Below are 220,344 nucleotides of genomic sequence, written 5' to 3'. Positions count from 1 at the left end.
AAAGCAATTGCGAAGCTGCGTGTTATTGAGCTGACCAAAAAAGCGATGTAACGTGCGCATTCAGTCAAAAAGGCCGATCTAGCGATCGGCCTTTTTTAACGCCTAGGAATTTCAAACTTTTTGGGGCCCCTGATTTCGGGGGCTGGCAACGATGAAAACCGGCTTTTTTATCGTGAATGCCTCTGCGTTTGGGTGATTTTTGAACACATTGCGCGTTTTTTGATTACATCGCCGAATTCCAGGCAGAGTTTCCCCGCATTATCCAACGTAACGCATTCGCGCTATCTCCCCGGCGTTCGCGATTAGCTTCTCCAGGGCCGTTGCCGGCAGCGCCCGGCTGAACGCCATTTTTGCCCCGCACAGCAGGCAGGCAAACGGGTCTGTATTCAGTAATCCCTGACTCAGCGTTGTGTATGCCACTGGCGCTGCTTTTTTCACATTATCCTGCCCCAGGGCTTTTCTCACCAGAGGCAACAGTTTTCCCACTACGCGGTTAGCCAGAAAACCAAAGTAACGCACCATCCGGAAATGCTTCTCCGGTATAGCCAACCGACTTAAAAATGATTACATCCTATGCCCTGATATGCGGCAAAGAAGCATAGCTGGCTGTTATCAAAATAATGTCGCTTGGCTATATATAGCCAAGCGACTTAATTTTGATTACACCATATGGACTGAGAACAAACTCTCTGTATCGCAACCCATCTCTCTTTTTTTGCTTTTTGCTTGTGCCCATTTATGCTCAATTGGGTTAATATCTGGCGAATATGTAGGCAAATACTCCACCATATACCCTGCATCGATGATGACTTGTTGAATATTATGTTTTTTGTGAAAAGTGGCATTGTCCATCATGATTACACTGTTTTTAGGGAGTACTGGGATAAGGACTTGTGTGACCCAGGCATAGAAAACATCGCTGTTAATATTGATATCAAATAATCCGATAGCAAACAGCGTTGTGCCTAATAAAGCGCCGATAACATTTGTTCTTCCCCTAGCTCCCCAGTTCTTCAGGCCAAAACACCGTTGACCTTTTGGGGAATAGCCGTGAGTCCGTGGGGCATCGTGTGAAAAACCACTTTCATCAATAAAAACAATAGGTTTACCTTCTTTTTCATACTGTTGTTTTTTTTGTTGAAATCCCTGCCGGGCGTTTTCGTCGGCTTTCGGATGACGTAGAGTTTTTTTTATAGGTCAATCCCAGCTTTTTAAGCGCTTGCCAAATGGCCTTCTGACAAACGCCAAAACGCTCTGCACGTTCTTTTTGGTAAGCATCTGGATATTGTTCAACATCTTTTATCAACTCGGATTTATCGATCTTTCGCTGACGCGTGGTCGATGCTTTTGACTCTATTTGATTAATCCAACGCGATACAGAGGCAGGGCCAATCCGAAATTGCTTCGCTGTTTCTCGGATACTCAACCCTTCGTTTTTCCGTGTAGATATAGCCAACCGACTTAAAAATGATTACATCCTATGCCCTGATATGCGGCAAAGAAGCATAGCTGGCTGTTATCAAAATAATGTCGCTTGGCTATATCACTTTACGTCTAAAATCAATTGAATAGCTCATTTAAATAATGTAATCAAAATTAAGTCGTTTAGCTATATGTGCACTGGTCAAGTAAATCAGGACACTTTTTTCTCAGCCATTTGTTCATAACGCACCGGAGACAGATCCCCGTTAGCGGCATGATGCCTGTGTAGGTTGTAGTAGCGGATATACGTCGCCACATCCTGCTCCATGTAAGCCCGTGTTGGCTGTGGTACCAGCAGCAACCATTCATGTTTCAGACTGCCCCAGAAGCGCTCCATCACCGCATTATCCCAGCAGGCACCCACGTCTCCCATACTGCTCCTCAGCCTGTAGCTGCTCAGCAGCGCCTGAAAGCGTTGTCCCGTGTACTGCGCCCCCCTGTCCGTATGCACCACCAGGCCCGACGGGGGAGTTCACGCCTAGGAATTTCAAACTTTTTTGGGCCCCTGATTTCGGGGGCTGGCAACGATGAAAACCGGCTTTTTTATCGTGAACCCCCCATGTCAGGGTAGTTGTCGCCTCTGAGTGAAAAAAATCTAGGGGGCTGGAGAAGCTGTTCATGTGAAGCTATTCGCCAGAACGTAAAGCGGCTGTGATCGCCAGAATGTTGCCGCCGCATAGTCAGTCTATTTACCAGATATCCCGCCTGGAAGGCATTCCCGCCAATACGCTTTATGGCTGGCGGTCTCAGGCTGGAATTCCGACTCAGTCGGCAGCCAGTGAGAGTAAACTCCACCTGGAGTGGTCTCAGGATGCGCGCTTCGCCGTTATCGTTGAAACCGCGCCGCTTTCTGCTCATGCTGTGGCTGAATACTGTCGCCGTAAAGGCCTCTATCCTGAACAGATTCAGCAGTGGAAGGACGAGTTTATGCAGCCAGGTCAGCGTGCAGAAAGAGCCTTAATAAAGAAACAACAAAAAGAAATTCAGCAGCTTAATCGTGAAATAGCCCGCAAGGACAAAGCCCTCGCCGAAGCGGCGGCACTGCTCATCCTGGAAAAAAAGCTCAAGGCGTTCTTCGACGAAGAACGCGAGGTCGAATGACGCGCACAGCCGACAGGTTACGGCTGATGAAGATGCTGGAGGAGGCTGCCACTGCCGGCGTCCGGCAAAGCGATGCCTGCAGGTCTGTAGGTATTAGCGAGCGGACGTTCCAGCGCTGGCGGCTAAGTCCTGACGACCGGCGACCGACGGCATCACGGCCGATGCCGAAAAACAGGCTCAGTGCTGAAGAGGAACAGCAGGTGCTGGCCATCTGCCATGAGCCACGATTCGCCAGTCTGTCGCCGGCGCAAATCGTACCGGCACTAGCCGATGAGGGGCGTTACGTTGCCAGTGAATCGACGTTTTACCGGGTGTTGCGCCGTGCCGGAGAGGTCAGTCATCGCGGGCGTCAGCAGGCCCCGCAAAGTAAGCCGCTGTCGACATGGAAGGCGATCGCGCCGAACCAGGTGTGGTCGTGGGACATCACCTGGCTGAAGTCGCTGACGGCGGGTCACTGGTTCTACCTGTATCTCATAGAAGATGTGTTCAGTCGCAAAATAGTGGGTTATGAGGTGTACCCGGTCGAAAGCGGCGAGTATGCAGCAGAACTGCTGAAGCGAACGGTGCTGAGCGAGCGCTGCTGGCAGGAGCCGCTGGTACTGCATGCGGATAACGGTGCACCGATGAAGTCACAGGTGCTGCAGGTGAAGCTTGCGGAGCTGAAGATATAGCCAAGCGACATTATTTTGATAACAGCCAGCTATGCTTCTTTGCCGCATATCAGGGCATAGGATGTAATCATTTTTAAGTCGGTTGGCTATATCATCGCTCCCGATAGCAGCTCCCCATGGCAAAGCACAAGTTTAAAATCACCAACTGGCCCACCTACAACAAAGCACTCAGACAACGCGGCTCCCTGACGGTCTGGCTTGATGAGTCCGCCATCGCTGCATGGACTGACAGTGCTTCGCCTGAAGGTCGTGGTCGGCCGCTTTACTACACCGATATGGCTGTTACCACGGTTTTGATGATAAAGCGCGTGTTTAACCTGTCGCTCCGGGCATTACAGGGCTTTGTCGACTCGGTTTTTACACTGATGAGCCTGCCACTGCGCTGCCCGGACTACTCTCTGGTCAGTCGGCGGGCAAAAACCGTCAGTATCAGCATAAAAACGCCAACGCGTGGTGAAATCTCGCATCTGGTCATCGACAGTACCGGTCTGAAGGTCTTTAGCGAAGGTGAATGGAAAGTCAGGCAGCATGGGGCTGACAGACGAAGAGTGTGGCGCAAGCTTCATCTGGCAGCAGACAGTGCGACGCATGAGATTATCTGTGCCGACTTATCGCTCAGCGGAACGACAGATGCGCAGGCACTGCCGGGCCTGATTAACCAAACCCACCGAAAAATCAGGGAAGTGTCAGCAGACGGTGCTTATGACGCCCGTTATAGCCAACCGACTTAAAAATGATTACAGCCGATGCCCTGATATGTGGCAAAGAAGCATAGCTGGCTGTTATCAAAATAATGTCGCTTAGCTATAAAGCGAAAATCGGTGTATGAGGCAGCAAAAATGCAGAACCCGCATCGTTGGTCAGTGCCAACAAGAAACTGGGAGCTGCAGGACGAAGTGTGGCTAAATCCGGAACGGGAAAAACAGGCCGTATGAATCAACTGGGGCGACAACTACCTTGACACGCACCGGCTTCCCCCGTCGTAGTGTGCCAGTCGCGCACCCGACACAGGCAGTTTTTTCAGGTACCGGCCCAGGTACTTTGCTGTCTGCCGGGGATGTTTCGTCGGCTTCGCAAAATACACGTGCCAGTAAATCTCTCCCTGCTCATTTTTTCCCTGGCTGAGGATAAAGCGTGCACTGGTCAAGTAAATCAGGACACTTTTTTCTCAGCCATTTGTTCATAACGCACCGGAGACAGATCCCCGTTAGCGGCATGATGCCTGTGTAGGTTGTAGTAGCGGATATACGTCGCCACATCCTGCTCCATGTAAGCCCGTGTTGGCTGTGGTACCAGCAGCAACCATTCATGTTTCAGACTGCCCCAGAAGCGCTCCATCACCGCATTATCCCAGCAGGCACCCACGTCTCCCATACTGCTCCTCAGCCTGTAGCTGCTCAGCAGCGCCTGAAAGCGTTGTCCCGTGTACTGCGCCCCCCTGTCCGTATGCACCACCAGGCCCGGCGGGGGAGTTCGCAGGTTATATGCCTTCATCAGGGCCCCGCAGACCAGCGATGAGGTCATCCGTCTGTCCACCTGCCAGCCCACTATCTGCCGGGAGTACAAATCCATAATAGCCGCCAGATACAGCCAGCCTTCACCGGTCTTCAGATACGTGATGTCACTCGCCCACACCTGATTTGGCCCCGGCGGGTTAAAATTCTGGTTCAGCAGGTTTGGGGCCACCTCTGCACCCGGGCGGGGTTTTGTCGTGACCTTATAAGTCCGGCGCTGTCGGCAGACCAGCCCCTCTTCCTGCATGAGTTTCCTCACCCGCCAGCGGCTGATTATGATGCCTTCTCCACGAAGCCTTTTGACCAGCGTCCGGCTTCCTGCTCCCTGCCTGCTGGCGGCGAACAGCGCCTTTAACCTGACCCGGACCTCCACGTCTTTTTGCAGCGGTTCGGCGGGCTTTTTTCGCCATGCATACCAGGCAGAGGCCGTCACACGCATGACCCGACAGAGTGTACGAACGCTGAAGTCAGTGGCATTGTCGAGAATGAACCGGTATCTCACGACATATGTTTCGCGAAGAAGGCACTCGCCTTTTTTAGTATCTCCTTCTCTGTACGTAACTCTTTGTTTTCCTTTTGTAACCGTTTTAACTCTGCACGTTCATCATCGCTGAGTACGCCGTTGCTCTGCTCGCGTGCCAGCGAGACCCATGTATGCAGGGTTTTGTTGCTTATGCCCAGCGATGCTGCTGCCCTGGCTATCGTATAGCCCTGCTCTGTTACCAGGGCAACGGCTTCCTTTTTAAACTCAGGGGTAAATTGTCGTTTATGGTTCACTAAACACCTCCGTTTTGGATGTAAGTTTAGTGTCCTGATTATTCAACCACTACATGTATCGGTGCTGAAATCCTGCGCCCGTCACCTGAGTGCATCGTCATCAAGGGTTCGGTTTCGGACACAGAAATACCGCAGCTACGTCGTTTAGGCAACACCCAAAGGCGTTTTGGTTAAAAGTAGTCTTAGCATGGTTTATTTTCCGTTTTCCAAGCGGCCCCCAATAACGGAGCTGGTGAAAAGTGTTCACAGAATTTGACCTGGATCGACTTTTCACCTATCTTTGCTGATGCAAAGGGGAGTAACTTTTCCGCCGATTAATCGTCATTACGAAGCCATGTGTCAAGCTTGCTATAAAGTAAGTGGAGATATGCTTCCGGTTATCGGGCAATACCAATGAGCATTCCGCATTGGCGTTGTAAGTGAGACCTTGCCTGAAGGCGAGGTACATTTGCAACGCGAGTGACCAAACGACCTGTGTCTTCCGATACATGTCGTTTTTTTTTACCTGGCTCGCCATCGCGCCAGATAAAAATGAGGCCTGACGGTGTTAATTTTTGTTGCAAGGAACCTGTTATGAACTCCATCGGTACGCCGTGGTTGTGGGGCAGCTTCGCTGTCATCGTTATCGCCATGCTGGCGGTAGATCTGCTCTATCAAGGGCGTAAGGTTGCCACCACAATGACCTTTCGCCAGGCTGCCGCCTGGTCATTGATTTGGGTTACACTGTCGCTCGCCTTCAATGCCGGATTCTGGTGTTATCTGAAAGGCACGCTAGGCGTAGAAGTCGCCAACACGCAAGCACTCGCCTTCCTCACCGGTTATCTGATTGAAAAAGCGCTCGCTGTCGATAACGTCTTCGTCTGGCTAATGCTGTTCAGCTATTTCGGCGTGCCTGCCCACTATCAGCGACGCGTACTGGTGTATGGCGTGCTGGGAGCCATCATCCTGCGAACGCTGATGGTGTTTGGTGGTAGTTGGCTGGTGACGCAGTTCCAGTGGTTACTCTACGTATTTGGCGCGTTCTTGCTGTTTACGGGCCTGAAAATGGCGTTCTCCAAATACGATGGTGGCGATCTTGGTGACAAGCCGCTAGTGCGTTGGCTACGTGGGCACCTGCGGATGACGGATACCATCGAAAACGAACGCTTCTTCTTGCGGCGCAACGGTATTCTGTATGCCACCCCGCTGTTTTTAGTCTTGATTCTGGTTGAGATAAGCGATGTTATCTTTGCCATTGACAGTATCCCGGCTATTTTTGCGGTTACCACCGACCCGTTTATTGTGCTGACCTCCAACCTGTTCGCCATTCTGGGCCTGCGCACCATGTATTTCCTGCTGGCTGGCGTGGCGGAGAAGTTCTCGCTGCTCAAGTATGGTCTGGCCGTCATTCTGGTGTTTATCGGCACCAAGATGATGCTGATCGACCTGTTCCATATTCCTATCGCTATCTCTCTGGGCGTTGTAGCCAGCATTCTGGCCATCACGTTGCTGATTAACCTGTGGGTGAATCAGCGCGCCGCTCGCTAAACCGCTTATCGCCTCCGTAAAAGGAGGCGATTTGTGAATGACCCGCCGCACAAATTCGTGTGCCATTGCTTTTTTTAATGCCTCTTTTCCCTATACTGCTCTGCGCAAACACTTTGTTACAGGTTATGAAAAAAAACCATTGCATTCTCCAGAGGTTTTCATACTGCAACGTGCTACCACACAACCCTTGTTAAGTTACGGAAACACCGTCTATTTTATGAAAAATACATACTCTGCGATTCTCCGCTATACAGTGCGAGGCAGTCTGGTGCAGCAAATCGTTGTCGGGTTAGCGTTAGGTATTCTCCTCGCGCTGCTCCCCTTCGGCGGCCTTGGCCGTCGGCCTGCTCGGTACGCTGTTTGTCGGAGGCTTGAAAGCCGTTGCGCCTGTTTTAGTACTGGTTCTGGTGATGGCGTCCATCACCAATCATCAGCAAGGACAGAAAACCAATATCCGCCCCATTCTGGTCCTGTACGGCATCTGCACCTTTTCGGCCGCGCTGGTCGCGGCCCATTCCCAGTCGAAACGCAACAAAACGGTAGGGCATTATGCCGCCTGTAAGTGCGTTAAAAATACCTCATTTGGAGAACGATAACCCAGCGATTTTCTGCCTCGCGTATTGAGCAGGTGTTCGAGTGCTGCAACCTTGCGATGGGTGACATAATTGAAGTCCGTTCCCTTCGGGTAAAAACGCCGTATCAGCCCGTTGGTATGCTCATTCAACCCGCGTTCCCAGGAATGATATGGCCGGGCAAAGTAGACCGGTGCCCCCGTGACTTTTGTAATTTCCCCGTGCTGGGAAAATTCAGAACCGTTGTCAGCAGTCAGGGTTTTAAACTCGCAGAAGGTATTGGCAACGATGTCCCTGAAGGCCGCTACCACTGTCTCTGCTCGCTTGTTGGGCAGTTTGCGAATGATGACCAGCTTGACGGCTTTATCGACCACCGTCAGCAGGAATGATTTCTGATCTTTGCCAAAGATGGTGTCAATCTCGAAATGCCCGGGTTCCTGCTTGAGGTCAGCAACGGCCGGCCGCTGCTCAATGCCAACACGGTTGGGAATAGGACCGCGTTTGTTCTCATCGGTCTGATAGTTATACCGTTTACCCCGATGAGGGAGCTGCTGATACAGCTCACCGCCGGCCCGGCGCTCCTGCTGGATATAGCGATAGAGCGAGTTCTTGCTGACGGACAGGCCAAATTCCAGGACCAGGCGCCCACTGATGACCTCAGGTGAGGTGTGGGTAGACAGCGCCGTTCTGATAAAGTCCTGAATGTGCGGTTCAAGCTGGTTAATCACGCTGTCCGGCCGTGTTTTCTGCCGCCGCCCTCTGGCCAACGTTTCGGCCCTTCTGCAGGAATAGACCCCGTTGAAAGCGGCATCGGTATTGCGTCTGAGTTCCCTGCTGATGGTAGAACGAGGAAGCTCCAGTTCCCGGGCGATGTTGGCCTGGTTAACCCCATCACCACGCCGCTTTTCGATGTAGAACCGTTCTTTGTGAGTCAGATGTTTTCCCTGCATGCAACGGGATCTCCAGTAGGGCCAGAACGGTGATTTTATCCGACTCTGGCCAGTGGGTCACTTTGTTGCATTTCGACTGGGAATGGGGCGCAGAGCGTTTTGGCGTTTGTCAGAAGGCCATTTGGCAAGCGCTTAAAAAGCTGGGATTGACCTATAAAAAAAACTCTACGTCATCCGAAAGCCGACGAAAACGCCCGGCAGGGATTTCAACAAAAAAAACAACAGTATGAAAAAGAAGGTAAACCTATTGTTTTTATTGATGAAAGTGGTTTTTCACACGATGCCCCACGGACTCACGGCTATTCCCCAAAAGGTCAACGGTGTTTTGGCCTGAAGAACTGGGGAGCTAGGGGAAGAACAAATGTTATCGGCGCTTTATTAGGCACAACGCTGTTTGCTATCGGATTATTTGATATCAATATTAACAGCGATGTTTTCTATGCCTGGGTCACACAAGTCCTTATCCCAGTACTCCCTAAAAACAGTGTAATCATGATGGACAATGCCACTTTTCACAAAAAACATAATATTCAACAAGTCATCATCGATGCAGGGTATATGGTGGAGTATTTGCCTACATATTCGCCAGATCTTAACCCAATTGAGCATAAATGGGCACAAGCAAAAAGCAAAAAAAGAGAGATGGGTTGCGATACAGAGAGTTTGTTCTCAGTCCATATGGTGTAATCAAAATTAAGTCGCTTGGCTATACCATCAGCAGGGAGCTCAGACGCAATACCGACGCCGCTTTCAACGGGGTCTATTCCTGCAGAAGGGCCGAAACGTTGGCCAGAGGGCGGCGGCAGAAAACTCGGCCGGACAGCGTGATTAACCAGCTTGAACCGCACATTCAGGACTTTATCAGAACGGCGCTGTCTACCCACACCTCACCTGAGGTCATCAGTGGGCGCCTGGTCCTGGAATTTGGCCTGTCCGTCAGCAAGAACTCGCTCTATCGCTATATCCAGCAGGAGCGCCGGGCCGGCGGTGAGCTGTATCAGCAGCTCCCTCATCGGGGTAAACGGTATAACTATCAGACCGATGAGAACAAACGCGGTCCTATTCCCAACCGTGTTGGCATTGAGCAGCGGCCGGCCGTTGCTGACCTCAAGCAGGAACCCGGGCATTTCGAGATTGACACCATCTTTGGCAAAGATCAGAAATCATTCCTGCTGACGGTGGTCGATAAAGCCGTCAAGCTGGTCATCATTCGCAAACTGCCCAACAAGCGAGCAGAGACAGTGGTAGCGGCCTTCAGGGACATCGTTGCCAATACCTTCTGCGAGTTTAAAACCCTGACTGCTGACAACGGTTCTGAATTTTCCCAGCACGGGGAAATTACAAAAGTCACGGGGGCACCGGTCTACTTTGCCCGGCCATATCATTCCTGGGAACGCGGGTTGAATGAGCATACCAACGGGCTGATACGGCGTTTTTACCCGAAGGGAACGGACTTCAATTATGTCACCCATCGCAAGGTTGCAGCACTCGAACACCTGCTCAATACGCGAGGCAGAAAATCGCTGGGTTATCGTTCTCCAAATGAGGTATTTTTAACGCACTTACAGGCGGCATAATGCCCTACCGTTTTGTTGCGTTTCGACTGGGAATGGGGCCGCCTGCTATAATACCGTTATGCAACCCATCGCCGGTTACTTACTGGACCTGTTGGGCACCAAAGTGGGCTACGCCATGTTCGCTATCCTGTGGGCCATTTTCTGTGCCAGCAAAGCGATGGCAAACAGCTGGCAAGGTCTGGCCATTTCACGTGGTCTGGTCGGCATGGCCGAAGCCGCCATGATCCCCGCGGGCCTGAAAGCGAGCAGTGAATGGTTCCCGGCTAAAGAGCGTTCCGTAGCCGTAGGTTACTTCAACGTCGGTTCCTCGATCGGTGCCATGATCGCGCCGCCATTAAGCGTGTTGCTTAATAGTGAAATAAGGGTGTTTCGGTGATTGAAGTAAATTTTATGCTGTTCTGAGATGGAAATTCCAAAGACCGGCGCTAAGGAGTAAGAAGGTATCATCAATAAAGGGTCTACGATTCCGTAAAATTTGGGTCATGCAACCGAGGCGCTTGATACCCGCGATGGCGTGTTCAACTGTAATACGGATGCCCGAGATTATTTTATTTTCTTGTTTTTGTTCAGGCGATAAAGGTCTTTTTCGAGTTCCTTTTTTTGGGATTTGTGTATTAGGATGCTGTTTATCTATACCTTGAAAACCGGTATCTGCCCAGATGGTTACCTCAGGAGGAATATGGCGAATTATATCGACTTTATCGAGTAAGCGTTTATCGTGACGGCGCCCATTTTTGCTCATGGGGATAAATCCAATTTGCCTTGTTTCGTCAGTCATAATAAGCCCTTTTCGAGTGGTCTGTCTTTTCTTTCCCGAATACATTTATTTTCGCCGACGCAGATTCTTAGGCTTTTGGACAGGTCGCTCTGTCCCATCAATAAAGACGTCTTTAACTCCAGGAAAGGCGCGAAAAAATTCCTCAGCAGAGCGAATTTGACGAGCGGGCAAAACACATTCTCGCCCCAAGGTCATCTCTAAAACCGGCAATAATATTTTTACCCAGCGACATACCCGTGTTCTATCTAAACCAAAAAGAAGTCCTTGCAAATCATAGGTCGGATAACATTTTAAATACAATAAAATAAAAAGCAGTTTATCTAATGGGGTTGGGATAAATCCTTTCTGCCCTGCACCCATCTGCCGCTCGTGATCTTTTCGATTCTTTTTCCGATAAATCAAATAACAAGCTGAAAATTCAGCGGCTAAATTTTTCAATTCTTCGACTGATAATCCAATGATTGCTTTACATAAACGATTATCTCGTAACAACCGCTCTTTGTTGATCATTTCAAACCTTTATTCTCTAAGTTAAACCTCTTTTTATTCTCAATAGCCTGACAAAAAATGCAAGTCTCTATTCAGCAACTAGTTTATTGGTGGTTTGGGCCATCGTGATGCACAGTTGGGAAATGGCCTTTATCATCACCGGTGCCTTGAGCATGATTTGGGCACAGTGCTGGCTGGCGTTTTATAAACACCCGAAAGACCAGAAAAAGTTGACCGATGAAGAACGCGATTACATTCTGAGCGGTCAAGAGTCTCAGCATCAGGCTGATAACGGTAAGAAAATGTCTGCCTGGCAGATCGTGTGTAACCGCCAGTTTTGGGGCATCGCGTTACCGCGTTTTCTGGCTGAACCGGCATGGGGCACCATCAACGCCTGGATCCCGCTGTTCATGTTCAAAGTCTACGGCTTTAACCTGAAAGAAATCGCCATGTTCGCCTGGCTGCCGATGCTGTTTGCTGACCTGGGCTGCGTACTGGGTGGTTACATGCCGATGCTGTTCCAGAAATATTTCAAAGTGAACCTGATCGTTTCGCGCAAAATGGTGGTGACGCTGGGTGCGTTGTTGATGATTGGCACAGGGATTATCGGCCTGTTCACCAGTCCTTATATCGCCATCGCGCTGCTGTGCGTAGGTGGATTTGCGCACCAGTCGCTGTCCGGTGCCCTGATCACGCTCTCTTCTGATGTGTTCGGTCGTAACGAAGTGGCTACCGCCAACGGGTTGACCGGCGGCGCAGGTTGGCTGGCGAGCACCCTGTTCGCTCTGGTGGTTGGCGCATTGGCAGACACCATCGGCTTTGGCCCGCTGTTCGCGGTGCTGGCAGCCTTTGACGTACTGGGTGCCATTCTGATTTGGGTCATTCTGCAAGACCGTCCAGCGGTGCAAGCAGAACAACCGACAACGCTCGAGACGGCACAGCAGCATTAATCATTGCCTGTCTCGCGGCTAGACCTGCCTTGACGCCCGATAACCCCGGTTATCGGGCATTTTTATTGCAGGCTGATAATGCATAACTGTGACCTTGATGTTGGTCGGCTTCACGAATAAGTGGTATAACAAATCTTGACGCGATGGTTTTCTCAGCCTTTTTTCGCCCCTGTGGTGAGGTTGCGGCGCAGGAAAGTCGCAGGGAAAGGTTCCCCATTTACGGACCGTCATCTATAAAAGAGCAAAGATATGGCACTCACTGAGCCCCGTCGACTATACCAACAGTTAGCCGCAGAACTTAAGCAGCGCATCGAAAGTGGCGTTTACCTTGTTGGTGAGAAGTTACCCGCCGAACGCTACATTTCTGAAGAGATGAACGTCAACCGTACAGTAGTACGCGAGGCGATCATCATGCTGGAAGTCGAAGGCTACGTCGAGGTGCGTAAAGGCTCAGGCATTCATGTCATTTCCAATCAGCAAAGCCATCGCGTGCCCAGTGGTGGTGATATCGAGTTTATCACCGCCGGACCGTTTGAACTGCTGCAAGCTCGCCAGTTAATCGAAAGTAATATTGCCGAATTTGCGGCGACTCAGGTGACGCGCCAAGACATCGTCCAACTGATGGAGATTCAGGAATATGCGCGTCAGGAGGACCGTTTCCGTGATTCCGAGTGGGATCTGAAGTTTCATATTCAGGTGGCGCTGGCGACACAGAACTCGGCCATGGCCACTATCGTGGAAAAAATGTGGAGTCAGCGTATCCACAACCCCTATTGGCTCAAACTGCATGAAAACATTGACGATCGCTCAATCGAAAGCTGGTGCGAAGAGCACGATCAAATCCTTAAAGCGCTGATTCGTAAAGATCCCTACGCCGCCAAACTGGCGATGTGGCAGCACCTGGAAAACACCAAGCAAATGCTGTTCCTCGCCACCACCGATGACTTCGAATTCAACGTTGATCGCTATATGTTTGCCGAAAATCCCGTCGTGCATCTTGAGCCGATCACCGTGCACAAATCCTGACCACCCGAACAAAAAACCCTATCGCCTCTGTCACTTAACAGAGGCCAAAACGTCTGAAAACGCCCGTTTGTGTCAAAAAATGTAAAATCAGGCGCAAAAAAACCTTTTCGCTCAAATAGCAGCGATAAATCTCACATTTTCCTGCGATAATTCCCTATCTCAATCCTTAGGCTTTTGTTACAGTTAGAAGCTCTTTTTAACGCTTAATCTGGTATTTCCCGCGTTACTGCCGCCAAACCGCAACAATGCAGGCTCGTCGGGAAAAATGGATTAAGTGGAGATATGTGAACATCGGTATGTTCTACTCTAACAGCGCTCACCATGGCGAGCCGGTGTACATAATGACCCTTGTAGTCGGTGTCTTTCATCGCCGATGGGCCACGTAGCATGCTGTTGTGTTAGGAATACCGAATGGAATTAATTAAAGAACTTGTTAATGCGCTTTGGCACCAAAATTTCGATATTCTCGCTGACCCTAAACTGGTTTGGACGCTCTATTTTATTCTGTTCATGATCCTGTTTTTGGAAAATGGTCTGTTACCCGCCGCCTTTCTGCCCGGTGACAGTCTGCTGGTATTGGTTGGCGTGCTGGTTGCCAAAGGCACGATGAATTATGCATTCACTATCGCATTGCTGACTACCGCTGCCAGCCTGGGTTGCTGGGTGAGCTATATTCAAGGGAAGTGGCTGGGGAATACCCGGGTAGTACAAGGTTGGCTCTCTCATCTCCCCGCACACTATCACCAGCGTGCGCACCTGTTGTTCCACCGTCATGGATTGTCCGCGTTGCTGATTGGCCGCTTTCTCGCCTTTGTTCGCACGCTGCTGCCTACCATTGCCGGGCTCTCGGGGCTGGACAATACCCGCTTTCAGTTTTTCAACTGGATGAGCGGACTGCTGTGGGTGCTAATTCTGGTTTCGCTCGGGTTCGCGATTGGCAAAACGCCGGTTTTCATGAAGTATGAAGATCAGGTGATGTTTTGCCTGATTATGTTACCGCTGGTGTTGTTGTTAGTCGGCCTGTTCTGTTCACTGTTAGTTTTGTGGCGTAAGAAAAGCGCAGATAATGCAGCAAAAGGGAACTAACGTGTTATTCGGTTGGCGTTATCTGAAAGCCATCTGGCGTATGATGATTCTGGTGATGCTGCCGATTATTCTGCTGACCCAGTCACCGAGTTATCAACAGGATGAAACGCTGCTGCACATTTTTCCTCACCATCAGGGTGCGCCGCTCCCTGATGGTTTTTACGTTTACCAGCGTCTTAATGAACGTGGTATCGCTATCAAAAGCATTACCCCTGCGCCGGACAGTCTGATTGTCAGACTGGCTTCATCGGAGCAGACCTTTGCCGCGCGTGAAGCACTCCGTTCCTCGTTTCCGCAGGCAAAAATCATCACTCAGCAACCGCCGAAGCCCGTTCCGTTCTGGCGGCCAAAGCTGACGCAAAATGTAGTGGTTGAATAATCAGGACACTAAACTTACATCCAAAACGGAGGTGTTTAGTGAACCATAAACGACAATTTACCCCTGAGTTTAAAAAGGAAGCCGTTGCCCTGGTAACAGAGCAGGGCTATACGATAGCCAGGGCAGCAGCATCGCTGGGCATAAGCAACAAAACCCTGCATACATGGGTCTCGCTGGCACGCGAGCAGAGCAACGGCGTACTCAGCGAGGATGAACGTGCAGAGTTAAAACGGTTACAAAAAGAAAACAAAGAGTTACGTACAGAGAAGGAGATACTAAAAAAGGCGAGTGCCTTCTTCGCGAAACATATGTGGTGAGATACCGGTTCATTCTCGACAATGCCACTGACTTCAGCGTTCGTACACTCTGTCGGGTCATGCGTGTGACGGCCTCTGCCTGGTATGCATGGCGAAAAAAGCCCGCCGAACCGCTGCAAAAAGACGTGGAGGTCCGGGTCAGGTTAAAGGCGCTGTTCGCCGCCAGCAGGCAGGGAGCAGGAAGCCGGACGCTGGTCAAAAGGCTTCGTGGAGAAGGCATCATAATCAGCCGCTGGCGGGTGAGGAAACTCATGCAGGAAGAGGGGCTGGTCTGCCGACAGCGCCGGACTTATAAGGTCACGACAAAACCCCGCCCGGGTGCAGAGGTGGCCCCAAACCTGCTGAACCAGAATTTTAACCCGCCGGGGCCAAATCAGGTGTGGGCGAGTGACATCACGTATCTGAAGACCGGTGAAGGCTGGCTGTATCTGGCGGCTATTATGGATTTGTACTCCCGGCAGATATAGCCAAGCGACTTAATTTTGATTACACCATATGGACTGAGAACAAACTCTCTGTATCGCAACCCATCTCTCTTTTTTTGCTTTTTGCTTGTGCCCATTTATGCTCAATTGGGTTAAGATCTGGCGAATATGTAGGCAAATACTCCACCATATACCCTGCATCGATGATGACTTGTTGAATATTATGTTTTTTGTGAAAAGTGGCATTGTCCATCATGATTACACTGTTTTTAGGGAGTACTGGGATAAGGACTTGTGTGACCCAGGCATAGAAAACATAGCTGTTAATATTGATATCAAATAATCCGATAGCAAACAGCGTTGTGCCTAATAAAGCGCCGATAACATTTGTTCTTCCCCTAGCTCCCCAGTTCTTCAGGCCAAAACACCGTTGACCTTTTGGGGAATAGCCGTGAGTCCGTGGGGCATCGTGTGAAAAACCACTTTCATCAATAAAAACAATAGGTTTACCTTCTTTTTCATACTGTTGTTTTTTTTGTTGAAATCCCTGCCGGGCGTTTTCGTCGGCTTTCGGATGACGTAGAGTTTTTTTTATAGGTCAATCCCAGCTTTTTAAGCGCTTGCCAAATGGCCTTCTGACAAACGCCAAAACGCTCTGCACGTTCTTTTTGGTAAGCATCTGGATATTGTTCAACATCTTTTATCAACTCGGATTTATCGATCTTTCGCTGACGCGTGGTCGATGCTTTTGACTCTATTTGATTAATCCAACGCGATACAGAGGCAGGGCCAATCCGAAATTGCTTCGCTGTTTCTCGGATACTCAACCCTTCGTTTTTCCGTGTAGATATCACTTTACGTCTAAAATCAATTGAATAGCTCATTTAAATAATGTAATCAAAATTAAGTCGTTTAGCTATAGTGGGCTGGCAGGTGGACAGACGGATGACCTCATCGCTGGTCTGCGGGGCCCTGATGAAGGCATATAACCTGCGAACTCCCCCGCCGGGCCTGGTGGTGCATACGGACAGGGGGGCGCAGTACACGGGACAACGCTTTCAGGCGCTGCTGAGCAGCTACAGGCTGAGGAGCAGTATGGGAGACGTGGGTGCCTGCTGGGATAATGCGGTGATGGAGCGCTTCTGGGGCAGTCTGAAACATGAATGGTTGCTGCTGGTACCCCAGCCAACACGGGCTTACATGGAGCAGGATGTGGCGACGTATATCCGCTACTACAACCTAGACAGGCATAATGCCGCTAACGGGGATCTGTCTCCGGTGCGTTATGAACAAATGGCTGAGAAAAAAGTGTCCTGATTTAACGCCTAGGAATTTCAAACTTTTTGGGGCCCCTGATTTGAGTCTGTAAAGAATTTTGTGTAAATGGCTCCATTGCTTAACCGGAGATTCGTTCTCCATACATCAACATGAATTGGCTCATAGCAGGTTTCCAGTCTCTGATTGGCAAGGTCCATTTAGCAGAGATATTATGCAAGGCTAGATAGAGTAATTTTATCACCGAGTCATCCGTTGGAAATATTCGTCGCGTTTTCGTTATCTTGCGCAATGAAGCATTTAACGACTCTATCGCGTTGGTGGTGTAGATAACCTTGCGGATCTCCGGCGGAAAGTCAAAAATGACGATGAGACGTTCCCAATTATTTCTCCACGACGGGCTGATCGTCGGGAACTGCTCATCCCATTTGGCCGCGAAGGCATCCAGGGCCTCTTCAGCGCCCTCTAGCGTTGCGGAACTATAGATGGTGCGCAGGTCAGCAGCAACGGCCTTACGCTCTTTCCAGCCGACGTAGCGCAGCGAGTTCCGCACCTGATGCACAATGCAGAGCTGTACCCGCGTATGCGGGTAAACAGCATCAATGGCATCAGGAAAGCCTTTCAGGCCATCGCAGCAGGCGACGAAGATGTCCTTTAGCCCACGATTTTTCAGTTCTGTCATCACAGATAACCAGAACTTGGCCCCCTCAGTTTTGGCTATCCATAGCCCCAGCAGCTCTTTTTCGCCCTGGCCGTTGACGCCGAGGGCCAGATAAACAGACTTGTTGGCCACGGCTCCGCCGTCCTGGCTTTTGACAACAATACAGTCAAGGTAAACAATGGGATAAAGCGCATCCAGCGGCCGTTGCTGCCAGCGCTTAACGGCTTTGTTGAATAATTTAAGATACTGATTTATATAAGCATTATAAAATTTCAACGACTAATTTTTCCTCTCGGAATGCTTTTTATTGTGCTAACTATTTGATTTGTCGTTCTAACAAAATACATTCTCTGTAAATGCATTCTAACTAAAGAAGATGTAAATCAAACGGTTAAATTATTCAACAAAGCCGCGCTTAACTTCATCCATCACAGCATTGGTCACTTGAGAAATGAAGCCAGCGGAAACATCGACCCCGTAGACTTCTTTAAAGTGTGCCTGAATATCACGGGTTGATAACCCTCTGGAATAGAGAGAAATAATGCGGTCATCGAAGCCGTTAAGCTGTTTTTCGTTCTTACCGATCAGTGTCGGCTCGAAGGTATAGCCAAGCGACATTATTTTGATAACAGCCAGCTATGCTTCTTTGCCGCATATAGCTAAACGACTTAATTTTGATTACATTATTTAAATGAGCTATTCGGCTTTGTTGAATAATTTAACCGTTTGATTTACATCTTCTTTAGTTAGAATGAATTTACAGAGAATGTATTTTGTTAGAACGACAAATCAAATAGTTAGCACAATAAAAAGCATTCCGAGAGGAAAAATTAGTCGTTGAAATTTTATAATGCTTATATAAATCAGTATATTAAATTATTCAACAAAGCCGAGCTATTCAATTGATTTTAGACGTAAAGTGATATCTACACGGAAAAACGAAGGGTTGAGTATCCGAGAAACAGCGAAGCAATTTCGGATTGGCCCTGCCTCTGTATCGCGTTGGATTAATCAAATAGAGTCAAAAGCATCGACCACGCGTCAGCGAAAGATCGATAAATCCGAGTTGATAAAAGATGTTGAACAATATCCAGATGCTTACCAAAAAGAACGTGCAGAGCGTTTTGGCGTTTGTCAGAAGGCCATTTGGCAAGCGCTTAAAAAGCTGGGATTGACCTATAAAAAAAACTCTACGTCATCCGAAAGCCGACGAAAACGCCCGGCAGGGATTTCAACAAAAAAAACAACAGTATGAAAAAGAAGGTAAACCTATTGTTTTTATTGATGAAAGTGGTTTTTCACACGATGCCCCACGGACTCACGGCTATTCCCCAAAAGGTCAACGGTGTTTTGGCCTGAAGAACTGGGGAGCTAGGGGAAGAACAAATGTTATCGGCGCTTTATTAGGCACAACGCTGTTTGCTATCGGATTATTTGATATCAATATTAACAGCGATGTTTTCTATGCCTGGGTCACACAAGTCCTTATCCCAGTACTCCCTAAAAACAGTGTAATCATGATGGACAATGCCACTTTTCACAAAAAACATAATATTCAACAAGTCATCATCGATGCAGGGTATATGGTGGAGTATTTGCCTACATATTCGCCAGATCTTAACCCAATTGAGCATAAATGGGCACAAGCAAAAAGCAAAAAAAGAGAGATGGGTTGCGATACAGAGAGTTTGTTCTCAGTCCATATGGTGTAATCAAAATTAAGTCGCTTGGCTATATCAGGGCATAGGATGTAATCATTTTTAAGTCGGTTGGCTATACTGTTGCGGTCGCGCGGAATATCGAGCTCGATCTCCCCATTTTGGCTACGTACGCTCTTGGATGTCTTGCCATTGCGGGAGTTGCCTGAATGATTACCTGCCGGGTCATGCTTAGCATACCCAAGGTGCATCTCCATCTCAGCTTGAAGAACCCGTTCCGCCAGTCTTTTAGTCAGCACCTTGAGTAGGCCTGATTCACCCAGCAGATCCTGAGGGGAGTGACAATCTTGAAGCAGTTGGTCAATAAGTTCGTTGCTGATAGGCATTTTGTTATCCTTTGAAGGTTTTCCTCAAAATGCCATTTACACAGATTATTTTACAGTCTCCAGAAAGGATTTATCCCAACCCCATTAGATAAACTGCTTTTTATTTTATTGTATTTAAAATGTTATCCGACCTATGATTTGCAAGGACTTCTTTTTGGTTTAGATAGAACACGGGTATGTCGCTGGGTAAAAATATTATTGCCGGTTTTAGAGATGACTTTGGGGCGAGAATGTGTTTTGCCCGGCTTTGTTGAATAATTTAAGATACTGATTTATATAAGCATTATAAAATTTCAACGACTAATTTTTCCTCTCGGAATGCTTTTTATTGTGCTAACTATTTGATTTGTCGTTCTAACAAAATACATTCTCTGTAAATGCATTCTAACTAAAGAAGATGTAAATCAAACGGTTAAATTATTCAACAAAGCCGTTTTGCCCGCTCGTCAAATTCGCTCTGCTGAGGAATTTTTTCGCGCCTTTCCTGGAGTTAAAGACGTCTTTATTGATGGGACAGAGCGACCTGTCCAAAAGCCTAAGAATCTGCGTCGGCGAAAAAAAATGTATTCGGGAAAGAAAAGACAGACCACTCGAAAAGGGCTTATTATGACTGACGAAACAAGGCAAATTGGATTTATCCCCATGAGCAAAAATGGGCGCCGTCACGATAAACGCTTACTCGATAAAGTCGATATAATTCGCCATATTCCTCCTGAGGTAACCATCTGGGCAGATACCGGTTTTCAAGGTATAGATAAACAGCATCCTAATACACAAATCCCAAAAAAAGGAACTCGAAAAAGACCTTTATCGCCTGAACAAAAACAAGAAAATAAAATAATCTCGGGCATCCGTATTACAGTTGAACACGCCATCGCGGGTATCAAGCGCCTCGGTTGCATGACCCAAATTTTACGGAATCGTAGACCCTTTATTGATGATACCTTCTTACTCCTTAGCGCCGGTCTTTGGAATTTCCATCTCAGAACAGCGTAAAATTTACTTCAATCACCGAAACACCCTTATTTCACTATTAAGCAACACGCTTATTGGGATAAAGTTGCAACCACTCACATAATCAACGTTTTTTGTGTGATAACCGTCACAGGTGGCTCGACGGGAAGTGTGACAGCGGTCGTTTGTTGACCAGCATGTGGTAACGAAAAAAAGCAAACAAAAAAGGGTACCCGAAGGTACCCTTTTGCAAAGGAATGCAACCAGCAGCGCGTTATTTGCTGCTCTTGTCCTGCAACTGCTCAAGACCTTCCATCTGCGGTAAGCCCATTGTCGCCGAGGAGGACAGCAACCCGGTTTCAACATAGTTGAACAGTTTTTCACGCGTATCAATGATATCCAGATTACGCATCGTCAACTGACCAATACGGTCATCCGGTGAGAACACGGAATCGCCTTTTTCCATCGTCAGACGTTCCGGCTTGTAGGTCAGGTTATCCGACACCGTATTCAGGATGGAGTAGTCATTGCCGCGACGCAGTTCCAGCGTCACTTCACCAGTGACGGCACTGGCCACCCAGCGTTGCAGCCCATCACGCAGCATCAAGGCTTGCGGATCGAACCAGCGACCCTGATACAGCAGACGGCCCAACTGACGACCGTGTGCATGGTATTGCTCAATGGTATCTTCGTTATGAATACCGGTAACCAAACGTTCGTAGGCAATGTGCAGCAGCGCCATGCCGGGGGCTTCATAGATGCCACGGCTCTTCGCTTCGATAATACGGTTTTCAATCTGATCGCTCATGCCTAAACCGTGACGACCGCCAATGCGGTTGGCTTCCAGCATCAGTTCAACATCATCGGCATAGGTTTTGCCGTTCAGCGCCACCGGATAGCCGCGCTCAAAACGTACCGTGATCTCTTCTGCCGCAATCTTGACGTTCTCATCCCAGAACTTGACGCCCATGATCGGGTTAACGATCTTCACGCTGGAGTTCAGGAACTCCAAATCTTTCGCTTCGTGCGTTGCGCCCAGCATGTTGGAGTCAGTCGAGTAGGCTTTTTCTGCGGACATCTTATAGTTAAAGCCGGACTGCACCATAAATTCGGACATCTCCTGACGGCCGCCCAGTTCATCGATAAAATCCGTATCCAGCCACGGCTTATAGATTTTCAGTTCAGCATTGGTCAGCAGACCATAACGATAGAAACGCTCAATATCGTTACCTTTATAAGTACTACCGTCACCCCAGATATTCACGCCATCTTCTTTCATGGCTGCGACCAGCATGGTGCCCGTTACCGCACGGCCCAGCGGAGTGGTGTTAAAGTAGGTCAGGCCACCCGTGGTGTTATGGAAAGCACCACACTGAATAGCGGCAATACCTTCCGCAACCATCTGCTTGCGGCAGTCAATAAGACGGGCATTTTCTGCGCCGTACTCCATTGCACGACGAGGGATCTCTTCATAGTCATCCTCATCCGGTTGTCCCAGGTTTGCGGTGTAAGCATAAGGAACCGCCCCTTTTTTACGCATCCACAGCAATGCTGCACTGGTATCCAGGCCTCCGGAGAACGCAATACCAATACGTTGACCTGCCGGAAGGTGCTTGAGAATCGTCGTCATAAAATAAATCCCTGCTCGATAGACTTATGGAGAGAAGCTTAACAGCCACACCACGATATGTTACGCCATGCATTGATGAGAAAAAATCAGATCGTTATGCGCGTGGCGGCACGCTCATGTACCGATACTGTTTGCTATCCAATAAATGCATATTTATGCAAAATAAATGAGTTATAATTTAAACATCTTTTTGCCGCGACGGGAAGAGCCGAGTGATGATTTCTGCAAAAAACCGTCGATGTCGCTAAGCCGCCTTTGAATGTAACGGTAACTCTGGATTTCTACCACAAAGAATAGGCAATGAAGAACAGCTCGGAGAGAAAACAAACGCAGCAGGCAATTATACCGCCATTGCCCCATTCCCAGTCGAAACGCAACAAAACGGTAGGGCATTATGCCGCCTGTAAGTGCGTTAAAAATACCTCATTTGGAGAACGATATAGCCAACCGACTTAAAAATGATTACATCCTATGCCCTGATATGCGGCAAAGAAGCATAGCTGGCTGTTATCAAAATAATGTCGCTTGGCTATATCCTTTGAAGGTTTTCCTCAAAATGCCATTTACACAGATTATTTTACAGTCTCTGCAGCATTGCTTCATAATTTTCTACCTTCTTTTCCCAGCGCGTCAGGACCCGGCGGTAGCGATTCATCCAGCTATGCGTTCTCTCTACAACCCAGCGGTGAGCCTTAAAATCCGTATTTTTGATGGCTTCTGACTCATCCTTCCGTGACTGTTCCATCGCCAGTAATATAGCCAACCGACTTAAAAATGATTACATCCTATGCCCTGATATGCGGCAAAGAAGCATAGCTGGCTGTTATCAAAATAATGTCGCTTGGCTATAACCCAGCGATTTTCGGCCTCGCGTATTGAGCAGGTGTTCGAGTGCTGCAACCTTGCGATGGGTGACATAATTGAAGTCCGTTCCCTTCGGGTAAAAACGCCGTATCAGCCCGTTGGTATGCTCATTCAACCCGCGTTCCCAGGAATGATATGGCCGGGCAAAGTAGACCGGTGCCCCCGTGACTTTTGTAATTTCCCCGTGCTGGGAAAATTCAGAACCGTTGTCAGCAGTCAGGGTTTTAAACTCGCAGAAGGTATTGGCAACGATGTCCCTGAAGGCCGCTACCACTGTCTCTGCTCGCTTGTTGGGCAGTTTGCGAATGATGACCAGCTTGACGGCTTTATCGACCACCGTCAGCAGGAATGATTTCTGATCTTTGCCAAAGATGGTGTCAATCTCGAAATGCCCGGGTTCCTGCTTGAGGTCAGCAACGGCCGGCCGCTGCTCAATGCCAACACGGTTGGGAATAGGACCGCGTTTGTTCTCATCGGTCTGATAGTTATACCGTTTACCCCGATGAGGGAGCTGCTGATACAGCTCACCGCCGGCCCGGCGCTCCTGCTGGATATAGCGATAGAGCGAGTTCTTGCTGACGGACAGGCCAAATTCCAGGACCAGGCGCCCACTGATGACCTCAGGTGAGGTGTGGGTAGACAGCGCCGTTCTGATAAAGTCCTGAATGTGCGGTTCAAGCTGGTTAATCACGCTGTCCGGCCGAGTTTTCTGCCGCCGCCCTCTGGCCAACGTTTCGGCCCTTCTGCAGGAATAGACCCCGTTGAAAGCGGCGTCGGTATTGCGTCTGAGTTCCCTGCTGATGGTAGAACGAGGAAGCTCCAGTTCCCGGGCGATGGTGGCCTGGTTAACCCCATCACCACGCCGCTTTTCGATGTAGAACCGTTCTTTGTGAGTCAGATGTTTTCCCTGCATGCAACGGGATCTCCAGTAGGGCCAGAACGGTGATTTTATCCGACTCTGGCCAGTGGGTCACTTTGTTGCGTTTCGAGTGGGAATGGGGCATTTCACTGCCAATCCAGCGGCTAAAATCGATTTACGCGACGGAAAACCAAATAATAAAACAATGTTTTATTTAAAGGATGAATCTTTGTTATTCTCGGCGAACTATGGTTTCCCTTGCCTATTTGCTGGAGATGTTATAGCCAAGCGACTTAATTTTGATTACACCATATGGACTGAGAACAAACTCTCTGTATCGCAACCCATCTCTCTTTTTTTGCTTTTTGCTTGTGCCCATTTATGCTCAATTGGGTTAAGATCTGGCGAATATGTAGGCAAATACTCCACCATATACCCTGCATCGATGATGACTTGTTGAATATTATGTTTTTTGTGAAAAGTGGCATTGTCCATCATGATTACACTGTTTTTAGGGAGTACTGAGATAAGGACTTGTGTGACCCAGGCATAGAAAACATCGCTGTTAATATTGATATCAAATAATCCGATAGCAAACAGCGTTGTGCCTAATAAAGCGCCGATAACATTTGTTCTTCCCCTAGCTCCCCAGTTCTTCAGGCCAAAACACCGTTGACCTTTTGGGGAATAGCCGTGAGTCCGTGGGGTATCGTGTGAAAAACCACTTTCATCAATAAAAACAATAGGTTTACCTTCTTTTTCATACTGTTGTTTTTTTTGTTGAAATCCCTGCCGGGCGTTTTCGTCGGCTTTCGGATGACGTAGAGTTTTTTTTATAGGTCAATCCCAGCTTTTTAAGCGCTTGCCAAATGGCCTTCTGACAAACGCCAAAACGCTCTGCACGTTCTTTTTGGTAAGCATCTGGATATTGTTCAACATCTTTTATCAACTCGGATTTATCGATCTTTCGCTGACGCGTGGTCGATGCTTTTGACTCTATTTGATTAATCCAACGCGATACAGAGGCAGGGCCAATCCGAAATTGCTTCGCTGTTTCTCGGATACTCAACCCTTCGTTTTTCCGTGTAGATATCACTTTACGTCTAAAATCAATTGAATAGCTCATTTAAATAATGTAATCAAAATTAAGTCGTTTAGCTATACAGCAGTAGACACCATTGAAAGTAGGGTCGGTATTGCGTCTGAGTTCCCTGCTGATGGTCGAGCGAGGCAGAGCAAGCTCTCTGGCGATGGTAGCTTGGTTGACACCTTCACCACGCCGCTTTTCGATGTAGAACCGTTCTTTCTGAGTCAGATGTTTTCCCTGCATGCAACAGGCTCTCCAGTAGGGCCAGAACGGTGATTTTATCCGACTCTGGCAAGTGGGTCACTTTGTTGCGTTTCGAGTGGGAATGGGGCGGGCTGCTGGTCTGTTTTGCGCCGCCCAGGCCGGACAACGCGGATTGCGCGTTCTGCTGGTGGATAACGGTAAAAAAACCGGGTCGCAAAATATTTATGTCAGGCGGTGGCCGCTGCAATTTCACCAACATGTACGCCGAACCAGCGGCTTACCTGTCTGGAAATCCGCATTTTTGCAAATCTGCACTGGCACGTTACACCCAGTGGGATTTTATCGATCTGGTCAATCGTTACGGTATTGCCTATCACGAGAAAACCCTTGGGCAGTTGTTCTGTGATGACAGCGCGCAGCAGATTGTGGACATGCTGATGCGCGAATGCGAAATCGGCAACGTGCAGTTTCGTCTACGCAGTGAACTCCTGAGTATTGAACGGGCAGACTCAGCATTCACCCTCACCTTTGCCAATAAACTAGTTGCTGAATAGAGACTTGCATTTTTTGTCAGGCTATTGAGAATAAAAAGAGGTTTAACTTAGAGAATAAAGGTTTGAAATGATCAACAAAGAGCGGTTGTTACGAGATAATCGTTTATGTAAAGCAATCATTGGATTATCAGTCGAAGAATTGAAAAATTTAGCCGCTGAATTTTCAGCTTGTTATTTGATTTATCGGAAAAAGAATCGAAAAGATCACGAGCGGCAGATGGGTGCAGGGCAGAAAGGATTTATCCCGAGAGTGTAAAAAGATCTGTGTAAATGGCATTTTGAGGAAAACCTTCAGAGGACAAAAAATGCCTATCAGCAACGAACTTATTGACCAACTGCTTCAGGATTGCCACTCCCCTCAGGAGCTTCTGGGTGAATCAGGCCTACTCAAGGTGCTGACTAAAAGACTGGCGGAACGGGTTCTTCAAGCTGAGATGGAGATACACCTTGGGTATGCTAAGCATGACCCGGCTGGTAATAATTCAGGCAACTCCCGCAATGGCAAGACATCCAAGAGCGTACGTAGCCAAAATGGGGCGCTCGAGCTCGATATTCCGCGCGACCGCAACAGTACCTTCGAGCCGACACTGATCGGTAAGCACGAAAAGCAGCTTAACGGCTTCGATGACCGCATTATTTCTCTCTATTCCAGAGGGCTATCAACCCGTGATATTCAGGCTCACTTTAAAGAAGTCTACGGGGTCGATGTTTCCGCTGGCTTCATTTCTCAAGTGACCAATGCCGTGATGGATGACGTTAAGCGCTGGCAGCAACGGCCGCTGGATGCGTTTTATCCCATTGTTTACCTTGACTGTATTGTGGTCAAAAGCCAGGACGGCGGAGCCGTGGCCAACAAGTCTGTTTACTTGGCTCTAGGCATCAACGGCCAGGGCGAAAAAGAGCTGCTGGGGCTATGGATAGCCAAAGCCGAGGGGGCCAAGTTCTGGTTATCTGTAATGACAGAACTGAAAAATCGTGGGCTACAGGACATCTTCATCGCCTGCTGCGATGGCCTGAAGGGCTTTCCTGATGCCATTGAAGCTGTTTACCCGCATACGCGGGTACAGCTCGGCTTTGTTGAATAATTTAACCGTTTGATTTACATCTTCTTTAGTTAGAATGCATTTACAGAGAATGTATTTTGTTAGAACGACAAATCAAATAGTTAGCACAATAAAAAGCATTCCGAGAGGAAAAATTAGTCGTTGAAATTTTATAATGCTTATATAAATCAGTATCTTAAATTATTCAACAAAGCCGTACAGCTCTGCATCGTGCATCAGGTGCGGAACTCGCTGCGCTACGTCGGCTGGAAAGAACGTAAAGCCGTTGCTGCTGACCTCCGCACTATCTATAGTTCCGCAACGCTAGAGGGCGCTGAAGAGGTCCTGGATGCCTTCGCGGCCAAATGGGATGAACAGTTCCCGACGATCAGCCCATCGTGGAGAAATAATTGGGAACGTCTCATCGTCATTTTTGATTTTCCGCCGGAGATTCGCAAGGTTATCTACACCACCAACGCGATAGAGTCGTTAAATGCTTCATTGCGCAAGATAACGAAAACGCGACGAATATTTCCAACGGATGACTCGGTGCTAAAATTATTCTATCTAGCCTTGCATAATATCTCGGCTAAATGGACCCTACCAATCAGAGACTGGAAACCGGCTATGAGCCAATTCATGTTGATGTATGGAGATCGGATTTCCGGTTAAGCGATGGAGCCATTTACACGAAATTCTTTACAGACTCTTTATCCCAACCCCATTAGATAAACTGCTTTTTATTTTATTGTATTTAAAATGTTATCCGACCTATGATTTGCAAGGACTTCTTTTTGGTTTAGATAGAACACGGGTATGTCGCTGGGTAAAAATATTATTGCCGGTTTTAGAGATGACCTTGGGGCGAGAATGTGTTTTGCCCGCTCGTCAAATTCGCTCTGCTGAGGAATTTTTTCGCGCCTTTCCTGGAGTTAAAGACGTCTTTATTGATGGGACAGAGCGACCTGTCCAAAAGCCTAAGAATCTGCGTCGGCGAAAAAAAATGTATAGCTAAACGACTTAATTTTGATTACATTATTTAAATGAGCTATTCAATTGATTTTAGACGTAAAGTGATATCTACACGGAAAAACGAAGGGTTGAGTATCCGAGAAACAGCGAAGCAATTTCGGATTGGCCCTGCCTCTGTATCGCGTTGGATTAATCAAATAGAGTCAAAAGCATCGACCACGCGTCAGCGAAAGATCGATAAATCCGAGTTGATAAAAGATGTTGAACAATATCCAGATGCTTACCAAAAAGAACGTGCAGAGCGTTTTGGCGTTTGTCAGAAGGCCATTTGGCAAGCGCTTAAAAAGCTGGGATTGACCTATAAAAAAAACTCTACGTCATCCGAAAGCCGACGAAAACGCCCGGCAGGGATTTCAACAAAAAAAACAACAGTATGAAAAAGAAGGTAAACCTATTGTTTTTATTGATGAAAGTGGTTTTTCACACGATGCCCCACGGACTCACGGCTATTCCCCAAAAGGTCAACGGTGTTTTGGCCTGAAGAACTGGGGAGCTAGGGGAAGAACAAATGTTATCGGCGCTTTATTAGGCACAACGCTGTTTGCTATCGGATTATTTGATATCAATATTAACAGCGATGTTTTCTATGCCTGGGTCACACAAGTCCTTATCCCAGTACTCCCTAAAAACAGTGTAATCATGATGGACAATGCCACTTTTCACAAAAAACATAATATTCAACAAGTCATCATCGATGCAGGGTATATGGTGGAGTATTTGCCTACATATTCGCCAGATCTTAACCCAATTGAGCATAAATGGGCACAAGCAAAAAGCAAAAAAAGAGAGATGGGTTGCGATACAGAGAGTTTGTTCTCAGTCCATATGGTGTAATCAAAATTAAGTCGCTTGGCTATATTCGGGAAAGAAAAGACAGACCACTCGAAAAGGGCTTATTATGACTGACGAAACAAGGCAAATTGGATTTATCCCCATGAGCAAAAATGGGCGCCGTCACGATAAACGCTTACTCGATAAAGTCGATATAATTCGCCATATTCCTCCTGAGGTAACCATCTGGGCAGATACCGGTTTTCAAGGTATAGATAAACAGCATCCTAATACACAAATCCCAAAAAAAGGAACTCGAAAAAGACCTTTATCGCCTGAACAAAAACAAGAAAATAAAATAATCTCGGGCATCCGTATTACAGTTGAACACGCCATCGCGGGTATCAAGCGCCTCGGTTGCATGACCCAAATTTTACGGAATCGTAGACCCTTTATTGATGATACCTTCTTACTCCTTAGCGCCGGTCTTTGGAATTTCCATCTCAGAACAGCGTAAAATTTACTTCAATCACCGAAACACCCTTATTTCACTATTAAGCAACACGCTTAATAAGTTCGTTGCTGATAGGCATTTTGTTATCCTTTGAAGGTTTTCCTCAAAATGCCATTTACACAGATTATTTTACAGTCTCTGATAACGTGGTTGACTGGTTTTCTCCTGAGGAAAACGGGTTGTCATTGCGAACCACGGCGCTTCGTTTACACAGCCGCACGCGCTTAAACGCCTGGCAAACATGGAGTGCGGTCACACAACACCCGTTTCATGACAATAGTGGGCAAACGTTCGAGCATTTTTATTTTAGCTTACAGGCTGCCGTTGCCGGATTAGGGGTTGCGATTGGGCCGTGGCAACTGGTCAGAGATGATATTGCCAGTGGCGTTCTGGCTGCGCCGTTAGGGTTCATTGAGGAGAGCTCCTGTTACTGTCTGCTATCGCCCTCCCCATTATTTCCTGATACTTTTCAGGCAGATTTATTGGCCTGGTTGCGCGCTATGGCCTGAATCAACGCCGCGCGCGTTCAGGTAAAATGCCGCGTTTAATGCAATTGATCGTGAACAAATTTTGTGTGTCATAAAACTGTCACATTCAATACATTTTACTGTCATGTAATTGTCCTATTTTTCCTCCTGCGAACTACACTCTGATCAATAAAGAATCTGGGTCGACACCTTTAAAAAATCCCACAGGAGGGATTATGAAACTGATGCGTACCACGATTGCCGGTCTCGTTATGGCAACCTTCTCCCTGACGGTGGTCAACGCCTCAGCTGCCGTTAACCTTACCGGTGCAGGTGCTACGTTCCCAGCGCCGGTCTACGCCAAGTGGGCAGACTCTTACCAGAAAGAAACGGGCAATAAAGTTAACTATCAAGGTATTGGTTCTTCTGGCGGCGTTAAGCAGATTCAAGCAAAAACCGTTGATTTCGGTGCATCTGATGCACCACTGGCTGATGAGAAGCTGGCTGAAGATGGCCTGTTCCAGTTCCCTACCGTAATCGGTGGTGTGGTATTGGCGGTAAACGTCCCGGGCATTAAATCTGGCGAATTGACGTTGGATGGTAAAACGCTGGGTGATATCTACCTGGGTAAAATCAAAAAATGGAATGATGCGGCCATCACTAAACTGAACCCGAGCGTCAAACTGCCGGATCAGGATATCGCCGTCGTTCGTCGCGCTGACGGTTCCGGTACCTCTTTCGTGTTCACCAGCTATCTGGCGAAAGTGAACGCTGAATGGAAAGAGAAAATTGGTGCTGGTTCTACGGTTAACTGGCCGACCGGTCTGGGCGGTAAAGGTAACGACGGTATTGCCGCATTCGTTCAGCGTCTGCCAGGCTCAATCGGTTATGTTGAATACGCTTATGCCAAGCAGAATAACCTGGCTTACACCAAGCTGATTTCTGCCGACGGTAAAGCCGTTCAACCGACCGGCCAATCATTCAGCAACGCGGCCAAGGGCATCGACTGGAGCAAATCTTTCGCTCAGGACCTGACCAACCAGCACGGTGCTGACGCATGGCCAATCACCTCTACCACCTTCATTCTGGTTCACCAGAAACAAGACAAACCAGAGCAGGGCGCTGAAGTGCTGAAGTTCTTTGACTGGGCGTTCAAGAAAGGCGGTGATCAAGCGGTAGCGCTGGATTACTCTACGCTGCCAACCGAAGTGGTTGAGCAGATTCGTGCCGCATGGAAAACCAGTGTAAAAGACAGCAGCGGTAACGCGCTGTTTAAATAAGCATTGAAACGCTATGCAAGCCCTTGTGCGGTTAACAAGGCACTGACATAAGTTATGGCGGATGGGCGGGAAGCCCGTCCGCCTTTGCCTGTCAAATGATTAACACTGAAGAAGAGAGCCCTATGGCTGAGTATAAGCCAACCATGAAAGCCCCCGGAAAGCTGGGCGACGTCATCTTTAGCGCACTTGTGAGATTCTCCGCGCTGCTGACGCTGCTGCTGCTGGGCGGCATCATCGTATCGCTGATCGTGGCATCCTGGCCGAGCATTGAGAAGTTTGGCTTTGCGTTTCTGTGGACTAAAGAGTGGGACGCGCCTGCCGGGCAGTTTGGTGCGCTGGTGCCGATTTACGGTACCGTCGTGACCTCGCTGATTGCCCTGATCATCGCTATTCCTATCAGCTTCGGTATCGCCTTGTTCCTGACCGAGCTGGCACCGGACTGGTTAAAACGTCCGCTGGGCGTTGCCATCGAATTATTGGCCGCCATTCCGAGTATCGTTTACGGGATGTGGGGTCTGTTTATCTTCGCACCGTTGTTTGCCAAATACTTCCAGCAACCGGTCGGGAGTATCCTGTCCGGCATTCCTATTTTGGGCACGCTGTTTTCTGGCCCGGCGTTTGGTATCGGCATTCTGGCCGCCGGTGTGATTCTGGCTATCATGATCATTCCTTATATCGCTGCCGTAATGCGCGACGTGTTTGAGCAAACACCGGTAATGATGAAAGAGTCAGCCTACGGCATTGGTTGTACTACCTGGGAAGTGATTTGGCGCATTGTATTGCCTTACACCAAAAACGGGGTGATTGGCGGCGTCATGCTGGGATTGGGGCGCGCACTGGGTGAAACCATGGCAGTAACCTTTATTATCGGTAACACCTACCAGTTGGACAGCCTGTCGCTGTTTATGCCCGGCAACAGTATCACTTCCGCTCTGGCGAACGAATTTGCTGAAGCAGAATCTGGCCTGCACACGGCGGCATTGATGCAGCTTGGTCTTATCCTGTTTGTGATTACCTTTATCGTGCTGGCGCTGTCTAAGTTGACGATTATGCGTTTGGCAAAAAATGAGGGGGCACGCTAATGGCAGCGTTAGGAATGGAACAAGAAGCCACGCTGGCACGTACCCGGCAGAAAATGCAGGCCTGGCGTCGCCAGAAGAACCGCATTACGCTGTGCCTCTCCATGACCACCATGGCGTTTGGCCTGTTCTGGCTGGTGTGGATCCTGTTCTCCACCGTGGTGAGAGGGATCGATGGCATGTCGATGGCGCTGTTTACCGAAATGACGCCACCGCCCAATACCGCAGGCGGTGGGCTTGCCAACGCCATTGTCGGCAGCGGATTGCTGATTTTCTGGGCCACCGTATTGGGTACACCGCTCGGCATTATGGCGGGTATCTACCTGGCGGAATATGGTCGTAAATCCATTATTTCCGAAGTAATTCGCTTTATTAACGATATCTTGTTGTCGGCACCTTCCATTGTGGTTGGCCTGTTTGTCTACTCGATTGTCGTGACCAAGATGCAGCACTTCTCGGGGTGGGCGGGGGTGATTGCGCTGGCGCTGCTGCAGGTGCCTATCGTGATTCGTACCACGGAGAACATGCTGAAACTGGTCCCCGATAGCCTGCGTGAAGCGGCCTATGCGCTGGGAACGCCGAAGTGGAAAATGATTTCGGCCATCACATTAAAAGCCTCTGTTTCCGGCATTATCACTGGCGTGCTGCTGGCAATCGCCCGCATCGCCGGGGAAACCGCACCGTTGCTGTTTACGTCGCTGTCCAACCAGTTCTGGAACACCGACATGATGCACCCGATCGCCAACCTGCCAGTGACTATCTTCAAATTTGCCATGAGCCCGTTTGTCGAGTGGCAACAGTTGGCGTGGGCGGGAGTGCTGCTGATTACGCTGTGCGTGCTGTTGTTGAACATTGTGGCGCGCATTCTGTTTGCGAACAAAAAATATTAATGGATTCAACGGTGTGTCGGACGACGCGCCAGTTAAAAGAGAGAAATCTTAATGAGTATTGCTACCGAGACATCCAACCACAAAATCCAGGTGCGCAATCTGAATTTCTATTACGGAAAATTCCATGCGCTGAAAGATATTACGCTGGATATTGCCACCAATCAGGTGACCGCGTTTATCGGCCCGTCTGGCTGCGGCAAATCCACGCTGTTGCGTACGCTGAATAAAATGTATCAACTGTATCCGGAGCAGCGTGCGGAAGGGGATATTTTGCTAGATGGCAACAATATTCTTACCGACAAGCAGGATGTGGCGCTGCTACGCGCCAAGGTGGGCATGGTGTTCCAGAAGCCAACCCCCTTCCCGATGTCGATTTATGACAATATTGCCTTTGGTGTGCGCTTGTTCGAAAAACTTTCCCGCGCTGATATGGATGAGCGTGTGCAGTGGGCTTTGACCAAAGCCGCATTGTGGCAGGAAACCAAAGATAAGCTGCACGAGAGCGGATACAGCCTCTCGGGTGGTCAGCAGCAGCGTTTGTGCATTGCGCGCGGTATCGCTATCCGTCCCGATGTTTTGCTGCTTGATGAACCTTGTTCGGCGCTGGACCCTATTTCTACGGGACGCATCGAAGAGCTGATTTCCGAATTGAAAAAAGATTATACCGTGGTGATCGTCACCCATAACATGCAACAGGCAGCACGCTGTTCGGATCATACGGCATTTATGTACCTGGGCGAACTGATCGAATTTAGCGATACAGATACCCTGTTTACCGCGCCCAAACAGAAACAGACCGAAGACTACATTACCGGTCGCTATGGTTGATTACAGGAAGCATCATGGACAATCTGAATCTGAACAAACACATTTCCGGGCAGTTCAACGCTGAGCTTGAGCACATTCGCACCCAGGTGATGACCATGGGCGGCTTGGTCGAGCAGCAACTGACGGATGCCATTACGGCAATGCACAACCGTGACGCGGAATTGGCCCAGCGCGTGATTGAAGGTGATGCCAAGGTGAACTTGATGGAGGTGACCATCGATGAAACCTGCGTGCGTATCATCGCCAAGCGCCAGCCAACGGCGAGTGATTTGCGTCTGGTGATGGCAATCATCAAGACCATTTCTGAACTGGAGCGTATTGGTGACGTTGCGGATAAAATCTGTCGCACTGCGTTGGAGAAATATTCGCATCAGCATCAGCCGTTGCTGGTTAGCCTTGAGTCGTTGGGTCGCCATACGGTAGAAATGCTGCATGACGTACTGGACGCCTTTGCGCGCATGGATCTGGATGAAGCTATCCGTATTTATCGCGAAGACAAAAAGGTGGATAAAGAGTATGAAGGCATTGTGCGCCAACTGATGACGCACATGATGGAAGACTCACGCACCATTCCGAGCGTATTGACTGCGCTGTTTTGCGCCCGTTCAATCGAACGCATTGGTGACCGTTGCCAGAACATCTGCGAGTTTATTTTCTACTTCGTTAAAGGGCAGGATTTCCGCCATATAGGCGGTGATGCGTTGGAAAAACTGCTGGAAAAAGAGAAAAACGGACCTGCAGAGTCTGTAAAGAATTTTGTGTAAATGGCTCCATTGCTTAACCGGAAATTCGATCTCCATACATCAACATGAATTGGCTCATAGCCGGTTTCCAGTCTCTGATTGGTAGGGTCCATTTAGCCGAGATATTATGCAAGGCTAGATAGAATAATTTTAGCACCGAGTCATCCGTTGGAAATATTCGTCGCGTTTTCGTTATCTTGCGCAATGAAGCATTTAACGACTCTATCGCGTTGGTGGTGTAGATAACCTTGCGGATCTCCGGCGGAAAGTCAAAAATGACGATGAGACGTTCCCAATTATTTCTCCACGACGGGCTGATCGTCGGGAACTGCTCATCCCATTTGGCCGCGAAGGCATCCAGGGCCTCTTCAGCGCCCTCTAGCGTTGCGGAACTATAGATGGTGCGCAGGTCAGCAGCAACGGCCTTACGCTCTTTCCAGCCGACGTAGCGCAGCGAGTTCCGCACCTGATGCACAATGCAGAGCTGTACCCGGGTATGCGGGTAAACAGCTTCAATGGCATCAGGAAAGCCTTTCAGGCCATCGCAGCAGGCGACGAAGATGTCCTTTAGCCCACGATTTTTCAGTTCTGTCATCACAGATAACCAGAACTTGGCCCCCTCAGTTTTGGCTATCCATAGCCCCAGCAGCTCTTTTTCGCCCTGGCCGTTGACGCCGAGGGCCAGATAAACAGACTTGTTGGCCACGGCTCCGCCGTCCTGGCTTTTGACAACAATACAGTCAAGGTAAACAATGGGATAAAGCGCATCCAGCGGCCGTTGCTGCCAGCGCTTAACGTCATCCATCACAGCATTGGTCACTTGAGAAATGAAGCCAGCGGAAACATCGACCCCGTAGACTTCTTTAAAGTGTGCCTGAATATCACGGGTTGATAACCCTCTGGAAATAGAGAGAAATAATGCGGTCATCGAAGCCGTTAAGCTGTTTTTCGTGCTTACCGATCAGTGTCGGCTCGAAGGTACTGTTGCGGTCGCGCGGAATATCGAGCTCGATCTCCCCATTTTGGCTACGTACGCTCTTGGATGTCTTGCCATTGCGTGAGTTGCCTGAATGATTACCAGCCGGGTCATGCTTAGCATACCCAAGGTGCATCTCCATCTCAGCTTCAAGAACCCGTTCCGCCAGTCTTTTAGTCAGCACCTTGAGTAGGCCTGATTCACCCAGCAGATCCTGAGGGGAGTGACAATCTTGAAGCAGTTGGTCAATAAGTTCGTTGCTGATAGGCATTTTGTTATCCTTTGAAGGTTTTCCTCAAAATGCCATTTACACAGATTATTTTACAGTCTCTGGCCTGGGAACTGCGTTGGCATCCCAAACAAGTCATGTTTCATAGTGACCAAGGAAGCCATTACACCAGTCGTCAGTATAGGCAGGCATTGTGGCGTTATCAGATGACCCAAAGTATGAGTCGCAGAGGAAATTGTTGGGATAATAGTCCGATGGAGCGATTCTTCCGTAGTCTGAAGACTGAATGGGTGCCAACGACTGGCTACCAAAGCTTTAGTACTGCTCAATCATCCATTATTCGCTACATAACCCATTATTATAGCGATGTCAGACCTCACTGGTATAACGGTGGGTTAACACCAAATGAATCAGAACGGCTGTTCCATCAACAGTCAGGTAGGGTGGCCAAATTTAGTTGACCACTACAAACAGGCCGAATAGCACATTCATCAGTCGATAACTTTTCACGGATGTAAACCACGGTATTTTCAGACCGCTGCTGTATAGCTAAACGACTTAATTTTGATTACATTATTTAAATGAGCTATTCAATTGATTTTAGACGTAAAGTGATATCTACACGGAAAAACGAAGGGTTGAGTATCCGAGAAACAGCGAAGCAATTTCGGATTGGCCCTGCCTCTGTATCGCGTTGGATTAATCAAATAGAGTCAAAAGCATCGACCACGCGTCAGCGAAAGATCGATAAATCCGAGTTGATAAAAGATGTTGAACAATATCCAGATGCTTACCAAAAAGAACGTGCAGACCGTTTTGGCGTTTGTCAGAAGGCCATTTGGCAAGCGCTTAAAAAGCTGGGATTGACCTATAAAAAAAACTCTACGTCATCCGAAAGCCGACGAAAACGCCCGGCAGGGATTTCAACAAAAAAAACAACAGTATGAAAAAGAAGGTAAACCTATTGTTTTTATTGATGAAAGTGGTTTTTCACACGATGCCCCACGGACTCACGGCTATTCCCCAAAAGGTCAACGGTGTTTTGGCCTGAAGAACTGGGGAGCTAGGGGAAGAACAAATGTTATCGGCGCTTTATTAGGCACAACGCTGTTTGCTATCGGATTATTTGATATCAATATTAACAGCGATGTTTTCTATGCCTGGGTCACACAAGTCCTTATCCCAGTACTCCCTAAAAACAGTGTAATCATGATGGACAATGCCACTTTTCACAAAAAACATAATATTCAACAAGTCATCATCGATGCAGGGTATATGGTGGAGTATTTGCCTACATATTCGCCAGATCTTAACCCAATTGAGCATAAATGGGCACAAGCAAAAAGCAAAAAAAGAGAGATGGGTTGCGATACAGAGAGTTTGTTCTCAGTCCATATGGTGTAATCAAAATTAAGTCGCTTGGCTATATTTGTAAGTCACCCAAAGTGATTCGCAAATTTACCAACTCGTGCCCTACAACTTTGTAATAGTGCTTTCCAACGATGAAACGTTCAACATTATTGCGATGGTTTTTAGTAATTGAGTGTGCAGTTGTCCCATACAGCTTCGCCAATAATTCTGTGGTAATTACGGGGATCCGATTATGGGTAATCAGAGAAAGGGTTTTAGCAGAAATTTGAGTGGTCATAATGACTCTCTCCAGTGATGTCAATGTATCGCCACCACCAGAAACGCCAATTTCAGGGTGGTGACCCAGGTAAGGTTGGCGTACCGGGACATCACCGGCGAGCCTTACGGCTCCCCCACCTGAGCCACCATAATTTAGATGTGCTCATGTGTGCGACATAAAAAAACACGCTCGCGGCGTGCCTGTGTCGCGATGTCTGTCCGGGACGCCAATCCCGGCACCTGGATTTACAGGTGCGAGTGGCTTTGTTGAATAATTTAAGATACTGATTTATATAAGCATTATAAAATTTCAACGACTAATTTTTCCTCTCGGAATGCTTTTTATTGTGCTAACTATTTGATTTGTCGTTCTAACAAAATACATTCTCTGTAAATGCATTCTAACTAAAGAAGATGTAAATCAAACGGTTAAATTATTCAACAAAGCCGGTGCGAGTTGACTGTAGCGCATGGGTTGTTCTTCCGTCAACGGGATTACTGGGTTACACTTGGCCTAAACAGGAGGATTTCTCATGGGCCAAGTTGCATTTGATACTCAAGAGTTCGTAGAAACGCTGGAAAAATCGGGCTTGAAGAAAGAGCAAGCCAAGGCGATTTCTATTGCCGTCCGTAAGTCGCACGAGGTCGCGGATGTAGCTACCAAGCGTGACCTTGAAGATGTGCGCAAAGATATGGCAGCTCGTTTTGAGAAAGTCGACACCAAAATAGATTCTCAAATAGCTCTGGTTCGAAAGGACTTACAGCTTGAAATGGCAGGTATCCGCTCCGAGCAAAAACTCATACGCTGGATGCTTAGCGCACTTATTGCTGGTATGATTTCGCTAATCATCAAGGCGTTTTTTGTAGTATCCGTGTAACATCAAGCCGCCTCCAAAATTTCAGCCACGCGACCGGCAATGTAGGCTTCAGCCCTTTCGAGCACCTTGCTCACAACGGAATGGTGACGATGTGGCTCCATGCCCTCACCTATCGCTCTACACGACACCTTGCCCTTGTAATACGCCACCACGATATCGTAGCCCAGAGGGTCGAAGTACTTGAGCCTCCCTACCGCACGGTCGACGGTCTCCCCGTCCTCATCCGACAGCATGGGCCGGATATCGCTACTGGCCGTAACGAGGGGCCATGCTGCCTTGTACTCGGTGCCAATACGTGAGCCACTCCAGTTTCCCCATGCCGTCAACAGGTATCGAATATCTCTCATTTCACCGCCCCCCAGTTTTTGCCGTTCCTGATGCTGTAGATATGCTGCTTGCTGGTCTCGAATTTCCTCGCAACCTCAGCCACCGCCATACCGGAGGCCAGCAGTGCCCGGATAAGCGGAATATCTTCCGCCGTCAGTCGCACACGCTGTCTCATGCCGCCTCCAATTCGGTGATGACGATATCCAGACTCCCGCCTTTCTCCTGCTGCCCGCGCCTTACCCTGAAATCGTCTATCTGTTCGTCGTCCAGCATGAAGCCTGCATGCGTGAGCGCATCGAAAACCGCCTTTTGCAGTTTGTCAAGGCCACGGCGTCGTTTGTCTGGAGAATTAGCGATGATGGCGATTTTCAGTCTTGCGGGAGTGTTGATATCGAGGCTTTGATGCTGGATTATCTGGATGATGCTTTGTCGGTATTCTGTGCCTTTCTTGCTGATCTAGTGCCTACCCCTTGCGTGTCGCCAATATGTGTTATAGCCAACCGACTTAAAAATGATTACATCCTATGCCCTGATATGCGGCAAAGAAGCATAGCTGGCTGTTATCAAAATAATGTCGCTTGGCTATAACTCTGGGCGGCCACGGCAATTTGAGGTGATATTCAGTCATCGCCGTATCTTCCCCTCTGCCAGTAAAACAGCCTGCGTCCTGATTACGCCCTCAAGGTGAGCAAGGTGTGCGCTATCGGCGCCGGTAAGGCGCGTGCGTCGGTCTATCTCGTCATGACATGATGAACATGTCCAAGCCCCGAACAGGTCGTCAGGCTTCATTCCGGTGCCACAAATGCCTGACATCCGATAATGCGCCAGCACTACAGTTTCAGCGTTGCCGTTACAGATGCCCGGTAAGCGCACCTGACACTCGCGCCCTCTGGCCTCTTTTCTAAGATTCGCCATCGTTTTCGCTCCTCACTCTCTCAGTTGCTTCATCCTCAAGCAGCCGATCCGCGCATTCTGCATGTGCGTATACCTCACCGTTAACCATTGGCGCGTTGCAGGCACAACAAAGCGGGTAGCCCTCGTAGCTAACGCCCCATGAGCGATGCAGGCAGCCTTTTTGATAGTCGGTTATGTCATCGGGAGTCAGCATTCAATTCCTCCTGGATCATCAGGAAAAAAATCGCAATCGCCCTTAGTGGATTTTGATGAGTGGCTCCAATGCCCCCCATGTCAGGGTAGTTGTCGCCTCTGAGTGAAAAAAATCTAGGGGGCTGGAGAAGCTGTTCATGGGAAGCTATTCGCCAGAACGTAAAGCGGCTGTGATCGCCAGAATGTTGCCGCCGCATAGTCAGTCTATTTACCAGATATCCCGCCTGGAAGGCATTCCCGCCAATACGCTTTATGGCTGGCGGTCTCAGGCTGGAATTCCGACTCAGTCGGCAGCCAGTGAGAGTAAACTCCACCTGGAGTGGTCTCAGGATGCGCGCTTCGCCGTTATCGTTGAAACCGCGCCGCTTTCTGCTCATGCTGTGGCTGAATACTGTCGCCGTAAAGGCCTCTATCCTGAACAGATTCAGCAGTGGAAGGACGAGTTTATGCAGCCAGGTCAGCGTGCAGAAAGAGCCTTAATAAAGAAACAGCAAAAAGAAATTCAGCAGCTTAATCGTGAAATAGCCCGCAAGGACAAAGCCCTCGCCGAAGCGGCGGCACTGCTCATCCTGGAAAAAAAGCTCAAGGCGTTCTTCGACGAAGAACGCGAGGTCGAATGACGCGCACAGCCGACAGGTTACGGCTGATGAAGATGCTGGAGGAGGCTGCCACTGCCGGCGTCCGGCAAAGCGATGCCTGCAGGTCTGTAGGTATTAGCGAGCGGACGTTCCAGCGCTGGCGGCTAAGTCCTGACGACCGGCGACCGACGGCATCACGGCCGATGCCGAAAAACAGGCTCAGTGCTGAAGAGGAACAGCAGGTGCTGGCCATCTGCCATGAGCCACGATTCGCCAGTCTGTCGCCGGCGCAAATCGTACCGGCACTAGCCGATGAGGGGCGTTACGTTGCCAGTGAATCGACGTTTTACCGGGTGTTGCGCCGTGCCGGAGAGGTCAGTCATCGCGGGCGTCAGCAGGCCCCGCAAAGTAAGCCGCTGTCGACATGGAAGGCGATCGCGCCGAACCAGGTGTGGTCGTGGGACATCACCTGGCTGAAGTCGCTGACGGCGGGTCACTGGTTCTACCTGTATCTCATAGAAGATGTGTTCAGTCGCAAAATAGTGGGTTATGAGGTGTACCCGGTCGAAAGCGGCGAGTATGCAGCAGAACTGCTGAAGCGAACGGTGCTGAGCGAGCGCTGCTGGCAGGAGCCGCTGGTACTGCATGCGGATAACGGTGCACCGATGAAGTCACAGGTGCTGCAGGTGAAGCTTGCGGAGCTGAAGATAACCCCGTCACACAGTCGGCCGCGGGTAAGCAACGACAACGCCCACGTGGAATCGCTGTTCAGGATGCTGAAATACGTGCCTGCATGGTCTGAAAAAGGCTTTGCAACGCTGGAAGATGCGCGAGCCTGGGTGGAAACCTTCGTCGGCTGGTACAACGAGTAACATCGCCATAGCGGTATCCGGTATGTCACGCCGGGCCAGCGGCACAGAGGCGAAGACAGCCAGTTGCTGGTAAAGCGAAAATCGGTGTATGAGGCAGCAAAAATGCAGAACCCGCATCGTTGGTCAGGGCCAACAAGAAACTGGGAGCGGCAGGACGAAGTGTGGCTAAATCCGGAACGGGAAAAACAGGCCGTATGAATCAACTGGGGCGACAACTATAGCCAAGCGACTTAATTTTGATTACACCATATGGACTGAGAACAAACTCTCTGTATCGCAACCCATCTCTCTTTTTTTGCTTTTTGCTTGTGCCCATTTATGCTCAATTGGGTTAAGATCTGGCGAATATGTAGGCAAATACTCCACCATATACCCTGCATCGATGATGACTTGTTGAATATTATGTTTTTTGTGAAAAGTGGCATTGTCCATCATGATTACACTGTTTTTAGGGAGTACTGGGATAAGGACTTGTGTGACCCAGGCATAGAAAACATCGCTGTTAATATTGATATCAAATAATCCGATAGCAAACAGCGTTGTGCCTAATAAAGCGCCGATAACATTTGTTCTTCCCCTAGCTCCCCAGTTCTTCAGGCCAAAACACCGTTGACCTTTTGGGGAATAGCCGTGAGTCCGTGGGGCATCGTGTGAAAAACCACTTTCATCAATAAAAACAATAGGTTTACCTTCTTTTTCATACTGTTGTTTTTTTTGTTGAAATCCCTGCCGGGCGTTTTCGTCGGCTTTCGGATGACGTAGAGTTTTTTTTATAGGTCAATCCCAGCTTTTTAAGCGCTTGCCAAATGGCCTTCTGACAAACGCCAAAACGCTCTGCACGTTCTTTTTGGTAAGCATCTGGATATTGTTCAACATCTTTTATCAACTCGGATTTATCGATCTTTCGCTGACGCGTGGTCGATGCTTTTGACTCTATTTGATTAATCCAACGCGATACAGAGGCAGGGCCAATCCGAAATTGCTTCGCTGTTTCTCGGATACTCAACCCTTCGTTTTTCCGTGTAGATATCACTTTACGTCTAAAATCAATTGAATAGCTCATTTAAATAATGTAATCAAAATTAAGTCGTTTAGCTATATCAGCAATTGATGGCGGCCTCAGAAAAAGAGCATCACATCGGGCGCGTTATGCCGGATTGGTTCAGTACACATCCCGACATGCAACAGGGTCTTGATGCCATCAAGGCACAAGAAAAGTAGTTCATTTCATAAAAAAAGCCCGGACTTAGCGGTCCGGGCTTTTTATTCGCACGCAATAACTATGGATTACAGCGCGGCAATGGTGGCCTGCTGTTCCAACAGTTTGGCTTTCGCTACCGCATAGCCGTCACGTTTTTCACGCTCTTTGGCAATAACCGCCTCCGGTGCGCGCGCAACAAAGCCTTCATTGGAGAGCTTGCTGTCGATGCGGTTAATTTCCGCTTCAACCTTGGCAACTTCCTTGGCCAAACGCTCCAGCTCTGCGTCTTTGTCGACCAGATCCAGCATCGGGATCAGCAGCTCCGCGCCGTCCAGCAGGGAAGTGACCGCCACCGGGCCTTTTTCGCCAGCCGGCAGCAGTTGAACTCTTGCCAGACGCGCCAGGGTTTGGATAAAGCTGCGGTTCGCTTCCACGCGACGTTGCGTTTCCGGCGTTGCATCACGCAACAGCACATCGAGCGGTTTGCCCGGCGCTATGTTCATCTCAGCGCGAATATTACGTACGGCGGTGATCGCCTGCTTGATCCATTCCAGATCGGCCAGCGCCTGCGCATCTTCTGCGGCGGCATCGTAGGTCGGGAACGGTTGCAGCATGATGGTATCGCCAGTAACGCCCTTCAACACTTTGACCTTCTGCCAGATGGTTTCGGTAATGAACGGAATGATCGGGTGTGCCAGACGCAGCAGCGCTTCCAACACCGTGACCAGCGTGTGACGCGTACCGCGCAGTTCCGCCGCGCTACCGCCGTTCATTACCGGTTTAGCCAGCTCCAGATACCAGTCGCAGAACTGGTTCCAGGTGAACTCATACAGGATACCGGCGGCAATATCGAAGCGGTAACCGTCCAGCGCGTCGCGGAAGGCTTTCACCGTGCGGTTGAATTCGGCCAGAATCCAACGATCGGCCAGTGACAGCACTTTCTCGCCGCCATTAAAGCCACAATCTTGCCCTTCGGTGTTCATCAACACAAAACGGCTGGCGTTCCACAGCTTGTTACAGAAGTTGCGGTAACCTTCCAGACGCTTCATGTCCCAGTTGATATCACGACCGGTCGACGCCAGTGCCGCCAGCGTGAAGCGCAGAGCATCCGTACCGTGCGGTTCAATACCGTTAGGGAATTGCTTCTCGGTGCGTTTACGGATTTTCTCCGCCAACTGCGGTTGCATCATGTTGCCGGTGCGTTTCTCCAGCAGCTCAGGCAACGAGATACCGTCCACCATGTCCAGCGGGTCGATCACGTTCCCTTTGGACTTGGACATCTTCTGTCCTTCATCATCGCGGATAAGCCCGGTCATGTAGACCGTGTGGAACGGCACCTGCGGTTTGCCTTCGTCATCTTTCACGAAGTGCATGGTCAGCATGATCATGCGCGCAATCCAGAAGAAGATGATATCGAAGCCGCTCACCATCACGCTGCTCGGATGGAATGCTTTCAGCTCCGGCGTCTGTTCCGGCCAGCCGAGGGTGGAGAAGGTCCATAGCCCGGAGGAGAACCAGGTGTCCAGTACGTCTTCGTCCTGGCGCAGTTCAACCGTGTCGGCGAGCTGATAGTCGCGGCGCACTTCCGCTTCATCACGGCCTACGTAAACCTTGCCGCTGTTGTCGTACCATGCAGGAATACGGTGGCCCCACCATAATTGGCGCGAGATACACCAGTCCTGAATGTCACGCATCCAGCTAAAATACATGTTCTCGTACTGCTTCGGCACAAACTGGATACGGCCATCTTCCACCGCTTCCACCGCCGGTTTCGCCAGTACGACAGCGCGCACGTACCACTGGTCGGTCAGCATCGGTTCGATGACCACACCACCGCGATCGCCGTAGGGCACGGTCAGATCGTGCGGTTTGATCTCATCGAGCAAGCCCAGCTCATCGAGCTTGGCAACTACCGCTTTACGAGCGGTAAAACGCTCGACGCCGCGCAGGAAATCAGGAATGTCATTGCTGTATACCGTGCTGGCTTCGCCATTGGTATCAAACACTTCTGTTTCCTGACGAATGTCGCCATCGAACGTCAGGATATTGATCATTGGCAACTGGTGACGTTTACCGACTTCGTAGTCGTTAAAATCGTGTGCCGGGGTGATCTTCACGCAGCCCGTGCCCTTTTCCATGTCGGCGTGTTCATCGGCGACGATCGGAATACGACGATCCATCAGCGGCAGGATCAGGAACTTGCCGATCAGATCTTTGTAGCGCGGATCTTCCGGGTTGACCGCAACACCGGTATCCCCCAACACGGTTTCCGGACGCGTGGTGGCGACCACCAGGTAGTCTTTGCCATCAGCGGTTTTTGCGCCATCGGCCAGCGGATAGCGCAGGTGCCACATCGAGCCTTTGCTCTCGCGGTTTTCCACTTCCAGATCGGAGATGGCGGTGCGCAGTTTCGGGTCCCAGTTCACCAGGCGCTTGCCACGGTAGATCAGGTCTTCTTTATACAGGCGCACGAACACCTCTTTCACCGCGTTGGACAGGCCTTCATCCATGGTGAAGCGCTCGCGCTCCCAGTCTACCGAGTTGCCCAGACGGCGCATTTGGCGGGTAATGGTGCCGCCAGATTCAGCTTTCCACTGCCAGATTTTTTCGATAAAGGCGTCGCGGCCATAATCGTGGCGCGTTTTGCCCTCTTCGGCGGCGATTTTACGCTCAACCACCATCTGCGTGGCGATGCCCGCGTGGTCAGTACCCGCCTGCCACAGCGTGTTTTTCCCTTGCATACGCTGATAGCGAATCAGGGTATCCATAATGGTTTGCTGGAACGCATGGCCCATATGCAAGCTGCCGGTGACGTTCGGCGGCGGGATCATGATGCTGAAGCTTTCCTGGCTCGTGTCACCGTTTGGCTTAAAGTAGCCTTGCTGTTCCCAGCGCTCATAGAGCGGCTGTTCGATATCTTTCGGGTTATATTTGGTATCCATTATGTCTACTATTCAGTGCGTTGGCTGCGTCGCCGTAGTCAATTCAAAGCCGACGCTGCGATACGCTTTGTAGCGATCTCGCGCCAACGGTTTCAGGGATTCTTCATGAGGGACAAAGTCTATCACTTCATGGAAAGCGGTGGCAAAATCTGCGAACTGCGGCAGGAGGCTGATCAGCACATCGCGTGAGGTGCTGCCCCGGCGTTGAGGCCAGGCCAGCTCGACGGGCGCACCTTGTCGTGGGCCTTCGCCAGCGAGGTTATGTGGCACAAAGGCGCTGGCGTCGCGCTGCCACAGCGCATCGTCCAGCCGCAACGCTTGCTGCTCGTCTTCACAGGCAATAAGCACACGCTGCCCGTTGCGCCAACGTTCCGCCGCCAGCTCGCAGGCCAGCGCCTCACAGGCGCTAAGCCCATCGACATCGTCACTGTGTTCGAGAAGGTAGAACGTTGCGTTTTTCATTGTTTACACTATTGATCAGGGCCGAAAAGCCTGACGATAAGGGCCGGGATAACCCCGGCCCACGGTGATGACTATCAATGCTCACGGCCATGGGCGCGTTAGCAGGCATAGTTTATTCTACGTCATTTAACCCGGCGCGATTAAGCAGGAACTGCGACAGCATGGCCACCGGACGGCCCGTTGCCCCTTTGGCCTTACCGGAACGCCAGGCCGTGCCCGCGATATCCAGGTGCGCCCAGTTATATTTGCGGGTAAAGCGCGACAGGAAGCAGGCGGCAGTAATGGCACCGCCCGGACGACCGCCGATGTTCGCCATATCAGCGAAGTTCGACTCCAACTGCTCCTGAAACTCATCGGCCAACGGCAAGCGCCAGGCGCGGTCGCCCGCTTGCTCTGATGCCCCGAGCAACTCGTGCGCCAGCGGGTTATGGTTTGACATCAACCCGGTGAGGTGATGTCCGAGCGCAATCACACAGGCACCGGTCAGGGTCGCGATATCAATTACCAGCTCCGGCTCGTAGCGTTCCACATAGGTCAGCGCATCGCACAGCACCAAACGGCCTTCGGCATCGGTATTCAGCACTTCAACCGTTTGACCCGACATGGTGGTTAACACATCACCTGGACGATAGGCACGGCCATCAACCATGTTTTCACAGCCGGCCAACACCCCGACAATATTCAGCGCCAGCGCCAGCTCGGCGGCCATGCGCATTACGCCGTATACCGTTGCGGCACCGCACATGTCGTATTTCATTTCATCCATGCTGTCAGCAGGCTTGATCGAGATACCGCCGGAGTCAAAGGTGAGGCCTTTGCCAACCAGCACAATAGGACGATTTTCCGGATTGGGGTCGCCTTTGTACTCAATCACCGACATCAGTGATTCATTTTGCGAGCCTTGCCCAACGGCCAGATAGGCGTTCATGCCCAGCTCTTTCATCTGCTGTTCGCCAATCACGCGCGTCACGATGTTCGGGCTGTAGGTATCCGCCAGTTGACGTGCCTGCGAGGCCAGATAGCCCGCATTGCAGATATTCGGCGGCATGTTGCCGAGATCTTTCGCGGCTTTGATGCCTGCGGCAATGGCAAGTCCGTGCTGGATGGCGCGCTCGCCGCTGGTGAGTTCACGGCGCGTGGGGACATTGAACACCAGTTTGCGCAGCGGACGGCGCAGTTCGACCTTATTGCTTTTCAGCTGATCGAAGGTATAGAGCGTCTCTTTTGCTGTCTCTACCGCCTGACGCACTTTCCAGTAGGTGTTGCGTCCTTTGACATGCAGCTCGGTGAGGAAGCAAACGGCTTCCATTGAACCGGTATCATTCAATGCATTGATGGTTTTCTGGATGATTTGCTTATATTGACGCTCATCCAGTTCACGCTCTTTCCCGCAGCCAATCAGCAGAATACGTTCTGACAGAATATTCGGCACGTAGTGCAACAGCAGGAATTGCCCCACTTTGCCTTCCAACTCGCCGCGGCGCAGGAGTGCGCTGATATAACCGTCGCTGATTTTGTCCAATTGTTCGGCAATAGGGGACAGGCGGCGAGGCTCAAACACGCCGACGACAATGCAGGCACTGCGTTGTTTTTCCGGGCTACCGCTTTTTACACTGAACTCCATGTACTCTCCTGAATCTTAAAGACAAAGACGGGGCCAACGGCTAGAATGTGACACTCCGTAATACTTTCCCGCCGTTACACTTATCTAACCTGTGTTAATCTTAACGGCGCGGCGAATCTGTTTTGGTGATGATAAGCAGGTTCTGATACAACGCCGGGTGCGCAGTATGCTGTAATGCATCATAGCGACAAAGGTTGCCACAAATGCATATAAATGGCGAGTTAGCGATGAAATTATCGACTTTCCTGCAAAAAGACAAGTTTTCACAGGTTTAATTAAGCGTGATCGTCATTCGATATCTGGTACGGGAAACCTTTAAGAGCCAACTGGCCATCCTGTTTATTCTGTTACTGATCTTCTTTTGTCAGAAGCTGGTGCGAATACTGGGTGCGGCGGTTGATGGGGAAATTCCGACAAACTTAGTGCTCTCCCTGCTGGGGCTGGGCGTGCCTGAAATGGCGCAGCTCATTCTGCCCTTGAGCCTGTTTTTAGGGCTGCTGATGACGTTCAGCCGCATGTATACCGAGAGCGAAATCACCGTGATGTATGCCTGTGGATTGGGCAAAACGGTGCTGCTCAAGGCTGCCCTTACTCTGGCGGTGATAACCGGTGTGATGGCGATGATCAATGAGCTGTGGGTCAGCCCGTGGTCTTCTCGTCATCAGGACATCGTGATGGCAGAAGCCAAAGCCAACCCAAGCGTCGCGGCGCTGGTGGAAGGGCAGTTTCAATCGGCGCAGGGCGGCAATGCCGTGCTGTTTGTCGGCGATGTCAAAGGGCAGGAGTTTGAGCATGTGTTTCTGGCCCAACTGCGCCCGAGCGGCAACGCGCGTCCTTCGGTGGTCATTGCCGATCGTGGGCGTGTGGATGTTGACCAAAATGGCACACAGGTGGTGACGCTCAATAAAGGCTCTCGCTACGAAGGTACGGCGATGTTGAGGGATTTCCGCATCACGGACTTCACCAACTATCAGGCAATTATCGGGCATCAGAACGTGTCGATCCAGAATACTGGCGTAGAACAGATGACGATGCACCAACTGTGGCAGTCGGATGATAATGCCGCGCGAGCCGAGTTTCATTGGCGCATTACGCTGGTGCTTTCGGTGCTGATCATGGCAATTATCGTGGTGCCGCTCAGTGCGGTAAACCCACGCCAAGGGCGCGTACTGAGCATGCTGCCCGCCATGTTGCTTTATCTGATTTTCTTCCTGTTGCAAAGTTCGCTGCGTTCCAATGGCAGTAAGGGAAGAACCGATCCTGTGGTGTGGATCTGGCTGACCAATCTGGCCTATATCGGGATTGCGCTGCTGCTCAATGTCTGGGACAGCGTGCCTCTGCGCCGATTGCGCGCGCGGATGAAAGTACAAGGAGCAGCCTGATGTTTGGCGTACTGGATCGCTATATCGGCAAAACTATCTTTAACACCATCATGATGACGCTATTCATGCTGGTTTCTCTCTCTGGCATCATCAAGTTTGTCGACCAGTTGCGCAGAGTTGGGCGCGGCGACTATACCGCGCTGGGAGCGGGTCTCTATACCTTGCTGAGCGTGCCAAAGGATATTGAAATCTTTTTCCCAATGGCGGCGTTGCTCGGTGCGCTGCTGGGGTTGGGGACGCTGGCGACACGCAGTGAACTGGTGGTGATGCAGGCCTCTGGCTTTACCCGCTTACAGATTGCTGGCGCAGTGATGAAAACCGCCATTCCTTTGGTGCTGCTTACCATGGCGATTGGCGAATGGATTTCACCTGCCGGTGAACAGATGGCGCGCAACTACCGTTCGCAGATGATGTACGGCGGCTCGATGCTCTCGACCCAGAACGGGCTGTGGGCGAAAGATGGCAACGACTTTATTTATATTGAACGCGTGGTGGGGGATAAAGAGCTGGCGGGGGTGAATATCTACCAGTTCGACCCGGAACAGAAATTGCTCTCCGTACGCTACGCGGCATCCGCGGAATTTGATGATGACGCCAAGCTGTGGCGGCTGTCTCAAGTTGATGAATCAGACCTGCGCGATGGCAAACAGATTTCGGGCAGCCAGACCATCAGCGGAGAGTGGAAAACCACATTGACGCCGGACAAACTCAGCGTAGTGGCGCTGGATCCGGATGCGCTCTCGATCCGCGGTCTGTACGACTACGTCAACTACCTGAAACAAAGCGGGCAGGAGGCGGGCCGCTATAAGTTGAATATGTGGAACAAGACGTTCGCCCCACTTTCGGTAGCGGTAATGATGCTGATGGCGCTCTCCTTTATCTTTGGGCCACTGCGCAATGTGCCTGCGGGCGTGCGTATCGTCACCGGTATCAGCTTTGGCTTCCTGTTTTACGTGCTGGACAAGGTATTTGGTCAACTCAGCCTGGTGTATGGCTTGCCGCCGGTGCTGGGGGCATTGGTGCCGAGCCTGCTGTTTATGGTTATCAGTCTGCTGCTGCTGTTAAAACGGCGCTGAGTGCATCCGGCACGCCACTGTGTGCCGGGAAAATGCGCAAAAAAGTTTGCTGGCGCTTTTTTTTCAGCATTCAACGCGCCAGAGTGCGGAATAGTGTTGTGTCATCAATCTCAAACGGTATAATGCACCTCGTTTTCCGCATACTACTTCAGTGCCGAAGTGGCGAAATCGGTAGACGCAGTTGATTCAAAATCAACCGTTGAAAGACGTGCCGGTTCGAGTCCGGCCTTCGGCACCATTAGTATGTAAAAAGACGTCCACGGACGTCTTTTTTTATGCCTGAAATCCAGTGGTGTCGCGGTATCACGGTTTTTTGAGGTCTTTTTAGGTTTCTTGTAGTCTACCCCCTTTAGGGGGCATAATCGGGGCACTTCACTTCGATTAGGATTTGTGCCCCCAAAATGAAACTCAATGCCCGCCAGATAGAGACCGCAAAGCCAAAGGATAAAGTCTACAAAATGGCTGATGGCGGTGGTTTGTATCTTGAGGTATCCCCCAAAGGTTCCAAATACTGGCGCATGAAGTACCGCCGCCCATCGGATAAAAAAGAGGATAGGCTTGCTTTTGGTGTCTACCCTACAATTACGCTCGCAGAGGCACGAGTAAAGCGTGATGCTGCGAAAAAACTACTGTCACAGGGAATCGATCCAAAAGTTGAACAGAAGGGGACACAAGCTGAAATTGAGGGGGCATATTTATTTGAAACCATCGCTAGACAATGGCATGCATGTAATCTCACATGGAGTGAAGACCACCGCCGCCGTGTACTGCTGACACTCGAGCAGTATGTTTTCCCTTCGATTGGTCAGCTTGATGCCCGAACGTTGAGAACCAGCCAGCTCCTTATGCCGGTTAAAGCTGTCGATGCCGCTGGTAAGCATGACGTTGCGCAGCGACTTCAACAGCGTGTGACGGCAATTATGCGTTTTGGTGTGATATGGCTGGAGCGCTTTTAAGCGTTAAATCAACCCATCATCCAGCACTACCCGGCTTTGTTGAATAATTTAAGATACTGATTTATATAAGCATTATAAAATTTCAACGACTAATTTTTCCTCTCGGAATGCTTTTTATTGTGCTAACTATTTGATTTGTCGTTCTAACAAAATACATTCTCTGTAAATGCATTCTAACTAAAGAAGATGTAAATCAAACGGTTAAATTATTCAACAAAGCCGCACTACCCCCAAAAAGAATACCTGAACTTCTAGAACGACTATCGAACTACAGAGGGCGATTAATCACGCGGCTTGCAGTTGAATTAACATTGCTAACTTTTATTCGTTCAAGTGAGATGCGGTTTGCTCGGTGGAATGAAATTGATTTTGATCGCAGTGAATGGACTATACCCGGTATCCGTAAACCCATACCCGGCGTAAAGCATTCTGAACGTGGAATGAAAATGAAAACTGAATATATCGTTCCTCTCAGTAAGCAGGCTTTAAATGTATTTAAACAGCTATATACATTGAGTGGCAATGGTGAGGTTATATTTCCAAGTGACCATGACCCAAAAAAAGTAATGAGCGAGAATACTATAAATAGTGCTTTACGTGTTATGGGATATGAAACCAAAACTGAAGTTTGCGGACATGGATTTAGAACGATGGCGCGAGGTGTTTTAAGTGAATCAAAGCTGTGGAATGATGATGCTATTGCAAGACAATTAAGCCACGTTGAACGTAAACATGTTAAAGGTTCATACATGCATACATCTGAATACATAGAAGAAAGGAAATTAATGCTTCAATGGTGGGCTGATTATATAGATGTAAATAAGGCAAACCCGACTTCGCCATATGATTTTGCACGTATTCATGGGAAGTAGATTGAGTGCTTAATTAATTGTTAGCTATAGGTGAGGTGATAAATGGATAATGTAAATACAGAAGATAAATATTTTTACTTTAAGCGTTTAACCTATCTTATGCCGCATGAAGTTGCACTGGTAATGTATGGCTTTGATTATGATATTAACGAAAAAGAGTTATCGGCTGAGCAGTTAAAAAATATACATAAGTTAAGATCTGCTATAACAAGAAACCTACAGTTATTTGATGAGTATAAAAATGCAAGTGCAAAAAAAAAGAGTAGAGGCAGATTTAGTATTAACGGCGGTTTATATTTTTCAGCGAGAAGGCATTGTTCCTATTGAAGTTAAAGAAAGGATTTATGTTGCTTTACAACAGCAGGTTAAAAATAAAGATTGGGCTAATATTTTAACAAAGCTAGGTGGTGGTGAGTTATATGAAATAGGGAAAAGAATCCGAAATAATGCTAGAGGGCAATACGGCTTTGTTGAATAAATCGAACTTTCAGGGGATCGCCGGATCAAAGCACTATCATCGCTCCCGATAGCAGCTCCCCATGGCAAAGCAAAAGTTTAAAATCACCAACTGGCCCACCTACAACAAAGCACTCAGACAACGCGGCTCCCTGACGGTCTGGCTTGATGAGTCCGCCATCGCTGCATGGACTGACAGTGCTTCGCCTGAAGGTCGTGGTCGGCCGCTTTACTACACCGATATGGCTGTTACCACGGTTTTGATGATAAAGCGCGTGTTTAACCTGTCGCTCCGGGCATTACAGGGCTTTGTCGACTCGGTTTTTACACTGATGAGCCTGCCACTGCGCTGCCCGGACTACTCTCTGGTCAGTCGGCGGGCAAAAACCGTCAGTATCAGCATAAAAACGCCAACGCGTGGTGAAATCTCGCATCTGGTCATCGACAGTACCGGTCTGAAGGTCTTTGGCGAAGGTGAATGGAAAGTCAGGCAGCATGGGGCTGACAGACGAAGAGTGTGGCGCAAGCTTCATCTGGCAGCAGACAGTGCGACGCATGAGATTATCTGTGCCGACTTATCGCTCAGCGGAACGACAGATGCGCAGGCACTGCCGGGCCTGATTAACCAAACCCACCGAAAAATCAGGGAAGTGTCAGCAGACGGTGCTTATGACGCCCGTTACTGCCACGATGCGTTGCTAAGAAAGAAAATCAGGCCCCTTATCCCGCCGCGAAGCGGAGCCAAATACTGGCCGGACAAGTACCATGAACGTAACCATGCGGTGGCGAATCAGCGTCTGAGCGGGAGTAATGATATGTGGAAAAAGAAAGTGGGTTATCACCGGCGTTCAGTGGCAGAAACAGCGATGTTCCGCATAAAAACTTTGCTGGGTGGCCATCTGAGCCTGCGTGACTATGAGGCTCAAGTAGGTGAAGCCATAGCGATGGTCAAAGCGCTGAACCGTATGACGTTGTTGGGTATGCCACACAGCGTCAGGATAGGATAACAGGTGTAGCAGAGGGAGTCATCCTGTCGGCTAATTCTGATTTATTCAACAAAGCCGGGCAATACAGGAAAGAGGATGAGGATAATAATAATTGGAAACTAATTGCATTGCTGGTAGAGCTTTTGAGTAAGCATGGGAAAGCTAACTATAAAGATCTAAGTGTAATTTATAATGATATTGTTTCGTTATGTCAGGAAAGAAATATATCACTTGATGGAATAAAGCAAGCAACATTTTATAAAAAAATAAAAAATTTCCGAGTCTGTAAAGAATTTCGTGTAAATGGCTCCATCGCTTAACCGGAAATCCGATCTCCATACATCAACATGAATTGGCTCATAGCCGGTTTCCAGTCTCTGATTGGTAGGGTCCATTTAGCCGAGATATTATGCAAGGCTAGATAGAATAATTTTAGCACCGAGTCATCCGTTGGAAATATTCGTCGCGTTTTCGTTATCTTGCGCAATGAAGCATTTAACGACTCTATCGCGTTGGTGGTGTAGATAACCTTGCGGATCTCCGGCGGAGAGACTGTAAAATAATCTGTGTAAATGGCATTTTGAGGAAAACCTTCAAAGGATAACAAAATGCCTATCAGCAACGAACTTATTGACCAACTGCTTCAAGATTGTCACTCCCCTCAGGATCTGCTGGGTGAATCAGGCCTACTCAAGGTGCTGACTAAAAGACTGGCGGAACGGGTTCTTGAAGCTGAGATGGAGATGCACCTTGGGTATGCTAAGCATGACCCGGCTGGTAATCATTCAGGCAACTCACGCAATGGCAAGACATCCAAGAGCGTACGTAGCCAAAATGGGGAGATCGAACTCGATATTCCGCGCGACCGCAACAGTACCTTCGAGCCGACACTGATCGGTAAGCACGAAAAACAGCTTAACGGCTTCGATGACCGCATTATTTCTCTCTATTCCAGAGGGTTATCAACCCGTGATATTCAGGCACACTTTAAAGAAGTCTACGGGGTCGATGTTTCCGCTGGCTTCATTTCTCAAGTGACCAATGCTGTGATGGATGAAGTTAAGCGCTGGCAGCAACGGCCGCTGGATGCGCTTTATCCCATTGTTTACCTTGACTGTATTGTTGTCAAAAGCCAGGACGGCGGAGCCGTGGCCAACAAGTCTGTTTATCTGGCCCTCGGCGTCAACGGCCAGGGCGAAAAAGAGCTGCTGGGGCTATGGATAGCCAAAACTGAGGGGGCCAAGTTCTGGTTATCTGTGATGACAGAACTGAAAAATCGTGGGCTAAAGGACATCTTCGTCGCCTGCTGCGATGGCCTGAAAGGCTTTCCTGATGCCATTGAAGCTGTTTACCCGCATACGCGGGTACAGCTCTGCATTGTGCATCAGGTGCGGAACTCGCTGCGCTACGTCGGCTGGAAAGAGCGTAAGGCCGTTGCTGCTGACCTGCGCACCATCTATAGTTCCGCAACGCTAGAGGGCGCTGAAGAGGCCCTGGATGCCTTCGCGGCCAAATGGGATGAACAGTTCCCGACGATCAGCCCATCGTGGAGAAATAATTGGGAACGTCTCATCGTCATTTTTGACTTTCCGCCGGAGATCCGCAAGGTTATCTACACCACCAACGCGATAGAGTCGTTAAATGCTTCATTGCGCAAGATAACGAAAACGCGACGAATATTTCCAACGGATGACTCGGTGATAAAATTACTCTATCTAGCCTTGCATAATATCTCTGCTAAATGGACCTTGCCAATCAGAGACTGGAAACCTGCTATGAGCCAATTCATGTTGATGTATGGAGAACGAATCTCCGGTTAAGCAATGGAGCCATTTACACAAAATTCTTTACAGACTCCCGGCGGAAAATCAAAAATGACGATGAGACGTTCCCAATTATAGCCAAGCGACATTATTTTGATAACAGCCAGCTATGCTTCTTTGCCGCATATCAGGGCATAGGATGTAATCATTTTTAAGTCGGTTGGCTATATTTCTCCACGATGGGCTGATCGTCGGGAACTGTTCATCCCATTTGGCCGCGAAGGCATCCAGGGCCTCTTCAGCGCCCTCTAGCGTTGCGGAACTATAGATAGTGCGGAGGTCAGCAGCAACGGCTTTACGCTCTTTCCAGCCGACGTAGCGCAGCGAGTTCCGCACCTGATGCACGATGCAGAGCTGTACCCGCGTATGCGGGTAAACAGCTTCAATGGCATCAGAAAAGCCCTTCAGGCCATCGCAGCAGGCGATGAAGATGTCCTGTAGCCCACGATTTTTCAGTTCTGTCATTACAGATAACCAGAACTTGGCCCCCTCAGTTTTGGCTATCCATAGCCCCAGCAGCTCTTTTTCGCCCTGGCCGTTGACGCCGAGGGCCAGATAAACAGACTTGTTGGCCACGGCTCCGCCGTCCTGGCTTTTGACAACAATACAGTCAAGGTAAACAATGGGATAAAGCGCATCCAGCGGCCGTTGCTGCCAGCGCTTAACTTCATCCATCACAGCATTGGTCACTTGAGAAATGAAGCCAGCGGAAACATCGACCCCGTAGACTTCTTTAAAGTGTGCCTGAATATCACGGGTTGATAACCCTCTGGAATAGAGAGAAATAATGCGGTCATCGAAGCCGTTAAGCTGCTTTTCGTGCTTACCGATCAGTGTCGGCTCGAAGGTATAGCCAAGCGACATTATTTTGATAACAGCCAGCTATGCTTCTTTGCCGCATATCAGGGCATAGGATGTAATCATTTTTAAGTCGGTTGGCTATACCTCAGAGGTGAAACCTACGGCCATCACCGGCGACATGCACAGCATCAACAAAGCCAACTTTGCGATCCTGCACTGGTTTGGCCTGCGCTTTGAACCTCATTTCACGGATCTGAACCGGCAGTTGCAGGAACTGTACTGTATCAGAGCTCCATCGGCCTATAAAAAATGCTTGTTCCAGCCTGCCGGACAGATTGACCGGGACCTTATCATCCGCGAAAAAAACAGTCTCTATCGTATTGTCGCCACGCTGGGGCTGAAAGAAATGACGCAGGGGACGCTGGTCCGCAAACTGTGCACGTACACCACGGCCAATCCGACCCGGCAGGCCCTCTTTGAATATGACCGGTTGGTACGCAGCATCTACACGCTGAAGTATCTGCGCGATCCGCAGCTGGAGCGCAACATCCGACGTTCCCAGAACCGGATTGAATCTTATCACCAGCTGCGTGCCGCAGTGGCCAAGGTCGGCGGAAAGAAGGAGTTATATAGCCAACCGACTTAAAAATGATTACAGCCGATGCCCTGATATGTGGCAAAGAAGCATAGCTGGCTGTTATCAAAATAATGTCGCTTAGCTATACTGTTGCGGTCGCGCGGAATATCGAGCTCGAGCGCCCCATTTTGGCTACGTACGCTCTTGGATGTCTTGCCATTGCGGGAGTTGCCTGAATGATTACCAGCCGGGTCATGCTTAGCATACCCAAGGTGTATCTCCATCTCAGCTTGAAGAACCCGTTCCGCCAGTCTTTTAGTCAGCTCCTTGAGTAGGCCTGATTCACCCGGAAGCTCCTGAGGGGAGTGGCAATCCTGAAGCAGTTGGTCAATAAGTTCGTTGCTGATAGGCATTTTTTGTCCTCTGAAGGTTTTCCTCAAAATGCCATTTACACAGATCTTTTTACACTCTCCATCGCGGGTATCAAGCGCCTCGGTTGCATGACCCAAATTTTACGGAATCGTAGACCCTTTATTGATGATACCTTCTTACTCCTTAGCGCCGGTCTTTGGAATTTCCATCTCAGAACAGCGTAAAATTTACTTCAATCAGGCTTTGTTGAATAAATCAGAATTAGCCGACAGGATGACTCCCTCTGCTACACCTGTTATCCTATCCTGACGCTGTGTGGCATACCCAACAACGTCATACGGTTCAGCGCTTTGACCATCGCTATGGCTTCACCTACTTGAGCCTCATAGTCACGCAGGCTCAGATGGCCACCCAGCAAAGTTTTTATGCGGAACATCGCTGTTTCTGCCACTGAACGCCGGTGATAACCCACTTTCTTTTTCCACATATCATTACTCCCGCTCAGACGCTGATTCGCCACCGCATGGTTACGTTCATGGTACTTGTCCGGCCAGTATTTGGCTCCGCTTCGCGGCGGGATAAGGGGCCTGATTTTCTTTCTTAGCAACGCATCGTGGCAGTAACGGGCGTCATAAGCACCGTCTGCTGACACTTCCCTGATTTTTCGGTGGGTTTGGTTAATCAGGCCCGGCAGTGCCTGCGCATCTGTCGTTCCGCTGAGCGATAAGTCGGCACAGATAATCTCATGCGTCGCACTGTCTGCTGCCAGATGAAGCTTGCGCCACACTCTTCGTCTGTCAGCCCCATGCTGCCTGACTTTCCATTCACCTTCGCCAAAGACCTTCAGACCGGTACTGTCGATGACCAGATGCGAGATTTCACCACGCGTTGGCGTTTTTATGCTGATACTGACGGTTTTTGCCCGCCGACTGACCAGAGAGTAGTCCGGGCAGCGCAGTGGCAGGCTCATCAGTGTAAAAACCGAGTCGACAAAGCCCTGTAATGCCCGGAGCGACAGGTTAAACACGCGCTTTATCATCAAAACCGTGGTAACAGCCATATCGGTGTAGTAAAGCGGCCGACCACGACCTTCAGGCGAAGAACGGCTTTGTTGAATAATTTAACCGTTTGATTTACATCTTCTTTAGTTAGAATGCATTTACAGAGAATGTATTTTGTTAGAACGACAAATCAAATAGTTAGCACAATAAAAAGCATTCCGAGAGGAAAAATTAGTCGTTGAAATTTTATAATGCTTATATAAATCAGTATCTTAAATTATTCAACAAAGCCGCGAAGAACTGTCAGTCCATGCAGCGATGGCCGACTCATCAAGCCAGACCGTCAGGGAGCCGCGTTGTCTGAGTGCTTTGTTGTAGGTGGGCCAGTTGGTGATTTTAAACTTTTGCTTTGCCATGGGGAGCTGCTATAGCTAAACGACTTAATTTTGATTACATTATTTAAATGAGCTATTCAATTGATTTTAGACGTAAAGTGATATCTACACGGAAAAACGAAGGGTTGAGTATCCGAGAAACAGCGAAGCAATTTCGGATTGGCCCTGCCTCTGTATCGCGTTGGATTAATCAAATAGAGTCAAAAGCATCGACCACGCGTCAGCGAAAGATCGATAAATCCGAGTTGATAAAAGATGTTGAACAATATCCAGATGCTTACCAAAAAGAACGTGCAGAGCGTTTTGGCGTTTGTCAGAAGGCCATTTGGCAAGCGCTTAAAAAGCTGGGATTGACCTATAAAAAAAACTCTACGTCATCCGAAAGCCGACGAAAACGCCCGGCAGGGATTTCAACAAAAAAAACAACAGTATGAAAAAGAAGGTAAACCTATTGTTTTTATTGATGAAAGTGGTTTTTCACACTATGCCCCACGGACTCACGGCTATTCCCCAAAAGGTCAACGGTGTTTTGGCCTGAAGAACTGGGGAGCTAGGGGAAGAACAAATGTTATCGGCGCTTTATTAGGCACAACGCTGTTTGCTATCGGATTATTTGATATCAATATTAACAGCGATGTTTTCTATGCCTGGGTCACACAAGTCCTTATCCCAGTACTCCCTAAAAACAGTGTAATCATGATGGACAATGCCACTTTTCACAAAAAACATGATATTCAACAAGTCATCATCGATGCAGGGTATATGGTGGAGTATTTGCCTACATATTCGCCAGATCTTAACCCAATTGAGCATAAATGGGCACAAGCAAAAAGCAAAAAGCAAAAAAAGAGAGATGGGTTGCGATACAGAGAGTTTGTTCTCAGTCCATATGGTGTAATCAAAATTAAGTCGCTTGGCTATACCTTCTTACTCCTTAGCGCCGGTCTTTGGAATTTCCATCTCAGAACAGCGTAAAATTTACTTCAATCACCGAAACACCCTTATTTCACTATTAAGCAACACGCTTAATGACCGCATATCTAACAGAATTCATCGTGGGGCTGCTGGCAATGGCGGCCCTTTTTGTTTGGGTGGGTAAATATGGAGCACTGGGAAAATGAGCACAGAGCAGAGTAGGGCGGCTTTTGAAAAATTCATGGAAGAGCGTTTTGGTGATTTGGTCGATCGCCGCCGCGCATTGAATGGCGATAAGGAATACATGTCATTGGACATGGCCATGCCATGGGTTGCTTGGCAATCAAGCAGGGCGGCGCTAGTGGTGGAGTTGCCAGAGAAATTTGAAGTTGAAATGGGCGCTTACGGCACGGCTGAAGTTATCTAAGTCACTGAAGCTAAAGCCGCACTCCGTGCAGCCGGTATAACTGTGAGGGATGAGTGATTGCAAATTGAAATGGTCAAAAATGCCGGTGGCGTTTTCTGTCCAGCTTTCGAACATGATTTGCCCCGCCTGACGAAATTTAAAAACGGCGAGATGTACACCGCCGAATTAAAGCTAACCCGCCATCCCATTTTTCACAAAAAAATGTTCGTGTTTTTCCACTTCTGCTTTCAGCACTGGAGCGGTGAGAACGCGGGCTACGAATGCAGTGACGAGGCAACGCAGTTTGAAGAGTTCAGAAAGAACCTGACGATACTTGCCGGGTTCTTTGAGACCGTCACGACTATACGCGGAGAGGTCAGGGTAAGGGCAAAAAGCTTGTCATTCGGGAGTATGGAACAAGACGATTTCGAACGCTGCTACAGCGCGATGATTAACGCTGCCATCAAACACGTTTTCGCCGGAACGAGAGACGAGAACATTCTCAACAGGCTACAGAATTTCTTCTGAGGTGAGTATGGACTATTCGAAACTAAGTGATGGGGAAATAAGCGTGCGGTTGGCTTATTTTTTGAAGCCAAAATACAGTGCAATTATTCATCCGCATGATAGCGCAGGGACGCAGCTATCATGGAACTGGTTCAACACGGTTCAGACCACTGGATACTTTCCCTTGAGGAATGCGGAACAACTTTTCCCAGCACTTAAAAAGCACCGCATATCGCTTGAGGCTTCCGGGAAAACAGTCTGGACTGCATTTCATGAATCCAGCATTCGGTGCGTGTCAAGGTATAGCTAAACGACTTAATTTTGATTACATTATTTAAATGAGCTATTCAATTGATTTTAGACGTAAAGTGATATCTACACGGAAAAACGAAGGGTTGAGTATCCGAGAAACAGCGAAGCAATTTCGGATTGGCCCTGCCTCTGTATCGCGTTGGATTAATCAAATAGAGTCAAAAGCATCGACCACGCGTCAGCGAAAGATCGATAAATCCGAGTTGATAAAAGATGTTGAACAATATCCAGATGCTTACCAAAAAGAACGTGCAGAGCGTTTTGGCGTTTGTCAGAAGGCCATTTGGCAAGCGCTTAAAAAGCTGGGATTGACCTATAAAAAAAACTCTACGTCATCCGAAAGCCGACGAAAACGCCCGGCAGGGATTTCAACAAAAAAAACAACAGTATGAAAAAGAAGGTAAACCTATTGTTTTTATTGATGAAAGTGGTTTTTCACACGATGCCCCACGGACTCACGGCTATTCCCCAAAAGGTCAACGGTGTTTTGGCCTGAAGAACTGGGGAGCTAGGGGAAGAACAAATGTTATCGGCGCTTTATTAGGCACAACGCTGTTTGCTATCGGATTATTTGATATCAATATTAACAGCGATGTTTTCTATGCCTGGGTCACACAAGTCCTTATCCCAGTACTCCCTAAAAACAGTGTAATCATGATGGACAATGCCACTTTTCACAAAAAACATAATATTCAACAAGTCATCATCGATGCAGGGTATATGGTGGAGTATTTGCCTACATATTCGCCAGATCTTAACCCAATTGAGCATAAATGGGCACAAGCAAAAAGCAAAAAAAGAGAGATGGGTTGCGATACAGAGAGTTTGTTCTCAGTCCATATGGTGTAATCAAAATTAAGTCGCTTGGCTATAGATGTCCTGCATCGCCTGCAGCGAGCGCCCCTGCCGCTGCATTTCCGCTATCGCCCACGCATCGGCTTCACGCTCCATGTCACGGGAGAATTGCAGTTCATTCACGAAGGCTGCGGACTGTAACAGCGTATCCCCCACACCGCTGACATCACCGGTGATCCACATAAACGTCAATTACACCAATGAGGAACGCACCAGCATGCGCATTGGATGGCGGTATGCATGGTGCCCCATTTCATGCAGCATCACAGCAGCCAGCCCATCATAGTGGCGCGACAGCTTAACCAACTCATCGCTGACGTTCAGCGTGCCATATGCCAGCATAAACGCATTTGGACCAATGCCCGGCGCACTCATCACACGCAGACGCAACGGGGTGCGCGCCTGACGCATTTCCGGCGGTTGCACTTGCTCAAACAAGCGCTGCAACGCTTGCTGGCGCGCGTCAGGAAGGGTTGATGGCGCGAGTTCGGTTCGCTCCAGAAAAGCAAGCGTATGCTCCCCAAGCTGCTGCTCCACGGCGGTGGGGATATGCAACGCGACGGTGGCACTCAGCCAAGGCAGCACCACATACACATAGCTCAGCGCCACCAACACCGTCGCCAGTAGAGCAAACAGCGCGCCCCGTTTGTACTTCTCCAGCCGATACACCAGGCCGGGAGACTGATGCTGCGCAACCCAGGCACGAAACACGGCATCATCAGCAGGGCGAAAGCGCCCACCATCAGGGAAGGTCAACGTCAACGTCAACGGTATCGACCCTAACGCTTGCGAGACCTCAACGTGCGCCAGCATAAACGCCTGTGAATCCGCGTCGTGGCGCGCCAGTACCAACGAGGCATCCAGCTCACCAAGCGTCACGCGAGCCGCCTCCTGTGCGGCTCGCCCCGGATACTGATAGTATCCCTCGATAATCATCAGGTCGCCTTAGATGCCCACGTTAAGATCCAGCGCGCTGATAGCCTCTTCCGCCACCGCCGAACGCGCGGTATCACCGTGCGCCTGCACGTTCAGCAGAGAAAGGTCACCGCTCACTTGCGTGGCATTCGCCATAAAGCGCGCGTAGCGTACCTGTCCTACCGGTACGGCCAGTCCCAAAGAAAATAACGTAATCAGTGTGTTGGTAAATAACAGCATCAGGTAAGCACCCAATTTTAGGTTGGAGTGCACCTGCACATTGTCACTGAGCGTGGTATTGCCAAAGATATAGTTGCGTTCCGCCACCACGATATAGCACTTGGCAACCAAGCCACCAATAATCAACGACACATACGCTGCGATCCGTTTGAAAATACCTTCATAGGGCGACGTGTAGTCCACGCGGTGTGTGATATGCCCGCCCGTTTGTACATATTCCATCACTGAAAGCAGTACAGCCCCTGAAAACCACAGTGTCCATATCAGGAAGGGAAGGAAAGCCAACAGGCTGCAAAAAGCAATTTTAATAAATGCCGCTTTGCTGATTGCAGCATTAAATGCCGCGGTGCCAAACCGCAGGTTATTCACATAAAGATCGGCAATCATATACTTCATCACGCCACCCAACGCAATCAACGCGGGGATGTAAAGCAGTGCAGCCACAATGCGCGGGGTCGCATTGCTGATAAATGAAGAAAAACTGCCGACAGTGGTCATTAACAGCACCAGCACCGCGACCATTAATAACGGAACCGCAAAAAAACGTCCAATAGCCGCGTTTTACTCTGCCCAAATAGTTAAAACGCACGCCGCGATAACTGGTCATAATGGCGTTATAGCGCCAGTTACGAATAATCAGCATCGGCAGCAGCGCGGTAAACACCAGCAATACCGTCAACCCAACCAAAGGTGTAAACAGCAGTAAAATATACAGCAGTGCCAGCGCACCAATCACGATGATGCGCCCTTTCAGGATCTGGATGTGCTCGGCATGATAATCAAAACGATCGCCATTAATCTCAGTATTGCCATAAAAATAACGACGGGAGCGCACCGTTGCCCAAGCAGAATAAATACCCAGGGTGATCGTGGTGAGAGTGTAAAAAGATCTGTGTAAATGGCATTTTGAGGAAAACCTTCAGAGGACAAAAAATGCCTATCAGCAACGAACTTATTGACCAACTGCTTCAGGATTGCCACTCCCCTCAGGAGCTTCTGGGTGAATCAGGCCTACTCAAGGTGCTGACTAAAAGACTGGCGGAACGGGTTCTTCAAGCTGAGATGGAGATACACCTTGGGTATGCTAAGCATGACCCGGCTGGTAATAATTCAGGCAACTCCCGCAATGGCAAGACATCCAAGAGCGTACGTAGCCAAAATGGGGCGCTCGAGCTCGATATAGCCAAGCGACATTATTTTGATAACAGCCAGCTATGCTTCTTTGCCGCATATCAGGGCATAGGATGTAATCATTTTTAAGTCGGTTGGCTATACCTCAGAGGTGAAACCTACGGCCATCACCGGCGACATGCACAGCATCAACAAAGCCAACTTTGCGATCCTGCACTGGTTTGGCCTGCGCTTTGAACCTCATTTCACGGATCTGAACCGGCAGTTGCAGGAACTGTACTGTATAGCTAAACGACTTAATTTTGATTACATTATTTAAATGAGCTATTCAATTGATTTTAGACGTAAAGTGATATCTACACGGAAAAACGAAGGGTTGAGTATCCGAGAAACAGCGAAGCAATTTCGGATTGGCCCTGCCTCTGTATCGCGTTGGATTAATCAAATAGAGTCAAAAGCATCGACCACGCGTCAGCGAAAGATCGATAAATCCGAGTTGATAAAAGATGTTGAACAATATCCAGATGCTTACCAAAAAGAACGTGCAGAGCGTTTTGGCGTTTGTCAGAAGGCCATTTGGCAAGCGCTTAAAAAGCTGGGATTGACCTATAAAAAAAACTCTACGTCATCCGAAAGCCGACGAAAACGCCCGGCAGGGATTTCAACAAAAAAAACAACAGTATGAAAAAGAAGGTAAACCTATTGTTTTTATTGATGAAAGTGGTTTTTCACACGATGCCCCACGGACTCACGGCTATTCCCCAAAAGGTCAACGGTGTTTTGGCCTGAAGAACTGGGGAGCTAGGGGAAGAACAAATGTTATCGGCGCTTTATTAGGCACAACGCTGTTTGCTATCGGATTATTTGATATCAATATTAACAGCGATGTTTTCTATGCCTGGGTCACACAAGTCCTTATCCCAGTACTCCCTAAAAACAGTGTAATCATGATGGACAATGCCACTTTTCACAAAAAACATAATATTCAACAAGTCATCATCGATGCAGGGTATATGGTGGAGTATTTGCCTACATATTCGCCAGATCTTAACCCAATTGAGCATAAATGGGCACAAGCAAAAAGCAAAAAAAGAGAGATGGGTTGCGATACAGAGAGTTTGTTCTCAGTCCATATGGTGTAATCAAAATTAAGTCGCTTGGCTATAACTTTCACCGTTTCCACGCGGCCAGGCACTTTGCTGCGCGTGAAAGGGTGCGAGATAAAAAAAGCACAGTCCACCGGACGCTTTTTCTTTTTTGCAGGAGTTGGTAATGGCTCAATTAGTCTCTCTGGAAAGTTTTCTCAATCAGGTTCAGCAGCGCGACCCGCATCAGCCGGAATTTTCTCAGGCGGTCAGGGAAGTTTTCTCTACCCTGTGGCCGTTTCTGGAACAGAACCCGCGCTATGCAGAGTGCTGCGGGCGAACGCCAATGGCCACGTTACTTGATGGAAAACGGGTCTGGGCAGAAAAGGATCTGAACCGGATGTAATCTGACAGACACCTGTATAAATAACCGGTAACTGTCAGATCAGGTCTGAGCTAGTACAGATTATTTTATCGTGGTGTAGCCAAGCGACTTAATTTTGATTACACCATATGGACTGAGAACAAACTCTCTGTATCGCAACCCATCTCTCTTTTTTTGCTTTTTGCTTGTGCCCATTTATGCTCAATTGGGTTAAGATCTGGCGAATATGTAGGCAAATACTCCACCATATACCCTGCATCGATGATGACTTGTTGAATATTATGTTTTTTGTGAAAAGTGGCATTGTCCATCATGATTACACTGTTTTTAGGGAGTACTGGGATAAGGACTTGTGTGACCCAGGCATAGAAAACATCGCTGTTAATATTGATATCAAATAATCCGATAGCAAACAGCGTTGTGCCTAATAAAGCGCCGATAACATTTGTTCTTCCCCTAGCTCCCCAGTTCTTCAGGCCAAAACACCGTTGACCTTTTGGGGAATAGCCGTGAGTCCGTGGGGTATCGTGTGAAAAACCACTTTCATCAATAAAAACAATAGGTTTACCTTCTTTTTCATACTGTTGTTTTTTTTGTTGAAATCCCTGCCGGGCGTTTTCGTCGGCTTTCGGATGACGTAGAGTTTTTTTTATAGGTCAATCCCAGCTTTTTAAGCGCTTGCCAAATGGCCTTCTGACAAACGCCAAAACGCTCTGCACGTTCTTTTTGGTAAGCATCTGGATATTGTTCAACATCTTTTATCAACTCGGATTTATCGATCTTTCGCTGACGCGTGGTCGATGCTTTTGACTCTATTTGATTAATCCAACGCGATACAGAGGCAGGGCCAATCCGAAATTGCTTCGCTGTTTCTCGGATACTCAACCCTTCGTTTTTCCGTGTAGATATCACTTTACGTCTAAAATCAATTGAATAGCTCATTTAAATAATGTAATCAAAATTAAGTCGTTTAGCTATATCAGCAACTTCCTCATCAGGGAAAACGTTACAGGTACAATGCCGAAAACCTCAAATCAGGCCCTATTCCCAACCGTGTTGGTATTGAGTATCGCCCAGCTCAAGCCGAGCTTAAACAAGAGCCTGGCCACTTCGAAATTGACACTATAGCCAACCGACTTAAAAATGATTACATCCTATGCCCTGATATGCGGCAAAGAAGCATAGCTGGCTGTTATCAAAATAATGTCGCTTGGCTATAACGCGCAATTTAACGTGTCGCGAAGGTGGGGGGCTTTACATACGCATGCCGCGCGACAAGGGCTATCTGCGCACCTTTTTCTGCTGTTAGGCATTGGAATAGCGCACCCGCTCCGGTAACCAGCGTTCAATCAGCGCTTTGGCATGTTCGGGATAATGGGCATGAAGATGGCGTGCTACCCGCTGTACTTCGGGGATCAATGCCTGATCGCGCAGTAAATCCGCCACTTTAAATTCGGCGCTGCCGGTTTGTCGCGTTCCCAGCAGTTCGCCGGGACCGCGAATCTCTAAATCCCGTTGCGCAATAACAAAGCCGTCGTTGCTGTCGCGCATCACCTGCAAGCGCTGCTGCGCCGTTTTACTCAGCGGCGTCTTATAGAGCAACACGCAGTGAGACGCGATGGCGCCGCGTCCGACGCGACCGCGCAACTGGTGCAGTTGTGCCAGGCCCAGCCGCTCTGGGTTTTCGACGATCATCAGGCTGGCATTGGGCACATCTACGCCCACTTCGATAACCGTGGTCGCCACCAGCAGTTGCAGTTCACCCTGTTTGAATGCATGCATCACCGCCTGTTTCTCTTGCGCTTTCATCCGGCCATGTACTAATCCGATGCGCAGATCTGGCAGCGTGACTTTCAGCCCTTCACAGGTGGCTTCAGCCGCTTGTGCTTCCAGCAGGTCGGACTCTTCAATCAGCGTGCAGACCCAGTAGGCCTGTCGTTCTTCTTCCCGGCAGGCACGATCGACGCGGGTGATAATATCCTCACGGCGAGAATCGGGGATGGCGACCGTTGTTACCGGCGTTCTGCCTGGCGGCAGCTCATCGATGACTGACGTGTCCAGATCGGCATAGGCCGTCATTGCCAGCGTGCGTGGTATAGGTGTTGCCGTCATGATTAACTGGTGAGGATGAAAGCCCTGTTCCACCCCTTTTTCCCACAGCGCTAACCGTTGATGTACACCGAAGCGGTGCTGTTCATCAATAATCACCAGCGCTAACCCACTAAATTGCACCTGTTGCTGAAAAATAGCGTGCGTGCCCACAATCATACTGACCTGACCATTGGCGATGGCCTCTTGTTGCGCAACGCGGGCTTTGCCCTTTTGCTTACCAGCCAGCCAGCCGACCTCAATGCCAAGGGGTTCAAACCAATGACGAAAGTTGATGACGTGTTGTTCCGCGAGCAGCTCTGTGGGTGCCATTAAGGCCACCTGTTTGCCGTTGGCAATGGCGCGCAATGCCGCCATCGCCGCCACCAGCGTTTTTCCCGAGCCAACATTCCCTTGTACCAGACGCATCATGGGGAACGGTTTCTCCATATCGGCTTCAATGTCTTTGATTACGCGTGTTTGTGCCTGGGTAAGCGCAAACGGGAGGGCGGCCAACAACTGCGTTTTTAAGGCGTCCTGCGCATGCAGTGAAAGGGCTCGGTGACGCTGCGCACCGGCGCGTACCGCCAGCATGCTTAAGTGATGCGCCAGCAGCTCTTCCATGATTAAACGCACTTGTGCCGGGTGTTTGCCGTGCTCAAGCTCACTCAGTTGCGTACCCGCCGGGGGACGATGCAGAGTATGTAACGCTTCAGGCAGCCCCATCATGCCGCGGCTTAGCTCCTGCGGCAGCAGCTCTTCTATCGGCTGTGCATCCAGACGCTCCAGCGCCTGATCTGTCAATTTGCGCAGTGTTGCCTGACGCACCCCTTCTGTGGTCGGGTAAACCGGCGTCAGGGAGGCTTGTAATTCTACCGGTTGCTGTGCGTCACCCTGCACGCGGTATTCGGGGTGGATAATCTCAGCCCCGTTCTTGCCACGTTTGATTTCACCGTAGGCGATAACGTTCTGGCCCGGTGCCAGGCTGTTTTTCATTGCGGCATTGAAATTGAAGAAGCGCATCGTCAGCACGCCACTGCCGTCACTGATCTGGCAGGTCAGCATGCGTTTGCGGCCAAAGACGATGTCGTTGCGCAGTACCTCACCCTCCACCGTGGCATAGATGCCGGGCAGCAGGTCGCCAATAGCGTAGAGGTGGGTGCGATCTTCATAACGCAGCGGCAGGTGCAGCAGCACGTCCTGTACGGTTTCCAACCCAAGGCGTGCGAGTTTAGCCGCCTGACTGGTACCGACCCCCGTGAGGGTGTTCAACGGTTGGTTATTCAGCAGGTGACTTTTCATGGGGATGCCTCGCTATTCGGCGGCGGATTGCATAGCCGCCCACCATGCCGTGTCGGCAATGATCTGGCCCTGATGGTCTATGCGCGGACTCGGAAGTTTTTTCCGCGTTGCTACGCGCGCCAGTACCGGATAACCCCCTTCGAACAGCAAGCGTTGCTGCGCATCGTCATCCAGCATGCCTTTGTCACGTTGATACATACCCGCGTTTTGACGTTGGCGCTGGGCTTCGTACAGGATCAGCGCAGAAGCGACCGACACGTTCAGGGATTGCACCATACCGATCATCGGGATAATGATGTCCTGATCGGCCAGCGCGAGTGCTTCCTGAGTGATGCCGGTTTTTTCCTGACCGAGCAGGATACAGGTTGGTCGCGTGTAATCGACCTCACGAAAATCGACCGCCTTGGCAGACAGATTGGTTGCCAGAATCTGCATGCCTTGCGTCTTTAAATGCGAGACGGCATCGGCGATAGTGCGGTGTGTTTTGACCTGTACCCAACTGTTGCTACCCGCCGCCGATGACACCAGTGTACGCATGCGGCTGGTGGGCCAAACGGTATGGACTTCGTGTACGCCAACGGCATCTGCGGTACGAATCACAGCGGAAATATTGTGGGGTCTGTGCACCTGCTCCATACACACCGTCAAATCGGGTTGACGGCTGGTCAGCATCTCTTTGATGCGGGCGTAGCGTTCTGGTGTCATACGATGTCTCTTGCGTTATCCCGGTGCCATGTGTGCGACCGGGATCGTCAGGGCTATCACAGGTACGGTGGCAATCAGTTGCGATTACGGGTCACTTTGATGACATCCGGCATCACGCGGATTTTGCGCATGACGTTAGCCAGATGTACCCGATCGCGCGTGGTCAAACGGATAAAGGCGCTATACACGCGACCATCCCGTTCTTCCGTATTGATACTCTGAATATTGGAGTTGGCGGCATTAATCGCTGCGGTCAGGTTGGCCAATGCCCCCTGATGGTTGAACATGTCGACTTTAATCTCAGCGATAAACTCTTGTTCGGTAACCTTATCCCACTCGACCGCCATGAATTTTTCTGGCTCTTTCTGGTAGCCGCGAATATTTCGGCAAGACTCATGGTGAATCACCAAACCTTTACCGGGACTGACGTGCGCCACAATCGGGTCACCGGGGATCGGGCGGCAGCATTTGGCAAACGTAATCAATACGCCATCTGCACCTTTGATCGGCAGCTTGCGCAAACCGGTGTGCTGTTGCTGCAACGGTTGCTCATCCAACAGGTTTTTCGCCACCACGATGCTCATGGCGTTACCGAGGCCAATCTCAGCCAGCAGATCATCCAGTGAGGTGAGTTTCATGCGATCCAGTTCAAGCTGGATGCTGGTTTGTGGAATATCGCTGAGTTTTCTGCTACTGCCTAACGCGTGATTCAATAAACGGCGACCCAGACTCACCGAATCGTCACGTTTGAGGTTCTTCAGCATTTGGCGAATTTTGGCGCGAGCGCGCGAACTGACGACAAAGTTTAACCATGCCGCATTGGGGCGTGCACCAGGTGCGGTAATGATTTCTACCGTCTGCCCACTGTTGAGCGATTGGGAGAGCGGGTAGGGCTGTCTGTCGACGCGTGCGCCGACGCAGGCATGCCCGATATCCGTATGTACCGCGTAGGCAAAATCGACCGGTGTCGCGCCAGCCGGTAGCTCGATGATGCGCCCTTCCGGGGTGAACACGTACATTTCATCGGGGAAGAGATCGGATTTGACGCTCTCGATAAACTCGAACGAGCTGCCCGCACTTTGTTGCAGTTCCAGCAGGCTCTGCATCCAGCGTTGAGCGCGGACTTGAGCCGTGGTGCTGCTTTCACCTTCTTTATAAGCCCAATGCGCTGCCACACCCATTTCGGCCATCTGGTCCATGTCTTCGGTGCGGATCTGTACCTCGACCGGCACGCCGTGCGGCCCAATCAACGAGGTATGCAGCGATTGGTAGCCGTTCGCCTTCGGAATGGCGATGTAATCTTTGACGCGGCCGGGACGCGGTTTGTACAGGCTGTGCACCTGACCGAGTACGCGATAGCAGGTATCCAGCTCTTTAACGATCACCCGAAACGCGTAGATATCCATGATGGAATGGAAACGCTGCTCTTTCAGGTGCATTTTGCAGTAGATGGAATAGAGGTGCTTTTCGCGTCCGCTGACGCGACAGGGAATGCCAGCTTCGTTCGACCGCCCTTCAATTTCGGAAAGGATTTTTTGAATCATTTCCTTGCGGTTGCCGCGCGCGGCTTTGACCACCTCTTTAATGACCCGATAACGGTTTGGATACAGCGCCTCAAAACCCAGCTCTTCCAACTCGGTTTTCAGATGATGAATACCCAAACGGTGCGCCAGCGGGCTGTAAATCTCCAGCGTTTCACGCGCTATGCGGCGACGCTTATCAGGGCGCAGTGAACCCAGCGTGCGCATGTTATGTGTGCGGTCAGCCAGTTTGATGAGAATGACGCGGATGTCTTGCACCATCGCCATAATCATCTTGCGGAAGTTCTCCGCCTGCGCTTCTTTCTTATCGCGGAATTTCAGCTTGTCCAGCTTCGAGACGCCATCTACCAGTTCGGCGACACTCTTGCCGAATTGTTGTTCAATATCCTGGTAAGTGGTCGGGGTATCTTCGATGGTGTCATGCAACAGCGCGGCCATCAGCGTCTCATAGTCAAGACGCATCTCCGCCAAAATACCGGCTACGGCGACGGTATGGGTGATGTAAGGTTCACCGCTGGAGCGAGTCTGCCCCTCGTGAGCATCACGTGCAACAATATAAGCCTGCTGAAGGCGCTTGATCTGGTCTTCCGGCAGATAGCGCTGAATCAGCAGATTGAGGCTTTCGAAGATATACAAGGGCGACCCGTAGCGAGATTAACGACGACCTTCAGCAATCGCGGTGACCGCCTGGATCTCTGCGGCTTCTTGCTCTTGCTGTTCCTGACGCTCACGCACATCCAGAATCTGGTTGTTGATCAGGCCTTCTTCGATCTCGCGCAGCGCGATCACGGTGTATTTGTCGTTCTCTTCAGGGACCAGCGGATCTTTTCCGCCGGCTTGCATCTGGCGGGCGCGGCGAGCAGCGACCAACACCAGGTCAAAACGGTTACCAATTTTCTCAACAGCGTCTTGAACAGTTACGCGTGCCATAATGTGCTACTCCACAGGAAATAAAATGACTGCGCATCATACTGAAAGTGATGTCAGTCTGCCAATAGTTTGGTGATTAATGCATCATGCCGCAATGCCTGACGGCTCAGCAATAGGCGTTCAGCGCGGATGATGGTTTTCAGATCGGACAGCGCCAGATCGAAATCATCGTTGACGATCAGATAATCGTATTCCGCGTAGTGTGTCATTTCTGCCACCGCTTGCGCCATACGTCGCGCAATCACCTCATCGCTGTCTTGACCGCGTCCGCGCAAACGGCGCCCCAACTCTTCTTTGGACGGCGGCAGAATAAAGATACTGCGCGCCTGCGGCATCCGGCGGCGGATTTGCTCTGCGCCCTGCCAATCGATATCCAGAAAAATATCTACGCCGGTTGCCAGCACCTGCTCAATGGCGGCTTTGGACGTACCGTAGTAGTTGCCAAACACCTCGGCGTACTCAAGGAAAGCATCTTCCTGAATCATAAGCTTAAATTCATCCACAGAAACGAAGAAATAGTGTTCTGCGTGGTTTTCGCCCGGCCGTTTGGCGCGGGTGGTGTGGGAAATCGACACCTGGGTGTCATACAACGGCTGCGTTTTCAGTAACGCATTTATTAAACTGGATTTTCCCGCGCCGCTGGGGGCGGAAACAATGTATAACGTACCTTGAGCCATAGTGATGAACGTAATATATCGTGAATGTGATGGAATCGGTTGACTGTCGCAGTTGTGCGAATTTTGCATTATACACGCACTCATCTTTACCGTCGCGTTACCTGATGGCGCATCGTGTGATGACCTGATTCGTGATCGCTTTCGATAGTTTGCTTAAATTTTTATGTGTTATGCATTTTTCGCGCGTTTTTTGGTTTCTGAGGCGTTTTGGTGTGTGCCAGCATAACGGCAGAAACGTAAAGGATGCGCTTATGAGACAATCCGTTCTCCAATACGGCACCGTGCTGTTTTTCCTGGTGGCATCGGCTGGAAAAGAGACTTGAATCCGCGCCGGATAGGACAAAAAAACCAATACCTCACCAGCACTCTTTGCAAGTGGTGAAAATAATAACGCGCTGGATTAAGCAAGGAACGAAAACGATCCGCTGTATTCATAAAATTTCATTGCGGCGGTAAATGGCTATCCCCCTCAGTCTGATCTTATCACGGCTGCAGCGTGTTAACCACTAATCTATGCCTCTAATAAAAACATTAGCGCTGTTTACGTTTAACAACTCGCTGTTTGAGAAAATCAAAGAAAGCGTTAAAAAAGTATATTATTCATGAACTCATCAATTATTTCTGTGCCCTGATTTTTTTAAAGAAGCCTTGGTTTATGCTGGAGCCAAAGTAAGATGTCGGTGATTACCTCTTTTTCGCAGTCTGCTTTGTCATTGTTTCTTGCCGTGTATATTGGATTGTTCCTCAACGTCTCCGTCTATTACCGCCGCTTTGATGATGTCGCTTCCCCTTCTGGATCTGCTCTTGCCAAATACCTGTCTGCGTTGATTGAATTATCGCTCAGTGTGATGCTCACCTTTTTTCTGATGCGATTAATCTCACTGGGTGGTCGTTATTTCTACCGACTTATCGCCTCATTAAACTAGTTGCTGAATAGAGACTTGAATTTTTTGTCAGGCTATTGAGAATAAAAAGAGGTTTAACTTAGAGAATAAAGGTTTGAAATGATCAACAAAGAGCGGTTGTTACGAGATAATCGTTTATGTAAAGCAATCATTGGATTATCAGTCGAAGAATTGAAAAATTTAGCCGCTGAATTTTCAGCTTGTTATTTGATTTATCGGAAAAAGAATCGAAAAGATCACGAGCGGCAGATGGGTGCAGGGCAGAAAGCACTTATCCCAACCCCATTAGATAAACTGCTTTTTATTTTATTGTATTTAAAATGTTATCCGACCTATGATTTGCAAGGACTTCTTTTTGGTTTAGATAGAACACGGGTATGTCGCTGGGTAAAAATATTATTGCCGGTTTTAGAGATGACCTTGGGGCGAGAATGTGTTTTGCCCGCTCGTCAAATTCGCTCTGCTGAGGAATTTTTTCGCGCCTTTTCTGGAGTTAAAGACGTCTTTATTGATGGGACAGAGCGACCTGTCCAAAAGCCTAAGAATCTGCGTCGGCGAAAAAAAATGTATTCGGGAAAGAAAAGACAGACCACTCGAAAAGGGCTTATTATGACTGACGAAACAAGGCAAATTGGATTTATCCCCATGAGCAAAAATGGGCGCCGTCACGATAAACGCTTACTCGATAAAGTCGATATAATTCGCCATATTCCTCCTGAGGTAACCATCTGGGCAGATACCGGTTTTCAAGGTATAGATAAACAGCATCCTAATACACAAATCCCAAAAAAAGGAACTCGAAAAAGACCTTTATCGCCTGAACAAAAACAAGAAAATAAAATAATCTCGGGCATCCGTATTACAGTTGAACACGCCATCGCGGGTATCAAGCGCCTCGGTTGCATGACCCAAATTTTACGGAATCGTAGACCCTTTATTGATGATACCTTCTTACTCCTTAGCGCGGGTCTTTGGAATTTCCATCTCAGAACAGCGTAAAATTTACTTCAATCACCGAAACACCCTTATTTCACTATTAAGCAACACGCTTATTGTTAGTGTTGGTTTCTGTGGCTGCCAGTTACTACATGACGTTTTTTAATGTGGTTATTGGCTACGGGATAATTGCGGCCGTGATGACCACGGATATTGATTTGTCAAAGGAGGTGATCGGCTTGCAATTTATCGTCTGGACGCTGTGCGTCAGCGCAATGCCTTTGGCGATAATCTGGAAAGCCGATTTGCGCAATACCCTTATCGAACAATTAAAAACACCTGGGAAGCGCATTAAACCCGTGGCGATCCTGCTTGCTGTCGTCGCGCTGGTGGCTTTGTTGAATAATTTAAGATACTGATTTATATAAGCATTATAAAATTTCAACGACTAATTTTTCCTCTCGGAATGCTTTTTATTGTGCTAACTATTTGATTTGTCGTTCTAACAAAATACATTCTCTGTAAATGCATTCTAACTAAAGAAGATGTAAATCAAACGGTTAAATTATTCAACAAAGCCTGTGCTGCGTTCACTGGGGTTCACCTCAGAACTGTTCGCGATGCAAAGTGAGGTCTGGTTTTATAACAGCATTAATGCCAATAACTACTCATTCCGCGAAATGATCGCTTCCGAAGAGCGTAATGAAGGCAAATCGGTTGACGACATGCTATTGGTCGACGAGGTGAAGGGGTCATTAGCGCGTTATCCTAAAGGTAAGCATTTGATTATGCTGCACACCAAAGGCTCCCATTACCTCTTTCGATGCGCTATCCGCGCAGTTTTGCGCGTTATCAGCCTGAATGTATGGGGGTTGACGCCTCCTGCTCACGTGAGTAACTGATTAACGCGTTTGATAACAGCGTGTTGTATACCGACACCTTTATTAAAAAGGTGTTGGATCAGGTGCGTGACAAGAAAGCGCTGGTGTTTTATGCCTCAGATCACGGTGAGTCGATTGATGAAAACTACGATTTGCACGGTACGCCACGAGATGTTGCTCCGCCGGAACAGTTCCGTTCGCCGATACTGGTGTGGGCGTCAGACAAGTTCCTGGCACAGCAGCAAAATACGCAGCTGTTTGAACAATTGAAAGCGCAGCAGCGGGTGGGGACACCCCATCGTCATGAAGCGTTGTTTGATTCCATATTGGGCTGTCTGGGCTATCGTTCGACCGACGGTGGCATTAATGCCAGCAATAACTGGTGTGCATTACCGTCGCGTTGATGGAATAGGCGGTTGTGTGTTTTCGCGTCAACCACGCGCGAACGAAGCAGCCTGGCGGCTGCAAATCGAAGTGTGGCAGAATAGCGATATTCTGAAACCCGCCAGCCGAAGGTTATCCCGTGTCACATTCCCCTGAGCATCAGCGCGTTCATACAAAAATGGTTAAGCAGATTTTCAAAACGGTGGCCCGACAGGGCAACCTCCCTTACCAGCAATTCCGCCTTTTCGTTGACAACGATCCTGACTGCACAGAGTGGTTCTGGACCACCTTCTACAGTGAATTCCCTGATTCTCCGTACCACTACGTTATAGCCAAGCGACATTATTTTGATAACAGCCAGCTATGCTTCTTTGCCGCATATCAGGGCATAGGATGTAATCATTTTTAAGTCGGTTGGCTATACCTTCTGCCATACCTGTCGCCGGTTTGACCTGTACGAAACCGAAGCGGAGATGCTCTCCGATGACCCGCACGGATGATACCGGCATACAGACCCGCCCCATGAAGACGCTGTTTCAGCGCAACAGGGCATGGGCTGACATCATGGAGACATACCCGCTCCGGCCTGTAGAGATTGAGGTTGTCACAAAGATGCTGGCCTGCGGCACCCCACTGACGGGCAGCCGGGAATTTCGCTGCAGCAACCCCGACTGCACTCACCACCGTTATAGCCAACCGACTTAAAAATGATTACATCCTATGCCCTGATATGCGGCAAAGAAGCATAGCTGGCTGTTATCAAAATAATGTCGCTTGGCTATACATCCATCAGAGCTGCCACGGACGCGGATGTCCGACCTGCGGCAAAAAGGCCACCGACCTGTGGATTGCCACCATGATGGCCCGCCTGCCGGATACGCCGTGCCAGCACGGCACATTCATGATGCCGGATACCCTGTGGCCATTAAGCGTGTTGCTTAATAGTGAAATAAGGGTGTTTCGGTGATTGAAGGGCTTTGTTGAATAAATCTAACTTTCAGGGGATCGCCGGATCAAAGCACTATCATCGCTCCCGATAGCAGCTCCCCATGGCAAAGCAAAAGTTTAAAATCACCAACTGGCCCACCTACAACAAAGCACTCAGACAACGCGGCTCCCTGACGGTCTGGCTTGATGAGTCGGCCATCGCTGCATGGACTGACAGTTCTTCGCCTGAAGGTCGTGGTCGGCCGCTTTACTACACCGATATGGCTGTTACCACGGTTTTGATGATAAAGCGCGTGTTTAACCTGTCGCTCCGGGCATTACAGGGCTTTGTCGACTCGGTTTTTACACTGATGAGCCTGCCACTGCGCTGCCCGGACTACTCTCTGGTCAGTCGGCGGGCAAAAACCGTCAGTATCAGCATAAAAACGCCAACGCGTGGTGAAATCTCGCATCTGGTCATCGACAGTACCGGTCTGAAGGTCTTTGGCGAAGGTGAATGGAAAGTCAGGCAGCATGGGGCTGACAGACGAAGAGTGTGGCGCAAGCTTCATCTGGCAGCAGACAGTGCGACGCATGAGATTATCTGTGCCGACTTATCGCTCAGCGGAACGACAGATGCGCAGGCACTGCCGGGCCTGATTAACCAAACCCACCGAAAAATCAGGGAAGTGTCAGCAGACGGTGCTTATGACGGCCGTTACTGCCACGATGCGTTGCTAAGAAAGAAAATCAGGCCCCTTATCCCGCCGCGAAGCGGAGCCAAATACTGGCCGGACAAGTACCATGAACGTAACCATGCGGTGGCGAATCAGCGTCTGAGCGGGAGTAATGATATGTGGAAAAAGAAAGTGGGTTATCACCGGCGTTCAGTGGCAGAAACAGCGATGTTCCGCATAAAAACTTTGCTGGGTGGCCATCTGAGCCTGCGTGACTATGAGGCTCAAGTAGGTGAAGCCATAGCGATGGTCAAAGCGCTGAACCGTATGACGTTGTTGGGTATGCCACACAGCGTCAGGATAGGATAACAGGTGTAGCAGAGGGAGTCATCCTGTCGGCTAATTCTGATTTATTCAACAAAGCCTGATTGAAGTAAATTTTACGCTGTTCTGAGATGGAAATTCCAAAGACCGGCGCTAAGGAGTAAGAAGGTATCATCAATAAAGGGTCTACGATTCCGTAAAATTTGGGTCATGCAACCGAGGCGCTTGATACCCGCGATGGCGTGTTCAACGAGACTGTAAAATAATCTGTGTAAATGGCATTTTGAGGAAAACCTTCAAAGGATAACAAAATGCCTATCAGCAACGAACTTATTGACCAACTGCTTCAAGATTGTCACTCCCCTCAGGATCTGCTGGGTGAATCAGGCCTACTCAAGGTGCTGACTAAAAGACTGGCGGAACGGTTTCTTGAAGCTGAGATGGAGATGCACCTTGGGTATGCTAAGCATGACCCGGCTGGTAATCATTCAGGCAACTCACGCAATGGCAAGACATCCAAGAGCGTACGTAGCCAAAATGGGGAGATCGAGCTCGATATTCCGCGCGACCGCAACAGTACCTTCGAGCCGACACTGATCGGTAAGAACGAAAAACAGCTTAACGGCTTCGATGACCGCATTATTTCTCTCTATTCCAGAGGGTTATCAACCCGTGATATTCAGGCACACTTTAAAGAAGTCTACGGGGTCGATGTTTCCGCTGGCTTCATTTCTCAAGTGACCAATGCTGTGATGGATGAAGTTAAGCGCTGGCAGCAACGGCCGCTGGATGCGCTTTATCCCATTGTTTACCTTGACTGTATTGTTGTCAAAAGCCAGGACGGCGGAGCCGTGGCCAACAAGTCTGTTTATCTGGCCCTCGGCGTCAACGGCCAGGGCGAAAAAGAGCTGCTGGGGCTATGGATAGCCAAAACTGAGGGGGCCAAGTTCTGGTTATCTGTGATGACAGAACTGAAAAATCGTGGGCTAAAGGACATCTTCGTCGCCTGCTGCGATGGCCTGAAAGGCTTTCCTGATGCCATTGAAGCTGTTTACCCGCATACGCGGGTACAGCTCTGCATTGTGCATCAGGTGCGGAACTCGCTGCGCTACGTCGGCTGGAAAGAGCGTAAGGCCGTTGCTGCTGACCTGCGCACCATCTATAGTTCCGCAACGCTAGAGGGCGCTGAAGAGGCCCTGGATGCCTTCGCGGCCAAATGGGATGAGCAGTTCCCGACGATCAGCCCGTCGTGGAGAAATAATTGGGAACGTCTCATCGTCATTTTTGACTTTCCGCCGGAGATCCGCAAGGTTATCTACACCACCAACGCAATAGAGTCGTTAAATGCTTCATTGCGCAAGATAACGAAAACGCGACGAATATTTCCAACGGATGACTCGGTGATAAAATTACTCTATCTAGCCTTGCATAATATCTCTGCTAAATGGACCTTGCCAATCAGAGACTGGAAACCTGCTATGAGCCAATTCATGTTGATGTATGGAGAACGAATCTCCGGTTAAGCAATGGAGCCATTTACACAAAATTCTTTACAGACTCTGTTCAACTGTAATACGGATGCCCGAGATTATTTTATTTTCTTGTTTTTGTTCAGGCGATAAAGGTCTTTTTCGAGTTCCTTTTTTTGGGATTTGTGTATTAGGATGCTGTTTATCTATACCTTGAAAACCGGTATCTGCCCAGATGGTTACCTCAGGAGGAATATGGCGAATTATATCGACTTTATCGAGTAAGCGTTTATCGTGACGGCGCCCATTTTTGCTCATGGGGATAAATCCAATTTGCCTTGTTTCGTCAGTCATAATAAGCCCTTTTCGAGTGGTCTGTCTTTTCTTTCCCGAATACATTTTTTTTCGCCGACGCAGATTCTTAGGCTTTTGGACAGGTCGCTCTGTCCCATCAATAAAGACGTCTTTAACTCCAGGAAAGGCGCGAAAAAATTCCTCAGCAGAGCGAATTTGACGAGCGGGCAAAACACATTCTCGCCCCAAGGTCATCTCTAAAACCGGCAATAATATTTTTACCCAGCGACATACGCGTGTTCTATCTAAACCAAAAAGAAGTCCTTGCAAATCATAGGTCGGATAACATTTTAAATACAATAAAATAAAAAGCAGTTTATCTAATGGGGTTGGGATAAATCCTTTCTGCCCTGCACCCATCTGCCGCTCGTGATCTTTTCGATTCTTTTTCCGATAAATCAAATAACAAGCTGAAAATTCAGCGGCTAAATTTTTCAATTCTTCGACTGATAATCCAATGATTGCTTTACATAAACGATTATCTCGTAACAACCGCTCTTTGTTGATCATTTCAAACCTTTATTCTCTAAGTTAAACCTCTTTTTATTCTCAATAGCCTGACAAAAAATGCAAGTCTCTATTCAGCAACTAGTTTAATGCTTTTTACCAGTTGGAGCCACACATTCAGAACTTCATCAGGCAGGCGCTTTCCACTCACTCTTCACCTGAAATCATCAGTGGCCGTTTGCACCTGGAATTCGGTATATCTGTCAGCAAGAATACGCTATATCGCTATATCCTGCAGGAGAGACAGGCTGGCGGGGAGCTATATCAGCAACTTCCTCATCGGGGAAAACGTTACAGGTACAATGCCGAAAACCTCAAATCAGGCCCTATTCCCAACCGTGTTGGTATTGAGTATCGCCCAGCTCAAGCCGAGCTTAAACAGGAGCCTGGCCACTTCGAAATTGACACTATTTTTGGCAAAGACCAGAAGTCATTCTTGTTAACCATCGTAGATAAAGCATTGAAAACCGTCATCATTCGCAAACTGCCTAATAAGCGTGCGGAGACTGTGGTTGCTGCTTTCAGGGACATTGAAGCTAATACCTTTTGCAAGTTTAAGACCCTAACAGCTGATAACGGCCCTGAATTCGCTCTGCACGAGCAAATTACTCAAATCACAGGGGCGCAGGTCTACTTTGCCCATCCTTATCATTCCTGGGAGAGGGGCTTGAATGAGCACACCAACGGGCTGATACGACGTTTTTACCCAAAGGGAACAGACTTCAGTCAGGTCAGTCATCGTAAGATTGCCGAACTCGAACACATACTCAATACAAGGGGCAGAAAATCGCTGGGCTATCGTTTCCCCAATGAGGTATTTTTAACGCACTTATAGCCAAGCGACATTATTTTGATAACAGCCAGCTATGCTTCTTTGCCGCATATCAGGGCATAGGATGTAATCATTTTTAAGTCGGTTGGCTATACTGGTGGCATAACCCTCTACCGTTTTGTTGCGTTTTGAGTGGGAATGGGGCCATTACCCAGCAACTTATTTAGATGTGCTATGACTTTTTATCACCTTTCATGACATTGCTCCTTCGCTCCAGGTCTTAAAAGTGTAGAACTGGAGGGGGGAGAGTCAACGAAATCGCCTACATTTTGTGCGGTTTCAATAAAGACAGCGATTACGCAACGTCAGAAATGGGTGACAACATGGCCTGCTCTTCTTCCATAATCAGGCGAGCCTGGCGAATACATTTGCCGCAGTCACTGCCGATCGGCATTAACTGGCGCAGTTGATTGAGCGAACGGGGTTGATACTGGCGAACGGCGTGCCGAATAACTTTATCGGAAATGGCATTACACAGACATACAGACATACAGACATACAGACATACAGACATACAGACATACAGACATACAGGATAACTCATTCTCTCAGTCGCGAACCCACACTCTCTTTCGTTGCTGCCTTCCGCACGGCAGTCACAAAAGTGACGATAAAATAGTCAATGAGAGTGTAAATAAGAATGGTTTCTATTTCAATTACAGTTTTGTCAACGCGTATAAAAAAAGGACACCGAAGTGTCCTTTTTCTTACGCTATCACTAGCGTATGTGTGTTACTTGCGTAGTGGCGATTAAGCCATAACTTTAGCAACAACGCCCGCACCAACGGTACGGCCGCCTTCACGGATTGCGAAACGCAAACCGTCGTCCATCGCGATCGGGTGGATCAGGGTAACAACCATTTTGATGTTGTCGCCCGGCATTACCATTTCAACGCCTTCCGGCAGTTCGATGGTACCCGTTACGTCAGTAGTACGGAAGTAGAACTGAGGACGGTAGCCTTTGAAGAACGGCGTATGACGGCCACCTTCATATTTGCTCAGGATATACACTTCAGATTCGAACTGGGTGTGCGGCTTGATGGAACCCGGCTTAGCCAGTACCTGACCACGTTCGATTTCTTCACGTTTGATACCACGCAGCAGAACACCAACGTTCTCACCCGCACGGCCTTCGTCCAGCAGTTTGCGGAACATTTCAACGCCAGTACAAGTTGATTTCGCGGTGTCTTTGATACCAACGATTTCAACTTCTTCACCGACTTTAACGATACCGCGCTCTACACGACCGGTCACTACAGTACCACGGCCGGAGATGGAGAATACGTCTTCGATAGGCAGCAGGAACGGACGGTCAATCGCACGCTCTGGTTCTGGGATGTAGGAATCCAGGTAGCCAGCCAGTTCGATGATTTTAGCTTCCCACTCAGCTTCGCCTTCCAGTGCTTTCAGCGCTGAACCACGAACGATCGGCGTGTCATCACCCGGGAAGTCGTACTGAGACAGCAGCTCACGCACTTCCATCTCAACCAGTTCCAGCAGTTCTTCGTCATCAACCATGTCACATTTGTTCAGGAACACTATGATGTACGGAACGCCAACCTGACGACCCAGCAGGATGTGCTCACGAGTCTGCGGCATCGGGCCGTCAGTCGCAGCAACTACCAGGATCGCGCCGTCCATCTGGGCAGCACCGGTGATCATGTTTTTCACGTAGTCGGCGTGTCCCGGGCAGTCAACGTGTGCGTAGTGACGGGTCGGGGTGTCGTATTCAACGTGAGAGGTGTTGATGGTGATACCACGTGCTTTTTCTTCCGGTGCGTTATCGATCTGATCGAATGCACGCGCGCTACCGCCGTAGGTTTTAGCCAGTACGGTGGTGATCGCTGCGGTCAGCGTGGTTTTACCATGGTCAACGTGGCCGATAGTACCGACGTTAACGTGGGGTTTAGTACGTTCAAATTTTTCTCTAGACACGGCTATATTCCTTACTCAAATACCTTCCCCTGAGGAGAGGGCATGGGATCAATGTATTAGGCTTGGTAATTATTTACCACGAGCTTCAATAACGGCCTGAGCAACGTTGTTCGGCGCATCATCGTACTTCAGAAACTCCATGGAGTAAGAAGCACGGCCTTTGGTCAGAGAACGCAATTGAGTTGCGTATCCGAACATTTCAGACAGCGGAACTTCAGCATGAATCACAACGCCAGTGACGTTAGATTCCTGACCACGCAGCATACCACGACGACGGCTAAGGTCACCGATTACGTCACCGGTGTTCTCTTCCGGCGTTTCTACTTCAACCTTCATCATAGGCTCAAGCAGAACAGGTTTTGCTTTTTTGAAGCCATCTTTAAAGGCGATAGACGCAGCCAGTTTAAACGCCAGTTCAGAGGAGTCAACGTCATGGTAAGAACCGAAGTGCAGACGCACGCCGAGATCAACCACCGGGTAACCCGCCAGCGGGCCCGCTTTCAGCTGTTCCTGAATGCCTTTATCAACGGCAGGGATGTATTCGCCAGGAATTACACCACCCTTGATGTCGTTGATGAACTCATAACCTTTCGGATTTGAGCCCGGCTCCAGCGGGTACATGTCGATAACCACGTGACCATACTGACCGCGACCACCAGACTGCTTGGCGTGTTTACCTTCGATATCGGTAACTTTCGCGCGAATCGCTTCACGGTAAGCAACCTGAGGTTTACCCACGTTCGCTTCAACGTTGAATTCACGCTTCATACGGTCAACGATGATGTCGAGGTGCAGCTCACCCATACCAGCGATGATGGTCTGATTCGTTTCTTCGTCAGTCCATACGCGGAACGACGGGTCTTCTTTCGCCAGACGGCCCAGAGCCAGACCCATTTTTTCCTGGTCAGCTTTGGTTTTCGGTTCAACGGCGATAGAGATAACCGGCTCAGGGAATTCCATACGTTCCAGAATAATCGGAGCATCCGGATTACACAGGGTATCACCTGTCGTTACGTCTTTCAGACCGATAGCTGCCGCGATGTCGCCTGCGCGAACTTCTTTGATCTCTTCACGTTTGTTGGCGTGCATCTGAACGATACGGCCAAAACGCTCACGCGCTGCTTTCACGGAGTTCAGCACGGTATCACCGGAGTTAACCACACCGGAGTACACGCGGAAGAACGTCAGGTTACCCACAAACGGGTCGGTAGCAATTTTGAATGCCAGCGCAGCAAACGGCTCGTCATCACTTGCGTGACGTTGAGCCGGTGTGTCTTTACCGTCATCCAGCATACCGTTGATCGCCGGTACATCAACCGGAGATGGCAGGTAATCAATGACTGCATCCAGCATTGCCTGTACGCCTTTGTTTTTAAAGGCTGAACCACAGGTAACCAGAATGATCTCGTTGTTCAGAACGCGCTGACGCAGAGCTTTTTTGATCTCTTCTTCAGTCAGTTCTTCACCGCCCAGGTATTTCTCCATCAGCTCTTCGGAAGCTTCCGCAGCGGATTCGATCAGGTTCTGGTACCATTCGTCAGCCAGTTCCAGCATATCAGCAGGGATGTCTTCGTATTCGAAGGTGACGCCTTGGTCGGCTTCGTTCCAGTTGATCGCTTTCATTTTCACCAGGTCAACAACACCGGTGAAACCTTCTTCAGCACCAATCGCCAATTGCAGCGGAACCGGGTTCGCGCCCAAACGGGATTTGATCTGACCAACGACCTTCAGGAAGTTCGCGCCCATACGGTCCATTTTGTTAACGAACGCGATGCGCGGAACCTTGTATTTGTTAGCCTGACGCCATACGGTTTCAGACTGCGGCTGAACACCACCAACAGCACAGTAAACCATGACTGCACCATCAAGAACACGCATGGAACGTTCTACTTCGATAGTGAAGTCAACGTGTCCCGGGGTGTCGATGATGTTTACGCGGTGCGGCTCAAACTGCTTCGCCATACCAGACCAGAACGCAGTAGTCGCAGCGGAGGTAATGGTAATCCCACGCTCTTGCTCCTGCTCCATCCAGTCCATCGTGGCGGCGCCGTCGTGAACTTCACCGATTTTGTGGTTTACACCTGTGTAGAACAGAATACGTTCAGTCGTGGTGGTTTTACCGGCGTCGATGTGTGCACTGATACCGATGTTACGGTAGCGTGCAATGGGTGTTGTACGAGCCATTTGTTTCCTCTATATCTTCGGACGTTCAATTCATCAGTTAACACAAACGGGCGGGCCGTAAAGCACGCCCGCCTGGTTAGCCCGCGGGAATTACCAGCGGTAGTGAGCGAACGCCTTGTTGGCTTCGGCCATGCGGTGAACGTCTTCACGTTTCTTAACAGCAGTACCTTTGTTGTCTGCTGCATCAGAAAGTTCGTTCGCCAGGCGCAAAGCCATCGATTTATCACCGCGTTTACGAGCAGCTTCAACGATCCAACGCATTGCCAAGGCATTACGACGGACCGGACGGACTTCAACCGGAACCTGGTAAGTTGAACCACCAACACGGCGGGACTTAACTTCGACAGTCGGACGAACGTTGTCCAGAGCGACTTCGAAAGCTTCCAGTTCGTTTTTACCAGAACGCTGTGCCAGGGTTTCCAGCGCGGTATAGACGATTGCTTCTGCGGTAGATTTTTTACCGTCTACCATCAGAATGTTTACAAATTTGGCCAGTAATTCAGATCCGAACTTAGGATCCGGCAGAATTTTACGTTGACCAATGACGCGACGACGTGGCATGGAAATACTCCGTTGTTAATTCAGGATTGTCCAAAACTCTACGAGTTTAGTTTGACATTTAAGTTAAAACGTTTGGCCTTACTTAACGGAGAACCATTAAGCCTTGGGACGCTTAACGCCGTACTTGGAACGGCTCTGCTTACGATCTTTAACACCAGAGCAGTCCAGTGCACCACGTACGGTGTGGTAACGCACACCCGGGAGGTCTTTAACACGACCGCCACGGATCAGGATCACGGAGTGCTCCTGCAGGTTGTGACCTTCACCACCGATGTAGGAAGTCACTTCAAAACCGTTAGTCAAACGTACACGGCATACTTTACGCAGTGCAGAGTTTGGTTTTTTCGGAGTGGTAGTATATACGCGAGTACATACACCACGTTTTTGCGGGCACGCTTCCAGCGCAGGAACGTTGCTTTTTGCAACCTTCAGAGAGCGCGGTTTGCGAACCAGCTGGTTAATTGTTGCCATTAAAAACTCCTGGTTTTTATTTCGCTTCGTAAACACGTGATAAGTCGCCCCATATATTACAGAGTAAAATATGGGGACGAAGAATTTTAGGGCTGACGGCGAAAGGAGTCAAGAAATAGTCAAAATTCCAGCATCACCACGCCAGTTGCACTGCGTGTTGGGCGGTCAGCCGGACAAATTCAGTATAGTCGACCAGTAGAATACTGGTTGAAATTTGTTCTGCCAACCCTCGAGCGACCACATCTTCCTGCAAGGCGTAGACGGGAATGCCCAACGTCAGCAGGCGCGCCGCTACAGGCCCCTGCCTCAGCGCAGCAATCACGCCGTCTTGCAGCAGTAGCAGCGCATCCTGTGGCAGCACGCAACGCAACATCGCGTCGATATCGGTGTGATAGGGCGAACGGGAAAACGTGTGCAAGCGCGTTTTCAGAGGTGGGGTCACAGGCTGCATAAGCGTAGCACTCTCAAATAAAACACTTTCAAATTAAAACGTAAGCACAGTGTCATAGTCGGCAAGCGTTGCACGCAGGGCATCCGGCGCGAGCCGTTCAAAGTCAACCACCCATGCGGTATCCGCGTGCAGGCCGCGCTGATCGGCAGACGCCGCACACAGATAGCAGCGCTCAATGTCGTACAGCGGCAACACGCCAAACGTTGCAATGTAGTTACGCATCAGAATGACGTCAGGCTGCTGACCGGGCAACAGTTGCAGCACACCGTCACCGATAAAAAACACGCCAATATCATCGGTCAGCGCGGAAGTTGCCAATAAGGCATCCAACCCTTCTCGCCCCGACGCGTCACCGTGCGGAGCATGGGTAAACAAGAAAGCGATGCGCTTCATTATCGCTCCTTAAAATTGTATGACGCGGTCGCACGTCAATACAGACTGGGCCAGTTCACCTAAACCGCTCAGTGAAAAACCCGGTTGCAGATTGGCAGTGGGCAGTGCGAGCAGCCTTGCCTGTTCGCTGTCCGTGACGCCGCGACGCAGTGCGGCGGCCACGCACACATTGAGTGCCACCTGATACGTTGCCCCCAACTGCTGCCACGCTCGCGTCACATCGAACTCATCATTAGCCGGGGACGTCAGTTGACTGGCGTTCAGCACCCCTTCCCGATAAAAAAAAATGCTTTCCAGGCTGTGCCCTTGCGCAATCAACGCCCGGGCAAACAGCAGCGCGCTACTCGCCTGCTGCGTACCGTATGCCGGGCCTGTCACCAAGAGGCAATAACGCAACATCAGCGATCGTGCCCGCTGAAGTCACCGTTTTTAAACTGGCGAATGTAGAGATAAACGGTGTGCTTGGAAATATTCAGGCGATCCGCCACCTGATTGATCGCGTCCTTGATATCGAAAATACCCTTTTCATAGAGGTTCAGCACAATTTGCCGGTTCTTGGCATTGTTAGAAACGTTGCGATCCGCGTTCACTTCTTCAATAGAGAACTCGAGCGTCTGCGCAACGAGATCGTCTACGGAGGAAGCGAAGTTCACCGAGGAAGCCACTTCATGGGTTTCCGGCGGAATAAATGTCTGCACAATCTGGGAAAAAGGCACATCAAGGTTCATGTTGATGCACAACAGGCCTATCAAACGCTGCTCGCGGTTACGAATGGCGATAGTGACCGATTTCATCAGCACGCCACTTTTGGCTCGCGTGAAGTACGCTTTGGATACGCTACTGTCCTCCCCCGCCATATCATGCAGCATACGCAGCGCCAGATCGGTAATCGGCGAACCGATTTTACGCCCAGTGTGTTCGCCGTTGGCAATGCGCACCGCTGAGCATTTAAGATCTTCTAACGCGTGCAACACGATTTCACAGTGTTCACCGATCAGCATCGCCAGACCGTCTACCACCGCCTCGTAAGATTTCAGGATCTCATGGTCCGTCGAGTTAAACGGCCGTTCCTCCAGCAAATCAATTTCATTTGATTCGCCAGACACAAGCGAATTTGACATGGCTGACACCATCCTCGACATCATCTATTTAATTGCCTTAAATGTTTAGGCACTCACCATCCACAGGACATTACCCGTCATACTTCACGTCGCAGACGCGTTGGCTACGCTCGCTCACCCGAATCACTTACCTAAGTAAGCGCATCGGGATTAATGAATCTCATCCCTGAGATTCACCCTACGGGCCAGCGCAAGCGTTGTTCAAATTTGTTCCAGACAAATTTGTCACTGCCTTGCCGCCTTCCTGCAACGTGAATTATTTAGGGTGTAGTCTACCAAATGTCCTTTCTCCCGTCCCCGCATTTCACGGTTCTACCCCCCCTTTTACACGACATCTGAACACCGTCTTAAGTTTGGCTTAATTTTAATAGCTTAACGTCACGCGCTATCACTCACTCATTTTGTCTTTATTCATTGAGATAGCCATGAAAATTCGTTTTACCCTTTCCCGCCCCGAGTGGACAAGCATCGGCTACGTGCTGTTTTTCTCCGCCTTTATCACGCTGGCGCAAAACATTGCCTACTACCGTCAAACGTTGCACCTGTTAGATTTCAGCCAGCGTACAACGCTGCCTTTTTTCCTGAGTATGCCATTGGTGATTTTCGCCGTACTGAATATCGTCTTTACCCTGTTCGCCATTCCCTACCTGCGCCAATGGGCAATTGCTGCGCTGCTGATCGCGGGTGCTTCAGTACAATATTTCATGCTGAACTACAGCATTATTATCGATCGCACCATGATACAGAACGTGATGGAAACCAACGTGTCGGAATCTGTCGATCTGTTTACACCGCAACTGGCGCTTTGGGTATTGCTCGTCGGGGTCTTGCCTGCTGGATTCGCGCTATGGGTAAAAATAAAACCGACGGCATTAACCGCGATCAGCATCGGTCAGCGCTTTTTGATTATCGCACTGTCACTGCTGACAATATTGCTCGTCGCCGCGCTATTTTACAAAGATTACGCGTCATTAATGCGAAATAATAAGGAGTTGGTGAAATCTATTACCCCCAGCAACGTGATCGCCGCCAATCTTTCCTACGTTAAGCATCGGGCGCTGGCTAACCAGCCGTTAGTGCAAATCGGCCTGGATGCACATCAAGGCCCCCGTCCTGCTAATGCTAATGGTAAGAAAAACCTGATCATTTTGGTGGTAGGAGAAACCGCCCGCGCCGAAAACTTCTCCCTGGGTGGGTATGGCAAAGAGACGAACCCGCAGTTGAAAAAGGCCAATGTAATCTATTTTCCCCATACCCAGTCGTGTGGCACCTCAACCGGCGTTTCGGTGCCTTGCATGTTCTCTAACATGCCACGCACGCAATACGATGCCGCACTGGCCAGCCATCAAGAAGGGCTGTTGGATATTGTTCAACGCGCAGGCATCAATGTGCTGTGGCAGGAAAATGACGGCGGATGCAAAGGCGTCTGTAACCGGGTTCCCAACAAAGACGTTCCCAGCATCGCGGCTCCGGGCTTATGCAGCGGCGGAGAATGCTACGATGAGGCGTTGTTTACCGGTGTGGAAGATCATATCAATCAACTGAATAGCGATGCCATTATCGTGCTGCACATGATTGGCAGTCACGGGCCTGCCTATTACAGACGTTATCCGGACGCGTTCAAACAATTTACCCCGACCTGCGACACCAACCAGATTCAGAACTGTTCCCGAGATGCGTTAACCAACACCTATGACAACACGCTGCTTTATCTGGATAACACAGTAAATAACGCGATAGAGCTGCTGAAACACCACCAGGATAAGTTCAACACCGCATTGGTTTATCTCTCCGATCATGGAGAATCATTGGGGGAAGACGGTGTTTATTTACACAGCATGCCCTATGCCGTCGCTCCTTCACAACAAACGCATATTCCAATGTTGATGTGGCTGTCGCACGACTACCAGCAGCAATTTGCCGTACAAGAGACATGTTTGCGACAACGCGCGCAAACGCAAAGTTATTCGCAAGACAATCTGTTTCACACCATACTGGGAATGCTTAATGTTACTACCAACGAATATCAGCCTGAATGGGATATCCTCAAGGAATGTCGGGATCGACGTGCATGAGATTGTTGATTGTAGAAGATGATGCCTTACTGCAAGAGGGATTGTTACTGGCGCTCAGCCAGGAAGGATACGCCTGCGACTGCGCAGGCGGGGCCAAACAGGCCGATGCGCTGTTAAACAGCGCGCCATACAGTCTGGTGGTGCTGGATCTCGGTCTACCGGACGGTGATGGTTTGCAACTGCTGGCGCGCTGGCGCAAACAGCACCAGCATATGCCAGTGTTGATCCTGACCGCCCGCGACACCATCGACGATCGCGTCAGCGGGCTGGACTCCGGTGCCGATGACTATCTGGTCAAGCCGTTTGCGCTGACAGAGCTGTTGGCTCGGGTCCGAGCCCTGATCCGCCGCCACCAAGGCGCAAGCGACAACCTGGTTGTGGTGGGCGATCTTTGCCTTGACCTCACGACTCAGCAGGTGAGCCTGAAGCAAGAATCGGTTATTCTGACGCCCAAAGAGTTTGCGATTCTCGCAAGGCTGGTATTGAAAGCCGGGCAGCCCGTTCACCGCGAACTGCTGCATCAGGATATTTACAGTTGGAATGACGATCCCGCCTCAAACTCACTTGAAGTTCACGTCCATCATTTACGACAGAAAATCGGCAAAGCGCGCATCCGTACCCTGCGCGGCTTTGGCTACCTGTTCACGACCGAGGATGACGCATGAAACACATTTTCAGCTCGATGTCTCCCCCTGCGGCCAGCATGCGCTGGCGGCTTATCATAGCGCTGGGATGTATTTTGTTGACGTATCAGCTTATCAGCGTCGCCTTGCTATGGCATGAAAGTAAGGAACAGATCGAGTTTATGGTGGATAAAACGCTGAGTGAACACGCACGCAACGAGCATATCGCCAAGGAAATACGCGAATCGATCGCCTCACTCAGCATACCCAGCCTGGTAATGGTGCTGGCTTCCCTGTTTCTTTCTATTCAGGCCGTGAACTGGATTACGCGGCCCCTGTCGCGCCTTGCTGCGGAATTAGGCAACCGCAGTGCGGAAAATTTGGAACCTATCGCAGATTATCAGCAGATGGAAGAGATCGCCGCCGTGACACGCTCCATGAACCAACTCTTTGTGCGCCTGAATGAAACGCTGGAACGAGAGCGCCAATTTACCGCTGACGTCGCACACGAACTACGTACCCCACTGGCAGGCATACGGCTGCATCTGGAACTCCAACAGCAACGTCATGGGGTCGATTGCCAGCCGCTGATTGCACGCATCGATACCATGACACGAACCGTTGAACAGCTGCTTCAGTTGGCGCGCGCCGCCGTGGCGTTTTACTCCGGCCACTACCAACAGGTTTCGCTGGCTCAGGATGTGATTGTCCCCATACAGGATATGGTGGAAGAGATGGCCAGTCAGCGCAACCAGCGCATCGACTGGCAAATCAGTGAGGGAGAGGTGGCGATACAGGGCGATGCCACGTTACTGCAACTGCTGCTGCGTAATTTGATCGAGAACGCCCACCGTTACAGTCCCCCAGAGAGCACGATCACTGTGCGGCTTACCGCCGACCCGCAAATCACCTTGCAGGTGCGTGACCAAGGGCCTGGTATTGATGAAAGTAAAGTCGGCGAATTGAGTAAGGCATTTGTCCGTATGGACACACGCTACGGCGGCATCGGGCTGGGGTTGAGTATTGTCACCCGCGTGGCGCAACTGCACCATGGGGCATTGACGCTCAGCAACCTACGTGAGGGCAACGGCACGCTGGCGGAGGTCACCTTTCCACCGCTGCTTTCCTGACGTGACGCCATACCATAAAAAAAGCCGCGGGTTGCCCCACGGCTGAATCAGCGACAACGCTAGCGCAAGTTATTTAGCGCTTTTCTCGGCAGCAGGTTTTTCTGCTTTAGCGGCCGGTTTGGCATCAGCGTCTGCCTTGATATCCAGCAGTTCCAATTCAAACACCAGCGTAGAGTTCGCCGGAATGCCCGGGACGCCATTTTCGCCGTAAGCTAACTCTGGCGGAATAACCAGTTTGATTTTCCCGCCTTTTTTAACCTGCCTCAGCCCTTCAGTCCAACCAGGAATAACCCCGTCAAGACGGAAAGAGAGAGGTTCGCCACGTTTGTAAGAGTTATCAAACTCGCTACCGTCAACCAGCGTACCTTTGTAGTTAACCACTACGGTATCGCTCTCTTTCGGCGCTGCGCCCGTACCCTCTTTCTCTACCTGATACAGCAGGCCAGATTCCGTTTTCTTCACGCCTTTTTCTTTGGCGAATGCATCACGGAATTTAGTGCCTTTCTCAGCGCTTTCTTTAGCATCCTGCTTCATTTTCGCTTCTGCTGCGGTTTTCACGCGCGTTTCGAAACCTTGCAGGGTCTTCTCAATCTCTTCGTCGCTCAGCTTGCTCTTGTCAGCAAACGCGTCCTGAACGCCAGCAATCAACTGATCTTTATTTAAGGTGATACCCAGTTTTTCTTGCTCTTTCAGTGAGTTATCCATGTAACGCCCCAAGGAAGCACCCAGCGCATAAGCGGCGGCATCCTCATCGCTCTTGAATTTTGCCGCTGGGGCCGAATCGGACGCTTTCGCCGCTTCCGCTGCCATTACCAGGTTAGCATTCAGCGTCAGTGCCATCGTCGTCGCTAACAGCGTTACTTTAAATAGTGATCTCATCTATCATCTCCCGGTCTGGAACGACAGGCTCCAGAAACATTAATCGTAAATGCGCGACTACTATAACTGAGGGTATCGAGACAACACAACGACACACACAACAATCCTTTGATAAAATTCCCTGAATTATTCATAGGCCCATTTTCCGACCTCGTCGATGTCCGGAGGTTCCGAATATTTGGCTAGATACGACAAAATACAGAGGAATCGTAATGCCCCATACGCAACTCGAGCAACGTATTGAAATGCTTGAAAGCAAGCTGGCTTTTCAGGAGCTCACCATTGATGAGTTGAACCAAACGGTCGTCCAGCATGAATTGGAAATGGCGAAAATTCGTGAGCACCTGCGCCTGTTAGCCGAAAAATTGAAAGCAACATCCCCTTCTCTTCTCGCCTCACAGTCCGAAGAGACACCACCGCCACACTATTAGCCGATAACGCTGGCGCATCCGTACCGCCACGGATGCGCCAGATCACATTTATCACATCATTTCAGGCGTTCCGCACGGTTTTCCACCCGCCAGAATAACAAATAACCAATTGATTTTAATCATCTAAACTGACAATTCCTTACCGTAAGTCAAAACCCTGATAGCAAATCGCTCTTGACAGTCTCTTTAGAAAAACCAAAAACGAAAAGGTTCCCGAGAACGTTATTAATTATTCTTTCATTTTTCCGATGACACTAAAAAGAGAACATCATGACCAAAATTAATATCGATTTACGTGGCCTGAACCCTGCCCCCGTTACACCTTTCAACCGCGATGGTTCCGTTGATTACGCCGCGTGTAAAAAACTGGGTGCCTGGCTTGCCAGCATCGATGGCGTTAAAAGTCTGACCGTATTGGGCCACGCCGGTGAAGGCACCTTTATGTCTCAGAGCGAGCAGATGAAAGTGATTGAAGCGTTCGCGGAGTCCGTGAACGGTGCCATTCCAATCATCGCGGGTATTAGGCTCGAAGGCACCGAAGTGGCAGCCGAAGAAGCCAAGCGCGCCATCAGTGCGGGGGCCTCTGCGGGCCTGCTGTATCCTTCTCACGGCTGGCTGCGTTTTGGCTATCAGAAAGGGGCACCGCAGGATAAATACCGTCAGGTCTATAAACTATAGCCAACCGACTTAAAAATGATTACATCCTATGCCCTGATATGCGGCAAAGAAGCATAGCTGGCTGTTATCAAAATAATGTCGCTTGGCTATAGTTGCTGAATAGAGACTTGCATTTTTTGTCAGGCTATTGAGAATAAAAAGAGGTTTAACTTAGAGAATAAAGGTTTGAAATGATCAACAAAGAGCGGTTGTTACGAGATAATCGTTTATGTAAAGCAATCATTGGATTATTAGTCGAAGAATTGAAAAATTTAGCCGCTGAATTTTCAGCTTGTTATTTGATTTATCGGAAAAAGAATCGAAAAGATCACGAGCGGCAGATGGGTGCAGGGCAGAAAGGATTTATCCCAACCCCATTAGATAAACTGCTTTTTATTTTATTGTATTTAAAATGTTATCCGACCTATGATTTGCAAGGACTTCTTTTTGGTTTAGATAGAACACGGGTATGTCGCTGGGTAAAAATGGCTTTGTTGAATAATTTAACCGTTTGATTTACATCTTCTTTAGTTAGAATGCATTTACAGAGAATGTATTTTGTTAGAACGACAAATCAAATAGTTAGCACAATAAAAAGCATTCCGAGAGGAAAAATTAGTCGTTGAAATTTTATAATGCTTATATAAATCAGTATCTTAAATTATTCAACAAAGCCGGTAAAAATATTATTGCCGGTTTTAGAGATGACCTTGGGGCGAGAATGTGTTTTGCCCGCTCGTCAAATTCGCTCTGCTGAGGAATTTTTTCGCGCCTTTTCTGGAGTTAAAGACGTCTTTATTGATGGGACAGAGCGACCTGTCCAAAAGCCTAAGAATCTGCGTCGGCGAAAAAAAATGTATTCGGGAAAGAAAAGACAGACCACTCGAAAAGCGCTTATTATGACTGACGAAACAAGGCAAATTGGATTTATCCCCATGAGCAAAAATGGGCGCCGTCACGATAAACGCTTACTCGATAAAGTCGATATAATTCGCCATATTCCTCCTGAGGTAACCATCTGGGCAGATACCGGTTTTCAAGGTATAGAGAAACAGCATCCTAATACACAAATCCCAAAAAAAGGAACTCGAAAAAGACCTTTATCGCCTGAACAAAAACAAGAAAATAAAATAATCTCGGGCATCCGTATTACAGTTGAACACGCCATCGCGGGTATCAAGCGCCTCGGTTGCATGACCCAAATTTTACGGAATCGTAGACCCTTTATTGATGATATAGCCAAGCGACATTATTTTGATAACAGCCAGCTATGCTTCTTTGCCGCATATCAGGGCATAGGATGTAATCATTTTTAAGTCGGTTGGCTATACCTTCTTACTCCTTAGCGCCGGTCTTTGGAATTTCCATCTCAGAACAGCGTAAAATTTACTTCAATCACCGAAACACCCTTATTTCACTATTAAGCAACACGCTTTATGAAGAAAGTGGCCTGCCGCTGATCCTGTTCCAGTATCCGGATGCCACCAAGTGCACCTATAACCTGGAAACATTGCTGGAAATTTCGGCTCAACCCGGTGTGTTTGACATGAAGAACGGCGTGAGCAATATGCGTCGCTGGGACACAGAGATTCCGGTAATCCGTCGTGAACGCCCAGACCTGCAAATCCTGAGCTGCCATGACGAATATCTGCTCTCGACGGCTTTTGATGTAGACGGTTTCCTGGTGGGCTATGGCAACATTGCGCCGGAACTGCTGGTAGAGATGATCAAAGCCGGCAAGGCGAAGGATTACAAAAAAGCCCGTGAGATCCATGACCGCCTGTTGCCCGTGACCAAAAGCGTGTATCACCGTGGCTCGCACATGGAAGGAACGGTAGCGCTGAAGCATGCGCTGGTAGCGCGTGGCATTCTGGACCACGCGACAGTGCGTTCTCCGCTGCTGCCATTGGAACCCGGCGCAGAAGAGGAAATCAACGCCGCTATTCGCGCTGCTGAACTGTCATTCGTTGGCTAATACCACCACACCGACGCTGACATGACGGGTACGCCCGCCTTCATACCCTGAACGGCGGGCCTATTACCGATCTAAACGGCATCCAACTCCCCACGCTTGTTAGCGCAATCAAACGCAGATGTTGCGCATTATTGTATGCTTTTGCATAGTAATCCCTGATTATTCTGCCGTGGCGCAGATTTAAAATTCCGAGGTGTAGCCAAAGCCTGGGAACCATTACATAATAAATTCGTAAACGCCGCGCGGATGTTATTGGCAACACACTGTGCCTTTTTTTAAAAATAAAAATCAAGGGATTACATGGACCCTAATACCTTTCCGCCCAACGGCACAAGCCGTAAGTTGGGAAGCAAACCCGTCACCTTACAGGATGTCGCCACGGCAGCCGGGGTGAGCGTTTCCACCGTTTCCCGCGTTCTGGATGAACGTTTACCGCCGTCACGCAGCAAAGCGGCGGAACGTGTACGTCAGGTTGCACAAGAATTGGGTTACCGACGCGACATCATGGCCTCCAGCCTGCGTCGTGGCGGCACGCGCACCATCGGCGTACTGGTGCCGCGGCTGAGCGATATGGTGATGGCGCTGTTGTATGAGGCTATCTGCCGCGTAGCAGAACGCTACGGTTATTTCGCGATTGTTGCGACCTGTGGCGACGATCCGGTGCAAGAAAAACAGGCGGCAGCCTCCCTACTCGATCGACGCGTTGATGGACTGATTCTGGCCACCAGTCGACTGGATGACCATTTGCCGGCGGAACTGCGTCAGCAAAATGTTGCTCACGTTCTGGCGCTGCGTACCGACGGTGTCAGCCGCTCTGCCATTGGTGACGATGAACAGGGGGGCTATCTGGCAACCCGACATCTTATCGATCTCGGTCACCGCGATATCGGTATGGTCGCGGGATCCAGCTTTTCTTCCGGTGCGACCTATCGCCGGGAAGGATTCCATCGCGCAATGCGCGAGGCCGGACTCACGCCCAATCCCGCCTGGATTCGGGAATCCGGTTTCAACATTGAGTCAGGGGAAAGTGAAGGGATGGCGCTGCTGAGTGGAGCACGCAGGCCCACTGCCATTTTCGCCATCAACGACGATTTGGCCTTCGGCGTTATGGCAGCGGCCCATCGATTGGGACTGGCAATCGGCCAAGATTTATCACTGGTCGGCTATAACGATATTCCGCTGTCCGCCCGTTTGCCGGTTCCGCTCACGTCGGTGCATATTCCGTTCGACCACGTTGCCTCGATTGCTGTTGAATTGCTACTGGCGGGCACCGAACCCGTCGATACCATTCGGCGCGTGATGCCAAGCCTTATTCCACGCAGTTCCAGCGCACCGCTCAGGTAATCACTGATGCATTAGCGGGCCAACGCAGCCCGCTAATGCACGCGCTTCAGGTGAGTTACACCCACTCGCCTTGCGTTACCTGAACGGGCAAAGCCGCAAAACGGGCTGGCCGCTGTGCGGTTTCTGGCTCGCAAATATCGTTCCCGGGTAAACGGAATACGGCAATCAACGCGGCAAGCCGTGCGACCTGTGCTTCCAATGCTAAAGCCGCTGAGGTGGAATCACTGACCATCGTTGCATTTTCCTGAATGGTACGATCCATGTCCGTCACGGCATCACCAATTTGCGCAATACCGCGACTCTGCTCGTCTGACGCCACCGAAATATCGTTCATGATGCGATCGACAGCGCCAATTGACGTCACAATGTCATGCATGGCACTACCCGCTTTTTCTACCAACACAGAACCTTCATCCACTCGGGTCACTGACTCTGCAATCAAGGCTTCAATCTCTCTGGCCGCTTGTGAACTGCGCTGCGCCAGATTACGCACTTCACTGGCGACCACGGCAAAACCACGCCCCTGTTCTCCGGCCCGTGCCGCTTCCACCGCCGCATTTAGCGCCAATATGTTGGTTTGAAAAGCAATGCTATTGATAACCGACGTGATATCCGCGATTTTCCGCGAGCTACCGGTAATATCAGACATCGTTGTTACTACCTGCTTAATGATCTCACCACCGCGGTTGGCGTTGCCCGATGCCTGACGCGCCAGTTGTCCAGCGTGCCGCGCGTTATGCGCATTGTTGGTCACCGTCGCGGTCAACTCTTCCATACTGGCAGCGGTTTCCACCATTGCGGCTGCTTGTTGATCGGTACGTGAGAACAAATGACGGTTACCGTCGGCAATGGCAGAAGAGGCCGTCGCCACCTGATGCGCACTGTCTCGAATGTCCACCATCAACCCACACAGCTTTTGCGTCATCTCCATCATGGCATGCGTCAGCATCCCCAGTTCGTCACGACGAACCTGGCCTACCACCACAGAGAGATCGCCTTGTGCAATGCGCTGCGCCAGTTCTAGGCTGTGTCCCTTAATTGCTTGAGCTATAGTATCCATCTGTTTCTAAGACACTTTGGATTATGGCTCGCTACGATCTTTCTGATGAAGCATGGGCAATCATTGAGCCCTTGTTACCAACCGTTTTGACATCTCCGCAGGCAGGCCGGCCATGGGCAGAACATCGCAAAATCGTCAACGGCATGTTCTGGATACTGTGTTCAGGTGCCCCATGGCGTGATTTACCTGAACGTTACGGCCTATGGAAAACCGTTTATAACCGTTTCAATAGATGGTCAAAGTCTGGAGTTATTAACATTATTTTTAATAGGTTACTTTCATTTCTTGATGCTCATGGACTTGTTGACTGGTCAGCCATTGCGCTGGATGGCAGCAATATCCGTGCGCTCAAATGTGCGGCTGGCGCTCAAAAAAACATCCCGATATTACCAACGATAACAGCCTGGGTCGCCCACGAGGTGGTTATGGCACCAAAATCCACATGGCGACTGACGGAAGCGGCATCCCGCTAAATATCGTACTGAGTGCTGGGCAGGCTCACGAAAGCCTGTTCGCGTTACGACTCCTGGACGGCATTGGCGTGCAACGGCAGAACGGTAGCATGAAGCGTCGTGGTCATGCGGTACTGGCTGACAAAGCCTACTCTGGCAATGCACTCCGTAATAAGTTGAAAAGAAAAGGGATAAAAACGGTTACTCCCCGAAAATCAAATGAAAAACTGGCTTCAGATGAGAGTGTAAAAAGATCTGTGTAAATGGCATTTTGAGGAAAACCTTCAGAGGACAAAAAATGCCTATCAGCAACGAACTTATTGACCAACTGCTTCAGGATTGCCACTCCCCTCAGGAGCTTCTGGGTGAATCAGGCCTACTCAAGCAGCTGACTAAAAGACTGGCGGAACGGGTTCTTCAAGCTGAGATGGAGATACACCTTGGGTATGCTAAACATGACCCGGCTGGTAATAATTCAGGCAACTCCCGCAATGGCAAGACATCCAAGAGCGTACGTAGCCAAAATGGGGCGCTCGAGCTCGATATTCCGCGCGACCGCAACAGTACCTTCGAGCCGACACTGATCGGTAAGCACGAAAAGCAGCTTAACGGCTTCGATGACCGCATTATTTCTCTCTATTCCAGAGGGCTATCAACCCGTGATATTCAGGCTCACTTTAAAGAAGTCTACGGGGTCGATGTTTCCGCTGGCTTCATTTCTCAAGTGACCAATGCCGTGATGGATGACGTTAAGCGCTGGCAGCAACGGCCGCTGGATGCGTTTTATCCCATTGTTTACCTTGACTGTATTGTGGTCAAAAGCCAGGACGGCGGAGCCGTGACCAACAAGTCTGTTTACTTGGCTCTAGGCATCAACGGCCAGGGCGAAAAAGAGCTGCTGGGGCTATGGATAGCCAAAACCGAGGGGGCCAAGTTCTGGTTATCTGTAATGACAGAACTGAAAAATCGTGGGCTACAGGACATCTTTATCGCCTGCTGCGATGGCCTGAAGGGCTTTCCTGATGCCATTGAAGCTGTTTACCCGCATACGCGGGTACAGCTCTGCATCGTGCATCAGGTGCGGAACTCGCTGCGCTACGTCGGCTGGAAAGAGCGTAAAGCCGTTGCTGCTGACCTCCGCACTATCTATAGTTCCGCAACGCTAGAGGGCGCTGAAGAGGCCCTGGATGCCTTCGCGGCCAAATGGGATGAACAGTTCCCGACGATCAGCCCATCGTGGAGAAATAATTGGGAACGTCTCATCGTCATTTTTGATTTTCCGCCGGAGATCCGCAAGGTTATCTACACCACCAACGCGATAGAGTCGTTAAATGATTCATTGCGCAAGATAACGAAAACGCGACGAATATTTCCAAGGCTTTGTTGAATAATTTAACATGCTGATTTACATAATTATTATAACACTTCAACAACTAAGTTTTCCAGCCGTAATGCTTTTTATTGTGCTAACTACTTGATTTGTCGTTCTAACAAAATACAGTCTCTGTACATGCATTCTACCTAAAGAAGATGTAAATCAAACGGTTAAATTATTCAACAAAGCCTATTTCCAACGGATGACTCGGTGCTAAAATTATTCTATCTAGCCTTGCATAATATCTCGGCTAAATGGACCCTACCAATCAGAGACTGGAAACCGGCTATGAGCCAATTCATGTTGATGTATGGAGATCGGATTTCCGGTTAAGCGATGGAGCCATTTACACGAAATTCTTTACAGACTCGACAGCGATGATTTCGTGGCTATGCGTGACTTTCACCGCCTTTTCTAACATTAGCGCCACTGAACAATACTTCTCCGCCGACAGCGATATTGCCCGTTCAACCACCTTATCCGTCAGCCCTACGCCCGTTACGACAAAATGCAGGTTGATATGGGTAAACAGACGCGGCGCTTCTTCACGACGCGTAGAGGATAATTTGACTTCACACCCGGTAATTGTATTGCGGCCCTTTTGCAAAATGGACACCACATCAATGGCGCTACAGCCACCTGCCGCCATTAACACCATCTCCATCGGACTGGGCGCTTTATCGCCAGCATTGCCATCCATCAAGATCTGATGCCCGGATGACGACTCACCGAGAAAGGTCAGATCTTCGACCCACTTTACGCGCGCTTGCATCCACAACTCCTCAAATTTATTTGAAAATTACTCACTGTTATATATAAAAACCGCCGATAACTAGAGATTAATCATGCTGAAGCGAGACAACACAAGACAGGCTCGTCAAGATGTGTTACAAACGGGAATAGAATTCGTTCCTTAAGTTTTATGCTGACGGTCAGAACGGGTCGTGACGTGGCCATACAGAGGCCAGTATATTACCTGACGTCAGTCCGCCAACACGGAATTTTTACTACTAGCACGTTAATACGCCGTACAGGGAACTCTGAACCCTGTAATTTGCGCAGTGAATTACAACAGAGGATAACAGCGAATGGTTCTCGGCAAACCGCAGACAGACCCGACTCTTGAATGGTTCCTTTCTCATTGTCATATTCACAAGTATCCATCGAAGAGCACGCTAATTCACCAAGGTGAAAAGGCAGAAACGCTTTACTACATCGTGAAAGGCTCAGTAGCTGTGCTGATCAAGGATGAAGAAGGCAAGGAAATGATCCTCTCCTACCTCAACCAGGGGGATTTTATTGGAGAACTGGGCCTGTTCGAAGAGGGCCAGGAACGCAGCGCATGGGTAAGGGCAAAAACTGCCTGTGAAGTCGCTGAAATCTCCTACAAAAAATTCCGTCAACTGATCCAGGTCAACCCGGATATTCTGATGCGTCTTTCCTCACAGATGGCGCGTCGCCTCCAGGTGACTTCCCAGAAAGTGGGCAATCTGGCCTTCCTGGATGTCACCGGCCGCATTGCACAGACGTTGTTGAACCTGGCGAAGCAACCCGATGCCATGACGCACCCGGATGGGATGCAAATCAAGATCACGCGTCAGGAAATTGGTCAGATTGTTGGCTGTTCCCGCGAAACGGTAGGCCGTATTCTGAAAATGCTGGAAGATCAGAACCTGATCTCGGCACACGGCAAAACTATCGTGGTATACGGCACACGCTGATACCCTCAGCGCCGTTGAGACAAAAGCACGTTGTGCACTGCGCAGCGTGCTTTTGATAAGTCTAGGCTGTGTCCCTTAATTGCTTGAGCTATAGTATCCATCTGTTTCTAAGACACTTTGGATTATGGCTCGCTACGATCTTTCTGATGAAGCATGGGCAATCATTGAGCCCTTGTTACCAACCGTTTTGACATCTCCGCAGGCAGGCCGGCCATGGGCAGAACATCGCAAAATCGTCAACGGCATGTTCTGGATACTGTGTTCAGGTGCCCCATGGCGTGATTTACCTGAACGTTACGGCCCATGGAAAACCGCTTATAACCGTTTCAATAGATGGTCAAAGTCTGGAATTATTAACATTATTTTTAATAGGTTACTTTCATTTCTTGATGCTCATGGACTTGTTGACTGGTCAGCCACTGCGCTGGATGGCAGCAATATCCGTGCGCTCAAATGTGCGGCTGGCGCTCAAAAAAACATCCCGATATTGGCTTTGTTGAATAATTTAACCGTTTGATTTACATCTTCTTTAGTTAGAATGCATTTACAGAGAATGTATTTTGTTAGAACGACAAATCAAATAGTTAGCACAATAAAAAGCATTCCGAGAGGAAAAATTAGTCGTTGAAATTTTATAATGCTTATATAAATCAGTATCTTAAGTTATTCAACAAAGCCCCCGATATTACCAACGATAACAGCCTGGGTCGCTCACGAGGTGGTTATGGCACCAAAATCCACATGGCGACTGACGGAAGCGGCATCCCGCTAAATATCGTACTGAGTGCTGGGCAGGCTCACGAAAGCCTGTTCGCGTTACGACTCCTGGACGGCATTGGCGTGCAACGGCAGAACGGTAGCATGAAGCGTCGTGGTCATGCGGTACTGGCTGACAAAGCCTACTCTGGCAATGCACTCCGTAACGAGTTGAAAAGAAAAGGGATAAGAGCGGTTATTCCCCGAAAATCAAATGAAAAACTGGCTTCAGATGGACGCTCACAACTTTATCGTGATGCTTATCGCCGTCGCAACGTTGTAGAAAGATGTTTTGGCCGTTTAAAGGAATATAGACGGATTGCCACACGTTATGAAAAAACGGCAAGAAACTATCTAGCAATGGTGAAACTGGGCTGCATCCGCTTGTTTTACGCCCGGTTACGTAATTAAGGTACACAGCCTAGGCTACTCCGCTTTCACCACCGCTTCGACCGCCCGCGCGAACCGCGCCATGCCCTGATCGATATCTTCCAGATCAATCACCAGCGACGGCACAAAACGCACCACGTTAGGCCCGGCGACCAGCACCATCACGCCTTGCTCTGCGGCTGCGGCAAGGAACTTACCCGCCTGACCGTGCCATTTCGGCTTCAGTTCGGCGCCCATCAGCAGGCCCATACCGCGAATCTGTTCAAAAATACCGTGCTCTTCATTAATCGCCTGAAGAATCGAGACGAAACGCTCGTGGCGTGCTTGTACACCGGAAAGCACCTGTGGGGTATTGATGGTGTCCAATGCAGCTTCAGCCACCGCACAAGCCAGCGGGTTACCGCCGTAGGTAGTACCGTGTACGCCGACGGTCATTACAGAGGCGACGTCTTCAGTGGTCAGCATGGCGCTGATGGGGAAACCGCCGCCCAACGCTTTCGCCGTGGTGAGAATATCCGGCGTCACGCCATAGTGCATGTAGGTAAACAGCTTGCCGGAACGCCCCATGCCGCTTTGCACTTCATCAAACACCAGCAGCGCGTGATGCTGATCGCACAGTTCACGCACGCCTTTGAGGAATTCCGGCGTGGCCGGTGTAATGCCACCTTCCCCCTGAATCGGCTCCAGCACCACGGCACAGGTGTGGTCATCCATCACCGCTTTTACTGCGGCCAGATCGTTGAACGGCACGTGCACGATATCGGCCGGTTTTGGTCCGAAGCCATCCGCGTATTTCGCCTGGCCACCGACCGACACAGTGAACAAGGTGCGACCGTGAAACGCATTGTAGAACGCAATGATTTTGGTTTTATACGGGCTGTGGCGCTTAATCGCATAGTGACGAGCTAGTTTGAAAGCCGCTTCGTTGGCTTCCGCTCCAGAGTTAACAAAGAACACGCGCTCGGCAAAGGTGGCGTCGATCAATTTGCTGGCCAGACGCAGCGCGGGCTCATTGGTGAAGATATTGCTGGTGTGCCACAGAGTTTCGCCCTGCTGCTTTAACGCCGCCACCAGAGCCGGGTGGCAGTGGCCTAATGCCGTTACCGCAATCCCACCAGCAAAGTCGATATACTCGCGCGCTTGCTGATCCCATACGCGACTCCCCTTGCCTTTAACAGGCACAAATTGCGCCGGTGCGTATACGGGTAGAATCACCTTGTCATGCGTCGCACGGGTTACCGCCTTTGAATCTGTTGTCATTTGCTTCCGTCCATATCGCTTGAAGGTGAAAATATAATCATAAAATATGCATAAAAAATCAATACGCAAGGTTATAAAATAGCGCGTTATGACAGTCCGTTTTATCGCAACCGGTGCTGATAACCTCAGGTATTAAGGAAATTCTGCAACAATTGATGCCCTTGCTCACTCAGAATACTCTCCGGGTGAAACTGCACCCCTTCTAACGGCAAGATACGGTGGCGTATTCCCATGATTTCATCACGCTCGCCGTCACGCTCCGTCCAGGCCGTAACATCAAAATCAGCGGGCAAAGAGGTGGGGTCGATCACCAGAGAGTGGTAGCGCGTCACCGTCAAAGGCAGCGCCAGCCCGCTAAAAACGCCGCTCCCGGTGTGCTGGATCACGGAGGTTTTGCCGTGCATCACCTGACGTGCCCGCACTACGCGCGCACCAAATGCCTGCCCCATCGCCTGATGGCCGAGACACACGCCCAGAATGGGCAGTTTGCCTGCAAAATGGCGAATCGCCGCCAGAGAAATACCCGCGTCATCCGGTGTACAAGGACCGGGGGAGATCACCAGATGTGTAGGAGCCAGCGTTTCAATGTCCGCCAGCGTCAGGGTGTCGTTGCGTTTCACCAACACTGCGGCGCCCAGTTCACAAAAGTACTGGTAGAGGTTGTAGGTGAAGGAGTCGTAGTTGTCGATGAGTAGTAGCATGGGGCAAGTTTACGCGAAAAAGAGATGCTGTAGGCTACTGTGCTTGTAGGTGATTAGGCAATGAATAACTTTTTATTATTATTTTTCAATATATTATGCAATTAACAAAAAACCGGACACCTCAGTGCCCGGTTTGCAAGTGTGGTGTGAAATACGATGATCTAAACCATCGGCCTGACATAAACCCAAAGGGTAAAGGCAACTCCTGGTGCCCAGCCGCTATTGGATGTATGCGCGCTCCGGCAGCGATAACCCCCCCCTTGTGCGAAACATAAACGTCCACAGGATAAAACACGTTATTCGGAGACCACGGCGCCGGATTTTCCGTCTCGCCACCACCACCAATGAAGTTAACGTCGAAGGCGGAGTAAGAACCTATCCCAAAAGGAATTGTCAGTTAATAAGTAATGGCAATTTCTGAGGGAAGTATGGCAAGCAATAAGTGGCAGATCAGCGATGAACTCTGGGGGAAAATGGTTCCGTTGCTCCCGGAGCACAAAACCCACCATCCGCTGGGTACGCATCGCAGGCGGGTTGATAATCGTGCCGCAATGAACGCCATTCTCTTTGTGCTCAGAACGGGTTGCCAGTGGAATGCCCTGAATGCCACCGGGATATGCTCGTCAAGCTCCGCTCACCGCCGCTTCCAGGAGTGGCGGGATGCAGGAGTTTTTGAACGGTTCTGGCAGAACGGGTTGCTGGCCTGCGAGCAGCTGGATGCTATCGACTGGTCATGGCTGTCGATGGATGGTTGTATGACGAAGTCACCGCTGGCAGGCTCAAAAAAACAGGACGGAATCCCACAGACCGGGGGAAACAGGGTGTAAAGCGTAGCCTGATGACCGATGCGAACGGGCTTCCCCTCTCTCTGGTTGTCTCAGGGGCAAATACCCACGACATAAAGCTGGTTGCTGATACTCTCGACGCCCTTCAGACGGGCAGACGCGGCAGAAAGCTCCGCCTCTGTCTGGACAAAGGCTATGAAGCCGGATGGCTGGAGGCCTGTCTGAAAAGTCGTCGTTACGAACCTCATATCCAGTCAAGGAAAGAGGAGTCGGAAGCCATCAAAAACACGGATTTTAAAGCTCACCGCTGGGTAGTGGAGAGAACGCACAGCTGGATGAATCGCTTTCGTCGGGTTCTGACTCGCTGGGAGAAGAAAGTCGAAAATTATGAGGCGATGCTGCATTTTACCTGCGGCATCATTGTCTGGAATAAAATCCTATTGGGATAGATTCTAAGTATCATAATAATTAGCCAAATAAATAATAATCAACCATAGCACCACATGACTACGATTCCATATAACTTACCGGAAACGCCCCATTCCCACTCGAAACGCAACAAAGTGACCCACTTGCCAGAGTCGGATAAAATCACCGTTCTGGCCATACTGGAGAGCCTGTTGCATGCAGGGAAAACCTCTGACTCAGAAAGAACGGTTCTACATCGAAAAGCGGCGTGGTGAAGGTGTCAACCAAGCTACCATCGCCAGAGAGCTTGCTCTGCCTCGCTCGACCATCAGCAGGGAACTCAGACGCAATATCGACCCTACTTTCAATGGTGTCTACTGCTGTAGAAGGGCGGACACTCTGGCCCGGGAACGCCGTCATAAGCCTCTGCCAAACAATGCTTTTTACCCGTTGGAGCCACACATTCAGAACTTCATCAGGCAGGCGCTTTCCACTCACTCTTCACCTGAAATCATCAGTGGCCGTTTGCACCTGGAATTCGGTATATCTGTCAGCAAGAATACGCTCTATCGCTATATCCTGCAGGAGAGACAGGCTGGCGGGGAGCTATATCAGCAACTTCCTCATCGGGGAAAACGTTACAGGTACAATGCCGAAAACCTCAAATCAGGCCCTATTCCCAACCGTGTTGGTATTGAGTATCGCCCAGCTCAAGCCGAGCTTAAACAGGAGCCTGGCCACTTCGAAATTGACACTATTTTTGGCAAAGACCAGAAGTCATTCTTGTTAACCATCGTAGATAAAGCATTGAAAACCGTCATCATTCGCAAACTGCCTAATAAGCGTGCGGAGACTGTGGTTGCTGCTTTCAGGGACATTGAAGCTAATACCTTTTGCAAGTTTAAGACCCTAACAGCTGATAACGGCCCTGAATTCGCTCTGCACGAGCAAATTACTCAAATCACAGGGGCGCAGGTCTACTTTGCCCATCCTTATCATTCCTGGGAGAGGGGCTTGAATGAGCACACCAACGGGCTGATACGACGTTTTTACCCAAAGGGAACAGACTTCAGTCAGGTCAGTCATCGTAAGATTGCCGAACTCGAACACATACTCAATACAAGGGGCAGAAAATCGCTGGGCTATCGTTCCCCCAATGAGGTATTTTTAACGCACTTACTGGTGTCATAAGCCTCTACCGTTTTGTTGCGTTTCGAGTGGGAATGGGGCAACCATCAAGGCCACACAATGTGGCCTTGAAAGCAATCCCAGAAATTCTCAACAACGTTTATGGCAGCACTTTAGCCGATTTAATCACGATCGGTTTGCTTGGCACATTCTGGTAAGGGCCAACGTTGCTGGTTTGCACTTGAGAGATTTTGTCTGCAACATCCATCCCTTTCACCACTTTACCAAACACCGCATAGCCAAAATCGCGCTGACCGTGATCGAGGAAAGCATTATCTGCAACATTAATAAAGAACTGACTGGTGGCACTGTCTTTTTCAGCGGTGCGCGCCATGGCGATAGTGCCACGCACGTTGCGCAAACCGTTGTCTGCTTCGTTCTTGATCGGTGGGTTAGTGGCTTTTTGCTTCATCTCATCCACAAAGCCGCCGCCCTGAACCATAAAACCAGGGATCACGCGGTGAAAGGTGGTGCCGTTGTAGAAGCCACTATTCACGTACTCAACGAAATTTTTCACTGACACCGGCGCTTTCTGGTTATCCAGCGCTAACTCGATGTTGCCTTCAGACGTGGTTAGCAAAACGCGCGTGGTGGTGGCAGGGGCAGCGATCGCCGATGACACCATGACCGAAGATGAAAACATTGTCAGTGAAACCAGGGCTGCCGCAGCAACCAGAGTACGTTTGAACATGAGAATTCCTTTTTGATCGGGGGCTACAAGAAAGCGTAACGATTGTAAATACCCGCACTCCTTAACGCGACCCTTTTACTTTTTTTTACTTAAGGGTATGCCACAACGTTACGGCCATTAGGTATAGCATACCAGCGCAGTATCGGCGACGATCGTAAAAAAAGACGGGTAAATAACCCGTCTTGTTAGCACATCATGCAGCTTTTACCCGAACTATTACCCCATTCGCTCCGAACGCACGGCCAAATCGCGGCTGTATTGTAGGCTGGCATCCACCAGCATGGTGGTATAGCTAAACGACTTAATTTTGATTACATTATTTAAATGAGCTATTCAATTGATTTTAGACGTAAAGTGATATCTACACGGAAAAACGAAGGGTTGAGTATCCGAGAAACAGCGAAGCAATTTCGGATTGGCCCTGCCTCTGTATCGCGTTGGATTAATCAAATAGAGTCAAAAGCATCGACCACGCGTCAGCGCAAGATCGATAAATCCGAGTTGATAAAAGATGTTGAACAATATCCAGATGCTTACCAAAAAGAACGTGCAGAGCGTTTTGGCGTTTGTCAGAAGGCCATTTGGCAAGCGCTTAAAAAGCTGGGATTGACCTATAAAAAAAACTCTACGTCATCCGAAAGCCGACGAAAACGCCCGGCAGGGATTTCAACAAAAAAAACAACAGTATGAAAAAGAAGGTAAACCTATTGTTTTTATTGATGAAAGTGGTTTTTCACACGATACCCCACGGACTCACGGCTATTCCCCAAAAGGTCAACGGTGTTTTGGCCTGAAGAACTGGGGAGCTAGGGGAAGAACAAATGTTATCGGCGCTTTATTAGGCACAACGCTGTTTGCTATCGGATTATTTGATATCAATATTAACAGCGATGTTTTCTATGCCTGGGTCACACAAGTCCTTATCCCAGTACTCCCTAAAAACAGTGTAATCATGATGGACAATGCCACTTTTCACAAAAAACATAATATTCAACAAGTCATCATCGATGCAGGGTATATGGTGGAGTATTTGCCTACATATTCGCCAGATCTTAACCCAATTGAGCATAAATGGGCACAAGCAAAAAGCAAAAAAAGAGAGATGGGTTGCGATACAGAGAGTTTGTTCTCAGTCCATATGGTGTAATCAAAATTAAGTCGCTTGGCTATATTGAGTATCGCCCAGCTCAAGCCGAGCTTAAACAGGAGCCTGGCCACTTCGAAATTGACACTATTTTTGGCAAAGACCAGAAGTCATTCTTGTTAACCATCGTAGATAACGCATTGAAAACCGTCATCATTCGCAAACTGCCTAATAAGCGTGCGGAGACTGTGGTTGCTGCTTTCAGGGACATTGAAGCTAATACCTTTTGCAAGTTTAAGACCCTAACAGCTGATAACGGCCCTGAATTCGCTCTGCACGAGCAAATTACTCAAATCACAGGGGCGCAGGTCTACTTTGCCCATCCTTATCATTCCTGGGAGAGGGGCTTGAATGAGCACACCAACGGGCTGATACGACGTTTTTACACAAAGGGAACAGACTTCAGTCAGGTCAGTCATCGTAAGATTGCCGAACTCGAACACATACTCAATACAAGGGGCAGAAAATCGCTGGGTTATCGTTCTCCAAATGAGGTATTTTTAACGCACTTACAGGCGGCATAATGCCCTACCGTTTTGTTGCGTTTCGACTGTGAATGGGGCGCTGATACTGCGGCTGATAAAGCATATACCGGGCTTTGTTGAATAATTTAAGATACTGATTTATATAAGCATTATAAAATTTCAACGACTAATTTTTCCTCTCGGAATGCTTTTTATTGTGCTAACTATTTGATTTGTCGTTCTAACAAAATACATTCTCTGTAAATGCATTCTAACTAAAGAAGATGTAAATCAAACGGTTAAATTATTCAACAAAGCCCATATACCGGAGAAGCATTTCCGGATGGTGCGTTACTTTGGTTTTCTGGCTAACCGCGTAGTGGGAAAACTGTTGCCTCTGGTGAGAAAAGCCCTGGGGCAGGATAATGTGAAAAAAGCAGCGCCAGTGACATACACAACGCTGAGTCAGGGATTACTGAATACAGACCCGTTTGCCTGCCTGCTGTGCGGGGCAAAAATGGCGTTCAGCCGGGCGCTGCCGGCAACGGCCATGGAGAAGCGAATCGCGAACGCCGGGGAGATAGCGCGAATGCGTTACGTTGGATAATGCGGGGAAACTCTGCCTGGAATTCGGCGATGTAATCAAAAAACGCGCAATGTGTTCAAAAATCACCCAAACACAGAGGCATTCACGATAAAAAAGCCGGTTTTCATCGTTGCCAGCCCCCGAAATCAGGGGCCCCAAAAAGTTTGAAATTCCTAGGCGTTCAATAAGTTCGTTGCTGATAGGCATTTTTTGTCCTCTGAAGGTTTTCCTCAAAATGCCATTTACACAGATCTTTTTACACTCTCAATTAAGGGACACAGCCTAGTGATCAGATCCGCCAGTCACCTAAAAGTTCGATTTATTCAGCAAAGCCTATATTCAGTTGATTACCGGATTGTCTGTTGATTCGTTACACCAATATACTCAACGTACTTCTGATATGCTCGGCAAGGCCACCAGACAGGCTTACTTCACCTGCCTTCTGCTGAATATGCAGATGCATCTTGAAGTACGTTGAGTATATAAGCCTCTGGTATAATCGAGGGATAAAATAAAAGGGATGCTTGCAATAGGCTATCAGTAAAAAATATCTCTGTGAGTAACGCGGTAATCCCTCGGTGAGTTTTTGGAGTTCGATAATTATGTCAGGAAGCGTCATGAAGATAAAATACTCTCTTGATATCTTTCTGTTGGTATTCCGCAGAGAGTCTGGTGTAATGATATTGCCGTTTGCTATTATGTTTCCAATGTTATTGATGTTTTTTTCTTTTGCACTTGATGGGGCGTATTTCCAGTCAACCCGTGCCCGATTGGCAGATGCGATGAATCAGGGGACATTAGCCATTGCGATAAACGATCGCTGCGATTACGTAGCGGATAAAGAATGTGCTGTTAAGCATAGAAATAAGGAAGCCAATAAAAAACTTCTGAGTCACTATTTGAATTATTATTTTCCCAACATAACTTTTACCGATAACGATCTGGACGTTATTGTCAATCTAAACCGTAACAATGCAAAAGAATTAACGTCAATTGATTATAATGGAACAGGGATTGCGAAATTACATCCTATCTTCAAAAAATATAACGGAGTTGGATTTAGCGATGATGTCATCGTTCGTGCAGACAGTTCCGCCGGTACGGTAAGAAAATTGGTGGAAAATCACAATATTCCTACGGATTTCGTTTTTATTGTAGACGTTTCTGAGTCAATGCGCGAGAAGATTAGTGGGTCTGATGATGATATTAAATACGATATTTTAAAAAAGGCGATAGTGGATATTTCCCAAGCTATTTTTAATAATAACAAGAAAAATACCATTGGCATTGTTCCTTTTAATGTTGGTGTTCCTGTTAAATTGAGTAAAACAAACCTTTTTGGTGGAAAAGAAACAGGCTGTTCTTTTGCCGGGAAGCTCAAAAAACAGTATACGGAGTTCAGAAGTAAAAGTGTTGATTTCAATTTTTGGTATAACAAATATTTAGATGATAAAGTAAATAACATCAAAAAACAGGATGAGCTAATCACCTCTTTTTATGAAAAAACCGTTGCAGTTGTTTTGCATCTTACCATGCCGCAAATGGTTGATAAAAAATGGTGCACTACATATTCGGAGAAAAATATTCCTTTTTACAGCTGTGATGCTGATTCTCGTGCTAATTTGCGGGCGCATACTGATGAATATAATCTTCATTATGATCATGTTAAAAAATTAAACAAAATAGCAGATGAATATTTGAGTATTGTAAATTCTGAAACTATTGATTTCAATGAAGCTTTGAAGGATAAAAATTTGTTTTCTGACAGTTCAGTCACTACTTATACCTACTTTCCTTATCGTCTTCATAATGAGTATCATCCCATGTTTCATCACATGTGTGAATATGTTAACTATTTTACCTTTTATCGACCAGGAAGAAATACTATTAATTCACATAAGCTGAATGATTTTGTTAAGGAAATGAAATATAGGCAGTCGCCGCCCTCTTATTTAATTGAATTAACCTCTAATCCTGAAGTTATCTCTCAATTTGAGAAAATGAGTGTTATGGGAGGATACACTGACACTATCAGTGGTTTGCTGCGATCGCTACCTGTGATTGCGAAGGGTCATAATGCTAAAAAGGTCATTATCATGGTTACTGATGGGGATGATACCTATAGGGGTCCGAAAAGTTTATCCAGCAAGCTCCATAAGGATTACAAAATTTGTAAAAGAATAAAAGAGGGTTTATTAACTTATAATAAAATCTATAAGACAAACGAGGTAGATATCTTTTACATTTCATTGAGCTCCACAAAAGGCGATGATAGACATATTAAGTTTTGGAGAGAGTTCTGTGTTGGAGACGATAATGCTTTTGTTGCGAATGATTATCTAAGCCTGGTGAATATACTAACAAAAGTATATAAAAAAGAGAGAATAAACTTTATCGATAAAAGTCGTTTTTAATCGATAGGCTTCGTCCGTATTTGGGAGGGATATGAGAACAATTGTTATTGCGGATATACTCTATTATCGTTATAAAAGGGCTGAGCGAACTTTTTTATAAAAAATTCGACGGCAATCCTGATGTGGATGTATTCGATCACTACAACGAGAAAAAGCTAAAGCGTAGAGGAGAATACCGTAATGCGCTGGTTATTGGTAATCAAACCTTTCATGAGATGGAGAGGAGCAATCGATTATTGCTCGCCAATAACAGCGATATTATTGTTTATTGTATCCCTGATTTTTCGGTGGGTTTAGTTTATCAGAGTTGGTAGGGCCTGCGCATCTGTCGTCCCGCTCAGCGATAAATCAGCACAGATAATTTCATGCGTTGCACTGTCTGCGGCTAGATGAAGCGCCCCATTCCCACTCGAAACGCAACAAAGTGACCCACTGGCCAGAGTCGGATAAAATCACCGTTCTGGCCCTACTGGAGATCCCGTTGCATGCAGGGAAAACATCTGACTCACAAAGAACGGTTCTACATCGAAAAGCGGCGTGGTGATGGGGTTAACCAGGCCACCATCGCCCGGGAACTGGAGCTTCCTCGTTCTACCATCAGCAGGGAACTCAGACGCAATACCGACGCCGCTTTCAACGGGGTCTATTCCTGCAGAAGGGCCGAAACGTTGGCCAGAGGGCGGCGGCAGAAAACACGGCCGGACAGCGTGATTAACCAGCTTGAACCGCACATTCAGGACTTTATCATAACGGCGCTGTCTACCCACACCTCACCTGAGGTCATCAGTGGGCGCCTGGTCCTGGAATTTGGCCTGTCCGTCAGCAAGAACTCGCTCTATCGCTATATCCAGCAGGAGCGCCGGGCCGGCGGTGAGCTGTATCAGCAGCTCCCTCATCGGGGTAAACGGTATAACTATCAGACCGATGAGAACAAACGCGGTCCTATTCCCAACCGTGTTGGCATTGAGCAGCGGCCGGCCGTTGCTGACCTCAAGCAGGAACCCGGGCATTTCGAGATTGACACCATCTTTGGCAAAGATCAGAAATCATTCCTGCTGACGGTGGTCGATAAAGCCGTCAAGCTGGTCATCATTCGCAAACTGCCCAACAAGCGAGCAGAGACAGTGGTAGCGGCCTTCAGGGACATCGTTGCCAATACCTTCTGCGAGTTTAAAACCCTGACTGCTGACAACGGTTCTGAATTTTCCCAGCACGGGGAAATTACAAAAGTCACGGGGGCACCGGTCTACTTTGCCCGGCCATATCATTCCTGGGAACGCGGGTTGAATGAGCATACCAACGGGCTGATACGGCGTTTTTACGCGAAGGGAACGGACTTCAATTATGTCACCCATCGCAAGGTTGCAGCACTCGAACACCTGCTCAATACGCGAGGCAGAAAATCGCTGGGTTATCGTTCTCCAAATGAGGTATTTTTAACGCACTTACAGGCGGCATAATGCCCTACCGTTTTGTTGCGTTTCGACTGGGAATGGGGCAGCGACTTAATTTTGATTACACCATATGGACTGAGAACAAACTCTCTGTATCGCAACCCATCTCTCTTTTTTTGCTTTTTGCTTGTGCCCATTTATGCTCAATTGGGTTAAGATCTGGCGAATATGTAGGCAAATACTCCACCATATACCCTGCATCGATGATGACTTGTTGAATATTATGTTTTTTGTGAAAAGTGGCATTGTCCATCATGATTACACTGTTTTTAGGGAGTACTGGGATAAGGACTTGTGTGACCCAGGCATAGAAAACATCGCTGTTAATATTGATATCAAATAATCCGATAGCAAACAGCGTTGTGCCTAATAAAGCGCCGATAACATTTGTTCTTCCCCTAGCTCCCCAGTTCTTCAGGCCAAAACACCGTTGACCTTTTGGGGAATAGCCGTGAGTCCGTGGGGTATCGTGTGAAAAACCACTTTCATCAATAAAAACAATAGGTTTACCTTCTTTTTCATACTGTTGTTTTTTTTGTTGAAATCCCTGCCGGGCGTTTTCGTCGGCTTTCGGATGACGTAGAGTTTTTTTTATAGGTCAATCCCAGCTTTTTAAGCGCTTGCCAAATGGCCTTCTGACAAACGCCAAAACGCTCTGCACGTTCTTTTTGGTAAGCATCTGGATATTGTTCAACATCTTTTATCAACTCGGAGGCTTTGTTGAATAATTTAACCGTTTGATTTACATCTTCTTTAGTTAGAATGCATTTACAGAGAATGTATTTTGTTAGAACGACAAATCAAATAGTTAGCACAATAAAAAGCATTCCGAGAGGAAAAATTAGTCGTTGAAATTTTATAATGCTTATATAAATCAGTATCTTAAATTATTCAACAAAGCCCAACTCGGATTTATCGATCTTTCGCTGACGCGTGGTCGATGCTTTTGACTCTATTTGATTAATCCAACGCGATACAGAGGCAGGGCCAATCCGAAATTGCTTCGCTGTTTCTCGGATACTCAACCCTTCGTTTTTCCGTGTAGATATCACTTTACGTCTAAAATCAATTGAATAGCTCATTTAAATAATGTAATCAAAATTAAGTCGTTTAGCTATACACAACGCTGAGTCAGGGATTACTGAATACAGACCCGTTTGCCTGCCTGCTGTGCGGGGCAAAAATGGCGTTCAGCCGGGCGCTGCCGGCAACGGCCCTGGAGAAGCTAATCGCGAACGCCGGGGAGATAGCGCGAATGCGTTACGTTGGATAATGCGGGGAAACTCTGCCTGGAATTCGGCGATGTAATCAAAAAACGCGCAATGTGTTCAAAAATCACCCAAACACAGAGGCATTCACGATAAAAAAGCCGGTTTTCATCGTTGCCAGCCCCCGAAATCAGGGGCCCCAAAAAGTTTGAAATTCCTAGGCGTTAAATTAAGGCGCAACGCGCTTGGCGCAGACTGCTGAAGCAGGCATGAAAGGTTTTACTCGATTAACGGCGTGGCAGCATCAGCGCAATAGCGCCAACCAAACAGACCTCAAGCGGTCTTTAATGAGTATAGCCAACCGACTTAAAAATGATTACATCCTATGCCCTGATATGCGGCAAAGAAGCATAGCTGGCTGTTATCAAAATAATGTCGCTTGGCTATATAAACAAGCGTCAACACGCTTTCATCGTAAATGCGCGCCATATCATCACCTAAGTGATTATTCAGTGAAAAATCTTTTGCGGATTGAATTATGGCGCAGGTCATCCTGATTTTTTTCTCTGCGCATGGTTATCCTTCAGCTTATGCATCAGACATATCAAAGACACAAAGAACGCCTTCCTCTGCCGATTGTTGGTTATAATCAATCCATCGCTGTACGACGTTTGCGGTTAAATTTTTTTATATAACCCGTTGATTAAAAGCTTCATCAGCACGTCGGCTTTTCATTGAACAGGAGGAAACGGATGCCCACACCGGTCGATCCGCATCGTTCAACATCCACCGCGTCATCGGCACAGAAGGCTACGTCTTCATGGCTTTCCCGATGTAAGCGCATTGCACAACGGGTTCAGGCCATCCCTAGCATTGCACACCTGATCCGTGCCGGAAAGCGTTTCAACGATCGCATGGGAAACCAGTTTGGCGCCGCCATCACCTATTTTTCCTTTCTGTCGCTGATCCCCATTTTGATGGTTTCCTTCGCTACTGTCGGTTTCGTGCTTGCCTCCAACCCCGATATGCTGACGCAGTTGATTGACCGCATCGTCAACAGCATCAGCGATCCCAACCTGGCGCTGACGTTAAAAAATACGGTAAAGACCGCCGTTGAACAGCGCACCACCGTTGGTGTCACCGGACTGCTGATCGCGCTCTATTCCGGTATCAGTTGGATGGGCAATTTGCGTGAAGCGATCCGCGCCCAATCCCGTGACGTATGGGAACGCAAGCCGCACGAAGAAGAAAAAATCTATTTGCAGTACGTGCGGGATTTTCTCTCCCTGATAGGGCTGTTGATCGCGCTGACCATTACGATGTTTCTCACTTCGGCGGCAGGTACGGCACAAAGTGCCATCGTTTCTGCACTCGGGCTAGAAGGCATCGAATGGCTGCGGCCCCTGCTGCGCGTGATCACACTCACCATCTCTATATCCGCTAACTATTTAGTTTTCCTTTGGATTTTCATGATATTGCCGCGCCACAAGCCGAAGCACAAAGCACTGCTGCGCGGCACGCTGCTCGCCGCCGTGGGGTTTGAGGCCATCAAATTCGCCATGACGGTCGCATTGCCAAAACTCGCCAGCACCCCGTCCGGTGCCGCTTTTGGCTCGGTGATTGGCCTGATGGCCTTCTTCTACTTCTTTGCTCGCCTCACGCTGTTTTGTGCGGCATGGATTGCAACGGCGAACTATAAAGGCGATAAATCAACAGATGACACACCACGCTAACCAATAACGGGAGATCCCATGCCATTTGTTAACATTAAAATCACGCGCGATGGCGCCACCACAGAGCAAAAGCGCCAGTTGATTGCAGGCGTCACCCAATTATTGGTCGACGTTATGGGTAAAAATCCGGCCACCACCACCGTTATCATTAAACTAGTTGCTGAATAGAGACTTGCATTTTTTGTCAGGCTATTGAGAATAAAAAGAGGTTTAACTTAGAGAATAAAGGTTTGAAATGATCAACAAAGAGCGGTTGTTACGAGATAATCGTTTATGTAAAGCAATCATTGGATTATCAGTCGAAGAATTGAAAAATTTAGCCGCTGAATTTTCAGCTTGTTATTTGATTTATCGGAAAAAGAATCGAAAAGATCACGAGCGGCAGATGGGTGCAGGGCAGAAAGGATTTATCCCAACCCCATTAGATAAACTGCTTTTTATTTTATTGTATTTAAAATGTTATCCGACCTATGATTTGCAAGGACTTCTTTTTGGTTTAGATAGAACACGGGTATGTCGCTGGGTAAAAATATTATTGCCGGTTTTAGAGATGACCTTGGGGCGAGAATGTGTTTTGCCCGCTCGTCAAATTCGCTCTGCTGAGGAATTTTTTCGCGCCTTTCCTGGAGTTAAAGACGTCTTTATTGATGGGACAGAGCGACCTGTCCAAAAGCCTAAGAATCTGCGTCGGCGAAAAAAAATGTATTCGGGAAAGAAAAGACAGACCACTCGAAAAGGGCTTATTATGACTGACGAAACAAGGCAAATTGGATTTATCCCCATGAGCAAAAATGGGCGCGGTCACGATAAACGCTTACTCGATAAAGTCGATATAATTCGCCATATTCCTCCTGAGGTAACCATCTGGGCAGATACCGGTTTTCAAGGTATAGATAAACAGCATCCTAATACACAAATCCCAAAAAAAGGAACTCGAAAAAGACCTTTATCGCCTGAACAAAAACAAGAAAATAAAATAATCTCGGGCATCCGTATTACAGTTGAACACGCCATCGCGGGTATCAAGCGGAGACTGTAAAATAATCTGTGTAAATGGCATTTTGAGGAAAACCTTCAAAGGATAACAAAATGCCTATCAGCAACGAACTTATTGACCAACTGCTTCAAGATTGTCACTCCCCTCAGGATCTGCTGGGTGAATCAGGCCTACTCAAGGTGCTGACTAAAAGACTGGCGGAACGGGTTCTTGAAGCTGAGATGGAGATGCACCTTGGGTATGCTAAGCATGACCCGGCTGGTAATCATTCAGGCAACTCACGCAATGGCAAGACATCCAAGAGCGTACGTAGCCAAAATGGGGAGATCGAGCTCGATATTCCGCGCGACCGCAACAGTACCTTCGAGCCGACACTGATCGGTAAGCACGAAAAACAGCTTAACGGCTTCGATGACCGCATTATTTCTCTCTATTCCAGAGGGTTATCAACCCGTGATATTCAGGCACACTTTAAAGAAGTCTACGGGGTCGATGTTTCCGCTGGCTTCATTTCTCAAGTGACCAATGCTGTGATGGATGAAGTTAAGCGCTGGCAGCAACGGCCGCTGGATGCGCTTTATCCCATTGTTTACCTTGACTGTATTGTTGTCAAAAGCCAGGACGGCGGAGCCGTGGCCAACAAGTCTGTTTATCTGGCCCTCGGCGTCAACGGCCAGGGCGAAAAAGAGCTGCTGGGGCTATGGATAGCCAAAACTGAGGGGGCCAAGTTCTGGTTATCTGTGATGACAGAACTGAAAAATCGTGGGCTAAAGGACATCTTCGTCGCCTGCTGCGATGGCCTGAAAGGCTTTCCTGATGCCATTGAAGCTGTTTACCCGCATACGCGGGTACAGCTCTGCATTGTGCATCAGGTGCGGAACTCGCTGCGCTACGTCGGCTGGAAAGAGCGTAAGGCCGTTGCTGCTGACCTGCGCACCATCTATAGTTCCGCAACGCTAGAGGGCGCTGAAGAGGCCCTGGATGCCTTCGCGGCCAAATGGGATGAACAGTTCCCGACGATCAGCCCGTCGTGGAGAAATAATTGGGAACGTCTCATCGTCATTTTTGACTTTCCGCCGGAGATCCGCAAGGTTATCTACACCACCAACGCGATAGAGTCGTTAAATGCTTCATTGCGCAAGATAACGAAAACGCGACGAATATTTCCAACGGATGACTCGGTGATAAAATTACTCTATCTAGCCTTGCATAATATCTCTGCTAAATGGACCTTGCCAATCAGAGACTGGAAACCTGCTATGAGCCAATTCATGTTGATGTATGGAGAACGAATCTCCGGTTAAGCAATGGAGCCATTTACACAAAATTCTTTACAGACTCATCAAGCGCCTCGGTTGCATGACCCAAATTTTACGGAATCGTAGACCCTTTATTGATGATACCTTCTTACTCCTTAGCGCCGGTCTTTGGAATTTCCATCTCAGAACAGCGTAAAATTTACTTCAATCACCGAAACACCCTTATTTCACTATTAAGCAACACGCTTATTGATGAAGTGGATACCGACAACTGGGGATTGGGCGGTGAAAGCGTCACCGAATTGCGCAAGCCGAAGTCCTGATATTTCATGCGTTGAGCGCCAGAAGGATCGGGAGTGGTCAATTTTCCCGATCCAGGTCATGAAAAAATAAAACATCGCTTTAAGACTATTGACTCAATGCCTGCGAACGTTAAGACTGGAGCCCATTGCTCTCTTTTTTGATGACCTTTTTCTTCACTTTTTCGAACGGGCCAGCTTCTGATGACCACTAAAAACATTGTCGTGATTGGCGAATGCATGATTGAACTGTCGCAAAAGGGCGCGGATCTCAGCCGCGGCTTTGGTGGCGACACCCTGAACACCGCCGTGTATGTCGCTCGCCAGGTGAATACCGACGCTCTGGGCGTCCACTACGTGACCGCACTGGGCACGGACAGCTTCAGCACGGAAATGATGACGGCCTGGGAAAAAGAGAAGGTTGGCACATCACTGATTCAGCGTCTGGACAACAAGCTGCCGGGCCTGTACTTCATTAAAACCGACGATACCGGTGAGCGTACCTTCTACTACTGGCGTAATGATGCCGCCGCGCGTTTCTGGCTGGACGGCAAAGATGCCGATGCAATCTGCGCGCGTTTGGCCACCTTTGACTATCTCTACCTGAGCGGTATCAGCGTGGCGATCCTTAACCCTGCCAGCCGCCAGCGTTTGCTGACGTTGCTGCGTACCTGCCGTGCCAACGGCGGCAAGGTTATTTTCGACAACAACTACCGTCCGCGCTTGTGGCAAAGCAAAGAAGAGACACAGCAAGCCTACAGTGACATCCTCGCGTGTACCGATATCGCCTTCCTGACACTGGATGACGAAGACATGCTGTGGGGCGAACAGCCGGTGGATGCCGTGCTGGCACGCACACACGGTTTCGGTGTATCTGAAGTGGTAATTAAACGCGGCGCAGACTCCTGCCTGATTTCTGAAAACGGCCAGCCTTTAGTGGATGTTCCGGCGGTGAAATTGCCGAAAGAGCGCGTAGTGGATACCACTGCGGCGGGTGACTCCTTCAGCGCAGGCTATCTGTCAGTGCGTCTGTGCGGCGGCTCGACGGAAGCGGCGGCCAAGCGCGGTCACCTGACGGCCAGCACGGTGATTCAGTACCGTGGTGCCATCATCCCGCAGGATGCCATGCCAGCCTGATAACAGGGCGCTACCGCGAAAAAGGGAAGCCAGATGGCTTCCCTTTTTATTGGGCGAGATAACAACCAGGCTCATTACTGCACTGGTTTTGTCTGCACCGCTTCCGACGGTGCGGTCGATGCAGCCTCCACCGCAACCGGAGGGGTCATGATTTTACTGTACGCCTCATACAACGCCTTGGTGTTTACTTCCTGCTCACCCTTTTGCTGTTTGAGCATCAGCGTGGTTTCCTGAGAAAGCTGCTGGTGCAGTTCCTGATTCAGCAACGGTAGCGTCAGTTCAGAGAGATAAGCCTGACGCAACTTCTGATACTGTTCCGGTGCAATATCCACCACGCCTTTACGCTGTGAGCGCAAGCGCTGCTGCATCAACACATCGGTACTGGTACGGGCATAGGTCGCAAACAGTTTACTGAGCTCGTCACTCTTGCGCGCTACCAGCGCATCAAACGCTTGCTGCGTAAGCCCCTTGTCACGCAAGGTCACCAGCTCTTTTGCCAGGAAGGTCACCGCGGCCTCGGCGTTCTCGCTGTTGGGGCTGTCCAAATGGATGCCACACTGCGCGCGGGTATAGTACACATCGCAGTTAACGCGCACGCTGGTTTCTTTAAGCCCGCTCTTTTCCAATGCCTGCTGCACATGCCAGAACAGCGCTTCACGCGCCACATCGCTGTGCCAATAGCGGGTGAGCGCATGCGATTCGCGGATAGGGTGCCAGGGCATATCCCAGACCAGCGAAAGCGTATCGCGTTTCGCCTTATCGAGCATAAAGCCAATCGGCTCCGCAGGCAGCGGTGCGAGCGTCGGCATAGGAGCCGGTGCCGCGCGTTTGCCTTCCAGCGAGACAAACGCTTTACTGATAAGCTCGTTTATCTGGCGACTTTCTACATGCCCTACCACGTACAACGTCATCGCATCAGGGGTATACCAGGCCTTGTAAAACTGCGACATCATTTCAGCCGTTGGCCGTGCTTTGACGTTCTGTGCTGGATCGTGCGCCAGCAGAGACGATCCTTTCAAGCGATAGCGCCATGTTGCATTCTGCGGATCGGCGGGAACGCTGACTACCTGATCGGGGATACGTAACGCGTTAGCGATACTGCCATCATCAATCTTGACGCCCCCTGCCATTTCTGCCAGCCAATTCAGCGCATCTTTAAGCAATTCAGGCCGATTATTGGGCAAACTGAGGTTGTAGGAGGTGTAATCATACGAGACGAAAACGGGCGGCAGCGGCTTAGCACCGTTAGCCTCCGGTATCAGCAACGAAGGAAGCTGTGCAACCGGTAAATTATCGCCCGGCGTCAGTGCCAAACGAGAAATAAGGTGTGCAAAGCCCGACTGCTGAGCGCTCTCAGCCAGCGAACCTGCGTTAACCACTAAACGTAATTCAATCCGATCCCCAGGACGCTGCGGCGTGGTCAGTAGCTGCCACGTGAAGCCATTATCCAGCTTTCCCTGCTGCCAGGCAGGATCGGGTTGTAGTGTTTCAGCTTGCACGCTGCCACCAGCCAACGCCAGCAACACTCCACCAACTAAGAACCCTATTTTGGTGCCCTGCATGTGAACCCCTACTTAACTGACTATCCAACACAGTAAAAGATGATTGTTACAATAAGGCCTGTGCACTCTCTCACCGCCCAATACGCCTGTCCCTTTCAGGATGCGCCAGCGGAGGTATTACGGGGAAATCAGAGCGATCAGTTTACCCTTACGTTAGACCGCACACTTTTGCCTATGTCACTCAATACGATGAAATAATTTTGGAAATAGAGACGAAATGATGACCAATAAGCGGTTTTTGATCGTTATGCCCCCGATACAGACCGTGCACAACGCGATTGCCTGGCCGCAACCTTATGAAAAATTCCCCGTGATGGCAAGCCGCAATCACGGGGAATCATGAGAAGCGAGAACGGGATAGCCCGTTATCACTGCACCACCGGGGGATGGCGCAGGGTAAAACCACGTTATGAAAGTACAGTAGGAGCAGACGTATCGTCTTTTTTATTCCCGGAAAGTTCGCTTTCCAGTTGCTTTTCATCCAACTTGCCCACCCACTTGGCAACTACGATGGTCGCCACGCCGTTACCCACCAGGTTGGTCAGGGCACGCGCTTCTGACATAAAGCGGTCCATACCCAGAATCAGCGCCAGACCCGCCAGCGGCAGATGCCCAACAGCAGAAATGGTCGCGGCCAGCACGATAAACCCGCTACCGGTGACGCCAGCGGCACCTTTCGAGGAGAGCAGCAGCACCACCAGCAACGTAATCTGGTGCCAGATATCCATATGACTGTTAGTAGCCTGCGCAATAAACACCGCCGCCATGGTCAGGTAGATAGAGGTGCCATCCAGATTGAAGGAGTAGCCAGTAGGAATCACCAGACCCACTACCGATTTTTTACACCCCACTTTTTCCATCTTGTTCAGCATGCGCGGCAGCACGGATTCTGACGAGGAGGTGCCCAGTACAATCAGCAGTTCTTCACGGATATAGCGGATAAATTTGAAAATGCTGAATCCGGTAGCGCGGGCAATGCTGCCCAGCACCAGGAAAACAAACAGCAGGCACGTAATATAGAAGCAGATGATCAACTGGCCCAATTGCACCAGTGAGCCGACACCGTATTTACCAATGGTGAACGCCATCGCCCCGAATGCGCCGATCGGAGCCAAACTCATGATCATATTGATCACGCCGAAAATGGCGTGTGAGAAGCTGTCAATCACGTTGCAAATGACGCGCCCTTTCTCACCCAAACGATGCAGCGCAAAACCAAACATCACCGCAAACAGCAACACCTGCAAAATGTTACCACTGGCGAACGCACCCACCACGCTCGCAGGAATCACATCCATCAGAAACGCGACCACGCCCTGCTGTTGTGCCTGTTGGGTGTAGACCGCTACCGCAGAGGCATCCAGTGTGGACGCATCGACGTTCATGCCTGCACCCGGCTGCATGATATTGACCACCAGCAGGCCGATAATCAGTGCCACGGTGCTGACAACTTCAAAGTAGAGCAGAGCGACAGCGGCAGTGCGGCCTACCGACTTCATGCTTTCCATACCGGCAATACCGGTCACCACGGTACAGAAGATGACGGGGGCAATCACCATCTTGATCAGTTTAACAAATCCATCGCCCAGCGGTTTCATTTGCGCACCCAGTTCCGGGTAGAAATGTCCTAGTAGGATCCCTATCACAATCGCTGTAATAACTTGAAAATAAAGGTTTTTTAAAATAGACGCTTTCATATACTTATCCTATGGTAGGGAAACACATAGGGTCGCAAACGACGCCTCTGTGACTGCGGCGAAGAGTAACATTGCGGTAACAGAGTGGAAATGTTTTATAACTTTAGTTTGTGAACGTCAGGTTAAAAATAAGAGATGAATCACATCAGCGAGAATGCAAAAAACAAACGTACAAGCCATTTTTTTGCAACATATAACGCTAATACAACCAGTCCACTGTTACTGATAAGTCAAAAAATCCTTAAAATACAATTGAAATATTAAAATACCTTTTCTTTGTAGGGTTAATAGTTAGTATTATCAGACGGTAACAGGAATGTGCGCGATTATCGCTGCGATTTGGGGGGAGGCGTCACAGCATCCGTGTTAGATTGAGCGGCGTCATCCGCATCCGTTATCTGCTGCGCTAACCACTGCTGATTGAGGTTATAGCTGCGCACCAACGCACCCAGTTCATCATCCTGATGATGTTTTGGCGGCGTCAGACGATGTTGTAATAGCTGCTCCGTAGGTACCGCCTGCAACTCGGCGATCACCGCCCGCAGCGGATGAATCATCAAGCGGTTGATGCACCAGGTCACGGCGACAGAGAGGATCAACGCCAGCAAGAAGTAAGTCGCCAGCAGCATGGAAAAGGTGCTGACGATAAACTGAAACATACGGTACGAATCCGCTTGCAGCACCAGCGTCGCCAACTGCGCCGATGCCGGTGCCTGCGGCAGCGCATAAAGCGGCACGGCGATACGAATGGGTAATTTGAACACGCGCGCCAGCCACGCCGGCACCGGGCGTTCGCTCGGGAAGCGTGCGTGTAACGTTTGCAGGTAGCCGGGCAACATCACGTCGGCGCGGCTCAGAAATGCCACGGGCAACAGGTTATCGAGGATCGCTTCAACGCGAACCACATCGCCGCGCAACACCGCCTCCGCTAATGGTTCACGCACGGAAAAAGCGATGCTCTCCAGTTGCCTGGCATAATCGTCACGCCGCTGCTGCACGAAGTGAAAAAGTTGTATCACAATAAACAGACTGAGCGTCACCACCGCCACAGAGGAAACCGCCGTCATCTGTTTGATTGTCAAAGAGCTTCTCAGCCGCAAACCTTTTCTCCGTCGATGGCGCTTGTGTAGTTGTAGCCCGGTGCATCGGGCACGATCGCGCTAGTATAGGCCAGCTTAAGCGCGTCTCAATGCCCTTTTATAACCCCAATTGGATTTCATCTTTATCCGAACTGTGGCGCACTAGCGCAGAGGGGAAGAAGCGCGCAAGAAGGACGGGCGGCAGACCCAAGGCGAGTCTGCCTGATTGACCGAGTATTACTGCGGGTAAGGCACCCAATCACCGCCGTTGAGGCGGATATAGACCTTGTCCTGATAAGGCATAACGATGGCATTTTCGTTTTCAGAGATGGCTTCGGTTTGGGGAAGCTCCTGCGTCAATGCAGCCCAATCAATGCTTGGAGCCACAAAGTTTTTACCGTCCACCAGACGAGACACCAGCGTCGAAACGGCTAAATAGCTGCTCGGCGTTTTGATTTCAAGCGGTGCACCCTGATGCGGTGCCGCCGCGCCAAACAGTTTCATGCCGACCGGGGCTTTGTTGAATGATTTAAGATACTGATTTATATAAGCATTATAAAATTTCAACGACTAATTTTTCCTCTCGGAATGCTTTTTATTGTGCTAACTATTTGATTTGTCGTTCTAACAAAATACATTCTCTGTAAATGCATTCTAACTAAAGAAGATGTAAATCAAACGGTTAAATTATTCAACAAAGCCGCCGACCGGAATATGGGTAATGCTGGGGCTTGGGATATCACGCAATCCGGACATCTGCATCTTATCCCCTTCCAACGCAGCGCCGTGCTCCGGCACCACCACCACCAGCACCTTGCGCCCCGATTTTTCCAGCACGTCAAAGAACGCATTCAACTGATCGAAAAACGTCTTGGCGCGTGGCGCAAAGTCCGCCGAGGTGTTGGTGCCCACCAGACGGTTGCCATCGTGTAAGGGAATAACGTTGAAGAAGGTAGCACTGCGCGCCGCACCTTGTTGTGTGGTGCCCGAGAGCCAGCGGTTGAGCAATTCCAGATCGTTATAAATCGGTTCGCCGTCGAACGAGGTGATCTGATGGCTGATACCGTGCTGTGACAACAGCTGCGACTGCATGTCACCCTCTTCGCGCACCTCTTTGAGGTATAGCCAAGCGACATTATTTTGATAACAGCCAGCTATGCTTCTTTGCCGCATATCAGGGCATAGGATGTAATCATTTTTAAGTCGGTTGGCTATATCTACACGGAAAAACGAAGGGTTGAGTATCCGAGAAACAGCGAAGCAATTTCGGATTGGCCCTGCCTCTGTATCGCGTTGGATTAATCAAATAGAGTCAAAAGCATCGACCACGCGTCAGCGAAAGATCGATAAATCCGAGTTGATAAAAGATGTTGAACAATATCCAGATGCTTACCAAAAAGAACGTGCAGAGCGTTTTGGCGTTTGTCAGAAGGCCATTTGGCAAGCGCTTAAAAAGCTGGGATTGACCTATAAAAAAAACTCTACGTCATCCGAAAGCCGACGAAAACGCCCGGCAGGGATTTCAACAAAAAAAACAACAGTATGAAAAAGAAGGTAAACCTATTGTTTTTATTGATGAAAGTGGTTTTTCACACGATGCCCCACGGACTCACGGCTATTCCCCAAAAGGTCAACGGTGTTTTGGCCGGAACTGGGGAGCTAGGGGAAGAACAAATGTTATCGGCGCTTTATTAGGCACAACGCTGTTTGCTATCGGATTATTTGATATCAATATTAACAGCGATGTTTTCTATGCCTGGGTCACACAAGTCCTTATCCCAGTACTCCCTAAAAACAGTGTAATCATGATGGACAATGCCACTTTTCACAAAAAACATAATATTCAACAAGTCATCATCGATGCAGGGTATATGGTGGAGTATTTGCCTACATATTCGCCAGATCTTAACCCAATTGAGCATAAATGGGCACAAGCAAAAAGCAAAAAAAGAGAGATGGGTTGCGATACAGAGAGTTTGTTCTCAGTCCATATGGTGTAATCAAAATTAAGTCGCTTGGCTATAGTTACCGAACACGCCGGAGTGATCCATCATCAGCTGTGATTTAAAACCAAAGTTAGCCAGATTATCAAATAGATAGCACTCGCGATTGGCCGGTTGATACAACCCCTGATGCGATAAGCGTGTTGCTTAATAGTGAAATAAGGGTGTTTCGGTGATTGAAGTAAATTTTACGCTGTTCTGAGATGGAAATTCCAAAGACCGGCGCTAAGGAGTAAGAAGGTATCATCAATAAAGGGTCTACGATTCCGTAAAATTTGGGTCATGCAACCGAGGCGCTTGATACCCGCGATGGCGTGTTCAACGAGACTGTAAAATAATCTGTGTAAATGGCATTTTGAGGAAAACCTTCAAAGGATAACAAAATGCCTATCAGCAACGAACTTATTGACCAACGGCTTCAAGATTGTCACTCCCCTCAGGATCTGCTGGGTGAATCAGGCCTACTCAAGGTGCTGACGGCTTTGTTGAATAATTTAAGATACTGATTTATATAAGCATTATAAAATTTCAACGACTAATTTTTCCTCTCGGAATGCTTTTTATTGTGCTAACTATTTGATTTGTCGTTCTAACAAAATACATTCTCTGTAAATACATTCTCTGTAAATACATTCTCTGTAAATGCATTCTAACTAAAGAAGATGTAAATCAAACGGTTAAATTATTCAACAAAGCCGGTACTGACTAAAAGACTGGCGGAACGGTTTCTTGAAGCTGAGATGGAGATGCACCTTGGGTATGCTAAGCATGACCCGGCAGGTAATCATTCAGGCAACTCCCGCAATGGCAAGACATCCAAGAGCGTACGTAGCCAAAATGGGGAGATCGAGCTCGATATTCCGCGCGACCGCAACAGTACCTTCGAGCCGACACTGATCGGTAAGAACGAAAAACAGCTTAACGGCTTCGATGACCGCATTATTTCTCTCTATTCCAGAGGGTTATCAACCCGTGATATTCAAGCACACTTTAAAGAAGTCTACGGGGTCGATGTTTCCGCTGGCTTCATTTCTCAAGTGACCAATGCTGTGATGGATGAAGTTAAGCGCTGGCAGCAACGGCCGCTGGATGCGCTTTATCCCATTGTTTACCTTGACTGTATTGTTGTCAAAAGCCAGGACGGCGGAGCCGTGGCCAACAAGTCTGTTTATCTGGCCCTCGGCGTCAACGGCCAGGGCGAAAAAGAGCTGCTGGGGCTATGGATAGCCAAAACTGAGGGGGCCAAGTTCTGGTTATCTGTGATGACAGAACTGAAAAATCGTGGGCTAAAGGACATCTTCGTCGCCTGCTGCGATGGCCTGAAAGGCTTTCCTGATGCCATTGATGCTGTTTACCCGCATACGCGGGTACAGCTCTGCATTGTGCATCAGGTGCGGAACTCGCTGCGCTACGTCGGCTGGAAAGAGCGTAAGGCCGTTGCTGCTGACCTGCGCACCATCTATAGTTCCGCAACGCTAGAGGGCTCTGAAGAGGCCCTGGATGCCTTCGCGGCCAAATGGGATGAGCAGTTCCCGACGATCAGCCCGTCGTGGAGAAATAATTGGGAACGTCTCATCGTCATTTTTGACTTTCCGCCGGAGATCCGCAAGGTTATCTACACCACCAACGCGATAGAGTCGTTAAATGCTTCATTGCGCAAGATAACGAAAACGCGACGAATATTTCCAACGGATGACTCGGTGATAAAATTACTCTATCTAGCCTTGCATAATATCTCTGCTAAATGGACCTTGCCAATCAGAGACTGGAAACCTGCTATGAGCCAATTCATGTTGATGTATGGAGAACGAATCTCCGGTTAAGCAATGGAGGACTTTGTTGAATAATTTAAGATACTGATTTATATAAGCATTATAAAATTTCAACGACTAATTTTTCCTCTCGGAATGCTTTTTATTGTGCTAACTATTTGATTTGTCGTTCTAACAAAATACATTCTCTGTAAATGCATTCTAACTAAAGAAGATGTAAATCAAACGGTTAAATTATTCAACAAAGCCGCGATAAAGGTCTTTTTCGAGTTCCTTTTTTTGGGATTTGTGTATTAGGATGCTGTTTATCTATACCTTGAAAACCGGTATCTGCCCAGATGGTTACCTCAGGAGGAATATGGCGAATTATATCGACTTTATCGAGTAAGCGTTTATCGTGACGGCGCCCATTTTTGCTCATGGGGATAAATCCAATTTGCCTTGTTTCGTCAGTCATAATAAGCCCTTTTCGAGTGGTCTGTCTTTTCTTTCCCGAATACATTTTTTTTCGCCGACGCAGATTCTTAGGCTTTTGGACAGGTCACTCTGTCCCATCAATATAGCCAAGCGACTTAATTTTGATTACACCATATGGACTGAGAACAAACTCTCTGTATCGCAACCCATCTCTCTTTTTTTGCTTTTTGCTTGTGCCCATTTATGCTCAATTGGGTTAAGATCTGGCGAATATGTAGGCAAATACTCCACCATATACCCTGCATCGATGATGACTTGTTGAATATTATGTTTTTTGTGAAAAGTGGAATTGTCCATCATGATTACACTGTTTTTAGGGAGTACTGGGATAAGGACTTGTGTGACCCAGGCATAGAAAACATCGCTGTTAATATTGATATCAAATAATCCGATAGCAAACAGCGTTGTGCCTAATAAAGCGCCGATAACATTTGTTCTTCCCCTAGCTCCCCAGTTCTTCAGGCCAAAACACCGTTGACCTTTTGGGGAATAGCCGTGAGTCCGTGGTGCATCGTGTGAAAAACCACTTTCATCAATAAAAACAATAGGTTTACCTTCTTTTTCATACTGTTGTTTTTTTTGTTGAAATCCCTGCCGGGCGTTTTCGTCGGCTTTCGGATGACGTAGAGTTTTTTTTATAGGTCAATCCCAGCTTTTTAAGCGCTTGCCAAATGGCCTTCTGACAAACGCCAAAACGCTCTGCACGTTCTTTTTGGTAAGCATCTGGATATTGTTCAACATCTTTTATCAACTCGGATTTATCGATCTTTCGCTGACGCGTGGTCGATGCTTTTGACTCTATTTGATTAATCCAACGCGATACAGAGGCAGGGCCAATCCGAAATTGCTTCGCTGTTTCTCGGATACTCAACCCTTCGTTTTTCCGTGTAGAGGCTTTGTTGAATAATTTAAGATACTGATTTATATAAGCATTATAAAATTTCAACGACTAATTTTTCCTCTCGGAATGCTTTTTATTGTGCTAACTATTTGATTTGTCGTTCTAACAAAATACATTCTCTGTAAATGCATTCTAACTAAAGAAGATGTAAATCAAACGGTTAAATTATTCAACAAAGGCCCGTGTAGATATCACTTTACGTCTAAAATCAATTGAATAGCTCATTTAAATAATGTAATCAAAATTAAGTCGTTTAGCTATAAAGACGTCTTTAACTCCAGGAAAGGCGCGAAAAAATTCCTCAGCAGAGCGAATTTGACGAGCGGGCAAAACACATTCTCGCCCCAAGGTCATCTCTAAAACCGGCAATAATATTTTTACCCAGCGACATACCCGTGTTCTATCTAAACCAAAAAGAAGTCCTTGCAAATCATAGGTCGGATAACATTTTAAATACAATAAAATAAAAAGCAGTTTATCTAATGGGGTTGGGATAAATCCTTTCTGCCCTGCACCCAGAGACTGTAAAATAATCTGTGTAAATGGCATTTTGAGGAAAACCTTCAAAGGATAACAAAATGCCTATCAGCAACGAACTTATTGACCAACTGCTTCAAGATTGTCACTCCCCTCAGGATCTGCTGGGTGAATCAGGCCTACTCAAGGTGCTGACTAAAAGACTGGCGGAACGGGTTCTTGAAGCTGAGATGGAGATGCACCTTGGGTATGCTAAGCATGACCCGGCTGGTAATCATTCAGGCAACTCACGCAATGGCAAGACATCCAAGAGCGTACGTAGCCAAAATGGGGAGATCGAGCTCGATATTCCGCGCGACCGCAACAGTACCTTCGAGCCGACACTGATCGGTAAGCACGAAAAACAGCTTAACGGCTTCGATGACCGCATTATTTCTCTCTATTCCAGAGGGTTATCAACCCGTGATATTCAGGCACACTTTAAAGAAGTCTACGGGGTCGATGTTTCCGCTGGCTTCATTTCTCAAGTGACCAATGCTGTGATGGATGAAGTTAAGCGCTGGCAGCAACGGCCGCTGGATGCGCTTTATCCCATTGTTTACCTTGACTGTATTGTTGTCAAAAGCCAGGACGGCGGAGCCGTGGCCAACAAGTCTGTTTATCTGGCCCTCGGCGTCAACGGCCAGGGCGAAAAAGAGCTGCTGGGGCTATGGATAGCCAAAACTGAGGGGGCCAAGTTCTGGTTATCTGTGATGACAGAACTGAAAAATCGTGGGCTAAAGGACATCTTCGTCGCCTGCTGCGATGGCCTGAAAGGCTTTCCTGATGCCATTGAAGCTGTTTACCCGCATACGCGGGTACAGCTCTGCATTGTGCATCAGGTGCGGAACTCGCTGCGCTACGTCGGCTGGAAAGAGAGTAAGGCCGTTGCTGCTGACCTGCGCACCATCTATAGTTCCGCAACGCTAGAGGGCGCTGAAGAGGCCCTGGATGCCTTCGCGGCCAAATGGGATGAACAGTTCCCGACGATCAGCCCGTCGTGGAGAAATAATTGGGAACGTCTCATCGTCATTTTTGACTTTCCGCCGGAGATCCGCAAGGTTATCTACACCACCAACGCGATAGAGTCGTTAAATGCTTCATTGCGCAAGATAACGAAAACGCGACGAATATTTCCAACGGATGACTCGGTGATAAAATTACTCTATCTAGCCTTGCATAATATCTCTGCTAAATGGACCTTGCCAATCAGAGACTGGAAACCTGCTATGAGCCAATTCATGTTGATGTATGGAGAACGAATCTCCGGTTAAGCAATGGAGCCATTTACACAAAATTCTTTACAGACTCTGCACCCATCTGCCGCTCGTGATCTTTTCGATTCTTTTTCCGATAAATCAAATAACAAGCTGAAAATTCAGCGGCTAAATTTTTCAATTCTTCGACTGATAATCCAATGATTGCTTTACATAAACGATTATCTCGTAACAACCGCTCTTTGTTGATCATTTCAAACCTTTATTCTCTAAGTTAAACCTCTTTTTATTCTCAATAGCCTGACAAAAAATGCAAGTCTCTATTCAGCAACTAGTTTATTGTATCTCCTTGGGTATTGTTTATTGAGTTGTGGGGCCATGATGACAAAAATGAAACACTGTTTCTTTTGTGTTTATCACAAATGGTAAAATATAAAACAAAAGTCTGTTTTTCCTGAAACCGGAATTCACTATCCACCGTCGCGTTTTAGCTATTTTTCGGAAAAGATGAATTAAAAAAACCACCAGTAAGGTTTAGACTTGGGTACACTTTCTTTTTCCTTGCCACGCGCGGCATTGTGGTATTTTTCGTTGAAAAATATGTAGTAATCCGCAGCGATAACGGGTTTACTTTCATCCAATTGAATCCGTGGGTTATCAATTCGTTTCATCAGGGTGGTGCATGTCTAACAGTGTCATGAGCGTGGTTATCCTTGCCGCTGGCAAAGGAACACGTGTGTATTCCGATCTTCCAAAAGTACTTCATCCGCTCGCAGGCAAGCCGATGGTTCAGCATGTGATTGATGCGGCTATGGAAACGGGTGCCAAACAGGTGCATTTGGTCTACGGACACGGTGGCGATTTACTGAAAGACAGGTTAACCAACCCGGATTTGAATTGGGTTCTGCAAGCAGAGCAACTCGGTACCGGGCATGCCATGCAGCAGGCCGCGCCGTTTTTTGCTGATGATGAAGATATTTTGATGCTGTACGGTGATGTTCCTTTGATATCACCCGCCACGCTGGCACGCTTGCTGGCGGATAAGCCACAGGGTGGAATTGCGCTTCTGACGGTGAAACTGGACGACCCCAACGGTTATGGCCGCATTGTGCGCGATAATAACGGGTCTGTGGTCGGAATTGTCGAGCACAAGGACGCGACGGAACAGCAGCGTCAGATTAACGAGATCAACACCGGCATTCTGGCCGCAAACGGTCAGGATCTGAAACGCTGGCTGAGCCAGTTAAACAATAACAACGCGCAAGGCGAGTATTACATCACCGACATTATCGCTATGGCCGCTTCAGAAGGTCGCCGTGTTGAAGCTGTGCATCCTGATAATCTGAGCGAAGTGGAAGGGGTTAATAATCGCCTGCAACTGGCGACGCTGGAACGTGTCTATCAGCGGGAACATGCCAATAAGTTGCTGCTGGCGGGCGTCATGTTACTCGATCCCGCGCGTTTTGATCTGCGTGGGACATTGACGCACGGACGCGATGTGAGTATTGATGCTAATGTGATCATTGAAGGCCGGGTTTCTTTGGGGAACCGGGTTGAGATTGGTGCGGGCTGTATCATTAAAGACAGCGTGATTGGCGATGGCTGTATCCTCAGCCCGTACACGGTGTTAGAAAATGCGGTTCTGGACGCTGAGTGCACGGTAGGGCCGTTTGCGCGTTTGCGGCCGGGGGCCGAGCTGGCACAGGGTGCACACGTTGGTAATTTTGTTGAGCTGAAAAAGACGCGTCTGGGCAAAGGTTCCAAAGCGGGCCATTTGACCTATCTTGGCGATGCAGAAATTGGTGATGATGTGAATATTGGTGCAGGCACCATCACCTGTAATTATGACGGTGCCAACAAGCACAAAACCGTGATTGGCGATCGGGTGTTTGTCGGCTCTGACAGTCAACTGGTGGCCCCTGTGACCGTAGCCAGTGACGTGACCATCGGCGCTGGCACCACGGTAACACGCGATGTGGAAGAAAACGCGCTGGTGATAAGCCGGGTAAAACAGCGCCATATTTCAGGTTGGACGCGGCCCGTTAAGAAAAAATAACTGATGTCGCCTCCCATTTCGTGGAGGCGGTTTTGCGCAGTGTTTTAGGCTAAAGCACTCCGCAAAACATAATAATCCCCAACTCTCTACAAGGCTCGGGGACGCCGGAAAAACCGGCACGATCAGGTCTAAGACGTCGAAAGTTACACAATATGTCACGCGTATAGGAATACACATCCATGTGTGGAATTGTAGGCGCAGTTGCGCAACGCGATATTTCTGAAATTCTGTTAGAAGGGCTTCGCCGCCTTGAGTACCGTGGTTATGACTCTGCGGGGCTGGCGGTGGTTGACGCTGAGGGGCACGTTGCCCGCGTGCGTCGCTTGGGTAAGGTACAGATGCTGGCGCAAGCGGTGGAAGAGCATCCGCTGGCGGGCGGTACGGGCATTGCCCATACCCGTTGGGCAACGCACGGTGAGCCGTCAGAAGAGAATGCGCACCCGCACGTTTCCGGCCCTATTATCATCGTTCACAATGGCATTATCGAAAACCATGAACCGCTGCGTGAAACGCTGATCGGGCATGGCTATCGCTTTGTTTCTGAAACCGATACCGAAGTGGTTGCGCACCTGGTGCACTGGGAACAGCAACAAACCGGCGGTGCGCTGGTTGACGTGGTTAAACGCGTTATCCCTCAACTGCGTGGTGCTTACGGCATGGTAGTGATGGACAGTCGCGATCCGAGCGTGCTGGTGGCTGCCCGTTCTGGGAGCCCGCTGGTGATTGGCCGTGGTGTCGGTGAAAACTTCCTCGCGTCTGACCAACTGGCTCTGCTGCCGGTTACCCGCCGCTTTATGTTCTTGGAAGAAGGCGATGTGGCTAAGGTGACGCGCCGCACTGTGCGTATTTTCAACCGTGCGGGCGATGTCGTTGAGCGCGAAGAGATTGAATCCAAAGTTAATTACGACGCTGGTGACAAAGGTGCTTACCGCCATTACATGCAGAAAGAGATTTACGAACAGCCGCTGGCGATCAAAAACACCCTGGAAGGGCGTTTTAGCTACGGTGAAGTGAATCTGTCTGAACTGGGTCCTAAGGCGGATGAACTGCTGGCCAAGGTGCAGCATATCCAGATTATTGCCTGCGGCACGTCCTACAACTCAGGCATGGTATCGCGTTACTGGTTTGAAGCATTGGCAGGTGTGCCTTGTGATGTGGAAATCGCCTCTGAATTCCGCTATCGCAAACCAGCAGTGCGTGCCAATAGCCTGATGATCACCCTATCTCAGTCCGGTGAAACGGCGGATACGTTAGCAGCGCTGCGTTTGTCCAAAGAGCTGGGGTATCTGGGATCGCTGGCTATTTGTAACGTGGCCGGATCTTCGCTGGTCCGTGAATCCGATTTGGCGCTGATGACCAAAGCCGGTACGGAAATTGGCGTGGCGTCTACCAAGGCCTTTACCACCCAGTTAACGGTATTGCTGATGCTGGTGGCGCGTATTGGCCGTCTGCGCGGTATGGATGCCCAGATTGAGCACGATATTGTTCACGGCCTGCAAGCGCTGCCTGCACGTATTGAGCAGATGCTGTCACAGGACAAGCTGATTGAGTCTCTAGCAGAAGGTTTCTCTGATAAGAACCATGCGCTGTTCCTGGGGCGCGGCGATCAGTACCCTATCGCAATGGAAGGGGCGCTGAAGCTTAAAGAGATCTCCTACATTCATGCAGAAGCGTATGCGGCGGGTGAGTTGAAGCACGGTCCGCTGGCGTTGATTGATGCGGATATGCCTGTGGTGGTGGTGGCGCCCAACAATGAGCTGTTGGAAAAATTGAAATCCAACATCGAAGAAGTGCGCGCACGCGGCGGTGAGCTCTATGTATTTGCCGATGAAGAAGCCGGCTTTACCAGCAGCGAAAACATGCGCATCATTCCGTTGCCGCATGTGGAAGAGGTGATTGCACCGATCTTCTACACCGTGCCGTTGCAGTTGCTCTCCTACCACGTGGCCCTGATCAAAGGCACTGACGTTGACCAACCGCGTAACCTGGCGAAATCGGTGACGGTAGAGTAACTGACAAGCAGGTAAAGAGATAAAAGCCTGGCCATGTATGTTGGCTGGGCTTTTTTATATGTTGCTATTGAGTGTCGTTTGTTACATTTAACGCCTAGGAATTTCAAACTTTTTGGGGCCCCTGATTTCGGGGGCTGGCAACGATGAAAACCGGCTTTTTTATCGTGAATGCCTCTGTGTTTGGGTGATTTTTGAACACATTGCGCGTTTTTTGATTACATCGCCGAATTCCAGGCAGAGTTTCCCCGCATTATCCAACGTAACGCATTCGCGCTATCTCCCCGGCGTTCGCGATTCGCTTCTCCAGGGCCGTTGCCGGCAGCGCCCGGCTGAACGCCATTTTTGCCCCGCACAGCAGGCAGGCAAACGGGTCTGTATTCAGTAATCCCTGACTCAGCGTTGTGTATGCCACTGGCGCTGCTTTTTTCACATTATCCTGCCCCAGGGCTTTTCTCACCAGAGGCAACAGTTTTCCCACTACGCGGTTAGACAGAAACCAAAGTAACGCACCATCCGGAAATGCTTCTCCGGTATATGCTTTATCAGCCGCAGTATCAGCTCACGATGACTGAGCGCCAGGTCTTCATGCCTCCCCGCCCGGTGATCCAGAAAACGCAGGGTGATGCGGCTTCCCCCGTCGTAGTGTGCCAGTCGCGCACCCGACACAGGCAGTTTTTTCAGGTACCGGCCCAGGTACTTGCCCCATTCCCAGTCGAAACGCAACAAAACGGTAGGGCATTATGCCGCCTGTAAGTGCGTTAAAAATACCTCATTTGGAGAACGATAACCCAGCGATTTTCTGCCTCGCGTATTGAGCAGGTGTTCGAGTGCTGCAACCTTGCGATGGGTGACATAATTGAAGTCCGTTCCCTTCGCGTAAAAACGCCGTATCAGCCCGTTGGTATGCTCATTCAACCCGCGTTCCCAGGAATGATATGGCCGGGCAAAGTAGACCGGTGCCCCCGTGACTTTTGTAATTTCCCCGTGCTGGGAAAATTCAGAACCGTTGTCAGCAGTCAGGGTTTTAAACTCGCAGAAGGTATTGGCAACGATGTCCCTGAAGGCCGCTACCACTGTCTCTGCTCGCTTGTTGGGCAGTTTGCGAATGATGACCAGCTTGACGGCTTTATCGACCACCGTCAGCAGGAATGATTTCTGATCTTTGCCAAAGATGGTGTCAATCTCGAAATGCCCGGGTTCCTGCTTGAGGTCAGCAACGGCCGGCCGCTGCTCAATGCCAACACGGTTGGGAATAGGACCGCGTTTGTTCTCATCGGTCTGATAGTTATACCGTTTACCCCGATGAGGGAGCTGCTGATACAGCTCACCGCCGGCCCGGCGCTCCTGCTGGATATAGCGATAGAGCGAGTTCTTGCTGACGGACAGGCCAAATTCCAGGACCAGGCGCCCACTGATGACCTCAGGTGAGGTGTGGGTAGACAGCGCCGTTCTGATAAAGTCCTGAATGTGCGGTTCAAGCTGGTTAATCACGCTGTCCGGCCGTGTTTTCTGCCGCCGCCCTCTGGCCAACGTTTCGGCCCTTCTGCAGGAATAGACCCCGTTGAAAGCGGCGTCGGTATTGCGTCTGAGTTCCCTGCTGATGGTAGAACGAGGAAGCTCCAGTTCCCGGGCGATGGTGGCCTGGTTAACCCCATCACCACGCCGCTTTTCGATGTAGAACCGTTCTTTGTGAGTCAGATGTTTTCCCTGCATGCAACGGGATCTCCAGTAGGGCCAGAACGGTGATTTTATCCGACTCTGGCCAGTGGGTCACTTTGTTGCGTTTCGAGTGGGAATGGGGCCTTTGCTGTCTGCCGGGGATGTTTCGTCGGCTTCGCAAAATACACGTGCCAGTAAATCTCTCCCTGCTCATTTTTCCCCTGGCTGAGGATAAAGCGCTTCCATTCATCATAATCCCGTATGTGAGCCAGCTGCGGCGGCAGAACAAGAGACTCCCATGCAGACAGCAGATACTGGCGTACTGTAGTGGTTGAATAATCAGGACACTAAACTTACATCCAAAACGGAGGTGTTTAGTGAACCATAAACGACAATTTACCCCTGAGTTTAAAAAGGAAGCCGTTGCCCTGGTAACAGAGCAGGGCTATACGATAGCCAGGGCAGCAGCATCGCTGGGCATAAGTGTCGCTACCGATGTAAAACTGGCCCACCTGCCGATGTAAATCTGACCCACCTAGGGTAAAAATGGCAGTTTTAAGGCACTGCCAATGATGACATTGGAGACCAGAGTGGAGATTCACGTTTTACACCGTCAAGGCATGTCCATCCGCGCCATCGCGCGGCAGCTTTCATGCTCCCGCGAGACCGTTCGACGATATATCCGTAGTCCACTACCGGTGGCTGACATGCGTTACAAGCCGCGTATGCCTAGAACATGCAAGCTTGACCCGTTCAAGCCGTATGTTCTCGAGCGCGTTGCTGCTGCCAGACCACAGTGGATACCGGCCAGTGTGCTGCTGCGCGAGATAGGCCAACGGGGATATGATGGCGGCTATAGCATGCTTACCGCATTTCTACACCCCATGAAGCAGCCCGTTACTGAGGCGGTCACGCGCTTTGAGACCGAACCCGGCGTACAGATGCAGGTTGATTTCACCATCGTCAGGCAGGGCCATAACCCGTTGCTGGCCTTCGTCGCTACGCTGGGCTGGAGCCGGGCGACTTTCGTCAAGTTCTACAGCAACCAGGAGTCTGCAGCCTGGTGTGACGGCATTGAGTCTGCACTTAAGTTCTTTTGCGGAACTCCGCATCAGTTGCTGTTCGACAACGCCAAGGCCATCATTATTGAGCGTGATGTCTACGGGCCCGGCAAGCATCGCTGGAACCCACAGTTGATGCAACTGGCTGAGAAGTATGCCTTTACGCCTAAAGTTTGCCGTCCCTACCGCGCCAAGACTAAGGGCAAGGTCGAACGCTTCAACCATTACCTCAAGAACAGCTTTGTTGTGCCGCTTGCCGCCACGTTTCGCCAGGCTGGGCTGATACTGGACGTCCCCGCGGCTAATGCACGCATTGGTGAGTGGTTGATCACCGTTGCCAACACCCGTAAACATGGCACCACCGGTATTCCGCCTGAACAACGCATGCCGCGTGAGCGGGCTGCGTTGTTGCCATTGCCGAAGATAACACTGGCATTGCCTCCACCGGTACCGGCGAGTTGCTCGCGCCCCATACCTACAGAGAGTCTCCAGCACCCGTTGGCTACGTATCAGGCGCTACTGGAGGTAGGAGCATGAACCTCCAGCATGATCGTATCGCAGCGCTCTGCGAGCAGCTTAAGCTCGATAGATTACCGGCTGAGTGGCCCGCCGTTGCTCAGACGACGATCGACAGCAACGGCACTCATGCCGACTTCCTTGAAGCTGCTTTACAGCTTCAGCATGATGGGCTGAACGAACGGCGCCGGCAGACTATTTTGCGTTTATCAGGCCTACCGGTGATCAAGACGCTGGAGCAGTTTGATTTCGCCTTTGCGAGTGGCGTATCTCGCAGTCAGATCCAGGAGTTGGCCGGGCTGGCGTTTATCGAGCGTCAGGAGAGCCTGGTCTTGCTGGGTCCGTCCGGGGTAGGTAAAACGCACCTGGCGACAGCACTCGGCTACAGAGCCTCGATGGCCGGAATGAGTATTCGGTTCGTCACAGCCGCAGATCTGATGCTACAGCTGCTCGCATCACATCGTCAGGGGGAGTTAAAAAGCTATCTTAATCGCGTTGTGGGTACGCCTAAGTTGTTGATCATAGATGAGGTTGGCTACCTTCCCTTCGGTAAAATGGAAGCCAATCTGTTCTTCCAGGTTATCGCTAAACGGTATGAGTCAGGCAGCGTGGTCCTGACCAGCAACCTGCCGTTTACCCAGTGGTCGGGGACATTCGGAGATGATGAAACGCTGACGGCGGCGATGCTGGATCGGCTGCTTCACCATGCGCATATCGCGCAAATCAGCGGTCAAAGCTATCGACTGAAAGATAAGCTGAAAAGCGGTCAGATCCAGAAGAAAACTAAAGCAGCTACGCTCGAGTAATTCAAAGGGGGTGGGTCAGTTTTACTTTGGCAGGGTGGGTCAGAATTCAATCGGTATTGACACATAAGCAACAAAACCCTGCATACATGGGTCTCGCTGGCACGCGAGCAGAGCAACGGCGTACTCAGCGATGATGAACGTGCAGAGTTAAAACGGTTACAAAAGGAAAACAAAGAGTTACGTACAGAGAAGGAGATGCTAAAAAAGGCGAGAGCCTTCTTCGCGAAACATATGTCGTGAGATACCGGTTCATTCTCGACAATGCCACTGACTTCAGCGTTCGTACACTCTGTCGGGTCATGCGTGTGACGGCCTCTGCCTGGTATGCATGGCGAAAAAAGCCCGCCGAACCGCTGCAAAAAGACGTGGAGGTCCGGGTCAGGTTAAAGGCGCTGTTCGCCGCCAGCAGGCAGGGAGCAGGAAGCCGGACGCTGGTCAAAAGGCTTCGTGGAGAAGGCATCATAATCAGCCGCTGGCGGGTGAGGAAACTCATGCAGGAAGAGGGGCTGGTCTGCCGACAGCGCCGGACTTATAAGGTCACGACAAAACCCCGCCCGGGTGCAGAGGTGGCCCCAGACCTGCTGAACCAGAATTTTAACCCGCCGGGGCCAAATCAGGTGTGGGCGAGTGACATCACGTATCTGAAGACCGGTGAAGGCTGGCTGTATCTGGCGGCTATTATGGATTTGTACTCCCGGCAGATAGTGGGCTGGCAGGTGGACAGACGGATGACCTCATCGCTGGTCTGCGGGGCCCTGATGAAGGCATATAACCTGCGAACTCCCCCGCCGGGCCTGGTGGTGCATACGGACAGGGGGGCGCAGTACACGGGACAACGCTTTCAGGCGCTGCTGAGCAGCTATAGCCAAGCGACTTAATTTTGATTACACCATATGGACTGAGAACAAACTCTCTGTATCGCAACCCATCTCTCTTTTTTTGCTTTTTGCTTGTGCCCATTTATGCTCAATTGGGTTAAGATCTGGCGAATATGTAGGCAAATACTCCACCATATACCCTGCATCGATGATGACTTGTTGAATATCATGTTTTTTGTGAAAAGTGGCATTGTCCATCATGATTACACTGTTTTTAGGGAGTACTGGGATAAGGACTTGTGTGACCCAGGCATAGAAAACATCGCTGTTAATATTGATATCAAATAATCCGATAGCAAACAGCGTTGTGCCTAATAAAGCGCCGATAACATTTGTTCTTCCCCTAGCTCCCCAGTTCTTCAGGCCAAAACACCGTTGACCTTTTTGGGAATAGCCGTGAGTCCGTGGGGCATCGTGTGAAAAACCACTTTCATCAATAAAAACAATAGGTTTACCTTCTTTTTCATACTGTTGTTTTTTTTGTTGAAATCCCTGCCGGGCGTTTTCGTCGGCTTTCGGATGACGTAGAGTTTTTTTTATAGGTCAATCCCAGCTTTTTAAGCGCTTGCCAAATGGCCTTCTGACAAACGCCAAAACGCTCTGCACGTTCTTTTTGGTAAGCATCTGGATATTGTTCAACATCTTTTATCAACTCGGATTTATCGATCTTTCGCTGACGCGTGGTCGATGCTTTTGACTCTATTTGATTAATCCAACGCGATACAGAGGCAGGGCCAATCCGAAATTGCTTCGCTGTTTCTCGGATACTCAACCCTTCGTTTTTCCGTGTAGATATCACTTTACGTCTAAAATCAATTGAATAGCTCATTTAAATAATGTAATCAAAATTAAGTCGTTTAGCTATACAGGCTGAGGAGCAGTATGGGAGACGTGGGTGCCTGCTGGGATAATGCGGTGATGGAGCGCTTCTGGGGCAGTCTGAAACATGAATGGTTGCTGCTGGTACCCCAGCCAACACGGGCTTACATGGAGCAGGATGTGGCGACGTATATCCGCTACTACAACCTAGACAGGCATCATGCCGCTAACGGGGATCTGTCTCCGGTGCGTTATGAACAAATGGCTGAGAAAAAAGTGTCCTGATTTACTTGAACAGTGCAAAGAGGCCATTCAGCAGCCAGCGATTGGCTTCAAACAATGGCCACAGGGTATCCGGCATCGTGAATGTGCCGTGCTGGCACGGCGTATCCGGCAGGCGGGCCATCATGGTGGCAATCCACAGGTCGGTGGCCTTTTTGCCGCAGGTCGGACATCCGCGTCCGTGGCAGCTCTGATGGATGTAACGGTGGTGAGTGCAGTCGGGGTGTTGCTGCAGCGAAATTCCCGGCTGCCCGTCAGTGGGGTGCCGCAGGCCAGCATCTTTGTGACAACCTCAATCTCTACAGGCCGGAGCGGGTATGTCTCCATGATGTCAGCCCATGCCCTGTTGCGCTGAAACAGCGTCTTCATGGGGCGGGGCTGTATGTAGTGGCATACTGAATTTGGCCACCTAAGTAGAGGTGATATGCTTACCTCATAATTTTTATAGGTGCCAAAATGAGTAAAATAATTACTGCTGAATTTAAATGTGAAACCGCCAAATTAGTCCTTGACCAAAATTATACCTACCAGGAAGCCGCGAAAGCCATGAACGTCAGTCTTTCAGCGATTAGCCGGTGGGTAAGAGCCCTTCGTTTAGAACGTCAAGGGAAAACATCGCCTGGTCTGCCATTAACACCTGAACAAATTGAGTTCAGAGAAATGAAGAAAAAAATCCACCGACTGGAAATGGAGAATGCCATCTTAAAAAAGGCTACTGCGCTCTTAATGTCCGACTCACGGCTTTGTTGAATAATTTAAGATACTGATTTATATAAGCATTATAAAATTTCAACGACTAATTTTTCCTCTCGGAATGCTTTTTATTGTGCTAACTATTTGATTTGTCGTTCTAACAAAATACATTCTCTGTAAATGCATTCTAACTAAAGAAGATGTAAATCAAACGGTTAAGTTATTCAACAAAGCCCCGACTCACTGAAAAATTCTCGGTAGTTGAAAAGCTAAGAGCGCTTTATCCAGTGAAAGCGTTGTGTCGTATTTTTAATGTTCACCGAAGCAGTTATCGCTATTGGTGTCGACCTAAGGAGCCAGATATTGAGCGGACGATAAAACGTAGCCTGGTCAGCGAAGCGTGGAACGTTATAGCCAACCGACTTAAAAATGATTACAGCCGATGCCCTGATATGTGGCAAAGAAGCATAGCTGGCTGTTATCAAAATAATGTCGCTTAGCTATAGTGGCGGGTCTGCGGGCGCAAGGACTATCGCCACGATGGTTACCAATACACACGACGTGAAACTTGGGCGGTGGTTAGCGGGTAAGTTGATGAAAGAATTAACCCTCGTTAGTTGCCAAACAAGAAAACATCAATACAACAGCGGTGGAAATGAACGTATTGATATTCCAAATCTGCTCAATAGGCAGTTCGCTGTTACCAAGCCTGACCAGGTTTGGTGCGGCGATGTAACCTATATTTGGACAGGCGACCGATGGGCGTATCTGGCGGTGGTATTAGATTTATTTGCCCGAAAACCCGTGGGTTGGGCAATGTCGTTTTCGCCAGATTCAGAATTAACAGCCAAAGCACTACAAATGGCTTGGGAACTGCGTGGGCATCCCAAAGAAGTCATGTTTCATAGTGACCAAGGAAGCCATTACACCAGTCGTCAGTATAGGCGGGCATTGTGGCGTTATCAGATGACCCAAAGTATGAGTCGCAGAGGAAATTGTTGGGATAATAGTCCGATGGAGCGATTCTTCCGTAGTCTGAAGACTGAATGGGTGCCAACGACTGGCTACCAAAGCTTTAGTACTGCTCAATCATCCATTATTCGCTACATAACCCATTATTATAGCGATGTCAGACCTCACTGGTATAACGGTGGGTTAACACCAAATGAATCAGAACGGCTGTTCCATCAACAGTCAGGTAGGGTGGCCAAATTTAGTTGACCACTACAACCTGGTTGATGAATAGCGGACATTAAAAATGGTGAAAAACGGTCAAAGATCGTGGCGTTGACAAGCCGAAGGTTATCCCGTGTCACACTCCCCTGAGCATCAGCGCGTTCATACAAAAATGGTTAAGCAGATTTTCAAAACGGTGGCCCGACAGGGCAACCTCCCTTACCAGCAATTCCGCCTTTTCGTTGACAACGATCCTGACTGCACAGAGTGGTTCTGGACCACCTTCTACAGTGAATTCCCTGATTCTCCGTACCACTACGTTGCCTTCTGCCATACCTGTCGCCAGTTTGACCTGTACGAAACCGAAGCGGAGATGATCTCAGATGACCCGCACGGATGATACCGGCATACAGCCCCGCCCCATGAAGACGCTGTTTCAGCGCAACAGGGCATGGGCTGACATCATGGAGGCATACCCGCTCCGGCCTGTAGAGATTGAGGTTGTCACAAAGATGCTGGCCTGCGGCACCCCACTGACGGGCAGCCGGGAATTTCGCTGCAGCAACCCCGACTGCACTCACCACCGTTACATCCATCAGAGCTGCCACGGACGCGGATGTCCGACCTGCGGCAAAAAGGCCACCGACCTGTGGATTGCCACCATGATGGCCCGCCTGCCGGATACGCCGTGCCAGCACGGCACATTCACGATGCCGGATACCCTGTGGCCATTGTTTGAAACCAACCGCTGGCTGCTGAATGGCCTCTTTGCGCTGGCGGCGGACAACCTGCTGTACGCTGCAGAGCAGCGGGGCCTGACCACCGGTATTTTCGGCGCTCTTCACACGTATGGCCGCCAGCTTAACTGGAACTGCCATATTCACCTGTCGTGGACCTCCGGCGGCATAAATGAGCACGGTGCCTGGAAAAAACTGTCGTTTGCCCTGCCGAAGGTCAGGGCGCGCTGGGTATGGAATGTACGCCAGTATCTGCTGTCTGCATGGGAGTCTCTTGTTCTGCCGCCGCAGCTGGCTCACATCCGGGATTATGATGAATGGAAGCGCTTTATCCTCAGCCAGGGGAAAAATGAGCAGGGAGAGATTTACTGGCACGTGTATTTTGCGAAGCCGACGAAACATCCCCGGCAGACAGCAAAGTACCTGGGCCGGTACCTGAAAAAACTGCCTGTGTCGGGTGCGCGACTGGCACACTACGACGGGGGAAGCCGCATCACCCTGCGTTTTCTGGATCACCGGACGGGGAGGCATGAAGACCTGGCGCTCAGTCAGCGTGAGCTGATACTGCGGCTGATAAAGCATATACCGGAGAAGCATTTCCGGATGGTGCGTTACTTTGGTTTTCTGGCTAACCGCGTAGTGGGAAAACTGTTGCCTCTGGTGAGAAAAGCCCTGGGGCAGGATAATGTGAAAAAAGCAGCGCCAGTGACATACACAACGCTGAGTCAGGGATTACTGAATACAGACCCGTTTGCCTGCCTGCTGTGCGGGGCAAAAATGGCGTTCAGCCGGGCGCTGCCGGCAACGGCCCTGGAGAAGCTAATCGCGAACGCCGGGGAGATAGCGCGAATGCGTTACGTTGGATAATGCGGGGAAACTCTGCCTGGAATTCGGCGATGTAATCAAAAAACGCGCAATGTTTTCAAAAATCACCCAAACACAGAGGCATTCACGATAAAAAAGCCGGTTTTCATCGTTGCCAGCCCCCGAAATCAGAGGCTCCAAAAAGTTTGAAATTCCTAGGCGTGAACGCCACGGTGGAAGAGATTGTCCGCCACGTCGATTACCTGCTGAACAAGCTGGGAGAAGACGGCGTCGGCTTCGGTTCCGATTTCGATGGCACCACCGTGCCGCCAGACCTGCATGATGTCGCAGGGCTGCCGCGCCTGGTCGAAGCACTGACGCGACGCGGATACGATCGCCCATTGCTGGAAAAAATCTGCTACGGCAACTGGTTGCTTGTACTGGAAGCCACCTGGGGTAAATAACCACAGGCCAAAGCATCGGGTGGCGTGGATATTGCATGGAATTTGCTCAAGGTGAAATGATGACCTAACCAACACGGAGCACCTGTCCATGCGTTTACGCCACATCGAAATCTTTCAGGCTATTCTTCAGGCTGGCACCATCAGTGGTGCTGCCCGCTTGCTGAACGTTTCGCAGCCGAACGTCAGCCGGGTGCTCAATCATGCTGAGCAACAGCTGGGATTTGCCCTGTTTGAACGCGGCGCGCAGGGCATGGTGGCAACACGCGAAGGACGACGTCTGATCCCTGAAGTACAGGAGCTTTACATCCATCTGCAAGCCATTGGTTCACTGACGGAACAGATGAGACGCAATCGGGTACAAACGGTGCGGCTGGGGGCGGCGCACGCGTTTAGCCAAATGGTGGTTGCCCCACCATGGTGGAATTTCACAAGCAAGAAGCGCGTGTCAACGTAGAGTTGGTGACCGAACATTTCTCCATGTTGTGTCAAAATATCCTGCAAGATCAACTCGATTTTGCGCTGGTCTTTGGTCAACAAGTGCCCGCTGCCCTGCTGGCTGAGCCGCTGTTTCAAGCCTATATGGTCGCCGTGTTGCCTAAAGACAGCCCGCAGAATGGTCCGGTATCGCTGGAGTGGCTCTGTTCCAATAACCTGCTGATGATGCAGCAGCAAGACCCGTTAGACCAGGTGCTGCACCGTGCGTTGCGCGCCAAAGGGCTCACGCCGATGTCATCGGTGTATATCAAAACCTACTCGGTGATTGCCGACATGGTACTGGCAGGCGGCGGGGCGGGTATCGTCGATCTGTTTACCGCGCATCGCTACGCCGATACGTTGAAAATTGTACCAATCGCAAAGCCGCTGCCGTTCGAGGTGACGCTGATTAGCCGTCGCGACAACCCACAATCACGCGCCGCATTGCAATTGAAGCAACTGATGAAAAACAAGTGCTGGGAAATTGCCCGACAAAACGAAGGTCTGTTTCACGCCGCATAATGCGGTCGCGCTCTGAAATCCTGCTGCGCGCCGACGGCACAACCGATTTTATCCTACCCTGCAAAACCACGGGCGCGTTATACTCGCCCTATCACTTGCTAAACAGGTAAATACCGATGATCCGCAGTATGACCGCCTACGCCCGCCGTGACATCAAGGGCGGCTGGGGTAACGCCGCGTGGGAGCTTCGCTCCGTTAACCAGCGTTATCTTGAAACATACATCCGCTTACCGGAACAGTTCCGCAGCCTGGAGCCGATGATTCGTGAGCGTATTCGCGCCCGTCTGACGCGCGGAAAAATCGAATGCAACCTGCGTTTTGAACTCGATCCGAGTGCGCAAGGCAGTCTGATCCTGAATGAAAAACTGGCAAAACAGCTGGTTGAAGCCGCCAACTGGGTCAAAATGCAGAGCGATGAAGGGGAAGTCAATCCCGTTGATATTTTGCGTTGGCCGGGCGTGATGTCCGCTCAAGATCAAGACCTTGATGCGATCAGCAAGGAGTTAATGACCGCACTGGAAAACGCGCTGGATGATTTTATTACCGCGCGCGAAACCGAAGGTGCCGCGCTGAAACTGCTAATTGAACAACGCCTTGCGGGCGTGAGTGCCGAAGTGGTGAAAGTACGCGCACACATGCCAACCATTCTGCAATGGCAGCGCGAACGCCTGCTCAACAAGCTGGAAGAAGCGCAGGTTCAGTTGGAAAACAACCGACTGGAACAGGAATTGGTGCTGTTGGCACAGCGTGTTGACGTTGCCGAAGAGCTGGACCGGCTCGAAGCGCACGTTAAAGAGACCTACAACATCCTGAAAAAGCCGGAAGCCGTTGGCCGCCGTCTGGACTTCATGATGCAAGAATTCAACCGCGAATCTAATACCTTGGCCTCCAAATCCATCAACGCCGACGTCACTGCCAGCGCCATTGAGCTGAAGGTGCTGATTGAGCAGATGCGGGAACAAATCCAGAATATCGAGTAAGGATTCAAGAACTATCAATAAGCTTCACAAACCCAATCAGGCCCGATTTTTTCGGGCTTTTTTGTTATCAGGAGCTATCATGAGGATTCACTAAAACGCATGATTATGGTGTACCCAGATGTGTACCCAATGGCTTTTGTGTACATCGCCTTGGGTACACCATAAAATTCAAAATTTAGGTATCCGTTATGCCAAGACTTACAGATATACAAATTCGCTCGTGGATAAAGGCAAGCGAAAGATTCGAGGGAAGATCGGATGGTAATGGGCTGTATCTCAGATACAGAGAAACAGATAGATCACCAACATGGCGTTTTCGGTATAAATTTGCGGGGAAGTCACGCGTTATGCTGATAGCATCATACTCAGAGCTATCTCTTGCCAAAGCAAGAGAAGCGGCAAAAGAGTTATCAGCACGTGTTGCGCTGGGCTACGACGTTGCAGCCGAGAAGCAGGGGCGTAAAGCTGAAGCCTTGGAAAAAATAGAAACCGAGAAAAACGCCATGCGTGTATCAGAGCTTGCAGCTGAATACTTTGAGCGCCAGATACTGCCACGCTGGAAGCATCCAGATATATTGCGCCGTCGTATAGACAAAGATATCAATCCCCACATAGGTAACATGAAAGTTGAAGACGTCAAGCCGCGGCACATCGACGACATGCTAAAAAGCATTGTGGACCGTGGAGCGCCCACTATAGCAACGGATGTTTTACGCTGGACTAGGCGCATATTCGATTATGGTATAAAAAGACATGCCTTAGATATTAATCCTTGCTCAGCATTTGAAGTGGCAGATGCAGGAGGTAAAGAAATTGCACGAGATCGCTGGTTGACTAAAGATGAGCTTATCAAACTATTTCAAGCCATGAGAAAGGCGAAGGGGTTTAGTCGTCAAAATGAGATTACATTCAAGCTCTTATTGGCTCTATGTGTACGAAAGATGGAGCTATGCGCGGCTCGGTGGGAGGAGTTCGACTTAGATAACGCCATATGGCACTTGCCGGAAGAACGGATTAAAAATGGCGATGCTATAGATATACCGTTGGCCCCTCCGGTCATTGAGTGGCTTAAAGAGTTGCTGTCATTTTCCTGTAACAGTCCTTGGATTTTGCCAGCTAGAAAAATGCAAAACAGAATGATCCCCCATATCCAAGAAAGCACTCTACCCGTCGCACTGGCAAAAGTACGAGCAGAAATGCCAGAAGTGCCAAACTTCACCATTCACGATTTCCGACGCACAGCCCGCACTCATCTTGCCGCATTAGGCATAGATCCTGTTGTTGCGGAACGGTGCCTAAACCATCGGATAAAAGGTGTTGAAGGCATTTACAATCGTCATCAGTACTTAAATGAGAGAAGGATAGCTTTGGATAAATGGGCAGAGCTGTTGATTTCATTAGAAAACGGCTAAGGCCAGAATTATTATATATGATTATACTCAACGTACTTCAAGATGCATCTGCCTATCCAGTAGAAGGGGTGGTGTAGTGGCACACTGATACTGGCCACCTGATCGGAGGTGATATGCTCACCTCACCAACACGACAGGTAACCTCATGCGTAAACATTTTACGGCGGAATTCAAGCTCGAAGCCGCAAAGCTGGTTGTCGACCACGGCTACACATACGTTAAGGCGGCGGAGGCGGTTAATGTCAGCCATTCTGCTATTACGCGCTGGGTCAATAAGCTTCGCCTTGAACGACAGGGAAAAACGCCAGCGGGACTTCCTCTTACCGCTGAGCAGCTCGAGCTGAGTGAGATAAAGAAGAAAGTCCAACGCCTTGAAATGGAGAATGAAATTCTAAAAAAGGCTACGGCGCTCTTAATGTCGGACTCACTCAACGGTTCACGATAGTCGACAGACTGAGAGCGCTATACCCGGTCACAGCGTTGTGCCAAACTTTTGAGGTACATCGCAGCAGCTACAGGCACTGGCAAGCTTCCGCTAATGAACCTGACGGTGAGCGCGTGGTTAATCGTAGCCGCGTCATGGAAGCCTGGAACGCCAGCGGCGGCTCTGCCGGCGCTCGAAGCATCGCGACCATCGTCACCAGTAGCTCTGGCGTTAAAATGGGGCGCTGGCTGGCCGGTAAGCTGATGAAGGAGCTGGGTATCGCCAGCTGCCAGCGACCGGCTCACAAATACAAACGCGGCGGCAATGAACATGTTGAAATACCAAACCATCTCAACCGCCAGTTCGCGGTTACCGCGCCGGATCAAGTCTGGTGCAGAGATGTGACCTACATCTGGACGGGCAAATGCTGGGCTTACCTTGCGGTGGTGCTGGACCTGTTCGCCCGCAAACCGGTGGGCTGGGCCATGTCGACGTCGCCGGACTTGGCGCTGACAGTAAAAGCGTTGCAGATGGCCTGGGAACTCAGGGGGCAGCCAACAGGCGTCATGTTCCACAGCGACCAAGGGGGTCACTATACCAGCCGTCAATACCGGCAAGCCCTGTGGCGCTGCCGGATAAAGCAGAGTATGAGTCGGCGGGGTAACTGCTGGGATAATGCGCCAATGGAGCGGTTCTTCCGCAGCCTGAAGACAGAATGGGTGCCGACAAAGGGTTACAACAGCTTCAGCGAAGCCCAGGACGCGATTATCCGCTACATCACGGGTATTACAGCGCTATTCGGCCTCACTGGTATAACGGCGGCTTAACGCCAAACGAATCTGAGCGACTGTTCTACATATAGTCTAATGCGGTGGCCAGTATTAGTTGACCACTACATGGGCAGTAAGTCTTTATCGCTGCCTTGCCGTGTATCTTGACGTTTATTGAGTCTAATTAAAGGTATAGATGACATGAATTCCAAAAAGCTTGAGTTATGGGGTAATATACCTGCAATGGAGTATTGCTCTATCGAGAAAGCGGCAAAGCTTCTTTCGTGTGATATTGATGATGTTCTCCATTTTGGGGCTATTGGTGCGATAAAACTAGGTGTTTACTTGGATGAACACAGTTGTACATTACAAGTATTTAAGGACAATGAAAATCTAGTGGATTTATTTTGTTCTCCAGAGATTGATGAGCATCCAACTATAATACATTCAATTTTTTATGTAAATGAAAATAAAGATGGCTATGAGGTGGATGAGGATAGAATGTATTTTCTACTACGTGGTGCAACAAGAGGATTTTGGGAAATAGACTTGTGTGTTTTAATGGATCTAGAGTTTGGACGTGAAAGACTGATGGAAGATGTTCGCTTACTCCCATTTTTGAAGCAAGAATTTAAAAACTATAGTATGCGTCTATGTATAAATGGTGTGCATAAAAAACTTTTTGGTATAGCTGTTCCTGAAAATGACAAATGTAATAGTGTATGGTTGAATAAAGCGATTGAAAAAAGTCATCTTTGGATATTAAAGGATGACATTGAATTTTTATATAATAAAAGACAAGAAGACGTTCCTTTATTTAGCACAGGATTTAAAGATGCTGATGCAAATCCATTTTATTTAATTCCTCCCCATCCAAACAAAGAGAGGTTCGCGATAAATAGAGAAAAGTTATACAAGGCGGCAATACATATACTAAGTGCTTACCCTGATGAATGTAGGGGAAAGATGAAAGAAATTAGCACAGAAAAATGGCTTAGTGCAATTAAAAACCACATTTCAGAAATTCCAATATTACATATAGCTAACGATGAAGTGATATTGAAACACCTGAGGGCGGCTATAAACTTCGGAACAAAGCAAGGGGGATAGTAACTTACTATAGAGGGAGAGTACGTCTACTCTCCCTTATACCGGAAAATTTTTTAGGCTAGAGTGCCTGCCAATTACACATCATCAACTGGCAGGAAATTAGATGAAGACACATGAGGTAACATCCGTATCATTCCCCACCACCGGCAATGCTCGCATAAAAAGTGTTGCTCAGTTTCTTGCTGTTAGTGAAGTAACCATTTGGCGCTATACCAAAAAGCCGGACTTCCCCAAACCCATCAAATTATCCGAACGTGCGACAGTTTTCGATGCCGCTGCTGTACGTCAGTGGTATGAGACTCGGAAAAAATTAACCCAACAGGCTGATTAATAGTGCAACAACATAGTTAAGTAACCGAGGTTTAAATATGAAAATGTCAAACATGGCTAATGGCCGTGATGGGTTCCCCTGCGCCTTAAATCCAGTGGGCGATATATTCCAATGCGGTATTCCTCCCTTTGAAACGGAGGGATTAATTGACTTGGGGAAGGCCAGCCAGAAAGAAGCCTTCCCCTTGGCTGGCCCACTGAGCTTAATATTTAGCTCCGTCAAAGTGACAGCAACGGATAGCGCCGAGGTCACTGTATCGATGACCTCGGAGGATTCGGCAGGTTGCAGCCTCATGCAGGGGGTCACCGTGACCTCTCGCAATGAAATCAATGGGTTAGCTTCCGCCCCTTTGGGGAGGTTGCGCTCAGATAACCTATTGAATATAAAGCCTGAATCGGCATTTGTGCAGACGACAGGCAAAGAAAAAGGGCCACGTCCGGCCCTTCGAGTCATGCAGTTGCTCACTTGTGAGGAAGCGAACGAATCACACCACAATTCCTACTTGCAAGCTACTGGCTTTGCTCAATGCCAACAGACTAGTCAGGCTTTGGGGTCGATGCCTCGTGACTGCAATTCTTTTCTGATAATTCGCTTTATCCAAGCTGAAACAGAAGCGTCACCATCTTGTGAAAGAGCTTTTTTAATCCCTTCTTCAAGTGGTGCTTCGACACGCAAAGCAATTTGCTTGCTTCCCTTACCTTGGATACTCATGGTTGACACTTGGTATACTCCTGTATATAGTGAAGTTGTAAGCCAAGTGTACGACAAGTGCTTACCTCAAACAACGAAGCCCGGCAGTGCGACAACACTAACCGGGCCTCTGACCACCAACGATAGCATTATTATCGAGGTAGCTATGAGTAACTATACCGCCCTTCTCGGCAGGGGCAAGCCGAGCTTTACCCAAACTCGCTCTGAGTTTATTGATACCTACTGGATTATCCCAGAATACTCCACCACGCCCTACGGCAAAGTGTCGTTCACACGCCAAGATCGCGGTACCTTCATCGCCCTGTTCAAAGACAGCCGCCTGATATGGGCTGGACGTCAACCTGTGGGCTCAACCACGTATGGAAAACATACGAGGTCGCATGAAGGCATAGAGGAAATCTCTATTTCTCAAGGTATGGTCAAAATCACCCCACCTTTAACCATAACGGAAATCGTTACCGTTCAGGGGGTGGCACATGTCTAACTTTGTCGCCATCCAGAACACCGCCATGCCGGTAGTCGAATACCAAGGTAAGCGTGTCGTCACATTTGCCATGATTGATAAGGCCCACGGTCGAAAGAAAGGCACAGCAAAACGTACCTTTACCTTGCATCGTGATCGCTTTGTTGAAGGAGTGGACTTCTTCGATGTGACTCAGGACGTTATACGTACCGAGTCGTTGAAGGGCGCTTTTCCATCGCGTACACCGAGGGGGATCCTCGTAACAGAACGCGGCTATCTGATATTGGTCAAGCCGTTCAATGACCCTTTGGCATGGAACGTACAAATTCAGATGGTCGAAACCTACTTCCGCCGCAACACTCTGGGCGAACTCCGCCACGTCGAGATCCCCAGCCTCGAAGAGTTAAGCCAAATGCCAGCAGAGAAAGCCCAGCATATTGTTGCCAAGGCTGAAAAGGAATCCTCTCACGGTCACGGTAAACCCGGTAGTGCTGCCATGACATTACGCCGCAAGGAATTAAAGCAGATACGCCCGGCAATAAAGACACTCATTGACCTGCATCAGATTTCTATCTGCGATTTAGGCGACTTTGGCAAGGTAATAAATAACACCTAACTGTTTATATCGATGGGTATGAATAGTTTGATCGTTACTAACACTTAGGGATTATAAAGACGGGTGGAGTATTCTAATCGGGTGGCGAAATTCACATTTTTTCCAAAGGTGAAAACATCAGAATAAAATAAAACAGGGTGCCATGAGCGGCAGGTATTAACACTTAAAATGAATCAATAATTTTAAATGATGCGGAAATAGCCGCAGGGGATTCCCTTAACTAAATACAGGATATGCGATGAACGAACTCTATTATCAAGAGGCCAATCATGCCGTAGAGATGGAAAAGCAACGGCAGTACAAAGTGGCTGAGTATGCATGGAAGCGGGCGGCGGAATATGCCAAAAATCCTAAAAACAAGGCATATGCTTTGGCAAGGGTAACGCTAAACAATAAACGTCATTCGCTGTACGAACGTTATTGGCTGTTGAAGCTGGAAGCTCAGCGATTACATGCTGAGAAAAAAGAAAAGAAAGTCATCGAGAGAGCTTTGCAAGCCCATCTTTGCGAGGAGAACGCCTCATGAACGGTTGGACATGCCTTGCCGAGGCCGCTGAGAGGCTGGAGGGCAGAGGGCTTTACCGTCGGGCTGTCACGCTATGGCGTCGGGCTGTACCGCTGTCCCCCTCGAGCGAAAAGCAAGATATCTGCATTAACGCCATCAAGCGTTGCTCTGAGCGTAAGGGTTATTAATTAATCAGGAATTATATCCATGAATATTGATGAAATGAGTGGAAAAGAACTCGTTGAATTTATCAGAAAGAGCGGTGTAGTGATGCCTCAATGGTTAATCGATATGAAGCAGGGAGAAAAACAACGCCCACTGACACGTGAGCAGCAAGTAGAGTTCGCGGAAATTCACAGCATTCAACTAAGGTCCTGTGCTGCACTCTACTATATCGGTGAGTGTATTAAACGATTTGGTCGTGGCCCAAACGGACAATTTATTTTTTGTCATGAAAATACTGTGGTGGAAATCGACAAGACGGTTATTGAAAAGCTGCTCAAGACGCAGATTGAAGATGTTCTGATAGATGAGGAGCCCGAGGATAAATATATCTCCGTCATGAAATTTTATAAACGGGATGAAATTAATTGGAAGCGTAGCACATCCCCTTGGCTGGTTGACTTTATCGACGAGGTGTTAATCGCCTGCGCCGAAGAAATGCTGGATTCATTTATCGACACACCTAAATCTAAACAAATTCATTAAGGAAAGAGTTATGACGGAATTACAGATAATAAAAAACGAACCCATGATGTCCAGCCGTGAAATAGGGGAGCTGGTACATAAGCTTAACAAAAACGTCATTCGTGATATCTGGGAAATGCTGGAGCAGCTTTACGGTATTTCAAAAGATGGCTCAGACTTGAGCCATAAAGAAAATCAACAAGTTAAACTTAATAACGGTGTCATTGCCTGCATTGATGCACGCGGTTACGTCAGCGAGTTCCTTCTCGACCGCCGCCATACTGAAATTCTCATTACCGGATATGACGTACAGCGTCGTGCCGCCGTCATCGACCGCTGGTTTGTACTGGAATCTGAACGCACATTGCGTTCCCCCGTCGAACTCGGCCTGCCGAACTTCCTTGACCCGGCAGAAGCGGCGATCGCATGGAGCAAAGAGCGCAAGACCGTACAACTGATTTCCTTCGAGCGTGACGAAGCTATCCGCACCAAAGCTGAGATTGGCAGCCGCCGTGAAGCAAGCGCGATGGCAACCGCTTCTGTAGCCGTGCGGGAGCGCAATAAGCTGGCAGCCCGTCTGGGTGAATGTATCCGTCACGCAACGATTGTGGCGGTCATGAACAAAACCGGCAAGGAATACCCGTGGCGTCCGCTGCGCAAATGGTGTGCCGAGCATGATGTCGCGGTTATCCGCGTCCTGGATGCACGTTACGGTACCGTCAATTCATGGCCTGCTGAAGCGTGGATAACGGTTCACGGTATCAATCTGCCCGAACTGTTTGGTGAGGTCCACCATGTATAACGCCACATTACGCCGTCAGGTCATCTCTGGTGACTGGGTGCCCATCAACAACGGCACATGCACGCTGACCGACCTTGGCTTGCGGCATAACGGTAACGGCCTTGTCTGGCTGCATTCCGGCGTCTCTGTGCATGAGGCTGATAGCGATACCGGGCTGGCAGGAAGCGGCAAGATATCACATGAGTACCACTGGGGGGTATGTGCAGATAATAAACTGAAAGGTAAGAATTTATTGTCTTTTGTGCATCCACGTAAGCTTGATGATTACTGTCTGAATATCCTCATTAGTAGCTCCGCATGTACTCATTTTGAGCAGCGGCGCAATGGCAAGCAGCTATTAACATTTGCCCTGCAAATCAATCCAGATGTGCGGCGAAAGGCAACGGATGGCTGGTTGATATTTCAGAACCCACGCCAATCGGATAAGTACGAATTGCTGGATACAAAGCGCTATTCGGGCCTCGCCAAAAATTATCAGCGCTTGGGCTGGCATCGGCACGCTATAGACTACCTGACCGGCATCTTCAGGAACGATGCTGAATTCAGCCGATTGATGACCCGCTTAGGGTATGTAAGCATCCGCACCCGAAAAATCACCGGGCGCTTTGAGAGCTTCTGGGTACACCGCATCAGGGGAAAGGGATTGCTAGATGTGGGGGTGTGTGCAGATAACCAATTGTCTAAAAATACTTTTATTCCATTTGTGCAGGCATCTGAACGTGAGCGCTTCGGCTTCAAACGCATCCCCGTTGATGGTAAATGGCTGTATGTCTATGCCGACCACATCCGCTTACTGAAGAAAAAACGCATCCGCATCGATGGACAACAACTAACCGGCTACACAGCCAGGACGGTAAAGCTGGAGGTGCACCATGCGTAATACCCCCATCCCTCTCGATACCGCCGCATACCGGGCAAGCGTGGCCTGTTCGCTGTACGAGGTCATTCTTGATAAGGCTAATGATGAGAAATCTTCACCTGTACTCATCGACTTAATCAGTCTGGCTTGTGACATAAACTTTGAAATCAGTCGCTCGTTGGATGCTGTGACGGAGGGGGAACATCATGGCTGATATCTACAACCAACTTATTCGCCACGATTTTCAGCAGATGGACACGGATAGCCTGAGGGAGGCCCGTAACCAGTACAGCGATGCGTTCGATGGCATTATGGCAGCACTGCGCACGATGGGCAGCATGGCATTCTGGGCGCGCAGCAGTGAGGAATATGGCGATGATCTGGCCCTTGAAGATTTACGGGCAGTCGCTGAATCATTGATGTACCTCCCGCGCTTTGCTGAAGCGCTCAAATTTAATGAAATCGATGCAGATTTTGAACTCCGGTGCCGTGAAGGTCTGCCTGCATCCTGCAAAGCTAAAACGGAGGATGCCGCATGAGCCGTTATCACGTCGAGAATACCCCGGACGGTATCAATATATCGCAGCACACCGCCGAGCGCCTGTACGAACATGTAGACCTTATTCCCTACGCCGAGACCATGACGCGCCTTGACGCTGGTGAGTGGGATGACGACCTTGATTTGGCGTTTGAGATCACCCGCAAATGGGGGCAGTCCGACTACGACTATACCCACAATGACGTGCTACTGCTGTGGCGCTGGGTGATTGCCTTTGCCTTTAACCATGAGCAGCGGGAAGCCAACGGCACCGTGACGGTTGAGTGGAGGCCGGGCGAGTTCCGCGAATGTGCGGTTTATCAGGGCGAATATGGCGCAATGAACCTTTATCTGTCCACTGAACGTTTCGCGATGGCTAACAACATTGAGGGGGCGTTGATTAAGAAATACGGCGCGGAACAGGGAACGCTAAACGCCATCGAGTTCTATGCCGCCATGCGGGATGAAAACGGCGGCCTCTCCGAGATGGGACGCGAAGTGCTATCCGAGTTGCATGATGGCTTCATTCAGCAAATTTACGATTCCGGGATGCCGGAAGCGCCGACCGCACATTAAGGGGGAAATATGGCACTGGTAACAAAAGACTTCCGTCTTAATTCGCTGGCTAACCAGTACTCTGCCGCGGTGTATGCCGCGATACAAAAAGAGAACGGCGGCGATTGGTTTACCGTAAACGCAGGTGAGCAGGACATCCGCGTTGACATTATCGGTGGTGTATCCGGGGTGCGTGAGCTGATAGACGCTTACGGGCTGGAAGCCATGAAGCTGAATTACCCGCAGTGGGAATCATTGGCAATCGCGCTGCTTACCAAATCCTTGAAAGGTAAACGGCTGACAAAGGCCGGGCGGGAAATATGGCAAAGCATGGTCAACGACATGGGTGCGACCGTTATCGCGAGGGGGAAATAATGCCCTCCTTTGTCGATGAAGTCCGCGCCAAGGCAAACGGCCATTGGGAGCCAATTCTGGAGCGCCTTGGCATATCGACCAACCGCAAGGAAAGCGAGTGCCCGAGCTGTGGCGGCAAGACCCGCTACCGCTTTGATGATTTAGAGGGGCGTGGAACTTACCTGTGTTCCCACTGTGGCTCAGGAACCGGGCTGGATTTGGTGATGAAGGTCAAGCAATGCACTGCCCCCGAGGCAACCGCGATGGTGGCGGAGGTTATGTCTATGCCGCTGCCGGAGAAGCAGCCCGCCAAAGAGAAGCCTCTACGCCCGATAGCTGAACGTGTGGCGGCATTGGTGAAAGCTACCCATAGGGACGAGTCCGTCTATCTCAACAATAAGGGGCTGAAAGGCCCCCATCCATTGCTTGACGATGGTTCGCTACTGCTGGTACTGCGCACGATGGCAGGCACGGTAACGGGCGCTCAAACCATACGGCCCACGGGAGAAAAGCGTCTACTCGCGGGTACGAAAAAGAAAGGGGCCTTTATTCCCGTCGGCGATATCCCCGAGAACCCCGATAACGTGGTGATCACCGAGGGCTATGCCACTGGGTTGAGTCTGGCTGCGTGTGGCGCTGAGGTCATACTGGCGGCCATTGATGCGGGCAATCTGCTATCTGTCGCTCAAGTCGTGCGGGAGCGCTGGCCCCAAACGCCGATCATCATAGCCGGAGATAACGATGTGACCCCGGAGGGTGAAAACGTCGGTAAGCATGCTGCCGAGGAAGCCGCACGTGCTGCCGGTTGCCTGGTTGCCGTGCCGCCAACTGACCACAAGGCAGACTGGAACGATTACCGCCAACAGAACGGCGTAGAGGCGCTACAGCGGGCTTTTGTGGCAAGTACAGCGGTGCCAGAAATACTGATAGCGGAGGGGGGAGAGCAGGTTGAGGAAAGTGTCGTGTCACCAACAACATTAACTGTCATTGAAGGCGGAAAGAAAGCGAAGAAAACGCCAGATCCGCTTAAGCCCCGGATTGAGAGCCGCGATGAAGGCGTGTATTGGGTCGAGCCTAAAATGGATAAAGACAGTGGTGAAATCGTTAACAGGGAGCAGTGGTTATGCTCGCCTCTCACGGTTATCGGCAAGGGAGAGGATAAAAAAGAGCGTTACCTGATTCTGGAATGGCGCAAGGGTAAGCAAAAAGCGGTGACTCGGGCAATACGGGCTGCTGACATTGGTGAGCGTGAAGGATGGCGCACCCTGAAAGCGGGCGGCGTTGATGTCACGACGAAATCAGGATTGCGGGCAACGCTCGGCGACTGGCTGCAACGTTCAGCAGGAGAAGAAATGTGGCGCATAACCCCGCGCTCTGGCTGGCATAAAGGGGCCTATATCATGCCCGATGGTTCAATTATCGGGGATCCAGAACAGCCGATTCTGTTTAACGGAAGCACCGCCGCCTCAGAAGCCTACAGCGTCGCGGGAACGCCTGAAAGCTGGCGGGATAATGTGGCTCGTCTGGCTTCTGGTAATCCTTTCCAGATGCTCACCGTGGGTGTTGCCCTTGCCGCCCCGATGCTGCCCTTGGTGGGGGCTGATGGGTTCGGCGTTCATCTGTATGCACAGTCTACCGCCGGTAAGACGACCGCGGAGGATTTAGCCGCCAGCCTGTACGGTGAGCCAGAGCGCCAGCGGTTAACGTGGTACGGCACGGCACTTGGTGTAGCAAACGAGGCGGAGGCGCATAACCACGGTCTGCTATCGCTCGATGAGGTAGACCAGGGGGCCGCGCCCAAGCATGTGTACACCGCAGCCTATACGCTGTTCAACGGTAAGGGGAAATTGCAGGGTTCCCCGGAAGGCGGCAACCGTGAGCAAAAATACTGGAAAACCGCGGTAATAAGTACCGGAGAGCGTGATCTGGAAACCTACCTGAAAAGTGCAGGTATCAAGGTTAACGCCGGGCAACTGGTGCGGTTGCTCAATATCCCGGTGACACGTCCGACGAAGTTACACGGATACGAAAGTGGTAAGGCGCATGCGGATGCGTTGAAAGACGCGTGGAAACAGCATCACGGGGCGGCGGGTCGTGAGTGGATCCAATACCTATCAACCCGTAAGCAAGAAGCTATCGAAGCGTACCAAGAGGCTAAACGACGCTGGCTATCACTTATCCCGGAAAGCTACGGTGAACAGGTGCATCGCGTGACCGACCGTTTTGCCGTCATCGAGGCAGCATTGATCATGGGAAAAGTCATAACCGGGTGGGATGCGCAGGATTGCCGCGATGCATTACAGCATGTTTTCAATGAATGGATTGCGGCATTCGGGACGGGTAACAAAGAGTTCGAACAGATCATCGAGCAAGCGGAGGCGTTTCTGAGTGCATACGGCATGAGCCGCTTTGCGCCGCTGGATTATAACGAGCAGGCACTAATTATCCCCAATCTTGCCGGATACCGCGTCTCTAAGCGCTATGGCGACCCTGTGGTGTTCTACGTGCTGCCCAAGCCGTTCAAGGAAGAGATGGCAAAAGGATATGACTCGACGCAATTTGCCAAAACGCTTCACGAGTCAGGGCGTTTGAAGAAGCCAGCCAATGGAAAGCGCTATCAAGTACTTACTCCTCGTCTTGAGCACTTAGGTGGCATTCAACAAAAAGCCTATCTGATTGTTCCGCTCACAGCTGAGGAGGAAAAAGAATAGTTTTTCACGTGAGCAAAAAGTATGGGTTTCATGGGTTTCATGGGTTTCAAATGTAAATATTTTATATAATATCATGATATTTATAGCTTTATTATTTCTCTCTGAAACCCATGTGAAACCCATTTAGCGGGATTTGAAACCACTGAATGCAAAACATATATGCTTGTAAAGAGAAAAGGCTCTATTGGTCAGGTAGTTTCAATGCTGGGATGGGTAGTTTCAAAATGGGGGGCAGTGGTTTCAGGGTTTTTTATAAAATAATTAAATATCAATAAGATGATTTTTTTGAAACTACCACTTTTTGCCTATCTAAATAAATAAGTTTTTCAGGCCAGAGATGGCTGATCTACCGTTGATGCTGGCACGTCAGCTAAGCCAATACGCCAGCCAAAGGAAAAACCTTCTTTTCCTGGCTGGCCTAGCCAGCTTGCAGACGACTCAGGGAGATAGCCAAGCGACATTATTTTGATAACAGACAGCTATGCTTCTTTGCCACATATCAGGGCTCCGGCTGTAATCATTTTTAAGTCGGTTGGCTATACGTTATTGAACACCTAACCAAAAGGAGACAGGAATAGAAGATTATCGGCAGTTGAAATAAAACTAATTAACGCTGAATTTCAGACACTATTAAATAAAGGGATAAAAGTTGAGCAGGCTTATCTTAAGCTTATTGCTCAGCATCAGACCCAGTAAGGCTTACTGACCGCGATTTATTATGCGATAATTAATCTATCAGAAAATAAAAAATAATCGGCTATGAACGTTGAATTACTTTTGGTTCAACGCCTTTATTTCTGATGCTGTCAAAATAATTATGGGGGTTGCCTGATGAATCAGCAATATGTTGAATATTTGCGTGGCTGTGTCAGTACCGCACTGGCAGACGTTCGGCAAACCGGGAGGGGCCAACTGGATACATTTAACGGTGCTGCGATGGCCAGAGCAACGGTACACACCCGTAAGCGCCCCCGCCTGGTTCAGCTTAAGGGACGTAAAGTTTGTGCGACAACCGACGCCATGCACTGCCCGGAAACACGCAGCAGAAGAAAGCCGATGCCCCCGATAGACCCTATCACCTACGGCACAGCTTCATGGCGCAGGGCTTTAGGGCATCTTGAACCCCATCAAGAGGCATGGATACGGTACTGCTATGGCAACGATTTGAACTACGACTACCAGGTAATCATTTGCCAGCACGTCTGGAAAGAATACCGGGAAACACTCGTCGGCAAGGGCACAAAGGATAAAGCCCGCCGTCGTATCGAATCTCTGGTATGGTTAGCTGTACAACGTTATGCGTCTGAATGTGGCTGTCCGAAGGCATGTCCTGATTACAGTGATAGTGAACTGGCAGTTTTATCCGGTGTCACTAAATCAACGTGGTCAGAGAATTATCGTCATCACTGGCAGGGGCTGATTGCTTGCGTATCATGTCTGGACAGTGACGCATTGTTAGCCGTAAAAACACGGCGAAGTGAATCACGTTTGGCATATTTTGCAACATAGCGCTTGCAAAACCGAACTTTATGGACTATATTTTCGGCATATTTGATATGCTGCCATAAATTTAAATTCCTTACTTAAGGTTGACGTGACTATTGACAGCGACTGATTGCTGAATAAGATGATTGTGTCGCACATCTCGCTTGTTGTTCCCTCTATATCAGTTTGGTTAAGATGTGCGATAAGACCCCAGTTAACCGCTGGGGTTTTTCTATTTCAGGGTCAGAAGCATAGCGGTTGTGCGTTCGGCTGTTAACCGAATGGTCGAAGGTTCGAATCCTTCCTGTCTCGCCACATTTCAGGCTGCGCTAATGCGTGGCCTTTTTTTATTTCCCCTTTCAATCACACACAGCGCCCACTTAGCGGGTGAGGCTATGACACGAATGAGCACTCTCTACAGCAGGCTTTCATATGGAACCGGGACGGGCTTAATGGGCCTTGGTGCATCAGCTAGAGCCTACGCCGCATCGACTAAAGAGAGCGTCCTGCTGCTTGCAGATAAGGTTGCCGGGTTAAGCCTTGGCGACTGGGCGATTATTGTCGGTATGGTCTGCACAATCGGCACCTTTGCTATCAACTGGTACTACCGCAGGAAGGAATACCAACTGAGGGAAAGAGGCGGTGCATGATGTCAAAAGCAAGCAAACTCAGTGCGGTAATGTTGGCGCTAATCGCTGCCGGCGCGACTGCCTCCGTGATGATGGCGCACTTCCAGTCGGAAAAAGAGGGTATGCGCATAAACGCTTATCTTGACGGCGGCGGTATCTGGACGATTTGCGGTGGCGTGACACGGGTCGAGGGCAAGCCGGTAGTGAAGGGGATGAAGCTGACCGCTGAGCAGTGCGCAAAGATTGACGCCATTGAGCAGAGGAAGGCGCTCGATTGGGTGGACCGCAACGTTAACGTGCCGCTCACTGAGACTCAGAAAGTCGGCATCGCTTCCTTCTGTCCGTGGAGCATTGGACCCGGTAACTGCTTTCCTTCAACGTTCTACCGCAAATTGAATGCTGGTGACCTTATCGGTGCCTGTAAAGAGATAAAGCGTTGGATTTGGGACGGTGGGAAAGATTGCCGTATCCGCTCAAACAACTGTTACGGGCAGATAGAACGGCGTGACCAGGAGTCAGAGCTTTCGTGCTGGGGATTGGGCGCATGAGGCTATATTTCTACGCCGCTCTCGCTGCCCTTATTGCTGCATTGTCTTTCGGCGTCTACTACTACCACAGCAAATACAGCACCGAACAAGGCAAAACAGAAAGGCTGACGCAAGAAACGGCGGGCCAATCGTCAGTAATCGCTAAGCAGGCTTTCGAATTTAACCGCTTCAACCAGATATCCCAGCAAGCCAGCCAATGCGCTACCAACATCAAGGCCAAATCAGATGAGCGACAAATCATTATTCGGACGGTGGTCAGGAAAGACCCAGTTAGCGGCCGGTGCGTACCTGATGATGTTGCTGGCCGGTTGCTCGAGTATACGTACCATTTACGTGCCAGCGCCATGCACGGCGATACCGGCAAACCTGACACAACCAGTGTTAGCGCCATTGCCACCGCCTGCCGATTGACATACGCGCAGGCTGTTTACTGGATTGATCCGCTGCTGACTGCGATTGACCAGGCGAATAGCCAATTGGCAGGCATTCGGCAGATTGAGGTGGAGAGAAAGAATTTACCCGACAAGTAGATACAGATTTGTTCAACCGCAAAGGCAGGTGATCAATTCTTAATGGCTGTGATGACAGCAAGTGGCGGCGCAACGTCGAGAGACGCGGCAATGCTGCGAAACATGAGGCTCGGTTAATCCTGGCCTTTTTGTGTCCGCAATATCCCCGCGCACCAATAGCGCATCTAAAAACACCGAAAACCTGGCGTTGACGTCGTGTCAGAACAGGGTTTCTGTACAAATATACAGCATCAATATAAGGAGCGTTATCTGATGGCTGACGAAGAAGAAAAAACCACGAGGAAAAAACGCAGTCCCAGTTGGACCGGATTCGGCGGGCGAGATAATTCTCGCGGTTATGATAGTCATAATCTCGGGGGCCATACCACGCATCATGGTGACGGTACCGCCACCACAACCGATAATCGTGGCTCAATAAGCCACTATTCCGGCAGTGATCGCCGCTCTAGCAGTCATACTCACCGTGGCGGTGGCAATGGTGGCGAGCGTGGAGACCGACATCGACATCAAGGCCCGAATAACGCCGAGATAGCGGCTCAACGGGCGCGTTATCAGCAGGCTCACGCCTTGTTGAGTCAGGTAAAGACACTTTCCCTGTCCGGGGCGATGATAACGCCTGAGGCACTGGCCCACCCTGTCCCGGTTTTCTCGGTCGCCGGAGTGGGCAGCATTGCCCTCACCGACATCTCTGCCGCGGCTTTGCTGGCTGGATTGCGCTCTGCTATCAGTGCATTAGCGAGCGCAGGCGCGGAAATCGCCGCAGCGACACCAATGGGATTTTTGGTCGCTTCAGCTTTTTATTCGCCAAAGGTCGGTATCGGCAGTGACAAGGTGCCGGGCAGAACCCCTGAAAATTTCTTTTCACTGGCGCTCCCCGCTCAGGTAATGAATTTACCAGATAAAGCAGCCCTGGCGCAGGCGGCAAATACCGCAGGTACCGTCAATATGCCGGTACGCGGTGTATTAACCGCTGAAAAAGCGATTGACATCAAGGTGGTCAGACATCCTACCGTACAGCCTGTCAAGGTGGTGAAAGCAAAATACGATGTCAGTACCGGACTGTATGTCCATGACGTTGTCGAGGTACCGGGTGGAAAACTGGTGACAACACCACCGGTAATGGCCGATATTCCCTCATTGGGACCGTTGATAACGCCAATCGCTGACGTGCCCGTCACCGTGCATACCGGCGGCGAAAGCCATCCCCCTGCGGTGCCCATCACCCCCTTTCCGGATGCCTTTGATTCAGTCAACCGGGATATTATACTGGTCTATCCCGACGATGCGGGGATGGAGCCGGTCTATGTGATGTTCAACAAGCCCCGAAAAGGCGCAAAACCCGCCGGGCATGATTATCATCCGCATCCTGAAACAGAAGAAATCACTGGATTTTCCGGGCTTATTAAGAAAAAAGGCAACACCCCAAAACAGGGTGGTTCAGGAGAAAGAAGACGCTGGATGGATGCAAAAAAAAGAACGATTTATGAATGGGACTATCAACATGGCGAGCTGGAAGGGTATCGGGCCAGTGACGGTGAGCATCTGGGCAGCTTTGACCCTAAAACCGGTCAGCAAAGTAAACCCGCAGTACCGGGACGTAACATTAAAAAATATCTGTGAGGTGGGGTATGGGATTAAAACTAGATTTATCATGGTATGACAAATCCACAGAAGAGGGTGTTGGTGAAGAATATTCCCGTGATTTACGTGACGATGGCTCTGTGATTGAACAGTTAGGCTTGCCGATTGAAGACAATGTCAATAATGGCGAATTTAATGTTAAATCTCACTGGGTCACTGTCCTGCAGCCCTATTTTAAGCATCAGATTCAATATGATAAATATGACTATCAGATTTCTTTTGTCTATCGAGACGAATGGCCAAAAGACATGCGTACCTTACGCTGGGATTTGCACGGACACCCTTCTGCCCATGAGCAGAACGGAAGCTGGCACATGACAGTAACCCCGGAGATAAGCGGGGAAATTCTACGCGCCAGTTATCAATATCATGGAAACCGCTTACCCAATGCCATGATGCGGGTGCATCTGCTGGGCGGCACCTTCGACTGTGATTTGGGTCATGTGGGAACCACCCTATCCTTTACCCCCAAAAACAGACAGTTAACCCAAGGTCAGGCGTTTGAGGTGGTGCATCCGGTTACCCCCACCCGGCACAGGCATAAATCCCTGAAATTTATCGGGCCTATGCCATTGATTATAGAACTGGCGGTGCGTATTGAGGGCTAAACAATCACCAAAGTCACTGTTACTAAAAGAAAAACCCGCCAAAAAAAATAACAGGCGGGTTTCCATGGTGTATGGCGAAAAAGAGAAAAGGTAAAACGAATAAAGAGCGAATAGCTTTTGTTGTATCTGTCCATTAGCGCCTGGCATCTGCCGGGCTTTTCTTTATGAGGTCTCTCATGCCAGCGCTAATACCTCGTGCCTGCCGTAAGCGGGGTTGCCCAGGCACAACAACTGATCGCTCAGGCTACTGCGAGAAGCATAGGCATGAAGGTTGGCAGCAACACCAACAAGGCAAGAGCAGGCATGAGCGTGGTTATGGTCGCCCGTGGGATATCATTCGTGCTCGCATCCTGAAGCGTGACAATCATCTGTGTCAAGAATGCCTACGCAATGGCCGTGCAGTAGAGGCTAAGACGGTTGACCACATCAACGCTAAGGCGCATGGGGGTACCGATGATGATAGCAATCTTGAATCACTTTGCTGGTCCTGCCATCACTCGAAAACAGGGCGTGAACGCTTCAAATGATAGCGATTCTCATCAAGGGGAGGGGGAGGGGAAATCTCTACAGCCCTGTCGCTCCAGTACCGCCGCCTAGCCTTTCTTCACATCGCCGCAGGTTAGAAACTTTTTTTTGGGGTTCCCCATACGATGATTAATAGGAGTTTTCGATTATGTCTGGACCACCGAAAACCCCGACCCATCTACGTTTGGTGAGGGGTAACCCATCAAAACGCCCGATCAACAAAAATGAGCCGCAACCGACAAAAGGGGTCCCCCCAACGCCGAAGCATTTTACCAAGCAAGGTAAGTACTGGTTTAAGCGATTGGGCGATCAATTAGCAGGGATCGGCGTACTCACAGCGCTTGATGGAAAGGCGCTTGAAATGTTGGTCGACGCCTACGTTGACTATCGACTTATTAAAGAAACGCTGGAGCGCGAGGGCGCGACAAAAGAAATCACCACCACTACTGGTGATGTCAGGGTTAAGCCGAGCGATTTTTTTGGTGAGAGCCGAGAAGCCAGAAAAGAAGTCCGAGGTTGGCTTCAGGAATTTGGCATGACGCCATCCAGCCGATCAAAAGTAAATGTGGGTGATCCGGGCGAGAGTGATCCTCTTGCTGAATTTCTTAACGCGAGGGATTAATGGCAAACGTTGCTGATGGTATTCGCTACGCTGAACGTGTCGTGGCGGGGGATATTATTGCCTGCGAGTACGTGCGCCTGGCATGCCAGCGTTTTCTTGATGACTTAAAGCATGGCGAAGCCCGTAACATTTATTTCAGCGAGCCACGCGCACAACACATCCTCAATTTTTATAAGTTCGTACCACACGTTAAGGGCAATCTGGCTGGACAGCCCATCGAATTGATGGACTGGCATGTGTTTATTCTGATCAATATCTTCGGCTTTGTTATACCGCTGATGGATGAGCAGACCGGGGAGGTCGTGTTACGCAACGATGGCAGCGGACGCCCGGTGATGGTACGCCGCTTCCGCACTGCCTATAACGAGGTGGCGCGCAAAAACGCCAAATCAACGCTGTCCTCCGGTATTGGCCTGTATATGACTGGCGCTGACAGCGAAGGGGGTGCCGAGGTCTATTCAGCGGCCACCACGCGCGATCAGGCCCGCATTGTGTTTGAAGATGCGAAAAACATGGTCAAAAAGGCCAAGGCGACGCTCGGCAGGTTGTTTGAATTCAACAAACTTGCCATTTACCAGGAACAAACAGCGTCAAAGTTTGAGCCGCTCTCATCGGATGCCAACAACCTCGACGGACTCAATATTCATTGTGGCATTGTCGATGAGTTGCACGCGCACAAAACCCGCGACGTGTGGGACGTTCTGGAGACGGCAACCGGCGCTCGCCTGCAATCATTACTGTTTGGCATCACCACGGCGGGGTTCAATAAAGAAGGTATCTGTTACGAACTGCGTGATTACGCCATCAAGGTGTTGCACGGCTATAACAGCGCGGTCGAGGGTGCAGTAAAGGACGATACGTTTTTTGCCATTATCTACACCCTGGATAAAGACGACGATCCCTTTGATGAGACCGTCTGGCAGAAAGCCAATCCCGGACTTGGCATCTGCAAGCGCTGGGATGACCTGCGGCGGCTGGCTAAAAAAGCCAAAGAGCAGGTTTCAGCCCGCGTTAACTTTTTCACCAAGCACATGAATATCTGGGTGACCGCTGAGTCTGCCTGGATGGACATGATTAAGTGGGAGAAGTGTGAATACCTTGCCCCACAACACGAACTGAAGACCTACCCGATGTGGGTGGGGGTCGATCTGGCGCATAAAATCGATATTTGTGCCGCCGTCAAACTCTGGCGGGCAAACAATGGCCATGTGCATGCTGATTTTAAGTTCTGGTTACCCGAAGGGCGGTTGGAGCGATGCTCTGCACAAATGGCGCAGATGTATCGCAAGTGGGCAGATCTCAGCAAGTTAGCGCTGACTGACGGCGACGTTATTGACCATGCACAAATCAAAGCCGACCTTCTGGAATGGATTAATGGAGAAAACCTGAGAGAGACAGGTTTTGACCCGTGGAGCGCCCTGCAATTCAGCATTGCGATGCGTGATGATGGTGTAGCGATGGTGGAAGTCCCTCAAACGGTCAAAAATTTCTCTGAAGCGATGAAAGAGGTTGAAGCGCTGGTTTACGGTGAACGTTTTCACCACAGCAATCACCCGGTCATGAACTGGATGATGTCGAACGTGACCGTTAAGCCGGATAAACATGACAACATTTTCCCCAACAAATCGACACCCGAAGCCAAAATTGACGGTCCCGCCGCATTGTTTACTGCGATGAGTCGGCTACTGGTCAATGGTGGTAATGAAATCGACTTCCTTTCAACGCTCGATCCTGATGAAGACCTGTTGATGCTATGAAATCACTGATTACTGATGTTATCGGGCTAGCCGGTTTCGGTTCGCTCACCGCTGGCGTGTATTTGCAATTTGGGGTGTCCGTGGCATTGATGCTGACTGGTGTCCTGTTGCTTATTTTTGCGCTGCTGGCTGCAAGGGGGAGAAATGCTGCTTGATGCCTTGTTTCGCAACGAACCGCTGGAGAGTCCTGCGACACCGATCACCGGTGATGCAGCAGAAACAGACAATATTTTTGGCCGTGACGTTTTTGTGAGTCCCGAAACGGCCATGAAACTGGCTGCGGTTTATGCCTGTATCTACGTCATCTCATCAAACATTGCGCAGATGCCCCTGCATGTGATGCGCAAATCAAATAACAAGGTGGAGCCAGCGCGAGATCATCCTGTTTTTCACCTGGTACATGATGAGCCGAACGACTGGCAGACCAGCTACAAATGGCGCGAGCTGAAACAGCGCCATATCCTCGGTTGGGGAAATGGCTATACCCACATAAAGCGCAATCGCAGGGGCGAAGTTATCCAGCTTGAAGCGTGCATGCCGTGGGAAACCACGCTGCTGAATACTGGCGGGCGCTACACCTACGGTGTTTATAACGACGAAGGTTCATTTGCTATTAGTCCGGAAGATATGGTGCATATTCGGGCGCTGGGCAACGATCAGAAGATGGGCGTCAGCCCTGTACTACAGCATGCTGAAACCATCGGCATGGGCATGAGTGGGCAGAAATATACCGAAAATTTCTTCAGTGGAAATGCCCGCCCTGCCGGGATCGTGTCGGTTAAAGGGCCACTGAATAAAGACAGCTGGGGGTGGCTGAAAGACCAGTGGCAGAAGGCCACTGCCATGCTGCGCAGCCAGGAAAATAAAACTATGCTGCTGCCTGCTGACCTTGACTATAAAGCGCTGACCATTTCTCCGGTCGATGCCCAGATCATCGACATGCTGAAGCTCAATCGCTCGATGATCGCCGGGATATATAACGTACCCGCACACATGATTAACGATCTGGAAAAGGCGACATTTTCCAACATCACCCAGCAAGCCATCCAGTTTGTGCGTTACACCATGCTGCCCTGGGTGACGAACTGGGAGCAGGAGCTAAACAGACGTTTGTTTACGCGTTCCGAGAGAGCTGCCGGATATTACACCCGTTTTAACCTCACTGGCCTGCTTCGCGGTACTCCGCAAGAGCGTGCGCAGTTCTATCACTTTGCTATCACTGATGGCTGGATGAGTCGTAACGAAGCCCGTGCCTTTGAAGACATGAACCCTGTGGATGGGCTGGACGAAATGCTGGTGAACGTTAATGCAGCCAACCCTGCCAGCGATTTTAAAACCACGAAAAATGATGATGGGGATAACACCAATGAATGATCGTGAATTGCGTTGCTATAGCGGCGAAGTTCGCACCGAACAGACGGGGGACGGACCAGCATACATTATCGGTTACGGCTCTGTTTTCAATTCCCGATCCGAACCGCTATGGGGTTTTCGGGAAATCATCAAGCCGGGGGCGTTTGACGATGTGCTGAACGACGATGTGCGAGCGCTGTTCAACCACGATGCCAATTTTATTCTTGGTCGCTCAACAGCAGGAACACTGTTTGTGGCTGTTGATGATAAAGGGTTGCGCTATGACATTACCGCGCCCGATACGCAGACGATCCGCGATCTGGTTTTGTCACCCATGGCTCGCGGCGATATCAGCCAGTCCTCCTTTGCTTTCCGTGTCGCTCGTGACGGGGAGCACTGGTACGAAGACGAAGAGGGGATTGTTCTTCGTGAAATCACCAAGGTTTCCCGACTATTCGATGTCAGCCCGGTGACGTACCCGGCGTATCAAGAGGCCGATTCCGCGCTGCGTTCTATGGCGGCATGGCAGGAGGCGCGTGATAGCGGCGCAATACAGAAAGCTATCAATGAAAAAATGGCGCGTGAGCGTCTCCTTAATTTGATAAATGCGTGAGGAAAGACATGAAATATCATGAACTGAAGCAAAAACGTAACACCATCGCCACCGATATGCGCGCCCTGCATGACAAAATCGGTGAAAACACATGGACTGATGAGCAGCGTACTGAGTGGAATAAAGCCAAGTCTGAACTGGACGGTCTGGATGCGCAGATTGCTCGTGAAGACGAGTTGCGCCGTCAAGATCAGTTGTATGTTAATGACAACGAGCAGGAACAGCGCCAGCAAAATAATGGCGATCCGGCTGCGCAAGCTCAAGAAAAACGCGTTGCTGCGTTCGATCGCTTCCTGCGTAATGGTTTTGCCGAATTAACCAGTGAAGAACGCCAGGCATTGAAAGAATTGCGCGCTCAGGGCACTACGCCAGATGCAAAGGGTGGCTACACCGTCCCAACGCAGATGCTGAATAAGATTGTCGATTCAATGAAGGCTTACGGCGGCATTGCCAGCGTAGCGCAGATTCTCAACACATCTAATGGTCAGGACATCACCTGGTCAACGTCTGACGGCACTTCTGAAGAAGGCGAATTGCTGGGTGAAAATACCGAGGCATCGGAAGAAGATGTGAGCTTTGGTACAGCGATCTTGGGTGCAAAAAAACTGTCATCCAAAATCATTCGCGTCTCTAATGAATTACTGCAAGATAGCGGTGTTGATATTGAAGCCTATTTAGCTGGGCGCATCGGGCAGCGCATTGGGCGCGGTGAGGCCAAATATCTGGTACAAGGGACGGGCGCTGGTGCTCCGGTTCAACCGAAAGGACTTGTAACGTCCGTGACGGGGACGGTTAATACCGCTGCCGCTGCTGCATTTACATGGAAAGAGATGAATAGCCTCAAGCACGCCATTGACCCCGCGTATCGAGGTGGACCTAAATACCGCTGGGCGTTCAACGATTCAACACTCCAAATCATCGAAGAGATGGTTGATGATCAGAAGCGCCCGCTATGGCTTCCTGATATCGTCGGCGGTTCTCCCGCTACGATTCTGAACATTCCATACGTTATCGATCAGGCTATCGGCAGCATTGCAGCGGGTAAAAAGTTCGCATTCCTGGGAGATTTTAACCGCTTCATCATCCGCCGAATCACGTACATGACGCTTAAGCGCCTGGTTGAACGCTACGCTGAGTACGACCAGACTGCATTCCTCGCGTTCCATCGCTTTGACTGCGTACTGGAAGATGTCGCGGCTATTAAGGCGCTGGTGGGCAAGCCCGCATAAGGCACAATCACTGTACTGACAACGTTTACCGCTTAGGCGGTTTTTTCATGACCGCAATCTGGTAACGGGTTGCGGGCGGAGTGCTTTCTATGGTCCCAACGATTGATGAATTGCGCAATCAGTGCCGAATAGACAGCGATGACGCTACCGAAGACCAGATGCTTACGCTTTACTGTTTGGCGGCAAAGGGAAGGGCCGAGAATTATATTAACCGTAAGTTATATGATGCTGCGGTGCCTGAAAACGAAAGTGAGGGGCTGGTGATCTCGTCGGATATTAAACTGGCGCTGATGCTTGCGGTTGGGTTTTGGTATGAAAATCGTGAGGCGCAGAGCCTGCCAGCGGGATTTTTCTCAATACTGCAACCTTACAGGTTTATTCCGCTATGAACATCGGAAAAATGCGCCACCGCGTCACCATCCAGAACTTCACCACAACACGCGATGCCAGCGGGCAACTCATCAAGACGTGGTTTGATGCTGCTACTGTGTGGGCCGAGGTCGCACCTATAAGCGGACGTGAGCTGGTGGCTTCAGGGGCGGTATCTGCTGAGGCGACAATTCGTGTGTGGATGCGTCACCGCCGTGATGTATCGGCGGCGTCACGGTTACTGTGCCTGAACGGGCCGTTTAAAGGCTTAACACTGGACGTTATCGGGCCACCCATCCCAGACGGTAAGTGCACCCGACTGGAAATATTGTGCAAGCTGGGGGTGAAACGTGATTGATTTTGGTCTTGATTTTTCCGGCCTGGACGATATTGCAAGGGATTTGGAAAAACTGAGTCGGGCCGAAAACAACAAGGTACTGCGTGATGCTACTCGCGCCGGTGCCGAAGTGCTGAAAGAGGAGGTTATTGCCCGCGCCCCGGTTCGCACTGGGAAAATGCGCAAAAACGTTGTGGTGGTTACTCAGAAATCACGGCGAAAAGGGGAAATATCATCTGGCGTACATATTCGCGGTGTTAATCCCCGAACGGGTAACAGCGATAATACTATGAAGGCGAAAAACCCACGCAATGTCTTTTACTGGCGCTTTGTTGAAATGGGTACAGTGAATATGCCTGCGCATCCTTTTGTGCGCCCTGCATTCGATACAGCACAAGAAATGGCGGCAGAGGCGGCTATCAAACGCATGAATACCGCTATCGACGAGGCATTGAGTAAATGACAGAAACCGATATTCATCCACTAATAACCGGAATAGCAAACGGTAATGTTTATCCCTATATCATTCCGCTGAATAGCGAAGGAGAGCCCGCGATTTCGCCGCCGTGGGTGGTGTTCTCGTTTGTGTCCCAACTATCCGCTGATGTGCTGTGTGGCCCAGCAGAAACCGCATCGTCCGTTCAGTTTGATGTTTACGCCACAACCATCGCCCAGGCGCGGGATATACGCAGTGCTGTTATTGCCGCAGTATCACCCCTTGCACCTGCCCATCAAATGCTCACTCAGGAATTTGACACCGAAACAGCATTGTACCGGGCTACAGTAGAACTACAGTTTATCGACTAACCCTACATCCTCATCATCCAGACCCGCCATAGAGCGGGTTTTTTATTTTGGAGACAGCCATGTCATCACTGTATGAAAAGTCACAGAAAACGGTGATCCGAATCTCGTCAGCGCCAACCACGCTGGAGGGGATTGATACCGCCACATTTCTCGATCTGACTTGCACCATTAAAGAAATTCAGTTCACTGGTGGACAGAAAAACGATATCGACGTAACAACGTTGTGTTCGGACGAAACGGAGAACATCAACGGCCTGCCTGCGCCGTCTGAAATTTCATTGTCCGGTAACTTTTACCGTAATCCAGCGCAGGATGCCCTGCGAGATGCCTACGACAATGACACGCGCTATGCCTTCCAGGTGATTTTCCCGTCCGGTAACGGCTTCCAGTTTTTGGCAGAGGTGCGCCAGCACACCTGGTCGTCAGGCACCAACAACGTGGTGGCTGCAACGTTCTCCCTGCGGCTAAAGGGCAAGCCAACAAACATTGCGCCCGGTCCACTGGCGTTTACAACTAATCTTCCATCGACAAAAACGGTGGCTGAGGGTGCTGCGTTGGCGATGGCCGTTGCGGTGAATGGTGGTATCGCGCCGTATTCCTACAAATGGCTGAAAGGTGGTTCCGCGATCAGTGGTCGCACATCTGCATCATTCAATAAGGCAGCGGCCGAATCAGGAGATGCAGGCGTCTATACCTGTGAAGTTACAGACTCGGCACCATCCCCGGTAACAATCACCTCCGCATCCTGCACTGTCACCATCAGCTAACCCGGAGCAACAAACGCATGGCAAAGAAAAGCATTAAATCTCTGGCTCTGGCTCCCGGTGCTGGCTTTCTCACCAAGGCTATCGAGGTGCCAGAGTGGGAGGGGGTGAAAGTCATGCTACGCGAACCCACCGCCGAAGCCTGGCTGCGCTGGCAGGATGCACTGAAAACCGACGACGACAAAGAAACTCTGTGTATATCTGAGCGCGCCCGCCGTAATCTTCACGCTGATGCCACGCTGTTTATCGATATTCTGCGCGATGAAGAGGGTGAGCCTGTATTTTCAGTCGATGATCTCGAAGAGGTGGAATGCGTTTATGGTCCTGTACACAGTCGCTTGCTGCGTCAGGCGCTGGACATCATCAACGACGCGGAGATAGCCAAAAAAAAGTAGCTCAGCCTGGCATGCAGTTTTTGATGGCGCTGGCGCTCCGCATGGGGCGCACGCTGTCAGAAATGCGCCAGACGATGACGGCCAGCGAACTGATGATGTGGATTGAGTACGACAAACTTTCCCCCATCAGTGATACGCGTGGCGACATTCAAGCGGCGCAGATTGTCAGTGCTGTTTGGGGGGCTCAGGGTGTAAAAGTGCCTCTCACTGACGCAATGCTCGACTGGTCAGGCAGGGAAGAGGATGAGGCCGATCCGTTTGGCAATCTGGAGGCGTTTCTTTCTATGGCGGCGAGTTAGCGTTCATGTATAGATCCCTACGTCAACTGGTGGTAGTTTGTAACCACTTGTTACTGATGACTATAGAGATGAAGATTTTTTTTGCTTTATTCATTTTTACTATTTATTTACCATTCGCAAATAGCAGACCAATCACAGAAGAAGAAATATTAGCAGTCGAGGAGTTAGTAAAAGAAAACTTGAAAGATCCTGACTCTGTTAAGTTTTATCATGGAGATTACCCTTATCCAGATAAAACAGGGATATATTGCGGATACATGAATGCTAAAAATTCATTTGGTGCTTTTACTGGTAAGCAGTTGTTCTCTAACTTTGTAGTGAGAAATAATGACGGTATTATCGTTGCGCCGACTATGGATTTTAATAAATTGACAGGTGAGCAGTATGATCAAGATATAATATCTTCAAATTGTGCATCAGCTGGTTATGACATTCCTGTTAAGAATAAATTTCTAAAGCAAGTGAACAAAAAAAGATCTAGCGAGGGAATACTTAACCTAAGTAATAATTACGTGAGAGAATAAACCTGCTTCGGCGGGTTTTTTTACAGCCGGAGAAAAAATGGCAACCCTGCGCGAATTAATCATAAAAATCTCAGCCAATTCACAATCATTTCAGTCCGAGATCGCCCGTGCTTCGCGTATGGGCGAAAACTATTACAAAACCATGCAAAATGGTGGGCGACAAGCGGCGGCAGCGTCGCGTGAAAGTCAACGCGCATTGGCAGAAGTCAATGCACAGCTTGCGTCGGTTAAATCTACGGCGTTGAGCATGACCGGTGCACTCGCTGGCGCATTCGCTACCGGGCATCTGATTAATCTTGCTGATCAGTGGAATTTGGTTAATGCCCGCCTGAAACAAGCATCAACGTCTACGCAGGATTTTACCAGTAACCAGTCTGCGTTAATGGCTCTTAGCCAAAGAACAGGAACCGCTTTTGCAGATAATGCAGGGTTATTTGCCCGTTCTGCGGCTTCACTGCGCGAATACGGTTACTCATCGCAGGACGCATTAAAGGTTACTGAGGCATTGGCTACCGGCCTTAAACTTTCTGGTGCTGGTGTTCAGGAATCCAGTTCTGTTATTACCCAATTCAGCCAGGCGCTGGCGCAAGGCGTCCTACGCGGTGAAGAGTTCAACTCTGTAAACGAAAATGGTGATCGCGTCATTCGTGCTCTGGCGGCAGGGATGGGTGTTGCGCGTAAAGACCTTAAAGCGATGGCTGATGACGGAAAGCTCACGGCCGACAAAGTTGTCCCTGCGCTCATTAGCCAGCTTGGAGCGATGCAAAAAGAGTTTGAGGCAATGCCAGCCACCGTTGGTGGATCGGTAACGAAAGTGCAAAATGCTTTTCAGCAATGGGTAGGTGGTGTTAATCAGACATCCGGCGTGACGGCCACGCTCTCCGGTACGCTGGATAAACTTGCAGGTAATATTGACGATGTAGCAACCGCAGCCGGGGCGCTGGTGGCTGTCGGTGCCGCCCGCTATTTTGGGAATATGGCTAACGGAGCATACAGCGCTACGGCGGGCATTATTTCAGCCGCAAAAAGTGAGGTTGCTTTAGCTGAAGCGCAACTTCGAGGAACTCAAATAGCTATCGCTCGCGCTCGTGCTGCTGTTTACCGCGCTCAGCAGGCATTAGTCGCTGCGCGCGGAACTGATGCTCAGGCGGCGGCAGAGGTCCGATTGAATGCTGCGCAAAATTCACTGTCACGAAACATAGCTGCGCGTACAACAGCTCAAACTGCATTAAATGGCATTACCGCTGTAGGCTCAAGATTGGCTGGTGGCATGTTGCGACTTATCGGGGGGTGGCCAGCCGCGCTTCTATTGGCTGGCGGCTCCTGGTATTCAATGTACCAAAACCAAGAACAAGCCCGACGATCTGCGCAGGAATACGCTACTACTATTGAAGAAATTCGCCAGCGATCAGGCGCTATGTCTTTAGCCGATACGGTAGATAATTATGATAAAGCAAAGTCATCGTTATCCGAACAGAACCGGTTGATTGATGAGCAAAAAGAAAAGGTTCGGTTAATCAAAGTGGAGATTGAGGGTTATCAGCAAATGCTGGCAAACGCAGGGCTAACCATCAATGGTTATATGATTAACCACTTGATGAGCGTTGAAGAGGCAACTAATGGACTGTCAGCGGCAACAGACAATTTATCCGTTGAGCAGGATCGTCTTTCTCGTCTTCAGAATAAATCTCAAGACATTCAAAGTGTTTTGGCAAGATTAGAACATCGCCGCGTGGTTTTAATTCAACAACAAGCTGCTGAGCAGAATGCTGCTTATCAATCTCTTCTGCGAATGAATGGACAGCACACCGAATTTAACCGTCTGCTATCTCTGGGTAATGTCCTATTATCCGCTCGTCAGGGTAGCGCGTCATTCCCGTTTCGAGTTCCTGACGCTACCTTAACAGACAAGCAAACGGATGCGCTGGAAAAAAGTCGTCAGGATCTGGAAATATCAAAACTTAAAGGTGAAGCAAGAGAGCGGCAACGTCTTGCTTATGCCGCCGATTCGCTTGGGTTTACTCATATTCCCTCAGACCAAAAAGCACGGCAGGAATATATCAATAATGGTGTGGCGGAGTGGAAAAATATCGAGGCCAATAAACCCACAGCAAAAGGGCCAAAAAGTGAAGAAGAAAAAGCGGTTGATACCTATGACCGCCTGATTAAGCAACAACGTGAACGGCTGGCGCTGGGGAGTTCAAACACAGAACTGGCAAAAATGGCGTATCAAACCTCTCAGGGTGAATTATCGACCCTTTCCAGTCTTCAAAAGCAGGAGATTTTACGCAATGCTGCATTGATAGACCAGGCAGAAATACGTAAGAAGGCTACTGAATACGAAAATGGTCTGATTGATTCCAATGCCAACGCTAAAGCAGCTAATGACGCGAACTTTATTGGTTTTGGTGAGGGCTCCCGCGTTCGTGAACGTATGCAGGAAATGATCAGCATTCGCCGCGAGTTTATCCAGAAAGATGATGAGCTACGGCGTCAGCATCAGGCGGGTGAAATTGATGACGAATTTTTCAATCGAGCCATTTCCCTGAATAAGCGCTATCTCGATAAACGCCTGAGTGACCAGCAGGTGTATTACTCCTCGCTTGATGACCAGCGCAATAACTGGATGGGCGGCATGCGTGATGGTTTTGCCGATTGGGCTGATGAGGCTACCGATTATACTACTCAGGCATCTCAAGGGATGAAGACAGCCATGAGCGGTGCGGTGGGGTCAATCACTGAAATGCTCAATGGCAACGTTGATAGTTGGAAAGACTGGGGTGTTAGCGTTCTTAAAATTATCGAGAACGTTTTGGTGAATATGATGGTTGCCAACGCAGCCAGCTCAATCGGCAGTTTATTTGGCATCGGACTCTCTGCTGCTTCGGGAATTGCAGGCGCTGCAAGCGCTGGCAGTACCGGGGCAATGGGGATGGGTACGGGGTGGCAGTCCTATGTCCCCAATGCTAAGGGCGGAGTTTATGACTCTCCATCTCTCAGCGCCTACAGTGGAGGTGTATACAGTACACCACAGCTTTTTGCTTTTGCTAAAGGCGCAGGGGTGTTTGCTGAGGCAGGACCAGAAGCCATCATGCCACTCACTCGTGCTGCAAATGGTTCGCTCGGTGTCAGGGCGATCATGCCAGATACATCTACCGTTAGTAATGGCGGCAACGTCTACGTAACCATTAATGAAAACGGCACAACATCTGTTGCGGGTAATGGTAATCAGGATTTCGCTCGTACATTCACGAAAATAATTCAGGAAGAATACCGTAAGTTGCGTGAAAAGGATTTGGGACAAGGTGGCGTTTTATCAGCAGCAAGAAATGGGCGTAGGGGAGGATGATGGAAACCTTTAATTTTTGCCCTCGCGTTAACCCGGAGGGCGCATTTACACAACGAACCCGATCGATACAGTTCGATGATGGGTACACCCAGCGGGCAGGCGATGGGATTAACAGCGAGTCACAAAGCTGGCCGTTAACGTTTGTTGGCGATAATGTCCATGTTCAGCCAATTATTGCATTCCTGCGACGTCACAAGGGCTATACCGCATTTCAATGGGTAAACCCATTCTCTGAGTTAGGGCTGTATTGCTGCCCTGACGGATTTAACGTTACGGCGCTGGGTAAAAACAGTCGTGGCGACCAGGTATTTCAACTCACCGCAACGTTTGTCACCGCCTATCATCCGTAATCAAGGCTAATCATGGCTATAAACACCGACTCCCAAAAACTGGAGCCGGGCGATCGCGTGCGTCTATTTGAAGTGGATTGCACCGCATTTGATGGCCCGGAATTGTACTTCCACAGTCATGCTATCGCTCATACCTCGGAGGAAATTGAGGAAGCGGGTGACGATGCAGCAAAGATACTCGCAAAATCGATCTGGTGGCAGGGCAAAGAATACAAAGCCTGGCCAACGCAGGTCGAAGGGCTGGAAATGACCAGCGACGGCAGCGCCCCCACGCCCACACTGACGGTGGGTAATATCGATGGCACCATTACGGCGCTCTGTCTGGCTTATCAGAATCTGGCACAAGCCACGGTGCGCGTTCACACTACGTTTGCCCACTATCTTGATGCGCGTAATTTCCCCAAAGGTAATGCCGACGCAGATCCAACGCAGGAACGATTAGAGGTCTGGTACATCGACAGCAAGACCGCAGAGGATGATGAGTCAGTGACCTTTAAATTGTCATCCCCGGCAGACCTGCAAGGCATCATGATCCCCACCCGGCAGATACACAGTCTGTGCACCTGGTGCATGCGTGGTCAGTATCGCGGGGCATCATGTGGTTATACCGGCACAAACTTTTTTGATGCGGATGGCAATCCTGTTGACGATCCGGCGCTGGATGAATGCTCGGGGTTGCTATCGACAGGCTGTAAGTTGCGATTTGGTGAAGATGCCGAATTGCCCTTCGGCGGTTTTCCCGGCTCCGCGCTGATTAAGAGGTGAATAGTGAAACTCAGCAAATTAATCATTACAGAAATACTGGCACATGCTGAGCACGTCTATCCCTATGAGGCGTGCGGATTAATTATCCAGACCGGGCGGAAACAACGCTATGTGCGCTGCCGTAATCAGGCGCTGGAGCCAGAAGAACATTTCACGATGAACCCGGAGGATTACGCAGAGGCGGAAGATAGCGGGGCCATCATTGCCATTGTCCACAGTCACCCGGATGCCACCACACAACCTAGTCATGTTGATCAGGCTGAGTGTGATGTGTCGCAACTGCCTTGGGTGATCGCCAGTTGGCCGGAGGGGGATATTCGCACCATTATGCCTGCGGAGAGTATCAAGCCGTTGCTGGGGCGTCCTTTTGTGCATGGCATCTGGGATTGCTATGCCATTGTGCGTGACTGGTATCTGTTGGAACGAGGCATAACGCTGCCCAATTTTGAACGCGCCGATGGATGGTGGAACCGTAGCGAAAACCTTTACATGAAACATTACGCCGAGGCGGGATTTACTGCTGTCAGTGGTGAACTACAACCCGGTGACGTGATCATTATGCAAGTACGCGCCAGCGAGCCAAACCACGCAGGGGTTTATGTTGGAAACGGTGAAATGCTCCATCATATGTATAACCAGTTGAGCCAAAAAATCCCCTATGGCGGTTACTGGTTTGACAGAACCATAACCCGCTTGCGCTATACAGGAGGTGTTAATGTCGGTAGCCATTGAGTACCAACCCCTAAAAAACATCCGTCTCTATGGCGTCCTGGGTGCAACGTTTGGGCGCGTGCACCGTCTGGCGGTTGAAAGCCGTCAGGAGGCTATCAAGGCGCTAAGCATAGTCATCCCCGGCTTTGAGAAGTTTCTACTGACGAGTAAAGCGCGGGGGCTGACCTATGCGGTATTTGACGGTAAGCGAAATCTTACGCGTGATGAGCTGGATTTTAATGTCAGTCATGAAATCCGTATTGCTCCCGTCATTATCGGGAGCAAGAAGGCGGGAATGTTTCAAACGATTTTTGGGGCCGTATTACTAGCCAGTTCTCTTATTCTTGGCCCTGCGTATGGAATTGGGTTTCTCTGGCCCAAACTAGCGTTCGGTATGGGAATGATGGGGGCATCGATGATGCTTGGCGGAGTGGTGCAGATGCTAACGCCCGTTCAGGGCGGGATTGCTATGCGTGAATCTCCCGACAACAAACCCTCATACGCTTTCGGTGGGCCGGTTAACTCCATTGCTCAGGGGGATCCGGTGCCGATCCTCTATGGCCGTCGCCGAATCGGTGGCGCGATTATCTCTGCGGGTATTTACGCAGAAGATCAGCAGTAATCATTATCCCTTCACACGTTTAAGCCGCGCTTAGCGGTTTTTTTGTTTTTGGAGCATTCATGACGATTCGTGGTCGTAAAGGTGGCGGCGGTAATGCCCGCACACCGGTTGAGTCACCTGATTCTATTCAGTCTACGTCCTACGCAAAAATTCTGCTGGCGTTGGGGGAGGGGGAATTTAGCGGTGGGCTGGATGGCTCGCGGGTTTTTCTGGACGGCACACCGATCACTGATGCGCACGGCAACGCAAACTTTTCAGGCGTGACGTGGGAGTTTCGCTCCGGCACGCCCGATCAATCCTATATACCCGGCTTCCCTGGCGTTGAGAATGAAATTACCGTCAGCACAGAATTAACCAGTCAGACAGCCTGGGTGCGGTCACTCACCAATACTCAGCTTTCAGCGGTACGTCTACGCTTTTCGTGGTCTGCACTCCAGCAACAACAGGATAACGGCGATGTTGGTGGTTATCGCATTGAGTATGCGATTGATGTGGCCACGGATGGCGGCAGCTATCAGGAACTGCTGAAAACAGCGGTCGACGGTAAGACTACGACGAAATATGAGCGTAGCCACCGTATTGACTTACCTGATGCAACAACCGGCTGGCAAATCCGTGTGCGTCGCATTACGCCGAATTCAACGAGCAACCGCATTGCCGATAAAATGGTTATTGATGCCGTTACGGAAATCATTGATGCGAAATTGCGTTACCCGGAAACCGCGCTGCTGTTTATTCAGTTTGATGCGAAACAGTTCCAGAATATCCCGGTCATTTCCTGTGAGCCCGATGGGCGCATTATCCGCGTCCCCTCAAATTATGATCCGGTAGCCCGAACTTACAGCGGGGCATGGAACGGCACCTTTAAATGGGCATTCACCAATAACCCTGCCTGGGTGTATTACGACATCCAGATCAGCGATCGCTTTGGCCTTGGCAACCGCATCAAGGCTGAAAACCTCTCCGTTTCAAAATGGTCGCTGTATCAGATTGCACAGTATTGCGATCAGTTAGTACCGGATGGCCGGGGCGGTAATGGCACTGAACCACGTTTTTTATGCGATGTGTATATCCAGTCGCAGGAAGAAGCCTGGACCGTGCTTAATGATCTGGCTGCAATCTTTCGCGGTGCCACGTTCTGGGGCAACAACCAGATGAATGTGATCGCCGATATGCCGCGCGATATTGATTACATCGTGACGCGCGCCAACGTGAAAGACGGGAAATTCACCTACAGCAACGCCAGCGAGAAAACACATTATAGCCAGGCCATGGTGTCATGGTCCGATCCTGCCAACAGCTATCAGGATGCCGTTGAAGCCGTCAATGATAACAAGTTGGTTAAACGTTACGGGATTAAACAGGCCGAAGTGACGGCGATTGGTTGTATTCGTCAGACGGAGGCGATCCGCCGTGGTAAATGGATTTTGCACACCAATGATGCGGACAGGGCCATTGCGTACACAATGGGGCTGGATGGCGATATTCCGGTGCCTGGCTCAATTGTTGGGGTAGCTGATTCGTTACTGGCAGGGCGTCCCCTGGGGGGTCGCATCAGTGCGGTTGACGGGCGTAACATCACACTTGATCGCGTATCGTCTGCGGCCATTGGTGAGCGCCTGATTGTTAACCTGCCGAGTGGGAAAGCGGAAGGGCGCACCATTGAAGCGGTAAACGACAACATCATTACGGTCACAACAGACTACAGCGAAACGCCGATCGCAGAATCTGTATGGGCGATAGATGCCACTGATTTGGCTTTGCAACTGTACCGCATTGTTGGTGTGGCCGAGGCTGATGGTGGTCTGTCATTTGATATCACCGGCGTCGAGTATGACCCGGACAAATGGGACAATATTGATAACGGCGCACGCATTGAATCGCGTCCGATCAGCGTTATTCCGCCTTCAGTACAACCTGCCCCCGAAAGTGTCGAGATTGGCAGTTACAACACTGTCGATCAGGGCATAAACGTTACGACACTTCGGGTAACGTGGGATCGGGCTGAAAGCGCAATCGCTTATGAGGCGCAATGGCGACGTGATAATGGCAACTGGATAAATGCAGCGCGTACTTCTGCGTTGGGTTTTGAAGTACCAGGCATTTACGCCGGGCAATATCAGGCTCGCGTCCGGGCTATTAATGCGGCTGAAATCTCCAGCATGTGGGCTAACGCGCAGGAGACCCGGCTTAACGGCAAAGAGGGCAACCCGCCTGCGCTGGCGAGTTTCATCACAGTGCCACTCGTTTTCGGCATTCAGCTTAACTGGAGTTTTCCTGCTGACACAGACGATACCCTGAAAACGGAGATTCAGTATTCCCCTACGAGCGACGGGCAGACTGCGTTGCTGCTGGCCGATGTGGCTTACCCCACTCGCACCTATCAGCAAATGGGGCTCAGTGTCGGTCAGGCGTTCTTTTACCGTGCCCGTATTGTTGACAAGTCAGGCAATCAGGGACCGTGGACGAACTGGATACGCGGGGGATCCAGCACAGACGTAAGCGATATTACGGATGTGATTGTGGGTGAAATCACTGAAACCGATGCATGGAAATCTCTGGTTGGTGAGGTTGAGAACAATACCCTGCAAATATCGGACGGCATGCTGAACAGCATTGAACAGGCCAAAGCGATTATCCGTAACAGCCTGGCTAACGATGCTGAAACACGACGCTGGCGCGCGCAGAACGGTGATAGAGCGGCAGAAATCACGGAAACGCGTGCAGTAATAGCAAATGAAGTTGAGGCCAGAACGATTGCGATGCTGGAAATGCAGTCAAGTATCGGCACGACGAACAGTAATCTGACGCAGTTGCAGCAGACAGTGGCAACGCAAAACGAAACCACATCGCAGCAGCTGACCGATCTCAACAGTCAGATGAACGATCCTGCTACTGGCCTTACAGCGAATGCGACGGCGGTGCAGGGGCTGCAAACCTCTGTCACCAACATTGACGGGCAGCTTACAGCGCAAGCTACGCAGCTCACCCAACTCACCTCCACGGTTAACGGTGTCACAACGGAAATCAGCGATATCAGCAGCATTGTGAATGGCACAGATGTGAAGTTGTCGGCCTATCGCACACTGCGCATTAAGGTTGATGCAAATGGGTGCCACTATGTGGCCGGCATGACGCAGAGCATTGAGGACTCGGACCAGGGTATGCAGTCGAATACTATATTCCTGCAAGACCGATTCTCGATCATGAATGCAGCCGGGGGAAATCCACAACTCATATTCACCACGCAGGGGGATCAGGTAATTATTAATTCTGCGATTATTGGTAAGGGCACAATCACTGACCTGATGATTGGCGATCTCATCAAGTCAAAAAACTATTCTGCTGGTGTTTCAGGGTGGATGATCAATAAAGACGGTACTGCTGAGTTCAACGACATGTTGTTTAGAGGCGACCTACAATCAAATAATTATGCTAAAGATGTGCGTGGATGGAAGATATCTAAGAACGGGGATGCTGAATTTCATGACGGTAGTTTCTACGGGACTGTCTATGCTGGAAAAATTGTTGGTGATGTTTATGATTACACCTACAGCTTTGCCGGAGAATATACCGGCATTATTGGTTTAGATGGTGGCGATTATAGCTATCAATTATTTAAAATAAAAAGAGAATTATTTGATAAAACAATCATTATGATTGGCTCGACCGACGAGAGGACCCGCGCTTTCAATCCTCCCATATACAGGGAAACTAATGAAATTTGGTTTTTCAACGGACAAACCGGCGCTGGGGGGTACGGTGGATTATATATTGATGATGATTTAGTCATAAATATGTGGGGTCGCGCCGCATTAGCACCCTATATCCGTCCTCGAAAAATAATTCTCACTATCCCAGCCGGTGAGGGATTTTCTGTCGTTTCAATAAAGATGCATAGAAGCCCATCGAGTGGTGGAACGATGGTTCACAAGGTTGTGTTCAAATTCGACGTTGCTGCTTTTCGGCAATCAAGTTCGATTACGCCGATAATGAATTGGCAATAAAGCAGGGTAAACGTATGAAAGCATGGCACACAACGGGTGCTATCTAATATTTGTAGTTGCTAGTTACAACCGGTGATCTTTAGAAAGTAAAAATATCTATCATGTTGGTATATAGCTAAGCGACATTATTTTGATAACAGCCAGCTATGCTTCTTTGCCACATATCAGGGCATCGGCTGTAATCATTTTTAAGTCGGTTGGCTATATCAACCAATGCTATCGAAAACCATAAACCGCATTCTGCGGTTTTTTTGTGTGTGGTGAAAATATGTCTTGGTATAAAACCGGAACGCTAACTGCCACTAATGGCAGCAAAATCATTACGGGCACAGGAACCCAATTCACTCATCCATTAAACGGTGTATCAGCGGGCCGGATGTTATTGTTGCCTGCTGCTGGCACTGTTCAGATTTATGAAATTGAGTCTGTGCAATCCGATACACAATTAACGCTGGTATCGGCGTTCAATGGCACAACGGGAACAGGCAAAGCTTATGCTATTCCCACCTCACCGGCTGTTTCGGTTGAACAGTTTGCCCATGAGTTTGCATCAACGCTGGCCTATTACCAGCAGCAACTATCAGGCTGGCAGCAGATATTAACCGGAGCGGGAAACGTTACCTTAACTACGCCCGACGGCCAGACTGTCACCGTTCGCTCGCAAAAGGCATGGGATGATGCGCTGAATGGGAAGGTAACAGGGGTTAAGCAGACTGGCCAGTTTGATGCTACCGCAGGCTCGCTATTGATAAACGGGGCTTGGGGTTGGGGGGCGAAAGGGCAGGCTTTCAACCGTGATGATGCGGCAATGATTGCGTGGCTTAGGGCTTCCGACACAGGGAGTCGCATATACCGTAATGACACAAGCCGTGTTTCTTATGGCCTCAGATATGCGCCGTCCGTTCTTCTAAAAACGGGCGATTTGTGGGCTTCAATGTCTTTTGGTCATGAAGCCGTTGTGGGAGCGCCGTCTTTTGGTATTAGGGCAACTGTAGGTAACGAAGCCGGAACGGCTACGGTGATCCATAACTTTTGGACCGACAAAAATCTTGCTAAGCAGACAGCGTCATTGGCTACTGCTGGTCAGGTGTTGGTTGCCGGGTTAGCTGGTGGTATTGGCAGTAACACATCGCAAGTGTTGCCCGGCGCAACCCTTGCATCTGATCACCGAGCAAATGGCGTTTGGTATGCCCGGTCAGCTGAACAGTCTGATGTTCCTAATAGCGGCTATTTACAAAATCTGTTCGGCAATCCAAGCAGCACCTATGGCGCTCAAGTTTGGATCGATGTGAGAAATAGCACGCCATCGTACCGTTTTAGAACAATCGAGAACAACGCCGTTGGTGCGTGGCATGAGTTGGCTACGCTCGACAGCGCACAGACAATATCCGGGCTAAAAACCTTAACTAACGATTTCTTTATTCTTAGGCAATACCCTGCGATATACCTTGAATCGACTACGGTCACACAGGCAACAGTTGGGCGCAGGGTTCTTATTTCCGCTGAGAACGGACAACTTAAAATAATAAGACGGGACGGCACTGGATCAGCAACAGGACAAACCGTTGTAACGTTCCCGAGCGCTGCGTCCGGCAACGTGCTTGTTACTGGCAATAACGCCGTAACCGACTCCAACGGCTTCTGGAAAACAGCAAGCCCGGTTGTGAAGCTGTTCGCCGATGGTACCAGCGAGTTGACCAGCGAAGCTGAGGACATCACCACCGAACGTCTGAGTGAAGGTGTGTACCGCATTTCCGGCTGTTTGGGCCTGAATGCCGATCGCGCCTGGGGCGGTGATGAGGGCGGTATCGATGTGCCGATGTGCCGCAACAAGTTACCGCGCCTGTGGGTGGACTACGGTGGTGATGATGGAAGTGAGCAGATAAACCCGGATGGCTCGATAGTTATTCGCACCTATCACCGCCCACACCCGGATGCGCCTGTTTTCGCTCGCAATGAGATAGAGGGATACGCCAACGGCGACCCGATAGATATCCCGCGTGACACCTTCATATCTATGCGCGTGCAAATGCCAGAACGTGCGGAGCCTAACCCGAAGGTAATTCACAGTAATGTTTACTGCAACACTGTAGCAAACTAAACAAGAGCGCCCGACGATGATGCTGGGCTCTTTCACTCACATCAATTGAACCCATCGTCTGCCGATCACCACGTTTCCTGAATCAGTTCACTCACCTCATCCCGACCCCCACCAAATACCGTCAACCCATCGCTACCCGCTCTATGCTCGAGTTCGGACTAAAATTTTGTAGTTCAACTTTTAAGCAAAAATCAGCATCCACGATTGCTCGGTACTGAGTTTTGCAAAAATCCGGTAAAAGCTGCCGATGAAGTCCACTTTCACGTGGTGACATAAGAGGTCGTGTTCAGCAAAAGCCTCTGCTGACAAGGCTTCTGGGGCAGTTCTCCAGCGCATAGTCCAGCTAGAGAGGGGGATTTTCTCTCTCAATCGTCGATGGTCCAGTGGTTTCAAGATTGGGCTGATGGGTTTCAAAATGGGGGGTATGGGTTTCAAATTTATTATTAAATTCATTATAAATCAATATCATGTATTTTTTGAAACCACTGAAACCCATGAAACCCATACTTTTCGCCTATCTAAATAAATAAGTTTTTCAGTTGACATCTTCCCCGCCCTGAAGAACGGAGCTTTATGACTCATTAGGTGAACGCTACACAACTGGTAAACCGTTTACCAAGAGTGACATCGTTAACCATCTCCCGCACCTTTTCATCACTCCTCCTGTTTTTTCCATCCAGATAAAGCGTCGGCGCGACTCGTCAATTTGATGGGTGTGACAGAATAAAACTTTATATTAACAGAGAATTGAGCGAACAGCTCGACAACCCAATTCGATTTAAATACCCATCAAACAGCATTTCGAACTACCTCAAATTCCTGGGTAGTTGCCCAATCGATTTAGGTACCACCAATTTCATCGTAACTCACTGATTATAGAGTGCAGGATCTGCACGCCTCCCGATATGGGCACCACCTGCATGTTTTCGTTACTCCTGCGTATTTTCGTCACTCCTGCATATTTACCATGGTAGATTCTGAGCACTAGGCTCGTAATTCCCTGATATGCCTCCCGCGCCGGGTTTTTTGTGCCATGTCCTCTCCAAAATGTTCACCCCGATCACTATGTCTTCGCCCTAAAGGACGGTGCTTTACGGCGCACTGGGTAAGAGAATGACCTCCCAAATTACCTCTATCCAACTGCTGTACGCTTCACGAAGACCTACAATATTTTTGTAGGTCGTGGGGTATGCCCAGCAGAATCCGCATAGCACGAGGGCTGAGGAGATTTTGTGCAGCCATGTGTGAGCTTGGTAGACATGAGCCCCCGGTGTGCATTCTCTCTTTGGCTGGGCTACACGCGCAGAGGAAAGTGATGTATGCCAAAACGTGTTATAAATAATTATGTGCACATTAACTATACATTGGCTTTAATTCGAGCACTCAGATTCTTGATGTACACAAGAGTGTACACAGAACAAAACAAGCTATGAATAAAACCGTTTAAATATGATTAAAATCAATAAAATAAAAACAAAAATCGGTAAATAAATCCAGAACATCGAGTAATCTCAAATAGCACACATTGAATTCCACAACGCCCTTTTCAGGGCGTTTTTATTGCCAGCAACCCCATCGTTAGAAGACAAATGAAGCAAGCTGTTCTGATCGTTTCCGAAGATCGTTTCTCGGACAACGGGAAGGGACGCTCAGGACTAGCCATATCGTTTTTATCATTGAATGACATAGCGTTACGCGTACAACTGAAATGTACATGCCAGGATACATATAGCTAAACGACTTAATTTTGATTACATTATTTAAATGAGCTATTCAATTGATTTTAGACGTAAAGTGATATCTACACGGAAAAACGAAGGGTTGAGTATCCGAGAAACAGCGAAGCAATTTCGGATTGGCCCTGCCTCTGTATCGCGTTGGATTAATCAAATAGAGTCAAAAGCATCGACCACGCGTCAGCGAAAGATCGATAAATCCGAGTTGATAAAAGATGTTGAACAATATCCAGATGCTTACCAAAAAGAACGTGCAGAGCGTTTTGGCGTTTGTCAGAAGGCCATTTGGCAAGCGCTTAAAAAGCTGGGATTGACCTATAAAAAAAACTCTACGTCATCCGAAAGCCGACGAAAACGCCCGGCAGGGATTTCAACAAAAAAAACAACAGTATGAAAAAGAAGGTAAACCTATTGTTTTTATTGATGAAAGTGGTTTTTCACACGATGCCCCACGGACTCACGGCTATTCCCCAAAAGGTCAACGGTGTTTTGGCCTGAAGAACTGGGGAGCTAGGGGAAGAACAAATGTTATCGCCGCTTTATTAGGCACAACGCTGTTTGCTATCGGATTATTTGATATCAATATTAACAGCGATGTTTTCTATGCCTGGGTCACACAAGTCCTTATCCCAGTACTCCCTAAAAACAGTGTAATCATGATGGACAATGCCACTTTTCACAAAAAACATAATATTCAACAAGTCATCATCGATGCAGGGTATATGGTGGAGTATTTGCCTACATATTCGCCAGATCTTAACCCAATTGAGCATAAATGGGCACAAGCAAAAAGCAAAAAAAGAGAGATGGGTTGCGATACAGAGAGTTTGCTCTCAGTCCATATAGTGTAATCAAAATTAAGTCGCTTGGCTATAACATGCGGACTTAGACCTCAACGCAGGCACGGACCAAGATTTCAGAGGTATTGGATGCGGCCACGCATGGCGAACCGCTTGATATAGCTAAGCGACATTATTTTGATAACAGCCAGCTATGCTTCTTTGCCACATATCAGGGCATCGGCTGTAATCATTTTTAAGTCGGTTGGCTATATCACTCCGCGAGACGGTAGCACCGCATTTAGGTGATGTAGCGGAGAATGTTATCCCGGCTCGTTAAGTGCCTGTAGTTGTAATGGCGCGCTGACAGCCTTTGGCAGGCAACTGTTTAACCACCTGCAACGACACATGCAGCAGGTATTCCACCTCAAAATCTCCCGAGCCGCTTCTCGCAGAAAAATGGATATCGCCCACATAACGCCCTGGCGGTAAAGTCGCATTATCGTCTGCCGAGAACACCAGTTCAGCATCCATACCATTCCCGGCCTTGGCACAGCCAATCGCATCATTGATCGGCCTGAGCTTACAACCAGAATGGCGATATCCTCTGAATTTCACCGTATAGCGATTTTCATCCGCGAGATTGGTCAATGCCACGACTAAAGCCTGATCGCTACGCGATGACCAGACCAATTGCTGGGGGCCAAGGGTCGGCGCTTTTGCGACAAACCCTAGTGATGAATACCCCTTGACCGGTACCGAGCGATATCTGACACCTTCACTCGCAATATCCCAGGAATCTTCAATAAATCCGATGGTCTTGACGCTGACATCACTCACGCTGGAGTGGTTAATAGCGGCGGTAACCGTCACCTTACCTTTATCAACACTTTTTAAGCTGGCACTGGCGATACCCTGCGCAGATGTTAGGGTCTTGCTGGCGGACAAGTGACCAAATGAATGCCGCCATTGCACCACCGCATTGGGGACAGGGTTGCCGTGCGCATCGCTAATCAAGGCGGTAAACTGAACATAATCAATGCCATCACCTGTCAGTAAGGATTTATCCGCAGACAGAGACTCGACCCTAGCCGTCGTCACATCAGCCTTAAGTGCGAATCTTGCCGATAATGATGCCATCGCCACGCCATCAAGCCGTGGCGTTATGGAATAAACCCCCGCTTTCGTTCCCCTTACCGTAGCAATATAACGGCCAGTCTCCCCGCTTTCACGAATTGCACTGAGAGCCACTTCACTGGCAGAGGGGTCACCTCCCTGCTGGTTTTGTAGCAGAAAGGAAAGATGACCGGCCATGTTGCGCAGGGGTCTATCGTTACTGTCTTTTATCGTGAGAACGATGTTGATACTGCTCGTATTGTTTGCCACGGCTGAAACCGGCATCACCGATAACGTGCCACGGGGGGTATCCGAGGCTATACGCATCATGGTCATTGCAGGCGCATGAACGCGTACCCAGGATCTCCACTGATTGGAGCGATGTCCCTGTGTATCTACGGCAACGGCACAAACGCGATAACAGTTCTGGGGCTGACCGTCTTCATTATAGTTGGGTAACACGACCGCATAATTTTGGTAGCCACGCGGCAAAATTTTTCCGCCAGCAGCGATCAACGCCGGGGCAGACCACTCAAGACGAGCGAGCCTATCGGTGGCATTCACTTCAACATTAAGCGGTTTTTGCTCTCCGGAATACCCATCTACCGTTCGAATCATACTCAAAAAGAGGTGATGTATCTTACGGTACTCAAGTACCAGATGATTTTTGCGAGTGACAAGATCGTAACGCTGCCTCGGCAAATGGCGAATCGAACGAACTGCTTCAGGATCAAGTTGCCGTTCCCAAGGCAAATTAAGCTGATAGTGAAATTGCAGGCCAAAGCGCATATCACCGCTTCCTGCTTTTCCACTGCGCTGCTCTGCACTCAACGTCATTAGTGGAAAGGGGGTGTAGCTTACGCCCACCCCCATGGCATGAGGGTTATGTTGGCGATCGTCTTTACCAAACAGGACCACCTGCTCGCCATAAAATTGTTCATACGATAGTCTTACACCAAGTTGGGGCCAATCCGGTAAATAAGCTTCTGTGCGAATGTCCCACCCATTCGCAGGACGCTCCCGTTCATTACCATACGGCGCTTTCCAATTGCTAAGGCGCAGGTAACTGTTCACACCCAGCTTCAGGAAATCACGCCAGTACTCTACGCCAATCCCCGCACGCACATGATGATGAGAAAAATCGTAGTCAAGAAAGCCGTTGCCCCCCAGCACAGCACTAGGCGTGACGTGACGCATGCCTAAACCCAGGTTTGCCTGCACACGTTTATCGATATGGTGGATACTGCCCTGGGTGAAAATCAGATTGTCCTGCTGGTCCCGCAAAGGAAGCAGTAAATCAACCTGCGATTTTTTAAGCAAAGAGGAATTATTCGCATCGAGTTGCACTCGAGCAGTACCAAAACGGCTTAGCCACTGCTGAAACCCACTACCTGCCTGATCGATAGCAATGCGATGCAGTTCAGTAATCGCAGTATCGCGCTTTGGATCGTCAGCAAGAAAAGGGCCAATCCGGAGGGCTAATTGGGCAACCTTATGCGACCGTTCATTATCTGGAATTAGCAGGGAAGACTCATCACGTTGATAATTTTTACTGTCTGATACTAAAGGTAATGCTGGGATAATCAGTTTTTCACCAGGTTGAAGATCATCAAATTCATATAATGAGCTCCGCGACTCATTTAATTGTCGCAATTTCTCCAAACTGATATGCAGTTTTTTTGCCACGGATGGCGGTGACTCCCCCGTTTTCAGCGTATATAGCATAGTGGGTAGGGAAGTAAGGTCCTCAGCATCATTGAAAATTTGATGAGTGGATTGTGCATGAGAAGAGAGAGGCGAAAAACTCACAGTGAGCACGCACAAGAAAACGCCCAATAAGTAAATAGGATTTACTCTCAAAAACCAGAATGAATGGCACAAGAAATCACGCATAAACATGTATTTCAACTGTAATTCTGAAAATAACCAATACAGGAGACGACAGAAAAATAAAAATAGGAATGCGTCACCATCACGCCAGAAACTATTCTTACAATCGTGTCTTGTTATCGAGACTTATCAGTAATTTTTCACAGAGAGAATAAAACAAATTCAGCGGCGACTCTTTCAAAAAATGACTCAACCTATCCATGAGGTTAAAAGTAAAAAGCAAAAGATAAAAAATCATAACCAGTTGATTAAAAACACATTAACTTGAAATTACAACGCGTTATAGTGGCTATAATACAAACAAGTTATCTTATTTTCATTCAAAATTTTTCTGGTAAATCGGAAACAGAGATAAGTTTACCCTCTTTAGTTTCAATATACCCCCCTTTTTTCAACTCAGACAGAATTCTCATGACATGGCTACGGGACAGCCCTGTTAACTTGATAATAATTGAGGCTATACCAAATTGCATTCTAAAACCCAAAGGCTTATCAATATAATGCAATAATATGCTTCTTATCACCTGATAACTGTCAAACTTTCCAGATATCAAATCTCTTCGATATAATTCATTCAGGTTGGCGATCATCGCGTAGATAAGGCACTCCTCCAGATGGTTCTCTTTAATTATTTTCTGTAGCGTATTAACGTCACCTTGATAAATAACAGTTTCATGGCCTCCAGTAAAATAAACGGAAAAGTAGGCATCGTATAAAAAATTAACACCTAAAAACACAGGGGCGTGTAGATGCCCAAGAAGAATATCTTCATTTTTTCTATAAACGGAGATAAATCCAGACGACACATAGAAAAATGACATTAAATCCTGTTTACCCTTGGTATTTTTCACCCTCACCATGGCTTTGTTGAATAAATCAGAATTAGCCGACAGGATGACTCCCTCTGCTACACCTGTTATCCTATCCTGACGCTGTGTGGCATACCCAACAACGTCATACGGTTCAGCGCTTTGACCATCGCTATGGCTTCACCTACTTGAGCCTCATAGTCACGCAGGCTCAGATGGCCACCCAGCAAAGTTTTTATGCGGAACAGGCTTTGTTGAATAATTTAACCGTTTGATTTACATCTTCTTTAGTTAGAATGCATTTACAGAGAATGTATTTTGTTAGAACGACAAATCAAATAGTTAGCACAATAAAAAGCATTCCGAGAGGAAAAATTAGTCGTTGAAATTTTATAATGCTTATATAAATCAGTATCTTAAATTATTCAACAAAGCCTGCAGAACATCGCTGTTTCTGCCACTGAACGCCGGTGATAACCCACTTTCTTTTTCCACATATCATTACTCCCGCTCAGACGCTGATTCGCCACCGCATGGTTACGTTCATGGTACTTGTCCGGCCAGTATTTGGCTCCGCTTCGCGGCGGGATAAGGGGCCTGATTTTCTTTCTTAGCAACGCATCGTGGCAGTAACGGGCGTCATAAGCACCGTCTGCTGACACTTCCCTGATTTTTCGGTGGGTTTGGTTAATCAGGCCCGGCAGTGCCTGCGCATCTGTCGTTCCGCTGAGCGATAAGTCGGCACAGATAATCTCATGCGTCGCACTGTCTGCTGCCAGATGAAGCTTGCGCCACACTCTTCGTCTGTCAGCCCCATGCTGCCTGACTTTCCATTCACCTTCGCCAAAGACCTTCAGACCGGTACTGTCGATGACCAGATGCGAGATTTCACCACGCGTTGGCGTTTTTATGCTGATACTGACGGTTTTTGCCCGCCGACTGACCAGAGAGTAGTCCGGGCAGCGCAGTGGCAGGCTCATCAGTGTAAAAACCGAGTCGACAAAGCCCTGTAATGCCCGGAGCGACAGGTTAAACACGCGCTTTATCATCAAAACCGTGGTAACAGCCATATCGGTGTAGTAAAGCGGCCGACCACGACCTTCAGGCGAAGAACTGTCAGTCCATGCAGCGATGGCGGACTCATCAAGCCAGACCGTCAGGGAGCCGCGTTGTCTGAGTGCTTTGTTGTAGGTGGGCCAGTTGGTGATTTTAAACTTTTGCTTTGCCATGGGGAGCTGCTATCGGGAGCGATGATAGTGCTTTGATCCGGCGATCCCCTGAAAGTTCGATTTATTCAACAAAGCCGTTTTGCCCGCTCGTCAAATTCGCTCTGCTGAGGAATTTTTTCGCGCCTTTCCTGGAGTTAAAGACGTCTTTATTGATGGGACAGAGCGACCTGTCCAAAAGCCTAAGAATCTGCGTCGGCGAAAAAAAATGTATTCGGGAAAGAAAAGACAGACCACTCGAAAAGGGCTTATTATGACTGACGAAACAAGGCAAATTGGATTTATCCCCATGAGCAAAAATGGGCGCCGTCACGATAAACGCTTACTCGATAAAGTCGATATAATTCGCCATATTCCTCCTGAGGTAACCATCTGGGCAGATACCGGTTTTCAAGGTATAGATAAACAGCATCCTAATACACAAATCCCAAAAAAAGGAACTCGAAAAAGACCTTTATCGCCTGAACAAAAACAAGAAAATAAAATAATCTCGGGCATCCGTATTACAGTTGAACACGCCATCGCGGGCTTTGTTGAATAATTTAACGTTTTGATTTACAACTTCTTTAGGTGGGATGCATGTACAGAAAATGTATTTTGTTAGAGCGATAAATCAAATAGTTAGCACAATAAAAAGCATTACGGTAGTAAAATTTAGTCGTTAAAATTTTATAATACCCATTTAAATCAGTATTTTAAATTATTCAACAAAGCCGCCATCGCGGGTATCAAGCGCCTCGGTTGCATGACCCAAATTTTACGGAATCGTAGACCCTTTATTGATGATACCTTCTTACTCCTTAGCGCCGGTCTTTGGAATTTCCATCTCAGAACAGCGTAAAATTTACTTCAATCACCGAAACACCCTTATTTCACTATTAAGCAACACGCTTAGTGAGTCGGACATTAAGAGCGCAGTAGCCTTTTTTAAGATGGCATTCTCCATTTCCAGTCGGTGGATTTTTTTCTTCATTTCTCTGAACTCAATTTGTTCAGGTGTTAATGGCAGACCAGGCGATGTTTTCCCTTGACGTTCTAAACGAAGGGCTCTTACCCACCGGCTAATCGCTGAAAGACTGACGTTCATGGCTTTCGCGGCTTCCGCCCCATTCCCAGTCGAAATGCAACAAAGTGACCCACTGGCCAGAGTCGGATAAAATCACCGTTCTGGCCCTACTGGAGATCCCGTTGCATGCAGGGAAAACATCTGACTCACAAAGAACGGTTCTACATCGAAAAGCGGCGTGGTGATGGGGTTAACCAGGCCACCATCGCCCGGGAACTGGAGCTTCCTCGTTCTACCATCAGCAGGGAACTCAGACGCAATACCGACGCCGCTTTCAACGGGGTCTATTCCTGCAGAAGGGCCGAAACGTTGGCCAGAGGGCGGCGGCAGAAAACACGGCCGGACAGCGTGATTAACCAGCTTGAACCGCACATTCAGGACTTTATCATAACGGCGCTGTCTACCCACACCTCACCTGAGGTCATCAGTGGGCGCCTGGTCCTGGAATTTGGCCTGTCCGTCAGCAAGAACTCGCTCTATCGCTATATCCAGCAGGAGCGCCGGGCCGGCGGTGAGCTGTATCAGCAGCTCCCTCATCGGGGTAAACGGTATAACTATCAGACCGATGAGAACAAACGCGGTCCTATTCCCAACCGTGTTGGCATTGAGCAGCGGCCGGCCGTTGCTGACCTCAAGCAGGAACCCGGGCATTTCGAGATTGACACCATCTTTGGCAAAGATCAGAAATCATTCCTGCTGACGGTGGTCGATAAAGCCGTCAAGCTGGTCATCATTCGCAAACTGCCCAACAAGCGAGCAGAGACAGTGGTAGCGGCCTTCAGGGACATCGTTGCCAATACCTTCTGCGAGTTTAAAACCCTGACTGCTGACAACGGTTCTGAATTTTCCCAGCACGGGGAAATTACAAAAGTCACGGGGGCACCGGTCTACTTTGCCCGGCCATATCATTCCTGGGAACGCGGGTTGAATGAGCATACCAACGGGCTGATACGGCGTTTTTACCCGAAGGGAACGGACTTCAATTATGTCACCCATCGCAAGGTTGCAGCACTCGAACACCTGCTCAATACGCGAGGCCGAAAATCGCTGGGTTATCGTTCTCCAAATGAGGTATTTTTAACGCACTTACAGGCGGCATAATGCCCTACCGTTTTGTTGCGTTTCGACTGGGAATGGGCCTCCTGGTAGGTATAATTTTGGTCAAGGACTAATTTGGCGGTTTCACATTTAAATTCAGCAGTAATTATTTTACTCATTTTGGCACCTATAAAAATTATGAGGTAAGCATATCACCTCTACTTAGGTGGCCAAATTCAGTATGCCACTACACAAGACATCCAAGAGCGTACGTAGCCAAAATGGGGCGCTCGAGCTCGATATTCCGCGCGACCGCAACAGTACCTTCGAGCCGACACTGATCGGTAAGCACGAAAAGCAGCTTAACGGCTTCGATGACCGCATTATAGCTAAACGACTTAATTTTGATTACATTATTTAAATGAGCTATTCAATTGATTTTAGACGTAAAGTGATATCTACACGGAAAAACGAAGGGTTGAGTATCCGAGAAACAGCGAAGCAATTTCGGATTGGCCCTGCCTCTGTATCGCGTTGGATTAATCAAATAGAGTCAAAAGCATCGACCACGCGTCAGCGAAAGATCGATAAATCCGAGTTGATAAAAGATGTTGAACAATATCCAGATGCTTACCAAAAAGAACGTGCAGAGCGTTTTGGCGTTTGTCAGAAGGCCATTTGGCAAGCGCTTAAAAAGCTGGGATTGACCTATAAAAAAAACTCTACGTCATCCGAAAGCCGACGAAAACGCCCGGCAGGGATTTCAACAAAAAAAACAACAGTATGAAAAAGAAGGTAAACCTATTGTTTTTATTGATGAAAGTGGTTTTTCACACGATGCCCCACGGACTCACGGCTATTCCCCAAAAGGTCAACGGTGTTTTGGCCTGAAGAACTGGGGAGCTAGGGGAAGAACAAATGTTATCGGCGCTTTATTAGGCACAACGCTGTTTGCTATCGGATTATTTGATATCAATATTAACAGCGATGTTTTCTATGCCTGGGTCACACAAGTCCTTATCCCAGTACTCCCTAAAAACAGTGTAATCATGATGGACAATGCCACTTTTCACAAAAAACATAATATTCAACAAGTCATCATCGATGCAGGGTATATGGTGGAGTATTTGCCTACATATTCGCCAGATCTTAACCCAATTGAGCATAAATGGGCACAAGCAAAAAGCAAAAAAAGAGAGATGGGTTGCGATACAGAGAGTTTGTTCTCAGTCCATATGGTGTAATCAAAATTAAGTCGCTTGGCTATATCGCTATTGGTGTCGACCTAAGGAGCCAGATATTGAGCGGACGATAAAACGTAGCCTGGTCAGCGAAGCGTGGAACGTTAGTGGCGGGTCTGCGGGCGCAAGGACTATCGCCACGATGGTTACCAATACACACGACGTGAAACTTGGGCGGTGGTTAGCGGGTAAGTTGATGAAAGAATTAACCCTCGTTAGTTGCCAAACAAGAAAACATCAATACAACCGCGGTGGAAATGAACGTATTGATATTCCAAATCTGCTCAATAGGCAGTTCGCTGTTACCAAGCCTGACCAGGTTTGGTGCGGCGATGTAACCTATATTTGTACAGGCGACCGATGGGCGTATCTGGCGGTGGTATTAGATTTATTTGCCCGAAAACCCGTGGGTTGGGCAATGTCGTTTTCGCCAGATTCAGAATTAACAGCCAAAGCACTACAAATGGCTTGGGAACTGCGTGGGCATCCCAAACAAGTCATGTTTCATAGTGACCAAGGAAGCCATTACACCAGTCGTCAGTATAGGCAGGCATTGTGGCGTTATCAGATGACCCAAAGTATGAGTCGCAGAGGAAATTGTTGGGATAATAGTCCGATGGAGCGATTCTTCCGTAGTCTGAAGACTGAATGGGTGCCAACGACTGGCTACCAAAGCTTTAGTACTGCTCAATCATCCATTATTCGCTACATAACCCATTATTATAGCGATGTCAGACCTCACTGGTATAGCCAAGCGACATTATTTTGATAACAGCCAGCTATGCTTCTTTGCCGCATATCAGGGCATAGGATGTAATCATTTTTAAGTCGGTTGGCTATATAACGGTGGGTTAACACCAAATGAATCAGAACGGCTGTTCCATCAACAGTCAGGTAGGGTGGCCAAATTTAGTTGACCACTACACGCGTATGCGGGTAAACAGCTTCAATGGCATCAGGAAAGCCCTTCAGGCCATCGCAGCAGGCGATGAAGATGTCCTGTAGCCCACGATTTTTCAGTTCTGTCATTACAGATAACCAGAACTTGGCCCCCTCGGTTTTGGCTATCCATAGCCCCAGCAGCTCTTTTTCGCCCTGGCCGTTGATTCCTAGAGCCAAGTAAACAGACTTGTTGGTCACGGCTCCGCCGTCCTGGCTTTTGACCACAATACAGTCAAGGTAAACAATGGGATAAAACGCATCCAGCGGCCGTTGCTGCCAGCGCTTAACGTCATCCATCACGGCATTGGTCACTTGAGAAATGAAGCCAGCGGAAACATCGACCCCGTAGACTTCTTTAAAGTGAGCCTGAATATCACGGGTTGATAGCCCTCTGGAATAGAGAGAAATAATGCGGTCATCGAAGCCGTTAAGCTGCTTTTCGTGCTTACCGATCAGTGTCGGCTCGAAGGTACTGTTGCGGTCGCGCGGAATATCGAGCTCGAGCGCCCCATTTTGGCTACGTACGCTCTTGGATGTCTTGCCATTGCGGGAGTTGCCTGAATTATTACCAGCCGGGTCATGCTTAGCATACCCAAGGTGTATCTCCATCTCAGCTTGAAGAACCCGTTCCGCCAGTCTTTTAGTCAGCTCCTTGAGTAGGCCTGATTCACCCAGAAGCTCCTGAGGGGGAGTGGCAATCCTGAAGCAGTTGGTCAATAAGTTCGTTGCTGATAGGCATTTTTTGTCCTCTGAAGGTTTTCCTCAAAATGCCATTTACGGTGGTACGCACCCAGCGTGGTCTGCGTGCCTTCTGCCACTGCCCCGAGCGCCGACATCCACTCCGCACTCGGGGTGAAGGTGCTGGGAGACGCGAGGCAACGGTCAATGGCTTGTCGCCAGACGCGGGTGATTTGGCTGACGTAGGCTGGGCTGCGCTGGCGTCCTTATATTTTCACTGAGGCAATGTTGGCCGCCATCAGCTCCGTCAGTAACTCCAGCGTGTTCAGGCTGGTTGGCTCTTCCAGCGCGTGGTAACGCTCGCCGCCGACCAGATAACGCCCTTTTCACAGGGTAGGATAACCGGCATTTTCATCGTCCTGATATCTGTCGATCAGGACATTGTTCAAGCGCGATTCCATCCCTTTTTCGGTTTGCTGCCAGCGTACAAAACGAGCAGGCGAACAGGCACCCACGGTATTGGGGGATTCTCCCGTCAGGTAGGAGGAGAGTTATAGCCAAGCGACTTAATTTTGATTACACCATATGGACTGAGAACAAACTCTCTGTATCGCAACCCATCTCTCTTTTTTTGCTTTTTGCTTGTGCCCATTTATGCTCAATTGGGTTAAGATCTGGCGAATATGTAGGCAAATACTCCACCATATACCCTGCATCGATGATGACTTGTTGAATATTATGTTTTTTGTGAAAAGTGGCATTGTCCATCATGATTACACTGTTTTTAGGGAGTACTGGGATAAGGACTTGTGTGACCCAGGCATAGAAAACATCGCTGTTAATATTGATATCAAATAATCCGATAGCAAACAGCGTTGTGCCTAATAAAGCGCCGATAACATTTGTTCTTCCCCTAGCTCCCCAGTTCTTCAGGCCAAAACACCGTTGACCTTTTGGGGAATAGCCGTGAGTCCGTGGGGCATCGTGTGAAAAACCACTTTCATCAATAAAAACAATAGGTTTGCCTTCTTTTTCATACTGTTGTTTTTTTTGTTGAAATCCCTGCCGGGCGTTTTCGTCGGCTTTCGGATGACGTAGAGTTTTTTTTATAGGTCAATCCCAGCTTTTTAAGCGCTTGCCAAATGGCCTTCTGACAAACGCCAAAACGCTCTGCACGTTCTTTTTGGTAAGCATCTGGATATTGTTCAACATCTTTTATCAACTCGGATTTATCGATCTTTCGCTGACGCGTGGTCGATGCTTTTGACTCTATTTGATTAATCCAACGCGATACAGAGGCAGGGCCAATCCGAAATTGCTTCGCTGTTTCTCGGATACTCAACCCTTCGTTTTTCCGTGTAGATATCACTTTACGTCTAAAATCAATTGAATAGCTCATTTAAATAATGTAATCAAAATTAAGTCGTTTAGCTATAACAGCGACCTTCAGCCATGATGCACAGGCTGCCGAACGCGAACACTTCCAGCGGCATCGGGCTGGTTCGCGCCAACTGTTTAACCTGATGGGTTGACAGCACGCGAGGCAGTACGATGCGGTGAACCGCAAAATGGCGCTGATAAAAACGAATTGCCTCTTCGTTAGTGGCAGATGCTTGTACAGAGACGTGCCGTTCAATATGCGGATAGCGCTCTGCGGCATACTCAAGCATGGCAAGGTCAGCCAGGATCAGCGCATCGGCCCCCATGTTGGCGGCCATATCGACAGCGCGCTCCCAGCGTTGATAGCCGTTGGGATGGGCGAAGGTATTGATGGCGATATGTAATTTGCGCTGATGGCGATGCACATAGTCGCTCGCCTCCTGCAACTTTTTGTCCGTGAAGTTCAACCCGGCGAAGTGGCGTGCGTTGGTATCGTCTTTTAGCCCGATGTAAACAGCGTCGGCACCGTTATCAATTGCCGCTTTCAGTGCGGGCAGGTTCCCTGCGGGGCACAGTAATTCCATACGGGTTTCCTCATTCATCAGGCTGCCTGATGTCATGTCGGGGCTGATGCAGGGCGGGGACATGCGGAAAATGGGTATAACAATCGATTATCAACGCATGACCCTTCTTTAACGTTAGGGAATCTTAATTAACCCGCTGGTGCAGGACTTTGATTTAGGCCAGCTTATCGTGTAATGAATAGGGATTGCTTGCATGCATTACCGAGATTTCCGTGCATAATAATGAAATTATTGACCCGGCATCGCTTCTGCTTTACTGGGCTGTGGCAAAATAGCCTGATGAGAAAAGCAGCACATGCGGTGCGCATGGCCTGAGTGGAGCCTGCGTTCGGCGGGTGAGTGGCTTGGATTGAACGGTTTGCTTTATAAGGGGTACATCAGTGTTGGAAAAACTACGGGCACAGATTGTGCGTCAAGGTCCGGGCTTGTTAGGTAAGCCTCTGAAGTTTACCCCATTTGCCATACAGCGGCAGGTGTTGGAACGGGTGCTGAGCTGGCAGTTTCAGCAGGCGTTGTATGAAGGCGAGCTGTCATTTCTGACAGAACGCTGGCTGAAAGTGGAAGTCCGTGATGTTGGGCTGACCTGGTTTGTCACCTTGCGAGACGATCGCCTGGTAGTGAGCCAGCATGAAGTGGAAGACGTCAGTTTCAGTGCCGAAGCCAACGATCTGGTGCTGATCGCCGCACGTCGTGAAGATCCCGATACGCTGTTTTTCCAGCGTCGCTTGCGCATTGAGGGTGACACCGAACTGGGTCTGTATGTTAAAAACCTGATGGATTCTATCGATCTGGATGCCATGCCTGCGCCGTTGCGTATTGGCCTGCTGCGTTTGGCCGATTTCGTTGAGGCGGGATTACATGAGGGCGCGATGCACGCTGACGATCGCGCGGCCACGACATGTTAGTACGGGTGGAAATTCCGGTAGATGCAGCAGGTATTGATGCGTTGCTGCGTCGTGCGTTTCCCACCTCGGCAGAGGCCGAACTGGTTCATCAACTGCGGGAAGACGGGCTGTTAACGCTTGGCGTTGTCGCGACGGATGACGAAGGCGTAGTGATGGGACACGTCGCTTTTAGCCCGGTAACCATCGCAGAGGAAGACCGACAATGGGTCGCTTTGGGGCCGTTGGCGATAGATGAAACGCTGCGCTGCCAAGGGTGGGGCGAAAAACTGGTTTACGAAGGGTTGGATGCGCTAAACGAGTTTGGCTACACCGCCGTGGTGGTGCTTGGTTCTCCCGCGTATTATGCCCGTTTTGGCTTTGTGCCTGCGCGGGAGCAGCAGTTACGCTGCCGCTGGCCTGATAGCGATGATGCCTTCCAGATGTATCCGCTTTCCGATAACCATTTTGAAGGCGTGAGTGGCATTGTGGATTATGCTGCGCCCTTCCAACGTTTTCTCCCCTGAGCGCTTCAGGGAACATCGATGCATATATAGTCAGAGAGTGCCGTCGGCTGGTCGCGTAACAGCGGGATGAAAATTACGGCATTTAGATTCATAGAGTTACAAGCAATCGATCGAAATTACTCGAAATTCGATCGAAATTATTCAATCTCAGCCCACTCCGCCCCTCTTACATCACGGTACTTATCGGTCATCTCGGATGACTTATGTCCTAGCAGTTTTTGCGCATAATCCCTCCCTTTCTCATTAGTGTATAGACGCGCTGCAAGGCTCCTGATTTCGTGAAATGAAGGAGCGTTACGTTCCCATGTTAGTCCTGATAATCGACGTGCTTTCAAAAATGCTCTGGAAATCGTGTCCTGAGAAAATTGCTCGTGTTTGGCATCTGCGACAAGATGTGCTCCACCGTTGTTTAATGCACTAAACTGTTTTAACACATCAGAAAGGCATAAGTTGAGGCAGTCGATTCGGGTTGTCTCGGAGAAAGCAATCATCATGCCTGTTTTCGCTTGCTTTATGTAAAGGCGTCCGTCTTTGAAATCCCCCCAGCGTAGCGCCTGTATGTCGCCCAGTCGTTGACCTGTAACCAGAGCAAGGTCAAGACAGGGCCCAACCCATGCGGGTAATGTATCCGCTGCCTTACGTATAAGCCTCCACTCATCCAGCTTTATACGTTCCCTCTGAATGTCCACCCGCTGATTACGCGTAACTCCGGCTGGATTGCTTTTGAGTAGCCCCTCGGCAATGGCCTCACGAAACAAGTCAAGTAGCAATGCTCTGATTCGGTTCGCCATTGTCACTTTTCCTGCGTTTACCCACTGATTAAGGAGCGAAGCAATGTCTTTGGTTTCTACTTTCTGAATAGCAAATTCACCTAAATTGGCGTTAACGGCTTTCAGGTATTTATTGTATTCGCTCATCGTTTTCGGCTTGAGTTTCCGTCCTTCGAGTATCGTCAGATAGCGTTCAGTCCATTCGCTAACTGTGGTTGCCTGTGTGCCGTTGATGCGGTCAACGAGCGGTGATTGTTTTGATGAGCCATAAATTGCCATATTGGCGGCTATGGCTTGTGTAATGGCCTCCTGTCGATGGCGGCCCAGGCCGTATTCTTTTCCGGTGCGCGGGTCACGGTAGCAAAAATAGCCGCCATTGCGCGGTTGCAGGTTTGGCGGCAAATCACGGTTCTTATGGCTTCTCCGGCGTGCCATGTTTTATCCTCGATAACAAGGTTGGATGAAGGGGGGTAGATGGGTGGAACGTATTGTTTCGGTTGAGTTTGCAGGCGTTTTCCTCAAACAGATACTCGCGCCCATCTCGTATCGGTGCGGGAAAAATCATTCCGCTCCTGACCAATCGCCTGACGGTTTCCATACAGCGCGGACGGGGTTGCCGCCGATTCCACTCGGATAAGGTGATGTATGCCATCATTGACCTCTGCTAAAATTAAGCCGCTGCGCCGTTCGTCATGACGGCGGGCAGGCGGGGGAATGACCAATCTAAGAAATGCGGTGATGCAGGTGATTTCAGGCTGTAACAGCCTTGATTAACGTACTGATGCAGGTCGTAGAGGCTTGCCTTGCTGTTCGAGGATATCGATAAGCTTTCGGTATCCGCTTCGCAGCCATTGAACCCATTTATCCAGGTGGGTTTCTTGCGGGTGATAGCTCCCCATGAGGGCAGCATGACCCGCGAATGCATAATTCATGGGTGCTCCTGTTTTTATAGTGTTATTTGGGTGTCGTACTTGGCGTGGCTCATGGTCTTCCAGCTCAGGCCGTTATCTTTGGATAACATGCGCCAGTAGAGGGAGAGCCGTATTGATAAATAACCGGTTCGTCGTATGCGTCTTGCATGGATAAGTCCTTCACGGTATAAGCGCTTAAATAACTTCTCCCTCTCTCTTATCCTGTTAGGTATTTTAGGTTTCATTTGTAGCCCCTCTTACATCTGGATGGCGCTTTTCTGTCAGCTCCGCAATCTCGCGGCTGGACATGGTTAATGTTTGTGCAATGGTTAAATTTTGCATGCGTAAAGTCCTCGTTAGTAAAAACGATGAAGAAAATGTCACCCCGGTGTATTACCGGGGCGGTGAAAGGACATTTAATTACGCCGGTTCGAGGCAGAACGCTTGAGACAGCTTCGCCAGTCCCTTCGGTGTCACCAGCACCTGCTCGCGAATTTTGTCGGTGCCGTCGTCACAGGGGATAAGTGATATTTTATGCTCGAGGTAGCCTGACTGGATTTTGCTCTGGTAGGCTATCCAGTTCTTGATGCCGATACGGCGATAAATCCAGCCACGCTCACGGAGGAAAGCGAACAGATCTTTGGGGCGTACCTGTAACTCCTTGGCGGCGTTGGTGATGCACATGCCGCCGTCAGATTTGGCGATGCGGTGCAGGGCTTTCACGTCTGGGGCCATCTCCTCAACTTTGCTTTCGAGTGCGATAACCTTTTCGGTGTAGGTAAGCAGGATGCCACGCATGGCCGCTGGGTCATTGAGCATCTGAACGGGATCGGCAGGCAGGGACTTGATGCGCTTCTCACACTGGATAAAGTACTGACGTGCCTCCTTGCCTTTCTCGTTGCGCTCAACCATCGAAAGCTCTTTCGCCATGTCGATGCTGATGGCGTATTTCATGGAAGGGCGGCCACCGTTGGGGTTTTCGCCAGAATTGGCGAAAACTACATAGTCGATATTTTCGACAAATCCGTACTGCTTGATGCGGTCTTTAATCCAGTTGGAGAAGTCTTTGCCGATCTTCAGGAACTCGTGCAGGTCACGGGCATTGACCGTCTGGATGGCTTCTCCATTGATGCTATTGGTTTCGATATAGCCAACCGACTTAAAAATGATTACATCCTATGCCCTGATATGCGGCAAAGAAGCATAGCTGGCTGTTATCAAAATAATGTCGCTTGGCTATAGTGATTAGTTCATGTTCTTTAGACATAGTAAGGTCCTCACAAGTCAATGTGATTAATGAAACCCCGGCACGATACCGGGGCGTGATTGGTGATTAGTGGTGAAAAAAAACCGGCGCGGGGCCGGGCGGGAGGCATAGCAGGGAATTACGAGCCTAGTACTCAGAATCTACCATGGTAAATATGCAGGAGTAGAGAAAATGTGCAGGTGGTACCCATATCGGGAGGCGTGCAGATCCTGCACTCTATAATCAGTGAGTTACGATGAAATTGGTGGTACCTAAATCGATTGGGCAACTACCCAGGAATTTGAGGTAGTTCGAAATGCTGGGAATAGGGCACAAAAACCCCGGCGCGATACCGGGGCGGGATTACTGGGTTAGTGGCGTTGCAGGAACTGGCTAACGTTCGCCTGTTGCCATTTTTCGAGCGCGTGGGTCAGCCCCATTCCCACTCGAAACGCAACAAAGTGACCCACTTGCCAGAGTCGGATAAAATCACCGTTCTGGCCATACTGGAGAGCCTGTTGCATGCAGGGAAAACATCTGACTCAGAAAGAACGGTTCTACATCGAAAAACGGCGTGGTGAAGGTGTCAACCAAGCTACCATCGCCAGAGAGCTTGCTCTGCCTCGCTCGACCATCAGCAGGGAACTCAGACGCAATACCGACCCTACTTTCAATGGTGTCTACTGCTGTAGAAGGGCGGACACTCTGGTCCAGGAACGCCGTCATAAGCCTCTGCCAAACAATGCTTTTTACCCGTTGGAGCCACACATTCAGAACTTCATCAGGCAGGCGCTTTCCACTCACTCTTCACCTGAAATCATCAGTGGCCGTTTGCACCTGGAATTCGGTATATCTGTCAGCAAGAATACGCTATATCGCTATATCCGGCAGGAGAGACAGGCTGGCGGGGAGCTATATCAGCAACTTCCTCATCGGGGAAAACGTTACAGGTACAATGCCGAAAACCTCAAATCAGGCACTATTCCCAACCGTGTTGCTATTGAGTATCGCCCAGCTCAAGCCGAGCTTAAACAGGAGCCTGGCCACTTCGAAATTGACACTATTTTTGGCAAAGACCAGAAGTCATTCTTGTTAACCATCGTAGATAATGCATTGAAAACCGTCATCATTCGCAAACTGCCTAATAAGCGTGCTGAGACTGTGGTTGCTGCTTTCAGGGACATTGAAGCTAATACCTTTTGCAAGTTTAAGACCCTAACAGCTGATAACGGCCCTGAATTCGCTCTGCACGAGCAAATTACTCAAATCACAGGGGCGCAGGTCTACTTTGCCCATCCTTATCATTCCTGGGAGAGGGGCTTGAATGAGCACACCAACGGGCTGATACGACGTTTTTACCCAAAGGGAAGGCTTTGTTGAATAATTTAACCGTTTGATTTACATCTTCTTTAGTTAGAATGCATTTACAGAGAATGTATTTTGTTAGAACGACAAATCAAATAGTTAGCACAATAAAAAGCATTCCGAGAGGAAAAATTAGTCGTTGAAATTTTATAATGCTTATATAAATCAGTACCTTAAATTATTCAACAAAGCCCAAAGGGAACAGACTTCAGTCAGGTCAGTCATCGTAAGATTGCCGAACTCGAACACATACTCAATACAAGGGGCAGAAAATCGCTGGGCTATCGTTCTCCCAATGAGGTATTTTTAACGCACTTACTGGTGGCATAACACTCTACCGTTTTGTTGCGTTTCGAGTGGGAATGGGGCTTGTGGCACAAGGGATAGTCAGCTTACAGCCCCAAAAGCTTTTTATATCAAAGCTCAGGAGTGGTAGTGATAAGCAGCAAAATAATAACTGATGATTACCAAGTGATCTACTATTCGGAACAGCTATTTAAGATGAGATGGAAAATTTTACACTCAATAAAGTGATAAAAAACGTTGCATTTTATTACTCAATCAACAAACCTCCGAAGGACCATTTCCCATGAAAAAATTATTTTTTTTGTCAGTAATAACCGCCGCGATTTTCTCAACACAAGTTATGGCGAAAAAGCCTGCTGAAGGAAGCACTTCTGAAAATAAGCATGTGACAGAGTCTAAACACATACAAAAAGAAGGGGTAAAATTTTATCCCCCCGAAACTGGGTCTGGATTTATTACCCCAGAAAAATCAACGAGAAAATGAGTCAGCGTTAGTTAAGCAGGCCACGGCTTTAAGTTGTATTAGTCGCGACTTGGTCTGGCACATGACTTTGAAAGGTTGAGAGGCTTTATTGAATAAATAGATATTATGCTGCGCAGCCATAAAGGCTGCGGATTCCCTTGACAAAAAAATCAGTATGTTACGTTACATACAGAACGTGATGATGCATCCCGGAGCGATCAGCATTTTAATCCAAAACACGCGTGTCATAACAGGATTATTCCCTATTATTCAACAAAGCCTCTCAGCAACGCATCGTGGCATTTTCAATGACAACTAATTTAGACATAACAATTTCTCCATAATTAAACGGATGTGGTTATCAGAGGGCTAACGGTAAAATTTTGCAGATTGGCGGTCAGATCGCTTACACTTGGCTTAACACAGGAGGATCCCTATGGGCCAGGTTGCATTTGATACATTGCAGGCGTCAGAAGAGCTTGAAACTGCTGGCATCTCTAGAGAACAGGCCAGGGCAATTTCGCTCGTCGTACGTAAATCTCATGAAGTGGCGGATGTCGCTACCAAGGCTGATATCGCCGAAGTAAACCGAAATGTCGCCGATGTCCGTAAGGATATGACTGCCGGTTTTGATAAACTTGGCATGCAGATGACCATCCGGCTTGGTCTAATGGTCGCCGCTGCCGTGAGCATCATTGCTGCCATTCTCAAAATGTGATGCCACTACGGATTGTTAGCTCAGTTGGTACAGCTCTGGACTCTTAATCCATAGGTCGCATGTTCAAATCCTGCACAACCCACAATATTGGGGATTAGTCGCTTCTGACAGCACCGTAACGCCCTATGTAATTCTTAAAGCGTTCGTCTTTAGAGGGGTCAATTTCTACTTTGGCATAAACTCTATTGGCTTCCGCTCCGCTTCTCTTCGGCTAATATCACGCGATTTTCCCATGCCAGCCGCTTTTCTTCCCAATTAATTAACCGTGGGTGAGACAATCCTTTTTCGCCAGCGTCTACCGCTTCCATTGCGCCTCTGACTATAGGAATAGTCTTTAGGTAGCGTTCCTTTCCCCACGAGTCTAATCGGTTGTAATAGTGTTTTTCGTCAGGCGTTAATTCTTCGTAGGTCATAACGTCACCTGAAATTTAGGCAGCACAAATCCTTCCATGTTGGATATAGCGCTGCGGTGATGGTTGGGTTAAATCAGAATGGCGGCTCTTCGTCGAAATTCATCGGCGGCTCATTGTTGGGTGCCTGTTGTTGCTGCCGACCATTGCCGCTTGATTGCTGGCGCTGATTGTTTTGCTGCCCGCCATCCTGCTTGCCGCCGATCATCTGCATTGATCCGCCAATATCGACAACAACCTCCGTTGTGTATCGGTCTTGCCCTGACTGGTCTTGCCACTTCCGTGTGCGTAACTGGCCCTCGATATAGACCTGTGAGCCTTTGCGGAGATACTCGCCAGCCACCTCTGCCAACTTGCCGTACAGCGTGACGCGGTGCCATTCGGTGCGCTCCTTCTGCTCGCCTGATTGCTTATCTCGCCACGTATCCGATGTGGCTACGGTCAGGTTTGCTACCGCGCCACCGTTCGGCATGTAGCGCACTTCGGGGCCTTGCCCCAAATGACCTACAAGAATGACTTTGTTGACGCCTCTCTGTCCCATTTATGCCGCCTCTTCCAGTTCTGACTTACGAATGTCATACACGCCTTTCGCGTCGGCCTGCTGCGGCGTTCCGCGCAAAGCTCGCCACGCTTCCTCAAACGCAGCTTTTAGCTGATCAACATTCTTTGCTGACGTTGCGGATTCAGTGAATGATTTAAGCAGCTCGTCCTTGTTGGATTCATCGGCATTGGCATCGTCGGATTCGCCCTGTGCCGCATCAGGAGGCGTTGGCATAGCCCATTCAGGTAATGGCGGAGTTTGCCACCAGATGTTCTTGTATTTGTTGTCTGTATCCTTGAATGAAGCCTTGTTCCAGCCATCTTTTTTCTCAATCGAGCAGATGGCAAAATTCTCTTCCAGTGAGTAGAGGTAACGACCAATACCCCACTGAACAGCGGCCCGCTTCATTGAACCAGACATGCCGCCCTTAACGGCTTCAACCTGAGTTTTATCTGCACCGTCCCACTTAGCCACCCATTGGTCTCCGATCCGAATGTATATGCCACACATCACGCCACCATCCGGCCCCGGGGTGAATTCATTCTTCCAGTTCTCTTTCCCGCATACGTCATCCAAGCGCTTCATGATGGCGCGGTTAGTCACGTAGGCCAGAACCATGGCCCACGGGTTGCTTTTCGCTATTCCACACCGCTGCACACGCCATTCGATATCATCTACCGGGAACGGCGCGTCTAATTGTGATAAGTCCATTGCTCACCTCACATGTGATTGCCAGCGAATTCATCCCATGAAATAGGCTCATCGCTGTGAATTTCTGAACATTCGGATTCGCTTGTTTTCTCTTCCCTGAGAAAGATAGCCAGCACTCCCGCTGGAAGGTCGGCGTCACGCCGCAATGACGTTCGGTAGTCTCTGGCGCAGATAAGCATGTTCGCAGCCTTATCCATCACGCCAGCCCGCCTGTTTGCAGCGGCAGATACCATGCAGTGCCGGTGCATGAAAATAACGAGGTCGCGTTTCATGGATGACCCTTTTGATTAACCGTTGCTATAAGCTGCTCGAATAACCGTTGCAGCCAGCTTTTGTTTTTGAAGCTCTGGCCCGTGACGATATTTGAGCGGTGATGTTCGATTGACCGAATCGGGTCAAATTGTGTTTCCGAGCGGCCAGCAATAGGCCACCCTGCAAAGGCATATTGCATGGCGTTCTCCGTTTAACTATTGGGATTGATGTATTAATGATGCCGAGGAATATCGGCGAGGGTTAACTATTCATTTCTTTATGACAGGTTAAAGCGTAATTTCAGCAACGAAATGACATGACGATAAATTTCACCGTGCTTATTATCGCCATGTCGCTTATTAACTGCTGATTCAAATTCTTCAATGGTTCCTGAGAAGCATCCCCGTCGAACAATGACGCTTCCGTCTTTCTGCTTGAATGCGGTTAGTAGTCCGTTTTCTGAGCCAATGGGGGATATGGTGATCCAGTCCGCATTGCCGGACACCCGCGCATTGCCGTACACCAGGGCTTTGTTGAATAATTTAACCGTTTGATTTACATCTTCTTTAGTTAGAATGCATTTACAGAGAATGTATTTTGTTAGAACGACAAATCAAATAGTTAGCACAATAAAAAGCATTCCGAGAGGAAAAATTAGTCGTTGAAATTTTATAATGCTTATATAAATCAGTATCTTAAATTATTCAACAAAGCCACCCGAGCATTGCCGTACACCCACGCATCGCCGTCCTGAGCCAGATTCGATTCTTTCTCTACCCATCCGCCAAGCTCTCCCTCATCAACATTACCGAAGGCGACAAGCGCTTTAATGCGGAATAATTTGATGCCGAAAAACTTCTTCACTTCGGCGGTGAGTTCAAATTTTTTCATGATGTATTCCTGAATTTAGTCGTAAAAAAACCGCTATTGCGGCGTGGTATTCTCTGGTGTTGGTGGGGTTATTATTTAATTAGTTTTGCGGCGTACTCAATAAGGTAAAGTTTTGGTGATATCCAAATTTTTAGCCAGTCAAAGTGATTAAAAAACACTACTATCGTAATTAAAATGGCAATGCCAAACACCATCCCCGCAGCCATGACATTGTCGACATCGTCAGTGCCCCACGCCTTTACTATCATCACGATGCTAAATGCTATAATAAAAACACATAAAACCTGCACTAAAGCGGATGAAACAATATTCCACATTAACAACTGATGGATAACATCAGGCATCTGTTGCTGACTAAATATAGCCAAGCGACTTAATTTTGATTACACCATATGGACTGAGAACAAACTCTCTGTATCGCAACCCATCTCTCTTTTTTTGCTTTTTGCTTGTGCCCATTTATGCTCAATTGGGTTAAGATCTGGCGAATATGTAGGCAAATACTCCACCATATACCCTGCATCGATGATGACTTGTTGAATATTATGTTTTTTGTGAAAAGTGGCATTGTCCATCATGATTACACTGTTTTTAGGGAGTACTGGGATAAGGACTTGTGTGACCCAGGCATAGAAAACATCGCTGTTAATATTGATATCAAATAATCCGATAGCAAACAGCGTTGTGCCTAATAAAGCGCCGATAACATTTGTTCTTCCCCTAGCTCCCCAGTTCTTCAGGCCAAAACACCGTTGACCTTTTGGGGAATAGCCGTGAGTCCGTGGGGCATCGTGTGAAAAACCACTTTCATCAATAAAAACAATAGGTTTACCTTCTTTTTCATACTGTTGTTTTTTTTGTTGAAATCCCTGCCGGGCGTTTTCGTCGGCTTTCGGATGACGTAGAGTTTTTTTTATAGGTCAATCCCAGCTTTTTAAGCGCTTGCCAAATGGCCTTCTGACAAACGCCAAAACGCTCTGCACGTTCTTTTTGGTAAGCATCTGGATATTGTTCAACATCTTTTATCAACTCGGATTTATCGATCTTTCGCTGACGCGTGGTCGATGCTTTTGACTCTATTTGATTAATCCAACGCGATACAGAGGCAGGGCCAATCCGAAATTGCTTCGCTGTTTCTCGGATACTCAACCCTTCGTTTTTCCGTGTAGATATCACTTTACGTCTAAAATCAATTGAATAGCTCATTTAAATAATGTAATCAAAATTAAGTCGTTTAGCTATACAACGGCAGAATCAATGCCGTCACTAGCTTTTTTCAGTAAATCAGCCAATACTTTTCGTGCTTGCTCGTTCACCTCTCACTCCTTACGCATCTTCTGATGCGATGATGTAATAAAAAAGCCGCTCTAGGCGGCTTATTGGTTAGTCTGCATTTACGGTGATTATCTTTTATTTCTGAAATACTCAACCAATCTGTTGACCAGTTGCCCAAGAAATAAAACGAATAGCGTAACTCCCACAAATGCACACCAAATATTTTTACTTTCCATTCCCCAAGAAAACAGGATGACAGTTAGTAACGATAAGCAAACCAGTGACCATGTTGGCAATCTGATTGTACTCATACCGCGCACCATATCTCGTATATCACCCATGCGAGAGCGGCTGCGATTGATATCAGAAATAGTCTGGCAGATAGAGTGATACGTTTCATAATGTTGGGTTCTTGTCGATTTCATGAACATAAAATCTTATCCGTCTTGTGGTTGGTAGTCAGATCGTTACTATAGCCAAGCGACATTATTTTGATAACAGCCAGCTATGCTTCTTTGCCGCATATCAGGGCATAGGATGTAATCATTTTTAAGTCGGTTGGCTATAACGATCACTTTAAGCGTAACGTTCGGTTTTAACGATCGGTTTTAACGGTCGGTTTTTATATGTGCCGGGATGTTTATCCACGCCCGGCGCGTGCTTTCCTCGTGTACCCCTACAGCGAGAAATCGGATAAACTCTAATCACCCCTACAGATTGAGAGTGATTGAAATGGATATTTTTTCAGGTGTTGCCGGGCTTTGTTGAATAATTTAAGATACTGATTTATATAAGCATTATAAAATTTCAACGACTAATTTTTCCTCTCGGAATGCTTTTTATTGTGCTAACTATTTGATTTGTCGTTCTAACAAAATACATTCTCTGTAAATGCATTCTAACTAAAGAAGATGTAAATCAAACGGTTAAATTATTCAACAAAGCCAACATCTGGGTAAAGGTTCGGCACGTTGTCGGTGCCTTCCGTAGAGCACGAGGCTCGTTTTAAAGGAGCATGTATCTGAGTCTGCACCAACCGCCGTCATGTTCGTGAGCCTCGGGCTGGCTACTTACGCTCAGGCAATCGGCGGGTAATTCGAGGTCTTGCCTGCCGGGGTATTGCCGTTGCGGGTTGCTGGTCCACCGTCCGGCTGGAGGCTGTCTGGTGGGTTGACGGGGTAATTATCACCGCTAGAGATTTTTATGTCAACACCGCAAGAGAGTTAATTTTATTATTCTCAGTGATAAGGGGGGTTTTTAAGGATTTTTAATGTATTGAGGAGGGAATGAGGATGTATTAGCTGGCTCGTTTTTCCTTCACAGCCTTCATTTCTTCATAAAGCTGATCAAGCTCGTTTTTACGCGCACTAATTTCTTTCACAAACTTATCTTGTTCTTTTTTTGGTAAATCATTAAAAATTTCAAGCAGTTGTTTCTCTTGAGTCGACAGTGTGTCGAGAGGGCTTAATGTTGATGGGTAAAGCTCGATAGTCTCGTACATAGACGCTATCTCTTTTGCAAGAGAAGGGCTGAAATCATTAACAGATACCCTTAGAAGACGAGCAAAACTGGTTGCATTATGCACATTAAGAGCATTGATAGCATTTAGTAGTGAATTAACTGCACTTTGCACAACCCCTAAATGATCAGCGACTATTGCTTGAGATAGTCCCAGTTCTTTTTTCTTGGCGTTATATAGCGCTTTGAGACGCTTCGCATCTGCAATTTGTTCGTCATTAAGAGGCCTCTTTTTCATAACCATGATTTTATCACCTACAGGGGTAATATTAAAATCTCTAGCGGTATTGACAATAAAATCTCCCAGGGTGATAATGACTAGTGAACAAGTAGGGAGATCTTCATGACCCGATTAACATTACATCAATATGTGGCTCTGCATGGGCAAGAAAAAACAGCTAAAGCATTAGGCGTTTATCAAAGTGCAATCTGTAAAGCATTAAAAACAGCAAGGCAGATAACAGTCACTGTGTACCCTAATGGCGAAGTTAGTGCAGAAGAAATCAAGCCGTTCCCGAACCAACGCCATCAGGCAGATTTCGCAGCCTAACCAGCAATACCGCTCTTCACAACGGACAGTCGTCCTACGGAAGCCACCGACAACGTGGCGAACGCAACATCCCACAGAAATAAACTGAGTGTGACTGCCTCACGGCTTCGTCACGTCTGTTGATTACCCAATTACACCACAGGTGCCGTGTATCTACATGTGCATCCGATAACCTATTCATTCAACAAGGAAAGTATCACAAATGGAACGTGCAAAAACACGCAAAAATTCTGCGGTTGAGTTCATTAGCCGTCACCTCGTTACAACAGCATATCAGGCGATTGCCCGGGTACGCCAGACCAACATCGCAAAAATGCTGGGTGTCGCCGATTCAACCGTCCTGCGCCGCTCAGAGAAGCTCACCGAGACGATGGATATCTTAGCCGCCAGTGGTGTGCAGGATTTTGTCTTCGAGGGCGAGAAGAAGATGCCGCTGGATGAATACCGCTATCTGCTTCGTTCAGCGATGGAATTCGCGAAGTATCAACTGGAAGCGGCTGAATCTGTATCAGGCGACGAATGCCTTGCTGCATAGGAGGAGAACATGATGCAAGCACAAAAGAAAAAGCCGAACAGTGCGCGAACACTTTTTCGGCTTAGAAACGCAAATAACTCATTAATTTCAGGAGGAATTATGGCACGAAACCGCCGGAATTTCAAGCAAAAGGGCGCCTGTCGCCCTCATCCTGAACCCCAAACACTGATGCCGGAGGATGCGGCGAAGAAATTCGCCGAACTCTTCCGCCTGCAACAACAACTTTACCTGGCTCAGCATGAGTCCGAGGAGAAACGCAAATGAGCATGTCATTGATGGCTAAGGCCATGAGTATCAAGGTTGGCAATCCGCTACGCAAGCTGGTTCTCCTTAAGCTGGCTGATAATGCCAACGACAAAGGGGAGGCATGGCCGTCCATCCCCCATATTGCTCAACAATGTGAAATGGCAGAACGCACCGTTCAGGGCCATGTTCAGGCTCTGCAAAAGAGTGGCTTCCTCTGGATAGAAAAACGCAAGGGAAGCAACGGGATTAATCAGTCAAATATTTATCACCTTACTTTAGATAAAGGGGAAAATGAATCACAGAACAGGGGTGATATTCCTGACCCCTCTGATGGTGCATCTGCTGCACCCTATGGTGAATCTCCTGCACCCTATGGTGAATCTCCTGCACCACATGGTGCAAATACTGCACCAGGGGATGGTGCATCTGCTGCACCCAGAACCAGTCACTCTTTTGAACCAGTCATAGAACCGGTAAAGAATATCCCCTTACCCCTTGCCGACAAGAAAAACAAATTTGACCCGCTAACCGAAAAACCGTCGAACGTGTCGGCAGAGGTTTGGGCCGACTGGGTGAGTCACCGGAAAGAAATTCGTCACCCACTCACCCCGACCACCTGCAAGCGCATCAGGTCGATGCTGGAAAACCATGTCAACCCCGATGCGGTGATTGGCTTGTCCATCGAGCGCGGTTGGCAGGGCTTGTTCCCCGAAAAAATCACCGAGCCAGCCAATATCACGCCCGCGTTCTATGCCTCCCGGTTGACCGAAGAGCAGCGGCGTGAACTGGCACTGTATGAACTTCTTGAGGGGCGATGAAATCATGGCTGAAACGGGTTTTGATTGCCGGTTACTGCCACGGGGTTATGCCGATATCGGCAGTGACGCTGGGCTTTAAGATTTTTCGATTGGAGGCAGTATGACTATCCAGGAATTATCCGGCCTGTTGTGGCAGCGGGTGGAGCAGGTGGTGGCTCACTTACTCCCCAACGGTCGGCGCGTCAATGGGGAATGGGTTGTCGGTGATTTGCACGGCAACAAGGGGCAATCGCTCAAGGTCAATCTCACCGGCAAGCAGGTCTGGTGTGAGTTCAACGGTGGACAGGGTGGCGACTTGCTGGACTTGTGGGTAGCGGTGTGCGGTATCCAACTCCATCAGGCCATGCAGGAGGCCAAAGTGTTTCTGGGTGTCAAGGACGAGAGCAATGAGTTCCTGCCGAAACAGCCAAAAATCTTCAAGAAGCCTGAGCGCAAGGGCGTCAAAGGCTCCCGCGACTGTTTCGCGTATCTGGCCTCAAGGGGGATCTCCCACGAGACGGCACAAGCGTTCAAAGTGACCGACGCGGTGATATTCAACCACGAGACCAAGCAGGAAGTCCTTGCCATCGACTTCCCCTACCTGCGCGACGGTGAGTTGAAACAAATCAAACGGTTGGGGATTGAGCGTCATGACGGTAAAAAAATCATCATGGCAGAGTCCGATTGTGAACCCTGTCTGTTTGGCTGGCAGGCCATCAACCCCAAAGAGCGCAGTTTGGTGGTGATTTGTGAAGGCGAAATTGACGCGATGAGCCTCCACCAGTACGGCCTCCCGGCACTGTCGGTTCCCTTCGGTGGCGGGACGGGGGCCAAGCAGCAGTGGATTGAGCATGAGTACGAAAATCTGTCACGTTTCGAAGAGATATTCCTGTGCATGGATATGGACGCCGCCGGGCAATCCGCCGCCAACGAGATTGCTACCCGGCTGGGTATTCATCGTTGCAGCTTCATGAAGTTACCCCACAAGGACGCTAACGAATGCCTGGTCAACAATATTTCAGTGGAGCAGTTTCAACGCCTCTTCATGGACGCTGAGACGTTCGACCCCACAGAACTCAAACGGGCGGGCGAATTCCGTCAGGAAGTCCATGCGGCTTTTTTTTCACCCGCTCCCGGTCTGTTCACCAGTCCGTGGCCCACGCTGGAGCAGAATTTCAGATTCAGGACGCACGAACTGACCTTGGTCAACGGCGTTAACGGTCACGGCAAATCGCAGTTTGTGGGGTATCTGTCGCTTGAGGCGACGTACCAGGGGGTGTCTGCCTGCATCGCCTCGATGGAGCTACGGCCTGCTATCCTGCTGAAACGGATGATTCGACAAGCCGTATGTACGGGGGATATAGCTAAACGACTTAATTTTGATTACATTATTTAAATGAGCTATTCAATTGATTTTAGACGTAAAGTGATATCCACACGGAAAAACGAAGGGTTGAGTATCCGAGAAACAGCGAAGCAATTTCGGATTGGCCCTGCCTCTGTATCGCGTTGGATTAATCAAATAGAGTCAAAAGCATCGACCACGCGTCAGCGAAAGATCGATAAATCCGAGTTGATAAAAGATGTTGAACAATATCCAGATGCTTACCAAAAAGAACGTGCAGAGCGTTTTGGCGTTTGTCAGAAGGCCATTGGGCCCATTCCCACTCGAAACGCAACAAAGTGACCCACTTGCCAGAGTCGGATAAAATCACCGTTCTGGCCATACTGGAGAGCCTGTTGCATGCAGGGAAAACATCTGACTCAGAAAGAACGGTTCTACATCGAAAAGCGGCGTGGTGAAGGTGTCAACCAAGCTACCATTGCCAGAGAGCTTGCTCTGCCTCGCTCGACCATCAGCAGGGAACTCAGACGCAATACCGACCCTACTTTCAATGGTGTCTACTGCTGTAGAAGGGCGGACACTCTGGCCCGGGGACGCCGTCATAAGCCTCTGCCAAACAATGCTTTTTACCCGTTGGAGCCACACATTCAGAACTTCATCAGGCAGGCGCTTTCCACTCACTCTTCACCTAAAATCATCAGTGGCCGTTTGCACCTGGAATTCGGTATATCTGTCAGCAAGAATACGCTATATCGCTATATCCTGCAGGAGAGACAGGCTGGCGGGGAGCTATATCAGCAACTTCCTCATCGGGGAAAACGTTACAGGTACAATGCCGAAAACCTCAAATCAGGCCCTATTCCCAACCGTGTTGGTATTGAGTATCGCCCAGCTCAAGCCGAGCTTAAACAGGAGCCTGGCCACTTCGAAATTGACACTATTTTTGGCAAAAACCAGAAGTCATTCTTGTTAAGAATCGTAGATAAAGCATTGAAAAAATTCATCATTCGCAAACTGCCTAATAAGCGTGCTGAGACTGTGGTTGCTGCTTTCAGGGACATTGAAGCTAATACCTTTTGCAAGTTTAAGACCCTAACAGCTGATAACGGCCCTGAATTCGCTCTGCACGAGCAAATTACTCAAATCACAGGGGCGCAGGTCTACTTTGCCCATCCTTATCATTCCTGGGAGAGGGGCTTGAATGAGCACACCAACGGGCTGATACGACGTTTTTACCCAAAGGGAACAGACTTCAGTCAGGTCAGTCATCGTAAGATTGCCGAACTCGAACACATATAGCCAAGCGACATTATTTTGATAACAGCCAGCTATGCTTCTTTGCCGCATATCAGGGCATAGGATGTAATCATTTTTAAGTCGGTTGGCTATACCTCACCGGAGGATGTAGACCGGATGATGGACCTGCTCGATGCGCGGATGTGGTTGTTCAACGTGACGGGTAAAGCCAAGGGAGAACGGATTTTGTCCGTGTTCAAATATGCGCACAAGCGCTATGGCGTGAAACTGTTTGTCGTGGACTCGCTGATGATGTGCGGACTCAATGAGGATGATTACAACGGCCAGAAGGCGTTTATGGAAGCCTTATGCGAGTTCAAGCTGACTTACCCGGTGCATGTGCTGTTGGTATAGCCAACCGACTTAAAAATGATTACATCCTATGCCCTGATATGCGGCAAAGAAGCATAGCTGGCTGTTATCAAAATAATGTCGCTTGGCTATAACTCATCCCCGAAAAGGCGAAAACGAAGAAAAGCCGGTCGGCAAGATGGATGTCAAGGGAAGCGGCGCTATCACGGATTTGACCGATAACCTGATCATCGTCTGGCGCAACAAGGCGCGTGAAGCCGTGGTAGAGAAAGCGAGGAAGTTTGGCAACGAGGTTTTATCGGAAAAAGAGCAAAAGCTACTGGAAGCGCCTGGAACGCTGTTATTGCTCGACAAGCAGCGTAACGGCGAAGGCTGGCAGGGGAAAATCCCCCTGGTGTTCAACTTGCTGAGTAATCAGTTTCTGGCCGACAGAAAGAGTATTCCTTTCAACTACGCCCGTGGGCAGTCACAAAGTGCGGTGATATCTGAAATGCGCCGTATGGCGGTTTAACGCAAACAGCGAGGGAAATACGAATGACGGCATATCTAACAGAATGCATCGTGGGGCTGCTGGCAATGGCAGCCCTTTTTGTTTGGGTGGGTAAATTCAGAGGTGGGTGATGGAAAAAACATGCTTCCTGCTGCGTGATGAACGAATACGAAAAAACCTGAAAGCGTTTATTGATTCCCTGCCCACCGACCCACACCGCCCCCTCGAAATTACCATCAACGATGCTAAACGGACATTACCGCAGAACGACCTGTTCCATGCGTTATGCACCGATGTCTCGCGTCAGTTGGTGTGGGCAGATAAACCACGCCCGCTGCTGGATTGGAAGGCGCTGTTTGTCTCGGGACATGCCATCGCTACCGGCAGGCAGGGGGAGGTGGTTACCGGGCTGGAGGGGGAGTTTTGCAGCCTCCGCGAGAGCACGGCTCAGATGGGCGTAAAGCGCATGAACAGTTTGATTGAGTACGCCCAGGCTTGGTCGGTCGGCAACGGCGTCAGGCTGCGCGAGGTGCGTTATTCAGGGGATTATTTCGGGAGAGTCGGATGAAGAAAACCAGTTTCAGGTACGACGGGTTAACCGGTGAAGAGGCGGAGCTCGTCGTCAGACACTACAAAGACAACGGCTATCGCGCGGCCAGGTCACTGAGCAGCGACCCCAAATATTGGGATGTCGTTGTCACCCTTCCCGAACAGCAGTACCTCAAACC

The 220,344-nt window shown here is 49.1% G+C and carries 243 protein-coding genes, 2 tRNA genes and 63 pseudogenes (2 of these 308 cut by a window edge); 191 read left to right on the top strand and 117 right to left on the bottom strand.

The window, feature by feature from the left end; translation table 11 throughout:
* Positions 1–51, top strand: partial view of a F0F1 ATP synthase subunit epsilon gene (locus ACQGXV_RS10935; protein ID WP_222158961.1) — the 3' portion only. The gene continues 369 nt to the left of window position 1, outside the view; the window shows 51 of its 420 coding nt (coding positions 370–420); the start codon falls outside the window, past its left edge; it ends in the stop codon at positions 49–51.
* A gap of 207 nt (positions 52–258) precedes the next feature.
* Here the strand turns inward: ACQGXV_RS10935 and ACQGXV_RS10930 are convergent, their stop codons facing one another.
* The 4 genes and pseudogenes from ACQGXV_RS10930 to ACQGXV_RS10915 form a co-directional block, all read right to left on the bottom strand.
* Positions 259–549, bottom strand: coding sequence for a hypothetical protein (locus ACQGXV_RS10930; RefSeq protein WP_440866387.1), 291 nt, complete (start codon positions 547–549; stop codon positions 259–261).
* 111 nt (positions 550–660) lie between these two features.
* Positions 661–1,194 carry an IS630 family transposase gene (locus ACQGXV_RS10925; protein WP_440867371.1) on the bottom strand — a complete coding sequence of 178 codons (534 nt, stop codon included), beginning with the start codon at positions 1,192–1,194 and terminating at the stop codon, positions 661–663.
* Positions 1,118–1,456, bottom strand: coding sequence for an IS630 transposase-related protein (locus ACQGXV_RS10920; RefSeq protein WP_440862928.1), 339 nt, complete (start codon positions 1,454–1,456; stop codon positions 1,118–1,120). Before ACQGXV_RS10920 ends, ACQGXV_RS10925 begins: the two co-directional genes overlap by 77 nt.
* Before the next feature lie 177 nt (positions 1,457–1,633).
* A pseudogene (locus tag ACQGXV_RS10915) lies at positions 1,634–1,951 on the bottom strand (integrase core domain-containing protein); the annotation flags it as partial.
* A 182-nt stretch (positions 1,952–2,133) separates the two neighbouring features.
* Here ACQGXV_RS10915 and ACQGXV_RS10910 point away from each other — a divergent pair.
* Positions 2,134–2,583 carry a transposase gene (locus ACQGXV_RS10910; RefSeq protein ID WP_440866386.1) on the top strand — a complete coding sequence of 150 codons (450 nt, stop codon included), beginning with the start codon at positions 2,134–2,136 and terminating at the stop codon, positions 2,581–2,583.
* A complete protein-coding gene (locus ACQGXV_RS10905) occupies positions 2,580–3,254 on the top strand; it encodes a DDE-type integrase/transposase/recombinase (protein WP_440866385.1) in 675 nt (224 codons plus the stop codon). Before ACQGXV_RS10910 ends, ACQGXV_RS10905 begins: the two co-directional genes overlap by 4 nt.
* Here ACQGXV_RS10905 and ACQGXV_RS10900 read toward each other — a convergent pair.
* Positions 3,213–3,377, bottom strand: a complete 165-nt coding sequence (locus ACQGXV_RS10900; protein WP_440866384.1) for a hypothetical protein — start codon at positions 3,375–3,377, stop codon at positions 3,213–3,215. The two genes, ACQGXV_RS10905 and ACQGXV_RS10900, sit on opposite strands and share 42 nt — an antisense overlap.
* Here ACQGXV_RS10900 and ACQGXV_RS10895 point away from each other — a divergent pair.
* Positions 3,371–3,970: pseudogene (locus tag ACQGXV_RS10895) on the top strand (IS5 family transposase); the annotation flags it as partial. The gene ACQGXV_RS10900 and the pseudogene ACQGXV_RS10895 overlap by 7 nt on opposite strands.
* Before the next feature lie 254 nt (positions 3,971–4,224).
* Here ACQGXV_RS10895 and ACQGXV_RS10890 read toward each other — a convergent pair.
* A pseudogene (locus tag ACQGXV_RS10890) lies at positions 4,225–4,356 on the bottom strand (transposase); the annotation flags it as partial.
* 50 nt (positions 4,357–4,406) lie between these two features.
* A protein-coding gene (locus ACQGXV_RS10885) for an IS3 family transposase (protein WP_440863593.1) occupies positions 4,407–5,545 on the bottom strand; the annotation gives its coding sequence in 2 pieces (ribosomal slippage) (positions 4,407–5,308 and positions 5,308–5,545; 1,140 coding nt in all).
* A 573-nt stretch (positions 5,546–6,118) separates the two neighbouring features.
* Here ACQGXV_RS10885 and ACQGXV_RS10880 point away from each other — a divergent pair.
* Both ACQGXV_RS10880 and ACQGXV_RS10875 read left to right on the top strand, forming a co-directional pair.
* Positions 6,119–7,072, top strand: a complete 954-nt coding sequence (locus tag ACQGXV_RS10880) for a TerC family protein (protein ID WP_440866383.1) — start codon at positions 6,119–6,121, stop codon at positions 7,070–7,072.
* Between the two features lie 217 nt (positions 7,073–7,289).
* Positions 7,290–7,581 (top strand): annotated as a pseudogene (locus tag ACQGXV_RS10875) (serine/threonine transporter SstT); the annotation flags it as partial.
* A gap of 38 nt (positions 7,582–7,619) precedes the next feature.
* Here ACQGXV_RS10875 and ACQGXV_RS10870 read toward each other — a convergent pair.
* On the bottom strand, positions 7,620–8,594 hold the full coding sequence (locus ACQGXV_RS10870; protein ID WP_440866382.1) for an IS30 family transposase: 975 nt from the start codon (positions 8,592–8,594) through the stop codon (positions 7,620–7,622).
* Between the two features lie 62 nt (positions 8,595–8,656).
* On the opposite strand from ACQGXV_RS10870, the gene ACQGXV_RS10865 reads away from it, so the two are divergent.
* The 4 genes and pseudogenes from ACQGXV_RS10865 to ACQGXV_RS10850 all read left to right on the top strand — a co-directional run.
* The gene (locus ACQGXV_RS10865; RefSeq protein WP_440866216.1) at positions 8,657–8,824 is read left to right on the top strand and encodes a hypothetical protein; all 168 of its coding nucleotides are present in this window, start codon (positions 8,657–8,659) and stop codon (positions 8,822–8,824) included.
* Positions 8,748–9,281, top strand: coding sequence for an IS630 family transposase (locus ACQGXV_RS10860; RefSeq protein ID WP_440862665.1), 534 nt, complete (start codon positions 8,748–8,750; stop codon positions 9,279–9,281). The genes ACQGXV_RS10865 and ACQGXV_RS10860 overlap by 77 nt, the downstream gene beginning before the upstream one ends.
* Positions 9,242–10,171: an IS30 family transposase gene (locus ACQGXV_RS10855; protein WP_440863534.1), complete on the top strand. Its 930-nt coding sequence runs from the start codon at positions 9,242–9,244 to the stop codon at positions 10,169–10,171. Before ACQGXV_RS10860 ends, ACQGXV_RS10855 begins: the two co-directional genes overlap by 40 nt.
* A gap of 37 nt (positions 10,172–10,208) precedes the next feature.
* Positions 10,209–10,514 (top strand): annotated as a pseudogene (locus ACQGXV_RS10850) (MFS transporter); the annotation flags it as partial.
* Between the two features lie 45 nt (positions 10,515–10,559).
* On the opposite strand, the gene ACQGXV_RS10845 reads toward ACQGXV_RS10850, so the two are convergent.
* Both ACQGXV_RS10845 and ACQGXV_RS10840 read right to left on the bottom strand, forming a co-directional pair.
* The gene (locus ACQGXV_RS10845; protein WP_440862780.1) at positions 10,560–10,994 is read right to left on the bottom strand and encodes a transposase family protein; all 435 of its coding nucleotides are present in this window, start codon (positions 10,992–10,994) and stop codon (positions 10,560–10,562) included.
* Positions 10,995–11,459 carry a helix-turn-helix domain-containing protein gene (locus tag ACQGXV_RS10840; protein WP_440866381.1) on the bottom strand — a complete coding sequence of 155 codons (465 nt, stop codon included), beginning with the start codon at positions 11,457–11,459 and terminating at the stop codon, positions 10,995–10,997.
* Positions 11,460–11,545: 86 nt separating this feature from the next.
* Here ACQGXV_RS10840 and ACQGXV_RS10835 point away from each other — a divergent pair.
* The 6 genes and pseudogenes from ACQGXV_RS10835 to ACQGXV_RS10810 form a co-directional block, all read left to right on the top strand.
* A pseudogene (locus ACQGXV_RS10835) lies at positions 11,546–12,388 on the top strand (MFS transporter); the annotation flags it as partial.
* Positions 12,389–12,637: 249 nt separating this feature from the next.
* On the top strand, positions 12,638–13,414 hold the full coding sequence (exuR, locus tag ACQGXV_RS10830; protein ID WP_440866380.1) for a transcriptional regulator ExuR: 777 nt from the start codon (positions 12,638–12,640) through the stop codon (positions 13,412–13,414).
* Positions 13,415–13,825: 411 nt separating this feature from the next.
* On the top strand, positions 13,826–14,500 hold the full coding sequence (locus ACQGXV_RS10825; RefSeq protein ID WP_440866379.1) for a DedA family protein: 675 nt from the start codon (positions 13,826–13,828) through the stop codon (positions 14,498–14,500).
* A complete protein-coding gene (gene mzrA, locus ACQGXV_RS10820) occupies positions 14,481–14,879 on the top strand; it encodes an EnvZ/OmpR regulon moderator MzrA (protein WP_440866378.1) in 399 nt (132 codons plus the stop codon). Before ACQGXV_RS10825 ends, mzrA begins: the two co-directional genes overlap by 20 nt.
* A 38-nt stretch (positions 14,880–14,917) precedes the next feature.
* A complete protein-coding gene (locus tag ACQGXV_RS10815) occupies positions 14,918–15,196 on the top strand; it encodes a transposase (RefSeq protein WP_440866377.1) in 279 nt (92 codons plus the stop codon).
* Positions 15,190–15,663 carry an IS3 family transposase gene (locus ACQGXV_RS10810; protein WP_440866376.1) on the top strand — a complete coding sequence of 158 codons (474 nt, stop codon included), beginning with the start codon at positions 15,190–15,192 and terminating at the stop codon, positions 15,661–15,663. The genes ACQGXV_RS10815 and ACQGXV_RS10810 overlap by 7 nt, the downstream gene beginning before the upstream one ends.
* A gap of 19 nt (positions 15,664–15,682) precedes the next feature.
* On the opposite strand, the gene ACQGXV_RS10805 is transcribed toward ACQGXV_RS10810, so the two are convergent.
* Positions 15,683–16,216 (bottom strand): IS630 family transposase, encoded by a 534-nt coding sequence (locus tag ACQGXV_RS10805; RefSeq protein WP_440867370.1) that lies wholly within the window; start codon positions 16,214–16,216, stop codon positions 15,683–15,685.
* Positions 16,140–16,505, bottom strand: coding sequence for an IS630 transposase-related protein (locus ACQGXV_RS10800; RefSeq protein WP_440862584.1), 366 nt, complete (start codon positions 16,503–16,505; stop codon positions 16,140–16,142). Before ACQGXV_RS10800 ends, ACQGXV_RS10805 begins: the two co-directional genes overlap by 77 nt.
* A gap of 34 nt (positions 16,506–16,539) precedes the next feature.
* Between ACQGXV_RS10800 and ACQGXV_RS10795 the strand changes: the two are divergent.
* Positions 16,540–16,938 (top strand): annotated as a pseudogene (locus ACQGXV_RS10795) (DDE-type integrase/transposase/recombinase); the annotation flags it as partial.
* A 79-nt stretch (positions 16,939–17,017) separates the two neighbouring features.
* Here ACQGXV_RS10795 and ACQGXV_RS10790 read toward each other — a convergent pair.
* Both ACQGXV_RS10790 and ACQGXV_RS10785 read right to left on the bottom strand, forming a co-directional pair.
* Positions 17,018–17,779: pseudogene (locus ACQGXV_RS10790) on the bottom strand (IS256 family transposase); the annotation flags it as partial.
* Between the two features lie 198 nt (positions 17,780–17,977).
* Positions 17,978–18,160, bottom strand: a pseudogene (locus ACQGXV_RS10785) (transposase); the annotation flags it as partial.
* Positions 18,161–18,419: 259 nt separating this feature from the next.
* On the opposite strand from ACQGXV_RS10785, the gene ACQGXV_RS10780 reads away from it, so the two are divergent.
* Positions 18,420–18,812 carry an IS630 transposase-related protein gene (locus ACQGXV_RS10780; protein WP_440867369.1) on the top strand — a complete coding sequence of 131 codons (393 nt, stop codon included), beginning with the start codon at positions 18,420–18,422 and terminating at the stop codon, positions 18,810–18,812.
* Entirely contained in the window at positions 18,736–19,269 is a 534-nt protein-coding gene (locus ACQGXV_RS10775; protein ID WP_440862665.1) for an IS630 family transposase, read from the top strand. The genes ACQGXV_RS10780 and ACQGXV_RS10775 overlap by 77 nt, the downstream gene beginning before the upstream one ends.
* A 68-nt stretch (positions 19,270–19,337) precedes the next feature.
* Here the strand turns inward: ACQGXV_RS10775 and ACQGXV_RS10770 are convergent.
* Positions 19,338–19,601: pseudogene (locus ACQGXV_RS10770) on the bottom strand (transposase); the annotation flags it as partial.
* A gap of 72 nt (positions 19,602–19,673) precedes the next feature.
* On the opposite strand from ACQGXV_RS10770, the gene ACQGXV_RS10765 reads away from it, so the two are divergent.
* Together ACQGXV_RS10765 and ACQGXV_RS10760 are read left to right on the top strand one after the other, a co-directional pair.
* On the top strand, positions 19,674–19,859 hold the full coding sequence (locus tag ACQGXV_RS10765) for a helix-turn-helix domain-containing protein (protein ID WP_440867368.1): 186 nt from the start codon (positions 19,674–19,676) through the stop codon (positions 19,857–19,859).
* Between the two features lie 177 nt (positions 19,860–20,036).
* A complete protein-coding gene (locus tag ACQGXV_RS10760) occupies positions 20,037–20,597 on the top strand; it encodes a transposase family protein (RefSeq protein ID WP_440866375.1) in 561 nt (186 codons plus the stop codon).
* Positions 20,598–20,829: 232 nt separating this feature from the next.
* Here ACQGXV_RS10760 and argG read toward each other — a convergent pair whose 3' ends face one another.
* Entirely contained in the window at positions 20,830–22,185 is a 1,356-nt protein-coding gene (argG, locus tag ACQGXV_RS10755; protein WP_440866374.1) for an argininosuccinate synthase, read from the bottom strand.
* 577 nt (positions 22,186–22,762) lie between these two features.
* A pseudogene (locus ACQGXV_RS10750) lies at positions 22,763–22,888 on the bottom strand (IS5/IS1182 family transposase); the annotation flags it as partial.
* 7 nt (positions 22,889–22,895) lie between these two features.
* Between ACQGXV_RS10750 and ACQGXV_RS10745 the strand changes: the two are divergent.
* Positions 22,896–23,036, top strand: coding sequence for a hypothetical protein (locus tag ACQGXV_RS10745; protein WP_440866373.1), 141 nt, complete (start codon positions 22,896–22,898; stop codon positions 23,034–23,036).
* Here the strand turns inward: ACQGXV_RS10745 and ACQGXV_RS10740 are convergent.
* From ACQGXV_RS10740 to ACQGXV_RS10725, 4 genes are all read right to left on the bottom strand, one after another.
* Positions 23,012–23,962: an IS30 family transposase gene (locus ACQGXV_RS10740; protein WP_440866372.1), complete on the bottom strand. Its 951-nt coding sequence runs from the start codon at positions 23,960–23,962 to the stop codon at positions 23,012–23,014. The two genes, ACQGXV_RS10745 and ACQGXV_RS10740, sit on opposite strands and share 25 nt — an antisense overlap.
* A gap of 249 nt (positions 23,963–24,211) precedes the next feature.
* Entirely contained in the window at positions 24,212–24,745 is a 534-nt protein-coding gene (locus tag ACQGXV_RS10735) for an IS630 family transposase (RefSeq protein ID WP_440867367.1), read from the bottom strand.
* On the bottom strand, positions 24,669–25,034 hold the full coding sequence (locus tag ACQGXV_RS10730; RefSeq protein ID WP_440862584.1) for an IS630 transposase-related protein: 366 nt from the start codon (positions 25,032–25,034) through the stop codon (positions 24,669–24,671). Before ACQGXV_RS10730 ends, ACQGXV_RS10735 begins: the two co-directional genes overlap by 77 nt.
* Positions 25,035–25,238, bottom strand: coding sequence for a helix-turn-helix domain-containing protein (locus ACQGXV_RS10725; RefSeq protein ID WP_440866371.1), 204 nt, complete (start codon positions 25,236–25,238; stop codon positions 25,035–25,037). It lies immediately after the preceding gene.
* A gap of 82 nt (positions 25,239–25,320) precedes the next feature.
* Here ACQGXV_RS10725 and ACQGXV_RS10720 point away from each other — a divergent pair.
* The 14 genes and pseudogenes from ACQGXV_RS10720 to phoU form a co-directional block, all read left to right on the top strand.
* A pseudogene (locus ACQGXV_RS10720) lies at positions 25,321–25,723 on the top strand (NAD(P)/FAD-dependent oxidoreductase); the annotation flags it as partial.
* A gap of 97 nt (positions 25,724–25,820) precedes the next feature.
* Positions 25,821–26,009 carry a hypothetical protein gene (locus ACQGXV_RS10715; RefSeq protein ID WP_440864326.1) on the top strand — a complete coding sequence of 63 codons (189 nt, stop codon included), beginning with the start codon at positions 25,821–25,823 and terminating at the stop codon, positions 26,007–26,009.
* Between the two features lie 49 nt (positions 26,010–26,058).
* Positions 26,059–26,811: pseudogene (locus ACQGXV_RS10710) on the top strand (IS256 family transposase); the annotation flags it as partial.
* 201 nt (positions 26,812–27,012) lie between these two features.
* Positions 27,013–27,468: pseudogene (locus ACQGXV_RS10705) on the top strand (transposase); the annotation flags it as partial.
* Positions 27,446–27,811: a helix-turn-helix domain-containing protein gene (locus ACQGXV_RS10700; protein ID WP_440866370.1), complete on the top strand. Its 366-nt coding sequence runs from the start codon at positions 27,446–27,448 to the stop codon at positions 27,809–27,811. The pseudogene ACQGXV_RS10705 and the gene ACQGXV_RS10700, both read left to right, overlap by 23 nt.
* Positions 27,812–27,839: 28 nt before the next feature.
* Positions 27,840–28,205, top strand: a complete 366-nt coding sequence (locus ACQGXV_RS10695) for an IS630 transposase-related protein (protein ID WP_440862584.1) — start codon at positions 27,840–27,842, stop codon at positions 28,203–28,205.
* On the top strand, positions 28,129–28,662 hold the full coding sequence (locus ACQGXV_RS10690; RefSeq protein ID WP_440862665.1) for an IS630 family transposase: 534 nt from the start codon (positions 28,129–28,131) through the stop codon (positions 28,660–28,662). The genes ACQGXV_RS10695 and ACQGXV_RS10690 overlap by 77 nt, the downstream gene beginning before the upstream one ends.
* Positions 28,663–28,690: 28 nt before the next feature.
* A pseudogene (locus ACQGXV_RS10685) lies at positions 28,691–29,116 on the top strand (transposase family protein); the annotation flags it as partial.
* A gap of 62 nt (positions 29,117–29,178) precedes the next feature.
* Complete coding sequence (locus ACQGXV_RS10680) at positions 29,179–29,622, top strand: hypothetical protein (protein WP_440866369.1); 444 nt, start codon at positions 29,179–29,181, stop codon at positions 29,620–29,622.
* A gap of 194 nt (positions 29,623–29,816) precedes the next feature.
* The gene (pstS, locus tag ACQGXV_RS10675; protein ID WP_440866368.1) at positions 29,817–30,860 is read left to right on the top strand and encodes a phosphate ABC transporter substrate-binding protein PstS; all 1,044 of its coding nucleotides are present in this window, start codon (positions 29,817–29,819) and stop codon (positions 30,858–30,860) included.
* Positions 30,861–30,982: 122 nt separating this feature from the next.
* Positions 30,983–31,942 (top strand): phosphate ABC transporter permease PstC, encoded by a 960-nt coding sequence (gene pstC, locus ACQGXV_RS10670; RefSeq protein ID WP_440866367.1) that lies wholly within the window; start codon positions 30,983–30,985, stop codon positions 31,940–31,942.
* Positions 31,942–32,829: a phosphate ABC transporter permease PstA gene (gene pstA, locus ACQGXV_RS10665; RefSeq protein WP_440866366.1), complete on the top strand. Its 888-nt coding sequence runs from the start codon at positions 31,942–31,944 to the stop codon at positions 32,827–32,829. The genes pstC and pstA overlap by 1 nt, the downstream gene beginning before the upstream one ends.
* A gap of 51 nt (positions 32,830–32,880) precedes the next feature.
* Entirely contained in the window at positions 32,881–33,657 is a 777-nt protein-coding gene (pstB, locus tag ACQGXV_RS10660) for a phosphate ABC transporter ATP-binding protein PstB (protein WP_440866365.1), read from the top strand.
* 14 nt (positions 33,658–33,671) lie between these two features.
* Complete coding sequence (gene phoU, locus ACQGXV_RS10655; protein ID WP_440866364.1) at positions 33,672–34,421, top strand: phosphate signaling complex protein PhoU; 750 nt, start codon at positions 33,672–33,674, stop codon at positions 34,419–34,421.
* A 13-nt stretch (positions 34,422–34,434) separates the two neighbouring features.
* Here phoU and ACQGXV_RS10650 read toward each other — a convergent pair.
* Positions 34,435–35,647: pseudogene (locus tag ACQGXV_RS10650) on the bottom strand (IS256 family transposase).
* Between the two features lie 59 nt (positions 35,648–35,706).
* Between ACQGXV_RS10650 and ACQGXV_RS10645 the strand changes: the two are divergent.
* The 3 genes and pseudogenes from ACQGXV_RS10645 to ACQGXV_RS10635 all read left to right on the top strand — a co-directional run.
* Positions 35,707–36,066: pseudogene (locus ACQGXV_RS10645) on the top strand (integrase core domain-containing protein); the annotation flags it as partial.
* 120 nt (positions 36,067–36,186) lie between these two features.
* A complete protein-coding gene (locus ACQGXV_RS10640) occupies positions 36,187–36,552 on the top strand; it encodes an IS630 transposase-related protein (protein WP_440864667.1) in 366 nt (121 codons plus the stop codon).
* Positions 36,476–37,009: an IS630 family transposase gene (locus ACQGXV_RS10635; RefSeq protein ID WP_440862665.1), complete on the top strand. Its 534-nt coding sequence runs from the start codon at positions 36,476–36,478 to the stop codon at positions 37,007–37,009. Before ACQGXV_RS10640 ends, ACQGXV_RS10635 begins: the two co-directional genes overlap by 77 nt.
* A gap of 25 nt (positions 37,010–37,034) precedes the next feature.
* On the opposite strand, the pseudogene ACQGXV_RS10630 reads toward ACQGXV_RS10635, so the two are convergent.
* Positions 37,035–37,253: pseudogene (locus tag ACQGXV_RS10630) on the bottom strand (ORF6N domain-containing protein); the annotation flags it as partial.
* 514 nt (positions 37,254–37,767) lie between these two features.
* On the opposite strand from ACQGXV_RS10630, the gene ACQGXV_RS10625 reads away from it, so the two are divergent.
* The gene (locus tag ACQGXV_RS10625; RefSeq protein ID WP_440866363.1) at positions 37,768–38,112 is read left to right on the top strand and encodes a hypothetical protein; all 345 of its coding nucleotides are present in this window, start codon (positions 37,768–37,770) and stop codon (positions 38,110–38,112) included.
* A 2-nt stretch (positions 38,113–38,114) separates the two neighbouring features.
* Here ACQGXV_RS10625 and ACQGXV_RS10620 read toward each other — a convergent pair whose 3' ends face one another.
* The 4 genes from ACQGXV_RS10620 to ACQGXV_RS10605 form a co-directional block, all read right to left on the bottom strand.
* Entirely contained in the window at positions 38,115–38,459 is a 345-nt protein-coding gene (locus ACQGXV_RS10620; RefSeq protein ID WP_440866362.1) for an antiterminator Q family protein, read from the bottom strand.
* The gene (locus ACQGXV_RS10615; protein WP_440866361.1) at positions 38,456–38,614 is read right to left on the bottom strand and encodes a hypothetical protein; all 159 of its coding nucleotides are present in this window, start codon (positions 38,612–38,614) and stop codon (positions 38,456–38,458) included. Before ACQGXV_RS10615 ends, ACQGXV_RS10620 begins: the two co-directional genes overlap by 4 nt.
* Positions 38,611–38,895, bottom strand: a complete 285-nt coding sequence (locus tag ACQGXV_RS10610) for a RusA family crossover junction endodeoxyribonuclease (RefSeq protein ID WP_440867366.1) — start codon at positions 38,893–38,895, stop codon at positions 38,611–38,613. The genes ACQGXV_RS10615 and ACQGXV_RS10610 overlap by 4 nt, the downstream gene beginning before the upstream one ends.
* A gap of 168 nt (positions 38,896–39,063) precedes the next feature.
* The gene (locus ACQGXV_RS10605; protein WP_440866360.1) at positions 39,064–39,354 is read right to left on the bottom strand and encodes a DUF1364 domain-containing protein; all 291 of its coding nucleotides are present in this window, start codon (positions 39,352–39,354) and stop codon (positions 39,064–39,066) included.
* 329 nt (positions 39,355–39,683) lie between these two features.
* Between ACQGXV_RS10605 and ACQGXV_RS10600 the strand changes: the two are divergent.
* A pseudogene (locus ACQGXV_RS10600) lies at positions 39,684–41,194 on the top strand (IS3 family transposase).
* 42 nt (positions 41,195–41,236) lie between these two features.
* On the opposite strand, the gene ACQGXV_RS10595 reads toward ACQGXV_RS10600, so the two are convergent.
* The 5 genes from ACQGXV_RS10595 to pepA form a co-directional block, all read right to left on the bottom strand.
* Complete coding sequence (locus tag ACQGXV_RS10595; protein WP_440862665.1) at positions 41,237–41,770, bottom strand: IS630 family transposase; 534 nt, start codon at positions 41,768–41,770, stop codon at positions 41,237–41,239.
* Positions 41,694–42,059, bottom strand: a complete 366-nt coding sequence (locus ACQGXV_RS10590; RefSeq protein WP_440862584.1) for an IS630 transposase-related protein — start codon at positions 42,057–42,059, stop codon at positions 41,694–41,696. Before ACQGXV_RS10590 ends, ACQGXV_RS10595 begins: the two co-directional genes overlap by 77 nt.
* A gap of 224 nt (positions 42,060–42,283) precedes the next feature.
* Entirely contained in the window at positions 42,284–45,139 is a 2,856-nt protein-coding gene (locus tag ACQGXV_RS10585) for a valine--tRNA ligase (protein ID WP_440866359.1), read from the bottom strand.
* Positions 45,140–45,151: 12 nt separating this feature from the next.
* Positions 45,152–45,601, bottom strand: a complete 450-nt coding sequence (locus ACQGXV_RS10580; RefSeq protein WP_440866358.1) for a DNA polymerase III subunit chi — start codon at positions 45,599–45,601, stop codon at positions 45,152–45,154.
* Positions 45,602–45,713: 112 nt separating this feature from the next.
* Complete coding sequence (gene pepA / locus ACQGXV_RS10575; RefSeq protein WP_440866357.1) at positions 45,714–47,225, bottom strand: leucyl aminopeptidase; 1,512 nt, start codon at positions 47,223–47,225, stop codon at positions 45,714–45,716.
* A 281-nt stretch (positions 47,226–47,506) separates the two neighbouring features.
* On the opposite strand from pepA, the gene lptF reads away from it, so the two are divergent.
* The 7 genes and pseudogenes from lptF (at position 47,507) to ACQGXV_RS10540 (ending at position 52,974) form a co-directional block, all read left to right on the top strand.
* Positions 47,507–48,607, top strand: coding sequence for an LPS export ABC transporter permease LptF (lptF, locus tag ACQGXV_RS10570; protein WP_440866356.1), 1,101 nt, complete (start codon positions 47,507–47,509; stop codon positions 48,605–48,607).
* Positions 48,607–49,683, top strand: a complete 1,077-nt coding sequence (lptG, locus tag ACQGXV_RS10565; protein ID WP_440866355.1) for an LPS export ABC transporter permease LptG — start codon at positions 48,607–48,609, stop codon at positions 49,681–49,683. The genes lptF and lptG overlap by 1 nt, the downstream gene beginning before the upstream one ends.
* A 153-nt stretch (positions 49,684–49,836) precedes the next feature.
* Positions 49,837–49,921: transfer RNA gene (locus ACQGXV_RS10560), tRNA-Leu, on the top strand.
* Positions 49,922–50,084: 163 nt separating this feature from the next.
* Positions 50,085–50,674, top strand: a pseudogene (locus tag ACQGXV_RS10555) (tyrosine-type recombinase/integrase); the annotation flags it as partial.
* A gap of 162 nt (positions 50,675–50,836) precedes the next feature.
* Positions 50,837–51,511, top strand: a pseudogene (locus ACQGXV_RS10550) (tyrosine-type recombinase/integrase); the annotation flags it as partial.
* Between the two features lie 229 nt (positions 51,512–51,740).
* Entirely contained in the window at positions 51,741–51,989 is a 249-nt protein-coding gene (locus ACQGXV_RS10545; RefSeq protein ID WP_440866354.1) for a hypothetical protein, read from the top strand.
* Positions 51,990–52,050: 61 nt separating this feature from the next.
* Entirely contained in the window at positions 52,051–52,974 is a 924-nt protein-coding gene (locus ACQGXV_RS10540; RefSeq protein ID WP_440863224.1) for an IS5 family transposase, read from the top strand.
* A gap of 295 nt (positions 52,975–53,269) precedes the next feature.
* Here ACQGXV_RS10540 and ACQGXV_RS10535 read toward each other — a convergent pair.
* A pseudogene (locus ACQGXV_RS10535) lies at positions 53,270–53,500 on the bottom strand (transposase); the annotation flags it as partial.
* A gap of 61 nt (positions 53,501–53,561) precedes the next feature.
* Here ACQGXV_RS10535 and ACQGXV_RS10530 point away from each other — a divergent pair.
* Complete coding sequence (locus ACQGXV_RS10530; RefSeq protein WP_440862551.1) at positions 53,562–54,773, top strand: IS256 family transposase; 1,212 nt, start codon at positions 53,562–53,564, stop codon at positions 54,771–54,773.
* On the opposite strand, the pseudogene ACQGXV_RS10525 reads toward ACQGXV_RS10530, so the two are convergent.
* Positions 54,770–55,625 (bottom strand): annotated as a pseudogene (locus tag ACQGXV_RS10525) (IS256 family transposase); the annotation flags it as partial. The gene ACQGXV_RS10530 and the pseudogene ACQGXV_RS10525 sit on opposite strands and share 4 nt — an antisense overlap.
* A gap of 94 nt (positions 55,626–55,719) precedes the next feature.
* Between ACQGXV_RS10525 and ACQGXV_RS10520 the strand changes: the two are divergent.
* Positions 55,720–56,205: pseudogene (locus ACQGXV_RS10520) on the top strand (Tn3 family transposase); the annotation flags it as partial.
* 98 nt (positions 56,206–56,303) lie between these two features.
* Here ACQGXV_RS10520 and ACQGXV_RS10515 read toward each other — a convergent pair.
* Positions 56,304–56,567, bottom strand: a pseudogene (locus ACQGXV_RS10515) (transposase); the annotation flags it as partial.
* A 3-nt stretch (positions 56,568–56,570) separates the two neighbouring features.
* Between ACQGXV_RS10515 and ACQGXV_RS10510 the strand changes: the two are divergent.
* A complete protein-coding gene (locus ACQGXV_RS10510; protein ID WP_440866353.1) occupies positions 56,571–56,750 on the top strand; it encodes a hypothetical protein in 180 nt (59 codons plus the stop codon).
* Between the two features lie 71 nt (positions 56,751–56,821).
* Here the strand turns inward: ACQGXV_RS10510 and ACQGXV_RS10505 are convergent.
* Positions 56,822–57,628: pseudogene (locus ACQGXV_RS10505) on the bottom strand (IS5 family transposase); the annotation flags it as partial.
* A 180-nt stretch (positions 57,629–57,808) separates the two neighbouring features.
* Complete coding sequence (locus ACQGXV_RS10500) at positions 57,809–57,943, bottom strand: hypothetical protein (protein WP_440866352.1); 135 nt, start codon at positions 57,941–57,943, stop codon at positions 57,809–57,811.
* 47 nt (positions 57,944–57,990) lie between these two features.
* On the opposite strand from ACQGXV_RS10500, the gene ACQGXV_RS10495 reads away from it, so the two are divergent.
* The 6 genes from ACQGXV_RS10495 to ACQGXV_RS10470 all read left to right on the top strand — a co-directional run bounded on the left by ACQGXV_RS10495 (position 57,991) and on the right by ACQGXV_RS10470 (position 60,911).
* The gene (locus ACQGXV_RS10495) at positions 57,991–58,356 is read left to right on the top strand and encodes an IS630 transposase-related protein (RefSeq protein ID WP_440862584.1); all 366 of its coding nucleotides are present in this window, start codon (positions 57,991–57,993) and stop codon (positions 58,354–58,356) included.
* Complete coding sequence (locus ACQGXV_RS10490; protein ID WP_440867365.1) at positions 58,280–58,897, top strand: IS630 family transposase; 618 nt, start codon at positions 58,280–58,282, stop codon at positions 58,895–58,897. The genes ACQGXV_RS10495 and ACQGXV_RS10490 overlap by 77 nt, the downstream gene beginning before the upstream one ends.
* A 142-nt stretch (positions 58,898–59,039) precedes the next feature.
* Positions 59,040–59,264, top strand: coding sequence for a hypothetical protein (locus tag ACQGXV_RS10485; protein WP_440866351.1), 225 nt, complete (start codon positions 59,040–59,042; stop codon positions 59,262–59,264).
* A gap of 57 nt (positions 59,265–59,321) precedes the next feature.
* A complete protein-coding gene (locus ACQGXV_RS10480) occupies positions 59,322–59,771 on the top strand; it encodes a DUF1367 family protein (protein ID WP_440866350.1) in 450 nt (149 codons plus the stop codon).
* A gap of 317 nt (positions 59,772–60,088) precedes the next feature.
* A complete protein-coding gene (locus tag ACQGXV_RS10475; RefSeq protein WP_440862584.1) occupies positions 60,089–60,454 on the top strand; it encodes an IS630 transposase-related protein in 366 nt (121 codons plus the stop codon).
* Positions 60,378–60,911, top strand: coding sequence for an IS630 family transposase (locus ACQGXV_RS10470; RefSeq protein WP_440862665.1), 534 nt, complete (start codon positions 60,378–60,380; stop codon positions 60,909–60,911). Before ACQGXV_RS10475 ends, ACQGXV_RS10470 begins: the two co-directional genes overlap by 77 nt.
* A 21-nt stretch (positions 60,912–60,932) precedes the next feature.
* On the opposite strand, the pseudogene ACQGXV_RS10465 reads toward ACQGXV_RS10470, so the two are convergent.
* The 3 genes and pseudogenes from ACQGXV_RS10465 to ACQGXV_RS10455 all read right to left on the bottom strand — a co-directional run.
* Positions 60,933–61,853 (bottom strand): annotated as a pseudogene (locus ACQGXV_RS10465) (M48 family metallopeptidase); the annotation flags it as partial.
* A gap of 9 nt (positions 61,854–61,862) precedes the next feature.
* A complete protein-coding gene (locus tag ACQGXV_RS10460; protein WP_440866349.1) occupies positions 61,863–62,570 on the bottom strand; it encodes a DUF898 family protein in 708 nt (235 codons plus the stop codon).
* A gap of 70 nt (positions 62,571–62,640) precedes the next feature.
* A pseudogene (locus tag ACQGXV_RS10455) lies at positions 62,641–62,940 on the bottom strand (DUF898 family protein); the annotation flags it as partial.
* Positions 62,941–63,005: 65 nt separating this feature from the next.
* Between ACQGXV_RS10455 and ACQGXV_RS10450 the strand changes: the two are divergent.
* From ACQGXV_RS10450 to ACQGXV_RS10430, 5 genes and pseudogenes are all read left to right on the top strand, one after another.
* A pseudogene (locus ACQGXV_RS10450) lies at positions 63,006–63,251 on the top strand (transposase); the annotation flags it as partial.
* A 94-nt stretch (positions 63,252–63,345) separates the two neighbouring features.
* Positions 63,346–63,522: pseudogene (locus ACQGXV_RS10445) on the top strand (Tn3 family transposase); the annotation flags it as partial.
* On the top strand, positions 63,523–63,888 hold the full coding sequence (locus ACQGXV_RS10440; protein WP_440862584.1) for an IS630 transposase-related protein: 366 nt from the start codon (positions 63,523–63,525) through the stop codon (positions 63,886–63,888).
* The gene (locus ACQGXV_RS10435; protein ID WP_440862665.1) at positions 63,812–64,345 is read left to right on the top strand and encodes an IS630 family transposase; all 534 of its coding nucleotides are present in this window, start codon (positions 63,812–63,814) and stop codon (positions 64,343–64,345) included. Before ACQGXV_RS10440 ends, ACQGXV_RS10435 begins: the two co-directional genes overlap by 77 nt.
* Positions 64,346–64,475: 130 nt before the next feature.
* Positions 64,476–64,610: pseudogene (locus ACQGXV_RS10430) on the top strand (NADP-specific glutamate dehydrogenase); the annotation flags it as partial.
* A gap of 182 nt (positions 64,611–64,792) precedes the next feature.
* Here the strand turns inward: ACQGXV_RS10430 and ACQGXV_RS10425 are convergent.
* From ACQGXV_RS10425 to gmk, 7 genes are all read right to left on the bottom strand, one after another.
* Positions 64,793–65,326: an IS630 family transposase gene (locus ACQGXV_RS10425; protein WP_440867179.1), complete on the bottom strand. Its 534-nt coding sequence runs from the start codon at positions 65,324–65,326 to the stop codon at positions 64,793–64,795.
* Complete coding sequence (locus tag ACQGXV_RS10420) at positions 65,250–65,615, bottom strand: IS630 transposase-related protein (protein WP_440862584.1); 366 nt, start codon at positions 65,613–65,615, stop codon at positions 65,250–65,252. Before ACQGXV_RS10420 ends, ACQGXV_RS10425 begins: the two co-directional genes overlap by 77 nt.
* A 363-nt stretch (positions 65,616–65,978) precedes the next feature.
* Positions 65,979–68,063: an ATP-dependent DNA helicase RecG gene (gene recG, locus ACQGXV_RS10415; RefSeq protein WP_440866348.1), complete on the bottom strand. Its 2,085-nt coding sequence runs from the start codon at positions 68,061–68,063 to the stop codon at positions 65,979–65,981.
* A 12-nt stretch (positions 68,064–68,075) separates the two neighbouring features.
* Complete coding sequence (trmH, locus tag ACQGXV_RS10410; RefSeq protein WP_440866347.1) at positions 68,076–68,768, bottom strand: tRNA (guanosine(18)-2'-O)-methyltransferase TrmH; 693 nt, start codon at positions 68,766–68,768, stop codon at positions 68,076–68,078.
* A gap of 74 nt (positions 68,769–68,842) precedes the next feature.
* The gene (gene spoT / locus ACQGXV_RS10405; RefSeq protein WP_440866346.1) at positions 68,843–70,945 is read right to left on the bottom strand and encodes a bifunctional GTP diphosphokinase/guanosine-3',5'-bis pyrophosphate 3'-pyrophosphohydrolase; all 2,103 of its coding nucleotides are present in this window, start codon (positions 70,943–70,945) and stop codon (positions 68,843–68,845) included.
* Between the two features lie 18 nt (positions 70,946–70,963).
* Positions 70,964–71,239: a DNA-directed RNA polymerase subunit omega gene (rpoZ, locus tag ACQGXV_RS10400; RefSeq protein ID WP_195316190.1), complete on the bottom strand. Its 276-nt coding sequence runs from the start codon at positions 71,237–71,239 to the stop codon at positions 70,964–70,966.
* 53 nt (positions 71,240–71,292) lie between these two features.
* A complete protein-coding gene (gene gmk, locus ACQGXV_RS10395; RefSeq protein ID WP_440866345.1) occupies positions 71,293–71,916 on the bottom strand; it encodes a guanylate kinase in 624 nt (207 codons plus the stop codon).
* A 674-nt stretch (positions 71,917–72,590) separates the two neighbouring features.
* Here gmk and ACQGXV_RS10390 point away from each other — a divergent pair.
* From ACQGXV_RS10390 to ACQGXV_RS10355, 8 genes and pseudogenes are all read left to right on the top strand, one after another.
* Positions 72,591–72,842, top strand: coding sequence for a hypothetical protein (locus ACQGXV_RS10390; RefSeq protein WP_440866344.1), 252 nt, complete (start codon positions 72,591–72,593; stop codon positions 72,840–72,842).
* A 78-nt stretch (positions 72,843–72,920) separates the two neighbouring features.
* Positions 72,921–73,820: a transposase family protein gene (locus ACQGXV_RS10385; protein WP_440866343.1), complete on the top strand. Its 900-nt coding sequence runs from the start codon at positions 72,921–72,923 to the stop codon at positions 73,818–73,820.
* A gap of 53 nt (positions 73,821–73,873) precedes the next feature.
* A pseudogene (locus ACQGXV_RS10380) lies at positions 73,874–74,140 on the top strand (phosphoethanolamine transferase domain-containing protein); the annotation flags it as partial.
* 198 nt (positions 74,141–74,338) lie between these two features.
* Positions 74,339–75,042: pseudogene (locus tag ACQGXV_RS10375) on the top strand (sulfatase-like hydrolase/transferase); the annotation flags it as partial.
* Between the two features lie 158 nt (positions 75,043–75,200).
* A pseudogene (locus ACQGXV_RS10370) lies at positions 75,201–75,522 on the top strand (hypothetical protein).
* A 64-nt stretch (positions 75,523–75,586) separates the two neighbouring features.
* Positions 75,587–75,950: pseudogene (locus ACQGXV_RS10365) on the top strand (transposase zinc-binding domain-containing protein); the annotation flags it as partial.
* A gap of 121 nt (positions 75,951–76,071) precedes the next feature.
* On the top strand, positions 76,072–76,995 hold the full coding sequence (locus ACQGXV_RS10360) for an IS5 family transposase (RefSeq protein ID WP_440866342.1): 924 nt from the start codon (positions 76,072–76,074) through the stop codon (positions 76,993–76,995).
* Positions 76,996–77,261: 266 nt separating this feature from the next.
* Positions 77,262–78,473, top strand: a complete 1,212-nt coding sequence (locus tag ACQGXV_RS10355; RefSeq protein ID WP_440866341.1) for an IS256 family transposase — start codon at positions 77,262–77,264, stop codon at positions 78,471–78,473.
* Between the two features lie 27 nt (positions 78,474–78,500).
* Here the strand turns inward: ACQGXV_RS10355 and ACQGXV_RS10350 are convergent, their stop codons facing one another.
* Complete coding sequence (locus ACQGXV_RS10350) at positions 78,501–79,283, bottom strand: transposase family protein (RefSeq protein WP_440866340.1); 783 nt, start codon at positions 79,281–79,283, stop codon at positions 78,501–78,503.
* A 100-nt stretch (positions 79,284–79,383) separates the two neighbouring features.
* Between ACQGXV_RS10350 and ACQGXV_RS10345 the strand changes: the two genes are divergently transcribed.
* On the top strand, positions 79,384–80,115 hold the full coding sequence (locus ACQGXV_RS10345; protein ID WP_440866339.1) for an IS30 family transposase: 732 nt from the start codon (positions 79,384–79,386) through the stop codon (positions 80,113–80,115).
* Between the two features lie 292 nt (positions 80,116–80,407).
* On the opposite strand, the gene bfd is transcribed toward ACQGXV_RS10345, so the two are convergent.
* The 9 genes from bfd to ACQGXV_RS10300 all read right to left on the bottom strand — a co-directional run bounded on the left by bfd (position 80,408) and on the right by ACQGXV_RS10300 (position 87,228).
* Positions 80,408–80,602, bottom strand: a complete 195-nt coding sequence (bfd, locus tag ACQGXV_RS10340) for a bacterioferritin-associated ferredoxin (RefSeq protein ID WP_440866338.1) — start codon at positions 80,600–80,602, stop codon at positions 80,408–80,410.
* 260 nt (positions 80,603–80,862) lie between these two features.
* Positions 80,863–82,047 (bottom strand): elongation factor Tu, encoded by a 1,185-nt coding sequence (gene tuf, locus ACQGXV_RS10335; protein WP_440866337.1) that lies wholly within the window; start codon positions 82,045–82,047, stop codon positions 80,863–80,865.
* Between the two features lie 69 nt (positions 82,048–82,116).
* Positions 82,117–84,231, bottom strand: coding sequence for an elongation factor G (gene fusA, locus ACQGXV_RS10330; RefSeq protein WP_440866336.1), 2,115 nt, complete (start codon positions 84,229–84,231; stop codon positions 82,117–82,119).
* Positions 84,232–84,321: 90 nt separating this feature from the next.
* Complete coding sequence (gene rpsG, locus ACQGXV_RS10325) at positions 84,322–84,792, bottom strand: 30S ribosomal protein S7 (protein ID WP_195315729.1); 471 nt, start codon at positions 84,790–84,792, stop codon at positions 84,322–84,324.
* A 96-nt stretch (positions 84,793–84,888) separates the two neighbouring features.
* Positions 84,889–85,263, bottom strand: coding sequence for a 30S ribosomal protein S12 (gene rpsL, locus ACQGXV_RS10320; protein ID WP_195315730.1), 375 nt, complete (start codon positions 85,261–85,263; stop codon positions 84,889–84,891).
* Between the two features lie 133 nt (positions 85,264–85,396).
* The gene (tusB, locus tag ACQGXV_RS10315; RefSeq protein WP_440866335.1) at positions 85,397–85,714 is read right to left on the bottom strand and encodes a sulfurtransferase complex subunit TusB; all 318 of its coding nucleotides are present in this window, start codon (positions 85,712–85,714) and stop codon (positions 85,397–85,399) included.
* Positions 85,715–85,747: 33 nt separating this feature from the next.
* A complete protein-coding gene (gene tusC, locus ACQGXV_RS10310) occupies positions 85,748–86,107 on the bottom strand; it encodes a sulfurtransferase complex subunit TusC (protein ID WP_440866334.1) in 360 nt (119 codons plus the stop codon).
* Positions 86,108–86,116: 9 nt separating this feature from the next.
* Positions 86,117–86,506, bottom strand: a complete 390-nt coding sequence (tusD, locus tag ACQGXV_RS10305; protein WP_440866333.1) for a sulfurtransferase complex subunit TusD — start codon at positions 86,504–86,506, stop codon at positions 86,117–86,119.
* A complete protein-coding gene (locus ACQGXV_RS10300; RefSeq protein ID WP_440866332.1) occupies positions 86,506–87,228 on the bottom strand; it encodes a helix-turn-helix transcriptional regulator in 723 nt (240 codons plus the stop codon). Before ACQGXV_RS10300 ends, tusD begins: the two co-directional genes overlap by 1 nt.
* A gap of 425 nt (positions 87,229–87,653) precedes the next feature.
* On the opposite strand from ACQGXV_RS10300, the gene eptA reads away from it, so the two are divergent.
* Genes eptA through pmrB form a run of 3 tightly spaced genes read left to right on the top strand, consistent with a single transcriptional unit; the run spans position 87,654 to position 91,056 of the window.
* Entirely contained in the window at positions 87,654–89,303 is a 1,650-nt protein-coding gene (gene eptA, locus ACQGXV_RS10295; RefSeq protein ID WP_440866331.1) for a phosphoethanolamine transferase EptA, read from the top strand.
* Positions 89,300–89,968, top strand: coding sequence for a two-component system response regulator PmrA (gene pmrA, locus ACQGXV_RS10290; protein ID WP_440866330.1), 669 nt, complete (start codon positions 89,300–89,302; stop codon positions 89,966–89,968). Before eptA ends, pmrA begins: the two co-directional genes overlap by 4 nt.
* Positions 89,965–91,056, top strand: coding sequence for a two-component system sensor histidine kinase PmrB (pmrB, locus tag ACQGXV_RS10285; protein WP_440866329.1), 1,092 nt, complete (start codon positions 89,965–89,967; stop codon positions 91,054–91,056). The genes pmrA and pmrB overlap by 4 nt, the downstream gene beginning before the upstream one ends.
* A gap of 69 nt (positions 91,057–91,125) precedes the next feature.
* Here the strand turns inward: pmrB and fkpA are convergent, their stop codons facing one another.
* Positions 91,126–91,935: an FKBP-type peptidyl-prolyl cis-trans isomerase gene (gene fkpA / locus ACQGXV_RS10280; protein ID WP_440866328.1), complete on the bottom strand. Its 810-nt coding sequence runs from the start codon at positions 91,933–91,935 to the stop codon at positions 91,126–91,128.
* 212 nt (positions 91,936–92,147) lie between these two features.
* Here fkpA and ACQGXV_RS10275 point away from each other — a divergent pair, with 212 nt between their 5' ends.
* The 6 genes and pseudogenes from ACQGXV_RS10275 (at position 92,148) to ACQGXV_RS10250 (ending at position 96,342) form a co-directional block, all read left to right on the top strand.
* On the top strand, positions 92,148–92,366 hold the full coding sequence (locus tag ACQGXV_RS10275) for a protein SlyX (protein WP_440866327.1): 219 nt from the start codon (positions 92,148–92,150) through the stop codon (positions 92,364–92,366).
* Positions 92,367–92,636: 270 nt separating this feature from the next.
* Positions 92,637–93,038: pseudogene (locus ACQGXV_RS10270) on the top strand (dihydrodipicolinate synthase family protein); the annotation flags it as partial.
* A 176-nt stretch (positions 93,039–93,214) separates the two neighbouring features.
* On the top strand, positions 93,215–93,538 hold the full coding sequence (locus ACQGXV_RS10265; protein ID WP_440866325.1) for a helix-turn-helix domain-containing protein: 324 nt from the start codon (positions 93,215–93,217) through the stop codon (positions 93,536–93,538).
* A 174-nt stretch (positions 93,539–93,712) separates the two neighbouring features.
* Positions 93,713–94,339, top strand: a complete 627-nt coding sequence (locus ACQGXV_RS10260; RefSeq protein ID WP_440866324.1) for a transposase family protein — start codon at positions 93,713–93,715, stop codon at positions 94,337–94,339.
* A gap of 116 nt (positions 94,340–94,455) precedes the next feature.
* A pseudogene (locus tag ACQGXV_RS10255) lies at positions 94,456–94,998 on the top strand (dihydrodipicolinate synthase family protein); the annotation flags it as partial.
* Between the two features lie 300 nt (positions 94,999–95,298).
* Complete coding sequence (locus ACQGXV_RS10250; protein ID WP_440866323.1) at positions 95,299–96,342, top strand: LacI family DNA-binding transcriptional regulator; 1,044 nt, start codon at positions 95,299–95,301, stop codon at positions 96,340–96,342.
* Between the two features lie 55 nt (positions 96,343–96,397).
* Here the strand turns inward: ACQGXV_RS10250 and ACQGXV_RS10245 are convergent.
* Positions 96,398–97,369, bottom strand: a pseudogene (locus ACQGXV_RS10245) (methyl-accepting chemotaxis protein); the annotation flags it as partial.
* 56 nt (positions 97,370–97,425) lie between these two features.
* On the opposite strand from ACQGXV_RS10245, the pseudogene ACQGXV_RS10240 reads away from it, so the two are divergent.
* From ACQGXV_RS10240 to ACQGXV_RS10230, 3 genes and pseudogenes are all read left to right on the top strand, one after another.
* Positions 97,426–98,093 (top strand): annotated as a pseudogene (locus tag ACQGXV_RS10240) (IS5 family transposase); the annotation flags it as partial.
* A gap of 59 nt (positions 98,094–98,152) precedes the next feature.
* Positions 98,153–99,229, top strand: a pseudogene (locus ACQGXV_RS10235) (IS256 family transposase); the annotation flags it as partial.
* 210 nt (positions 99,230–99,439) lie between these two features.
* Positions 99,440–99,562, top strand: a complete 123-nt coding sequence (locus ACQGXV_RS10230) for a hypothetical protein (RefSeq protein WP_440866321.1) — start codon at positions 99,440–99,442, stop codon at positions 99,560–99,562.
* Between the two features lie 13 nt (positions 99,563–99,575).
* On the opposite strand, the gene ACQGXV_RS10225 is transcribed toward ACQGXV_RS10230, so the two are convergent.
* On the bottom strand, positions 99,576–100,001 hold the full coding sequence (locus ACQGXV_RS10225) for an OsmC family protein (protein ID WP_440866320.1): 426 nt from the start codon (positions 99,999–100,001) through the stop codon (positions 99,576–99,578).
* A gap of 316 nt (positions 100,002–100,317) precedes the next feature.
* Between ACQGXV_RS10225 and crp the strand changes: the two genes are divergently transcribed.
* From crp to ACQGXV_RS10210, 3 genes and pseudogenes are all read left to right on the top strand, one after another.
* Positions 100,318–100,950: a cAMP-activated global transcriptional regulator CRP gene (gene crp / locus ACQGXV_RS10220; RefSeq protein WP_012764006.1), complete on the top strand. Its 633-nt coding sequence runs from the start codon at positions 100,318–100,320 to the stop codon at positions 100,948–100,950.
* A 124-nt stretch (positions 100,951–101,074) separates the two neighbouring features.
* Positions 101,075–101,425: pseudogene (locus ACQGXV_RS10215) on the top strand (IS5 family transposase); the annotation flags it as partial.
* Between the two features lie 203 nt (positions 101,426–101,628).
* A pseudogene (locus tag ACQGXV_RS10210) lies at positions 101,629–102,117 on the top strand (IS5 family transposase); the annotation flags it as partial.
* A gap of 15 nt (positions 102,118–102,132) precedes the next feature.
* On the opposite strand, the gene argD reads toward ACQGXV_RS10210, so the two are convergent.
* Both argD and ACQGXV_RS10200 read right to left on the bottom strand, forming a co-directional pair.
* Entirely contained in the window at positions 102,133–103,356 is a 1,224-nt protein-coding gene (gene argD, locus ACQGXV_RS10205) for a bifunctional acetylornithine/succinyldiaminopimelate transaminase (protein ID WP_440866319.1), read from the bottom strand.
* Between the two features lie 125 nt (positions 103,357–103,481).
* The gene (locus ACQGXV_RS10200; RefSeq protein WP_440866318.1) at positions 103,482–104,057 is read right to left on the bottom strand and encodes an aminodeoxychorismate synthase component II; all 576 of its coding nucleotides are present in this window, start codon (positions 104,055–104,057) and stop codon (positions 103,482–103,484) included.
* A gap of 428 nt (positions 104,058–104,485) precedes the next feature.
* Here ACQGXV_RS10200 and ACQGXV_RS10195 point away from each other — a divergent pair.
* Both ACQGXV_RS10195 and ACQGXV_RS10190 read left to right on the top strand, forming a co-directional pair.
* Positions 104,486–105,291, top strand: a protein-coding gene (locus ACQGXV_RS10195) for an IS5 family transposase (RefSeq protein WP_440866317.1) whose coding sequence is annotated in 2 segments (ribosomal slippage) — positions 104,486–104,836 and positions 104,839–105,291 — 804 coding nt in all. Because the reading frame shifts where the segments join, the coding sequence is not laid out codon by codon here.
* 175 nt (positions 105,292–105,466) lie between these two features.
* Entirely contained in the window at positions 105,467–106,441 is a 975-nt protein-coding gene (locus ACQGXV_RS10190) for an IS30 family transposase (protein ID WP_440866316.1), read from the top strand.
* A 97-nt stretch (positions 106,442–106,538) separates the two neighbouring features.
* On the opposite strand, the gene ppiA is transcribed toward ACQGXV_RS10190, so the two are convergent.
* The gene (ppiA, locus tag ACQGXV_RS10185) at positions 106,539–107,129 is read right to left on the bottom strand and encodes a peptidylprolyl isomerase A (RefSeq protein ID WP_440866315.1); all 591 of its coding nucleotides are present in this window, start codon (positions 107,127–107,129) and stop codon (positions 106,539–106,541) included.
* A gap of 324 nt (positions 107,130–107,453) precedes the next feature.
* Here ppiA and ACQGXV_RS10180 point away from each other — a divergent pair, with 324 nt between their 5' ends.
* The 3 genes from ACQGXV_RS10180 to ACQGXV_RS10170 are packed head-to-tail and all read left to right on the top strand — an operon-like array spanning position 107,454 to position 108,797.
* Entirely contained in the window at positions 107,454–107,819 is a 366-nt protein-coding gene (locus tag ACQGXV_RS10180; RefSeq protein ID WP_440862584.1) for an IS630 transposase-related protein, read from the top strand.
* Positions 107,743–108,276 (top strand): IS630 family transposase, encoded by a 534-nt coding sequence (locus ACQGXV_RS10175; protein ID WP_440867179.1) that lies wholly within the window; start codon positions 107,743–107,745, stop codon positions 108,274–108,276. Before ACQGXV_RS10180 ends, ACQGXV_RS10175 begins: the two co-directional genes overlap by 77 nt.
* Positions 108,237–108,797 (top strand): IS30 family transposase, encoded by a 561-nt coding sequence (locus ACQGXV_RS10170; protein ID WP_440866314.1) that lies wholly within the window; start codon positions 108,237–108,239, stop codon positions 108,795–108,797. Before ACQGXV_RS10175 ends, ACQGXV_RS10170 begins: the two co-directional genes overlap by 40 nt.
* A 412-nt stretch (positions 108,798–109,209) precedes the next feature.
* On the opposite strand, the gene ACQGXV_RS10165 is transcribed toward ACQGXV_RS10170, so the two are convergent.
* Positions 109,210–109,530, bottom strand: a complete 321-nt coding sequence (locus ACQGXV_RS10165; protein ID WP_440866313.1) for a hypothetical protein — start codon at positions 109,528–109,530, stop codon at positions 109,210–109,212.
* Between the two features lie 410 nt (positions 109,531–109,940).
* On the opposite strand from ACQGXV_RS10165, the gene ACQGXV_RS10160 reads away from it, so the two are divergent.
* Positions 109,941–111,737, top strand: coding sequence for a hypothetical protein (locus ACQGXV_RS10160; RefSeq protein WP_440866312.1), 1,797 nt, complete (start codon positions 109,941–109,943; stop codon positions 111,735–111,737).
* A gap of 47 nt (positions 111,738–111,784) precedes the next feature.
* Positions 111,785–112,051 (top strand): hypothetical protein, encoded by a 267-nt coding sequence (locus ACQGXV_RS10155; protein WP_440866311.1) that lies wholly within the window; start codon positions 111,785–111,787, stop codon positions 112,049–112,051.
* Here ACQGXV_RS10155 and ACQGXV_RS10150 read toward each other — a convergent pair.
* Positions 112,034–112,132, bottom strand: a pseudogene (locus ACQGXV_RS10150) (IS5/IS1182 family transposase); the annotation flags it as partial. The gene ACQGXV_RS10155 and the pseudogene ACQGXV_RS10150 sit on opposite strands and share 18 nt — an antisense overlap.
* A 90-nt stretch (positions 112,133–112,222) precedes the next feature.
* Here ACQGXV_RS10150 and ACQGXV_RS10145 point away from each other — a divergent pair.
* Positions 112,223–113,197: an IS30 family transposase gene (locus ACQGXV_RS10145; protein WP_440866310.1), complete on the top strand. Its 975-nt coding sequence runs from the start codon at positions 112,223–112,225 to the stop codon at positions 113,195–113,197.
* Between the two features lie 55 nt (positions 113,198–113,252).
* On the opposite strand, the gene ACQGXV_RS10140 is transcribed toward ACQGXV_RS10145, so the two are convergent.
* The 4 genes from ACQGXV_RS10140 to ACQGXV_RS10125 form a co-directional block, all read right to left on the bottom strand.
* Positions 113,253–113,786 (bottom strand): IS630 family transposase, encoded by a 534-nt coding sequence (locus ACQGXV_RS10140; protein WP_440867179.1) that lies wholly within the window; start codon positions 113,784–113,786, stop codon positions 113,253–113,255.
* Positions 113,710–113,898 (bottom strand): IS630 transposase-related protein, encoded by a 189-nt coding sequence (locus ACQGXV_RS10135; protein WP_440863229.1) that lies wholly within the window; start codon positions 113,896–113,898, stop codon positions 113,710–113,712. Before ACQGXV_RS10135 ends, ACQGXV_RS10140 begins: the two co-directional genes overlap by 77 nt.
* Positions 113,899–114,078: 180 nt before the next feature.
* Positions 114,079–114,273: an IS630 transposase-related protein gene (locus ACQGXV_RS10130; protein WP_440863228.1), complete on the bottom strand. Its 195-nt coding sequence runs from the start codon at positions 114,271–114,273 to the stop codon at positions 114,079–114,081.
* A gap of 492 nt (positions 114,274–114,765) precedes the next feature.
* A complete protein-coding gene (locus ACQGXV_RS10125; RefSeq protein WP_440866309.1) occupies positions 114,766–114,888 on the bottom strand; it encodes a hypothetical protein in 123 nt (40 codons plus the stop codon).
* A 263-nt stretch (positions 114,889–115,151) separates the two neighbouring features.
* Here ACQGXV_RS10125 and yhjD point away from each other — a divergent pair, with 263 nt between their 5' ends.
* The 7 genes from yhjD (at position 115,152) to ACQGXV_RS10090 (ending at position 119,824) form a co-directional block, all read left to right on the top strand.
* Complete coding sequence (yhjD, locus tag ACQGXV_RS10120) at positions 115,152–116,132, top strand: inner membrane protein YhjD (RefSeq protein ID WP_440866308.1); 981 nt, start codon at positions 115,152–115,154, stop codon at positions 116,130–116,132.
* Positions 116,133–116,150: 18 nt separating this feature from the next.
* Entirely contained in the window at positions 116,151–116,300 is a 150-nt protein-coding gene (locus tag ACQGXV_RS10115) for a 2-hydroxymuconate tautomerase family protein (protein ID WP_440866307.1), read from the top strand.
* A gap of 67 nt (positions 116,301–116,367) precedes the next feature.
* Positions 116,368–117,171 (top strand): transposase family protein, encoded by an 804-nt coding sequence (locus ACQGXV_RS10110; RefSeq protein ID WP_440866306.1) that lies wholly within the window; start codon positions 116,368–116,370, stop codon positions 117,169–117,171.
* Positions 117,172–117,221: 50 nt separating this feature from the next.
* Positions 117,222–118,433: an IS256 family transposase gene (locus ACQGXV_RS10105; RefSeq protein WP_440862551.1), complete on the top strand. Its 1,212-nt coding sequence runs from the start codon at positions 117,222–117,224 to the stop codon at positions 118,431–118,433.
* The gene (locus ACQGXV_RS10100) at positions 118,411–118,584 is read left to right on the top strand and encodes a hypothetical protein (protein WP_440866305.1); all 174 of its coding nucleotides are present in this window, start codon (positions 118,411–118,413) and stop codon (positions 118,582–118,584) included. The genes ACQGXV_RS10105 and ACQGXV_RS10100 overlap by 23 nt, the downstream gene beginning before the upstream one ends.
* A complete protein-coding gene (locus tag ACQGXV_RS10095) occupies positions 118,523–118,711 on the top strand; it encodes a tautomerase (RefSeq protein ID WP_440866304.1) in 189 nt (62 codons plus the stop codon). The genes ACQGXV_RS10100 and ACQGXV_RS10095 overlap by 62 nt, the downstream gene beginning before the upstream one ends.
* A 180-nt stretch (positions 118,712–118,891) precedes the next feature.
* Positions 118,892–119,824, top strand: coding sequence for a sugar kinase (locus tag ACQGXV_RS10090; protein ID WP_440866303.1), 933 nt, complete (start codon positions 118,892–118,894; stop codon positions 119,822–119,824).
* Positions 119,825–119,898: 74 nt separating this feature from the next.
* On the opposite strand, the gene ACQGXV_RS10085 is transcribed toward ACQGXV_RS10090, so the two are convergent.
* Positions 119,899–121,386 (bottom strand): M16 family metallopeptidase, encoded by a 1,488-nt coding sequence (locus ACQGXV_RS10085; RefSeq protein WP_440866302.1) that lies wholly within the window; start codon positions 121,384–121,386, stop codon positions 119,899–119,901.
* A gap of 217 nt (positions 121,387–121,603) precedes the next feature.
* On the opposite strand from ACQGXV_RS10085, the gene ACQGXV_RS10080 reads away from it, so the two are divergent.
* Entirely contained in the window at positions 121,604–121,729 is a 126-nt protein-coding gene (locus ACQGXV_RS10080; protein ID WP_440866301.1) for a hypothetical protein, read from the top strand.
* A gap of 64 nt (positions 121,730–121,793) precedes the next feature.
* Here ACQGXV_RS10080 and ACQGXV_RS10075 read toward each other — a convergent pair whose 3' ends face one another.
* The 4 genes and pseudogenes from ACQGXV_RS10075 to bcsG (ACQGXV_RS10060) form a co-directional block, all read right to left on the bottom strand.
* Entirely contained in the window at positions 121,794–123,083 is a 1,290-nt protein-coding gene (locus ACQGXV_RS10075) for a dicarboxylate/amino acid:cation symporter (RefSeq protein ID WP_440866300.1), read from the bottom strand.
* 389 nt (positions 123,084–123,472) lie between these two features.
* Positions 123,473–124,183, bottom strand: a pseudogene (locus ACQGXV_RS10070) (adenylate/guanylate cyclase domain-containing protein); the annotation flags it as partial.
* A gap of 216 nt (positions 124,184–124,399) precedes the next feature.
* A complete protein-coding gene (gene bcsG, locus ACQGXV_RS10065; RefSeq protein ID WP_440866299.1) occupies positions 124,400–124,729 on the bottom strand; it encodes a cellulose biosynthesis protein BcsG in 330 nt (109 codons plus the stop codon).
* A 135-nt stretch (positions 124,730–124,864) separates the two neighbouring features.
* A pseudogene (gene bcsG, locus ACQGXV_RS10060) lies at positions 124,865–125,284 on the bottom strand (cellulose biosynthesis protein BcsG); the annotation flags it as partial.
* An 85-nt stretch (positions 125,285–125,369) separates the two neighbouring features.
* Between bcsG (ACQGXV_RS10060) and ACQGXV_RS10055 the strand changes: the two are divergent.
* Both ACQGXV_RS10055 and ACQGXV_RS10050 read left to right on the top strand, forming a co-directional pair.
* The gene (locus ACQGXV_RS10055) at positions 125,370–125,708 is read left to right on the top strand and encodes an IS630 transposase-related protein (protein WP_440862928.1); all 339 of its coding nucleotides are present in this window, start codon (positions 125,370–125,372) and stop codon (positions 125,706–125,708) included.
* A complete protein-coding gene (locus tag ACQGXV_RS10050) occupies positions 125,632–126,162 on the top strand; it encodes an IS630 family transposase (RefSeq protein ID WP_440867364.1) in 531 nt (176 codons plus the stop codon). The genes ACQGXV_RS10055 and ACQGXV_RS10050 overlap by 77 nt, the downstream gene beginning before the upstream one ends.
* A 21-nt stretch (positions 126,163–126,183) precedes the next feature.
* Here ACQGXV_RS10050 and bcsG (ACQGXV_RS10045) read toward each other — a convergent pair.
* Positions 126,184–126,300 (bottom strand): annotated as a pseudogene (bcsG, locus tag ACQGXV_RS10045) (cellulose biosynthesis protein BcsG); the annotation flags it as partial.
* Between the two features lie 248 nt (positions 126,301–126,548).
* On the opposite strand from bcsG (ACQGXV_RS10045), the gene ACQGXV_RS10040 reads away from it, so the two are divergent.
* Together ACQGXV_RS10040 and ACQGXV_RS10035 are read left to right on the top strand one after the other, a co-directional pair.
* Positions 126,549–126,671 carry a hypothetical protein gene (locus ACQGXV_RS10040; RefSeq protein WP_440866298.1) on the top strand — a complete coding sequence of 41 codons (123 nt, stop codon included), beginning with the start codon at positions 126,549–126,551 and terminating at the stop codon, positions 126,669–126,671.
* 195 nt (positions 126,672–126,866) lie between these two features.
* Positions 126,867–127,988: pseudogene (locus tag ACQGXV_RS10035) on the top strand (IS256 family transposase); the annotation flags it as partial.
* Between the two features lie 187 nt (positions 127,989–128,175).
* Here ACQGXV_RS10035 and ACQGXV_RS10030 read toward each other — a convergent pair.
* The 4 genes and pseudogenes from ACQGXV_RS10030 to ACQGXV_RS10015 all read right to left on the bottom strand — a co-directional run.
* Positions 128,176–128,466: pseudogene (locus ACQGXV_RS10030) on the bottom strand (transposase family protein); the annotation flags it as partial.
* Positions 128,467–128,519: 53 nt separating this feature from the next.
* A complete protein-coding gene (locus ACQGXV_RS10025; protein WP_440867363.1) occupies positions 128,520–129,053 on the bottom strand; it encodes an IS630 family transposase in 534 nt (177 codons plus the stop codon).
* Positions 128,977–129,360, bottom strand: coding sequence for an IS630 transposase-related protein (locus ACQGXV_RS10020; RefSeq protein WP_440863651.1), 384 nt, complete (start codon positions 129,358–129,360; stop codon positions 128,977–128,979). Before ACQGXV_RS10020 ends, ACQGXV_RS10025 begins: the two co-directional genes overlap by 77 nt.
* Before the next feature lie 180 nt (positions 129,361–129,540).
* Complete coding sequence (locus ACQGXV_RS10015; RefSeq protein ID WP_440866296.1) at positions 129,541–129,864, bottom strand: helix-turn-helix domain-containing protein; 324 nt, start codon at positions 129,862–129,864, stop codon at positions 129,541–129,543.
* Positions 129,865–129,893: 29 nt separating this feature from the next.
* Between ACQGXV_RS10015 and ACQGXV_RS10010 the strand changes: the two genes are divergently transcribed.
* Positions 129,894–131,105, top strand: coding sequence for an IS256 family transposase (locus ACQGXV_RS10010; RefSeq protein ID WP_440864852.1), 1,212 nt, complete (start codon positions 129,894–129,896; stop codon positions 131,103–131,105).
* Between the two features lie 13 nt (positions 131,106–131,118).
* On the opposite strand, the gene ACQGXV_RS10005 is transcribed toward ACQGXV_RS10010, so the two are convergent.
* Positions 131,119–131,301 carry a hypothetical protein gene (locus ACQGXV_RS10005; RefSeq protein WP_440866294.1) on the bottom strand — a complete coding sequence of 61 codons (183 nt, stop codon included), beginning with the start codon at positions 131,299–131,301 and terminating at the stop codon, positions 131,119–131,121.
* 259 nt (positions 131,302–131,560) lie between these two features.
* Positions 131,561–131,719, bottom strand: coding sequence for a hypothetical protein (locus tag ACQGXV_RS10000; protein WP_430360522.1), 159 nt, complete (start codon positions 131,717–131,719; stop codon positions 131,561–131,563).
* Positions 131,720–131,730: 11 nt separating this feature from the next.
* Here ACQGXV_RS10000 and glmU point away from each other — a divergent pair, with 11 nt between their 5' ends.
* Both glmU and glmS read left to right on the top strand, forming a co-directional pair.
* Positions 131,731–133,104 carry a bifunctional UDP-N-acetylglucosamine diphosphorylase/glucosamine-1-phosphate N-acetyltransferase GlmU gene (gene glmU, locus ACQGXV_RS09995; RefSeq protein ID WP_440866293.1) on the top strand — a complete coding sequence of 458 codons (1,374 nt, stop codon included), beginning with the start codon at positions 131,731–131,733 and terminating at the stop codon, positions 133,102–133,104.
* A gap of 179 nt (positions 133,105–133,283) precedes the next feature.
* On the top strand, positions 133,284–135,116 hold the full coding sequence (gene glmS / locus ACQGXV_RS09990; RefSeq protein ID WP_440866291.1) for a glutamine--fructose-6-phosphate transaminase (isomerizing): 1,833 nt from the start codon (positions 133,284–133,286) through the stop codon (positions 135,114–135,116).
* Positions 135,117–135,366: 250 nt separating this feature from the next.
* On the opposite strand, the gene ACQGXV_RS09985 is transcribed toward glmS, so the two are convergent.
* From ACQGXV_RS09985 to ACQGXV_RS09975, 3 genes are read right to left on the bottom strand one after another with little or no spacing between them, the layout of a single operon-like run.
* Positions 135,367–135,582 carry a hypothetical protein gene (locus ACQGXV_RS09985; RefSeq protein ID WP_440866290.1) on the bottom strand — a complete coding sequence of 72 codons (216 nt, stop codon included), beginning with the start codon at positions 135,580–135,582 and terminating at the stop codon, positions 135,367–135,369.
* Positions 135,583–135,593: 11 nt separating this feature from the next.
* Entirely contained in the window at positions 135,594–135,842 is a 249-nt protein-coding gene (locus ACQGXV_RS09980) for a transposase (protein ID WP_440866289.1), read from the bottom strand.
* A 12-nt stretch (positions 135,843–135,854) separates the two neighbouring features.
* Positions 135,855–136,829, bottom strand: coding sequence for an IS30 family transposase (locus tag ACQGXV_RS09975; protein WP_440862556.1), 975 nt, complete (start codon positions 136,827–136,829; stop codon positions 135,855–135,857).
* Between the two features lie 323 nt (positions 136,830–137,152).
* Between ACQGXV_RS09975 and ACQGXV_RS09970 the strand changes: the two genes are divergently transcribed.
* The 4 genes and pseudogenes from ACQGXV_RS09970 to ACQGXV_RS09955 all read left to right on the top strand — a co-directional run.
* Entirely contained in the window at positions 137,153–137,299 is a 147-nt protein-coding gene (locus ACQGXV_RS09970) for a transposase (protein WP_440866288.1), read from the top strand.
* Between the two features lie 45 nt (positions 137,300–137,344).
* Positions 137,345–138,373: an IS21 family transposase gene (istA, locus tag ACQGXV_RS09965; protein ID WP_440866287.1), complete on the top strand. Its 1,029-nt coding sequence runs from the start codon at positions 137,345–137,347 to the stop codon at positions 138,371–138,373.
* Positions 138,370–139,158: an IS21-like element helper ATPase IstB gene (gene istB, locus ACQGXV_RS09960; RefSeq protein WP_440866286.1), complete on the top strand. Its 789-nt coding sequence runs from the start codon at positions 138,370–138,372 to the stop codon at positions 139,156–139,158. Before istA ends, istB begins: the two co-directional genes overlap by 4 nt.
* A 212-nt stretch (positions 139,159–139,370) precedes the next feature.
* Positions 139,371–140,036, top strand: a pseudogene (locus ACQGXV_RS09955) (IS3 family transposase); the annotation flags it as partial.
* Between the two features lie 6 nt (positions 140,037–140,042).
* On the opposite strand, the gene ACQGXV_RS09950 reads toward ACQGXV_RS09955, so the two are convergent.
* Positions 140,043–140,576 (bottom strand): IS630 family transposase, encoded by a 534-nt coding sequence (locus ACQGXV_RS09950; protein WP_440867362.1) that lies wholly within the window; start codon positions 140,574–140,576, stop codon positions 140,043–140,045.
* A complete protein-coding gene (locus ACQGXV_RS09945) occupies positions 140,500–140,865 on the bottom strand; it encodes an IS630 transposase-related protein (RefSeq protein WP_440862584.1) in 366 nt (121 codons plus the stop codon). Before ACQGXV_RS09945 ends, ACQGXV_RS09950 begins: the two co-directional genes overlap by 77 nt.
* A 35-nt stretch (positions 140,866–140,900) precedes the next feature.
* On the opposite strand from ACQGXV_RS09945, the pseudogene ACQGXV_RS09940 reads away from it, so the two are divergent.
* A pseudogene (locus tag ACQGXV_RS09940) lies at positions 140,901–141,140 on the top strand (integrase core domain-containing protein); the annotation flags it as partial.
* A 1-nt stretch (position 141,141) separates the two neighbouring features.
* Here the strand turns inward: ACQGXV_RS09940 and ACQGXV_RS09935 are convergent.
* Positions 141,142–141,378: a transposase zinc-binding domain-containing protein gene (locus ACQGXV_RS09935; protein ID WP_440867361.1), complete on the bottom strand. Its 237-nt coding sequence runs from the start codon at positions 141,376–141,378 to the stop codon at positions 141,142–141,144.
* 215 nt (positions 141,379–141,593) lie between these two features.
* Between ACQGXV_RS09935 and ACQGXV_RS09930 the strand changes: the two genes are divergently transcribed.
* From ACQGXV_RS09930 to ACQGXV_RS09825, 22 genes and pseudogenes are all read left to right on the top strand, one after another.
* Complete coding sequence (locus tag ACQGXV_RS09930) at positions 141,594–141,887, top strand: transposase (RefSeq protein WP_440866285.1); 294 nt, start codon at positions 141,594–141,596, stop codon at positions 141,885–141,887.
* 203 nt (positions 141,888–142,090) lie between these two features.
* Positions 142,091–143,051 (top strand): annotated as a pseudogene (locus ACQGXV_RS09925) (IS3 family transposase); the annotation flags it as partial.
* Positions 143,052–143,139: 88 nt separating this feature from the next.
* A complete protein-coding gene (locus ACQGXV_RS09920) occupies positions 143,140–143,406 on the top strand; it encodes a hypothetical protein (protein WP_440866284.1) in 267 nt (88 codons plus the stop codon).
* Entirely contained in the window at positions 143,390–144,610 is a 1,221-nt protein-coding gene (locus ACQGXV_RS09915) for an IS91 family transposase (RefSeq protein WP_440866282.1), read from the top strand. The genes ACQGXV_RS09920 and ACQGXV_RS09915 overlap by 17 nt, the downstream gene beginning before the upstream one ends.
* 161 nt (positions 144,611–144,771) lie before the next feature.
* Positions 144,772–145,011, top strand: a pseudogene (locus ACQGXV_RS09910) (membrane dipeptidase); the annotation flags it as partial.
* A gap of 88 nt (positions 145,012–145,099) precedes the next feature.
* A pseudogene (locus ACQGXV_RS09905) lies at positions 145,100–146,007 on the top strand (LysR family transcriptional regulator).
* 116 nt (positions 146,008–146,123) lie between these two features.
* On the top strand, positions 146,124–146,987 hold the full coding sequence (locus tag ACQGXV_RS09900) for a YicC/YloC family endoribonuclease (RefSeq protein WP_440866280.1): 864 nt from the start codon (positions 146,124–146,126) through the stop codon (positions 146,985–146,987).
* Positions 146,988–147,175: 188 nt separating this feature from the next.
* Positions 147,176–148,399, top strand: a complete 1,224-nt coding sequence (locus ACQGXV_RS09895) for a tyrosine-type recombinase/integrase (RefSeq protein WP_440866279.1) — start codon at positions 147,176–147,178, stop codon at positions 148,397–148,399.
* Positions 148,400–148,544: 145 nt separating this feature from the next.
* Positions 148,545–149,685 (top strand): annotated as a pseudogene (locus ACQGXV_RS09890) (IS3 family transposase).
* 109 nt (positions 149,686–149,794) lie between these two features.
* On the top strand, positions 149,795–150,703 hold the full coding sequence (locus ACQGXV_RS09885) for a hypothetical protein (protein WP_440866278.1): 909 nt from the start codon (positions 149,795–149,797) through the stop codon (positions 150,701–150,703).
* A gap of 103 nt (positions 150,704–150,806) precedes the next feature.
* The gene (locus ACQGXV_RS09880; protein WP_440866277.1) at positions 150,807–151,034 is read left to right on the top strand and encodes a helix-turn-helix transcriptional regulator; all 228 of its coding nucleotides are present in this window, start codon (positions 150,807–150,809) and stop codon (positions 151,032–151,034) included.
* 37 nt (positions 151,035–151,071) lie between these two features.
* Positions 151,072–152,229 carry a hypothetical protein gene (locus ACQGXV_RS09875; protein ID WP_440867860.1) on the top strand — a complete coding sequence of 386 codons (1,158 nt, stop codon included), beginning with the start codon at positions 151,072–151,074 and terminating at the stop codon, positions 152,227–152,229.
* Complete coding sequence (locus ACQGXV_RS09870) at positions 152,222–152,824, top strand: ORF6N domain-containing protein (protein ID WP_440866276.1); 603 nt, start codon at positions 152,222–152,224, stop codon at positions 152,822–152,824. The genes ACQGXV_RS09875 and ACQGXV_RS09870 overlap by 8 nt, the downstream gene beginning before the upstream one ends.
* A 238-nt stretch (positions 152,825–153,062) precedes the next feature.
* A complete protein-coding gene (locus tag ACQGXV_RS09865) occupies positions 153,063–153,350 on the top strand; it encodes an ANR family transcriptional regulator (protein ID WP_440866275.1) in 288 nt (95 codons plus the stop codon).
* Between the two features lie 186 nt (positions 153,351–153,536).
* Positions 153,537–154,037, top strand: a complete 501-nt coding sequence (locus tag ACQGXV_RS09860) for a hypothetical protein (RefSeq protein WP_440866274.1) — start codon at positions 153,537–153,539, stop codon at positions 154,035–154,037.
* A gap of 10 nt (positions 154,038–154,047) precedes the next feature.
* Positions 154,048–154,818, top strand: a complete 771-nt coding sequence (locus ACQGXV_RS09855) for a Rha family transcriptional regulator (RefSeq protein ID WP_440866273.1) — start codon at positions 154,048–154,050, stop codon at positions 154,816–154,818.
* Complete coding sequence (locus tag ACQGXV_RS09850) at positions 154,811–155,698, top strand: hypothetical protein (RefSeq protein WP_440866272.1); 888 nt, start codon at positions 154,811–154,813, stop codon at positions 155,696–155,698. The genes ACQGXV_RS09855 and ACQGXV_RS09850 overlap by 8 nt, the downstream gene beginning before the upstream one ends.
* Positions 155,691–155,891, top strand: coding sequence for a hypothetical protein (locus ACQGXV_RS09845; RefSeq protein WP_440863243.1), 201 nt, complete (start codon positions 155,691–155,693; stop codon positions 155,889–155,891). The genes ACQGXV_RS09850 and ACQGXV_RS09845 overlap by 8 nt, the downstream gene beginning before the upstream one ends.
* The gene (locus tag ACQGXV_RS09840; protein WP_440866271.1) at positions 155,884–156,216 is read left to right on the top strand and encodes a hypothetical protein; all 333 of its coding nucleotides are present in this window, start codon (positions 155,884–155,886) and stop codon (positions 156,214–156,216) included. The genes ACQGXV_RS09845 and ACQGXV_RS09840 overlap by 8 nt, the downstream gene beginning before the upstream one ends.
* Positions 156,213–156,791, top strand: a complete 579-nt coding sequence (locus ACQGXV_RS09835; RefSeq protein WP_440863245.1) for a hypothetical protein — start codon at positions 156,213–156,215, stop codon at positions 156,789–156,791. The genes ACQGXV_RS09840 and ACQGXV_RS09835 overlap by 4 nt, the downstream gene beginning before the upstream one ends.
* Before the next feature lie 15 nt (positions 156,792–156,806).
* Positions 156,807–157,145 (top strand): hypothetical protein, encoded by a 339-nt coding sequence (locus ACQGXV_RS09830; RefSeq protein WP_440867360.1) that lies wholly within the window; start codon positions 156,807–156,809, stop codon positions 157,143–157,145.
* Positions 157,091–159,835 carry a DUF927 domain-containing protein gene (locus tag ACQGXV_RS09825; protein WP_440866270.1) on the top strand — a complete coding sequence of 915 codons (2,745 nt, stop codon included), beginning with the start codon at positions 157,091–157,093 and terminating at the stop codon, positions 159,833–159,835. The genes ACQGXV_RS09830 and ACQGXV_RS09825 overlap by 55 nt, the downstream gene beginning before the upstream one ends.
* Positions 159,836–160,161: 326 nt before the next feature.
* On the opposite strand, the gene ACQGXV_RS09820 is transcribed toward ACQGXV_RS09825, so the two are convergent.
* Positions 160,162–160,296 carry a hypothetical protein gene (locus ACQGXV_RS09820; protein WP_440866269.1) on the bottom strand — a complete coding sequence of 45 codons (135 nt, stop codon included), beginning with the start codon at positions 160,294–160,296 and terminating at the stop codon, positions 160,162–160,164.
* Between the two features lie 370 nt (positions 160,297–160,666).
* Here ACQGXV_RS09820 and ACQGXV_RS09815 point away from each other — a divergent pair, with 370 nt between their 5' ends.
* The 29 genes and pseudogenes from ACQGXV_RS09815 to ACQGXV_RS09675 all read left to right on the top strand — a co-directional run bounded on the left by ACQGXV_RS09815 (position 160,667) and on the right by ACQGXV_RS09675 (position 186,775).
* Positions 160,667–161,344 carry a bacteriophage antitermination protein Q gene (locus ACQGXV_RS09815; protein WP_440866268.1) on the top strand — a complete coding sequence of 226 codons (678 nt, stop codon included), beginning with the start codon at positions 160,667–160,669 and terminating at the stop codon, positions 161,342–161,344.
* A gap of 216 nt (positions 161,345–161,560) precedes the next feature.
* Positions 161,561–161,635 (top strand) — tRNA-Asn (locus ACQGXV_RS09810).
* 80 nt (positions 161,636–161,715) lie between these two features.
* Positions 161,716–161,970 (top strand): HP1 family phage holin, encoded by a 255-nt coding sequence (locus ACQGXV_RS09805; RefSeq protein WP_440866267.1) that lies wholly within the window; start codon positions 161,716–161,718, stop codon positions 161,968–161,970.
* Positions 161,970–162,497, top strand: coding sequence for a lysozyme (locus tag ACQGXV_RS09800; protein WP_440867359.1), 528 nt, complete (start codon positions 161,970–161,972; stop codon positions 162,495–162,497). Before ACQGXV_RS09805 ends, ACQGXV_RS09800 begins: the two co-directional genes overlap by 1 nt.
* Positions 162,494–163,027 carry a hypothetical protein gene (locus ACQGXV_RS09795; protein ID WP_440866266.1) on the top strand — a complete coding sequence of 178 codons (534 nt, stop codon included), beginning with the start codon at positions 162,494–162,496 and terminating at the stop codon, positions 163,025–163,027. The genes ACQGXV_RS09800 and ACQGXV_RS09795 overlap by 4 nt, the downstream gene beginning before the upstream one ends.
* A gap of 252 nt (positions 163,028–163,279) precedes the next feature.
* The gene (locus ACQGXV_RS09790) at positions 163,280–164,647 is read left to right on the top strand and encodes a colicin E3/pyocin S6 family cytotoxin (protein ID WP_440866265.1); all 1,368 of its coding nucleotides are present in this window, start codon (positions 163,280–163,282) and stop codon (positions 164,645–164,647) included.
* An 8-nt stretch (positions 164,648–164,655) separates the two neighbouring features.
* Positions 164,656–164,907: pseudogene (locus ACQGXV_RS09785) on the top strand (colicin E3-like toxin immunity protein); the annotation flags it as partial.
* Between the two features lie 545 nt (positions 164,908–165,452).
* Positions 165,453–165,803: an HNH endonuclease gene (locus ACQGXV_RS09780; protein WP_440863704.1), complete on the top strand. Its 351-nt coding sequence runs from the start codon at positions 165,453–165,455 to the stop codon at positions 165,801–165,803.
* 146 nt (positions 165,804–165,949) lie between these two features.
* Positions 165,950–166,423, top strand: coding sequence for a phage terminase small subunit P27 family (locus tag ACQGXV_RS09775; protein ID WP_440863194.1), 474 nt, complete (start codon positions 165,950–165,952; stop codon positions 166,421–166,423).
* Positions 166,423–168,180, top strand: a complete 1,758-nt coding sequence (locus tag ACQGXV_RS09770; protein ID WP_440863195.1) for a terminase large subunit — start codon at positions 166,423–166,425, stop codon at positions 168,178–168,180. The genes ACQGXV_RS09775 and ACQGXV_RS09770 overlap by 1 nt, the downstream gene beginning before the upstream one ends.
* The gene (locus ACQGXV_RS09765; RefSeq protein WP_440863196.1) at positions 168,177–168,335 is read left to right on the top strand and encodes a hypothetical protein; all 159 of its coding nucleotides are present in this window, start codon (positions 168,177–168,179) and stop codon (positions 168,333–168,335) included. Before ACQGXV_RS09770 ends, ACQGXV_RS09765 begins: the two co-directional genes overlap by 4 nt.
* Positions 168,325–169,554 (top strand): phage portal protein, encoded by a 1,230-nt coding sequence (locus tag ACQGXV_RS09760; RefSeq protein ID WP_440863197.1) that lies wholly within the window; start codon positions 168,325–168,327, stop codon positions 169,552–169,554. Before ACQGXV_RS09765 ends, ACQGXV_RS09760 begins: the two co-directional genes overlap by 11 nt.
* Positions 169,547–170,146: an HK97 family phage prohead protease gene (locus tag ACQGXV_RS09755; protein ID WP_440867358.1), complete on the top strand. Its 600-nt coding sequence runs from the start codon at positions 169,547–169,549 to the stop codon at positions 170,144–170,146. Before ACQGXV_RS09760 ends, ACQGXV_RS09755 begins: the two co-directional genes overlap by 8 nt.
* Before the next feature lie 8 nt (positions 170,147–170,154).
* Positions 170,155–171,375, top strand: coding sequence for a phage major capsid protein (locus ACQGXV_RS09750; protein WP_440863198.1), 1,221 nt, complete (start codon positions 170,155–170,157; stop codon positions 171,373–171,375).
* A gap of 89 nt (positions 171,376–171,464) precedes the next feature.
* Positions 171,465–171,764 (top strand): head-tail connector protein, encoded by a 300-nt coding sequence (locus ACQGXV_RS09745; protein WP_440863199.1) that lies wholly within the window; start codon positions 171,465–171,467, stop codon positions 171,762–171,764.
* Positions 171,761–172,102 carry a phage head closure protein gene (locus ACQGXV_RS09740; RefSeq protein WP_440863200.1) on the top strand — a complete coding sequence of 114 codons (342 nt, stop codon included), beginning with the start codon at positions 171,761–171,763 and terminating at the stop codon, positions 172,100–172,102. The genes ACQGXV_RS09745 and ACQGXV_RS09740 overlap by 4 nt, the downstream gene beginning before the upstream one ends.
* The gene (locus tag ACQGXV_RS09735) at positions 172,095–172,544 is read left to right on the top strand and encodes an HK97-gp10 family putative phage morphogenesis protein (RefSeq protein WP_440863201.1); all 450 of its coding nucleotides are present in this window, start codon (positions 172,095–172,097) and stop codon (positions 172,542–172,544) included. The genes ACQGXV_RS09740 and ACQGXV_RS09735 overlap by 8 nt, the downstream gene beginning before the upstream one ends.
* Positions 172,541–172,888 (top strand): tail completion protein gp17, encoded by a 348-nt coding sequence (gene gp17, locus ACQGXV_RS09730; RefSeq protein WP_440863202.1) that lies wholly within the window; start codon positions 172,541–172,543, stop codon positions 172,886–172,888. The genes ACQGXV_RS09735 and gp17 overlap by 4 nt, the downstream gene beginning before the upstream one ends.
* Positions 172,889–172,947: 59 nt before the next feature.
* The gene (locus tag ACQGXV_RS09725; RefSeq protein WP_440863203.1) at positions 172,948–173,655 is read left to right on the top strand and encodes an immunoglobulin domain-containing protein; all 708 of its coding nucleotides are present in this window, start codon (positions 172,948–172,950) and stop codon (positions 173,653–173,655) included.
* A gap of 17 nt (positions 173,656–173,672) precedes the next feature.
* Entirely contained in the window at positions 173,673–174,047 is a 375-nt protein-coding gene (locus ACQGXV_RS09720; protein ID WP_440863204.1) for a phage tail assembly chaperone, read from the top strand.
* Between the two features lie 23 nt (positions 174,048–174,070).
* Positions 174,071–174,346 (top strand): phage tail assembly protein T, encoded by a 276-nt coding sequence (locus ACQGXV_RS09715; RefSeq protein WP_440863205.1) that lies wholly within the window; start codon positions 174,071–174,073, stop codon positions 174,344–174,346.
* A gap of 56 nt (positions 174,347–174,402) precedes the next feature.
* Complete coding sequence (locus ACQGXV_RS09710; RefSeq protein ID WP_440863206.1) at positions 174,403–174,870, top strand: hypothetical protein; 468 nt, start codon at positions 174,403–174,405, stop codon at positions 174,868–174,870.
* Between the two features lie 37 nt (positions 174,871–174,907).
* Positions 174,908–178,219 (top strand): phage tail tape measure protein, encoded by a 3,312-nt coding sequence (locus ACQGXV_RS09705; protein WP_440863207.1) that lies wholly within the window; start codon positions 174,908–174,910, stop codon positions 178,217–178,219.
* On the top strand, positions 178,216–178,569 hold the full coding sequence (locus ACQGXV_RS09700) for a phage tail protein (RefSeq protein ID WP_440863208.1): 354 nt from the start codon (positions 178,216–178,218) through the stop codon (positions 178,567–178,569). Before ACQGXV_RS09705 ends, ACQGXV_RS09700 begins: the two co-directional genes overlap by 4 nt.
* A 12-nt stretch (positions 178,570–178,581) precedes the next feature.
* Positions 178,582–179,334: a phage minor tail protein L gene (locus tag ACQGXV_RS09695; protein ID WP_440863209.1), complete on the top strand. Its 753-nt coding sequence runs from the start codon at positions 178,582–178,584 to the stop codon at positions 179,332–179,334.
* Between the two features lie 3 nt (positions 179,335–179,337).
* Entirely contained in the window at positions 179,338–180,066 is a 729-nt protein-coding gene (locus tag ACQGXV_RS09690; RefSeq protein WP_440863210.1) for a C40 family peptidase, read from the top strand.
* On the top strand, positions 180,050–180,667 hold the full coding sequence (locus ACQGXV_RS09685; RefSeq protein WP_440863211.1) for a tail assembly protein: 618 nt from the start codon (positions 180,050–180,052) through the stop codon (positions 180,665–180,667). Before ACQGXV_RS09690 ends, ACQGXV_RS09685 begins: the two co-directional genes overlap by 17 nt.
* A gap of 59 nt (positions 180,668–180,726) precedes the next feature.
* Positions 180,727–184,674 (top strand): TipJ family phage tail tip protein, encoded by a 3,948-nt coding sequence (gene gpJ, locus ACQGXV_RS09680; protein ID WP_440866264.1) that lies wholly within the window; start codon positions 180,727–180,729, stop codon positions 184,672–184,674.
* A 268-nt stretch (positions 184,675–184,942) separates the two neighbouring features.
* Positions 184,943–186,775: a hypothetical protein gene (locus ACQGXV_RS09675; protein ID WP_440866263.1), complete on the top strand. Its 1,833-nt coding sequence runs from the start codon at positions 184,943–184,945 to the stop codon at positions 186,773–186,775.
* A gap of 180 nt (positions 186,776–186,955) precedes the next feature.
* On the opposite strand, the gene ACQGXV_RS09670 is transcribed toward ACQGXV_RS09675, so the two are convergent.
* Positions 186,956–187,168, bottom strand: coding sequence for a hypothetical protein (locus ACQGXV_RS09670; protein ID WP_440866262.1), 213 nt, complete (start codon positions 187,166–187,168; stop codon positions 186,956–186,958).
* 1,371 nt (positions 187,169–188,539) lie between these two features.
* Here ACQGXV_RS09670 and ACQGXV_RS09665 point away from each other — a divergent pair.
* Positions 188,540–188,905, top strand: a complete 366-nt coding sequence (locus tag ACQGXV_RS09665; RefSeq protein WP_440862584.1) for an IS630 transposase-related protein — start codon at positions 188,540–188,542, stop codon at positions 188,903–188,905.
* Complete coding sequence (locus ACQGXV_RS09660; RefSeq protein WP_440867357.1) at positions 188,829–189,362, top strand: IS630 family transposase; 534 nt, start codon at positions 188,829–188,831, stop codon at positions 189,360–189,362. Before ACQGXV_RS09665 ends, ACQGXV_RS09660 begins: the two co-directional genes overlap by 77 nt.
* A gap of 264 nt (positions 189,363–189,626) precedes the next feature.
* On the opposite strand, the gene ACQGXV_RS09655 is transcribed toward ACQGXV_RS09660, so the two are convergent.
* From ACQGXV_RS09655 to ACQGXV_RS09640, 4 genes and pseudogenes are all read right to left on the bottom strand, one after another.
* Entirely contained in the window at positions 189,627–192,092 is a 2,466-nt protein-coding gene (locus ACQGXV_RS09655; protein WP_440866261.1) for an inverse autotransporter beta domain-containing protein, read from the bottom strand.
* A gap of 524 nt (positions 192,093–192,616) precedes the next feature.
* Complete coding sequence (locus ACQGXV_RS09650) at positions 192,617–193,117, bottom strand: helix-turn-helix domain-containing protein (protein ID WP_440866260.1); 501 nt, start codon at positions 193,115–193,117, stop codon at positions 192,617–192,619.
* 95 nt (positions 193,118–193,212) lie between these two features.
* A complete protein-coding gene (locus tag ACQGXV_RS09645) occupies positions 193,213–193,335 on the bottom strand; it encodes a hypothetical protein (RefSeq protein ID WP_440866259.1) in 123 nt (40 codons plus the stop codon).
* A 210-nt stretch (positions 193,336–193,545) separates the two neighbouring features.
* Positions 193,546–194,334: pseudogene (locus tag ACQGXV_RS09640) on the bottom strand (IS5 family transposase); the annotation flags it as partial.
* A gap of 79 nt (positions 194,335–194,413) precedes the next feature.
* Between ACQGXV_RS09640 and ACQGXV_RS09635 the strand changes: the two are divergent.
* A complete protein-coding gene (locus ACQGXV_RS09635; protein ID WP_440866258.1) occupies positions 194,414–194,872 on the top strand; it encodes a transposase family protein in 459 nt (152 codons plus the stop codon).
* Between the two features lie 346 nt (positions 194,873–195,218).
* On the opposite strand, the pseudogene ACQGXV_RS09630 reads toward ACQGXV_RS09635, so the two are convergent.
* Positions 195,219–195,436, bottom strand: a pseudogene (locus ACQGXV_RS09630) (transposase); the annotation flags it as partial.
* 87 nt (positions 195,437–195,523) lie between these two features.
* On the opposite strand from ACQGXV_RS09630, the gene ACQGXV_RS09625 reads away from it, so the two are divergent.
* From ACQGXV_RS09625 to ACQGXV_RS09605, 5 genes and pseudogenes are all read left to right on the top strand, one after another.
* The gene (locus tag ACQGXV_RS09625; protein WP_440863602.1) at positions 195,524–196,498 is read left to right on the top strand and encodes an IS30 family transposase; all 975 of its coding nucleotides are present in this window, start codon (positions 195,524–195,526) and stop codon (positions 196,496–196,498) included.
* 190 nt (positions 196,499–196,688) lie between these two features.
* Positions 196,689–196,826 (top strand): annotated as a pseudogene (locus ACQGXV_RS09620) (transposase); the annotation flags it as partial.
* A 30-nt stretch (positions 196,827–196,856) separates the two neighbouring features.
* The gene (locus ACQGXV_RS09615; protein ID WP_440862584.1) at positions 196,857–197,222 is read left to right on the top strand and encodes an IS630 transposase-related protein; all 366 of its coding nucleotides are present in this window, start codon (positions 196,857–196,859) and stop codon (positions 197,220–197,222) included.
* Positions 197,146–197,679: an IS630 family transposase gene (locus ACQGXV_RS09610; RefSeq protein WP_440862665.1), complete on the top strand. Its 534-nt coding sequence runs from the start codon at positions 197,146–197,148 to the stop codon at positions 197,677–197,679. The genes ACQGXV_RS09615 and ACQGXV_RS09610 overlap by 77 nt, the downstream gene beginning before the upstream one ends.
* A 22-nt stretch (positions 197,680–197,701) precedes the next feature.
* Positions 197,702–198,445 (top strand): annotated as a pseudogene (locus tag ACQGXV_RS09605) (IS3 family transposase); the annotation flags it as partial.
* Between the two features lie 152 nt (positions 198,446–198,597).
* On the opposite strand, the pseudogene ACQGXV_RS09600 reads toward ACQGXV_RS09605, so the two are convergent.
* From ACQGXV_RS09600 to ACQGXV_RS09580, 5 genes and pseudogenes are all read right to left on the bottom strand, one after another.
* A pseudogene (locus ACQGXV_RS09600) lies at positions 198,598–199,357 on the bottom strand (IS256 family transposase); the annotation flags it as partial.
* A pseudogene (locus tag ACQGXV_RS09595) lies at positions 199,332–199,847 on the bottom strand (U32 family peptidase); the annotation flags it as partial. The pseudogenes ACQGXV_RS09595 and ACQGXV_RS09600, both read right to left, overlap by 26 nt.
* A 25-nt stretch (positions 199,848–199,872) precedes the next feature.
* Positions 199,873–200,406: an IS630 family transposase gene (locus ACQGXV_RS09590; protein ID WP_440862665.1), complete on the bottom strand. Its 534-nt coding sequence runs from the start codon at positions 200,404–200,406 to the stop codon at positions 199,873–199,875.
* Positions 200,330–200,695 carry an IS630 transposase-related protein gene (locus tag ACQGXV_RS09585; RefSeq protein WP_440862584.1) on the bottom strand — a complete coding sequence of 122 codons (366 nt, stop codon included), beginning with the start codon at positions 200,693–200,695 and terminating at the stop codon, positions 200,330–200,332. Before ACQGXV_RS09585 ends, ACQGXV_RS09590 begins: the two co-directional genes overlap by 77 nt.
* 34 nt (positions 200,696–200,729) lie before the next feature.
* Positions 200,730–201,260: pseudogene (locus ACQGXV_RS09580) on the bottom strand (peptidase U32 family protein); the annotation flags it as partial.
* 380 nt (positions 201,261–201,640) lie between these two features.
* On the opposite strand from ACQGXV_RS09580, the gene ubiT reads away from it, so the two are divergent.
* Both ubiT and ACQGXV_RS09570 read left to right on the top strand, forming a co-directional pair.
* On the top strand, positions 201,641–202,165 hold the full coding sequence (gene ubiT, locus ACQGXV_RS09575) for a ubiquinone anaerobic biosynthesis accessory factor UbiT (RefSeq protein ID WP_440866257.1): 525 nt from the start codon (positions 201,641–201,643) through the stop codon (positions 202,163–202,165).
* The gene (locus ACQGXV_RS09570) at positions 202,159–202,668 is read left to right on the top strand and encodes a GNAT family N-acetyltransferase (RefSeq protein WP_440866256.1); all 510 of its coding nucleotides are present in this window, start codon (positions 202,159–202,161) and stop codon (positions 202,666–202,668) included. The genes ubiT and ACQGXV_RS09570 overlap by 7 nt, the downstream gene beginning before the upstream one ends.
* 137 nt (positions 202,669–202,805) lie before the next feature.
* Here the strand turns inward: ACQGXV_RS09570 and ACQGXV_RS09565 are convergent, their stop codons facing one another.
* The 6 genes and pseudogenes from ACQGXV_RS09565 to ACQGXV_RS09540 form a co-directional block, all read right to left on the bottom strand.
* Entirely contained in the window at positions 202,806–203,873 is a 1,068-nt protein-coding gene (locus ACQGXV_RS09565) for a phage integrase Arm DNA-binding domain-containing protein (RefSeq protein WP_440866255.1), read from the bottom strand.
* Positions 203,851–204,036, bottom strand: a complete 186-nt coding sequence (locus ACQGXV_RS09560) for an excisionase (protein ID WP_440867356.1) — start codon at positions 204,034–204,036, stop codon at positions 203,851–203,853. Before ACQGXV_RS09560 ends, ACQGXV_RS09565 begins: the two co-directional genes overlap by 23 nt.
* Positions 204,037–204,208: 172 nt before the next feature.
* Positions 204,209–204,337, bottom strand: coding sequence for a protease FtsH-inhibitory lysogeny factor CIII (locus tag ACQGXV_RS09555; RefSeq protein ID WP_440867355.1), 129 nt, complete (start codon positions 204,335–204,337; stop codon positions 204,209–204,211).
* Between the two features lie 47 nt (positions 204,338–204,384).
* Entirely contained in the window at positions 204,385–204,594 is a 210-nt protein-coding gene (locus ACQGXV_RS09550) for a ParE family toxin-like protein (protein ID WP_440863007.1), read from the bottom strand.
* A gap of 175 nt (positions 204,595–204,769) precedes the next feature.
* A complete protein-coding gene (locus ACQGXV_RS09545) occupies positions 204,770–205,303 on the bottom strand; it encodes a phage antirepressor KilAC domain-containing protein (protein WP_440866254.1) in 534 nt (177 codons plus the stop codon).
* A 3-nt stretch (positions 205,304–205,306) separates the two neighbouring features.
* Positions 205,307–205,399, bottom strand: a pseudogene (locus ACQGXV_RS09540) (phage antirepressor Ant); the annotation flags it as partial.
* Between the two features lie 36 nt (positions 205,400–205,435).
* On the opposite strand from ACQGXV_RS09540, the gene ACQGXV_RS09535 reads away from it, so the two are divergent.
* Complete coding sequence (locus ACQGXV_RS09535) at positions 205,436–205,591, top strand: hypothetical protein (protein WP_440866253.1); 156 nt, start codon at positions 205,436–205,438, stop codon at positions 205,589–205,591.
* A 375-nt stretch (positions 205,592–205,966) separates the two neighbouring features.
* On the opposite strand, the gene ACQGXV_RS09530 is transcribed toward ACQGXV_RS09535, so the two are convergent.
* Positions 205,967–206,119 carry a hypothetical protein gene (locus ACQGXV_RS09530; protein WP_440866252.1) on the bottom strand — a complete coding sequence of 51 codons (153 nt, stop codon included), beginning with the start codon at positions 206,117–206,119 and terminating at the stop codon, positions 205,967–205,969.
* Between ACQGXV_RS09530 and ACQGXV_RS09525 the strand changes: the two genes are divergently transcribed.
* The 3 genes from ACQGXV_RS09525 (at position 206,118) to ACQGXV_RS09515 (ending at position 208,447) form a co-directional block, all read left to right on the top strand.
* Positions 206,118–206,975 (top strand): IS30 family transposase, encoded by an 858-nt coding sequence (locus ACQGXV_RS09525; protein ID WP_440866251.1) that lies wholly within the window; start codon positions 206,118–206,120, stop codon positions 206,973–206,975. The genes ACQGXV_RS09530 and ACQGXV_RS09525 overlap by 2 nt on opposite strands.
* A gap of 574 nt (positions 206,976–207,549) precedes the next feature.
* Entirely contained in the window at positions 207,550–207,750 is a 201-nt protein-coding gene (locus ACQGXV_RS09520) for a hypothetical protein (RefSeq protein ID WP_440866250.1), read from the top strand.
* 415 nt (positions 207,751–208,165) lie between these two features.
* The gene (locus ACQGXV_RS09515; RefSeq protein ID WP_440866249.1) at positions 208,166–208,447 is read left to right on the top strand and encodes a DUF1640 domain-containing protein; all 282 of its coding nucleotides are present in this window, start codon (positions 208,166–208,168) and stop codon (positions 208,445–208,447) included.
* Between the two features lie 182 nt (positions 208,448–208,629).
* Here the strand turns inward: ACQGXV_RS09515 and ACQGXV_RS09510 are convergent, their stop codons facing one another.
* The 11 genes from ACQGXV_RS09510 to ACQGXV_RS09460 form a co-directional block, all read right to left on the bottom strand.
* Entirely contained in the window at positions 208,630–208,860 is a 231-nt protein-coding gene (locus tag ACQGXV_RS09510; RefSeq protein ID WP_440866248.1) for a hypothetical protein, read from the bottom strand.
* A 73-nt stretch (positions 208,861–208,933) separates the two neighbouring features.
* Positions 208,934–209,398 (bottom strand): single-stranded DNA-binding protein, encoded by a 465-nt coding sequence (ssb, locus tag ACQGXV_RS09505; RefSeq protein ID WP_440863016.1) that lies wholly within the window; start codon positions 209,396–209,398, stop codon positions 208,934–208,936.
* Positions 209,399–210,109, bottom strand: a complete 711-nt coding sequence (locus ACQGXV_RS09500; RefSeq protein WP_440866247.1) for a Rad52/Rad22 family DNA repair protein — start codon at positions 210,107–210,109, stop codon at positions 209,399–209,401.
* Between the two features lie 8 nt (positions 210,110–210,117).
* On the bottom strand, positions 210,118–210,381 hold the full coding sequence (locus ACQGXV_RS09495; RefSeq protein ID WP_440864459.1) for a hypothetical protein: 264 nt from the start codon (positions 210,379–210,381) through the stop codon (positions 210,118–210,120).
* Positions 210,378–210,560: a hypothetical protein gene (locus ACQGXV_RS09490; RefSeq protein ID WP_440864458.1), complete on the bottom strand. Its 183-nt coding sequence runs from the start codon at positions 210,558–210,560 to the stop codon at positions 210,378–210,380. The genes ACQGXV_RS09495 and ACQGXV_RS09490 overlap by 4 nt, the downstream gene beginning before the upstream one ends.
* 78 nt (positions 210,561–210,638) lie before the next feature.
* A complete protein-coding gene (locus ACQGXV_RS09485) occupies positions 210,639–210,884 on the bottom strand; it encodes a hypothetical protein (protein WP_440866246.1) in 246 nt (81 codons plus the stop codon).
* A 164-nt stretch (positions 210,885–211,048) separates the two neighbouring features.
* On the bottom strand, positions 211,049–211,252 hold the full coding sequence (locus ACQGXV_RS09480; protein WP_440866245.1) for a hypothetical protein: 204 nt from the start codon (positions 211,250–211,252) through the stop codon (positions 211,049–211,051).
* 71 nt (positions 211,253–211,323) lie between these two features.
* Positions 211,324–211,620 (bottom strand): hypothetical protein, encoded by a 297-nt coding sequence (locus ACQGXV_RS09475; RefSeq protein WP_440866244.1) that lies wholly within the window; start codon positions 211,618–211,620, stop codon positions 211,324–211,326.
* Positions 211,621–211,635: 15 nt separating this feature from the next.
* Positions 211,636–212,169: an IS630 family transposase gene (locus ACQGXV_RS09470; protein ID WP_440862665.1), complete on the bottom strand. Its 534-nt coding sequence runs from the start codon at positions 212,167–212,169 to the stop codon at positions 211,636–211,638.
* A complete protein-coding gene (locus ACQGXV_RS09465; RefSeq protein WP_440862584.1) occupies positions 212,093–212,458 on the bottom strand; it encodes an IS630 transposase-related protein in 366 nt (121 codons plus the stop codon). The genes ACQGXV_RS09470 and ACQGXV_RS09465 overlap by 77 nt, the downstream gene beginning before the upstream one ends.
* Positions 212,459–213,824: 1,366 nt before the next feature.
* The gene (locus ACQGXV_RS09460; protein ID WP_440866243.1) at positions 213,825–214,289 is read right to left on the bottom strand and encodes a hypothetical protein; all 465 of its coding nucleotides are present in this window, start codon (positions 214,287–214,289) and stop codon (positions 213,825–213,827) included.
* A gap of 99 nt (positions 214,290–214,388) precedes the next feature.
* Between ACQGXV_RS09460 and ACQGXV_RS09455 the strand changes: the two genes are divergently transcribed.
* The 12 genes from ACQGXV_RS09455 to ACQGXV_RS09400 all read left to right on the top strand — a co-directional run.
* Entirely contained in the window at positions 214,389–214,595 is a 207-nt protein-coding gene (locus ACQGXV_RS09455; RefSeq protein WP_440866242.1) for a Cro/CI family transcriptional regulator, read from the top strand.
* A 202-nt stretch (positions 214,596–214,797) separates the two neighbouring features.
* On the top strand, positions 214,798–215,130 hold the full coding sequence (locus ACQGXV_RS09450) for a hypothetical protein (RefSeq protein WP_440863042.1): 333 nt from the start codon (positions 214,798–214,800) through the stop codon (positions 215,128–215,130).
* Between the two features lie 9 nt (positions 215,131–215,139).
* A complete protein-coding gene (locus ACQGXV_RS09445) occupies positions 215,140–215,394 on the top strand; it encodes a hypothetical protein (protein ID WP_440864452.1) in 255 nt (84 codons plus the stop codon).
* A 23-nt stretch (positions 215,395–215,417) separates the two neighbouring features.
* Positions 215,418–216,194: a helix-turn-helix domain-containing protein gene (locus ACQGXV_RS09440; protein ID WP_440866241.1), complete on the top strand. Its 777-nt coding sequence runs from the start codon at positions 215,418–215,420 to the stop codon at positions 216,192–216,194.
* A 100-nt stretch (positions 216,195–216,294) separates the two neighbouring features.
* Positions 216,295–217,569, top strand: coding sequence for a toprim domain-containing protein (locus ACQGXV_RS09435; RefSeq protein WP_440866240.1), 1,275 nt, complete (start codon positions 216,295–216,297; stop codon positions 217,567–217,569).
* Positions 217,570–217,860 (top strand): IS630 transposase-related protein, encoded by a 291-nt coding sequence (locus tag ACQGXV_RS09430; protein ID WP_440866239.1) that lies wholly within the window; start codon positions 217,570–217,572, stop codon positions 217,858–217,860.
* A 57-nt stretch (positions 217,861–217,917) separates the two neighbouring features.
* Entirely contained in the window at positions 217,918–218,817 is a 900-nt protein-coding gene (locus ACQGXV_RS09425; protein ID WP_440866238.1) for an IS30 family transposase, read from the top strand.
* 114 nt (positions 218,818–218,931) lie between these two features.
* Complete coding sequence (locus tag ACQGXV_RS09420) at positions 218,932–219,168, top strand: hypothetical protein (RefSeq protein WP_440866237.1); 237 nt, start codon at positions 218,932–218,934, stop codon at positions 219,166–219,168.
* Positions 219,123–219,260: a hypothetical protein gene (locus tag ACQGXV_RS09415; protein WP_440866236.1), complete on the top strand. Its 138-nt coding sequence runs from the start codon at positions 219,123–219,125 to the stop codon at positions 219,258–219,260. The genes ACQGXV_RS09420 and ACQGXV_RS09415 overlap by 46 nt, the downstream gene beginning before the upstream one ends.
* Entirely contained in the window at positions 219,251–219,637 is a 387-nt protein-coding gene (locus tag ACQGXV_RS09410) for a hypothetical protein (protein ID WP_440866235.1), read from the top strand. Before ACQGXV_RS09415 ends, ACQGXV_RS09410 begins: the two co-directional genes overlap by 10 nt.
* Before the next feature lie 109 nt (positions 219,638–219,746).
* Positions 219,747–220,184 (top strand): recombination protein NinB, encoded by a 438-nt coding sequence (locus ACQGXV_RS09405; protein ID WP_440867354.1) that lies wholly within the window; start codon positions 219,747–219,749, stop codon positions 220,182–220,184.
* Positions 220,181–220,344 carry the 5' portion of a hypothetical protein gene (locus tag ACQGXV_RS09400; protein WP_440866234.1) on the top strand. 37 nt of this gene lie beyond the right edge of the window, so the window shows 164 of its 201 coding nt (coding positions 1–164); it begins with the start codon at positions 220,181–220,183; its stop codon lies beyond the right edge, outside the window. The genes ACQGXV_RS09405 and ACQGXV_RS09400 overlap by 4 nt, the downstream gene beginning before the upstream one ends.

This window comes from Symbiopectobacterium purcellii (genome assembly GCF_052050035.1).
Taxonomy (GTDB): Bacteria; Pseudomonadota; Gammaproteobacteria; order Enterobacterales; family Enterobacteriaceae; genus Symbiopectobacterium; species Symbiopectobacterium purcellii_A.
The sequence above is the reverse complement of the archived record's forward strand: the minus strand, read 5'-3'. Positions and strand labels throughout refer to the sequence as shown.

What these genes read in the sequence shown, in the direction of transcription:
- ACQGXV_RS10905 (WP_440866385.1), top strand. Translation starts at nt 2,580, where the DNA reads ATGACGCGCACAGCCGACAGGTTACGGCTGATGAAGATGCTGGAGGAG.
- ACQGXV_RS10880 (WP_440866383.1), top strand. Translation starts at nt 6,119, where the DNA reads ATGAACTCCATCGGTACGCCGTGGTTGTGGGGCAGCTTCGCTGTCATC.
- ACQGXV_RS10870 (WP_440866382.1), bottom strand. Translation starts at nt 8,594, where the DNA reads ATGCAGGGAAAACATCTGACTCACAAAGAACGGTTCTACATCGAAAAG.
- ACQGXV_RS10845 (WP_440862780.1), bottom strand. Translation starts at nt 10,994, where the DNA reads ATGTATTCGGGAAAGAAAAGACAGACCACTCGAAAAGGGCTTATTATG.
- ACQGXV_RS10840 (WP_440866381.1), bottom strand. Translation starts at nt 11,459, where the DNA reads ATGATCAACAAAGAGCGGTTGTTACGAGATAATCGTTTATGTAAAGCA.
- exuR (WP_440866380.1), top strand. Translation starts at nt 12,638, where the DNA reads ATGGCACTCACTGAGCCCCGTCGACTATACCAACAGTTAGCCGCAGAA.
- ACQGXV_RS10825 (WP_440866379.1), top strand. Translation starts at nt 13,826, where the DNA reads ATGGAATTAATTAAAGAACTTGTTAATGCGCTTTGGCACCAAAATTTC.
- mzrA (WP_440866378.1), top strand. Translation starts at nt 14,481, where the DNA reads ATGCAGCAAAAGGGAACTAACGTGTTATTCGGTTGGCGTTATCTGAAA.
- ACQGXV_RS10800 (WP_440862584.1), bottom strand. Translation starts at nt 16,505, where the DNA reads ATGAGCTATTCAATTGATTTTAGACGTAAAGTGATATCTACACGGAAA.
- argG (WP_440866374.1), bottom strand. Translation starts at nt 22,185, where the DNA reads ATGACGACGATTCTCAAGCACCTTCCGGCAGGTCAACGTATTGGTATT.
- ACQGXV_RS10745 (WP_440866373.1), top strand. Translation starts at nt 22,896, where the DNA reads ATGGCTTCTGACTCATCCTTCCGTGACTGTTCCATCGCCAGTAATATA.
- ACQGXV_RS10740 (WP_440866372.1), bottom strand. Translation starts at nt 23,962, where the DNA reads ATGCAGGGAAAACATCTGACTCACAAAGAACGGTTCTACATCGAAAAG.
- ACQGXV_RS10730 (WP_440862584.1), bottom strand. Translation starts at nt 25,034, where the DNA reads ATGAGCTATTCAATTGATTTTAGACGTAAAGTGATATCTACACGGAAA.
- ACQGXV_RS10725 (WP_440866371.1), bottom strand. Translation starts at nt 25,238, where the DNA reads ATGCAGGGAAAACATCTGACTCAGAAAGAACGGTTCTACATCGAAAAG.
- ACQGXV_RS10715 (WP_440864326.1), top strand. Translation starts at nt 25,821, where the DNA reads ATGATCAACAAAGAGCGGTTGTTACGAGATAATCGTTTATGTAAAGCA.
- ACQGXV_RS10700 (WP_440866370.1), top strand. Translation starts at nt 27,446, where the DNA reads ATGGAGATCGGATTTCCGGTTAAGCGATGGAGCCATTTACACGAAATT.
- ACQGXV_RS10695 (WP_440862584.1), top strand. Translation starts at nt 27,840, where the DNA reads ATGAGCTATTCAATTGATTTTAGACGTAAAGTGATATCTACACGGAAA.
- pstS (WP_440866368.1), top strand. Translation starts at nt 29,817, where the DNA reads ATGAAACTGATGCGTACCACGATTGCCGGTCTCGTTATGGCAACCTTC.
- pstC (WP_440866367.1), top strand. Translation starts at nt 30,983, where the DNA reads ATGGCTGAGTATAAGCCAACCATGAAAGCCCCCGGAAAGCTGGGCGAC.
- pstA (WP_440866366.1), top strand. Translation starts at nt 31,942, where the DNA reads ATGGCAGCGTTAGGAATGGAACAAGAAGCCACGCTGGCACGTACCCGG.
- pstB (WP_440866365.1), top strand. Translation starts at nt 32,881, where the DNA reads ATGAGTATTGCTACCGAGACATCCAACCACAAAATCCAGGTGCGCAAT.
- phoU (WP_440866364.1), top strand. Translation starts at nt 33,672, where the DNA reads ATGGACAATCTGAATCTGAACAAACACATTTCCGGGCAGTTCAACGCT.
- ACQGXV_RS10640 (WP_440864667.1), top strand. Translation starts at nt 36,187, where the DNA reads ATGAGCTATTCAATTGATTTTAGACGTAAAGTGATATCTACACGGAAA.
- ACQGXV_RS10625 (WP_440866363.1), top strand. Translation starts at nt 37,768, where the DNA reads ATGGGCCAAGTTGCATTTGATACTCAAGAGTTCGTAGAAACGCTGGAA.
- ACQGXV_RS10620 (WP_440866362.1), bottom strand. Translation starts at nt 38,459, where the DNA reads ATGAGAGATATTCGATACCTGTTGACGGCATGGGGAAACTGGAGTGGC.
- ACQGXV_RS10615 (WP_440866361.1), bottom strand. Translation starts at nt 38,614, where the DNA reads ATGAGACAGCGTGTGCGACTGACGGCGGAAGATATTCCGCTTATCCGG.
- ACQGXV_RS10605 (WP_440866360.1), bottom strand. Translation starts at nt 39,354, where the DNA reads ATGGCGAATCTTAGAAAAGAGGCCAGAGGGCGCGAGTGTCAGGTGCGC.
- ACQGXV_RS10590 (WP_440862584.1), bottom strand. Translation starts at nt 42,059, where the DNA reads ATGAGCTATTCAATTGATTTTAGACGTAAAGTGATATCTACACGGAAA.
- ACQGXV_RS10585 (WP_440866359.1), bottom strand. Translation starts at nt 45,139, where the DNA reads ATGGATACCAAATATAACCCGAAAGATATCGAACAGCCGCTCTATGAG.
- ACQGXV_RS10580 (WP_440866358.1), bottom strand. Translation starts at nt 45,601, where the DNA reads ATGAAAAACGCAACGTTCTACCTTCTCGAACACAGTGACGATGTCGAT.
- pepA (WP_440866357.1), bottom strand. Translation starts at nt 47,225, where the DNA reads ATGGAGTTCAGTGTAAAAAGCGGTAGCCCGGAAAAACAACGCAGTGCC.
- lptG (WP_440866355.1), top strand. Translation starts at nt 48,607, where the DNA reads ATGTTTGGCGTACTGGATCGCTATATCGGCAAAACTATCTTTAACACC.
- ACQGXV_RS10545 (WP_440866354.1), top strand. Translation starts at nt 51,741, where the DNA reads ATGAGTATAAAAATGCAAGTGCAAAAAAAAAGAGTAGAGGCAGATTTA.
- ACQGXV_RS10540 (WP_440863224.1), top strand. Translation starts at nt 52,051, where the DNA reads ATGGCAAAGCAAAAGTTTAAAATCACCAACTGGCCCACCTACAACAAA.
- ACQGXV_RS10530 (WP_440862551.1), top strand. Translation starts at nt 53,562, where the DNA reads ATGCCTATCAGCAACGAACTTATTGACCAACTGCTTCAAGATTGTCAC.
- ACQGXV_RS10500 (WP_440866352.1), bottom strand. Translation starts at nt 57,943, where the DNA reads ATGGCAAAGCAAAAGTTTAAAATCACCAACTGGCCCACCTACAACAAA.
- ACQGXV_RS10495 (WP_440862584.1), top strand. Translation starts at nt 57,991, where the DNA reads ATGAGCTATTCAATTGATTTTAGACGTAAAGTGATATCTACACGGAAA.
- ACQGXV_RS10485 (WP_440866351.1), top strand. Translation starts at nt 59,040, where the DNA reads ATGAGCACAGAGCAGAGTAGGGCGGCTTTTGAAAAATTCATGGAAGAG.
- ACQGXV_RS10475 (WP_440862584.1), top strand. Translation starts at nt 60,089, where the DNA reads ATGAGCTATTCAATTGATTTTAGACGTAAAGTGATATCTACACGGAAA.
- ACQGXV_RS10460 (WP_440866349.1), bottom strand. Translation starts at nt 62,570, where the DNA reads ATGACCACTGTCGGCAGTTTTTCTTCATTTATCAGCAATGCGACCCCG.
- ACQGXV_RS10440 (WP_440862584.1), top strand. Translation starts at nt 63,523, where the DNA reads ATGAGCTATTCAATTGATTTTAGACGTAAAGTGATATCTACACGGAAA.
- ACQGXV_RS10420 (WP_440862584.1), bottom strand. Translation starts at nt 65,615, where the DNA reads ATGAGCTATTCAATTGATTTTAGACGTAAAGTGATATCTACACGGAAA.
- recG (WP_440866348.1), bottom strand. Translation starts at nt 68,063, where the DNA reads ATGAAAAGTCACCTGCTGAATAACCAACCGTTGAACACCCTCACGGGG.
- trmH (WP_440866347.1), bottom strand. Translation starts at nt 68,768, where the DNA reads ATGACACCAGAACGCTACGCCCGCATCAAAGAGATGCTGACCAGCCGT.
- rpoZ (WP_195316190.1), bottom strand. Translation starts at nt 71,239, where the DNA reads ATGGCACGCGTAACTGTTCAAGACGCTGTTGAGAAAATTGGTAACCGT.
- gmk (WP_440866345.1), bottom strand. Translation starts at nt 71,916, where the DNA reads ATGGCTCAAGGTACGTTATACATTGTTTCCGCCCCCAGCGGCGCGGGA.
- ACQGXV_RS10390 (WP_440866344.1), top strand. Translation starts at nt 72,591, where the DNA reads ATGTCGGTGATTACCTCTTTTTCGCAGTCTGCTTTGTCATTGTTTCTT.
- ACQGXV_RS10385 (WP_440866343.1), top strand. Translation starts at nt 72,921, where the DNA reads ATGATCAACAAAGAGCGGTTGTTACGAGATAATCGTTTATGTAAAGCA.
- ACQGXV_RS10360 (WP_440866342.1), top strand. Translation starts at nt 76,072, where the DNA reads ATGGCAAAGCAAAAGTTTAAAATCACCAACTGGCCCACCTACAACAAA.
- ACQGXV_RS10355 (WP_440866341.1), top strand. Translation starts at nt 77,262, where the DNA reads ATGCCTATCAGCAACGAACTTATTGACCAACTGCTTCAAGATTGTCAC.
- ACQGXV_RS10350 (WP_440866340.1), bottom strand. Translation starts at nt 79,283, where the DNA reads ATGATCAACAAAGAGCGGTTGTTACGAGATAATCGTTTATGTAAAGCA.
- bfd (WP_440866338.1), bottom strand. Translation starts at nt 80,602, where the DNA reads ATGTCTGTATGTCTGTGTAATGCCATTTCCGATAAAGTTATTCGGCAC.
- fusA (WP_440866336.1), bottom strand. Translation starts at nt 84,231, where the DNA reads ATGGCTCGTACAACACCCATTGCACGCTACCGTAACATCGGTATCAGT.
- rpsG (WP_195315729.1), bottom strand. Translation starts at nt 84,792, where the DNA reads ATGCCACGTCGTCGCGTCATTGGTCAACGTAAAATTCTGCCGGATCCT.
- rpsL (WP_195315730.1), bottom strand. Translation starts at nt 85,263, where the DNA reads ATGGCAACAATTAACCAGCTGGTTCGCAAACCGCGCTCTCTGAAGGTT.
- tusB (WP_440866335.1), bottom strand. Translation starts at nt 85,714, where the DNA reads ATGCAGCCTGTGACCCCACCTCTGAAAACGCGCTTGCACACGTTTTCC.
- tusC (WP_440866334.1), bottom strand. Translation starts at nt 86,107, where the DNA reads ATGAAGCGCATCGCTTTCTTGTTTACCCATGCTCCGCACGGTGACGCG.
- tusD (WP_440866333.1), bottom strand. Translation starts at nt 86,506, where the DNA reads ATGTTGCGTTATTGCCTCTTGGTGACAGGCCCGGCATACGGTACGCAG.
- ACQGXV_RS10300 (WP_440866332.1), bottom strand. Translation starts at nt 87,228, where the DNA reads ATGTCAAATTCGCTTGTGTCTGGCGAATCAAATGAAATTGATTTGCTG.
- eptA (WP_440866331.1), top strand. Translation starts at nt 87,654, where the DNA reads ATGAAAATTCGTTTTACCCTTTCCCGCCCCGAGTGGACAAGCATCGGC.
- pmrA (WP_440866330.1), top strand. Translation starts at nt 89,300, where the DNA reads ATGAGATTGTTGATTGTAGAAGATGATGCCTTACTGCAAGAGGGATTG.
- pmrB (WP_440866329.1), top strand. Translation starts at nt 89,965, where the DNA reads ATGAAACACATTTTCAGCTCGATGTCTCCCCCTGCGGCCAGCATGCGC.
- fkpA (WP_440866328.1), bottom strand. Translation starts at nt 91,935, where the DNA reads ATGAGATCACTATTTAAAGTAACGCTGTTAGCGACGACGATGGCACTG.
- ACQGXV_RS10275 (WP_440866327.1), top strand. Translation starts at nt 92,148, where the DNA reads ATGCCCCATACGCAACTCGAGCAACGTATTGAAATGCTTGAAAGCAAG.
- ACQGXV_RS10265 (WP_440866325.1), top strand. Translation starts at nt 93,215, where the DNA reads ATGATCAACAAAGAGCGGTTGTTACGAGATAATCGTTTATGTAAAGCA.
- ACQGXV_RS10250 (WP_440866323.1), top strand. Translation starts at nt 95,299, where the DNA reads ATGGACCCTAATACCTTTCCGCCCAACGGCACAAGCCGTAAGTTGGGA.
- ACQGXV_RS10225 (WP_440866320.1), bottom strand. Translation starts at nt 100,001, where the DNA reads ATGCAAGCGCGCGTAAAGTGGGTCGAAGATCTGACCTTTCTCGGTGAG.
- crp (WP_012764006.1), top strand. Translation starts at nt 100,318, where the DNA reads ATGGTTCTCGGCAAACCGCAGACAGACCCGACTCTTGAATGGTTCCTT.
- argD (WP_440866319.1), bottom strand. Translation starts at nt 103,356, where the DNA reads ATGACAACAGATTCAAAGGCGGTAACCCGTGCGACGCATGACAAGGTG.
- ACQGXV_RS10200 (WP_440866318.1), bottom strand. Translation starts at nt 104,057, where the DNA reads ATGCTACTACTCATCGACAACTACGACTCCTTCACCTACAACCTCTAC.
- ACQGXV_RS10190 (WP_440866316.1), top strand. Translation starts at nt 105,467, where the DNA reads ATGCAGGGAAAACCTCTGACTCAGAAAGAACGGTTCTACATCGAAAAG.
- ppiA (WP_440866315.1), bottom strand. Translation starts at nt 107,129, where the DNA reads ATGTTCAAACGTACTCTGGTTGCTGCGGCAGCCCTGGTTTCACTGACA.
- ACQGXV_RS10180 (WP_440862584.1), top strand. Translation starts at nt 107,454, where the DNA reads ATGAGCTATTCAATTGATTTTAGACGTAAAGTGATATCTACACGGAAA.
- ACQGXV_RS10165 (WP_440866313.1), bottom strand. Translation starts at nt 109,530, where the DNA reads ATGCCTATCAGCAACGAACTTATTGAACGCCTAGGAATTTCAAACTTT.
- ACQGXV_RS10160 (WP_440866312.1), top strand. Translation starts at nt 109,941, where the DNA reads ATGAAGATAAAATACTCTCTTGATATCTTTCTGTTGGTATTCCGCAGA.
- ACQGXV_RS10145 (WP_440866310.1), top strand. Translation starts at nt 112,223, where the DNA reads ATGCAGGGAAAACATCTGACTCACAAAGAACGGTTCTACATCGAAAAG.
- ACQGXV_RS10130 (WP_440863228.1), bottom strand. Translation starts at nt 114,273, where the DNA reads ATGAGCTATTCAATTGATTTTAGACGTAAAGTGATATCTACACGGAAA.
- ACQGXV_RS10125 (WP_440866309.1), bottom strand. Translation starts at nt 114,888, where the DNA reads ATGGCGCGCATTTACGATGAAAGCGTGTTGACGCTTGTTTATATAGCC.
- yhjD (WP_440866308.1), top strand. Translation starts at nt 115,152, where the DNA reads ATGCCCACACCGGTCGATCCGCATCGTTCAACATCCACCGCGTCATCG.
- ACQGXV_RS10115 (WP_440866307.1), top strand. Translation starts at nt 116,151, where the DNA reads ATGCCATTTGTTAACATTAAAATCACGCGCGATGGCGCCACCACAGAG.
- ACQGXV_RS10110 (WP_440866306.1), top strand. Translation starts at nt 116,368, where the DNA reads ATGATCAACAAAGAGCGGTTGTTACGAGATAATCGTTTATGTAAAGCA.
- ACQGXV_RS10105 (WP_440862551.1), top strand. Translation starts at nt 117,222, where the DNA reads ATGCCTATCAGCAACGAACTTATTGACCAACTGCTTCAAGATTGTCAC.
- ACQGXV_RS10100 (WP_440866305.1), top strand. Translation starts at nt 118,411, where the DNA reads ATGGAGAACGAATCTCCGGTTAAGCAATGGAGCCATTTACACAAAATT.
- ACQGXV_RS10090 (WP_440866303.1), top strand. Translation starts at nt 118,892, where the DNA reads ATGACCACTAAAAACATTGTCGTGATTGGCGAATGCATGATTGAACTG.
- ACQGXV_RS10085 (WP_440866302.1), bottom strand. Translation starts at nt 121,386, where the DNA reads ATGCAGGGCACCAAAATAGGGTTCTTAGTTGGTGGAGTGTTGCTGGCG.
- ACQGXV_RS10080 (WP_440866301.1), top strand. Translation starts at nt 121,604, where the DNA reads ATGATGACCAATAAGCGGTTTTTGATCGTTATGCCCCCGATACAGACC.
- ACQGXV_RS10075 (WP_440866300.1), bottom strand. Translation starts at nt 123,083, where the DNA reads ATGAAAGCGTCTATTTTAAAAAACCTTTATTTTCAAGTTATTACAGCG.
- ACQGXV_RS10040 (WP_440866298.1), top strand. Translation starts at nt 126,549, where the DNA reads ATGCCTATCAGCAACGAACTTATTGACCAACGGCTTCAAGATTGTCAC.
- ACQGXV_RS10015 (WP_440866296.1), bottom strand. Translation starts at nt 129,864, where the DNA reads ATGCCATTTACACAGATTATTTTACAGTCTCTGGGTGCAGGGCAGAAA.
- ACQGXV_RS10010 (WP_440864852.1), top strand. Translation starts at nt 129,894, where the DNA reads ATGCCTATCAGCAACGAACTTATTGACCAACTGCTTCAAGATTGTCAC.
- ACQGXV_RS10005 (WP_440866294.1), bottom strand. Translation starts at nt 131,301, where the DNA reads ATGATCAACAAAGAGCGGTTGTTACGAGATAATCGTTTATGTAAAGCA.
- ACQGXV_RS10000 (WP_430360522.1), bottom strand. Translation starts at nt 131,719, where the DNA reads ATGAAACGAATTGATAACCCACGGATTCAATTGGATGAAAGTAAACCC.
- glmU (WP_440866293.1), top strand. Translation starts at nt 131,731, where the DNA reads ATGTCTAACAGTGTCATGAGCGTGGTTATCCTTGCCGCTGGCAAAGGA.
- glmS (WP_440866291.1), top strand. Translation starts at nt 133,284, where the DNA reads ATGTGTGGAATTGTAGGCGCAGTTGCGCAACGCGATATTTCTGAAATT.
- ACQGXV_RS09975 (WP_440862556.1), bottom strand. Translation starts at nt 136,829, where the DNA reads ATGCAGGGAAAACATCTGACTCACAAAGAACGGTTCTACATCGAAAAG.
- istA (WP_440866287.1), top strand. Translation starts at nt 137,345, where the DNA reads ATGATGACATTGGAGACCAGAGTGGAGATTCACGTTTTACACCGTCAA.
- istB (WP_440866286.1), top strand. Translation starts at nt 138,370, where the DNA reads ATGAACCTCCAGCATGATCGTATCGCAGCGCTCTGCGAGCAGCTTAAG.
- ACQGXV_RS09945 (WP_440862584.1), bottom strand. Translation starts at nt 140,865, where the DNA reads ATGAGCTATTCAATTGATTTTAGACGTAAAGTGATATCTACACGGAAA.
- ACQGXV_RS09930 (WP_440866285.1), top strand. Translation starts at nt 141,594, where the DNA reads ATGAGTAAAATAATTACTGCTGAATTTAAATGTGAAACCGCCAAATTA.
- ACQGXV_RS09915 (WP_440866282.1), top strand. Translation starts at nt 143,390, where the DNA reads ATGACCCGCACGGATGATACCGGCATACAGCCCCGCCCCATGAAGACG.
- ACQGXV_RS09900 (WP_440866280.1), top strand. Translation starts at nt 146,124, where the DNA reads ATGATCCGCAGTATGACCGCCTACGCCCGCCGTGACATCAAGGGCGGC.
- ACQGXV_RS09895 (WP_440866279.1), top strand. Translation starts at nt 147,176, where the DNA reads ATGCCAAGACTTACAGATATACAAATTCGCTCGTGGATAAAGGCAAGC.
- ACQGXV_RS09885 (WP_440866278.1), top strand. Translation starts at nt 149,795, where the DNA reads ATGAATTCCAAAAAGCTTGAGTTATGGGGTAATATACCTGCAATGGAG.
- ACQGXV_RS09880 (WP_440866277.1), top strand. Translation starts at nt 150,807, where the DNA reads ATGAAGACACATGAGGTAACATCCGTATCATTCCCCACCACCGGCAAT.
- ACQGXV_RS09875 (WP_440867860.1), top strand. Translation starts at nt 151,072, where the DNA reads ATGAAAATGTCAAACATGGCTAATGGCCGTGATGGGTTCCCCTGCGCC.
- ACQGXV_RS09870 (WP_440866276.1), top strand. Translation starts at nt 152,222, where the DNA reads ATGTCTAACTTTGTCGCCATCCAGAACACCGCCATGCCGGTAGTCGAA.
- ACQGXV_RS09865 (WP_440866275.1), top strand. Translation starts at nt 153,063, where the DNA reads ATGAACGAACTCTATTATCAAGAGGCCAATCATGCCGTAGAGATGGAA.
- ACQGXV_RS09860 (WP_440866274.1), top strand. Translation starts at nt 153,537, where the DNA reads ATGAATATTGATGAAATGAGTGGAAAAGAACTCGTTGAATTTATCAGA.
- ACQGXV_RS09855 (WP_440866273.1), top strand. Translation starts at nt 154,048, where the DNA reads ATGACGGAATTACAGATAATAAAAAACGAACCCATGATGTCCAGCCGT.
- ACQGXV_RS09850 (WP_440866272.1), top strand. Translation starts at nt 154,811, where the DNA reads ATGTATAACGCCACATTACGCCGTCAGGTCATCTCTGGTGACTGGGTG.
- ACQGXV_RS09845 (WP_440863243.1), top strand. Translation starts at nt 155,691, where the DNA reads ATGCGTAATACCCCCATCCCTCTCGATACCGCCGCATACCGGGCAAGC.
- ACQGXV_RS09840 (WP_440866271.1), top strand. Translation starts at nt 155,884, where the DNA reads ATGGCTGATATCTACAACCAACTTATTCGCCACGATTTTCAGCAGATG.
- ACQGXV_RS09835 (WP_440863245.1), top strand. Translation starts at nt 156,213, where the DNA reads ATGAGCCGTTATCACGTCGAGAATACCCCGGACGGTATCAATATATCG.
- ACQGXV_RS09825 (WP_440866270.1), top strand. Translation starts at nt 157,091, where the DNA reads ATGGCAAAGCATGGTCAACGACATGGGTGCGACCGTTATCGCGAGGGG.
- ACQGXV_RS09820 (WP_440866269.1), bottom strand. Translation starts at nt 160,296, where the DNA reads ATGTCGCTTGGCTATCTCCCTGAGTCGTCTGCAAGCTGGCTAGGCCAG.
- ACQGXV_RS09815 (WP_440866268.1), top strand. Translation starts at nt 160,667, where the DNA reads ATGAATCAGCAATATGTTGAATATTTGCGTGGCTGTGTCAGTACCGCA.
- ACQGXV_RS09805 (WP_440866267.1), top strand. Translation starts at nt 161,716, where the DNA reads ATGACACGAATGAGCACTCTCTACAGCAGGCTTTCATATGGAACCGGG.
- ACQGXV_RS09800 (WP_440867359.1), top strand. Translation starts at nt 161,970, where the DNA reads ATGTCAAAAGCAAGCAAACTCAGTGCGGTAATGTTGGCGCTAATCGCT.
- ACQGXV_RS09795 (WP_440866266.1), top strand. Translation starts at nt 162,494, where the DNA reads ATGAGGCTATATTTCTACGCCGCTCTCGCTGCCCTTATTGCTGCATTG.
- ACQGXV_RS09790 (WP_440866265.1), top strand. Translation starts at nt 163,280, where the DNA reads ATGGCTGACGAAGAAGAAAAAACCACGAGGAAAAAACGCAGTCCCAGT.
- ACQGXV_RS09780 (WP_440863704.1), top strand. Translation starts at nt 165,453, where the DNA reads ATGCCAGCGCTAATACCTCGTGCCTGCCGTAAGCGGGGTTGCCCAGGC.
- ACQGXV_RS09775 (WP_440863194.1), top strand. Translation starts at nt 165,950, where the DNA reads ATGTCTGGACCACCGAAAACCCCGACCCATCTACGTTTGGTGAGGGGT.
- ACQGXV_RS09770 (WP_440863195.1), top strand. Translation starts at nt 166,423, where the DNA reads ATGGCAAACGTTGCTGATGGTATTCGCTACGCTGAACGTGTCGTGGCG.
- ACQGXV_RS09765 (WP_440863196.1), top strand. Translation starts at nt 168,177, where the DNA reads ATGAAATCACTGATTACTGATGTTATCGGGCTAGCCGGTTTCGGTTCG.
- ACQGXV_RS09760 (WP_440863197.1), top strand. Translation starts at nt 168,325, where the DNA reads ATGCTGCTTGATGCCTTGTTTCGCAACGAACCGCTGGAGAGTCCTGCG.
- ACQGXV_RS09755 (WP_440867358.1), top strand. Translation starts at nt 169,547, where the DNA reads ATGAATGATCGTGAATTGCGTTGCTATAGCGGCGAAGTTCGCACCGAA.
- ACQGXV_RS09750 (WP_440863198.1), top strand. Translation starts at nt 170,155, where the DNA reads ATGAAATATCATGAACTGAAGCAAAAACGTAACACCATCGCCACCGAT.
- ACQGXV_RS09745 (WP_440863199.1), top strand. Translation starts at nt 171,465, where the DNA reads ATGGTCCCAACGATTGATGAATTGCGCAATCAGTGCCGAATAGACAGC.
- ACQGXV_RS09740 (WP_440863200.1), top strand. Translation starts at nt 171,761, where the DNA reads ATGAACATCGGAAAAATGCGCCACCGCGTCACCATCCAGAACTTCACC.
- gp17 (WP_440863202.1), top strand. Translation starts at nt 172,541, where the DNA reads ATGACAGAAACCGATATTCATCCACTAATAACCGGAATAGCAAACGGT.
- ACQGXV_RS09725 (WP_440863203.1), top strand. Translation starts at nt 172,948, where the DNA reads ATGTCATCACTGTATGAAAAGTCACAGAAAACGGTGATCCGAATCTCG.
- ACQGXV_RS09720 (WP_440863204.1), top strand. Translation starts at nt 173,673, where the DNA reads ATGGCAAAGAAAAGCATTAAATCTCTGGCTCTGGCTCCCGGTGCTGGC.
- ACQGXV_RS09715 (WP_440863205.1), top strand. Translation starts at nt 174,071, where the DNA reads ATGGCGCTGGCGCTCCGCATGGGGCGCACGCTGTCAGAAATGCGCCAG.
- ACQGXV_RS09710 (WP_440863206.1), top strand. Translation starts at nt 174,403, where the DNA reads ATGACTATAGAGATGAAGATTTTTTTTGCTTTATTCATTTTTACTATT.
- ACQGXV_RS09705 (WP_440863207.1), top strand. Translation starts at nt 174,908, where the DNA reads ATGGCAACCCTGCGCGAATTAATCATAAAAATCTCAGCCAATTCACAA.
- ACQGXV_RS09700 (WP_440863208.1), top strand. Translation starts at nt 178,216, where the DNA reads ATGATGGAAACCTTTAATTTTTGCCCTCGCGTTAACCCGGAGGGCGCA.
- ACQGXV_RS09695 (WP_440863209.1), top strand. Translation starts at nt 178,582, where the DNA reads ATGGCTATAAACACCGACTCCCAAAAACTGGAGCCGGGCGATCGCGTG.
- ACQGXV_RS09685 (WP_440863211.1), top strand. Translation starts at nt 180,050, where the DNA reads ATGTCGGTAGCCATTGAGTACCAACCCCTAAAAAACATCCGTCTCTAT.
- gpJ (WP_440866264.1), top strand. Translation starts at nt 180,727, where the DNA reads ATGACGATTCGTGGTCGTAAAGGTGGCGGCGGTAATGCCCGCACACCG.
- ACQGXV_RS09675 (WP_440866263.1), top strand. Translation starts at nt 184,943, where the DNA reads ATGTCTTGGTATAAAACCGGAACGCTAACTGCCACTAATGGCAGCAAA.
- ACQGXV_RS09665 (WP_440862584.1), top strand. Translation starts at nt 188,540, where the DNA reads ATGAGCTATTCAATTGATTTTAGACGTAAAGTGATATCTACACGGAAA.
- ACQGXV_RS09650 (WP_440866260.1), bottom strand. Translation starts at nt 193,117, where the DNA reads ATGTCATTTTTCTATGTGTCGTCTGGATTTATCTCCGTTTATAGAAAA.
- ACQGXV_RS09625 (WP_440863602.1), top strand. Translation starts at nt 195,524, where the DNA reads ATGCAGGGAAAACATCTGACTCACAAAGAACGGTTCTACATCGAAAAG.
- ACQGXV_RS09615 (WP_440862584.1), top strand. Translation starts at nt 196,857, where the DNA reads ATGAGCTATTCAATTGATTTTAGACGTAAAGTGATATCTACACGGAAA.
- ACQGXV_RS09585 (WP_440862584.1), bottom strand. Translation starts at nt 200,695, where the DNA reads ATGAGCTATTCAATTGATTTTAGACGTAAAGTGATATCTACACGGAAA.
- ACQGXV_RS09570 (WP_440866256.1), top strand. Translation starts at nt 202,159, where the DNA reads ATGTTAGTACGGGTGGAAATTCCGGTAGATGCAGCAGGTATTGATGCG.
- ACQGXV_RS09565 (WP_440866255.1), bottom strand. Translation starts at nt 203,873, where the DNA reads ATGGCACGCCGGAGAAGCCATAAGAACCGTGATTTGCCGCCAAACCTG.
- ACQGXV_RS09560 (WP_440867356.1), bottom strand. Translation starts at nt 204,036, where the DNA reads ATGGAAACCGTCAGGCGATTGGTCAGGAGCGGAATGATTTTTCCCGCA.
- ACQGXV_RS09555 (WP_440867355.1), bottom strand. Translation starts at nt 204,337, where the DNA reads ATGGGGAGCTATCACCCGCAAGAAACCCACCTGGATAAATGGGTTCAA.
- ACQGXV_RS09550 (WP_440863007.1), bottom strand. Translation starts at nt 204,594, where the DNA reads ATGAAACCTAAAATACCTAACAGGATAAGAGAGAGGGAGAAGTTATTT.
- ACQGXV_RS09545 (WP_440866254.1), bottom strand. Translation starts at nt 205,303, where the DNA reads ATGAAATACGCCATCAGCATCGACATGGCGAAAGAGCTTTCGATGGTT.
- ACQGXV_RS09525 (WP_440866251.1), top strand. Translation starts at nt 206,118, where the DNA reads ATGCAGGGAAAACATCTGACTCAGAAAGAACGGTTCTACATCGAAAAA.
- ACQGXV_RS09530 (WP_440866252.1), bottom strand. Translation starts at nt 206,119, where the DNA reads ATGCAACAGGCTCTCCAGTATGGCCAGAACGGTGATTTTATCCGACTC.
- ACQGXV_RS09520 (WP_440866250.1), top strand. Translation starts at nt 207,550, where the DNA reads ATGAAAAAATTATTTTTTTTGTCAGTAATAACCGCCGCGATTTTCTCA.
- ACQGXV_RS09515 (WP_440866249.1), top strand. Translation starts at nt 208,166, where the DNA reads ATGGGCCAGGTTGCATTTGATACATTGCAGGCGTCAGAAGAGCTTGAA.
- ACQGXV_RS09510 (WP_440866248.1), bottom strand. Translation starts at nt 208,860, where the DNA reads ATGACCTACGAAGAATTAACGCCTGACGAAAAACACTATTACAACCGA.
- ssb (WP_440863016.1), bottom strand. Translation starts at nt 209,398, where the DNA reads ATGGGACAGAGAGGCGTCAACAAAGTCATTCTTGTAGGTCATTTGGGG.
- ACQGXV_RS09500 (WP_440866247.1), bottom strand. Translation starts at nt 210,109, where the DNA reads ATGGACTTATCACAATTAGACGCGCCGTTCCCGGTAGATGATATCGAA.
- ACQGXV_RS09495 (WP_440864459.1), bottom strand. Translation starts at nt 210,381, where the DNA reads ATGAAACGCGACCTCGTTATTTTCATGCACCGGCACTGCATGGTATCT.
- ACQGXV_RS09490 (WP_440864458.1), bottom strand. Translation starts at nt 210,560, where the DNA reads ATGCAATATGCCTTTGCAGGGTGGCCTATTGCTGGCCGCTCGGAAACA.
- ACQGXV_RS09480 (WP_440866245.1), bottom strand. Translation starts at nt 211,252, where the DNA reads ATGAAAAAATTTGAACTCACCGCCGAAGTGAAGAAGTTTTTCGGCATC.
- ACQGXV_RS09465 (WP_440862584.1), bottom strand. Translation starts at nt 212,458, where the DNA reads ATGAGCTATTCAATTGATTTTAGACGTAAAGTGATATCTACACGGAAA.
- ACQGXV_RS09460 (WP_440866243.1), bottom strand. Translation starts at nt 214,289, where the DNA reads ATGGTTATGAAAAAGAGGCCTCTTAATGACGAACAAATTGCAGATGCG.
- ACQGXV_RS09455 (WP_440866242.1), top strand. Translation starts at nt 214,389, where the DNA reads ATGACCCGATTAACATTACATCAATATGTGGCTCTGCATGGGCAAGAA.
- ACQGXV_RS09450 (WP_440863042.1), top strand. Translation starts at nt 214,798, where the DNA reads ATGGAACGTGCAAAAACACGCAAAAATTCTGCGGTTGAGTTCATTAGC.
- ACQGXV_RS09445 (WP_440864452.1), top strand. Translation starts at nt 215,140, where the DNA reads ATGATGCAAGCACAAAAGAAAAAGCCGAACAGTGCGCGAACACTTTTT.
- ACQGXV_RS09440 (WP_440866241.1), top strand. Translation starts at nt 215,418, where the DNA reads ATGAGTATCAAGGTTGGCAATCCGCTACGCAAGCTGGTTCTCCTTAAG.
- ACQGXV_RS09435 (WP_440866240.1), top strand. Translation starts at nt 216,295, where the DNA reads ATGACTATCCAGGAATTATCCGGCCTGTTGTGGCAGCGGGTGGAGCAG.
- ACQGXV_RS09430 (WP_440866239.1), top strand. Translation starts at nt 217,570, where the DNA reads ATGAGCTATTCAATTGATTTTAGACGTAAAGTGATATCCACACGGAAA.
- ACQGXV_RS09425 (WP_440866238.1), top strand. Translation starts at nt 217,918, where the DNA reads ATGCAGGGAAAACATCTGACTCAGAAAGAACGGTTCTACATCGAAAAG.
- ACQGXV_RS09420 (WP_440866237.1), top strand. Translation starts at nt 218,932, where the DNA reads ATGATGGACCTGCTCGATGCGCGGATGTGGTTGTTCAACGTGACGGGT.
- ACQGXV_RS09415 (WP_440866236.1), top strand. Translation starts at nt 219,123, where the DNA reads ATGCGAGTTCAAGCTGACTTACCCGGTGCATGTGCTGTTGGTATAGCC.
- ACQGXV_RS09405 (WP_440867354.1), top strand. Translation starts at nt 219,747, where the DNA reads ATGGAAAAAACATGCTTCCTGCTGCGTGATGAACGAATACGAAAAAAC.